Origin of the sequence: Actinoalloteichus hymeniacidonis, assembly GCF_014203365.1 — a bacterium.
In the GTDB taxonomy this organism is placed as follows: domain Bacteria; phylum Actinomycetota; class Actinomycetes; order Mycobacteriales; family Pseudonocardiaceae; genus Actinoalloteichus_A; species Actinoalloteichus_A hymeniacidonis.
Window position 1 is genome coordinate 573,775 of the sequence record NZ_JACHIS010000001.1, and the last position, 228,669, is coordinate 802,443.

Sequence of the window (228,669 nt, forward strand, 5' to 3'; positions counted from 1 at the left end):
GGCCACCAAGCCCGAGGCGCTCGCCAAGGTCGCGGTGGACCCGATCGCCGGTGTCGATGAGACCAAGGCTCGGGAGATCGTCGAGGCCGCGAAGTTCCCGGCCGAGGTCGCCGACCAGGTCGTCGACACGATCGTCAAGCTCTGGGCCACGTTCGTGGGCGAGGACGCCACCCTCGTCGAGGTGAACCCGCTGGTTCGCGATCCCGAGGGCAAGATCATCGCCCTCGACGGCAAGGTCACGCTGGACGAGAACGCCGCGTTCCGGCACGCCGACCACGCCGCGCTGGTCGACAAGGGCGCCGAGGACCCGCTGGAGGCTGCGGCCAAGGCCAAGGACCTCAACTACGTCAAGCTCGATGGCCAGGTCGGCATCATCGGCAACGGCGCGGGTCTGGTCATGTCCACGCTGGACGTGGTCGCCTACGCGGGCGAGAAGCATGGCGGCGTCAAGCCCGCCAACTTCCTCGACATCGGCGGCGGCGCCTCGGCCGAGGTCATGGCCAACGGGTTGGAGATCATTCTCTCCGACCAGGACGTGACCGCCGTCTTCGTCAACGTCTTCGGCGGCATCACCGCCTGTGACGCGGTCGCCAACGGCATCGTTTCGGCCTTCGCGTTGCTCGAGAGCCGGGGTGAGGCCGTGACCAGGCCGATCGTCGTGCGTCTCGACGGAAACAACGCGCAGGAGGGGCGGCGCATCCTCAACGAGGCGGCTCTGCCGGGTCTGGTCCAGGTCGACACCATGGACGACGCGGCCACCAAGGCCGCCGAACTCGCCGCGCAGGGGGCGTGACACCAGATGGCTATCTTCCTCACCGAGAACAGCAAGGTCATCGTTCAGGGCATCACCGGCGCTGAGGGCAGCAAGCACACGCGCCGGATGCTCAAGGCCGGAACGCAGGTCGTGGGCGGGGTCAACCCGCGCAAGGCAGGCCAGAAGGTCGACTTCGACGGCACGGTGCTGCCCGTGTTCGCCACCGTCGCCGAGGCGATGGAGGCGACCGGCGCCGACGTGACGGTGATCTTCGTTCCGCCGAAGTTCGCCAAGGCCGCGGCCTTCGAGGCGATCGACGCGGGCATCGGCCTCGCGGTGGTCATCACCGAGGGCATCCCGGTGCACGACACCGCCGCCTTCTGGGCGCACGCCAACGCCACGGGCAACAAGACCCGGGTCATCGGGCCGAACTGCCCCGGTGTGATCTCTCCCGGTAAGTCCAACGCGGGCATCATCCCGGCGGACATCACCGGAGCCGGTCGCATCGGCCTGGTCTCGAAGTCGGGCACCCTGACCTACCAGCTCATGTACGAGCTGCGTGACATCGGCTTCTCCAGCGCTGTCGGCATCGGTGGCGACCCGGTGATCGGGACCACGCACATCGATGCGCTGCAGGCCTTCCAGGACGACCCGGAGACCGAGGTCATCGTCCTGATCGGCGAGATCGGCGGCGACGCCGAGGAGCGTGCGGCGGCCTACATCGCCGAGAACGTCACCAAGCCGGTGGTGGGTTACGTCGCGGGCTTCACGGCTCCCGAGGGCAAGACGATGGGCCACGCAGGCGCAATCGTGTCCGGTTCCTCCGGTACCGCCTCGGCGAAGAAGGAAGCGTTGGAGGCTGTCGGCGTCAAGGTCGGCAAGACCCCCAGCGAGACCGCGGCACTGGCTCGCGAGGCCGTTGCGGCCCTCGCAGGCTGAGTCGCCACAGGTCACACTGATCAACAGCAGGGCCGGACATTCCTTGGGATGTCCGGCCTGCTGTCGTTTCAGCGCCCCCGATGTCCTTCGATGCGCTCCGCTCGAAGGCGGTTGTGGGGCGGTTCGGCCAGATGGACCCATTGTGGGTTCGACCCATCCGGGTGCTCGATCACCGAGACGCGTGGCGGTACACCGGACAGAGAGTCAAAGAGTGGAACCCCGTGAGACCGGAATTCGTCCTATCCGGGCGATCGGCTAGCGTTCGGGCTACCCGATAACGGCAGTGTCGCGATAACGACACCGTCGCGAGAACCGACAGTGTTCGATAGGGGCAATGTCTGCGGACCGCACAGTGCCCTCGCGAACGTGGTCCTCGAACATGAGCCAGGTATCAAGAACAAGCATCGCCTGAAGAACGGCAATGCTCGATGAACGGCTGGGCCCGCCCCGAGGACCCATGCCGATGTACGGCGGCGTTTGACGAACGGCAGTGTTCGACCCCGGCAGCGCCCGCATCCCGGTGGAGGAGGAGACCCCGCCATGTCCGTGCCCTACGGCGCACCTCAGCAGCAGCAACCGCAGGCAGGTAGTCCAGCGCAGCCTGCGGGAGGACTCAGCATCGAGTCCATCCTCGCCATTGTCGGAGCAGGCCTCGGCCTCGTCGTGTACCTGCTCGCCTTCGGCGAGGAATACATCGCGCCGACCTTCGGCGTGGGCGGCGACGCCCGCTCGGCGACCTCCTTGCTGGTCATCGCGGGCATTCTCGCAGGGCTGGCCCTGCTGCCCAAGGGGCCGCAGCTGCAGCTGCTGTCCTCGTTGATCGCAGTGGTGGGTGTGCTGTCGCTGCTCCAGCACGTGGTCCACTGGCCCGGTGACGTGTCCGCCATGGCGATCGTGGCGTTGATCGTCGGCATCCTGGAAGCGGGCGCCATCGTCGCAACCTGGCTGTTCAAGGAGGGCATCATCAAGGCCGCTCCGAAGCAGGCCTACCCGCAGCAGCAGGGCAACTGGAATCCGCAGAGCGGCGGCATCCCGCAGGCCGGTCAGTACGGTCAGCAGGCGCCGCAGGCGCAGTACGGCCAGCAGCAGGCCCAGTACGGCCAGGCGGAACAGCAGTCGTACGGCCAGCAGGCCGCACCGGCGACCGGCGGGCAGCCCGCCCAGCCCGCGCCGCAGTACGGCCAGCAGGGCACCGAGATCTTCGGTGGTGTCGCGCAGCAGCCCGGTCAGTACGGCCAGGGCACGCCGCCCCCCGGTGGTTACGGCCAGGGCTGATCGGCCGCCACAACAGCCACTCGATGCCGTGATTCGGTTCGCCGGATCACGGCATCGCTGTCTCCGCCGGTTGCGTCGCCACTCGGATGCGTCGCCGATGAGACCCGCAGCTCACCCGTTCGGGCGCGGCGAGGCTGGGCCGAACGGGGCAATGTCGGTGCGACCCTGCCCGCGTGGTCACGCTTCGAACGGCTCGTGAGGAAGGCACGGATCGCGACGCGGTCCCCGAGGCCGGGCAGCTCGATCGCGCCAGAGTCGTGTCGTCCTCCGTACTGGGTGCGCTGCTGCTCGGTGGTCTGATGGTGGTCGCATTGGCTGCGGTGACACTGAGCACCGCAGGCTCGGATGGAATATCCGCCGAGGCACTGCTGGGCCTGTCGATTCCCGGTTGGCTGGCGAGTCATCAGGTTCCGTTGACCATCGGCGGCTACCCGTTCGGCGTGCTGCCCCTGTTGCCGACCCTGATCCTGTTGTGGCTGGTCGGCACGAGCGTCGCCACGGCGGCGCGGCGGTTGGCCGCCACTGCCTGGACCGGTTTGTTGCTGATCGCGGTGACGGCATCCGCGCATTGTGTTCTGGCCGTCGCCCTTGCCGAAGCGGTGACCGGTGGCAGTGCTGGTGCGGTGCTGGCCGTTCCCTCGACCTCGGGGTTGACCGCTGGGCTGCTGGCAGCGGTGGCGGCCGCGCTCGGCCTGCTGCGGGCCGGGGTCTTCGGGGAGTGGCTCGATGCCCTGCCCACGAGTCTCCGGCAGGGCGCCCGGGTTGGTCTGTTCGTGGTGGCGGGCCTGCTGGCGGCGGGTACTTCGGTGCTGCTCATCGGGCTGCTCTCGGCCACCCCGGACGTCGTGGGACTGTTCACCCAGGATCGCAGCGGTGATGCGATCGGTCTGCTGCTCTGCTCGCTGGCCTACCTGCCCAACGCCGTGATCGCGGGCGCCTCCTTCGTCCTCGGCCCGGGTTTCGTCTTCGGCGAGACGATGGTCAGTCCGCTGGCGGTCCGGCCGGGACCCATCCTGGAACTACCGCTGCTCGCCGCGTTGCCCACCACCTCGGCGCGGTCCTGGTGGGCGGTGAGCCTGCTGTTGCCGATCGTCGTCGGGTTGCTGGTCGGCCGGTACTGCCGTCGGATCGACGCCGCGCGCGGGGATCGACTGCGGATCCTGGCCTGGGGACTGGCGATGGCCGCCGTGCTCGCCGCGCTCGCCGCAGTTCTGGCAGGCGGCAGGCTCGGCGTCGGTGCTTTCGATCCGGTGCGGCTTCCGGCGTTGGGGATCGCCCTCGGTGTGGTGGGGTGGACCGGGATTCCGGCCGCCGTACTGGTGTTGGTCGGGCATCGTGTCGCTGAATCGGCGGCGGCGGTCGAGGCCGTCGCGTTCGCCCGGGTGCGCAGCGAGGACGGGGACGAGTCGGCTGAGGACGAGCTGGCCGAGGGCACGTCGGAGCGCGAGCCGGAGACCGACCAGCCGGATGCCGACCAGCGGGACACCGATTCCGGGACGGCGGATGAGACGGATCCCTCGGTATCGGCCGCCAAGCCGGAGACGGATGAGGACGACGGCCCGAGTGCCCCGGACCTCGGGCAACAGCCGAGGGGTGGGCACGACACCGTCGAGCCGAGTGCGGGATCGGCTGCGGTCCCCGACACCGCGAGTGAACGGCCCGCCGTCGAACACGAGCCCGGGCCGGACGAGCCCTCGGAGCATGCGGAGGTCTGGCCGGAGGACGACCAGGACGCGGTGCCGAGCACCTCGGCGGCTGGTTCAGCGGGCAACACGAGCGCCGACCGGGCCTGACCACACCGGCTCGGGGGCGGGCAGGCCGCCCTGACTGCGGTGATCGAGACGCCTCGACCTACGCTTGGGCATCCCTTCCCGGTTGTCGTGTAGGAGATCATGCTGAGCGCTTCGCCCCCGGATGCAGGGCCCGTCTCCTCCCGGCTTCGACTTCCCGTTCCGGCCCGTGTGGTCACCCTGCTCTCCGGCGCCGGGACACTCGCCCAGGCACTGCTGGATGCCGCAGTGGCCACCGATTTCCCGGCCCAGGTGGTGGCCGTTGGATCGGACCGCCCCGGCGCCGAGGGTCTGGCGCGCGCCGAAGGTGCAGGCCTGCCGACCTTCGCCGTCCGGCTCGCCGATCACCCGGACCGGGCGAGCTGGAACCGCGCGTTGGCCGAGGAGGTCGCCGCCTTCGAGCCGGACCTGGTGGTCTCGGCCGGTTTCATGAAGATCCTGGGACCGGACTTCCTCGCCCGTTTCGAGGGCCGGGTGTTGAACACGCACCCGGCGCTGCTGCCTGCCTTCCCCGGCGCGCACGCGGTCCGGGAGGCGCTCGACTACGGCGTTCGAGTCACCGGCTCCACCGTGCACCTGGTGGACGGCGGAGTGGATACCGGCCCCATCTTGGAGCAGGAGGCGGTTGTGGTGCTGCCCTCCGACACCGAGCAGACCTTGCACGAACGAATCAAGACGGTGGAACGCAGGCTGCTGGTCGACGTGGTGGCCCGGCTGGCCCGTGAGGGCTGCACCGTGATCGGACGAAAGGTGACAATCCCGTGACCGACGGTTCGGAGCGCACCGGCCACGACGCCCGTCGCCCGGTGCGACGCGCGCTGATCGCCGTGTCGGACAAGCAGAACCTGATCGAGTTCGCCAGAGGGCTGCACACGGCGGGGGTGGAGATCGTCTCCACCGGTGGTACCGCCGCGCGCATCGCCGAGGCGGACATCCCGGTCACCCCGGTCGAGAAGGTGACCGGTTTCCCGGAGTGCCTCGACGGCAGGGTCAAGACCCTGCATCCCGGTGTCCACGCGGGCCTGCTGGCCGACCTGCGCCGGGAGGAGCACGCCGAGCAGCTGCGGACCCTGGATATCGCGCCCTTCGACCTGCTGGTCGTGAACCTCTACCCGTTCACCCAGACCGTGGCCTCCGGCGCGGCGCCCGAGGACTGCGTCGAGCAGATCGACATCGGCGGACCCGCCATGGTGCGGGCCGGGGCGAAGAACCACGCCAACGTCGCCGTCGTGGTGGACCCGACGCGCTACAGCGCGGTGCTCGACAGCGTCACCTCGGGCGGATTCACCCTGGCCGAGCGGCAGAGCCTCGCCGCCGACGCCTTCCGACACACCGCCTCCTACGACATGGCGGTGGCCACCTGGATGGGCGAGACCCTGACGGCGGACGCCGAGCAGGGCGGCTTCGCGAGCTGGCTCGGTCGGAGCTGGGAGCGGGACCGGGTGCTGCGCTACGGCGAGAACCCACACCAGCAGGCCGCGTTGTATCTGACCGGCGGTGCGGCGCCCACCGGACTGGCCGGGGCGACCCAGCTGCACGGCAAGGGGATGTCCTACAACAACTACGTCGATGCGGACGCGGCCTGGCGGTCGGCACACGACCACGAGCTGCCCTGCGTCGCGGTGATCAAGCACGCCAATCCCTGCGGGATCGCCGTCTCCGAGCTGGCCGATGCGGGTGCCATCGCCGACGCACACCGCAAGGCCCACGCCTGCGACCCGGTCAGCGCCTTCGGCGGGGTCATCGCGGCGAACCGGCCGGTGACCGTGGAGATGGCCGAGCAGGTGTCGGACATCTTCACCGAGGTGATCATCGCCCCGGAGTTCCTCGACGGGGCGGTCGACGTGCTGACCAGGAAGAAGAACATCCGAATCCTGGTCGCCGAGCCGCCCGTCCGAGGCGCGGCCGAACTGCGGGCCATCTCCGGTGGGCTGCTGGTGCAGACCTCGGATGCGATCGATGCCGATGGCGACGACCCGGCGAACTGGACTCGGGTCGGTGCCGAGGTCGATGAGCAGACCGTGGCCGATCTGGCCTTCGCCTGGCGGGCCTGCCGCGCGGTGAAGTCGAACGCGATTCTGCTCGCCGACGGCGGCGCGACCGTCGGGGCGGGGATGGGCCAGGTCAATCGGGTGGATGCCGCCCGGCTGGCGGTGGCCAGGGCAGGCGATCGGGCCAAGGGTTCGGTGGCGGCCTCTGACGCGTTCTTCCCCTTCCCGGACGGGCTCCAGGTGTTGTTGGACGCCGGAGTGCGGGCCGTGGTGCAGCCCGGCGGCTCGGTGCGTGACGCCGAGGTGTTGGCCGCTGCGGAGGCTGCGGGCGTCACCGTGTTCCTCACCGGGACTCGGCACTTCGCGCACTGATTCCTCGTGCACCAGCGCGTGAACCGTCGCTGCGGGCGGCGGTTCACGCGCTGGGCACGGCGCGTGCCGCCGCCCGACTTTGCGAACTGCCGCCCGACACGTCGAGTGGAGGCAGAGTCACCGGGTCGGCTGCTGCCCGGGCCGGCCGTTGCTCGGCGGAGGTAGCACCGTTCGCAATGTCACGGAGATTCTTCGGCTCCGTGGGATACGCCCCGACTCCGTCGGGTCGGACTTCCTGGCCGCAATGGCGTGTCGCCACTCGTAGCGAGCGGGGCCGGTCAGCACGCATAGGCTGCCCGGCTCAAGTCGGACGGGTACTCGCACCGCGCCGTCCAGACTGGTGAAGTCCATGGTGCAGGCGGATCCGAGGCTGATCGTGGCAACATCCGGTCCAAAGCATGGAACACAGTCCACATGTGCGCTGATGCCTTGCCCCGGCAGGTACTCGTTGACGATGACCTGGTCGGCGCGCGAGGCCAGCGCCCCTTCCCGGTAGAGCCGTTCCGCCAGTCTCACCGCCCAGCCGGGCAGGGGCGGAGCCGGTGTACGACCAGTGACGGATCATCTGCCGTAGTCATAACGATGCCCGTATTGCTGCACTCGTCGCCTCAGCTCGTTCGACCAGGCTGCCACGTCGATTCGTGCCAACAGCTTTGCCTCGTCGTCGAGCCAGTACGGCAGATACCTCAGTCCGGGCACGGAAATCACCGTCGGGCCACCCTCATGCTCGTGTGAACCATTCTTCGGTCCAGGGCGATGCCGACCGTTGACGGACGCCGGGTCGGAGCAGGTCGCGCGGCGGAATCACCCGGTCGTGGCCTGTCCCACCCTTGACGGGCTCGGTCTGGGTCGGCTTTACTTGTCTCATCGATCGAACACATGTTCGATCATCTGTGTTTGGTCGTCAAGGCGGCAGGCGTCGGGGGCCTGCCACCTTGCAGGCGAAAGGGGAGCCGGTGTCCCGGGCTGCGGTCACCACGTTGGCAGCGTTGGACGGAGTGGTCGCGGCGTCGGGGATGGCCGTGGGCACTGCGGACTTCGCGGCACGACGGGTGCTGCCGGTTCGGGAACAGCTGGGTGCGCTACTCCCCTGGGGCGGTCTGCGTCGGGGCAGCACGGTGGCGGTGCGCGGGTCCACCCTGTTGCTCTTCGCGTTGATCGCAGAGGCCACCGCCGCCGGATCCTGGGCAGCAGTGGTGGGGATGACCGGGTTGGGGGTGCTCGCCGCCGCCGAAGCAGGCGTGGCGGTGGAGCGACTCGTCCTGGTTCCCCATCCAGGTAGGGATCCGGCGGCGGTGGTCGCCGCCTTGATCGACGGGGTCGATCTGGTCGTCGTGGCCGACACCCCGGGCTTGAGATCGTCCGAGGCCAGAAACCTGTCGGCCAGAGCGAGGCAACGCGGCTCGGTGTTGCTTCCGATGGATCGCGCCGAGGGCTGGCCCGCTCCCGATCTCGAGGTGAACTGCGTCGAGCAGACCTGGCGTGGGCCTGGAACCGGCGAGGGCCGGTTGCGTGATTGCGAGGCCACGGTGCAGGTGACCGGGCGAGGAGCCGCCGCCCGGCCCAAGACGGCCCGGATGCTCCTGGTCGAGGAGGGTGACCCCTTAGCCGGGCCTGTGCGACAGAGCGGTCGATCCGCCTCGGACAGGCTTTCGATTCCCGAGGTGGGCTGACCGGCCATCTCGGTGACGAGGATGTCGTATCCGCCCGCTGCGGCGGACCCAGACAGGTAAATGCCATGGCAGTGGCGCGTGCGGAGCAGAACCGATGTGGGCGTCGGTTCGTCCGCCGCGACGCGGCCGGGTCTGCCGAGAGACGACTCGGCGCCCCGAGGGCGGCCGTGCTGGGCCGCAGCGGGCTGCCGAGGAGTCCAGAGTCGATGAACAGCCGATGACGGCTGCCATCGCCAGGTCGCCGCCTAAGCCGTCGGTGGGTCGAGCGGCCGGCTGGATCGGCTCTCGGGCAGGGGCGTCGCGCCCAGCACAGGCGGTTCCCGCCGGGCATGGCCCGGTCAACGGCTGCGGCTCGACCGGGCCTGTTTCGACGTGCCCACGAGAGCGGGCGGAACACCAGGAAGGAGGACGTTCATGGCGGAGCGAACCGAGCCCGCGGAGACCGGGTCGACCGCCTGCGAGGCAACCACAGCCGGCTCGGCAGCGGATTCGGCGGCTTCCCCAGCGAAGTCGACCGGCACCCCGACCCGGCTGCTCGTCCTCTGGTGTCCGGACTGGCCGGTGGTGGCCGCCTGCGCCGATGCCGGACTGGAACCGGGGATTCCCGCTGCGGTCCTGGCCGCCAATCGGGTGGTCGCCTGCTCCACGGCGGCCAGGGCCGAGGGCGTCCGTCGGGGCGCCCGCAAACGCGACGCCCAATCACGGTGCCCCGGGCTCGCCGTGCTGCCTGCCGACCCGGCGCGGGACGCACGGCTCTTCGAGCCGGTCGCGGCTGCGGTAGAAGAACTGGTTGCCTCGGTGGAGATCGTGCGTCCAGGGGTGATCGCCGTTCCCGTGGCCGGGCCCGCGAGTTACTTCGGGGGCGAGGAGCAGATCGCCGAGCGGCTCATCGACATCGTCGCGGCTCGGGCCGGGGTGGAATGCCAGGTCGGGGTGGCGGACGGCTTGTTCGCCGCCATCCGAGCGGCCCGCCGGGGACAGCTGATTCCGTCGGGGGCCACCGCCGCCTTCCTGGCACCGTTGCCGGTCGAGGAATTGATCGACCCGGCCGAACGGAACGAGGAGCGGGAACGACTGGTCGACCTGCTACGCAGGCTCGGCCTGCGGACCCTGGGATCCTTCGCCGAGCTGACCGCAGCCGAGGTCGCCTCCCGCTTCGGGTTCGACGTGATCACCGCGCATCGCTTGGCCAGGGGAGTCGAGGAACGCCCCCTCGCCCGGCGACGGGTGCCGATCGACTCGGCGGTCACCCAGGAGTTCGACCCGCCGGTGGAACGGGTGGACGCGGCGGCGTTCGCGGCCAGGGCCTTGGCCGAACGGCTGCACGCCGGTCTGGTCGATCGGGGGTTGGCGTGTGTCCGGCTGGGCATCGTCGCCCGGACCGAACACGGTCAGGAACTCACTCGAGTCTGGCGCTGCGCCGAACCGCTCACCTCGACGGGCATCGCCGACCGGGTGCGTTGGCAGCTCGACGGCTGGCTTCGTCGCCCGGCAGACCGGGACCCGTCCCGAGGAAGCAGCCCTCGCCGAGCTCGGCGGGCAGCGAGCGGTGTGGGAGACGACACCGAGGCGCGACCGACCTCGGGGCTGATCCTGCTGCGGCTGGAGCCTGCGGAACTGGTCGGCTCCGGGAGTCTGCAACTCGACATGTTCAGCTCCCGGGATCGGGCGGGCACCGCCGCAGCCCAAGCGGGCCGGGCCCTGACCAGGGTGCAGGGCCTGCTCGGTCCCGATGCGGTGCTGCTGCCAGTCCTCGGTGGCGGGCGGGGACCAAGGGAACGGGTCCGATTGGTGCCCTGGGGAGACGAACCCGCCCCCGGGCTCGATCCGGCTCAGGCCTGGCCGGGCAGGCTGCCGTCGCCGTCGCCGTCGTTGCTGCCGGACCCGCCGACCTCGGTGCGGTTGCTCGACGCGGCGAGCGAACCGGTCGGTGTCACCGGGCGCTACGTACTGACCGCCGCGCCCACCCAGCTGCTCATCGGCGACGGACCGCCGAACCGGGTGTCGTCCTGGGCCGGGCCATGGCCGGTGGAAGAACGGTGGTGGACGACCGCGTTCGACGATCCGTCCATGCCCTCGGTGGCGTCGACCACCGCAGGCGCCCGGCCCGAGGGAGCCCGCCGAGTCGCCCGACTCCAGGTGGTCACCGCGACGACGGAGGGTGGCGGCGCCTACCTGCTGGCGAGGGAACACGGCGGTTGGTTCATCGAGGGAAGGTACTGATCATGGCCTGGGGCAATCCGCCGATTCCCTGGTCCGAGCTGGAACGCAGGCTCACGGGCCGACCCGCCGCACAGCCCGAGCAACAACAGCAGGCGCAGCAACCCGATCAGCAGCAACCCGACCGGCAGCAACCCGATCAGCAACAGCCGGAGCGATCCCTCGGCCACCGTCGCCGCCGAAGGATGCTCGATGGCCTGCTGACCAGCGTCATCGACGAACACCGGGATCGGGCCGCCGCCTCGGCTGCCGCTGCGGACCAGGTGCGGACAGGCGCGGAGCCGCCGTCCGAAGTGGCCTACGCCGAACTGCACTGCCACTCCAACTTCAGCTTTCTCGACGGCGCAGCCCACCCCGAGGAGCTGGTGGCGGAGGCCGCCCGCCTCGGCGTGCGGACCTTGGCGCTGACCGACCACGACGGGATGTACGGGGTGGTGCGGTTCGCCGAGGCCGCGGCCGAACACGGCGTCCGGACGGTCTTCGGCGCCGAATTGAGTCTGGAGCTACCCGGTTCGCAGAACGGGGTGGCCGATCCGGCGGGCACCCATCTGCTGGTGCTCGCCCGCGACCCGCAGGGCTACCACCTGTTGTGCCGGGCGATCAGCGAGGCGCAGCTGGCGGGCGGGGAGAAGGGGCGACCCAGCTATCGGCTCGACCGCCTGGCCGAGCATGCCGACGGACACTGGGTGATCCTCACCGGTTGCCGAAAGGGGGCGGTGCGCACGGCTTTGACCACGGGTGGCCCGCGCGCGGCTGCCGCCGAGCTACGCAGGCTGATCGAGTTGTTCGGCGCGGCGAACGTCGTGGTGGAACTCGTCGACCAAGGTTTGCCCACCGACAGCGAGTTCAACGATGCGTTGGCCGCGTTGGCCGAGGAGTTCGGCCTCGCGGTGGTGGCGACCAACGCGGTGCACTACACGGCGCCCGCCCGCCATCGGCTCGCCACGACGGTCGCCTCGGTCCGCGCGCGGCGCAGTCTGGACGAGATGGACGGCATGCTGCCCCCGGCAGGCGCCGCGCACCTGCGCTCCGGTGCGGAGATGGCGGCCCGATTCGCCCGGTATCCCGATGCCGTCGCCGGTGCCGCCCGGCTGGGCGAGCAGTGCGCCTTCGATCTGCGGCTCGTCGCGCCCACCCTGCCGCCCTTCGACGTCCCCGCCGGGCATACCGAGTCGAGCTACCTGCGTGAACTGGCGCTGCGCGGCGCGGCGAGTCGACACAGCTCCGAGCATCTGCCCACCGCGCTGCGGCAGATCGAGCACGAGCTCTCGGTGATCGATTCGCTCGGCTTCCCCGGTTATTTCCTGGTGGTGCACGACATCGTCCAGTTCTGCCGCCGGTCGGACATCCTCTGTCAGGGACGGGGCTCGGCCGCGAACTCCGCGGTCTGCTTCGCCCTGGGCGTCACCAACGTCGACGCCGTCCGATTCGGACTGCTCTTCGAACGGTTCCTGGCCCCGGAACGGGATGGCCCGCCCGACATCGACCTCGACATCGAATCGGACCGTCGCGAGGAGGTGATCCAGTACGTCTATCGACGACACGGCCGTGATCACGCCGCTCAGGTGGCCAACGTCATCACCTATCGGGCGCGGTCGGCGGTGCGGGACGTCGCGCGGGCCCTGGGTTTCTCCCCGGGGCAACAGGACGCCTGGAGCAGCCAGATCGAACGCTGGGGGCCGCTGAGCGGGACCATCGACGACACCGACATCCCCGGACCGGTGGTGGAGTTGGCAGGCCAGTTGGAGGGCTTCCCGAGGCATCTGGGCATCCATTCCGGCGGCATGGTGATCTGCGACCAGCCGGTCAGCGAGATCTGTCCGGTGGAATGGGCGCGGATGCCGGGACGCTCGGTCCTGCAATGGGACAAGGACGATTGCGCCTCGATCAACCTGGTCAAATTCGATCTGTTGGGCCTCGGGATGCTCTCCGCCCTGCATTACATGATCGACCTGGTCGCCGAGCATCACGGCCGAACCATCGACCTCGGCGGACTCGACCTGACCGACGGTCGGGTCTACGAGATGGTGCGTCGCGCCGACACCGTCGGGGTCTTCCAAGTCGAGAGCCGAGCCCAGATGTCGACCTCGCCTCGGTTGCGGCCCAGGGAGTTCTACGACCTGGTCGTCCAGGTCGCCCTGATCCGGCCGGGTCCGATCCAGGGCGGCTCGGTGCATCCCTACATCCGGCGGCGCAACGGGCTGGAGGAGTGGGACTACGAACATCCTCGGCTGAAGCCCGCCCTGCAACGGACCCTGGGCGTCCCACTGTTTCAGGAACAGATGATGCAGATCGCCGTGGACGTGGCCGATTTCTCCGCCTCGGAGGCCGACGAGCTGCGCAGGGCGATGAGCTCCAAGCGGTCCACCCAGCGGATGGAACGGCTGCGCGGCAGGCTTTTCGCGGGCATGCAGGCCAATGGGATCACCGGCGAGCTCGCGGAGCAGATCTATCGGCGGCTGCTGGCTTTCGCGGATTTCGGTTTCCCGGAGAGTCACGCGTTGAGCTTCGCGTTGCTGGTCTTCGCCAGTGCCTGGTTCAAGCTGTACTACCCGGCGGCGTTCTGCGCCGCGCTGCTGCGGGCCCAACCGATGGGTTTCTACTCGCCGCAGTCGTTGATCGCCGACGCCAGGCGGCACGGCGTCCGAGTCCTGCGCCCCGACCTCAACGCGAGCCTGCCGTACGCCACTCTGGAACGGCCTGCCGGTGCCGATTCGACCGTACCGCCCGCGATCCGACTGGGGCTGGGCGGTGTTCGCACCATCGGCGCCGACCGGGCCGAGGCGATGCACGCCGATCGTCTAGCCAACGGCCCCTACCTCGATCTGGCCGACCTGGCGCGACGGCAGCGACTCACCGTGGCCCAGCTGGAGGCCTTGGCCACGGCGGGCGCCTTCGATTGTCTCGGCCTGAGCCGGAGAGCCGCCCTGTGGCAGGCAGGCGCGGTCGCAGGGGAGCAGGCGGGCAAACTGCCCGGGCTCTCCACGGTGGATCAGACACCGATGCTGCCGGGGATGGACGCGGTCGAGACGGCGGCTGCCGATGTCTGGGCCACCGGGGTCTCGCCGGAGAGCTATCCGACCGAATTCATCAGGGACCGACTGGAACGGTTGGGGGCCCTGACCACGGAGCGGCTGAAGAGTGTGGAGTCGGGCCGACGGGTGTTGATCGGCGGAGCGGTGACTCACCGGCAACGGCCCGCCACCGCAGGCGGGGTCACCTTCCTCAACATCGAGGACGAGACCGGCATGGTCAACGTGGTCTGCACCCCGACCCTGTGGGCCCGGTATCGCCGAGTGGCGCGCAACAGCTCCGCGTTGTTGGTGCGGGGGATCGTGGAACGACACGGCACGGTGGTGACGCTGAAGGCCGACCGATTGACGGACCTGCCGATGCGAATCTCCGGGCGATCCAGGGATTTTCGCTGATATCCGCCGTCGGAGGCCTGCTCGGTCGCGGAGTCCTCGCCGGCTAGGGTGCGGCGGTGGAAATAGCTGAGCAGCTCATCGGGGAGGACTTCAATGACGCGGTGCTGGCCCGCGTCGAATGGCGGGGGAACAGCCTGAGCGGCTGCGATTTCACCGACGCCGACCTGACCGGAATGCGGACCCACAACGTCACGTTCACCGATTGCGATTTCACCGGTGCCGATCTCGGCGGTTCCCAGCACACCGCGACCGCTTTCCGCTCCTGCACCTTCGAGCGGGCCACCCTGACGAACTCGGTCTTCGACGGCTGCACCCTGATCGGCTCGAAGTTCTTCCAGACCAGGTTGCGGTCCTGGAAGGTCACCGAAACCGATCTGACGCTCGTCTCGCTGCCCGGCGCCAACCTGCAGGGGCTTGACCTCTCGGGCCTACGGATGCGAGAGGCCGACCTGTTCGAGGCGGACCTGCGCCGTGCCGATCTACGCAACACCGACCTGACCGGCGCACGGCTGGCGGACGCCAACCTGGAGGAGGCGGATCTGCGGGGCGCCCGCATCGACGCCACCGCCCTGCGACAGGCCAGATTGTGGGGCGCCAGGGCCGATCTGTCGATCGCCATGATCTTCGCGGCGGCCCATGGCCTGGTGGTCGACGAGTAGTACCCGACCCAGCACCGCGAATCATCCGGGTTGGTCCCTCGGAACCGAGCAGGCTCCGAGGGACCAACCCGGGTGGGTCATTCCATACCGGGCGGCTCGACGTCGGTCACCTCGGCCAGCGCGCTGTCCTCGATCAGATCGTTGATCGAACGGGGCAGCACATAGGAGACGCCGCCGCCGGGCTGCTCGAACCACGGCACCGCGATGCCGGTGAGCACCTGAAGCGGCCGCAGCAACCGGTAGGTGTGGTAGCTGCGCTTGATCCACTGCGGTGGCAGCGACCGGCGGCTGTAGGGCGTGCCCGCCGCGTAGGTGACGTTGCCGGTGGGCTCGCCGAAGCGGTCCACCTCGGTGCCCGCCTGCAGCATGACCAGTCGGCGTTCCCGGAACAGCGTGAGCGGTGGCTCGCCCGCCAACGGACGCACCATGCTCTGCTGCTCGGTGGCCTGCTGTGGTCGGGCCGGGGCAGCCTGCTGCCGACCGGCCTGCTGCTGGCCGCTGCTCTGCCGTCGAGCCGAGGTGCCCAGATCAGGGGCGAGCTCGTAGTTCTCCGGCGCGGCCTGGGGTTCTGGGGCCGCTCGCCTGCCGCCTGCCGCCCTCGGCTCGTAGTCCTCCCCACGATGGTTCTCGTAGTCCCCGGACTGACTCTCGTAGCCGGTGCCCGCCCGGCTCTCGAAATCGGTGGCGCCGCGCCTGCCCGCCGGTCGGGCCGGTACCTCGGGCTCGGCCTGCGGCTCCGGGTCGTCGTCGTACCGGCCATCGGCGAGCTGGTCCTGGTACCGGTCGTCCTGATACCGGCCTTCCTGGTACTGCCCATCGTCGTAGGTGTCGCCCTGGTACCGGTCCCGATCGTATTGCTGATCGAGGCCGGTCGAGTTCACACCTGCGGGCTCGGTGCCCACCACGTCATCGCGGTAGGTGTCGCCACCGAACGAGCCGCCGTAGCCGCCGCTGGACTGGTACTCGTCGTCGCGGTACCGCTCCTGCTGATCGGGACCGGAATGGTAGGACTCCGGCTGGTAGGACTCGGTCTCGGTGAAACCGCGCTCCTCGACCCGGTCGTCGAGCTCGTCGCCGACCTCGACCGCGCTCATGCGGTGGGTGTCGTAATCGCGACCCGAGGAGTCCGATCCGCCCGAGTAGTCGGTAGCCGTACCGGCGTGGTCGGATGCGCCCTGCCTGGCGTACTCGACCTCCGGCCTGCGGTGATCGATCACGCTCGGCCGCGAGAAGTCGGTGGCCGATCTGCGACCGAACTCCGACTCGTCCTGGCCTGCGTACTCCGCGTCCGACCTGCGTGCGTGGTCGATCTGGTCCGGCCGTGACCGGTCCGAGGTCGGCTGCCTGCTGCCTGCGACGTCGTCGCCGTAGCGCCCCGAGGACGGCAGCGAGTAGCCGGTCGCATCGGCGGAATCGACCCGATCGGCCTCGGCGCCCGCATCGACGGCGAGTTCCTGTTCGTAGGACTCGTAGTCGCTCGGCTGTTCCGCCGCCCGCCTGCGAGCGGCTCGACCCGGCGACCGAGTCGGGGCGGCGGCAGCGGGTTCCGACTCGTAGGACTGCCTGCCGTCGTAGCTGCCGGTCGCCACCTCGGTGTCGTAGCGCACCTCGGCGGCGGACTCGTGCTGTGCCGGTTCGTACTGTGCCTGCTCGTACTGCGCCGCAGGCTCGTACGACGTCGCCGCCGGTTCCGGTTCGGCCGGAGTGTCGAGCGCCGTCGGGGCCTCGAAGCCGACGGATTCCCCGGTGTAGCCCCGGGTCTCCTCCTCGGAGTACGGCCGGGACGGCGGGAGGACCAGTCCGCCGTTGCGGAAGAGGTCGGCCACCTCGTCCTCGTTCATCGCCCTGGGCGGACGGATGACCGAGGCGCTCGCGACCGGCTCCGGCTCCTGGTAGGCGGGCTCGTCCTCGATTGCGAGTTCGTCCTCCGCCACGGGGTGCTCCGTGAAGGCGGGCTCGGCCACCTCCGAGCGGACGCCCATCGGCGCCGGTGCCACCGCATTCTCGCCCGAGGTGTAGGAGCCCTCCGAGGGATGCATCATCAGCAGCGCACCCAGCAGGTAGGCGCACGCCTGATTGGACTGGTCGAAGCGGATCTCGTCGTAGCGTTCGCCGTGCTCGGACCAGAACACCGACCAGGTCCGGCCTTCGCGCAGCAGACACCACACGTCGTCCTCGGTGCCGCCGATCCGGTAGGCGGACTCGGCGACCTCGAGATCGGCGAGCCGGTCGCGAAGCTGATCGAGGCTGGCCTGATCGACCTCCTCGGTGGCCTCCGCGACGTCGTCGAGATCGGCAGCCGACTGCTCGGCGGCGTAGTCGTCGAAGTCGTCGGCCGGCCCGATGTTCGACGCGACGTCCGCCGGGTTCGCATCGGCGCGCTGATAGTCGGCGTACTGGCCTGCGGCGCCGCGATCCCGACGGTCGAGGTCCTCGTGGGCCTGCGGCTGCTCCTGACGCGCGAAATCGTCGCGGGGGTAAGCGTCCTCGGCGGCCAGGAAACCGTGCGGATCGGCGCCGAGGCCGTGCTGCTCGGTGCCCGCGTCCTCCTGGTAACCGGGCTGTTCGCCGTAGCCCTCGTCGTAGTACTGACCGGCTGCCTGGTCGGAGTGCTCCGGCCGATCGGCGCCCGTGTTCTGCTCGCCGTGGCCACGCGGATCCCCGTGCCGAGGATCGTCCCCACGCCGGTCGCGCTCGTGGGACTGGATCGGTTCCTGCGCCGCAGGCTCATCGGCGGGAATCGCGGCGGGCAGGATGCCCGTCACATCGTTGGCGAGCGAGTCGTAGGGGTCGTCGTGTTGCTCGGCGGGGTAGTTGGCGGCCTGTTCGGCCGCAGCGGCCTGGCGGGCCTGTTCGCTATGCCGTTCGTCCCGAGGGTCCGGGAGCACCTCGTACAGCAGCTCGGTGGCTGCGTCGCGGGTCTCCTGATGGACGCTGGGCAGCCGGAATTCCTGGTCTCTGATGTGCTCGACCAGTTCGGGCAGCGGCGGAACGCCGTGCCGGGCCAGGTGATAGCCGACCGCGGCAGGCCAGATCCAGAAGCCGTCGGTGTGCCAGCTGATCGGCACCGAGGGCCGGTTGTCGCCCGCGAACGGATCGGGTGCCAGTCCCGACGAGGACAGTACGACGGGCGCGGAGCGCAGGTAGCCGACGAGCTGCTCCCGTTCGGCCGGGTCGACCGGCGCGCGGTTGATCAGCGGCCTGCCGTCCTCCCTTGTACCGTCGAAGACCCTGGCGAGTTGGAAATCCGGTGCGGCGGGCTGGTCCTCGTCCTCGGCGTACTCGTAGTCGCCCTCTTCGAGGTAGCTCTCGTTCTTGTCGGGGAAGTCGTCGTCGAACGACTGCGCCGGGTACTGCTGGGTCGGGAAGGACTCCGCATCGTCGCCCTGGAAGGAGTCCTCGTGCGACTGGGCGGTCGATCGGAAGTCCGCGTTGTCGTCCCCGGCAGCCTCGTAACCGGGCGTCTCGTGCCCGGCGGGAGCGGCGCCGTTGCGCTCGTAGGCGCCTGCGCCCGGGAATCCAGGGTTGTTCAGTCCGGGAGGGGGCCCGTCCGCGGGCATCTCCGGCAGGTAGTCGGTGTGTGCGTCGTCATGGTCCGGTCCGGGCCGCCTGATCGAGGGATCGGGGCGCGGCGTCTCGGCGAACTGGTCCTCCGGGAACGAACCGGCGTGCTCGTCGAACTCGCTGGGGGGCTGGGTGCGATCCGGCCTACCGAGGCCGCGCCAGAACCACGGCGGGATGGCCGAGTCCTCCCGGGGATACCGATTCAGCTCTTCGTGGAAGGCGTTCGGCGGCAGCGGCGGGTCCCACGGCACCTTCTTGTCGACGTTGACGTCGATGCGGTAATTGGACGGTCGCTCGACCACGTACAGCGCGGAGAGCCAGGTGCCCTTCTCGGGCTCGTACATGTTCTGGCGCAGTCGCTCGAACAGCGGTCCACAGTCGGCGGGGGGCTCCCATGAGGCAGTCGAACCGTCCTCATTGATCACCTTGCCCACCGCGTCGGTGACACTGCCCATGGCGCGGTACTCCACGCGGATCTGCTGCCACCCCGGCGGGGCGGCTTGCAACAACGCCATGCCGATGTCGCGAGCGAGCACTGCCTGATCTTCCTGACTGTTCGCCGTCGGACGGGACATGACCACATCCTCTCTGACGGACGTTGGATCGTGGGGACGGGGCGGAAATCCGCAACGAGACACTACGCGGTGGAGAAGTCGTGAAGATGTGGAACTCGCTGACTACTGGCGGTGTCACGCTGCTCACGGAGCCAGGGTGGCGTGTGTTCTTCGGAACGGGGAAACCGCTGTAGATCACTGAGATAAGCCGAAGGAGGGATGGGGGTGTGCCAGGAAGGTTCGGAATTGTAATCAAAGTCCATTGTGCAATTACCTGATCGGTTGATCACACAACTTGCAGTGAACCAAGTGCCTTCCTTTGCCCGCCTCATCTCCTCCCGTAGGTGATCGAGCAGCATCGTGCACTCGATCGGATGGTCCCAATGGGTGATCTCGCCGCTCGTGGTCGAAGCGTGCAGATCGACCTCGCCGATCTCCACGGTGGCACGGTAGTGGAGTGAGATCTCGAGCCAGTCGGGTGGTGCCGATGCGCGAAGCGACCGCTCGATCTCTCGGATGATCTCTCGTTGTTCGTTGGTTACCAACGGTTCTCCGCCGTTGTGTTCCGTCATGCTGACCCTCCTCGACGCCGGAGTAGTGGTCGGCCGTGATCGAGCCTACGTGTTGGTTGTCATAGCCGCCCCGGACGCGAACGTGATTCGTCGAATTAATCGATCGATAGTTGTCGCGGGTCCTGCGAGACTCGGCAGGTGTTGGCTCCGTACCGTCTGCTGGCCGCTGTCGGCCGCCTTCCCACTCTCTTGTTGTGGTCGTTGCTTGGTCGACTTCACACAACCGCAACAGCGTTGGCGCTCACCTTTCTGGTGACCGATTGGACGGGTTCCTATACCCGGGCCGGTTTGGTGGCCGCCGCGCTCACGATCGGTACCGGCATCGCGGGCCCGCTGCGGGGTCGCGCGGCCGACCGCAGCTCCGTGCCGAAGCTGCTGATCCTCACCGGGGCCTGCTACGGCGGTGGTCTGTGCGTGTTGGCGGCCCTGCCCGCCCATCTGTGGCCGGTCGCGCCGGTGGTCGCGCTGCTGACCGGGCTGTCGATGCCGCCGGTCAGCCAGGTCGCCCGTTCGGTGTGGGCCAGGGTGGAACCCATCGAGGCCAGGAACGCCACCTACGCGGTCGAGTCGACGCTGAGCGAACTGCTCTTCATGGTGGGCCCGATGCTCGCCGCGTTCACCGTCGCCGTCGTGGACCCGTGGGCGGCGGTGGTGTTGTGCGGCGTGTTCGCCTTCCTCGGCGCACTCGGGTTCGCGCTGGCACTGATGCGCTCCGATCTGCGACCGGTGCCCACCCCGAAGTCCGAATCGGACACCCCGTCATCGGAGGGTTCGACCACCGGGCCGGCCCCGACCACCGAGCGCCGTCGGTTCGTCCTACGGGAGCCGGGTCTGGCGCCCACCATCACGGTGTCGATGCTGCTCGTCGCGGCGTTGGTCGCGGTGGATCTCGTGATCATCGCGTGGGCCAGGGAACGCGACACCCCGGAGTTAGCGGGAGTCCTGGTGGCGGTGTGGGCGGTCGGTTCGCTGGCGGGCGGCCTGATCATGGGTGGTCTACCCGGCAGACCGAACCCGGTACGTCGACTGATCGCGGTGACCGCGGGCCTGCTCCTCCTGGTCCCGGTGCTTCCGCCGATCTGGGCGGAGCCGAACCCCTGGTTGGTCGGTCTCGTGCTGGCCGCAGGCGGCGCCGCGATCGCGCCCGCCTTCGGCGCCATGAACAACAGACTGGGCGAGTTGGCGCCGACCGGTCGGCGGGCCGAGGTCTTCGGCTGGATGGCCACCGGATCCATGGCGGGCTCGTCACTGGCGGCCACGTCGGTGGGCTGGATGCTCGACGTCGGTTCGCTCGGCGCTGCGGCGGGGCTGTCGGCGGCCTTCGGCTGCCTGGCCGTGTTAGTCGCGTTACAGATTCCGGTCGCAGCTGGTGCATCGCCGCAGGAGCGGGCGGAGGATGTCGTGTCGTGACCCAAGCGCGGAATCAGCCATCGGCGCCGGTGCCGCCCGATGCCCTGAGCGGCCTCGCCGCGAACCCGGCGGCCGCCGTACCCGCCCTGATCGCCGCCGTGGTCTCCGGTTCCGCGGTGGCCGTGCAATCCCGGATCAACGGCGAGCTGGCCCAACGGGTGGGCAGCGGCTTCACCGCCGCGTTGATCTCCTTCGGAGTCGGGCTGGTGATCATCGCCGTGCTGGTCCTCGTGCTGCCGAGATCGCGTCGGGGAGTGCGGCGGATCGTGGTCGCATTGCGTGCACCGGAATCGACGGACGGCCCGAGGCTGCGTCCCTGGCAGTGTCTCGGCGGGGCCTGCGGCGCCTTCCTGGTGCTGAGTCAGGGCATCACCGTCGCCGCGATCGGCGTATCGGTGTTCACCGTCGCCGTGGTGGGCGGGCAGGTGGCCAGCGGGCTGCTGGTGGATCGGCTCGGTATCGGCCCAGGCGGCGCCCGACCGGTGACGGCCCTGCGGCTGGCCGGTTCCGTGGTCGCGGTGCTGGCCGTGTTGGTTGCGGTGTCCGACAAGCTCGGCGATCCGCGCACCCTCGGATTGGCGGTGCTACCCGCCATGGCCGGAATCGGGATCGCCTGGCAACAGGCGGTCAACGGCCGAGTGAGTGTCGCCGCAGGCTCGGCGATGCCTGCCACGCTGGTCAACTTCGCCGTCGGCACGGTGTTGCTGTCGGTGGCCTTCGCGATCTCGGTGTTGGTGGTCGGTCCGCCCGAGGCGTTGCCGACGGAGCCCTGGCTGTACGTCGGTGGCGCGGTCGGCGTGCTCTTCATCGCGCTCGGCGCCGTGGTGGTACGCCGGATCGGGGTGCTGTTGCTGGGGCTGGGTTCCATCGCAGGCCAGCTCATCGGCGCGGTGCTGCTCGATGTGTTCGTCCCCTCCGCGGGCTCCGAACTGGCCGTGAGCACCCTCGTCGGGAGCGGGCTCACACTGGTGGCGGTGGTCCTCGCATTGCTGCCCGGCCGCCGGCGAGCCTGACAGCCGATCTGCAACGATGGCACCGTGAGTGCCACCATCCTTGACGGCAAGGCCACCCGAGACGCGATCTACGACGACCTACGCAGCAGGGTCGCAGTCCTTGCCGAGGCGGGTGTACGGCCGGGACTCGGCACCGTGCTCGTCGGCGAGGACCCCGGATCCGCCGCATACGTGCGCGGCAAGCACCGTGACTGCGCGAAGGTGGGCATCACCTCGTTGCGTCGTGATCTGCCTGCGGATGCCACCCAGGAGCAGGTGGCCACGGCCATCGACGAACTCAACGCCGACCCGAGCTGCCACGGCTACATCGTGCAGCTCCCGCTCCCGCAGGGCCTGGACACCGGCGCGCTGTTGGAACGGATGGACCCCGCCAAGGACGCCGACGGCCTGCACCCGGTGAACCTGGGCAGGCTGGTGCTCGGCGAGACCGGCCCGCTGCCCTGCACACCGCGTGGCATCGTGGAGCTGCTGCGCCGCTACGACGTGCCGCTGGCAGGCGCCAAGGTCGTGGTGATCGGTCGGGGAGTCACGGTGGGCAGGCCGCTGGGCCTGCTGCTCACCCGCCGCAGCGAGAACGCGACCGTGACCCTGTGCCACACCGGGACCAAGGACCTGGCCGCCGAGGTGCGCCGCGCCGACATCGTGGTCGCCGCTGCGGGCAAGCCCGGCCTGATCACCGCCGACATGCTGACGCCGGGCGCGGCCGTGCTGGATGTCGGCATCACCCGCACCGAAGACGGCCTGGTGGGAGACGTCGCGCTCCAGGCCCGCGAGATCGCGGGCTTCGTGGCGCCGATGCCCGGCGGGGTCGGTCCGATGACCCGGGCGATGCTGCTGACCAATGTGGTCGAAGCCGCCGAGCGGGCGGTGCGTTCGGCGTGAACAGCAGCCGAAATCGCGATCACGTCGGCACCTCCCAGCTCTCCTTCCTCTTGGTGCTGGCGATCGTGGTGTTCGGCTTCGTTCGCGTGACCATGGGCTACTGGCGGGAGGGCGCGGCACTGGTCGGCTTCGCCCTCGTGCTCGCCGCAGGTTTGCGTGTCCTGTTGTCCGACGACCAAGCCGGGTTGCTGAAGATCAGGGGATCCGGCGTGGACATGCTCTGCTACGGCGGGCTCGGCACGCTGGTCCTATTCGTAGCGCTGACCATCGAGGGTGGTCCCCTCGGCTGACCTGCGACGCTTCGGGGGAGTTCCGGGTGCGGGCTGCTCCCGAGACGCGGCGGCCATCATCATCCGAAGGATGGGGCTGTCGGAACCGAGCCACGCGGAGCGGCGTTCGAGGTAGACCTGTCGCAGTCCCGGCACGTGCTCCACGGTGCGGGTCGGGCTGAACCCCTTGCCGTCCAGCAAGGCGTGCACCGGCGCGTTGGCCTCCGCGACGGTGATCATGGTGCGGCGGGGCCGTTCCACGGCCTCCAGCGTGTCCAGCAACGCGGTCGCATAGCCACGGCGGAAGGCCGTCGGAGCCACGACGAGGCGGCAGATGTCGATGGTGCCGTCGAACGGACGGGTCCAGGACACCGCTGCGGCGAGTCCGTCCTCATTGAACAGGGCGAGGAAGCTCTCGCCGCTGTTCTGCAGCTCTTCCAGTGTCTCGGTGCGCTGCGGAATCTTCTCGAAGCCGATCAGCTCGGCCTCTACCTCGTAGGCGGCGCGCTGCAGTTCCAGGATTTCCTGTGCGACCTCGGCGTCGGCGAGGTTGATCGCCCGGATGGACATCTTCGGGGGGTGCTGCGGTTGAGTCGTCTCCACGCGCGACACGGTAAACGTTCGCCCGTTTGGATGTCAGGTTCGGTCTGTTGTGACTGCGAGCCGCATCCCTCATCCGGACGAGTCACAAGTGGAACGAACTGGGCCGTTCAGGTGATCTCCGTGTCACGGAGAGGTGGCATTCCTTAGTCCGATCGCCTCGTTCCGTAATACGAGGGGCCGTTCGAATTCCGGCCCGCCATCGCCATCCGTGCCAGCGCCTGCCGAATCAGTGCAGCTCAACAGCGGATTCCCTTGTTCTGCGGCCGGTCTCCCGATCCGGTCTATTTCACGTTCCGCCACCGGCGATTCCCGCTGCGCACGACGGGAACGCGTCGACCCGGCCGGAATCGTCGCCGGTGTCCGCCGAGTTGCGGCACGGGGACCTCCGCTGATCATCGAGCCCACGAGAGCCTGCTCACCAGATGCGGCTGCCGGGCGGGCCGGCTTGATAGCCTCGCCGCGTCGGGCATCCGCCCGACGAAGCGGTCCCGGTGCCGTGGCCGTCGCCGAGAGGCGATCCCCAGGTTCCTGCTTCCTTTGAGCCCTTCGCCGCGCCCAGGACCTCTCCGCCTGATCAGGGAGGATCCGTCCAGTGGCACGTTCCGGCAAGGTCGCCGTAGTCGGCGCCGGTTTCTACGGTTCGACCACCGCTCAGCGGCTGGCCGAGTACGACATCTTCGAGACCGTCGTCTTGACCGACATCATCGACGGTAAGGCCGAGGGGCTGGCGCTCGACCTCAACCAGTCGCGCGCGGTCGAGGGCTTCGAGACCCTCGTGGTCGGCAAGACCACCGGTCTCGACGGATCGGGCTACGAGGTGCTGGCCGGTGCCGAGATCGTCGTCATCACCGCCGGTCTGCCCCGTAAGCCGGGCATGAGCCGCATGGACCTCATCGAGAAGAACGCCAAGATCGTCCGGCAGGTCGCCGAGAACGTCGCGAAGCACGCCCCCGAGGCCGTGGTCATCGTGGTGTCCAACCCGCTCGACGAGATGACCGCGCTCACCCAGCTGGCCACCGGTTTCCCGAAGAACCGCGTTCTCGGTCAGGCGGGCATCCTCGACACCGCCCGCTTCACCAACTCGGTCGCCGAGGCGCTGTCCGTGCCGGTCGCCTCCGTCACGACCCTCACGCTCGGCTCGCACGGCGACACGATGGTCCCGGTGCCGTCGGCGTCGTCGGTGGACGGCAAGCCCCTCGCCGAGGTGCTGCCCGCCGAGAAGATCGATGAGCTGGTGACCCGCACCCGCAACGGTGGTGCCGAGGTCGTCGCGCTGCTCAAGACCGGTTCTGCCTACTACGCGCCGTCCGCGGCCGCGGCTCGGATGGCCAAGGCCGTGCACGAGGACGCGGGCACCGTCCTGCCCGTGTGCGCCTGGGTCGACGGCGAGTACGGCATCTCCGGTGTCTACCTCGGCGTCACGGCCGAGCTGGGCAAGGAGGGCATCCGCAAGGTCGTCGAGCGCGACCTCACCGACTCGGAGCTGACCGAGCTCAAGGCGGCGGCCGAGGCGGTCCGGACCAAGCAGGCCGACGTCCAGAGCCTCTGACGACGGCAGGCAGACCCCGAAGGCCCGGATCGCACCCGCGGTCCGGGCCTTGTCGTGCTCGTGGCCGAATGGACCGCGTCGATCAGCCTGCGGTCGTGCCGATCTCCTCGATCAGTTCCTCGGCCAGTTCCCGGCTGGCGGCGACCACACCCGACCAACGCCGGTTGAGGTCGTGATCCAGTTCCAGCGGATCTCCGTGGGCGTCGAGCACCACGCCGCCTGCTGCCGGGACGGTGACCATCGCGGCGGCCAGGTCCATGATGCGATGCGCACGGGATCCGACATCGGCGAAGGCGTCGATCGACCCTTCGGCGACCAGGACCGCCTCCAGACACGTCGTGGACAGCACCCGCACCCGACCGGCGCGTAGCGCCACCCGTTGCCAGACCTCCACCGTGTTCGGCTTCGGTCGGAGCAGGCTCACCGCGGCCCCGTCGAGCTCGGTGCGCCCGCTGGTGCGAAACGGTGTCGGCTGCCCCGCCAGCGCGTGCCAGGCGCGTCCGGTGTCCAGCCAGGTCGTCAGCGCCTCGGTCGGCACCCCGTCGACCGCCAGCACGCCCGCGAAACAGGACAACGGGACGCCCGAGGCGGCGTTGGCCGACCCGTCGACGGGGTCGACGACCAGGGTCATCGCCGAGCCGTTGTCGACGAACCCGGTCTCCTCGCTCAACAGGTTGACGCCGTTGCGGTGTGCGGACTCGGCGATGGCGTCCTCCACCAGCCGATCGACCAGCATCGTCGGAGTACCGTCGGCGCCCATGGCCACCTCGGCCGCAAGCTCGACCCGGGTATGCCGATGCCGGGCCAACCCGTAGGCGGTCGAGGCGGCCCTGGCTGCGTCGGCCAGCGCCGGATGTACGGCCTCGGGTAGGGCCGGTTCCGGCACCGGCCAATCGATCAATGTCGAAACGTGCTCGTCAGCGGCCACCTGCGCACCGTAGCCGGCAGCGCCCACGGAGTCGATTCCATTAGCCGGTGACAGGCACTCAGGTGCAGATCTCCCGCAGCTGGTTGAGCTGCTCGGCCTGCTGCTGGGTCCAGGACTCGACGTCCTCCGGGGTGATCTCGGCGGTGGCGCTGGCTGCCGACTCCAGGGACGCGGCCATGTCACGCAGTCCCTGGGCGACGTCCTCGTCGGTGGTCTCGGTCGCCAGCCGCTCGAGTTCGGTCATCCGCTCCTGAGCGGCGGCTGCGGCTTCCTCCGGGGACGGCACGTCGAAGCTGAGATCCCCGAGGCCGAGTGCCTCGGCACAGGTCTGGGCCCGGTCGAACTCCTGGCTCGCGCTGTCGAGTTCGGCGCCGATCTGCTCGGCCTCGGCACCGATCTCCTGGATGTCGGAGCACCCTACGAGCAGAACGGACAGCGCTGCGCCTGCGAGCAACGTGCCCAGCGTGGATGGTCGAACGGCCATCTCTCGATCAGCTCCTAGTGGCTTCCGAAGGTCTTCGGGTTACCGCTCCATCCTACGGAGTCGATCTCATCGATGGGGATCACCCAGAAGATTTAGATAAGTGCCCAGCGTGACGGGTGGTTGTCACGCCGGGCTCGACGATCAACTGGCTGCGCCCAGGGAGAGTAGGCCGATTTCGGTCAGCCATGGAGCCGCGCCGACTCGGTAGGCGACCACCACCGAGAAGATCACCGCGGCTCCGGTGAGGATCGGCAGGACGACCTTCATCTCGGTCTTGCCGCCGGTGCTCATCCGCATGGCCTTCGGGGGGCGGATCGGGTACCAGGTCTTTCCGGTGATCGGGATGGGCCAGAGCATCGAGCAGCCCTGTTCGGTGATGGCGTCGCCGAGGAAGTGCGCGATGTTGCCGACGATCACTGCGAGGCCGAAGATCGCCGCATTGTGCTGTTCGCCGGAGGCCCACCAGGTGCAGAGGACGGTCAGGACCAGCGAGGCGCCCGCGATCAGCATCGCGTCCCGTTTGGGGCACCACTTGTGCATGACGCCTCTGATGGCCAGGCCCGCGTAGAAGAACATCACGATGGCGATGGCGGTGCCGTTGGAGGCCTGCACCGCTGCGGTGACGATGAGCCCCATCAGCAGTGCGAACACGATGGTGTGAGTGAAGCCCCGGTGGCCGCCGTCGCGGTCGGAGTCCTTCTTCGTCCTGGTCAGGCGGTAGATGAACTTGCTGAACGTGACTGCGGCCTTGGAGAGACCTTGGCTGATCGCACCGAAGGTCCGCGACACAGTCGAGCTGGGATGGTCGATGTCGGGCAGCAGGGCCGCCCCGGATGCCAGCGTGGCGCCGATCACCCAACTCTGGGGTGATAACTGGCCGATCGTTCCGTCACTGGCTAAAGCGGTCACTGCGGCCCATACCGCTAACCCGCTCACTGCATGCGTTGGCCCGGTAGCCATTCCGCCCCCTCAAGATCACTCGAAGGGAGGGTAGACCGTGCGATTTCGTGGGATGTGAGTGATCCCAAGTAGTTACCAGTACGCTTGTACCGCTTGCGTCCTCGCACGGATCTGAGAGGAGTGCCCGCGATCATGGGCAAGATCAAGGTACAGGGCAAGGTCGTCGAACTCGACGGCGACGAGATGACCAGGATCATCTGGCAGTTCATCAAGGACCGGCTGGTCCACCCCTATCTCGATGTCGACCTCGAGTACTACGACCTCGGCATCGAGAGCCGCGACGCCACGGACGACCAGATCACCGTCGACGCGGCGAACGCGATCGCCAAGCACGGAGTGGGCGTCAAGTGCGCCACCATCACCCCGGACGAGGCCAGGGTCGAGGAGTTCGGCCTCAAGAAGATGTGGCGGAGCCCGAACGGGACCATCCGCAACATCCTCGGCGGTGTCGTCTTCCGTGAGCCGATCATCATCGAGAACATCCCCCGGCTGGTGCCCGGCTGGACCAAGCCGATCATCATCGGCAGGCACGCGCACGGCGACCAGTACAAGGCCAGCGACTTCAAGGTCCCCGGCCCCGGCACCGTGACCATCAGCTACACGCCTGCCGACGGCAGCGAGCCGATGGAGCTGGAGGTCGCGCAGTTCCCCGAGGGCGGCGGCGTCGCCATCGGTATGTACAACTACCGCAAGTCGATCGAGGACTTCGCGCGCGCCTCGCTGGCCTACGGTCTGCAGCGTGGCTACCCGGTCTACATGTCGACCAAGAACACCATCCTCAAGGCCTACGACGGCATGTTCAAGGACGTGTTCGAGGAGATCTTCGAGAAGGAGTTCAAGGCCGAGTTCGACAAGCAGGGGCTCACCTACGAGCACCGGCTCATCGACGACATGGTGGCCTCTGCACTCAAGTGGGAGGGCGGCTACGTCTGGGCCTGCAAGAACTACGACGGTGACGTGCAGTCCGACACCGTGGCGCAGGGCTTCGGCTCGCTGGGCCTGATGACCTCCGTGCTGATGACCCCGGACGGCCGCACGGTCGAGGCCGAGGCCGCGCACGGCACGGTCACCCGGCACTACCGCCAGCACCAGGCGGGCAAGCCGACCTCCACCAACCCGATCGCCTCGATCTTCGCCTGGAGCCGAGGATTGGCGCACCGGGGCAAGCTCGACCAGACCCGCGAGGTCATCGAGTTCGCGCACACCCTGGAGCGGGTCGTCATCGAGACCGTCGAGAGCGGCAAGATGACCAAGGACCTCGCCGTGCTGGTCGGCAAGGACCAGGGCTTCCAGACCACCGAGGAGTTCCTCGCGAGCCTGGACGAGAACCTGGCGAAGAAGCTGGGCTGACGTACAGCCCGCATCGCCAGCCTGCCGAGGAGCGCCCCGACCGGCGTCGGGGCCTCCTCGTACCCCTCGATCACCGATTCTGCGATGAGGACGGCACCGGGAGAACCCGCGCTACGTCTATTGCCTTGTGCCCGATCCGGGCGCAGCCCGTCGGCGGCGTGATGCTCGTCGGAGGCAGCGGATTAGAGGAGATCAGGAACGGTATGGCGCGGATCAACGACACTCGGGGCCGGGAATGGCTCGTTCGCCCGGCGAGGGCGGGCTGGAAGCCGTGGGTGCGTCCTACCTTCGCCTTCACGGTCTTCGACGATGACGAGAGTCCGCGTAGCGGCCGGCGTCAGGCGCGTCGCCAACGACAACAGCAACAGCGGCAGGAGCGCAAACCGGCCAACGTGGTCAGCAAGGTCCTGTTCTTCATCTTCCTGTTCCCGTTCCTGGTGCTCTTCGCCTGGATCTGCGAGCTCATCGAGGGCTTACTGGTCCTGCTCCGAGTCCTGTTCTGGTTGTTGATCATGCCGTTCTATCTCGTCGAGCGGCTGTTGCTGGTCCTCACCGCCCCGCTCTTCCTCGCGGCCCGGCACCTCGGCATCGTGAGGTGGGCGGTCGATGCGGTGCACGTGGCGACCCGCAACCCCGGTCGCCCGGTGGTTCGCGGCCGCTTCGAGAAGGAACGCTTCCGGCTGCGCGGCCTGCAACAGCGGGACGAGTTCGTCCTGGTGCTCTCGGGATGGCTCGCCGAGGGGCACGGCCTGCCGCAGGGCCGGTTCAGGGACGACCTCCGCCAGCGCTTCGCACTCGTCTGAACCCTCGGTGACCGGAGTGCGGCCGTGAGGGGCTGCAAGTGGTCGCGCTCCGTGGTCGCCGTTCCATCGAGTTTCCCGAACGTGTCCGTTCATCACTTGCCCGGGTGTCATCTGGCGCTGCGGCAGCTCATCGATGCGGTTCCCGCTCTATATCTGGACCCGTAGCAAAGCGGGCGAGGGCACCAGCGGGGAGCGGGGCGAGATGCCGAAACGGACATTGATCATCATTGTGGCCGCAGCGATCGGGATCGCGTACCTGGTGGATCGGCAGGACGCCACCGAGGCCGATGTCACCATCAAGACGCCGCTGTTCGGCACGCCGTGTGACTTCGAGGTCATCGACGAGCGCGTCCCGGTGCATTCGGGCCCCGGTCCCGACCAGCCGGTGATCGGCGAGCTCACCTCGGGGATGCTGCTCGGAGCTCACCAGGTCGAGCAGGACGGCTACCGTCAACTGGGTAGAGACCGCTGGGCGAGAATCGACGCCCTGCGCCACATCGACGGCGAGTTGTGTCGCTGAGGGCGTGGCAACGCCAAGCGCCCGGTGCTAGCCGTACCACCGTTTGTAGCGGATCGTCACGGATCCGTATTTGCTGTTCCCACTCACCGACACATGCAGCGTTCCTGCGGACCGGCTGGTGGGCACTCGCAACGAGACCTGGCCGTATTTGGCTTCGAGCCCATCGACGTCGGCGGTGGCTCCCTCGGGCAGCACGAGTTCGGCCATCCCGTACTTCGTGTTCAGCTCCACCGAGATCTCGCGATGCTGGATCAGCGCGGAACTGAAGTCGAGCTTGACCCAGCCGACCTTCGACTCGGCCACCAACCGCCGGGGCACCACCCATTCACCCTTGCGTTCGATGCCCGAGGCGTTCGCCTTCAAGACCAACTCCTCGGGTGCCTCCACCGCTGCGCCGGTGGCGAGGTGCTGGGACGTGGTCGGCGAGTTCGGCTGAGGTAGATCTCGGACGAGGCTCGCCAACTCCGTCAGGGTGGTGGCGGCGTAGACACCGGTCAGTCGAGCGTCCAGCTCGGCCATGTCCAACCGGCCCTCGGCGAAGGCCTGCTGGATCCTGGCGGCGTAGGTCTCCCGTTCGGCATCCGAGGCCCGGATCGGGACCGGATCGGTGGGAACGATCTCGTCACCAGCGCTCGCAGCCATGCGGATCAGCCTAGCGCGCCGGGTCCTGCATCATCGCGGCTTCGGTCGGACCGGACGTGCCGTGCCTCGTCGATCGGAGCCCGCCGTCTGCTCGCCGGATCCGCGCCGCAGACCAGGTGGGGTGGGTGCTCGTTGTCGGTCGTCAGGGTTAGTCTCGCTCTGTGCTGACCGTCTCCACCGTCAATGTCAACGGCCTGCGTGCCGCGGCGAAGAAGGGCTACGTCGAGTGGCTGGCCGCCACCGAGGCAGATGTCGTCTGTCTGCAGGAGGTCCGCGCCGAGCCGGAGCAGTTGTCTGGCGAGCTGCGTGCCCCGGCGGGCTGGCATGTGGTCGCATCTCCCAGCGAACTCAAGGGTCGAGCAGGCGTCGCGCTGCTCAGCCGAGTCGAGCCGACGGCTGTCCGAGTGGGTTTCGGCGTCGCCGAGTTCGACCGCGCGGGCCGCTACGTGGAGGTCGAGCTGCCCGGCCTGGTGGTCGGCAGCCTCTACCTGCCCAGCGGTGACGTCGGGACCGAACGCCAGGAGGAGAAGGAACGCTTCATGGCGGCGTTCCTTCCCTACCTCGTCGAGCTGCGCGCCAAGGCGGCAGCGGACGACCGCGAGGTACTGATCTGCGGTGACTGGAACATCGCCCACCGCGAAGTCGACCTGAAGAATTGGCGGGCCAACCAGAAGCAGGCTGGGTTCCTCCCGGAGGAGCGGGCTTGGCTCAGCCGGGTCTACGACGAGGCGGGCTACGTCGATGTGATGCGCGCACTGCATCCGGAGGGCCCCGGCCCCTACTCGTGGTGGTCTTATCGCGGCCGAGCCTTCGACAACGACACGGGCTGGCGGATCGACCTGGCCTGCGCGACTCCCGGACTGGCCGAACGGGCGGTCTCCGCAGTGGTGGAGCGGGCGGCCAGCCACGACCAACGCTGGTCGGACCACGCGCCCGTCACCGTCGTCTTCGAATCCTGATCTCTGGCGGCCCGGAGCCGTCCGACTGGATCTACCGACCCCGCTGCCGTCTCGGCAGCGGGGTCGGTCTCGTTGCGCCGAGCCCCGACCCGGGCAGCTGTCGCCCTTGCGCGGGTGAGCGCGTGAATTGTTCAGTTGGTGAATGGCCCACCCCGTGGATAGGCCGATTCTCTCGAACAATTATCGGGATTCGTCGGCAATTCTCGATATGGAATTACTGGCCCGGGCAGGCAAATGCTCCAATTGGCGGAGTTGCGTTGTGTCGACGCCCGGTAAAAGGCTGGTCGTCTGTGGTGGTCTTCTAAACCGAGTTGACCCAGCTTTAGTTCTTCGGCAGGATTCCCCTCGTCGGATCGACCGGCGCCGGCCGGCACGGAATTGTCACCCCGGTCCGGTAGAACTACCTCGCAGGCCGATAGCGCTGGTCTGAGTCCATCTTTCATTGTATTTCCCAGCCTCGCATCGCCACGGCTGGCTGCTGCGGGTTCGCATGAGCATTCTCGCGGCAGTCGGCTCGACGACGCGACGCCACACTAGGAGTGAATTCGTGAAGAACATCGCGCAGCGCGCGGTCAGAGCCCTCGTCGCGGCGGCGGCGACCGTCCTGCTGATCAGCTCGGTTCCCGCTGCTGCCCAGGACGGTGCGGTAGCGGACGATCGGACGCCGGTCTCGCGCGGCGAGACGGCCGACACCGGTGACATGGCTGTTCTCGCGGCGCCTGGCCCGGAGTGGGTCACCATGTACCCCAAGCACACCGATTCGTTGTGGACCGGCAACCAGAATGTCGATCGCTGTGCCGATGTCGCGGATAACTCGCAGGCCAACGGTGCGCGAGTGATTCTGTGGGACTGTGCGTTCTCGAACAATCAGCAGTGGGCCGGAATCCTCACCGTGGACCCCACTCGCGGCGACCTGTCCTATATGTTCGCGAATCGGCGCACGGGTAAGTGCATGGACGTGGCCGACAACTCCATGGCCGATGGTGCGAGGGTCATTCAGTACAACTGCCACAACGGCTGGAACCAGCAGTGGGAGGCCATCGAGGTCGGCGATTTCCTCTACCAGTACAAGAACCGCCGGACTGGTAAGTGCCTAGATGTCGCCGACAGCTCCACCGCGAATGGTTCGGCCCTGGTGCAGTGGACCTGCCACAGCGGTGCCAACCAGCAGTGGACGAGCTACATCGCGTAGCTAGTGCCGCACCTCGCCGCCTGGCGAGGCTGAATCGAGGCGGGTCCCCATCGGGGGCCCGCCTCGAGTCGGTTCGGTACGGGGCGCCGGTGACCTCGGGTCGCCGTCTCCAGAGCGCCGCCGGGCTGGACGGCCGGACGGTGATCCGGCGCGGGCCCCGATTGCGCCGCCCGGTTCCCGATCTCCGATGTGAGCAGCATCTCTTTAGGCGCAGAAAGTTGCGCTGCGTAGCGAGACGACGAGATTTGCTTCACTCTTCGTGGGAAGTAGCTGAAATCCGGTCGCCCTGCGAGTAAAACCGATGGTGCGGTTGTCGGGGTGCCTGCGTAGCCGGCCGAGCGCCCCACTAGCCTGTGCGCGTGCCGTTGCGGGGTTCCCGGTTCGGTTCCCGGGTGAAGCACGGAGGGTAGGGATTTCCTACTCGGTTTCGACGTGATCATCCATTCGAGTGGGTTTGAGCGTGTCGGAGTAGGCCCGTGCGGGGCAGACCCGAGGCAACGTATTCAGGAGGCATCTTCGTGAGCACGGCGCGTGTGGTGTTGCGGTCGGCGATGACACTGATTGCGACCCTCGCCCTCACGGTGGGCACGGCGAGCCTCGCCGGGGCGGCCACTGGATCCGAGGAGATCAACAACGCTCCCGTGCACGAGGCCTCGCTGAACCTGGGGATGGCCTACGGCGGACCCGTGGGCCTGGTCACCGTCATTCTCGGCCTCGGCGGACTCATCCTGGGCGTGCTGCGACGCAGGAAGGTCAGCCGCAAGGCCTGACACCCGAGTCTCCTCACCAGGGGAACTTGAGTCACCTCACATGAGGCGATCGCCGACTCTGTCGGGCATTTCGATTCCGGTGCGGTCAGACTGATCGAATGAGATCCGGGGGCACTGCACGACGTCCGAGACTCGGGGCGATCTCGACCATCCGTGGTCGCGGAGTCCTACGCGGCAAGCCCGCAAGCCTCCGAGAACAGATCGCCGACGTAGCCATCGACCCGGATGACCGGCAGACCAGCACCCGGACCGGCGTCGCCGAGAAGCCCTCGGACTCCGACTCGTTACTGACGCGCCTTCGCCGTCGACAACCCAGACTGGACCACTTGGTCCGGGCGGGCAGCCGGTACCAGCAACGCCACGGCGATCACTACGCCGCCGCGATCACCTTCTTCAGCGTTCTCGCACTGGTGCCCATCCTGATGGTCGCCTTCGCACTCGCCGGTTTCGTGCTGTCCAGCGACACCGAACTGTTCGACCGACTGCAGGCCGGGGTGGCGTCCATGCTGCCCGCCGAACTCGGCGAGATCGTGTCGACCACGATCGACCGCGCCGTCGACCAACGCCGCGTCGTCGGCGTGCTCGGTCTGCTGACCGCCCTGTACTCCGGGCTCGGGTGGATGGCGAACCTGCGAGACGCCATCACCGCGCAGTGGAGTCAGATCGACGAGCCACCCTCGTTGCCTCGGAAACTGCTCAGCGATCTCGTCTCGCTGGTCGGCCTCGGGCTGGCCCTGCTCGTCTCCTTCGGTCTCACGGCGGCGGGCAGCGGTTTCACCCATCAGATCCTGGATCTCGTCGGTATCGAACGCACGCCACTGGCGTCAGTGTTGTTGTTCCTCGGCACCCTGGGACTGGCCCTGCTGTCGAACTGGTTGGTCTTCCTCTGGGTGTTGGCACGCCTTCCGCGCAGGAAGGTCCCGTTGCGCAGCGCGCTGCGCGGTGCCCTGGTCGCCGCGATCGGCTTCGAGATCCTCAAACGCGCGGCCGCGCTCTATCTCAACGTGATCAGCAACTCGCCCGCAGGCGTGGCCTTCGGATCGGTGATCGGTCTGCTGGTGTTCGTGAACCTGGTGTCGCGCTTCCTGCTGTTGGTGACCGCATGGACGGCCACCTCATCGCGCAACGGCGACTACCGGCCCACTCCCGCGCCTGACCCGGTGGTGATCCGGCCGAACATCACGGTGCATACGGGGCCGCGCACCAGGACGGTCGTCGGGTTGTTCGGGGCCGGGCTGACCATCGGCTTGGGCTGGGCCACCCTGCGACGCAGAAGGCCTCGGCGGGGGCGGTGAACCCCACGCCGAGGCCCTCGGCATCGTGTCAAGTACGGATCAGGTTCGGGGGTTCGGCGGCCACAGCCAATCCTCGGTGGCGCGCTGGGCCTCTTCCTGCTCCTTGGCTGCTCGCCTCGCGGCAGCTAGCTTGCGGGCCCGTCGATCCCGCAGCGTCAGGAATGCGAAGAACAGGATCGCCGCGCCTGCCAGCGCGGTGAGCGGCAATCCGATGGTGCCGAAGGGATCGAAGCCCGAAGCGGTCTGGGTGGCTGCGGCGTCCTCGCTGTCCGCTCCGCCCTCATCGCCACCGGCCTCATCGCCGCCCTCGCCGCCCTCGCCGCCCTCGGCGGTCTCACCGGCCTCGCCTGCGGCCTCCTCCTCGGAATCCTCCTGATCGCCTGCGACCACGAGGCTGCCGACCGGATCGGTCTCGCCCGCGAAGGAGAAGCCGTAATCGAGCAGCGCGCCCGCCTGCTGGGCGATCCCGGGCTCGGCACTCGCCCGCAGCAGCGCGACCACGAGCCTGCGCCCGTCCCGCTCCGCACCGCCGACGAAGGTGAAGCCGGATTCGTCCGTGGCACCGCCGAGACCGCCGAGCGCACCCTCGTAACCGGTCATCAGTTCGCTGCTGTTGGTCACGACACCGCCGGGCACCCCGGGCATGTCGAGCTGGGTGTTGCCAGCCGCCTCGGCGAACTCGGGCTCCTGCAGGGCCGTCCGGAACAGCAGCGCGGCGTCGAAGGCGGAGATGCTCGCGTCGGCGTGATGCAGGCCGGACTCGGTGCCCGCCCTGGTGTCGAGCGCACCGATCTCCTGGGCGACGCCGTTCATCGTGCCGAGTGCTTCGCCGACGCCGCCGAGATGCCGGGCCAACGCGTGTGCCGCGTCGTTTCCGGAGCCCATCACCAGGGCTTGGACGAGCTGGCGAACGGTGTACTCGGTACCGGGGGCGAGCTCGACCTTGACGCCGACCTGCGCCACGTCCTCCGGGGTCGCGGCAACGAGATCGTCGAGGTTCAGCTGACGCAGCGCGGTCAACGCCGTCAGGACCTTGATGGTGGTGGCGGGCCGGTGCCTGCCGTGGGGATCCCGGGCGGCGAGCACGGCGCCGGTGTCCAGATCGGCGACGATCCACGCATCGGCGTTGACCCCGGCGGGGGGCGCGGCGGCGTTCTCTGGCACCACATCGCCACACTCACCGAGCCGATCGCCGCCGGGAACGCTCTCCGGCACCGGCAGCGGGGTGAACGTCTCCCCGTCCAGTGGCGGCGGTGCCTCCCGGTAGAGGCAGTCCTGCCCCTCGACTTGGGCCGGCAATGGGAGCCACGGGTCGGGGGTCGAGGCGTGACCAACGCCCATCCCCGAAAGGGTGACACCCAGAGCGGTGGTGAGAGCGACGGTGAATCGACGGACCGACACAGACACGGGCCTCAGGCTAGCCACCCCATTACGAGCGACATCATCCGACACCACCGTGAACCTCCGAGATCTCTGTAGACGCATGGGAACGGGACCTGGAATCAAGGGGTCGACAGGCTGATTCGCCTACTGACCGAACCGGTGTCACGCCGAGATATACGCCCTGGATACGAGGCGAAGCGAGCGCGACACCCCTAGTGTCCCGGTGGGCGAACCAGGCTGCGCGCTGATCGTTCGATGTGGTCGGTGATCAGAGCCGTCGTATTCGACGGACGCCAACCGGACATCGACGCAAAGAATAGGAGATGGGATTCCGCGGTGGCCAAGAGGCACGAATTCGATGCCGGGGACGGTCGTGCTACCGCGCTCGTAGAACGAATCGGGCCGGGGACGGTTACCCGTTCCCGGCCCGATGAGATCAGACTCGCCGGAAGAGCAGAGCCCGCTTGACCTCTTGAATCGCCTTGGTCACCTGGATGCCACGCGGACAGGCATCGGTGCAGTTGAACGTCGTGCGGCAGCGCCACACGCCCTCTGCGTCGTTCAGGATGTCGAGCCGCTCCTCGGCGGCCTCGTCCCGGCTGTCGAAGATGAACCGGTGCGCGTTGACGATCGCCGCCGGACCGAAGTACTTCTCGTCGGTCCAGTACACCGGGCACGACGAGGTGCAGGCCGCGCACAGGATGCACTTGGTGGTGTCGTCGAAGCGCTCCCGATCGGCGACCGACTGCACCCGCTCGCGGGTGGGCTCGTTGCCGCTGGTGATCAGGTAGGGCTTGACCGCGCGGAACGCCTCGAAGAAGGGCTCCATGTCGACGATCAGGTCCTTCTCGACCTTCAGGCCCTTGATCGCCTCGATGGTGATCGTGGTGTGCTTGCCCTCGGCTGCGGAGAGGTCCTTGACCAGTACCTTGCAGGCCAGCCGGTTCACGCCGTTGATCCGCATGGCGTCCGAACCACAGATGCCGTGCGCACAGGACCGTCGGAAGGCCAGCGTGCCGTCCTGGTACCACTTGACGTGGTGCAGCAGGTTCAGCACCCGGTCGGTGGGCAGCGCGGGAACGTCGAACGACTCCCAGTGCGGTTCGCTGTCCCGTTCCGGGTTGAAGCGCATGATCTTGACCGTGACGATGGTCGAGCCCTCCGGAGCAGGCGGCGGGGCGCCGGGGTCCCGCTGTTCCGGCTCGGTGGCTTCCGGTTTGCTCGTGGTGGGGGCAGACATCAGTACTTGCGCTCCATCGGCTGGTAGCGGGTGAGGACGACCGGCTTGTAGTCGAGCCGGATCTCGGCGGTCAGCCCGTCCAGTACGGGGGTCTCCGCACCCTGGTCCGTCGGCTGCCGGTAGGCCATGGTGTGCCGGAGGAAGTTGACGTCGTCGCGGCTGGTGTAGTCCTCGCGAGCGTGACCGCCCCTGGACTCCTTGCGGTTGATCGCCCCAACGACCAGCACCTCGGCCAGCTCCAGCAGGAAGCCGAGTTCGATGGCCTCCAACAGATCGGTGTTGAACCGAAGACCGGCGTCCTGGATGGACACCCTGGAGTAACGCTCCTTGAGCAACTGGACGTCGTGGAGCGCCTGCTTGAGGGTCTCCTCGGTGCGGTACACCGACGCGTTGGCGTCCATGGTGGCCTGCAGCTCGGTGCGGATGTTGGCCACCCGCTCCCGACCGGTGGCCGTCTTCAACCGCTCCACCATGTCCGCCACCCCGGCGGCGGGGTTCTCCGGCATGTCGATGTACTCGCGGCCCGCGACGTACTCGGCGGCGGCGATGCCCGCCCGACGGCCGAAGACGTTGATATCGAGCAGCGAGTTGGTGCCCAGCCGGTTCGCGCCGTGCACGGAGACACAGGCGACCTCGCCCGCGGCGTACAGACCGGGAACGACGTTCTCCGAGTCGCGCAGCGCCTCACCCGCGATGTTGGTCGGGATGCCGCCCATCGCGTAGTGCGCGGTCGGGTACACCGGCACCGGCTCGTCGACCGGGTCGATGCCCAGGTAGGTGCGGGAGAACTCGGTGATGTCGGGCAGCTTCGCCTCGAGGACGTCGGCACCGAGGTGGGTGAGGTCCAGCAGCACGTAGTCCTTGTGCGGACCCGCGCCCCGGCCCTCGCGGACCTCGGTGGACATCGCGCGAGACACCACGTCTCGGGCTGCGAGGTCCTTCATGGTCGGCGCGTAGCGCTCCATGAACCGCTCACCCGAGTCGTTACGCAGGATGCCGCCCTCGGCCCTGGCGCCCTCGGTGAGCAGGATGCCCAGGCCTGCCAGGCCGGTCGGGTGGAACTGGTAGAACTCCATGTCCTCCAGCGGCAGGCCCTTGCGGAAGACGATCGCCATGCCGTCGCCGGTGAGGGTGTGCGCGTTGGAGGTGGTCTTGAAGACCTTGCCGAAACCGCCGGTCGCGAAGATGACGGCCTTGGCCTGGAAGACGTGCAGTTCGCCGGTCGCGAGCTCGTAGGCGATGGCCCCGGTGCAGACCGGTCCGTCCTCGGTCTCGGTCATGACGATGTCGAGCACGTAGAACTCGTTGTAGAACTCGACGCCGTGCTTGATGCAGTTCTGGTACAGCGTCTGCAGGATCATGTGGCCGGTCCGGTCGGCCGCGTAGCAGGCGCGGCGCACCGCAGCCTCGCCGTGGTTACGCGTGTGCCCGCCGAATCGACGCTGGTCGATCTTGCCCTCGGGCGTCCGGTTGAACGGCAGGCCCATCTTCTCCAGGTCGAGGACGGCGTCCACGGCCTCCTTGGCCATCACCTCGGCGGCATCCTGGTCGACGAGGTAGTCGCCGCCCTTGATGGTGTCGTAGGTGTGCCACTCCCAGTTGTCCTCCTCGACGTTGGCCAGGGCGGCACACATGCCGCCCTGCGCCGCGCCGGTGTGCGACCGAGTCGGGTAGAGCTTGGTGAGCACTGCCGTCCGGGTCCGCTGGCCAGACTCGATGGCGGCCCGCATGCCGGCGCCGCCTGCCCCGATGATCACCACGTCGTACTTGTGGAACTGCATGAGCGCTTCTCCATCATGTCGGGGCCGACCGCGTCGTGCGCCGGACCCTCGCGTTCGTCGACCCCCCGAATCGGGCGGGAGGAATCAGCTGCCGATGTTCGGGTCGAAGGTGAACAGCACGAAGGTGCCCAGACCGATGATCAGCACCATCGATGCCGCCAACAGCATCTTCAGCCAGAACCGCGTGCCGTCCTTGCGGGCGTAGTCGTCGATCACGGTCCGCAGTCCGTTGGCGCCGTGCAAACCGGCCAGCCACAGCATGGTCAGGTCCCAGAACTGCCAGAAGGGCGAGGCCCAACGACCGGCGACGAAGGCGAAGTTGATCCGCTGAACGCCGTCATCGAGGAACAACATGATGGTCAGGTGGCCGAGCACCAGTACGACCAGCAGCAGACCGGAAAGCCGCATGAACAGCCAGCTGTACAGCTCGAAATTGCTGCGGCGTGCGGCGGGCCTGCGGGGGGAGCGCGGTGAGGCGATGCTCGGTGTCGCATCGGTTGCACTGGTCATTGTCAGCTTCCCCCGAACAGTTCCGCGATGCCCTTGCTGATCAGGTAGTAGGACCCCGGGATCATGACGAGCAGCCAGATACCGACGATGGTCCACAGCATGGGGCGCTGATACTTGATGCCCTTGCCCCAGAAGTCGACGAGCATCACGCGGATGCCGTTGAGTGCGTGGTAGAGCACCGCACCGACCAGACCCAGTTCGAACAGGATCATGATCGGACTCTTGTAGGTGGCGATGACCTCGTCGTATGCGTGCGGCGAGACCCGCACCAGAGCCGTGTCGAGGACATGGACGAACAGGAAGAAGAACACGAGCACACCGGTGATGCGGTGTGCTACCCACGACCACATTCCGGGGTCGCCCCGATACAAGGTGCCCCCGAGTCGGGCCTTACCGACCCGGTCCGTGGCTCCCGCCGCGTTGGCGGTGGTGCTGGCCATGACGGACGGCCTCCAACGTCTCTGGTGGACTCGGCCGCGCCGCGACGCCGGACGATCGGTGGGGAACCGGGTCTCGACGTACTGACGAAGCCTTGACATTTCGGATGCTAGACCGCCGGTAATGCCGAGGCACAGCCGGCAGTACCTGCTGTGATCGACCGAACAGGAGATTTCCGGCCTGTCGAACGTCCGGGTGCCCCGGTCGGGGTGCCGTTACCTGGCACATCTGCTCACTACGGGTTCACACCGTGTCGTCGGACACGCGCGGTGTCCGACTGTCAGCATTCGGTCGCGCTGAGTGCGTCGATCTACCACAGTCGGCGGTCGGGGTGCCAGATCTGTCGTTAATTCGCCTCAACAATTCGGTTACGCGCGACCCGACTGCTATCGAGCCGGTCCGACCAGCGGGTACGGTTCGGCATCCCACATCGTGGCGTCTCAACCAGCGGACGCTCGAGTGACATGTCTTCTCGGAAGGAGCTCGACCATGCGCCGACCGCGTGGTGCCGCACTAGCGGCCATCGCTCTCACAGGGGCGCTGGCTCTCGCAGGTTGTGCGAGGGACAGTGGCTCGGGAGGCGGGGACGGCGGTGGTGACTCCGCCGCAGGCAACGGTGGCTGCGAGCTGGCCGAGGCGCCCGTCGCCGACGCCGAGGCGACGCCGTCGACCGTCCCGACCGAGGACGTCGACGGCAGCGAGCTGCGGGTCGGCCTCGCCTACGACATCGGCGGCCGTGGCGACGCATCGTTCAACGACGCCGCCGCCGCCGGGCTGGACCGAGCCATCGAGGAACTCGGCGTCTCCGAGGACAACGTCCGCGAGCTGACCGCGGCCGCCAACGAGTCCGAGGACGCCAAGCAGACGCGACTGCGTCAGCTGGCCGACGAGGGCTTCAACCCGATCATCGGGGTCGGCTTCGCCTACGCCGAGTCCTTCAAGATCGTCGCCGAGGAGTTCCCGGACGTCGAATTCGCCCTGGTGGACGCGGACGTTCCCGAGGCCGACAACGTCACCGGTCTGCTGTTCGCCGAGCACGAGGGCTCGTTCCTCACCGGCGTGGCCGCCGCGTACGAGTCGGAGAACTGCCACATCGGCTTCGTCGGCGGCGTCGAGAACCCGCTGATCCAGAAGTTCGAGGCAGGCTTCCTCGCGGGCGCGCAGGCCGCCGCTCCCGACATCACCATCGAGAACACCTACCTGACCTCCGGTAGCGACATCACCGGTTTCCAGGACCCGGCGCGGGGCAACGAGGCCGCTCGCGGCCAGATCGAGGCGGGCGCCGACGTGCTCTACCACGCTTCGGGTGCCTCCGGGCAGGGTGTGTTCGAGGCCGCCTACGCCGACGACATCAAGGCGATCGGCGTCGACTCCGACCAGTACAACCAGGAGATCGTCGGCGAGGCCCACGAGATCATCATCACCTCGATGCTCAAGCGCGTCGACGTCGCGGTCTTCGACTTCCTGGCCGCCGTCGCGCAGGACGACCTCTCGGTCATGCCGGAGCTGTTCAACCTGGAGGTGGACGGCGTCGGCTACTCCACCTCCGGTGATCTCCTCGCTCCGGAGACCATCGAGGCACTCGAGGGATACCGGGCCGGCATCATCTCCGGCGACATCGAGGTTCCCGACACGCCCTGAGGCGTATCGATCTCCGCTCGACGTGGGCCTGCCCGATGGGTGGGCCCACGTCGTGTGAGAGAACAGCACGGACGGGGTCTCGTCCGCGTGAACGACCTCGGCATCATCTCGGCAGGTCGCCCACGACAACCACTGAGAGAAGAGACCGATGACCAGTTCCGGGCAGCCTGGCGCCGCCGGGCCCGCGCCCGCTGTGGCGCTTTCCGGTATCACCAAGCGGTTCCCCGGCGTGGTGGCCAACTCCGACGTCGAGCTGGTCGTCGCGCAGGGCGAGGTGCACGCGCTGTGCGGTGAGAACGGCGCGGGCAAGTCGACCCTGATGAAGATCCTCTACGGGATGCAGCAACCCGACGAGGGCACCATCGAGATCAACGGCGAGCGAGTCGACTTCCGTTCCCCATCGGATGCCATCGCTGCGGGCATCGGGATGGTCCACCAGCATTTCATGCTGGCCGACAACCTCACGGTGCTGGAGAACGTGGTCCTCGGCGCCGAGAAGCTGCACGGCATCGGGGCCAAGGCGCGGAAGCGGATCGCCGAGCTGGCGGGCCAGACCGGTCTGCACGTCGACCTGTCCCTGCCCGTCGAGCAGCTGGGCGTCGCCGACCGGCAGCGGGTGGAGATCCTCAAGGTCCTGTACCGGGGTGCCCGGATCGTCATCCTCGACGAGCCGACCGCCGTGCTCGTCCCACAGGAGGTCGACGAACTCTTCGAGACGCTGCGCGGCATGCAGCGCCAGGGGTTCACCTTCCTGTTCATCTCCCACAAGCTCGACGAGGTGCGCGCGATCGCCGACACCGTCACGGTGATCCGACGCGGCACCACCGTCGGAAAGGCCGACCCTCGGGCGATCAGCTCCCGGCAGCTCGCCGAGATGATGGTCGGCAGCGAACTGCCCAGCCCGGAGACCCGGGAGTCCACGGTCACCGACCGGGTGGTGCTTCGGGTCAGCGACCTCGCGTTGCGGGACGAGTCTGGTGACCGGATCGTGCTCGACGACGTCGACCTGGTGGTCCGCTCCGGCGAGATCCTGGGTATCGCGGGCGTCGAGGGCAACGGCCAGGTCGAGCTGGTCGAGACGCTGATGGGCATCCGCAAGGCGAACAAGGGTCGGGTGGAACTCGGCGATCGCGATGTCACCGACGCGGGCACGCTGGCCCGTCGCGCGGCGGGCATCGGTTATGTCCCCGAGGACCGCACCCGGCACGGACTGCTGCTCGGTGAACCGCTGTGGTCCAACCGCATCCTGGGGTATCAGACCCGCCCGCCGGTGGCACGGGGTCCGTGGCTGGACCTCGACGGCGCTCGCCGGGACACCGAACGCATCGTCGAGCAGTTCGACGTGCGCACCCCGAACATCGACGTCGTGGTCGGCGCGTTGTCCGGTGGGAACCAACAGAAACTCGTGGTCGGCCGGGAGCTCTCCGGCGACCCGGTGCTGCTGATCGCCTCGCACCCCACCCGGGGTGTCGACGTGGGTGCGCAGGCCGGGATCTGGGATCACATCAAGCGGGCCAGAGCCAACGGACTCGCGGTGCTGCTGATCTCCGCCGATCTCGACGAGCTGATCGGCCTCTCCGACACGATCAAGGTCATGCTGCGCGGCCGGTTGGTCGCCGATGCGGACCCACACACGGTGACGCCCGAGGAACTGGGCGCCGCGATGACGGGCGCGAGCACCGACGCGGGGGCAGGCCCGGCGGCCGAGTCCGATTCCGCCGACGCCGGGTCCACCGACAAGACCAGGCACGACGACGGACCGACGTCGGGCGAGGACGACGAGGACAGGGAACGGTGATGGGCTCGATTCGTGCCAGGCTGCTGCCGCCCGCACTGGCCATCGGCTTCGCCGTGGTGCTGTGCAGCCTGACGCTGCTGATCTCCGGCAGCAACCCGCTGGAAGCACTGGGTGTGATGATCGGCCAGGTCGGCCGGGGCAGCACCGCGGTGGACATCGTCAACACGGCGGCGTCCTACTACTTCGTCGCACTGGCGGCCGCGATCGGCTTCCAGATGAACCTGCTCAACATCGGTATCGAGGGCCAGTACCGGTTGGCCGCCTGCGTCGCGGCCTGTGTCGGCGGTGCCATCGTCCTGCCGCCCGGTCTGCACGCGATCGTCGTCATCCTGGTGGCGGCCGTGGTCGGCGCGGCCTGGGTCGGCATCGCGGCCGTGCTCAAGGTCTACCGGGGCGTCTCCGAGGTCATCTCGACGATCATGCTCAACGCGATCTCGCTCGGCGTGATCGCGTACCTGATCCGCGATGACATGTTCGGCGAGATGCGCGGCAACAACATCGGCACGGCCTACATCCCCGAATCCGGTCAGGTTCCCGGCATCACCATCGGCAACTCCGGCACCGTGTTCGGACTGGTCTTCCTGGCGGCGGCGCTCGGCGTCGGCTACTGGATCCTGCTCAACCGCACCCGATTCGGATTCGAGCTGCGGGCCTCGGGCATGTCGCAGACCGCCGCCACCGCAGGCGGCGTGAATGCCAAGCGGATGGTCCTCACGGCCCTGCTGATCTCCGGCGCGGTCGCCGGTCTGGCCGGGCTACCGGAACTCCTCGGCCGTGATCACACCTTCAGCCTGAACTTCCCGGCCGGTTACGGCTTCACCGGTCTGGCCGTGGCCCTGCTCGGCCGCAACCACCCGGTGGGTATCGCCTTCGGCGCGTTGCTCTGGGCCTTCCTGGACAAGAGTGCGTTGGCCCTCGACAACGTCGGGGTGCCCAGGGAGATCGTCACCATCATGCAGGGCGCGATCGTGCTGTCCGTGGTGGTCGCCTACGAGGTCGTTCGACGCAGTCAGCTTCGGGCTCAGCAGCGCGAGGTCGGCTCGGACACCGGTGCAGGCGCGCCCGCTGTCGTTCCCGCAGGTGCACCGAGTGCCACCGCCGACGGCGAGTCCGACGCGCCGTCGACCACCGACCAGGACCCGTCCGCCTCGGCCGCAGACGATCCGCCGTCTCGGTCCACGCGCAATGACCCGCCGCCGCCGGCGGCCGACGGAGGTGCCTCATGAACATCGGCGTGTCACCACCGTCGGGTGGTGCCAATCCCTCGGCCGCGCCGCTGCGCAGGGCGGGGGGTGCATCCAAGCGGCGGTTCCCCGCGTGGGCCTCCGCAGCGTTGTGGGTCGCCGCGATCATCGTCGTGCTGTCCACGACCTCGTACCTGACCGGCCTCACCCAGCTCACTGCCTCGGGCACCATCGAGTCCACCGTGCGGCTCGCGCTACCGATCCTGCTCGCCGCCCTCGGCGGGCTCTGGGCCGAACGCGCAGGCGTGATCAACATCGGTCTCGAAGGCATGATGGTGTTGGGCACCTGGGGTGCGGCGTGGGCCGCGTTCCACTGGGGCCCGTGGGCGGGTCTGTTGGCCGCTGCGGTGTTCGGCGCGGTCGGCGGTGCGCTGCACGCCCTGGCCACCGTGACCTTCGGCGTCAATCACATCGTCTCCGGTGTGGCGATCAACCTGCTCGGACTCGGCATCACGAAGTACCTCTCGACCCTGATCTTCGCGCCGATCTCCAACAACCCCAGGGCCTCACCGCCGGTCGACAAGTTCGAGACCTACTCGGCGCAGCCCTTGTCACAGTGGTTGGGCGAGTTGGAGGCGATGAACCGGGTCGGCATCTCCGATGTCGCAGGCATCCTGCGTGGGTTGGTGACCGGCGTGTCGCCGCTGGTGATGTTCGGAATCCTGATGGTTCCGCTCAGCTACCTGATCCTGTGGCGCAGCAAGTTCGGTCTGCGTTTGCGGTCCTGCGGGGAGAACCCCGTGGCGGCCGAGTCGCTCGGCGTCAACGTCTACCTCTACAAGTACTCGGCGATGCTGGTCTCCGGTGCCTTGGCGGGTATCGGTGGTGCGGCGCTGGTGCTCAACCCGGGCCAGCCCGGCTACGCGGAAGGCCAGGTCAACGGTCGCGGTTACATCGGCCTCGCGGCGATGATCTTCGGCAACTGGCGACCGACCGGGCTACTCGGCGGTTCGGCACTGTTCGGCTATGCCGACGGACTGCGGCTGCGCCAAGGCGAGATCACCGTGCACGCCCTGCTGTACGGCGCGGCCCTGCTGATCGTCGGCATCGCGGTCGTCCAACTGCTTCGGCGGCGCTGGATCGTCGCGGCGGCCTCGATGGTGGGCGCGGGTGTGCTCTACGCGCTGTACTGGACGACGGAGGAGCTGCCCCGCGAACTGCTGGCCTACGCGCCGCACCTGGTGACCCTCTTGGTACTCGCCTTCGCCGCGCAGAAACTCAGACCGCCCGCGGCCAACGGCGATACCTATCGCCGAGGCGAGGGGGATTGACGTCGGGCTGACCGGCTCGATCAGCAGGCAGTCCGCACCGGGGACGGCGTCGCCGAGACGTCGTCCCCGGTCTGCTTCCGGTCGCAGAGCAGACACCGGTCGGCCTGACCGCCTGCGGGGTTATCCCGCCGATCCGACCCGAACAGACCGGCACGGGACGAACGAGGAGCACGAGTGGACACGGTGATGGACACCGAGCACATCGACTGGGCGGGCCTGCGGACCGCCGCGGTGACGGCGGCGGGCCTGGCCTACTGCCCCTATTCCGGGTTGCAGGTCGGCGCCGCGGCGGTGTGCGACGACGGCAGGGTGATCACCGGCTGCAACGTGGAGAACGCCTCGTACGGCCTTGGCCTGTGCGCTGAGTGCACGCTGGTCGGCCAACTGCGACTCACCGGTGGCGGCCGATTGGTGGCCTTGGCCTGCCGCAGCGGCGCCGGGGATCTGTTGATGCCCTGCGGTCGGTGTCGGCAGGTCATCTACGAGTTCGGTGGCGGCGACTGCCTGATCGACACACCGAGCGGGGTACTGCCGATGACCAGGGTGTTGCCCGATGCTTTCGGACCGGCGGATCTGCCGGGACGCTCCAGCGGCCAGTAGCAGGGCCCGCCTGATCCGGCGGGAATCGAAGGGAGATCGATGACCGGCAGCCACAACGCCGTGGACGTCATCCGCACCAAGCGGGACGGCGGCAGGCTCTCCGACGACCAGATCGACTGGGTGATCGACGGCTACACCAGGGGAGTCGTCGCCGACGAACAGATGTCCGCGCTGGCGATGGCCATCCTGCTCAATGGCATGGACGGCGCCGAGACGGCTCGTTGGACCCGGGCGATGGTGCATTCCGGCGACCGGCTCGACCTCGGCGGGGTCACCCGCCCCACCGTCGACAAGCACTCCACCGGCGGAGTCGGCGACAAGATCACCCTGCCGTTGGCGCCCCTGGTGGCCGCCTGCGGTGCCGCCGTCCCGCAGTTGTCCGGTAGGGGCCTCGGCCACACCGGCGGCACCCTGGACAAGCTGGAGTCGATTCCGGGTTGGCGGGCCGCACTGTCTCCCGACGAGATCCGGGACCAGCTCAACTCGGTGGGCGCGGTGATCTGCGCGCCGACGGACGGCTTGGCACCGGCGGACAAGAAGCTCTACGCACTGCGCGATGTCACCGGCACCGTGGAATCCGTCCCGCTGATCGCGGGTTCCATCATGGGCAAGAAGCTCGCCGAGGGCGTCGACGCGCTCGTGTTGGACGTGAAATCGGGTTCGGGCGCGTTCATGAAGAGCGATGCCGACGCGCGGGCGCTGGCCGAGGCACTGGTGGGGATCGGTGCCCAACAGGGCCTGCGCACCAGCGCGCTGCTCACCGACATGAACACGCCGTTGGGCCGCACCGTCGGCAATGCCATCGAGGTGGCCGAATCCGTCGAGGTGTTGCAGGGCGGCGGGCCTGCCGACGTCGTCGCGTTGACGGTGGAACTGGCCCGGGAGATGCTGCGGCTGGTCGGCATCGACGTCGAGGGTGCGGCGGATCCGGCCGCGGTCCTGGCCTCCGGCCGCGCCTATGAGACCTGGGCGCGAATGATCCGGGCGCAGGGTGGCGATCCCGACGCGCCGCTGCCGACGGCCGCACACCGCCACGAGGTCGCCGCGCCCGAGGGGGGCACCGTGCTGCGGATGGACGCCTACCAGGTGGGCATCGCGGCCTGGCGGCTCGGCGCCGGTCGGGCCCGCAAGGAGGACTCGGTGTCGGCGGGGGCCGGTGTCCGACTGCTGGCGTCGCTGGGCGAGCAGGTGGCGCCGGGACAACCGCTGTTCGAGTTGTACACCGACAACCCGGACCTGGTCCCCGCCGCGTTGGCCGCGCTGGAGGGTTCGGTCGAGATCGGGGTGCCGCAGGCGGATTCGACGTCGGCGCCGCAACTGGTCAAGGACGTCATCCGTACGACGGCGGACTGAGCCGGAACCGAGGCCGACCGACGCGGTGTCGGTCGATCCACATCAGACGAGGAAGCGGGCCGGGGAATTCACCCCGGCCCGCTTCACATCGTGCGTCCGCCTCGACTCGTGCGTTGCTCGGTGTACTCAGGCGCTCTCGATCGCCGAGTCCGTGTCGTCGTCCTTGTCCGTGTCACGGTTCTTGCCGGGCTTGCCTCGGCTGGCCCGACGCTGCTGACGCGGCAACGGGGTGGGCGGCGGGGGAGCGCTGGGTGCACCGCCACCGAGGATGAGCTCCGCGAAGGTGGCCATCGCCTCGTCGAGCTGGCCCGCGTTGCGCCGCTCGGACGCCTCGTTGGCGCTGCGCACCATGTTGTTGAGCGCTTCGGTGTCCGGTCGGTTGGCCAGGGTGCCGTCGATCCGGCTGAGGTGGTCCTCCACGGCCTGGTTGACCTCGCCGAGCCGGTTGACCACGTCCTGGTCGACCTCGCGCAGCTTGTTGTCGACGGCGTCGTTGAGCTCGCCGATCCGGCTCGTCAGACCCGCATCCACCTGGTCGACGCGGCCGGAGACGTCGCGCAGTCGCGCATTGAGCTGCTCCAGCCGGTCGGCCAGCGCGTCGAGCTTCTCCGTCGGGTCGACGGCGGGCCTGCTCATCAGATCGTCGAGCTTGGCGTGCACCGATGCCCTGGTGTCCTCGATGCGCCCCTGCACCGCATCGCGGCTGTTCTCCACGGCGCTGCGCACGCCGTCGGAGGCCTCGGTCACGGAGCGGTGCAGCGAGTCCTTGGTGCCGTCGAGGTGCTCGTGCACTCCCTCGTCGACCTCGTCGATGCGCGAACGCAGCGACAGCTCCAGGACGTCGATCCGCTCCCGAACCGGGTTCTGGACCGAGGCAGGCAGGGCCTCGAGCCTGCCGTCCTGCTTCTCCAGGTGCAGACCGAGTTCGTCGAGTCGCTTGTGGACGTTGACCAGCCGGTCCTCCATCCCTTCCATCCGGCCCGAGACGCCGTCGAGGCGTCCATCGAGCTGCTGGTAGGGAGTCGAGAGCTTGTCGACCAGACCGTCGACCGCCTGCAGCAGACCCGCGATCGCGGTGTCCTGCGATTCCAGTCTCGCCAGAGCGTCGTCGAGCCGTTCGGCCAAGACGCCGACCTCGGTGCGGTCGGGCAGCTCGGAGATCCGCTTGCGGACCGAGCCCAGCGACTCCAGGGGGGAGAGCCGCGCGTGAATCTCGTCCAACGCGTCGAAGATTTGCTGCTGTTCGCTGTCGCGGATTTCCGCTGCACGCGTGAGCATGCTGCGCATCCGATCGAACGACAACGCAGAGTGGTTGTTCTCGTTCACGGCAGGGGCGACCTTCGTCGAGGGGATGGGGCGACCACACCGAGCCTAGCCAGTTCGGACGGGACGCGAAACCACCCCCTGCGTCAGCCCGGTTACCAGGCGTGCGGACAGGTGGGGCGCCCACGAACTGTTGAAGAGGCGTAGGTGATCTTCGATTATCGAACGAGTGTAGGAATACCTCTACCGATCGATCTACTGGCTCACCCCTAATCGTGACCGTCCACCCATCGACTACCGACCGATGGAGCGAGTTCGACGAACCACTGGAGTGAGATCATCCCGACGCACTTGATCATATCGCCTGGATCGGCGTCCCCGGGGCGATCGGACTCCGACGGCGTGGCGATAAGTTAGCCCCATGTCGACCCCGGTGACTTTGGAAGCGATTCGGCGCGCGCCGAAGGTGTTGTTGCACGACCATCTCGACGGCGGGCTGCGGCCGAAGACAGTGATCGAACTCGCCGAGGCGGTCGGTTATCAGGAATTGCCCAGCACCGACGAGGCCACGCTGGCGAAGTGGTTCCGCGACGCGGCGGACTCCGGTTCCCTGGTGCGTTATCTGGAGACCTTCGCGCACACCGTCGCGGTGATGCAGACGAAGGACGCCCTGGTGCGGGTGGCGTCGGAATGCGCACAGGACCTTGCTGCCGACGGCGTGGTGTACGCCGAGGTGCGGTACGCGCCCGAGCTGTTCGAGGCGGGCGGTCTGAAGCTGGACGAGGTCGTCAGCGCGCTCACCGAGGGCTTCGAGCAGGGTTCGGCGGCGGCCGAGTCGGCCGGACACCGGATTCGCGTCGGCGCCCTGTTGTGCGCCATGCGGCAGAACGACCGTGCACTGGAGATCGCCGAACTCGCCGTGCGGCACCGCGACGCCGGGGTCGTCGGCTTCGACATCGCAGGCCCGGAGGACGGCTTCCCTCCCACCCGTTGCCAGGCGGCCTTCGACTACCTGCGGGACAGCAACGCGCACTTCACGATCCACGCGGGCGAGGCGTACGGCCTGCCCTCGATCCAGGAGGCGGTGGCGCGCTGCGGCACCGAGCGGATCGGCCACGGTCTGCGGATCGCCGATGACATCACCGTCGCCGAGGACGGCAGCGTGACCTTGGGCAGGCTCGCCGCCTACGTTCGCGACCGGGGCATCCCGCTGGAGCTCTGCCCCTCCTCCAACCTGCAGACCGGTGCGGCGGAGTCCTTCGAGAAGCACCCCTTCGGACAGTTGGCCGGACTGGGCTTCCGCGTCACGGTGAACACCGACAACCGGCTGATGAGCGGCTGCACGGTGTCCAGTGAGTTCGACAAGCTCGCGTCGACCTTCGACTACGGCTGGGACGACATCGAGCGTTTCACCCTCAATGCGATCGAGTCGGTGTTCCTCGATCTCGATGAGCGCACGGCGTTGATCGAGGACGTCATCAAGCCCGCATACGCGGCCCTGCGCGCCTGAGAAGCCACCTCGGGCTCACTCTTTCGGGGGTGATCGGCTCGCGGATGTACGGATTCGTGTGGTGGCGTCTCTATCCCAGTGCCGCGGCGATTCCCGCTGCGGCACTGGCGAGGGGGAGGTCTCGATGTCCAGGCAGGGCGTGACGAATCGAAAGTACGGTCGGGTGCGGGCGGCAGTGGCGACGCTGGGAGTGCTGACCGTGCTGGGCATGCTGTTGCCCGGCGCGGCGCAGGCAGGCGCCGCCGAGGTCAGGGCCGCAGGCATCGTGGCCGCCGCACCCGCTCAACCAGCGGAGGCCCCCTCGATGGACGAGCAGTGCGCGGTCGGCGATATCGAATCCAGCATCGGCCCTGCGGTCGTCGACAGTGCCACCGGCGAGGGCCGGGCACAGCTGGTGATCTCGGCCAGGTGGGCTGCGGTGCGGTGCGCGGTCGGCGCCTATCCGGATCGGGTCGCCTTCACCGATGCCGAGGGCACTGCGCTGCGCACCAGCGTGACCCGACTCGACTCGGCGGGCAATGTGGTGGGCGACGCCGCCGAGGGCGAAACGGAGCCGATGACGCTCGACGTCGAGCATTCCTTGGCGATCGAACTCCGTTGGCACGGTGCGGATATCGGCTCTGCGCAGGGCAGCCCGGCCGTCCGGCCCGCCTTCCTGCATCTCTGGCTGCCTGGCCTGGAAGGGCCGGTGGGCGGCCGCTGGGAGCACGGTCCGGTCTACAACACGGGGGTGATCGAGGTGGGTCCGGTCGGGATGGCTTAGCGAGCCGCTCCGCTCCGGTTCGGTTCGGTCTGGTTCGGGTCGGTTTCGGCGGCCTCGGCTCGGAAGTAGACGAGTCGGGGCACCGAGCCGAGTGGCTCGATGCCCCGAGTGGTCGCTCGCGTGTTGCCTCGGCTTCAGTCGCGGTTCTTCTTGGCCAACCGCTTCTCGAAGTCGGTCACCAGCTTGGCCCAGCTCTTCTGCTCCTCGTCGTATGGCGCGCTGGGCGCCATCCGGGTCGGGTCGGGCCGCAGCACGAAGGAGACCAGCCAGCCGAGCCGCTCCGAGGACGCGAGGGCTTCGTCGACGCTGTCGTCCTCGGCCCAGTAGGCGGCGTCCTTGAGTAGTTCGACGGCGAGGTCGAGCTGGTTGGCGTCGATGCCCTCCGGCCCCTTGGCCAGATCGTCGCCGACGTCGGTCAGGTGGTAGGTGTTGTCGGCCTCCACCTCGATGTCCAGCTCGCCTGCGGCCGCCCGGTCCAGTACCTCGGACCAGGTGGAGACCTCGGCCAGCTCGTTGTCCTCGGTGGCGTCTTCGGCGTCATCGTCGGCCGCGTCGCGCTGCTCGGCGGCGGTGACCAGGAATGCCTTCAGGTCGTTCACGCTGTCGAAGACGTCGATCTTGCCGTCGGAACCGAGGAACACCGGGTCGTCGTCGAGGTAGCAGCGCAGCGTGTAGTAGTCGCCGCTGGTGAGAACCAGGCGGATGGGGTCGATGCCGACCTCACGCCAGAAGCCGGGCGGCTCCTCGTCTGCGTCCTCGTCGTCCGAGTCGTCGTCGGAGTCATCGTCCGACCCTGCGACTGCGGTGTTCTCGTCGTCGTCCTCGGGGTCGGGCAGTTCCGCCTCGGCGGCGGCCACCTCGGCCTCGGGGACGCCGGGCGAGGTCATCACGTCGTCGAGTTCGTCGAGGACGTCATCCCAGCGTTCGGCGACCACGGTCGACAACTCGGTCCAGCGCCGTTCGCCGTCGCGGCCGTTGAAGGCCAGCGTGCCCTGATCGAGCAATGAGAAGCCGGTCGCGGAGTCGAGCACCTCGCGGACCACCTCGAGGTCGCAGACATCGGCCAGCGAACGAAGGATCGCCACGATGTCGGCGAGTTCCCCGACGGTCCAGGTGTCGGGCTCCTCGGCCAGCAGTTCCGGCACGCCGACCAGGTCGAACTGGTGGTCGCTGTCGGGGATCAGCTCGGCGGCGGCCAGCTCGGGGACCAGCGACCACGCCGGGTGGTCGATCAGATCGTGTTCCCGGGCGGTCCGGATGAACGCCACCAGGTGGGCGACGTCCGGGAACCCGAAGAGGTCGTCCTCGTGCCCGAGGAACGCCTCCCACTCCTCGCCGTCCTCACGCCACCGAGGCGCCCACAGGGTGACGACGTCACCCTCGGTCAGCCCTAGTTCAATCGGGACGATGTCCTGCGCCATCGATTAACCTCCGGTGCCACTCGCCCAGGGCGTGGCACGCCCGGCCGGAATGAATTGCCGGGTTCAGCCTACGGGCTGACTCCGGGTGTCGAACCACCGGTCAGTCACGCCGATTACCCCTACCGGCGGCCCGCTTCGGCTTGATCATCGGTCCGTTGGCGGTACCCCGGGCAGGCACGAGTTGGGCATCGTGAGGCCATGGAAGTCCTCACCCAATGGCATCGAATCCTGGAGTGGTCGGCGCGGTTCGCGCCGGGTACACACGCCCAGCTGGCCGAGGGCGTGTCACACGCCGAGATCGAGGCGTGCGAGCGGGAACTCGGCTTCGAGGTCAATCCAGAACTGCGGACCTGGTGGTCGGTGTGCGGCGGTACCGAGGAGGAGCATTTCGCCGAGGTGTTCCCGCCGTTCTACACCCCGTGCGGGCCCATGGCGGCCGCGAAGTTCTGGCAGGTCAACAAATCGGTCTGGCGGGACTCCTGGGATGTGCCGGACACAGGGCGGCTCGCTGGGTCCTGGGCCCACGGCTACCACCCCAGGTTCGTTCCGATGGCTTTCGACGGGATGGGAAACCACCTGGTCGTCGATCTGCGACCCGGGCCGAAGCGCGGTGCGGTGTTGGAGTGGGATCACGAGCTCTGTCATGTGGAGGAAGCCCGCTGGCCGAGTCTGGCGGCGATGTTCTCCGAGGTCGCCCATGCCTTGGAGACCGGTTCGGTGATCGATCACAGCCGTGCCTGGGTCGACCCGGACGGCCAGATCGACTGGCAGATCGGGAACTGGACCGAGACCGAGACCGAGACCGAAGCCGGGAGCCCGGGCCGTTGATCTGCTCGGACTCCCGTTGACGAAGTGAGTGGTTACCGGAATCGGCGGCCTTCGTCGCGACGGAAGGCGAAGGCCGCGAAGGCGCCGAAGACGAGAGTCCAGCCGAGCAGCACGGCCAGCGAGGTGATCGACGCCTGTCCGTTGCCGAGCACCGCCACCACGAGGTCGCGACCCGCTCGGGTCGGCAGGGCCTGCGAGGCCGTGTCGAGCCAGTCGGGGAACAGCTGCGGCGGCAGGAACAGGCCGCCCGCGAAGCCCAAGGGGAACACCAACAGCTGCACGGCCACGTACACGGCCTTCGACGACAGCAGATAGCCGATCGCCAGCCCCAGCAGCAGGAACGGGATGCCGATCGCGAGCAGCAGCACGACGGCGAGCAGGATGCGCAGCACAGGCGCCTCGGCGCTGGTGAACACCGCGGCCGTGCCGATCACCGGGATCAGCCCGAGCAGCGCGAAGAACAGGCCGTTGAGTACTCGCCCGCCGAGCCTCGGGACCGCGCCCGCCGCCAGGGTGCGCAGGTAGCCATCCCAGGGCTTCGCCCGTTCCTCGGCGATCTGCGCCCCGAAGGTGTAGAGGCAGACGTTGACGATGGAGAACAGTGCGAGCTGGCCCGCCGCGTTGGTCGAGTACACCGGATCGTCTGCCACGCCGGGCATCGGCACCACGAAGAAGACCATCATCAGCGAGGGGAACACCAGGAAACCGACGACGGCCATCGGGACCCGAAGGTTCTCCAAGACCTGATATCTGGCGTGTAACAGCATCTTGTTCATCGAAGGTCTCCCGACGCGGTGAGGTTCGACTCGGTGGGGGCGGCCTTGCTCGTCAGCGCGACGAAGGCCTCTTCCAGCGAGGTGGTGCTGATCTGAAGGTCGCGGAACGCGGCGCCGGAGTGCACCAGGTCGCGCACCAACTGATCGGGGTCCTGGGTGAAGAGTCGAATCCGGTCCTCGGTCTCCTCACGGCGCAGCACACCGGGCAGCTCCGGCAGCTCGGCGCAGCGCAGTTCGATGCGGCTGGTGGCGACCTTGGAGCGAATGGCGTTCAGGCTGTCGTCGGCCAGCACCCGGCCCTGGTCGATGACGACGACCCGTTCGGCGAGCGCCTCGACCTCTTCGAGGTAATGGCTGGTCAGCAGCAGCGTGCCCCCGGTGGCGTGGTAGCGGCGCAGCGCCTCCCACAGGGCGTGCCTGCCATCGACGTCCAGGCCGGTGGTCGGTTCGTCGAGCACGACCAGCCGGGGGCGTCCGATGAAGGCCAGTGCCACGGTGAGTCTGCGTTGCTGGCCGCCGGAGAGCGCGCCGGTCTGCTTGTTCGCGGAGGCGGTGAGCCCGAACTCCTCCAGCAGCTCGCCGGTCGGGCGCGGGTCGGGATAGTGCCCGGCGACGAACTCGACGACCTCTCGTACCCGCAGCGTCTCGGGCAGCCCGGTCTGTTGTGGGGTGCTGCCGAGCGCGATGCGATTAGCCGGTTTCCTCGGGTCGCCGCCGAACAGCTCGACGCGGCCCGCCGTGGGTCTGCGTAGCCCGGTGAGCAGGCTGATCAGGGTGGTCTTCCCCGCGCCGTTGGGGCCGAGTAAGCCGACCAGTTGGCCTGCCGGGATATCCAGGTCCATGGCGTCCAGGGCGACCACGTCGCCGTAGTGCTTGCTTGCGCCCACCGCTTTGGCGAGATATTCAGTCATGATCGCCTTCTCTCCGTTGGTTCGTCGTCGGGATCGACGGCGGGTTGGAGCAGCGTGCGAAGGGTGCGTACGTACTGCTCGAACGCGCTGCGCCCCTGGGTGGTCAGTGCGAGGTAGGTGGCGGAGCCGCGTTTGGCGCTGGTGATGTATTCGCTGGCCTCGAGCTTGCGCAGGTGGGTGATCAGGTTGCCGGGCGTCATGTCCAGCAGGTTCTGCAAGCGGGTGAAGGCGATCTGGTCGCCGGTGTTCAGCGCGGCGAGGGTGCTGACGACACGGAGTCGGGCTTGGGCGTGGATCACCGGATCCAGCTCGCCCGCAGGCGGGTTCACGATCGGTCGCCCGCCTGTCGGGCCGCTCGGTTCGCGCGGGCTTCAGCGCGGAGTTGGCTGACTCCGAACAGGATCAGTCCGCCGCCGCCCGCGAGCGACATCACCAGGTAGTGGTTCGGGATGCCCGCGAAGGTGCTGGCCGTTGTGCTGAGCACGACCCAGAGTCCGATCTTGAACTGTCCGACGTCGGAGAACACCGCGCCGCCGGAGACCAGCAGCATGCCCGCCATCAGTCCGGGCATCGCAGACCAGAGAAGACTGGCCACCGGCTCGTCGACGCCCAGTCGCGTGACGGCGGCCAGGACGGTGGTCGTCGCCGTCATCCCGATCATCCAGGAGAACCCGTACATCGTGGCCTGGCGTTGGGATGTGCCGCGCAGTCCTCGGCTGCTGCGCCCGACCGCCCACCAAGTGCAGAGAGCGGCGAGGGCCAGCAGGCCGAAGTAGATGCCCAAGGCGACCTGACGACTCAGCGGCAGCACTGGTTCCGGGCGGATGGCCAGGAAGAGCACCGCGTAGCCGAGCAGCCAGCTGGCCCCGAAGGCGAGCGGAATCGCGGCGAGGCCACTGAAGAGCTGGCGTTCGGTGCGGCGCTGTTGCTGCTGGATGAGCGCGAGCATCGCGGCGGGATCGGTGGGGTCGGTCGCTTCGGATTTCGACTGCTCATCGCGAGCCTGTTCGTCCTGCATGAGGTCCACCGCCGTCTACCTACTTTGCGATACAAAGTCATGTGTCCCGCACTTTGTATCGCAAAGTAGAGATCGAGACAAGCGCGGGTGCTCCACAGGGAAGTCCGCGAGAGATCTCCGGGTGTCGTTCACCTTCCGTCGGAGCGGGCATGGGCGATCCGACGGCCGTGGTGGAGTCGTGCCAGGTCGATCGCGGCGTGGTCGTGCGGGTAGCAGGCAGCGCCCGCGGGGCCGTTATGTGTCGTGGATCACGCGAAAGTGAAAACCGGCGCTTCGAATCGAGCGTCTATCGGGATGTGAGACCGGTGAGGGCAGCGCTGCACAGGCTGGACGAGGAGCGTCTCGTCCGGCTGGTGGCCAGGGGCGATCGCGCGGCGTTCGAGGAGTTGTACCGGCGTACGGCGCCGTGGATGGCGGTGCGACTGCGCCGCCGCTGCACAGACGAGCAGATCATCGCCGAGGTCATGCAGGAGACGTATCTGGCGGTGTGGCGCGCGGCGGGCGCGTTCGCAGGCGGCGCGGCGGGTGGGACGGCCGTCGGCTGGCTGTGGACGATCGCGGCCCGACGGCTGATCGATGCCTTTCGACGCAGGGCCCATCATGCGGAGCCGCCGCCTGCGGCTTCCCGACCGGCGATGCCCGCCGCCGAGGACGAGGCGCTCGCGGCGACGGTCGGCGGTGACGTCGGCGACGCGCTACGGCGCCTGGCACCCGAACTCAGACAGGTACTGCAGGCCATGGTGCTCGACGGACTGTCCGTCCGGGAGACCGCCGTCCTGCTCGGGGTGCCCGAGGGCACGGTCAAGACCCGTGCCCGCCGGGCCCGAACCGTGATGCGGAAGGCGCTGACATGAGCGTGGAACACGCGTCGATGCGGATCATCGACGGGTATGCCCGCGGCGACACGGACATCGCCGCCGACGAGATCTGGGCCCTGGAGGGCCACCTGGAGACCTGCGGCTTGTGCCGCGATCGGCTCACGACCGCCGTCGGGACCGAGGCTCCGGCGGTGGCGGCCTTGGTCGACACCGTATGGGCAGACCTGGAACCGCAGCTGGCCGCAGTGGGCACCTTGCGACACCGGCGGCGCTGGTCGATTCGGTTGTCCCGATGGACGACTCCCGTGATGGCGCCGTGGCTGGCCATGGTCATGCTCATGACGCTGCTCGCGCTGCTGCTCGACCTGACCGACCCCGGCTTCGGCGATATGTCGCTGCTGCTGCTCCTGGCCCCGGTCCTGTCCGTGGGCGGTGTCGCGGCCTCGTGGTCGCGTGGCCTCGACCCGGCGTACGAGCTGACGGCCGCCGCGCCTCGGGCGGGCCTGTACCTGGTGCTGCGGCGTACCGCCTCCGTGCTCACCGTGGTCGTCCCCGCCTTGCTGGTAGGCGGCTGGCTGACGGGGGTGATGGTGGCCCAGTGGCTGCTGCCCTGCCTGGCCTGCACCTCCATGACCTTGGCGCTCGGCAGCGTCATCGGCGTGAATCGCGCCGCGATCGCCCTGGTGGCCGGGTGGGGCGCCATGGTCGTGATGCCGAGCCTGGCGGTCAGCCGAATGACTCTCGTCCTGCAACCGGAAGCCCTGCCGGGCTGGGCCGTGATCCTCGGGCTCGGCGTAGGAGTCGTGATCGCCCGCAGGAGCGCGTACTCCCGGTTGGGAACGCACCGATGACCATGGGAAAGGACCAGCACATGACGCCCTCGGTAAGTGCGGCCGACCTCGCGCCGACGTCCTACGCCTGGGAGATCCAGGCCACCGGGCTGAAGGTCAAGGTCGGCCGGAAGCGGATGGCGGTCGACGGCCTCGACCTGTCGCTGGGCATCGGCGTACACGGACTACTCGGACCCAACGGGGCGGGCAAGACCACTCTCATCCGGGCGTTGGCCACCGTGCTGCGCCCCGCCGGGGGCACCTTGGAACTGCTCGGTCAGGACACGGGCAGCATGGGCGAACACCGCGCGCTGCGCCGCCGGATCGGCTACCTGCCGCAGGAATTCGGCTACTACAAGCGCTTCACGGTGCGCGAGTTCGTCGAGTACCTGGCGTGGCTGAAGGAGGTGCCCAAGAAGGACATCCCCGGAGCGGTGCAGCGCGCGGTGGAGCGGGTCGGGCTGGCCGACCGGGCCGACAAGCGGATGAAGACGCTGTCCGGCGGCATGGTGCGCCGGGTGGGAATCGCGCAGGCCATCGTCAACGACCCGACGATCCTGCTGCTGGACGAACCCACCGTCGGCCTGGATCCGGCGCAGCGGCTGCGCTTTCGTGAGTTGTTGCAGGAGATGGGCAGGGACACCTGCGTCGTCGTCTCGACCCACCTGGTGGAGGACGTCGCCGCAGCCTGCACCGACGTGGTGCTCTTCGCCGAGGGCCGACTCGTCTTCCAAGGCACTCCAAACGAACTGGCCGAGGCAGGCGGACCCGAGCACGTGGGCGACAGCCCATTGGAGCGCGGCTACACGGCCTTGCTGCAAGGCCCTGACCAGGGAAGGGGCACCTGGTGAGCAGTCGCGTCTCGCGCATCGAATTCAAGCGCTCCATCGCCCTGTGGGCGGGCGTCATCGTCCTCGCGACGGCGTTGGCCTTCCTGTATCTGCTGAACTCCGCGTGGTCGAGGGGAACCACCGCGTGGACGGCCCAATGGACCTCCATGGCCATGTGGACCCGCTCGCTGCTGTTCTACCTATGGCCGGTCGCCCTGGGGCTCGGCGCGCTACAGGGCCTGCGGGATCACCGGTCGAGGATCTCCGAACTCCTGACGAGCACGCCGAGGCCCGCGTGGCATCGCGCGGCCACTGTGGCCGGGCCGACCGCGATCACGCTGCTGGCGGCCTTCGCGCTCCTCGTCCTGGTCGGCGCGGCACAGGTGATCGCCAACACCGAGTACCCGCACCTCGGTTGGCTGCCGATCTCGCTGGTGGGGGCGTTGTTCCTCATCGCTGGGGCCGTGCTGGGCATGGGGATCGGCCGGGCGCTGCCGTCCGTGCTGACTCCGCCCGTGGTTGCGATGGCTGGCATCACCTTCACGTCCCTCATGCAGCTGTCCTTGGGCCAGACCCACACGATCACGGCCTCGGGGATCCCGATCTCGGAGCCCAACCGGCTCTCGTTGCTCTCGCCTGCGCTTCGGGATGTGCGCGACGCGTTCACCACGGTCTCCACGTCGGTGCATCTCGGGCAGGTGATCTGGCTGCTCGGCATGGTCGCGACCGGATTCGCGCTGCTGGTCGTCGTGACCTCGCGGGCCAAGCTGATCGCGCTGACACCCGTCGTGGCGGGTGTGCTGCTCTCCATGGCCGTCCTTCCGACCGAGCCGCAGCGGATGTACGTCCTCGACGAGGCCGCCACCGAACCGGTGTGCGATGGGCCGGTATGCGTGACGAGGACACACCAGGCACGACTCGCGGACTTCGCGGTGCACGGAGAAGAAGCGTTAGGCCTGTTGGCGGGTGCTCTGGGTGACCAGGCACCGGTCTCGATCAGGGAGAACACGGTCCCGACGCCGGATGGCTCCATTCCGAGGTGGACCGCCGATACCGTGCTCTTCGGGTTCGACGACGACCACATCGTCGCCGCTCAGAGCGGCGAGGAGCTGACCAGGGCCCTGATCGCGAAGGCCATGGTTCCGGGCTGTTCTCCCGTCTTCAGCTCCGGCGGCGGGTTCAACCTGGATGAGGCCGCAGCGCAGAGCATCGCGACGGGCTGGGTCCTCGGGGACCTCACGGCGACCAGCGGAACCGCTGACGTCGCGAACGAGCGGATCCTGGAACAGGCACTTCCGGTGTGGGAGGAACTCAACGCACTTCCGCCGTCCGAACAGCTCGCGCGGATCAACGCCATGCGCGCGGTGGCGACCTCCTGCGACGGCGACGCGTTGTCCGTGCTGGCAGGCGGTGCATCGAGGTGAGATGGCTGGTGCTGTACGCACGCTCACGTCAGCTGACCGCATCGTTGGCCGCAGTGGTGATCAGCGCGGTGGTGGTGTGGGCGATCGGTCGGGGACCCACCGATCATCGATTGGCCCTGCTCGTCCTCGCCACGGGGACGATAGCGGCCTCGATCGGTCTCGGCGGCCAGGATCACGCCTTGGACCGGACGGCCGCGATCCGCTGGATGCCTCGAAGAGCGATGCACGTGCTGCTGGCCGGTGTGGTCGTCGGCGCGGTGCTGCTGACGGTGCAGACGATGGGCCATGAGCTGGCCACCGTCGAGTTCGTCGTGCGCAATTGCGCCGGTCTGCTCGGGCTGGCCGCCCTGGGCGCGGCCATCGCGGGCGGCCAGTACGCCTGGACCCTGCCGTTCGCCTGGCTCGCCTTCGCGTTCTTCGCCCCGCCCCCGACGAGTGTGCCGATGGAGGTGGCGACCTGGATGATGCTGCCGCCCGGCACGGCGGCGGGCACCTGGACCGCGGTGACCCTCGGGGTCGTCGGTACCACGGCCTATGCCGTTGCGGGGCCGAGGCGGTGATCGGGCCACGGTCCTCGCGATGTCCCACCCCCTGCGGGGATGCCGAGATATCGGGTGCTCGATCGAAGCCCGCATACCGCGCGGGAACCGGTAGTCCTCACTGCATCTCCGCCCCCTGCGAACCCACCAACACCGCGAGCCCATCGAGGTGGCGGGCCAGGCCGTACTCGAACCTGCCGTCCAGATCGGCCGCCGCGTCCTCGGGAACCGAGGCCAACAGCGGAAATCGGCCATCGCGCAGCAGATCGTCGGCCTGCTCGCGTTGGGTCAGCCGCCAGCGATCGTGCGTCACGCCGGTCTCCTGCTCGGCCTCGATCTCGTTGGCCTGCGCGAGCGCGACGCTGACGACCACGGCGTGCAGCGTCATGGCCGCATGCATCCGGCTCGTCAGGGACAGGCCCAATCCGTCCAGCGCGGCCAACGTCCATTCGGTGTGCGCCATCATGTTGGGCGCGCGCAGCGGGCGGGTGAACGAGATCGCCCTGGGCAGCCAGTGGTGTCGCTTGCACAGTTCCCATTGACTGCGGGAGAGCAGTTCGAGCCGGGCCCGCCAATCGGTCGGTCCGGCGGTGGGTGGGACGGCCTCGCCGAAGACCTCGTCGGCCATCAGTGTCACCAGCTCGTCCTTGCCCGCCACATGCCGGTAGAGCGACATGGGTCCGACACCGAGCTCCGCCGCCAGCCGCCGCATGGTCACGGCCTCCAGACCTTCGGCATCGGCGATGGCGATGGCGGTGGCCAACACCTGTTGCCGGTGCACTACCGGCCCGGCGGCAGCGGCACGTGGTCGTGGGGTGGCGCTCGAATCGGGTCGGCGGCCGCGGATCGAGGGCGTGGCGATCACGGTGCCCGCGCCGACCCGCGTCTCGACCAGACCGGCATCGCGGAGCGCCGCCATCGCTCTGGTGGCGGTCGCGACCGCCACGCCCCACCGCTGGGCGATCTGTCGGATGGACAGCATCCGGGCTCCGGGCCGCAGCTCACCCGACTCGATCCGGGCCCGGACGTCCTCGACGATCCGCAGGTACGGCGGAGTCGATCGATCTGCCGACGACATGGATAACACCTCACATCAAGAGCGGGACACAGTGCCGAGTGTACTAGTTCAATGATGGAGTGAACCAGTGCACTTTATGCGTTTGACCAGCAAGTATTGCCGCTAATCGGCGGGTAGATCGATACTCTGTATCGCATGGCAGTACAAGCGAGGACCCCGTCGATCCGGCGAGCGGCGAACTCAGAGCGGCAGACGGTGATCGACGTCATCATCGACTCGTTCCTGGACGATGCACTGGTCTGTTGGGCCTTCCCCGACCCGGCCGACCGGGCCCGTCTCCAGGGGCACTTCCACCGCCCGCTCATCGAGCACCCGACCTCGGCGAGCTACCTGGTGGGCCACGACGAGGGCGCCTCGGTGTGGTTGACCCTGGCCGCCGGGCAATCGCCCCATGCCGAGCCTGCGGCCGGGGACGGCGCGGTCTTCGGGGACAGCGGCGCCCGATTGCAGGCGCTCGGCGAGGTGTTGGTCGACCGGCATCCCACCGACGAGCCGCACCGCTACCTGCCGTGCATCGGCGTGCGCGGCGATCGTCGCGGCACCGGACTCGGCTCGGCCCTGCTGCGGCACGGCCTGGCGAGCGCCGATGCAGATGGCCTCGCCGTGTACCTGGAGGCGAGTTCGGCCCGAAGCCGCGCGCTCTATGCCCGACACGGCTTCGTCGACCTCGGCGAACCGGTGCAGGTCGCCGACAGCCCGACCGTCTGGCCGATGCGCCGCCCACCGCGTCGATGACCGACCGGCACACCCCGCACCGCTGATCCACCCGAGAACCGAGGAGAAACACCGCTCATGACAACCGATCGGTCGGCCCGAGCCGACAGCCCCGCCGTCGGTCGAGGCCAGCCCACCCTGGTGTTCGTCCACGGCACCAACTCCTCGTCGTACCTGGGGTCGGGACTGGTCACCGAACTCACCCTGCGCGGGTATCGCGCGGTGGCCGTCGACCTGCCCGGACACGGCGACGAAGGCTTCATCCCCGCCGCCTACCAGGCACCGCAGGACCTCGCCGCCTTAGCGGTCGAGCCCTCCCCGCTCGCAGGCATCACCGCCGAGGACTACGCCGCCCGCGTGGTCGAGGTGGTCCGCGCCGCCCGGGAGCACGGCCCGGTGATCCTCGCGGGCGCCAGCCAGGGCGGTGTCACCCTGAGCCGGGTCGGCAACCTGATCCCGGAGCTGATCGACCGGGTCGTCTACGTCGCGGCGTACTGCTGCGTGGACCTGCCGACGTTGACCGACTACCTCGGCACTCCGGAGAACGACGAGAGCCTGCTCGGCAACGTGATGGCGGCGATGGTCGTCGACCCGGCCGAGCTGGGCGTGAGCCGGATCAACTGGCGCACGGCCGACCCGTTGGTGTCGCAGGGCATCAAGGACTGCCTCGCAGCCGACTTCACCGATGCGGGAGCCCGCCGCCTGTTCAACCTGCTCGAACCGGACGAGCCCGCGAGCATTCCGCTGGCCGACGCCAGGGGCCAGGCCGACACCTGGGGGCGAATCCCCCGAACCTATGTGCGGTTCACCCTCGACCGGCTGATCCCGCCCGCGCTGCAGAGCCGGTTCATCGCCGAGGCCGACCGGCTCACCCCGGACAACCCGACCGACGTCCGCGACGTCCCGGCCCCGCACTGCGGCCCGTTCGAACGCCCGGAACTGGTGGACATCCTCGCCGAGCTACTCGACGGCTGAGCTGACTCGAAACCATTGGTCGATCGGGTGGCGGCCAACTGCAGAGCTGGCCGCCACCCGATCACACCCCCACGGGGTGCCACACCGTCTTGTGCTCGATAAAGGCCCGCAACCTGCGCAGATCCGGTCGTCGGGTCCAGTCCGGCTCGCTGGCGGGGGCCCGCAACACCCGCTTCACGGTGTTCGCCGCCGAACGCTCCAACTCCGGCTGGAGAATCTCCGGCGCCCCGGTCAGGTCGAGTCCGTTGACGTCGGCGTGCGAGGCCAGCCACGGGGATAGCTCCACCGGGCTGCCCGTCAGGATGTTGACCACCCCGGCGGGCAGATCGGAGGTGGCCAGCACCTCGGCCAGAGTCATCGCCGAGAGCGGCCGGGCCCGGCTGGTCACCAGTACCGCCGTGTTGCCGGTGGCGATGACCGGCGCCAACACGCTCACGAGCCCGAGCAACGAGGAGTCCTGCGGCGCGAGGATGCCGACCACGCCGCTGGGTTCCGGAACCGTGAAGGAGAAGTACGGCCCCGCGACCGGGTTGGACGCGCCCAACACGGTGGCGATCTTGTCGGTCCAGCCCGCGTACCAGACCCAGCGATCGATGGTCTGCTCCACGAGGGTGGTGGCCCGCTTGAGCTGCACGCCCTCCTGCGCCATCACCTCGGCGATAAACTGCTCGCGCCTGCCCTCCAGCATCTCGGCGACCCGGTAGAGCACCTGACCCCGGTTGTAGGCGGTCGCCGACGACCAGCCTGCGAAGCCCTTGCGTGCCGCGACCACCGCGTCCCGCACGTCCTTGCGGGAGGCGTGCGCGGCGTTGGCCAGGAAGGCACCCTTGGAGTCGGTGATCTCGTACACCCGCCCGGATTCCGACCGGGGGAAGGCGCCACCGATGTAGAGCTTGTAGGTCTTGTTCACCGACAGCCGTGGTGCTGCGGTGCCAGGAACCAGCCGATTAGACATCGAGGTAGGCCTCCAGACCTGCGCGACCGCCTTCGCGACCGAAGCCGGATTCCCGGTAGCCGCCGAAGGGGGCGGTCGGGTCGAAACGATTGAAGGTGTTCGCCCACACCACGCCCGCGCGCAGGCGTTGGGCGGCCCAGAGGATGCGGGATCCCTTCTCGGTCCACACCCCGGCGGAGAGCCCGTAGGGCGTGTTGTTGGCCTTGGCGATCGCCTCGTCCGGTGTGCGGAAGGTCAGCACCGAGAGCACCGGGCCGAAGATCTCCTCCTTGGCGATGCGCATGGACTGCTGCACGTCGGAGAACACCGTGGGAGCGAAGAACAACCCTCGGTCGGGTAGCGGGCACGGGCTGGTCCACCGCTGGGCGCCCTCGGCGTCGCCCGAATTGCTCAACTCGACGATCTTGTTCAGCTGCTCGCGGGAGTTGATCGCGCCCACGTCGGTGTTCTTGTCCAGCGGGTCGCCCACCCGCAGCGCGGCGACCCTGGTGTGCAGCTTGGCCAGCAGTTCCTCGGCCACCGACTCCTGCACCAGCAGTCGAGAGCCCGCGCAGCACACATGTCCCTGGTTGAAGAAGATCCCGTTGACGATTCCCTCGACCGCCTGATCCAACGGGGCGTCGTCGAAGACGATGTTGGCGGCCTTGCCACCGAGTTCGAGCGTCAGCTTCTTGCCGGTCCCGGCCAGCGTCCGGGTGATCTCCTTACCGACCTCGGTGGAACCGGTGAAGGCCACCTTGTCGATGTCCGGGTGCGCGGTCAGCGTGGCGCCGATGTCGCCCGCGCCGGGCAGGATGTTGACCACACCCGGTGGCAGTTCCGCCTGCCGGCAGATATCGGCGAAGACCAACGCGGTCAGCGGAGTGGTCTCGGCGGGCTTCAACACCACGGTGTTCCCGCAGGCCAATGCGGGGGCGATCTTCCAGGCCAGCATGAGTAGCGGGAAGTTCCACGGGATCACCTGCGCGGCCACCCCGACCGGACGCGGATCGGGGCCGTAGCCCGCATAGTCCAGCTTGTCCGCCCAGCCCGCGTGGTGGAAGAAGTGCGCGGCTGCGGTGGGGATGTCGGTGTCGCGGGATTCCTTGATGGGCTTGCCGTTATCCAGGCTCTCCAACACCGCCAGCTCGCGGGAACGTTCCTGGATCAGTCGGGCAATACGGAACAGGTACTTGCCGCGCTCGGCACCGGGCATCCGACCCCACACCCGTTCGTAGGCGCGGCGGGCCGCGCGCACGGCGTGGTCGACATCGTCGGAGGATGCGGTGGCCACCTCGGCCAGTACTTCCTCGGTCGCCGGGTTCATGGTCTTGATCGGAGCGCCACCGCCGTCGACGAACCGACCGTCGACGAACATCTGATAGGACGGTTGGAGCTTCGCCAGCTCCCGAGACTCCGGCGCGGGTGCGTATTCGAAGTTAGGCATGGGCGAGTCAGTCCACCGTCACATAGTCGGGGCCGCTGTAGTGGCCGTTGCGTTGGGCTCGTCGCTGCATCAGCAGGTCGGTCAGCAGACTGGAGGCGCCGAAGCGGAACAGCTCCGGGGTCAACCATTCCGGCCCGGCGATTTCGTTCACCGCCACCAGATGTCGGATCCCATCCTTGGTGGTCCGAATCCCGCCTGCGGGCTTGACGCCCCGATACTCGCCGGTCCGACCGTGCCAATCCCGCACGGCCTGCAACATCAGCTGTGTCACCGGCAGCGTCGCGGCGGGCGACACCTTTCCGGTGGAAGTCTTGATGAAGTCGCCGCCCGCAAGCAGCGCGAGCCAGGAGGCCCGCCGGACGTTGTCGTAGGTCGCCAGCTCACCCGTTTCGAGGATGACCTTGAGGTGCGCGGAGCCGCAGGCCTGCTTGATGGCCTGGATCTCCTCGAACACCTGGCCGTAGCGACCGGACAGGAAGGCACCTCGGTCGATCACCATGTCGATCTCGGTGGCGCCCGCCTCGACCGCCAACCGGGTGTCGGCCAGTTTCACCTCGCGGCTGGAGCGCCCGGATGGGAAGGCGGTGGCCACGCTGGCCACGCCGATTCCGGTGCCCCGCACCAGATCGACGGCGATCTCGACCAGGTCGGGATATACACACAGCGCGGCAACCCTTGGCACGTCCGGATAGTCGGAGTCGGGCTGCTTGGCCTTCGCCGCCAGGGATCGGATCTTGCCTGGGGTGTCCGCGCCTTCGAGGGTCGTGAGGTCGACCATGCTGATCGCGGTGTCGATCGCCCACAGCTTCGAGTCTTTCTTGATGCTGCGGGTCGCCAGCCCGGCCGAGCGTTGCTCAAGGCCGACCTGGTCCACGCCCGGCAGTCCGTGCAGGAAGCGGCGTAGCGCGCCGTCGTCGCGGACGGCCTCGGACAGGTCGGCGGGCAGCGCGGTCCGATCCGACGCCTCGGTCGTCGTCGACGTGAGAGCCATACCGGCAGTCTAAGCGGGGATCGTCGAAGATCGGCTTCCCGTTGGCTGAGATGGCCAGCGCGCGCGGGATTCCTCCGTCGGGGCGAGCGATCGGCGCATTCCTTTGTTTCTGCCCTCGGTACCCGGCACGATGTGATCGACGGCCAGCCGTGAGGGGAGCAGGCTTGGACGAACAACCGAAGGACCTCACCGAACTTGCGGCCCGGCTCCCGGTGTCGGAGGTCGTGTTGGCCCGCGATGAGGCGGCCAGGGTCGCGGCCGAACTCAGGGAGCTATGGGCCGGATCGCTGGACGGCCGCGCTGAATCCGCCGTGCACCATCTTGTTGTCGGCGGCTGGAAACTCGACGGTGTGCTTGCCAGACTGCACCGCTGCGCCGACCTCATCCGCTCGGAGGCCGCCCGGCGGTCGGCCGATTCATGACCTCCGTCGGCGAGGTCGCCGTCCGGCTGCGCGCCGCCGTCGACCGGTTACCGGTGGGCGCCCTGCGCGACGCGCGCGCCGTGCTCATCGAGCAGATCGAACCGCTGCTGCACCGCGCCAGCCAGGGCGAGGACGACTTCGTGATCCTCGATGCCCTAGGCCTGCTCGCCGCAGCAATCGACGACCTCGCCGACGTCACGGCCTACTTCGACCACGCCCGAGCCTTGGCCGATGAATATGCGGCGGAGCACGGGGGAGGCGGTGGGGGTGGGGTTACGGCGGTCGGTGGTGGGGCGATCGACTAGGACCGTTCGTAATGAGTACGTCGCGCGCGGAGCTGGAGTGTTCACCGGAGCTGCCGGTGACGTGCTCCGAGTTTTCGAGAGCTGAAGACGCAAATCCGATTCTTGTCCGAGTTGCTTGTAGCGCGAAGGGCCAGCCGTACACCTCTACTCGGGCTTTGGGCTCGATGCTTCCGTGCTCCCACCGTCGCCGGCAACCTGCCAGTCGGTAGGCGCTCTCGTCTCCCTGTGCGCATTCGCAGTTACGCTGATCGTGGCCACTGGCCAGCGTGACCTGTCCATCAGCGACAGTGTTGAGGTTCACGGTACCAATGGAGAGCGCTCTTGCTCGATGCCTGTCCGCTGCCAATTGCTAACGAGCTGACGAACGCGCCAATGCCTTGCAGGTGCTCGAATGCTACCTTGGCTTGATGCGGTTGGAATAGCTGCGCCTTCCGTTGCGACCACGCTTTCACTTGCCGGGCGATTTGATCCATTGAGAGATGCTGCGAAGGTGACTTGGCGACGATGAAATGAACGGTACTCAGGAGTTCTACGCCATAAGGGGATTCGAACCCGCGAACAAATTCTGTCATGCGATCTAGTGTTTCGCTGAACTCTGAATTTCCGTTCATCAGTTCGCGAGCTTCGGTGACGGCACTCCTGTCAAGTGTCAATACTGCGCGACTGCCACTGGTTCCATCGCCGTATCCGGAGATGAAATGCCCTTCTACTGAACTGAGCCACTGATCGACGGTGTGTGAATAGGGTCCGTAGTGGTTGGCGGTGAATTTGAACCTGGAAGGCCAGCCCGCCTGCTGTAGAAAATAGGCGACCTTCTGCGCTTCGACGATCGATATTTCACCGCCAATGCTATGGCCTGCGGCCATGCTCAGCGCGGCGTATCGATCGAATGCCAACAGCATCGCTGCTCTGCGCTCGGTCATTCCGGGTCGCTTGGATCGGACGGGCATAGTTTCAGCTCGCGGTGCGGCGGCTGGTGGGTAAACCAGAAAGTTGATGTCTGGAACCCGTTTTGACGCCGCAATGATGAGCGGGTACACGTCGCTCCAAGGAAGTCCCCCGTTGCCGCAGCCGAGTGCGGGGATGGCAACTGATTTCACGCCGTGCTGGATGAGTACATTGACGAGGTCGTCCAGGCCGCCCCGAATGTCTTCGAGGCGTGATTGTGACCGCCAATGCCGTTTGGTCGGGAAGTTGATGATAAGCGACGGGTTGCTCATCGCCATAACTGGACAGACGAACATCTTGCCAATTTTTATTTCGTTATTCTTGCAAGCTCGCTCGTAAGCTTTGAAGTTTTCGGGATAGGCTCGCTTGAATTGCAGGGCGATCCCTTTGCCCATTACGCCAACGGTATTGACAGTGTTAACCAAGGCCTCTGCATTGGAGGCCAGTAGATTCCCGTTCGACTCGATAATCACAACGTCACCTCCTCCGGGTTAGGGTCTAATAGTACCAGTCGGGTCTGACATGCACGGGAAGTTTGTCGCCGAGGTGCTTGCTTGCTAATGAGGCAATCGCTTTCGACCTAGTAACTGCCCCAGTGAACGCTTCGAATGGAAACTCCCGGTGCACTAGAAATTCTGCCATCCGACGTCGCATCCGGTCTCCGTCTTCGGCAGTGTTGCTCCACTGTTTCGCGGTCATGATCTGCCAGTCGACTGATTCCTCCAGTTTTCTCCAGTTGTTGGTCATTGATGTCAATGAGCTGGCGCAATTGCCATCGCTGGCGATCCATGGCAGCTGAAGTCGATCTGCGACTGAGAGCCACGACCAAAAATAGACAAGCGGTTGTTGTCCGTCAGCGTAGGTGGCCACGTTCCCTCGCGAGATGCTGTACATCATGGGTGATCGGGGAGCGAAATAAAAGGGAACGTAATCGGCTACCACGCCACCCGGAGGGATGGGAACCTCGACGCTGCGACGGCGCTCCTTGATGGAAATGTCGGCACATTCCGTGATCATGATCGACTCGGTTTGAACGTGCGAGTCGGACTTCAGCACACCACTCTGCAGGATGGCTGGCAGGTTCGCGACGTGCGTGAAGTGCATGAATGCGTGGTCCGTCAAAGGTGGCACGCCGAACCGTAGCGCAAGTAGGCCATGGAACAGCAATATGTCGGGGTGCGTCGGGTGCCGATGCGGCCTGGCGACCGCGCCCGGGGTCCTAGAGCGGCTGGAATGTAAATGCGAATGGCCATGGATAGTGTCTCGGCCGTGACCGAACCCGTCCACGTGACCAAGACACGCAACGCCTACGACACCGTTGCCGACTCGTATGCCGAGATGCTGAAGGACGCGCTGGCCGCCAGTCCCTGGGACCGAGCGATGCTGGGAACGTTCGTCGAGTTGGTCGGTGCAAGCGGTCCTGTTGGTGATCTGGGATGCGGCCCGGGCCGGTTGACGGGATACCTGGCCTCGCTGGGGCTGGACGTCTTCGGAGTGGATCTTTCTCCCGGCATGGTCGACGCGGCCCGCCGAGCCCATCCCCGGCTGCGTTTCGAGGTCGGTTCACTCGAGGCGTTGGCGCTGGACGACAGTTGCCTTGCCGGCGCACTGGCGTGGTATTCGCTGATCCACACGCCACCGGAGCATCTGCCGACGGTGGTGGCTGAACTGGCGCGGGTGCTGGTTCCGGGCGGACGACTGTTGACGGCGTTCCAGGTCGGTGACGAGAGCGGCCAGATCTCACACGGCTACGGCCATGAGATCTCCCTGGATGCGTACCGGTTACAGCCGGATGCCGTGGCCGATATGTGCACCACCGCAGGTCTGGAAGTGGAAGCTCGGTTGATCCGAGAACCGCAACCACCACTGGAGAAGTCGCCACAGGCGTACCTGCTGGCCCGCAAACCGAGCTGACTGTTCGGCTCGAGCCCTGCCGTCGACCAGCTTGTTCTTGCCGTCCTCGCTTGTCCTCGCGCACGTCCACGCCCGGTCGGCCCCACGCCACCGAGCCCCCGCAAGAACGGGGGACTGTTCGGGGCGGCTGGCGATTCGGTCAGGCTGCGGCCGTGTCGGGTTGGAGGGCGGGGCCGAGCAGGAGCCCGCCGTCCGCAACGAACTCCGAGCCCGTGACGAACGAGGCGTCGGCCGAGGTGAGGTAGAGCAGGAGCGCGGTGATGTCGGCCGGGGTTCCCATGCGGGGGATGGCGTAGGGCTCGGGCGAGTAGAAGTCGGCGATGGGCGGCTGACCTGCGATCGATTCGTTGATCAACGGGGTGGAGATGACGCCGGGGTGGATGGAGTTGACCCGGATGCCGTCTCGACCCAGTTCCAGCGCGGCGGTCCTGGTGAGCCCCCGCAACGCCCACTTGCCTGCGACGTATGGCGCGTAGAGCGCGGTGCCGCCGTGGGCCATCGTCGAGGCGATGTTGACGATCACTCCGCCGCCTCGACGCAGTGACGGGGTCACGGTCTTGATACCGAGGAACGTGCCGGTGAGGTTGACGTCGAGGATGCGGTCCCAGACCTGGCGTTCGACGGCCTCGATCGGCGTTGCGGGGTTCTGAACACCTGCGTTGTTGACCAATACCGCGATCGGACCGAACCGGCGTTCGGTCTCGGTGACCGCCGCCGTCCAGGCGTCCTCGTCGGTGACGTCCATTCGGACGAACAGCGCCCGCTCGCCGAGTTCGGCGGCCAACTCTTTGCCGGGCCCTTCGGCGAGCGCGGCGATGACGACGTTCGCCCCCTCCTGGTGGTAGGCCCGAACGTGGTTGGCGCCCTGCCCGCCGGTGCCACCGGTGACCAGAACAGTCTGCTTGTCGAAGCGTCCCATGACGCGGTCCTTCCTGCGCAATAGTGGCGAGTCGAGTGACTCGCCTCGCCAACGTTAGGCGCATGGCGGATGGTGAGTCAAGTGACTCGCCTCGCGTATTGTGGTGGCCATGACGACGGAGCCCTCCGCCTACCATCGGCGCGTCGCCGAGCAGAAACGGGCGGTCATCGTCGAGGCCGCCACCCGACTGTTCCTCGACGCCGGGTACGCGGGCACCTCGTTGGCCAAGGTCGCCGAGGCGGCCGGGGTGTCGAAGGCGACGCTGTTCAAGCAGTTCCCGACCAAGGCGGCGCTGTTCGACGCGATCGTGACGCAGTCCTGGGCGGCCGAGGACGACGGCGACCTCCGCCCACCGACGGGCGACCTGCGGGCGGGCCTGACGGCGATCGGCCGCCGGTACGTCACCCTCCTCACCCGGCCCGGCATGGCGGCCCTCTTCCGTATCGTCATCGCCGAACTGCCGCGTTTCCCCGAGTTGGGTGAGGCCCATTTCGCGCACGGCAAGATGCCCTACTTCGACTCGGTACGCCGCTATCTCGACACCGAGAACACGCTGGGAACGGCCAAGCTGGACGACACGGAACTGGCCGCAACCCAGTTCCTCGGGATGATCTCCAACTACGTCCTCTGGCCCCGGATGCTGCTCATCGACTGGTCCCCGGACGACGCCTCGATGGCCCACGTCGTGGACGAGGCCGTACTGACGATGGTGGCGAGGTACGGCGCGGCGAACACCGCTGATTGAGGTGGCGCAGCGCCGATCTGCCGGGTGTTCTTCGTGCGGTGCCGGACGGTGGTGAAGATGGACTCGATGGAGTTCGTGGTGCGTAGCTGGGTCCAGTGCTCGGCCGGTAAGTCATAGACCGCGAGCAGCGCCTTGATGTCGTCGGTGATCTTGGCTGTGGCCTTGGGGAACTTCGCCCCGTAGGCCGCTTCGAACGCCCGAGCGGCATCGAGGGCGTGGCGGTGGAGTCGGTGAACGGCGCATCCAGTCCGGCGATAAGCGCGTCCGTGGGCTGGTCGGCGTAGGCGTTCGTCGGCCGGACTTACTGCATGCATGCGACGTGCTCTCGGGATCACCGCTCGCCATCGGGCCCGGACGGAGGCTCGTTTGGCGCCGGACAGTCGATCCTGGGCGCCCCGACTGCTGAGGATCTGGCCGGGGTGGCGATGTCCTCGGCCAGCAACCGCAGGACCGTAGGTCTCTCACCATCACAGACCATCCGTCACGTCAGGTTCTGGTCTGGTGGCAGGCGTTATCCGTGAGGCTGGGCGTCACGGCATCGGCGACGGTTCGCGAGCGAACGTGTATCGTTCTGTTCCGGAACGGAACGATTGGAGATGTCGTGCGCGCGGTGATCGTGGAGTCCTTTGAAGATCCGGTACAGGTTGTGGTCCGGGAACGGCCCGACCCTGTCGCCGCTGCGGGCCAGGTCGTCGTGCGGACGCAGTCGATCGGGGTCGGCTATGTCGACGTGCGGGCAGCGCGCGGGCATTATCCGTACTTCCCAGGGCGCGGGGCGAGCTTGGGCCTGGAGGTCGTGGGTGTGGTGGAATCCTGCGGTGCGGGTGTCGACACCGATCTTCTGGGTCGCCGCGTGCTGGGCCTGCCACAGTTCGGCGGATTCGCCGAGCTGGTCGTGGTGAACAGCGATCGTGTATTTGTTTTGGACAGCGCCGATGACACAGACGAAGCAGTTGCACTGGGACTTAATGCACTGGTGGCCGAGATCGGTCTTCGCCGTGCAGGTCTCGCGCCTGCAGACCGGGTCCTTGTCAGAGGAGCGGGCGGGAGCATCGGGGTGCTGGCTACTCAGATTGCCGCAGCGAGTGGGGCACATGTCACCGCGGTGACCTCGTCCGCGTCGCGGGCGCAGCGGCTGCTGACACTCGGTGCGACGCACGCCGTGCAGCGCGACGAGGTGACCAACGGTGAGGCCGACTTCGACTTGATCGTCGACACCGTCGCCGGCGCTGATCTCAGTGCACACCTACGACTGCTCGCTCCGTACGGGCGGTATCTGCTCTGCGGCGCCGCAGGCGGGAATCCGATCGGCTCGGAATTCGAGACCATCATGGAGATCTACCACCGCTCGCCGACGCTGCTGGCGTTCAGCCTCAACACCGCGAGCGCGCCCGAGCTCCGCACCTCATGGAAGCGAGTATCAGACTTGGCCCACCACGGACTCCTACGCGGTCCGATTCAGGCGCGCTACCCCCTCGCCTCGGCGATGGAGGCCCTACGCTCCCTCGAACAGGGCGGAGTGTTCGGCAAGGTGCTACTCACCCCGTGATGGCGCGGCGGCGTGACGTCCGGATCGACGGCGCGGTGGTGGTCGCCGTGCGGGAGCTACTCACCGAAGTTGGCTATGGACAACTGACCATGGAACTTGTAGCGAGACGGGCCAGCACAAGCAAACCCGCCCTACGCCGACGATGGCCGTCACTACGCCATATCGTCATCGACGCGATGGCTGATGCCCGCGCCGGAGTAGTCGAGCCCGATCGCGGGTGTGTGGTCTGCGATCTAACTGAGCACCTCGACGCGCTCAGCGCGGCGATGGACGACGCCGCGATGGGACGGGTACTCCCCGCACTCGTCGCCGACCTAGCCGATGATCCGGAGCTGCGCGATGAGTTCCTTACTCGGTTCTGGGCGCCACGACGCGCGGCATGCCTCACCACCATCCAGAAGGCCACAGATCGAGGACAGCTTCGCGCGAGCCTTGATCCAGAACTCATCATCGACGCCCTCGCCGGGCCCCTACTGATGCGTCATCTATTCGGACACGCTCGCGACGACCGCGACACCCGCCGACATCTTCTCCACATTTTGCTCACTGGTCTCGCGCCAGAGGGCGTCCGGCATGACTGTCGATAAAGCGGGCCGTCCGATCTTCGGCTCCGACACAGATTTCGGTGCGCAATCGTCAAGGCCTGTGGATGGAGATTTTTAGGCGACTTCGGGTTGAGAATGGCTGGCGGGCCGTAGCGGAAGCGGGATTCCCGCACCCACTTTGCGTCCGAGGACGGAGCGGATGATCCGGGTCTCCTCCGCGACCTCGCGGCGGGCAGTGGTCTGGAAATCTTCGCCATCGTCCACGCCGCCGCCGGGCAGTGAAAGCGCGAGGCAAAGCAGCTCTAGGTCGGGAGCGGTGTTCCTTGGTGGAAGTACAAGAGCCAAGTTCCATCGTCAGCCTTGCGCCATAGCGAACTTCGCCGAGCCCGCCGACCAGTTCGGTCGGTCAGGTAGGTGACCAACACGACCGCGTCGGAAAGGCCTCTCATTTCAGCGACGTCCGGAGCTTCGCTGTCCGTGAGCTCGTTGCCAATGGCCGCGACCATCGCGCGTCGGTCCCATCTGCGACCTGACGATCCGAACTCAACGAAGTCTGGATGCAGCAACTTCTCGACCTGCTCGGCGGATCGTCGCACTGCGGGTGTCAGCAGTCGCAACTCGTTGCCGATCACCCGTTCTACGTCCTTGCCGACCATGGGCTCACTCACGACCAAGAATTTAGCTATGGCGACAGGGTTCCGTCTTCCCGAATCGGCCGCTTTGCGAGTGGATGACGGCGTCACAAGTCCAAGCTCGACATGAGAGGGGCCAGCTGCCCACAGGCTTCGCCTGTCGGAGACGGGTTCGTGAGCAGCCGACGCGCACAACCCGCGCCAGCGGCGCGCCCGGAATCATGGGACCTGAACCAGGCGGCAAAGACGGGTGTGGGGTTGCAGGTGTCCCAGGACAAGGTCCAGCGTTGCGAATGCGGCACCAAGGCAACCGTTGCCGAGATCTTGTCGGCTCTGCGGTATGGCGGCGATCGCCGCCATACCGCAATCATCAGGCTGGGGTCAGGAGAATCGGCCGGCCTTGGCGTCGGCTAAGAACGCGGCGAACATCGCCCGGTCGACGAGGAGGGTTCCGCCGTCGCGGTCCTTGGTGTCGCGAATTCCTACTAAGCCGTGTCCTTGACCGATCTCGACGCAGTTCGTGTCGCCGCCGCTACGGACGGGCTTCCGCCAGCGCCAGCCGATACTCCCTCGTGGCTCGGGACTCCCAAGCTTCATCGGTGCTGCCTCTCCGTGTGCTCCAGAAGCCTTATCGGTATTTAGGCCGGAACCCGCCGGACTTGGAGCGTGCTAGGAAGGCCGCGAATGACTTCTGTTCGACCACGAGGGTGCCGCCACCACGGTCCTTGGTGTCGCGGATGCCGACGAATCCTGGACCGTGCCCCACCTCGACACAGTTTCCTTCACCCGTGTATGTGGATGTACGCCAGTTGGTGAACCGGTCAGTGGACATCGCTGTTGCTTCGGTCTGCATGTCGCTGCCTTTCCGTGTGCGGCGCCTGACCGGTGATTAAGGGCGGAACCCATCGGCCTTGGATCGTGTCAAGAAGGCCGTAAAGGCTCTTTCGCCAACGACAACGGTGCCCCGGCTGCGGTCTTTGGTGTCCCGGATGCCGACGAATCCTGGTACCCGGCCGATCTCGATGCAGTTCGTGGTGTTCTGCGAGCGACCGGACTTCCGCCAACCCCAACCCGTGTCGCTTAGCGAACGGAAGTCGGTCTGGATCATTGTCGGCTGCCTTCCGAACTCGGCTTGCGAAGCCTTAGCGATTTTGAGCATGAAATTCGTCGCCTGCGGACTTCGTCAGGAACATTGCGAACGTCTCGGGATCGACCACGAGGGTGCCGCCCGTGCGGTCCTTCGTATCCCGGATGCCGATGCTGCCAGCACCGTGACCCACTTCGATACACGCCGATTGGGTGCCGCTCCGGGACGACTTCCTCCATCGATACCGCTCGCTCATGGCCTTGCCTCACTTCTTGGTGGACCTGGCTACCGCTGGCGGGCCGTGGCCCGACTCAACCGAGTCTGTCGGCTTTGACCGCGCGGAGGAAGCTGTCGAAGCTGGACTGGCGGATAACCACAGCGCCACCATCGGGGTCCTTCGTGTCCCTGATGCCGACTAAGCCACTGGCTCTGCCAACCTCCACGCAGTTCGTGGTGTTCACCGAGCGTGTGGCCTTCTTCCAACGGTCGAAGCGCTGCGATGGCATCATGTCTGCTGCTCCAGTCTGGTGGCAGTTTCTCCGATGAACTCGGAGGATTCGCGTGGGGGCATTGCGACTGCTTGGACAGTAACGGCGGCATTCCGATATTCCGTTACGTGTTCCGGCTCATGCAACACGATCGCAGACATCCGTGTCTCGACGTGGACAGTGGCGGGACGTGCTCCTTCAAACGTATGCAGGTCATACGGGCCTTCCAAGTCCGGAGCCCATGGAGAGGCCAACGGCACGACACGCAAGTCCACGGTGGGCGAACCACCGATGGCTTGGAGCAGACGGAGTTGCCGAGCAAGTATTGCTGGCCCGCCGATCAGCCGGTGCAGGGCAGCTTCGCCGAGAAGAATCTGGACAGAGGGCGGATTGTCCTCTGCGAGGACATCCCTCCGTCCGACGCGGGTGCGGACCCTCGGTTCGATCTCGTGAGCTGGAACCTGACCCGTTTGCATAATCGCTCGCGCGTACGCGGCTGACTGACAGAACCCAGGCACGAGTAGTGGCGAGACGATGGTGATCTCTCGTGCGTCACGCTCCGCTTCCAACAGCGCAGCCAACGCCCTGCGCTGTTCCGGGATCGTCATGGCAACCCAGTGTCGATCACCGGTCGTCGTCGCCATGGCGACCAGCTCTTCTCGTAGGGCCGCACTCACGTTGAGTTCGGTGAGCAACGTGGCGACATCCACAGGCGATGGCACCCGTGCCCCGGACTCCCAACGACCGACTGTCGAGGGCGACCAGCCGAGGCGTACGGAGAGCCCACTTGCGCTCACACGCGGTTCCTGAGCTTCGCGAGCAGCCCGCAGAGCTTGCCCTAGCGCGGCGCTTTTCGGAGTAGCAGCCATGGACAGAGCGTAGTCGGCACGAACGGGCTGCATACGTCCCCCAGTCGGGGAATTGTGCCAGCTGATCCAGATTGGGATATTCATGGAACATCCGGCACAGTTTGGGTGCCTCGTGAAGTTTGGAGGTTCTTGTGGTCCGCCTTTCTGCGATCGTTCTCGGGATTGGCATGGTCTCTTCGGCTGCAGCTTGCCAAGCGCGGCCTGTGTGCGACGACGATCGATCCATGAGCCGCACGGGGTCTGCTGACCCTCAGCGTCCCGGCGGCGTCTCATGAGCCCGCTCATCTCGGTCGGCCTCTCGCTGATCGCCGTCGGATTCCCCCTCACGCTCTGGGGCTATCGCACGCCGTCGATACGGCAACGACACGTCCGCACGGTGGCGTTCTCGACGATCGTGGCTCGGTTGACCGAGGAACGGCTGGCTGTGGTGGTGCGGCCATGACCAGTGTGGATGTCTTGTTCCTCGGTGCGGATCCCTGTCGGCGAAGGTCTCGGATGTTTCTGGTGGGCAGCGGGCGCAGTGTGCTCGTCGAAGGTGTTCGTCCCGATGGTGCCGAGCCGGTTCGGGCGGCGATCAGCGTCACCGACGCGGTCGATGTGTTGGATGCCTTGAAGGCGGGTCGTGCGATCGACCTTCCTGCGGTGGACGACCGCACCGAGTTGCGCCGGCTGCTGGTGCGTCATCGGCCGGATGGTGTGGAGATCTCGCTACGTACTCGTACGAGCGTGTTGGGGCGTTGGTTCGTCTACGCCGACCGGGTTCCCGACCTGACGTTCGCGCTGCGGACCGCCTTGGATGCCACGCGCGCGACCGACCACGCCCCAGCGAGCGGACCCGCGCCGGAGGTCCGACGATGATCGGCCCCTGGTTCGTGCGCAGCGTCGACGACGGCGACACCCATCGCGCGCACAGCGAGTACTGGACGCCGGACGGCCGCGCCCATATCCGCCCGCTGTGTGCCCCCGCCGTGCTGTTCACCGCCCTCAACCGACAACCCGTCGCCGTCCCCTACTACGACGAACACCGCTGCCCCACCTGTCTGACCGCTCGACGCGCCTCCGGCCGCCCGTCGCACCTAGCGGTGGTCCGATGAGGACGCTCACCACCTATAAGACCGTTCCCGTCGTCCACCGACTCCGCGCCGCCCGCATTCGGCCCTACGTCCTCGCACTCACCGGAAACCGACGATGACCGGGCCCCGGCAGATCGCCGTCGAACCGCTGCTCATCGACCAGGACACCCTGCCCGCAGCCGGGCTGATCCTCGACCGCCATCGGGTCCCGGTGTTGTGCGGCGAACCGATACCCATCGACGGCGATCGTGCCCCCACACTCTGCGGGCTTCCGGTCACCATCGGACCGCGACCGGCCGAGGTGCTTCCCGGTATCCCCGCGACCCACGTCGCCGATTGCGTCGACTGCATCGCCATCATCGAAGGCCGTGACATCGACCGCACCGACGATCCCGACACCGTGGTCCGGCTCTTCCTGCGGCGCACCGGGACGATGCCCGTGCACATCGTCGAACTCACGGTCGTCGAACTCGACCGCGAACTCCCCACCGCGCTCACCGCCGGCTGCGGACAGCGGTTCCGGGCCGGCGATTCACACGACCGTCTCGACCCCGGCGACGGCGCGCCCTGCATTCGTTGCCTGCTCAACACCGTCCGCACGACCAGACCGGAGATCAGCGGGACGCCGTCCGACACACCATGACCCGCGCCGCCCACGGGGTTGGTCCGAACGGGTTGCGGGGGCGATTACCGTATCGGGTCATGGACGTGCTCGTTGTGGATCATCCGCTGGTCAAGGCCAGGCTCAGCACCATGCGGGACGCCCGCACCGACAGCCCCACCTTCCGGGCCGCCCTGCACGAACTCACCCTGATGCTCGTGTACGAGGCGACCAGGGACGCGCCGGTGGTCACCGAGCGGATGCACACCCCCGTGGCCCGCACCGACGGATACCGGCTGGAGAACCCGCCGCTGCTGGTGCCCGTGCTGCGGGCCGGGTTGGGCATGGCCGACCAGGCACATCAGCTCATCCCGGACGCGCAGATGGGTTTCGTCGGGTTGGCCAGGGATGAGCGAACCCTCCAGCCGACGCCCTACCTGGAGTCGCTGCCCACCGACCTCGCAGGCCGTCCGGTGTTCGTCCTCGACCCGATGCTGGCCACCGGCGGATCCATGGAATACACGATCCGGCTGCTGACCGATCGCGGTGCCACCGACGTGACGGCGGTGTGCGCGCTGGCGGCCCCCGAAGGCATCGAGCACCTGCGCGCGGCCGAACTTCCGCTGCGGATCGTGACCGCCAGCATCGACGAACGGCTCAACGACTCCGGCTTCATCGTGCCCGGCCTCGGCGACGCGGGCGATCGGCAGTACGGGGCCGTCTGAGTACCCGCAGCACCCCGAAGGGCGGCCCGATCGAATCGACCGGGCCGCCCTGGTGATGCCGACGCGCGAACTAGTGCCGTGCGGCGGGCATCTCCTGCGTCGCCTGCGGAACCTCCACCGGCTGGCGTGGGCCCGACTCGGAGATACCGAACCGGTCGTGCAGCTTGCGCAGCGGGCCCGGAGCCCACCAGTTCGCCCGGCCCGCCAGCTTCATGAAGGCGGGCACCAGGATCGCCCGGATCAGCGTCGCGTCGATGAGGATCGCCACCGCGATACCGATACCGATCATCTGTAGATACATGATCTGCCCGGTTGCGTACACCGAGAACGACACGGCCAGGATGATCGCCGCCGAGGTGATCAGCGGGCCGCTGCGCTGCAACCCGAACAGCACCGCCTTCTCGTTGTCACCCGTGGCGTCGTACTCCTCCTTGATTCGCGACAGCATGAACACCTCGTAGTCCATCGAGAGTCCATAGGCCACGCAGAACATCAGAATCGGGAACGCCGGATCCAGGGTGCCGATCGGCGTGAAACCGAGCACATCGGCGAAGTTGCCGTTCTGGAAGATGAACACCAGCGCGCCGAACATCACCGACAGGCTGAGCAGATTGAGCACCGTCGCCTTGATCGGAATCAGCAGACTGCCCGACATCAGGAACAGGATGACGAAGGTGATGATCAGGATCAGCGCCCCGACCAGCGGCACCCGATCCATCAGCGTCGAGCGGAAGTCGGTCAGCTCCGCCGGATAACCACCGACCAACACCTCGTCGAACGGCGCAGGCACCGCGCGCAGCTCGTGGACGAAGCCGTCGACGTCGGTTCCGGACAGGATCTCCCGGGACGGGATCGCCTCCAACCGGGTGCCGGTGTCGCTGACCAACCGCGCCGAGTACTCGCCAGGACCGCGCAGCAGCTCGCCATCGACGTAGTCGCCGATCGAGGTGTTGACCTGGGAGACGCCGTCGACCTCGGACAGCGCGATCGCGTACTCGTTGATCGACTCGTCCGCCGAGCCAGTCGGGCCGCCGATGTCCGGGACGACGAAGTGGATGCCATCGTTGGCCTCCTGGGAGAAACCGGCGCGCAGATCGTCGTAGGCCTGCCGGGTCGAGGCCGACTCGGGCAGCACCCGGTCGTCGGGCAGGCCGATGCCCAGACCCAGCACCGGCGAACCGAGGACGGCCACCAGGATCAGGGCCAGACCACCGAAGACCCCGGGCCGCCGCATGACCAGCTTGCCGGTGCGGTACCAGAATCCGGTCTCCGAGTTCTCCTGCACCGTGGCCGCAGAGGTACGCCCACCGCCGCGCAGCACCCGACGACCCAGCGCGGCCAGCGCCGCGGGCAGCAGGACCAGCGAACCGAGGACGGCGGTGATCACCACGAGCACGCCCGCATAGGCGAACGACCGCAGGAACGAGAACGGGAAGGCCAGCAGCACCGAAAGCGAGGCCGCCACGGTGAGACCACTGAAGATGACCGTCCGACCCGCCGTTTGCAGGGTGGTGACCACGGCGTTGCCCACCTCGGCGCCCCTGGTCAACTCCTCGCGGAACCGGGCGATGATGAAGAGGCTGTAGTCGATGCCGAGGCCGATGCCCATCACCAGCGTGATGTTGGCGGCGAAGTTGGACACCTCGGTGAAGGCGGCCAACCCACGCAGCGCGGCCAGCGTCGCCAGCACCGAGAACAACCCGACGCCCAGGGTGACCAGGGCGGGGCTGACCCGGCGGTAGACCACGATCAGCAACACCAGCATCAGCGGCAGGATGATCAACTCCGCACGCACGAAGTCCTGGGTCGCCAACTCGCTGATCTGCCCCGAGATCGCCTCGGAACCCGCCACCTGCACGTTGATGACGTCGTTGTCGATGGTGTAGTCGGGCAGCATCTCGGCGATGTCGGCGCGGGCCTGCGTCGCGTCACCCATGACCCAGGCCAGCACCAGCGCCTGGTCGCCCGCGTCGCTGCGCAAGGTCGCATCCTGACCCTGCGACCAATAGCTCCAGACGTCGCCGACCGATTCCTCCGCCGCGAGGGTGTCGGCGAGATCGCCCGCCGCCTCGACGACCGTGGGATCGTCGACCGAACCATTCTGCGCCGTCACCAGCAGGATGAGGTTCGAGCTGTCGGTCTCATAGTCCGAGAGCAGGACGTCCTGCGCCTCGATCGACTCCGTCCCCGGCGCCTCCCATCGGTTGAGCACCATCGCGCTCATCGCACCGGCGGCGATCACGCCGATACCGAGGATGGCGATCAAGCCGCCGATCAGCGTCCAGCGCCGCCGTCGGACGACGAAACCTCCCAGCCGACCCAGCAGGGTGGTGGGCGGCCCTTCGGTGGGGCCAGGATGCTCCCGGCTGCGGGCGTCAGACATCGTGTGCCTTCTCCTTCACAATCATCAGCTGTTCTCGGCTGATCGAGCGGGGTGGAACTGCGGCCGGGAAGCCGGGTACCGAGCTGGCAGCGCGCGGAAAGGAATCGGTACCCGGCAGTGCTTTTTACCGCGGCTGAATCAGCGTTGATCCAGCCATTCCGCGATGCTGTCGTAGACGAGTTCTGCGTTGTTATCGATCAACATGATGTGACCGGCATCCGGGATGGTGATTTCGCTGATCTCCTCGCTTCCGGTGAACAGACCCGGATAGGGTTCGACACCTTCGCGCAGCGTGTCCTCGGCGCCGAAGACGAAATGCACCGGCACCTCGATATCCGCCAGATGCGTCAGGTCTTCGAGAATGGACAGCGGTTCGGAGACCATCACTCCGCAGGGACTGGGAACGTGGCGGTCGGCGATCGCCTCCCGGACCACCGGATCGATGGTGTCGCTGACACTGCCCTGGTAGAAGTCGTCGAGCGTCTGGTCGAAGTAGACGTACCCCGGTGTCTGCCCCGCCTCGACCTCGGCGCCCGGTGCGATGGTGCGCTGGCAGCTGTCGAACATCGGGAAGAACCGGCGGGCCGTCTCCGAGGTGATGCCGATGGCGGCCCAGCCGGTGGAGACGATCCCGTCGATGCTGCCGAAGGAGTACGCCACCAACTCCGCGACGAGCGCGCCACTGGAGTGGCCACCCATGAAGACCTGGGAGAATTCGATCCCTTCGGCCGCCGGGGCGTCGCCGTCGACCTGGTAATCGCCCGCCCGCAGCTGCTCGACGACCTGGTGCGCCACATCGGCATTGGCCCCGGTGCAGGTGTCGAAGCCGTTGGACAACGGGTTCTCCCCGTAGCCCAGCCGGTCGATGGACACCGAGACGTGGCCGCGCTCGGCCAGTTCCTCGACGTAGTTGCGGCCTTCGACGTCCAACCGCCAGATCCACTGGGCGGTGTTGGTGCCGTGCACATACAACGTCACCGGCGGGTCGCCCTCGGTCAACACCTCGGCCGGGCCAGTCAGATATCCGTGCACGGTGTAGGTCTCGCCGTCGGTGTCACATTGATTCAAGGTGCGATTGATGTTCTGCACGGTGAAGGACACCGGAACATCGATGATCTCGGTTTCCTGATCGGCGGCAGCCGCCGGGGACACCGCTATTCCCGTCACCGCGATGACGGCGGCCAGTGCCGAGACGATGCGAGAGCGCAGCATGATTCCTCCGGTTCGCCGTCGCCTTTCTCGCTGCGGCGGGGAATGGGAAGCGGGCGATAGGCTCGAATTCGGGTCGGAGTGCACTGTGTTCATCGGGCGGCCAACCAATCGGCCAATCCGTCGTGGAACAGCTCCGGTTCGCTATCCAGTCCGACGTAGTGACCGGCATCGGGCAGCGTGATCAGTTCGGTGTCGGCCTCGGAGAACAAGGCGAGTTGTTCCTCGCCGTCCTGAAACAGGCTGTCCTCGGTGCCGTAGACGCCCAGGACCGGCGTGGTCACTTCGGGCAGCTCCCGCAGATCGGTGGAGATGCCTTCGAGCTGGGAGACGACCTCCTTGCAGGGGTGCCTGGTCTGCAACGGGGTGGCTGCCGCCAACACCTCTGGGTCGGCGTCGTGGAAATTGGTCTCCACGTACTGGGTGGCGCCGACATCGAAGTAGGCGTAACCGCCGTCGACCTCGGGTTGTTGATCCGGCCCCGCGCTCTGCATGCAGGTGGACAGCCCGGCGAAGAACCTGGTCATGAACCGGTTGGTTCTGCCGAGATCGGCCCAGCCCATCACCACCAGTCCGTCGGCGTTGCCGAAGAGCGCGGCGTGCTGGGCGATCTGGGCGCCGGTGCCCAACCCGGCGAGCACCACCGAGGAGAACTCCACGACCTCCGCAGTGGACTCGACGACCCGATAGTCGCCTGCCCGCAGATCGCCGATGATCTGATCGGTCATGTCCGCCTGCGCGCCCAGGCACAGGTGATAGCCGTTGGGCCGATCGCTGGCGCCATAGCCGACCCGGTCGATCGTCAGCGAGGCATGGCCACGGCGGGCCAACTCCTCGGCATGGTGATAGCCGGGCACATCCAACCGCCAGTACCACTCGTTGGCGGAGAGATCGTGCTGGTAGAGGGTCACCTGCGGGTCCTCTTCGGCGAGCACCGACTCGGGGGCGGTCAGATGACCGCGCACCGTGTACGTCTCGTCCGTAGGGGTGCAGGGTGTGGCGGACCGGTTGACGTCGCGGACGGTGAACTCCACCGCCAGATCCACGATGTCGGCGTCGGCGAGTCGCCGCGCGGTCGCCTCGGCGGCCTGCGCCCGGGTCTCGTCGGATATCTGTTGTGCGCCTGCCGTCGGTCCGGGTGCCGCGCCGAGATTGGCCACCAGGGGAACGGCGGCGGCCACGGCGACGGCGGCCAGGACGATGCCGACGTCTTTCATTCGGGGCATGTCGCGCTCACTTCCGCGTCTGGGTGGTCGCCGAGGCCGGGAGCAGACCCCGTTCCCGGTACCAACTCGCCGTGTCGGCCAAGGTCTCGTGCAGCGGACGGAAGCGGACGCCGAGTTCGTGCTCCGCCCGTGCCGAGGTGATCGGATAGCCGGTGGACCGCAGCACGTCCACGCTCTTGCGATTGGCGACCGGCTCGCGGCCGGTGACCTTGGCGACGAGTTCCATGCCGCCCGCGACGGCCATCGCCAGCCCGATCGGCACCGGTCGCGGCGCCTTGGCCCCGGTCAGTTCCGCGACCCTGGCCGCGATGTCGGCCACGTCGTGCCGGGAACCGCCGACGATGTAGCGCCGCAGACTCACCCCGCTGATCGAGGCGGTGACACACGCCTCGGCGACATCGCGGGCGTCCACGACGTGGTTGCCCGCCTTGGGCACCGCGGGCAACGTGCCGCCTGCGATGGAGAGGAAGAGCCTGCCCGCAGAGGTCGGGGCGGCGTCGCCCGGTCCCCACATCCAGCCGGGCAGCACGATCGGCACCCGCAGCCCGTGGTGTTTTGCGCAGAACTCGCGAACCACCGCTTCCGAGCGCACCTTGCTGGCGCGGTAGGCGCTGCGTTCGACGTCGTGCGCGGGTGGCGTCTGTTCGTCGGCGGGCGCACCGGCGGGCCCGGCGGACAGCGTCCCGGTGGAACTGGTGTGCACCACGACCGGGACTCCGGCCCGATGCGCCGCCGCGAGTAGGTTCCCGACGGCGGTCACATTGGTGCGGTGCAGCAGGTTCACATCGGGATCCGGCTGGTAGTACTCCCGGAAGTAGGCGGCGGTGTGGATCACCGCATCGGTTCCCGGCAGCTCGTCGCGGAAGCTGTCGACGTCGTTGATGTCGCCGATCACCAGCGTCAACCGGGGGTCCGATGGCAGCAGCTTCCGTGCCTTCGCCGCATCGCGGACCAGGGCGACGACCTCCTTGGCGCCCCTGGCCAGCAGCGCCGTGACGATGTTGCTGCCGAGGAGACCGGTCGCGCCGGTCACCAACGTCCGAGCAGGCGCTGCCGAATCGTGGCTATCAGCGGCATTCATGATTCGGTCGTTCCCTTCGACGGGGTCGAGTCGGTTGCCGAGCCGCCCGAGGTGTTCGAGGTCAGCGCGCCGACGGGATCAGGTGGTGCGGCGGCCCGCCGATCGACGGAATCGATTGCCGGGGACACCTCGGAAGTGCCTGCGGATCCGGTAGGAGGCGGCGGCGGAGGATCGACGTCCTCGTCGGGACCGCCCTCGTGCAGCGCGAAGCGGCGTTGCAGTCTGCGCAGCGGGGCAGGCGCCCACCAGGCGCGCGGCCCGGCCAGCGAGAGCGCGGCGGGGAAGAGCAGGCAGCGGACCACGGTGGCGTCCACCAACACCGCAAGGGCGGCACCCCAACCGAGCATCATCGAGTTGGTGATCCGCGAGGAGCCCACCGCGATCAGGACGACGGCCAGGATGATCGCGGCGGCGGTGATGATGCCGCCGGTTCGTTGCACACCCAGCGCGATCGAGCCCCGGTGATCGCCGGTTCGGTCGTACTCCTCCTTGATCCTGGCCAGCAGGAACACGCCGTAGTCCATGGACAGACCGAAGGCCAGACAGAACATCAGCACCGGTAGGAAGGTGTCGATGTAACCGGTGACCTCGAAGCCGAACAGCCCGCTGAGATTGCCCTGGCCGAAGACCCAGACCACCGCACCGAACATCGCGGCCAGGCTCAGCGCGTTGGACACCACGGCAAGCAGCGACACCAGGATTCCGCCGGTGAGCAGGAACAACAGCACCAGCGTGACGGCCAGGATGATGGCCGCGGCGATCACCAGTCGTTCGCCGATCGCGGCCTGGCTGTCGACCAGCGTCGCGACCTGACCCGCCACCCCGGTCTCGAAGGACGCCTGCGTGTCGTGGATCGCTCGGACCAGCGCCATCGTCTCCGGCGAGATGTTCTCCACCTCGGGCACCGGCACCACACCGATGAGCGAGACGTCGCCGTCCTGCTGGAGTGAATCGATGATGGTCGGCTGCTGGGTCTGCTCACCGCCCGCGAAGACACCGACCGGGGTGAGCACCTCGTCGACGTTGTCCAGTGTGGACAGTCGGGTGGCGTAATCGGCCAGATCCTCGGGTTCGGCGTCCTGGGCGGCGATGTGGATGGTGCCGGTCACCGAGCTGTCGAACTGGCTTTCCAGTACCTCGGAGACCACCCTCGGCCCGGCCGAGTCGGGAAGCTGCCGGTGGTCGGCGGTGCCGAACTCGGCGTTGAGGAACGGAACCCCCAGCGCCAGCAGGAACACCACGGATCCGATCACGAACACCGGCGCCCGACCGATCACGGCCGTGGTCATCCGATACCAGCGGCCCTGCTCCGGGGCGGCCACGGCAGGCCCGGTGGGTGCGCCTCGGCGGAACAACCGGCGCAGATCCAGCGCGTCGATGCGCTTGCCCAGCACCAGCAGCAGCGCGGGCAGCACGATCAGCGCGGACAGCGCGGCCAGCAGCACCACCGGGATCCCCGCATAGGCGAAGGACCGTAGGAAGTACTGCGGGAAGATCACCATCGAGGCCAGTGACACCCCGATGACCAGGGCGGAGAACGCCACGGTGCGCCCCGCCGTGTTCAGGGTGCGTACCACCGCCTCGTGCGGGGTGCGGCCCTTGCCCAACTCGTCGCGATGTCGCCGCACCATCAACAGCGCGTAGTCGATGGCGAGTCCGAGCCCGAGCGCGGTGGTCAGGTTCTGCGCGAACACCGAGACATCGGTGAAACCGGCGATGATCGACAGCGCCGCATTGGTGCCCAGGATCGACACGATGCCGACGACCAAGGGGAGCAGGGCGGCGACCGCACTGCCGAACACCAGTACCAACAGGATGAAGACGACCGGCAGCGCGATCAGCTCGGCGCGCAGCAGGTCCTCGCCGATGGTGGTCTCCATCTCGGCCTGGATCGCCAACTCGCCGCCGACTCGCAGCGTCAACTCGCCCTCGACGCCCTGGTATTCGGGCGCGATGGTGTCGTAGACGTCCCTGGCATCCTCGGGGGTGCCCTCGATGTGGGCGACGATCAGCGCGTAGCGGCCGTCCGGTGAACGCATGTCCTCGGCGGCGCCGGTCCAGTACGAGTTGACGTCGGAGACCGAGTCCTCGGCGGCGAGCCGGGTGACGACCTCGGTGCCCTCCCGGGCGATCTGCCGGTCGTTGACCTCGCGGTCGGCCTCGACCAGCACGATGAAGTTGGACTGGGTGCCGGGGAAGTGCTCTTGCAGCAGCTCCTCGGCCTGGGCGGATTCCGAGGCCGGGTCGGACAGACCCTCACCGCGCAGGCGATCCACGACGCCCCCGCCGAGGATCATGGCGTCGACCAGGAACAACAGCGTGCAGAACAGCAGCAGTCGGGGACGTGCCGTCGCCAGCCGCGTCAGCAGTCTGAACATGACGAGAACGCCTTTCCAAGCGGGTGGCCCAGGCCGGGCGGCAGTTGGGTGACCGGGCGGCCGGCTGTCACGAACCCGGTGGCTGCGGTCGACGGAGCGGCAGGCGCGGCACTGCGTGGCCCGCGATGAAGCGGGCTCATGCCGTCGGCCTGCGCGCGTCGAGCGGGCCTGCGGTGCCCGATCATCGGACCGTCGGGGTGGTCGGGCCGGGCAGGACACCGGCGGCGACCGGGCGCAGCCGGTTCAACATGCGGACCGGTTCCCAGGTCGTGCTGCCCTCGGCGACATAGCCGTCCGGCCGGATCAGGATCAACCGGCAATCCGCGAGCCTGCCGGTGGGCTGCCAGGTCGCGGGTCGGATGAGCGGCGCGAACTCGCGGAGCTCTGCGAGGTCCTCCTCGCTGCTCAGCACGCGAATCGCCACCCGATCGGCGAGCGGGCCCACCGCCGCGACGGCGTCGCGTACCTCGTCGGCCGAGCCGGGGCCGGGCACGACGAGCAGGGTGTGGCGAGGTTCGTGCAGCAGCTTCGACAGGCGGATCGGAGCAGGCCCATCGGTCGGGGTCAGGGTGACATCGGCGAGGTCGGGGCCGATGGCCCGCCGCCCGCCGAGCGCGCCGACCGCAGGACTGTCCCGGTAGTCGAGGTCGTTCTGCGCCAGCTGGGGAACGATCTTGTTCTCCAACACCCCGGCCTTGCTGAGCCTGCCGAGGACCAGGTCCCGCAGGCCCCGACCGAGTCGACCGCGCAGCCCCCACATCCGGGTCTGCTGGTGGGCGGCCCGCATCACGGTGGTCGCGACCGGCGCCCGTTCGGCCTCGTAGCCCGCGAGCAGCGGCTCGGCCTCGGCGCCGCGCAGGATGAGCGCGAGCTTCGAGGCCAGGTTGTCGCCGTCCTGGATTCCGGTGTTCATGCCCTGCCCGCCTGCGGGACTGTGCACGTGGGCGGCGTCGCCCGCGAGCAGGCAGCGGCCCGCGCGATAGGTGGCCGCACGGCGCTGGTGCACCTGGAATCGGGTGCTCCACCGCAGGCTCTGCACTCGCAGCGCATACGGCGATCGCTCGTCGATGAGTTGCTGGATCTGTGCCTGCGTCGGCGTCTCGTCGGCCTCGCCGACCCGGCTGCCGTCGGCGAAGACCCGCAGGTCACCGTCGGGCAGCGGCACCACGACGAGGATCCCGTCCGGATGCAGGTGATAGTGCACCTCGTTGACCGGGCCGTCCCCGGTGATCCGACCGTCGCCCAGGATGTAGGTGCCCGAGTAGGTCTGGCCGTCGAACTGGATTCCGGTGAGTTCCCGGACCTTGCTGTGGGTGCCATCGCAGCCGACGACCCAGTCGGCCTGGAGCCGTTCGGGGCCCTCGGGGCCGTTCAGTTCGACGGTGACCGACTCCGGGCCGTCGGTCAGGTCGATCAGTTCGGTGTTCCACTCGATCCGGCCGCCCAGGTCGGTGAGCCGGGTGCGCATGATGCCCTCCACCGCGGGCTGCGGCTCGCAGATCGGCATCGGCATGTCCACACCCGGGAAGCGCACCAGCGCGACCGTGCGGTCGCCGGACCAGTAGCGGGCCCCGGTCATCTGGACGCCCGCCTCGGTGACCTGCCCGGCGATGCCGTGCCGGTCGAGGACCTCCAGAGCACCCGGCCAGACGGTGAGCGCTCTGGCCTGATGGTTCGGCCGGTCGATCGCTCGGTCGACGACACGGCATTCGATGCCCTGCCTGCGAAGCTCGCAGGCCAGCGCGAGTCCAGTCGGCCCGGCGCCGACCACGAGTACAGGGATGTGCGTACTCATACGTTCAGCTCCAATCGGACTAAGCGACGACTCGAGGGCCGACGCGTGGTCGGAAGCCACGCTGTCAGTGGGCGATCAAACCGGGAACAACGTCGAGACAAAGTGGATAGCGGAACTTGTGAGTACCGATAGTAGAGCTATCCAGAATGGTGCGTCGAGTCGACGTCCGCCCCGCGTCGTCGCGCCGCCGCCGCGAATGGGCGGTAGATGCCGCTCTACCTGCGGCGATGGATGGCGTCCGATGTGGAGAAAACTCCCGGGCCCGCCGACCGAGGGCGGGCGGCCGGGGCCTGCCGGCGGCGAGTCCGGTGTCATCACTCGGTCGAGAAAAGGTGCGGTCCGCCCATTTCGGGTGCCGGGGCGCAGGGCTGGGGCTCTCGGCGCGGCCGCGCTTCGACTACTGCTCCGCAGCGGATTCCAGGACGAGCCTGGCGCGCGTCAAGACCTTGTCCCGGCCACATCGGACCGTGAGATCGATGCGCACACGATGGTCCGTGAGCCGCTCGCCCACGAGCGCGTCGACGGTGATCTCGGCGCCACGGCCGTCATCGGGGACCGGCACGGGCTTGGCGAAGCGGACGCCGTACTCGACGATCCGCGAGCCGCCGCCTGCCCACTCCCCGACCGCGCGGGCCGCGAGTGCCATGGTCAACGCGCCGTGGGCGATCACCCCGGGCAACCCCTTGGCCTCGGCGGCGTGATCGCTGAAGTGAATCGGATTGAAGTCACCCGCCGCTCCCGCGTAGCGGACCAGATCGCCCCTGGTCACCGCGAAGCGCCGCGTGGGCAGGGCGGTTCCCGGCGCAACGGCCCGGAGGTCGACGTGCTGAGTCGGCAGGGCTGCTCCGGTCATCGCTGCGCTCCAACGGGTTGGTCGACGGCGACCGCGATCAGCGTCGAGGTGGTCGTGCACATCAGCTGACCCGCCAGGTCCCGGATCTCGCTTGCGAAGGTGATGACGTCGGTGTCTCCGACCGTGTCGAGCTCGGTGATCGTCGAGGTGACGTCGAGCCGGTCGCCCGCGTGGATGGGGCGAGTCGTCCGGATCATCTGATCGCGATGCACCACACCCTCGGCAGCCATGCCGAGACCGGGATCGAGCAGCGCCCGCACCTCGTTGTGCAGCGTCAACAGCAATGGGAAGGTCGCGGGAGCGAGCAGGTCCGGATGACCAGCACGCTGCGCGGCTGCCACGTCGAGGCAGGCGGTGTCGGTCTCGCCGACCGCGTCGGCGAACTCACGGATCTTCTCCCGGCTCACCGGGTACGGCTCGTCGTTGGTGTACACACGGGCCAGGTAGGCGAGGTCGACTGCCATCACAACTCGTCTCGTCGAAAGAAGGCGGTGGAAACCGCGATACTCGCTAGTAGTACGGTCCTTCACGGCGCAATTCACTACCCGTGAGCAAAGTTGGTGAGGATTTGACCACTGGGCTCACTACTATGGGGTAACATTGGCGCCGCTCCTGCCACGATAGAGCGACCGGGGGGTCGGTTTATCGGTCTATGGACACATTCCACTGCTACTTTCGAAACCCCCGATGTGCCGATCGGGACAGCTGGCGTGTCTTCTGGTGCAACTCGGTTGCACGGGCTCGGGCTGGATTGCTAGGAAGTAGCCGAAAGTGTTCGGCCCCGGGCTCGTCGGCGCGCTCTCGGGTCTTCCTTGAAGTGACGAACGAACATCATTCTGGGGGATGAAGTGATTCGTTTCAGTGTGCTCAACAGGCTGGAGACCAGAACCGAACTCGGTTCCTGGATTCCGAACGGGCCCAAGCTTCGGAAAGTTTTCGCGGTTTTACTGCTTCGCGCCAATCAGGTCGTCGAGGTGGAGACATTGGCCGATGAATTGTGGGAGAGCAAGCCGCCTCGCAACGGAAAAGGGACCATTCGGACGCACGTCTATCATCTGCGGCGCATGCTGGAGGCCGAGCGGGCGACGCAGGGAATCGCTCCGCTGCTCATGACCGAACCGGCGGGATATCTGATCCGGGTCCGGCCGGAGGAACTCGATTCCTCGGTCTTCGTCGAGATGGTGAGTCGGGGCCGGTCGCTGCTGGAGGCGGGGGCGGCATCGGACGCGGCGGAGACGTTGCGCGAGGCCCTGGCCATGCTGCCGGACCGGCCGTTGTCGAACGTCTCGCTCGGCCCGGTGCTCTCCCGGCACGTCACCTACCTGGAAGAAGTGCGAAATCGCGCCTTGGAACTGCGCATCGAGGCGGACCTGCGACTCGGTCGGCATCGGGAATTGGTCGCCGAACTCCGGTCGCTCATCGCCGCGCACCCGCTCAACGAGTGGTTCCACGCCCGGCTGATCGAGTCACTGCACCGGTCGGGCCGACGCGGTGAGGCGCTGATGGCCTATCACGACCTGCGCGGTCTGCTCGATGAGGAACTCGGACTCGAACCCTCGGAGGAGGTGCGGCTGCTGCAGGCCGAGATCCTCGCCACGCCCACCCGGTTCGCGCCGCAGCCCCGGCATCGCGTGCCAGCCGTGGTCCGAGCCGTCAGCTGAATCTACGCGCCCATTCGGCGATTTCCTTGAGACATGAGAGAGGCGAGCCGACCATGCTTATCGACTTTCATACGGTATCGCATCCACCGAATCGGCTGCGTACGGTAGCGCGCGAACTCGAATCGGTCGGATACGATTCCGTGTGGACGACGGAGACTCGATTCGACCCGTTCATCGGACTCACTTTAGCGGCCGATGCCACCGAACGAGCCCGGTTATGCACCGGTTTGGCTGTGGCATTCGCGCGCAATCCGATGACCATGGCGATGAGTGCCCACGATCTGCATACGGTGTCCGAAGGGCGTTTCGTCCTGGGTATCGGATCGCAGATCAAACCGCATATCACCCGGCGATTCAGTATGCCGTGGTCCGCGCCTGCGGCCCGGATGCGGGAATTCATTCTCGCGATGCGAGCCATCTGGCATTCCTTCCAGACCGGGGAACGGCTGCGATTTCGCGGCGAGTTCTACCGGCATACCCTGCTCGGCTCCTTCTTCGACCCCGGCCCGAGCCCGCACGGGCCGCCGCCGGTGCTACTGGCCGGGGTCGGCGAGCTGATGACCGAGGTCGCGGGCGAGGTGGCCGACGGTTTCCTCGTGCACTCCTTCTCCTCGCGGCTGCATCTGGAGAAGGTGGCGTTGCCCGCGCTGCGGCGGGGTCGGGAGAAGGCAGGCAGATCGCTGACCGATTTCCAGATCCACGTCGCGCCGTTCGTGGTGAGCGGGCGGACCGAACAGGAGTATCTGGAGTCCGTCGAGCATGCCAGGGCTCAGCTCGCCTACTACGCCTCGGTCCCCGGCTATGCGCATGTGCTCGAGCTGCATGGCCTGGGCGAGGTCGGAACCGAGCTCTACCGACTGGCGGCCGAGGGGCGAGCCGACGAGGCCGCCTCGGTGATCGACGACGACGTCCTCGATGTGTTCGCCATCGTGGGCGAGCCCAAGCAGGCCGCGGCGAAGATGCTGGAGCGGTTCGGTGATATCGCGACGAGCATGGCCTTCTACCAGCTCGACGGCGGGGACCCCGATCGGTGGGCGCCGGTCTACGAGGAGCTGCGGGCACAGCAGGTCGCCGCGCCGGGCGCCGCCTGAGGATGTTCGGGTCCGGCCCGTCGGGGTCACGGTCGTTCGACCGTGCCAGTCTAATAATAGATAGCAGAACTATCTGGTATCTCTGAGTTAGACTAAGGAACCCGACGGGCCGGTCGAGCCGGAGAAGAAGCGATATCCGGGAGGGTCGATGCGGATCGCGGAGTTGAGTCGACGTGCGGGAGTACCGGTCCCGACCATCAAGTTCTACCTGCGTGAGGGGCTGATCCCCGCAGGCGAGCGGACCAGTCCGAACCAGGCACAGTACGACGAGTCCCACCTGAGCAGGCTTCGCCTGATACGCACCCTGGTCGACGTCGGTGGGCTGTCGGTCGCCTCGGCGCGGCAGGTGATCACCAAGATGAACACCCCCGGGCTGAGCGTCCTGGAATCGCTGGGCAAGGCCCAGTTCGCCATGACGACCAACAAGGAGCCCATCGAGGACGAGGCGTGGTTCGACGCGCTGGCCCAGGTCGACGAGCTCATCGAGCAACGCGGCTGGCAGGTACGGGCCACCAACCCCGCCAAGCAGACTCTCGCCGGAGTCCTGGCGACCTTGAACCGACTCGGCAAACCCGAGCCGCTGACGCTGCTCGACGACTACGCCGCCGCGGCCGAGACGATCGCGACCTCGGACGTCAAACTGCTGCTTCAGGGCGATGACGTCGACGGCATGGCCGAGGCCCTGGTGGTCTGGACGGCCCTGGGCGACGTGGTCCTCAGCGCGCTGCGCCGACTAGCCCAGGAAGCGGTGGCGACACCGATGCTCGCGGGTGCGGCACGACAAGAGCCCGAATCCGACGTCGTGACCGATGGGAGCGGAACGGAACCATCGGCTCGGTGATGCGGGTGGTCGCGTGACACGGCGTCGACTGGAGCATCGACGCCGTGCCGACCAACATCGTCCATCCTGTTCGACCGCGTGTTCAACCAAGTTCGCAGAACACGGCATCCGCGCGATCAAGCCATAGCCTGTGGTCACCGTCAGCGGTGACACTCAGACCGAATCGTGTCGGGCTCGGCCGCCCGGCGCGCTCCCATCGCGCGGCCAGCATGCCCAGTTCGGACCACAGGCGCCGTGGGCCGTGTTCGATCACCGCAGCCCGATCGCCGTCGATCGGGCTGGCCCGTACCCAGGATGCGGTCTCCGGATCGACGAAGATGTGAACCCGGGGGTCGAGAATCGTCACCCACTCCACCGAGGGCAGCACCCAGGCCGCGATGACCTGAAACGTCCTGGTGGCCAGGGCAGCTGGGAAGTCCCGCGTCGTCGGTGCACTCGTGTCGGACGACGTTGCAGCCACGAGTTCGCGTGTGGTGATCGCTCGTTCGGACACATTGTGACGCAGCCTCATGAAGGCGGCTTCACCGATGAAAGGTCCGACGACACCGCCGTCATCACCACGGACAAGTCGCGCCAAGCCGATGCCAACGTTCACCACGATGACTCCGTTGGGTTTCAGCTGAGCCGGCCAAGCGGGCGGAATCCGCAGAACACCGCAGGTGGCGATTATCCGATCGAACGGCGCATGCGCCGGTATTCCCATTGCGCCGTCATCACAGACGACCGTCGGCCGGTATCCAGTCGACTCGAGTGCGCGACGAGCCGCGTCGATCAAGGTCGGGTCGATGTCGACCGAAGCCACCGCCGCATTGCCCAGAACATGGCAGAGTAGTGCGGCGTTGTAGCCGGTGCCCGTACCGATCTCCAAGACCGAATGTCCCGGACGGGCATCGAGCTGATCGAGCATCAAAGCCATGAGTGTGACCTCGGTCGATGAGCTGGTGTAACTGCCACCTGCGTCCTGTTGGGTCAGCAGAGTCTCATTGGAGTAGCAAGCCTTGAGCGCTGCGGACCGTTGTGTCGGGTCAGCGAGATCGAACGCAGTCCGGGTACCGCTCGCCGTGAAGCGAGTGACGAAGCGATGACGGGCGACGGTACGAAACGCCTCTTGCCACTGCGGGTTCGGAATCGCCCCGGACTCGATCAGACCAGTGATGAATTGCTGTCGAAGGGCCGAAGGATCCTCGAGAGCGTTGGGAGCCGTCATTCGGCGCGAACTCCTTCTTCGAGTGCGGTGGCCAAGGCATCTGCGATGGCTTCTCGTTGCGGGTGCGGCCAAGCCCATTGGCCGTTGGGATTGATCTCCAGAAAGATCCACTCGTTAGTGGGAGTCACCACGAAATCGAGCGCTCCGAACATCAGATCGAGTCGGTGCATCAACCGGCGTACACCTCGAGCGATCGTGTCCGGGATCTGGATAGTCGAGTAGGTCAGACGTCGGTGATCGGAACGCCAGTCCTGGCGGCCATTGGCGGTTTCGACGTCGATTCGGAGGCCGAACATGGTGTTTCCCACGGCAGTGAGCCGTACCTCGTATGCCTTGGGCAAGCATGCCTGGAACAGATGGGCGGTATGCCGCACGGCATCGGTGATATCTGCGGAGGTCACGGAGGTCGTGAACAGCGCAATGGGACGGCCGGACTCAGAGCGCGGGCCGCCCCGGAACGATTTGTAGATGGCACCACCCGGCTGCGCGGCTACGAACGAGCGAGCCAGCTCGGGATCATTGGTTATCAGCGTTTCCGGAATCGATAGCCCGACCTCGTCGGCGACGACCAACTGCATCGGCTTGTCAGAGCCGATCACGTTGCGCACCGGATGATTGATCCAGCGACAACGCAATGTTCCGAGTAGCCCTCCAATTCCCGCCCGCGCCTCACCGATCGCCCAGGTTTCCTCCGTACCGCTCATCCCGGCCAGAGTCCGGAATCGAGATGGTTTGCGGTACCAGACCGCGCCGATGTCCTCGACTCCGACACTGCGGTGCGAACCTCGGATCCGGCCCGACCACCGCCGAGCACCGGGCCCGATACAGCCGGACACTGCAAGCTGGATCGGGAAGTCGGCCAGGTCGAAACGCATCACGGGAACCCGGAGGTCAGTGAGCCGCGTGACCACATCGTCCGCAGTAGGGTCGAAATCCTTGGTGATCACTAGAACGTGACGGTCCACATTGGGCTCAGTCATCGGGGTCGTAGTCCGGCCATTCCTGCATGTCCTGGATTGTCAACCGCGAACTGGTCGTCACCGCGGACAACGGGTGATCGACGAGTGGGGTGCCGTCTCGAGTCACGCTGATCTGACGCTCGTCGTCGTAGACGACTTCTGCGAGCCGCGTCATGTCTTCCGTCGCGATCGGGGTGGCCTTCGTGAGGCCGAACGGCCGTGCTGCGGAAGGTTCATCCATCGAGATCTGGAAGTGGAATGGTCCCGTAGGAAGCAGGGTGGTGACCAATGCATCGTCCATATTGCTTCACCTTCCTTCAGAGGCGCTTCTCCTTGTTCATCGGGAGAAGTCGGGATCGCTTCATCGAGGGCTGAAATCGCCTGTCAGATATCTAGGATCACCGTTAGGTTGGCTATGCGGAACAAGCGAGCGTTGACAAGCGTTGGCAGCGCTGGTCGGCGATGTGTCGCCGAGGGGATTCGATGCACTACTCTCCGTGTTCGGGGGTGATCGTGTGCAGCACCAGACCACAACCAGTCTGTTTGCACTGGCACTGCGGCGAACAAGGGAGTCCGCTGGTGCCTCGCTCAGCGCGTTGGCACGAAAAGCTGGGTATCACCCGTCAACGTTGTCCAAGATCGAGAACGGGCAACGAGACGCCAGCCGGGACCTGGCCGAGGACCTGGATACCGCGCTGAAGGCTCAAGGCGCTTTGCTCAAGGTCTGGCATGCGGCACGGTCGACGACCGATACTGACGTCAGCCTGATTTGGGTTCTGATCCCAACCAGCGAGGGAGTAAGCCCGATGGCCCTGTCTCGTCGTGATCTCGTTGCCGCAATTCTTGCGGCCGCGGGCGGGGCGGCGATGGCCGCGCCACCATCGGCACTGGCCACGACGACGAATCCCTCGCCGGAGACGATCCTGGGGATGCGGAGACTGTTGGAGGAATTCTGGCGGCTCGGCAGGATCACCGACCCAGCCACCTTGATCCCGAGCCTGACCGGGCAGATTTCGACCATCGGCACGTTTGCTCCGAACGCGACCGGTTCGGTTCGTACGGATCTCTTCGGTCTCGGCGCACGCTTTGCCGAATATCTGGCGTACATGTTCGAGGAAATCGACGATCGCTCGGCGGCTCGGTACTGGATTGACCGTGGTGAGCAGATGGCTCGAGCGGCTGCTGACGTCGAGATGGCTGCGTACATGTGGGTTCGGCGATCCCGAGTGCTCGCCTCGGATCGCAGCACAGCGGAAGCGATCGCTGCTGCGCAACGAGCACGCAGTGCAAGCGTCGGACCGTCGTTGCGGACTGTTTCGCTCCTGCGAGAAGCGGAAGGGTTGGCTCAACGTGGCGAGGACACTCGGGCACATCGAGCCTTGGACGCCGCAGCGGAATTCCACATCGTGGCTGACCCGGCCGAAGGCACTTGGTGCAGCCGGACGGTGCCAGGCGTCGTCGAAGTGGTGCGTGCGCGCGTGCTCGTCGATCTCGGCAGGCCCGGTGACGCCGCAGAGGTCCTCGATGGACAGTTGCCGATGATTCCCGCGACGTCGAGGCGCCAGCGGATGCGCTACGGGTTGTTGCTCGCTCTCGCTCGTTCGCGCGAGGGCGAGCACGAGGAAGCCATCAGGCTCACTCGGGTAGCACTGGACGAAGGTATGGGAGTCCGGTCGGCGGAGGCGCGTGCGCTGGCGGTCGAGTTGCGCGAATCGCTGGCTTGGTCGGACGCATCGGGCGCACGGGCCTTGCGTCGGGACTTGGCGGCGCTGCCCGGCTGAGTCGCAGCGGTCGGCACGGAGACAGCGGACAGCACACTCACCAACATGCCACCGGCAGGCCATGGCGCTCATAAAAGACGGACGGAGGCGGCCTCTGGGGTAAGCCGCCTCCGCCCTGCGGGGTCAGTGCCCCATCCCATTCCCGCCGCTGACCGGCACGAGGGCGCCGGTGATGTACCCGGCGCCGTCATCGGCGAGGAATCGGACTGCGGTCGCCACCTCCTGCGGGGTGCCGACACGTTTCAACGGCGTGTTCGCCAGCACGTGCTCACGGCTCTTGGCGCTCATCGAGCTGATCATCTCGGTCTCGATGAGTCCGGGGTAGACGACGTTCACGGTGATCTTGCGCGGACCTAGTTCCCAGGCCAGCGAGCGGGCCAGTCCCACCAGGGCGGACTTCGACGAGGCGTAGTTCGTCACGCCTGCGCCGCCCCAGAACGCGGTGGTGGATCCGACCAGGATGATCCGGCCCCACCGGGCGCGGACCATGTCGGTGACGACGGCCTTGACCGCGCGCACCGAACCCATCAGGTTGGTGTCGATGACGTCGGCGAACTCCTGTTCCGCCATTCCGAGGAACAGGGCGTCCCTGGCGATGCCCGCATTGGCCACCAACACCTCGACCGGGCCCTGCTGGCTGCGGACCTCGTCGACCGCGGCCTCGACGGAGGCCGTGTCGGTGACATCGCAGCGAACACCGAACACACCCTCCGGTGGTTCCCCGGAGCGGTAGGTGACCGCGACCTTGTCACCGCCCTCGACGAAGGCCGTCGCGATCGCCGCGCCGATGCCTCGATTGCCTCCGGTGACCAGTACCGAACGGCTCACCTCGTGCTCCTCTCTCGGTTCGGGTTCTCCGGCGCCCGGCTTCGCCCGGAAGCGCCTGCTTTCGCCGTGCGGTCCGCCTGCCTGCGTGGCGCGGGCATGGCTCCTGGCGTGCTGTCCGATGTCACGACGTGGTGACCGGCGCCGTCGTCAGCGCCTCCAGTGCACGGATGGCCTCGTCGGTGTCCTGGAAGTGGATCGAATGCCAGCCCGCGTCCTGCGCGCCCGCGCAGTTCACGGCCAGGTCGTCGATGAAGACGCTGCGCTCGGGTTCGATGCCGGAGGTCGAGGTGGCGAGATCGAAGATCTCCCGGACCGGCTTGCGCAGCCCTGCCTCGAAGGACAGCACGACATCGTCGAACAGGTCCTCGGGCGGGACCATCGCTCGCCAATGGACATCCCAGGCGGGCGGCATGTTGGAGAGCATCCCGACGAAGATCCCGCGCTCCCGAACCTTGCGCAGCGCTGCCAACCACGGCTCGTTGACGGCTCGGCCGTCGAACCAGTCCTCGCCCATCGAGGTGATCTCGACGCGGATGCCCGTGTCCTCGAACATCGCGTCGGTCACCTGGCGGAGCCAGTCCCGTTCGCTGACCAGCGGGGTGTCCAGCGGCTCCATGATGTCGGTGGTGCCGTAGCTCTGGGTGACCTTCCAGATGGCCCGACCCAACGGGGCGGGGTCCAGATTCTTCTTGCGGCAGAAGGCAGCCATCGTCTCGGATACCGGCGGGGTCAGCACGCCGCCGAAATCGGTCCAGACTGCGTCGACGGTACGGGTGGGCTCGGTCATCGTCGTTCTCCGATCGACGCGGGCATGGCGAGCGAGATCGAGATCGTGGCGATCGTGATCCCGTCCTGGGTGAAGACGACCGTCCTGGTCAGCGCGCCTGCCTCGGCTGCGGGCTCGGTGGCGGTCGTCGCGTGGACCGGTGCGTCGAGTTCGGCGAATCGGTGGAACGTCGCGGCGATCCCCACCACCGGCGGGAATCCGGCCGCCTCGGTCGCTCCCGATTCGCGGACCGACAGCAGCGCCAGCTGGCGCGCGCCCTCGGTGAGGGTCATGGCGGGCAGGTGGTCGTAGTCGTGGTCGAACAGCGCCCGGTTCTCGTACCAGGGCGCCATCACCGCCCGAACCTCGTCGGCGCCGTATCGGACGTCGGCGAGCACGACGTTCATCGGATGCACCCGGCCGACCAGACCCGGCGCCACCGAATTCGGATAGGGGCCGCCGGTCATGTCCGCCGTGCTCGGCGCGGGATTGCCCCGTTGCAGATGCCGCAGGGCGTCGTGTTCGTGGTGGGAGAGCATCTGGATCTCCATCACCTGGCTGCCGACCGGGCGCCCGCCGATGGTGAACCGCTGCTCGGCGTGTCCCTGGCGCAGCACGCCGCCGCGCACCCGGGTGGCGGCCATGACACTGTCGATCCGTAGTTCGACCGGCCGCCGGGACATGATCAACTCGGTCGGATCGTCCAGCCGCAGGGTGAAGCTGTTCACCAACATCGCGGTCCGCATGGGCACCCCGGACAGATGCGCCCCGTAGATCCCCGCTTGGCGCGCGCACTCCACGATGAGCAGCGGATCCACCATCGCAGGCCGGGCGACGTGGTCGTTGTAGTAGGAGTGCGTCAACGGTAGTTGCGCGGCGGCGGCGAAGGCCAACTCACCGGCCTGGTGTAGGTCGGTCACGAACACCTCGGACACCGAACTCCGGTGCACCAGACCCCGATCGATGGTCTTGGTGAAGCTGAGTTCGGCGGCATCGAGACCGGGCGGCGCCGTGCTGGTGGACAAGACAGGCGTCGTCATCGCGGTTCCGGCTCCTTTCGCGCCCTGCTCCGGGATGGGAGACATCACGGGTGTCGGCGATTCGATGTGGTGGAACACCATTCTTGAATAGTCTGATCAAAGCCCGTTCAGCCAGCGATCAAAGCCTGGTCAGAGCCCGAACAATAATTCGACGTGCCACTTTGAAACCACTTGTCGAGGTGGTTGAAACATTCGTAGCATCGATCCCAGATCGCCGGGAGGATGCGGTTTGACGGGCGCCGATGGCCGTCGACCCCGCCGATCGTCGCTGGCAGGAGTGCCATCGGAATCGCTCGAATCGAGAGACAGGAATCAGGAAATGACGCAGGGAATCGCTGACGGAGTACGCGACAAGATCCGCGAGATTATCGCCAACGAATTAGAGCTGGACCCGTCCGAGCTCACCGAGTCGGGGCATCTGGTGGACGACTTCGATGCCGACTCGCTGTCACTGATCACCGTGGTCGCCAGGATCGAGAAGGAACTCGGGGTGGTCATTCCCCGCGACGAGCTGCCGAATCTGAGCACCCTCGGCCTGGTCTTCTCGGCCGTCGACCGCTACGGGATCGGACAGGCCGACAATGCCTGAGCCGATGCCGCGTCGAGTCGTCGTCACCGGCCTCGGCGCCGTGAGCAGCATCGGGACCGGAGCCGATGTCTTCGCGGCGGGCATCCGCGCCGGGCGCAACGGCTTCAGACCGATCAATTCCTTCGACAGCACGGGATTCCCCGCCACGATCGCCGCCGAGGTGCCCGACTTCGATCCCACGGCGCTCATCCGCAATCTCGACGTCGAGCAATGGGGGCGGTCCAGCCTGTTGGCCGCGGCCGCCGCCCGCCAGGCCGTCGGCGACTCCGGCCTGGATCCCGACGAGCTGGCCGCCTCGGCCGCAGGCTCCATCATCGGCACCACCGGCGGCGAATCGGTGCCGATCGGGCAGTTGGTCGGCCAATGGGTGGCCGACGGGCTCAAGAGCATCGACGGCCGGATCGTTCCGCAGGCCTTGGCCAGCCAGATCGCCAATGCCGTCAACAGCGAGCTCGGACTCACCGGCGATGCGGTCACCCTCGGAACGGCGTGCTCGGCGAGCAACTTCGCCATCGGCTACGCCTACGACCTGGTGCGCACCGGCGAGGCCGACTTCATGATCGCGGGCGGCGCCGATGCGGTGAACCGGTCCACCCACGCCGGGTTCTATCGCCTCGGGGCGTTGAGCACCGACGGCGTGTGCAGGCCGTTCGACGTCGACCGCTCCGGGATCATCACCGGCGAGGGCGGCGTGGCCCTACTCTTGGAACCGTTGGAGCACGCCCAGGCCAGGGGTGCTCGCATCTACGCCGAGGTCCTCGGTTACGGGATGAACTGCGACGCCCGGCACATGGTGAACCCGGATTCGGAGCGGATCGCCGAGTGCATCCGGCTCGCCCACGACTCGGCCGGTGTCACGCCGGAGGACATCGACTACATCTGTGCGCACGGCACCGGAACGGCGACCAACGACAGCACCGAGGTCAGCGCCGCCCGCAAGGTGTTCGGCGAGACGCTGCCGCCGATCAGCTCGATCAAATCCAGCATCGGCCACACGATGGGAGCCGCCAGCGGCTTCGGCGCGCTGATCTGCTGCCTCGCCGTGCACGAGGGTTTCCTGCCGCCGACCGCGAACCTGCAGCGGATCGACCCGGCGCTGGGTAGGGGAATCGACCCGCTGCCCGGGGTGGCCAGGGAGGAACCGGTGCGCATCGCGCAGAACCACGGGTTCGCCTTCGGCGGCAACAACGCCATCACCATCTTCGGGAGGCTGTGATGACCGCCGCGAGCACGGTGGAACCGTTGACGATCACCGCCTGCTCGGCGGTCAGCGCCGCGGGATTCGGCATCGAGGTGCTCGGCGATCGACTGCGTACAGCGGATCGCGCCACCGCGTCCGCTGTGGAGGGCACCTCGGCGGAGCGGAGCACCGAGGAGGACTTCCCACCTCGGCCGGTGCGCACCATCGCCGACTTGCGGGTGGCCGAGTTCCTCGGCCGCCGGGGAACCCGGAACCTGGACCGGTTGACGCTGCTCGGGCTGATCACCGCCAAGCAGCTGCTCGACGAGACCGGCCCGGTGGCCGAGGACGACCAGCCCGACGTCGGCGTCGCCATCGGCACCGCGGCGGGCAGTCTCCGCACCCAGGCCGAGATCGGGCGCGACACCCTGATCGAGGAGAAGCCGTACCTGGTCAACCCCTCGCGGTTCCCGAACACGGTGATGAACAGCTGTGCGGGGCAGATCGCCATCCGCAACTCGCTGCAGGGGGTCAACGCCACGTTGGCCGCAGGCCAGCTGTCCAGCCTGCACGCCCTGCGGTACGCCAGGGTCGCCATCGGTAGGAAACGCGCCGGTCGGCTGCTCGTCGGTGGCGTGGAGGAACTCAGCCCGCAACTCGCCTGGGGCTGGCATCGGACCTCGGTGGTGCCCTCGGACGTGCCGTTGGGCGAGGGCGCTGCCCTGCTGATGGTGTCCGAGGTCGAACAGGACCGGGACTCCGCGATCGCCCAACTACTGGCCTGCGAGGTCGGTTTCGCGGCTCCGGGCAGCAGAACCATCCCCACCCGAGTGCTTCGCACGCTGCTCGACCGGGCCTTGACCCGCAGCGGCCTGACTCCCGACGAGGTGGACGTCGTGTCGTTGGGTGCGGTGGGCAGTCCCACGCTGCGGCGGGTGGAGGAACGGGCGGTCACCGAGGTGCTCGGCGAACGAGCCGAGCGGATCCGGGTGGCCGACGTCGTCGGCGAGTGTTTCAGCGCCAGCGGGGCGCTCCAGGTCGCCGCGCTGCTGGCCCTGTGGCGGCGGGAACCCGCCGAGCGGCCGAGGGTCGGTGTCGTGACCTCGGTGGGACCGGACGGGAACCTGGGCTGCGCGGTGATTCGCGAGGCCGCCTGAACCGGGGAGTCTGCGGCGGGTCGTCGGCGTGCATGCGCCCGACGGCCCGCCGACCGGCTTCCGACGGGCGGCACCGGATCTCGAGTTCGGCGCGAGGGGCCTGCCGTGGACCGACGTTGTCCAGGGTGCCCGAGGAATGGTGTGCGAGATCAGGAATCGGGGGAGCGGACACCCGGCGATCCTGTTCGGGGAAGCACCGGCGGCGCCGGGGGGGCGCGACGCCGGCTGGCGATCGATGCACCAGACCGATGGGGGGCTGGTGGTCAGTACCGTTTGCGGATCAGGGCGAGATCCACGGCCTTGTTCACCGCGTCGATACGGGACATCGCACCGAGCTTGGCGAAGATGTTGCGTAGATGGCGTTTCACGGTGCCCTCCGTGATGGAGAGCTTGCCCGCGATCTGTCGGTTGCTCATCGCCTCCGACACCAGGGCCAGCACCTCGATCTCTCGGCTCGACAGCGGACCGGACACCTCGGCGTTGGCCCCGGACAGCGCCAGCGCCTCCCGGGACACCGACACGGTGACCTGCCCCTCGCCGGTTCCGGCGCTGCGGATCGCGTTGATCAGATCGCGCTGGCCGATGCTCTTGTGCAGGTAGCCTGCGATGCCCAGGCCCAGCATCTCGCGGACCAACTGGGGATCGTCGTACATGCTCAGCACGATCACCCTGGCTTTCGGGGCCACCTGCAGTAGGCGTTCGACGGTCTCGAGCGGTTTGCTGCGCGGCATCTCGACATCCAGCAGCACCACGTGGGGCTTCGTCGTCGCGGCCAACCCCACCGCGGTCGCGCCATCGCCTGCCTCGCCGACGACGGTGAAGTCGTCCTCGGTGAGCAGGACGTCGCGGACCGCCTCCCGGAGCAGGGTGTGGTCGTCGACGAGCAGGATGCGGATGGTGTCAGTTGCGGCAGCCATCGACGACTCCTAGCGGCAACGAGATCTCGACCGTGGTGCCGCTGTCGGGGGCGCTGGTGATGGTCGCCTTGCCCCCGAGGAGCGCGGCCCGCTCGCGCATCGAGTCCAGCCCGTAGGCCAGGCCAGCCCGATGCACCGCGTCGACGTCGAAACCGACACCGTCGTCGATGACGATGGCCCGGACCGACTTGGGTTCGATGTCGACGGAGACCGCCACGTTCTCGGCGTCCGCATGACGAATGGTGTTGCGCAGGCACTCGCGGAGCATCACGAAGAGGGCATCGCGATGATCCAGCGGCAATTGCGCCTCCTCGCCCCGAACGACGATGTGCGATCGGGTGCGCTCGGGCTTGGCCGCTTCGACGAACCGGCTGAGCGCGTGACTGATACAGGTCGCGGGCTCCTGGTGACGCAGGTCGGAGATCACTCGCCGCGTCGCCTCCAGCACGTCGTCGACCGCCGCCCTGGCTCGGACGATCCGATCGGTGCTCGGCTCGTCGCCCCTGGACTGCTCCAACTGATAGAGGTCGAGGTTGCGGGCGACCAGGCTGACGCTGTTGCCGACCCAGTCGTGGATGTCCCTGGCGAGCCTTCGCCAGTCCTCGGCCTTGGAGTGCGCCGCGCGTTCGAGCAGGTTGCGTTCGTAGCCGTCGAGGATCGCCGTCACGTGCTCGGAGATCGTCCGTTCCAGGATCCGCAGCATCTCGACGAGCCTGCGCGGGGCGGCCGTGGGCCCGGCGTCCTGCAGGAAGCTCTCCGAGACGAGCTCGAAGAGCACCGAGCCCGCGTCGAGGACATCGTTGGGCCGAACGCTGCGCTTGGCCACCTCGGAGCCGAAGTCGTTCGCGGCGGCCCTGGTCTCCTGACTCGGCACGAAGTCGGGATCGGAGATCTTGGCCAGGCAGTCGTCGAGAATCATGGAGACCTGCGCCCGAACCTGCGGCCAGAAGCCGGGGTCGGTCGTACGCGAGATCTCGCTTACCCCGAGTCTGAACTCGAACTCGTCGACAATATCGATACGTTGTTGCATGTCTCGGTTGGCAGGCGGCGGTTGGATACTGGCCGCCGGCGGTAACGCGTAGGTAGAGTTACTCATCTGACCCCCATCAGAAACCTCGGTACTGGGTGCTCGCGATCCGGCAGCGGGTCAATTGTGTTTACTGGTCGGTAATATGTGCTGGTTCGCGAGACCGGAACCATGTCGAGAATCCCTGCCTTCAGTCGTGGTCGGCATCGGGCAATTCCAGTTTTCAGTCTAGACCTTGATCGGGAGGACGCGACGGAGAAAGTGGAATCTGTTGCCGGTGACGCGATCGGGCATAGCTTTGGAGTCGATATCGGGTTCTTACTGCGCTTTCTCACGGGTTAGGACGGTGCGTAGTGGACGGTCGCCACGCGGCGGGCGGACGGTAACGTGCGTGCCGGGGCGACCATGGGCGTGACCTCGACTGCGGCGCATTCTCGGTGGCACTCGCGATCGCGCCCAGGTTCGTCAGTCGATGCAGGACGGCGATCACCGCCGCGATCTCGTGTTCGTCGGCTCCGCCCGTGATGCGGATCGAATCCATGGCGGTCGACGAACTGGCGAATTCGGACAATGTGCTCATACCGGCGGGTTTCCATGCTTGCGATCGGCGAACTCCGCCTGCTTTCCGCGCAGCATTCGCAGTGACCTGGCGAGGATGGATCGGGTTTCCTGCGGTGCGATCACATCGTCGACCAGACCGCGTTCTGCCGCGTAGTACGGATGCATCAGCTGTTCCCGGTACTCGTCGACACGGGCGGCCCGCACGGCGGCCGGGTCGGTGGCCGCAGCGATCTCCTTGCGGAAGATGACATTGGCCGCGCCCTCGGCGCCCATCACCGCGATCTCGTTGGTGGGCCAGGCGAACGACAGATCCGATCCGATCGACCGCGAGTCCATCACGATGTAGGCGCCGCCGTAGGCCTTGCGCAGGATCACCTGGATCCGAGGCACCGTGGCATTGCAGTAGGCGTAGAGCAGCTTCGCGCCATGGCGGATGATCCCGCCGTGTTCCTGATCGGTCCCCGGTAGGAACCCCGGCACGTCGACGAGCGTGATCAGCGGGATGTTGAAGGCATCGCAGAGCTGGACGAACCGGGCGCCCTTCTCCGAGGAGGCGATGGTCAGCGCGCCTGCCAGCGATCGCGGTTGATTGGCGATCAGGCCGACGGTCTCCCCATCGATCCTGGCCAACGCGCAGACGATGCTGGTGGCCCACGACTCGTGCAGCTCCAGGTATTCGCCGTCGTCGACAAGCTCGACTATCACATCACGGATGTCGTACGCCCTGGTGGGATCGGCCGAGACCACATCGAGCAGTGCCTCCGAGGGGCGATCGGCGCGGTCGGGACACTGCACCCGGGGCGCGGGCTCCCGATTGTTCGAGGGCAGTAGGGACACCAGGTAGCGCACGTCGGCCAGACAGCTCTCCTCGTCATCGTGCACGAAGGTCGCGACCCCGCTGGCCGCATGGACGTCGGCACCACCGAGCCCGTCGTGACTGACGCGTTCTCCCGTCACCGCCTCCACCACGTCGGGTCCGGTGACGAACATCTGCGCGATATCGCGGACCATGAAGACGAAGTCCGTCAGCGCCGGGGAGTAGGCCGCGCCGCCCGCGCAGGGACCCAGCATGACGCTGATCTGCGGGATCACCCCGGAGGCACGCACGTTGCGTCGGAAGATCCCGCCATAGCCCGCCAGCGCGGTGACGCCTTCCTGGATGCGGGCGCCTGCACCGTCGTTGAGGCTGATCAGCGGGGCTCCCGCCGCTTCGGCCAGGTCCATCACCTTGTGGATCTTCGCCGCGTGCGCCTCGCCCAGCGAGCCGCCGAAGACGCGGAAGTCGTGGGCATAGACGAAGACCGTGCGGCCATGGACGGTGCCCCAGCCGGTCAGCACCCCGTCGCCCGGCGGTTTGCGCTCCTGCATGCCGAAGCCGGTGGCGCGATGCTTGCGCATACCCTCGATCTCGACGAAGGAGTCCGGGTCGAGCAGGAGTTCGATACGCTCGTGCACCAACAGTTTGCGACGGGCGCGCTGCCCCTCGGTCGCCTTGGCGCTCGGCCCCTCCCGGATACGCTCGCGAATCCGCTGAAGTTCGATAACCCGAGTTCGCGTATCCATTGCCGCGGTGGACTCGGGGAGTGTGACCCGTCCCTGGTCGACTATGGCGGGCTGGTCGGCCCTATCGTCGATCGTCGTCATCTTTAGTCGCACTCCCGCCAGATCGATCCGCCGTTGTCCGAGGAGTCCGGGTGCCTCTTTGTCTCGAAGTCGCTTCCCGGAAGCAGTCCGCAACCGTTCTTCGGCGGGCCGCCGGGCTCGTCGGTGTCGAGCCTTCTCGACGATGCCTTGGGTTGATCGAATCTCGTTCAAAGTCCGATGGGGATAACGCGCTCGGCTGCGGTTGCCGTCGATAATTCCTGGCCGGCGGTCCAGGTCGAATCGATCGAATGGATTGCCTGCAGACTGATTGCGGACAGAATTCATGTGATCGCGTCTTGGACGTCATCATAGGCGTCGCGGGTTCACGAGAGTGACCTAGATCTCTCTTGGTTTCGGTATCGCGACCGGGGAATCCGGCCCGGCATACGTCCGATGTGGACGCTAGGCCGATCGGGTGGCAGGCATGGTCTAGACCTTGACATCAAATGGTCTGAACCACATTGTCCTTCCATCGATCCGTGAGCATCGCACGCGTCTTCCGGTCGAGCGGCTGCGCGAACGCGCTCGGCGCAACACCTCTGCATCCCCGTCGACCGAGGAGCGCACCCGACTGGTCGGGCGACCTTCTCCCGCTCCAGGCGTCCTCGGTTCCAGCCGGTATGAATCGCGAGGAGTGTCCATGTCCAGACCTCGACGTCGATGGCAACTGCCCACACTTGCCGCCGCCGCTCTCCTGGTGGCCGGCGCCACGGCCGTCCCGGTGATCGCCCAGGAAAGCCCGGCCGAGCCCACGGCCCAGACTCAGCAGGAAGTCGAACCCCGCCAAGAGGGATACCGCAAGATCGGTTACTTCACCCAGTGGGGCGTCTACGACCGGAACTACCTGGTCAAGGACATCGACACCTCCGGATCCGCAGCCGCGCTCACGCACATCAACTACTCGTTCGGCAACATCACCGAGCAGGGCGAGTGCTTCCAGGCCAACCAGGCGGGCGTCGGTGACGCCTGGGCGGACTACCAGCGTCGCTACACCGCCGAGCAGAGCGTGAGCGGGGTGGCCGACACCTACGACCAGCCGTTGGCCGGCAACCTCAACCAGCTCCGCCAGCTCAAGGAGAAGTACCCGCACCTGCGGGTGCAGATCTCCTTCGGCGGCTGGACCTGGTCGAAGTACTTCTCCAACGCGGCCGCCACGGCGGAATCCCGGCGCGCGCACGTGGAGTCGTGCATCGACATGTGGATCCGGGGCAACATGCCGGTCATGGGCGGCGAGCCCCAGGGCGGCCCCGGCTCGGCATTGGGCGTCTTCGACGGCATCGACCTCGACTGGGAATGGCCGGGCTCCGAGGGTGAGGTCGGCAACGTGATCCGCCCCGAGGACCGGGAGAACTTCACCCTGCTGCTGCAGGAATGGCGTAGTCAGCTCGACGCCGTCGGCGAGGAGCACGGCAAGGAGTACGAGCTCAGCGCGTTCCTGCCTGCCGACCCGGAGAAGGTCGACCTCGGCTACGACGTGCCCGCTGTCTTCGAGGAACTCTCCTTCGGCACCCTGCAGGGCTACGACTACCACGGCGCCTGGGACCCCACGACCAACCACCAGTCCGGGCTGTTCCTCGGCGACAACGAACCGGGACCGCTCCAGGTCTCCGGTGAGATCGTGGTCGACAAGTGGCTCGCCGAAGGCGCGCCCGCCGACAAGCTCGTCCTCGGCGTTCCCTTCTACAGCCGGGGTTGGACCGGGGTGACCGGTGGCGGCGACGGCCTGCACCAGCCCGCCGCCGGACCCGCGCCCGGTCGGTACGAGGCAGGCATCCAGGACTACGAGGTGATCAAGGCGTCGGCGGGGAACTTCACGCTGCACCGTGATGAGCAGACCGGCCAGGCCTGGCTCTTCGACGGCAACACCTTCTGGACCTACGACGATGCGACCGAGATGACCCGCAAGGCCCAGTACGTCAAGGAACGCGGCCTGTCCGGGGCGATGATCTGGTCGTTGGACGGGGACACCCCCGACGGCGAGCTGATCGCGGCGCTGGACGACGAACTGCCGATCGGGCCGAACCCGCCCGGCGAGCCCGGTGACCCCGGTGACCCGGGAGATCCGGGTGAGCCCGGTGACTGCACGGTAGCCGCCTGGGATCCGGCCACCGCCTATGTCGGGGGTGCGACCGTCTCCTACGACGGACACCAGTGGCGCGCCAAGTGGTGGACGCAGGGCGAGACCCCGGGAACCACCGGCGAATGGGGCGTGTGGACCGACCTCGGTCCCTGCTGATCAACGCCTCGCCTGACCAGGCATCCGCCGATGTCTGGTCAGGCGCCCGCGTTCGGATGCCAGCCTCGAATGGTGGCGCGCAGTGCCTCGGGATAGCTCCGATCCGAGGACACTCCGGCCGGGATGGCCTCGTCCAACTCCAGTGAGACCATGCCGTGCACCTGTGCCCAGCAGGCGTAGGTGATCTCCTCGGCCGGGCGGTCCAACAGCAGTCCGGCGGCGATACCTCGGGCCACGGTCTCGGCCAGGGGCCGCATCGCCGCCGCCGCTGCCGCAGCCGTGGCCTCGTCCGGTTCGAGTTCGACGGCGCCGCCGCGATGGAACATGACCGCGTACAGATGCGGATTCGCCAGCGCGCTGCGGCGATAGGCCAAGCCGAGTTCCAGCAGGTCCGCCAACGGATCGCCGGAGAGCGGGACGGCTTCCAGCCTGGCGCGCAGCCGGTGGAAGGCCTCGATGTAGACCGCCCGCAGTACCGCGGCCTTGCTGCCGAACAACGAGTAGACCGCCGTGGTCGAGGTGCCGGACTGTGCGGCGAGTCTGCGCAGACTTAAGCCGCCCTGGCCGTGAGCCGAGATCAGCTCGCCAGCCTGATCGAGTAGTCGCAGCCGCAACTGATCGTCATGAACTCGGGGCCGGGCCATCATTCGAGGATAACCGGCAGTACTCGGTGCGTGACCGGTTCCGCCTGCCGTCAGCCCAACGGGTTCCCGTGGTCTTCTCGGTGATTGCCAGCGGTGAAACCGCAGGCAGGCCCGGTCGGCTCGACGTCGGCCGAGCAGTGCGGCCGTGATCGTGATCCCGCTTGGTCCGAATGGACGGAAGACTTGTGCTGGAGTGCACTCCAGCTCTTACTGTCACCGGCGTGAGTTACTCGATCGCCCAGGCGGCAGCGCATAGCGGGCTGTCGATCGACACCCTGCGCTACTACGAACGCATCGGTCTGGTCGACCCACCGGCACGGGACACCGCCGGGCGGCGAGCCTATTCCGACGACGATTTCCGCTGGCTGACCTTCCTGACCCGGTTGCGTACCACCGGGATGCCGATCCGGTTGATGCGCGAGTACGCCCGACTGCGTCATGGCGGTACGGCCACCGCGGCTCGCCGCAGGCAGATCCTCGCCGACCACCGACGCGACGTCGGCGCCCGGATCGAGGAACTGCGCGCGTGCGCGGCGGCACTCGATTTCAAGATCGAGAACTATGAGCGGATAACCCGCGACGAGGATTCGGCCCAGCAGGTTCAGGAGGCGACCGCATGACGGAGACCACGCTGCCCACGCGAGTGTTGGGCTCCCTGCCGGTCTCGGCACAGGGACTCGGCTGCATGGGAATGAGCGAGTTCTACGGCCAGACCGATGACGCCGAATCGATTGCCACGATCCATCAGGCGATCGAGCAGGGCGTCACCTTGTTGGACACCGCCGACATGTACGGGCCACACACCAACGAACGCCTCGTCGGCACCGCCATCGCCGATCGGCGGGATCGGGTCGTGCTGGCCACGAAATTCGGCATGATTCGAAGCGCGGACCCGCTGGCCAGAGGCGTCGACGGCAGTCCGAGCTATGTCCGCAGCGCCTGCGAGGCATCGTTGCGCAGGCTCGGCGTCGAGCACATCGACCTGTACTACCAGCACCGCGTCGACCCGAAGGTGCCGATCGAGGACACGGTCGGGGCGATGGCCGAGTTGGTCGCCGAGGGCAAGGTGCGCCACCTCGGCCTGTCCGAGGCGAGTGCGGCCACCATCCGCCGCGCCCACGCCGTGCACCCGATCGCGGCGGTGCAATCGGAATGGTCGCTGTGGTCGCGGGACATCGAGGCCGAGGTGGTGCCGACCTGCCGCGAGCTCGGCATCGGACTGGTGCCGTATTCGCCGCTGGGCAGGGGTTTCCTGACCGGTCGGTTCACCGGGACCGCCGACTTCGATCCGGGCGACTTCCGCACCGGCCAGCCCCGGATGTCGGAGGAGAACCTCGCCCACAATCTCGCCCTGGTGCGCGAGCTGCAGACGCTGGCCGCCGAACGCGCGGTCACCGCAGGTCAGCTCGCGCTGGCCTGGGTACAGCATCGGGGACCGGACGTCGTGCCCATCCCGGGAACCAAGCGGCGGCGCTACCTGACCGAGAACATCGCGGCCGTCGGCATCGAGCTGAGCGCCGAGGAACTGGCCCGCATCGAACGGGCGCTGCCCAGCGATCGGGTCGCGGGGGAGCGCTACCCCGAGATCGGCATGGGCCTGCTCGAAGGCTGAACCACCGGGGTGTGCGGCGCCCGATCATCTCGGGCGCCGCACGACGGCGTCAGGCGAGCAGCGCCGCGACCTCGGTGCGCAACCCAGCGAGCCGATCCGAGGCGCGTTGCCGCGCGGCGGCGATGGCCGGTGCCGAGGGGGCCGATCGCTCCGCGTCCGGGGCCTGCCCGGTCGGGTCGGTGTCCTGATCGGCCGAGTCGGCGACCTGCTCGACGATCTCCAGATATGCCTTGAGTTTCGGCTCCGTTCCGGAGGGTCGCACCACCACCCGCAGTCCAGCGCCGCGCAACACCAGCACATCGGAGCGGGGTGACAGGTCCTCCATCTCGACGGCGACCCCCGCGAGCGTGGTCGGCGGTTCGGCGCGCAGCGCACGCATCAACCTGGCGCCCGCCGAGACCTCGGTGAGGCGCAGCGAGAGTCCCTCGGTGAGGTGCACGCCGTGCCTGCCAGCCAGCTCGTCGAGCACGTCCCACACATCGCGGCCGGTGGCACGCAGCCCGGCCACCAGATCGGCCGCCAACACGGCCGCCGAGATGCCGTCCTTGTCCCGCACCGAATCCGGCGCCACGCAATGCCCGAGCGCCTCCTCGTAGGCGTAGACCAGACCCGTTCCCGAGCCGTCGCCCGCCCGCACCAGCCATTTGAAGCCGGTCAGCGTCTCGTCGTACCGCACACCGTGTTCGGCGGCCATCGCCTTGAGCAGCGAGGACGACACGATGGTCGTGGCCACCAGGGGATCGGGATGTCGACCGCGGTCCAGGGTGGACAACAGGTGGTGCGCGAGCAGCACCCCGGTCTCATCGCCACGCAGCATCCGCCAGACGCCGTCCCGGCCGCGTGCGCCGAGGGCACAGCGGTCCGCGTCCGGATCCAGCGCCACGGCCAGATCGGCCGAGCTCTCGGCAGCCAGCGCCAGCAGCTCGTCCACGGTCCCGGGCTCCTCCGGGTTGGGGAAACCCACCGTCGGGAACTCCGGATCGGGCGCCGCCTGGGACTGGACCAACCGGACGTCGGTGAATCCCGCGCCCCGCAACGCGGCCACCAGCGGTTCGCCGCCGACACCGTGCAACGGGGTGGCCGCGATCCGCAGCGCTGATCGATCGACCGGCCCCGATCCCGGCGCGGCGGGCCGAACCACTGCCGCAGCCGCCGCGAGATAATCCTGGACGAGCGATTCGTCGAGCACCGTCCGAGCGGGCGTGGTGCGCGACACCGAGATCGCCGCGCCGACCGCCTCGATCTCGGCCTCGATCTGCCGATCGGCGGGCGGCACGATCTGGGTTCCGTCGCCGAGGTAGACCTTGTACCCGTTGTCCTGCGGCGGGTTGTGCGACGCGGTCACCTGGACGCCCGCCACCGCGCCCAAGGACCGAACCGCATAGGCCAGCACGGGCGTGGGCAACGGCCGAGGCAGCACCCTGGCATCGAAACCCGCCGAGGCGAACACATCGGCCGCATCCTGGGCGAACTCCGCAGAGCCGTGCCGGGCATCCCGGCCGACCACCACGATGCCGCCGCCATGGCCCTGCTTGACCAGCCAGGCGGCCAGACCCGCCGTGGCCCGCACGACCACCGCGCGGTTCATCCCGTTGGGCCCCGCCCGAAGCGGGCCGCGCAACCCGGCGGTGCCGAAGGTCAGGGTGCCCGCCATCCGGTCCGCCAGCTCGGCGCGCGCGGACTCGTCGCCGCCCATCGCGCCTGCCACCACACGCTGTAGTTCCAGCTTCGCCGTCGGATCGACATCGTCGGCCATCCAACGGAAGGCCGCATCCCGATCCTGTGGCCGCAAGGCGCTCACAGGCGGACCACCAGCGAGCGCAACAACGCGCCCAGCTCCTCGGCCGCCTGCTTGCCCGCTTCCACGACCTCCTCGTGGTTCAGGGCCTCGCCGGTGATCCCGGCCGCCAGATTCGTCACCAACGACAGCCCGAAGACCTCGGCACCCGCCGCCCTGGCGGCGATCGCCTCGAGCACCGTCGACATACCCACCAGGTCGGCGCCCAGCGTGCGCAGCATCCCGATCTCGGCCGGTGTCTCGTACTGCGGCCCCGGCATGCCTGCGTAGACGCCCTCGGTCAGCGACGGGTCGATCTCCTTGGCCAGCGCCCGCAGCCGAGGCGAGTACAGGTCGGTGCAGTCGACGAACCGGGGTCCGACCAGCGGGGAGGCGGCGGTCATGTTCAGGTGGTCGCCGATCACCACCGGCTGGCCGACCCGCATGCCGTCGCGCAGTCCGCCTGCCGCGTTGGTCAGCACCACCGTCTGACAGCCGGCTGCGGTGGCGGTCCGGACGCCGTGCACGACGGGAGCGACGCCCAAGCCCTCGTAGAGGTGGATGCGGCCCAGCAACACGAGAACATGCTTGCCATCGACCTCCACGGACCGGATGGTGCCGCCGTGCCCCGCCACACTGGGGGCGGCGAAGCCGGGTAGGTCGCTCATCGGGATCTCGGCGGTGGGGTCACCGAGCACGTCGGCGGCGGGTCGCCAGCCGGAGCCGAGCACGATGGCCAGGTCGTGGTGCAGCAGGCCGGTCAATTCGGCCAGTAGGGCCGCTGCGGTACTGGCCAGCGCCGTCGGGTCGCTGATACCCGACCCGGTCAGCGGTGCGGTCGTCGCCGCCGGATTCGCGGCGTGGGCGATCGTCAGAGGATGTTCGGAGTCGTTGCCGGTCACGTCGTGGAGCTTAGAGCGACTCGGTCGGATCGTGGGCCAACCCCGGCTGTGGTGGCCGGTTGGTTCCCGTACAGGCGCGGCGGCAGGTGAAGGCGCGGCTGGGTCACCGCACCTGGAAGCTCTCCGAGACGTGTTCGTAGATCCGGCTGCCCGCGCCCTCGGTCTCGGTGGGCACCGTCACCGACACCACCCACAGGTCGTCGCCCCTGGGCAGCAGGTTGGCGAAGGTGCTGCGTCGGATCTCGCGTTGATCGGCGTTGCTGGTCAGCCCGACCTCCACCCGCCGGTAGCTGATGGATTGGTCCGGCTCGATCCCGCCCGGCGGGGCGGGGGATGTGGTGGCGCCGAGCATCAGCAGCTCACCGCTGCTGGACCAGGGCTGGCTGAGCGTGTCGATGTAGTCGGCCACACGCCCGTCCGGGTAGAAGTCGATGAGCCGCTGCACGGAGATCATCCTGCTGCCGTCCTCCGCCAGATACCGGTGTCGGATATCGGGCCCCAGCTCCGCCCTGCCCTGTTCGTGGAACGCGACCCATCCGCGTGGGATGTCCAGTGAGTAGCGCCCGGAGATTCCCTGGGACGGGTCGGAGTCGGTCGCGGTACCGGTGCGCTGTTGATACTGCAGTTCGCCGGAGAAGTCCTCGGCCCCGTCGGTCCGGTGCTCCTGGGTCGTCGACGGCAGGATCGCCTCCCCGCCGACGGTCCGGGCGATCGCGAATCCCCCGGCGGCCGCGCCCAGGAACAGCGGGACGGCCAGCAGCAAGGTCGCCAGCCTGCTGCCGCGTCCTCGGGTGCGCCGACGCGCACCGGTGTTCGTCCGGGGCACGCCGCTCGGCGGCGGGGGCACCGATTCCGGCCGGGCGGTGCCGAAGGGCAGCGGGCCTGGATCATGGGCCAACGGAGCGTCCGCGCCTGCGTCGCCCGCCGGATGGGTGTTGTCGAGCCGACGGATGACCACCGTCTCCGATTCGGCCGTGTCGTCCTGCGCGGCCCGCCCGGAGTGGCCGCCGCGTCCGGTCTCCCACGGAGCCCGCTCGCGGAACCCGGGCCGATCCGTCGAGTCCGGTGAGCGGTCCGTCGTCGTCTCGCCTGCGATCTCGTCGATCTCCAGCAGCGCGGAGATGCTCGCAGGCGACTCGGGGAGCAGCGGTTGCAGTCGTTGGCGGACCTCGGACAGCGGCAACCGCAGCGCGACGTCCTTGACCATCAACCCGCTGATCAGTGGGGCGAGCGGGCCACCGCAGGTCGGCTGGGGCACGGCACCGTGCACCACCTGGAAGACGGTGGCCACCGGATCGGCGTCAGCCGAGTAGGGGGCGTGACCCTCCACCGCCGCGTACAGGGTGGCGCCCAGGGCCCACAGATCCGCCGAGGTCGTCACCGCGCCGCCGGAGGCGACCTCGGGCGCGATGTAGCTCGGGGTGCCCAACATCAGGCCGGTCGCCGTGAGGGTGTTCTCCGCGACGTTGCGGGCGATGCCGAAGTCGGTGAGCTTGATCTGTCCGTCCCGCCCGACCAGGACGTTGCGCGGTTTCACATCGCGGTGGGTGATGCCCGCGCGGTGCGCCGCCTCCAACGCGGCCGCTACCGAATCGGCGACCCACGCCGCCTGTGCCTGATCGAGTGGACCGTGTCGGTCCAAGACCTCGCCGAGGCTGTTCGACGGCACCAGTTCCATGACGACGAACGGCTCGCCGTCCTGCCGCGCGACATCGAAGAGGGTGACCACGTTGGGGTGCGAGAGGATCGCGTTGGCCCTGGCCTCCCGCATGGTGCGTTCCCGCATCTCATCGGCCTCGGCCTGCGGGATCCCGGGTGGCAGAAGCACCTCCTTGACCGCCACCTGGCGGTGCAGGAACTCGTCGTAGGCGGCCCAGACGGTGCCCATCGCCCCTTGGCCGATGAGCTGATGCAGGCGGTAGCGTCCCGCGATCAAGCGCCCATGGTCGGAACGCGGGGTCTTACGCGTGGACACCGAGACCTTCTCCCATCGACTCCAGACCTCTACGTTGTACGTCACGCGGCCGCGAATTGCGGACCGATCGGTCGCGGGACACACCCGAGACTCCATGAAGGCTGCCAGGGTGCGCGGCACGGGGCCTCGCGCGATACCTGGATCCTGGGATCTCGACGGCGACATTCGAGAGAAAGGTTTCCATGATGGGCGGGGCGCGGCGGGCAGAATCCGGTTTCGAGGTCCGGTCGGTATATCGGCCCGATGACGTCGATGCCGAGGCGGCGGCACCGCCCGAGCGCGTCGGGGAACCGGGGAAGTACCCGTTCACCAGGGGCGTCTACCCCACGATGTACACCCAGCGCCCGTGGACGATGCGGCAGTACGCGGGCTTCGGCACCGCGACCGAGTCCAACGCCCGGTACCACCAATTGATCAAGGCCGGCACCAACGGGCTCTCGGTCGCCTTCGATCTCCCGACTCAGATGGGCTACGACTCGGACGAGTACATCGCGCACGGCGAGGTCGGCAAGGTCGGCGTGGCGATCGACTCGGTCGAGGACATGCGGACGTTGTTCAACGGAATCCCGTTGGGCGAGGTCTCCACGTCCATGACCATCAATGCGCCCGCGAGCGTGCTGCTGCTGCTCTATCAGATCGTGGCCGAGGAGCAGGGTGTCGATCCGGCGAAACTGACCGGGACGATTCAGAACGACGTGCTCAAGGAATACATCGCCCGCGGCACCTACATCTACCCGCCTGCCCATTCGCTGCGGCTGATCACCGATATCTTCGCCTACTGCAACGACGTGCTGCCGAAGTGGAACACCATTTCGATCTCCGGCTATCACATGGCCGAGGCCGGGGCCACGCCCGCGCAGGAGATCGCGTTCACCCTGGCCAACGGCATCGAGTACGTCCGAGGCGCCATCGCGGCGGGGCTGTCGGTCGACGCCTTCGCACCGAGGTTGGCGTTCTTCTTCGTCTCCAGGACCTCGTTGTTGGAGGAGGTCGCGAAATTCCGGGCGGCCCGCCGAATCTGGGCAAAGGTGATGAAAGAGGAGTTCGGCGCCACGAATCCGAAGTCGCTGATGCTGCGGTTCCACACCCAGACCGCCGGCGTGCAGCTCACCGCGCAACAACCCGAGGTCAACATGGTTCGCGTGACGATCCAGGCCTTGGCCGCCGTTTTCGGCGGTACTCAGTCGTTGCACACCAATTCCTACGACGAGGCCATCGCGCTGCCCACCGAGAAGGCCGCCCGGCTGGCGTTGCGTACCCAACAGGTGATCGCCTTCGAGAGCGATCTCACCGCGACCGTCGACCCCTTCGCGGGCTCCTACACCGTGGAGGCGATGACCGACGAGGTCGAGGCGGCCGCGCTGGCGTTGATGTCGAAGGTGGAGGAGCGCGGCGGTGCGGTGGCCGCGATCGAGCAGGGCTTCCAGAAGTCGGAGATCGAGGAGACCGCGTACCAGAACTCGCGCGAGATCGACGGCGGCGAACGGGTCGTGGTGGGGCTCAACCGTTTCACCGTGGACGTCGAGGAGCCCTACGAGCCGCTTCGGGTGGACCCCACCATCGAGGAGGCCCAGGCGGCTCGGCTGGCTGCCCTGCGTGCCGAGCGGGACGACGCGGAGGTGACCGCCGCGCTGGCCGAGTTGGTCGAGACCGCGAAGGGGACCGGCAACGTGCTCTACCCCATGAAGCGAGCGTTGGTTGCGCGGGCCACCGTCGGTGAAGTGTGTCACGCTCTGCGTTCCGTCTGGGGAACCTACGTTCCCTCCGAGGTCTTCTGATCGCACTCGACGGCCGGATTCATTGTCATCACAGGTCAACCGTGCCGTAAGTGTGCCCAGAGATGTATCGGCCGGCGGGTTCACGGCCTCGGAACGGCGGGTTTCACCAGGACCTCACAACGGCGTCGATCTACCGAGATCGGCGCCTCTGCGCCGTGCCGATGCAAGAAGGGTGCTCGGACGACCGTAGGATTTCCGTTGTCCCGCGTAGTGCCAGACGGACCTGACAGTCCGCCATGCCCCATGCCTGCGTGGGTCGTGACCAGGCGATCCACCCGAGTCACGGAGGAGCGATGAGCGAACTCGGCCAGGCGGCAGCGCCGCGTAGGAGGGAGTTCGTGTGCTCCTGTTGGTGACTGCGCACCTCGTACTCGCGGCCCTACTGCCGCTCTTGGTGCGTCGACTCGGCCGCTGGGCCTTCGCGGTCGCGGCGGTTCTGCCCGCCCTGACCCTGGCGTGGTCGTTGAGTCGACTCTCCTCGGTGCTGGCGGACGAGCCCGTCGTCCAGACCTTCTCGTGGGCGCCCAGTATCGGGCTCGAGATGGTGCTGCGGCTCGACGTCCTCTCGATGTTGATGATCTTCCTGGTCTCCGGGCTGGGTGCGCTGATCCTCGCCTACTGCGTCTATTACTTCGGCTCCCACGGCGAGGGGATCGGGCGGACCTCCGCCCTGCTGCTCGCCTTCGCGGGGGCCATGTTCGGCCTGGTCGTCGCGGACGACCTCATCAGCCTCTACATCTTCTGGGAGCTGACGACGGTCTGCTCCTTCCTGCTGGTCGGGCAGGACGGCGTCGGCAAGAAGATGCGTCGCTCCTCGGTGCAGGCCCTGTTGGTCACCGTGTTCGGCGGCCTGACGATGCTGATGGGCGTCATCATGCTCGGCCACGCGGCGGGCACCTTCCGCATCTCCGAGATCGTCGCCGACCCGCCGAGCGGCACCGGGGTCAGCGTCGCCGTGGTGCTGGTCCTCGTCGGCGCGTTCACCAAGTCGGCGCAGATGCCCTTCCACCCCTGGCTGCCCGGCGCGATGGTCGCGCCGACGCCGGTCAGCGCCTACCTGCACGCGGCGTCCATGGTCAAGGCGGGCGTCTACCTGGTCGCGCGGCTGGCCCCGGCCTTCGGCGGCCTGACCTCGTGGTGGCTGCCGATCGCGGTGATCGGTATAGCGACGATGCTCATCGGCGGTGTCCGAGCGCTCTACCAGCACGACCTCAAGACGATGCTGGCCTATGGAACCGTGAGCCAGCTCGGCTTCCTGATGGTGCTCACCGGCGGTGGCACCTACATCGCCGCGATCGCGGGCGTCACGATGCTCCTGGCGCACGGATTGTTCAAGGCGGCGCTGTTCCTGGTGGTGGGCATCGTCGACCACCAGGCGGGCACTCGGGACATTCGAAAGCTGTCTGGCTTGGGCCGACGATTCCCGGGGCTGGCCGCGTTGGCCGTCATCGCGGCGGGCTCGATGGCCGGTATTCCGCCGTTGCTCGGCTTCATCGGCAAGGAAGCGGCGTTCGAGGCCTTCGCTCACCAGGGCGGGGCCCGGGGTGTGCTGGTGCTGATCGGTCTGGTCCTGGGCTCGGTGCTCACCGTCGCCTACAGCATCCGTCTGGTCTGGGGCGCGTTCGGCGACAAGCCGGGCGTGACACCCAGCGTGGCGCCCGCTCCCTCGATGGGCCTGGTGCTGCCCGCCGCGATCCCCGCGTTGGCCGGCCTGGTCCTCGGACTGTGGCCCGCGCCGGTGGAGACGCTGGTGGCGCCGTACGCGGCGGGCTTCCCCTCGGACGGCGAGGCCTATCACCTGGCGTTGTGGCACGGGTTCAACCTGCCGCTGTTGTTGTCGGCGGTGGTCGTGGTCCTCGGCCTCGGTGTCTGGTGGTTTCGGGAGCGGACGGCCGACAAGCCCGCGCCCAAGCTGCCGCATTTCCTGCACGCCCAGACCTTCTACGACCGATCGGTGCTCTCCTTGGAGGTGCTGTCCTACGGCGTGACCGGGCGATTGCAGGTCGGTTCGCTGCCGACCTACCTGGGCATCATCCTGCTCACGATGCTGTTCATCCCGGGGACGGCGGTGCTGACCGGCACCTCGTTCCTCGGCGAGCAGCAGCTGTGGCACTCGGCGGCGCAGGTACCGCTTGCGGTGTTGGTGTGTGTGGGTGCGATCGCCTTGACGATGGTGCGCCAGCGGCTGACCGCGGTGTTGTTGACCGGCGGGATCGGTTACGCCATCGGTGCCTTGTTCGTCGTCGACGGCGGGCCCGACCTGGCCTTGGCCCAATTCCTGGTCGAGACGCTGACGCTGGTCGCCTTCGTCTTCGTCTTGCGTAAGCTGCCCGCGCGCTTCACCCAGATCGAGTCGGCGAAACGACTCCGGTGGCCCAAGGTGGTGATCTCGGTGGCGGCCGGTGCCTTCGTGGCCGTCGCAACCGTGATCTTCTCCGGTGCTCGACAGGCGCCGCCGACCTCCAGCGAGGAGTTCATCTCCCGGGCCGAGGACGGTGCGAACGCCACCAACGTGGTCAACGCGATCCTGGTCGACTTCCGAGCGTTCGACACCGTCGGGGAGATCACCGTCCTCGCGGTCGCGGCGACCGGCGTGGCCAGCCTGATCCTCGCGGTACGCCGTACCAGGACTCCCTCGCCCGTGGAGGTCGAGGAGCAGACGGTGTTGGCCGCGCCGGGCGGCCGCAGCGGTGGGGCAGGCGGCGACGAACTCGGTGCCAAGAGCGCAACCGAGAGCACCGACGGCAGCCGTGGGCAGCGTGGCGAGACCGGCGCGGACGGTGCGCCCTCGAACGAGGAGTCCAAGCGGACCAACGACGAGGAGGCACCATGACGATCGGCAGGCTCCCGTCCTGGGAGGACTGGGACACGCCACGCGAGCAATGGCTGCTCGCGGGCGATTCCCGCGACGGCCGAGAACGGTCGGTGCTCCTGGAGGTCGCGGTCCGGCTGCTGTTCCCCACGGTTCTCGTGCTCTCGCTCTACCTGCTCTTCGCGGGGCACAACCGGGCGGGCGGCGGATTCTCCGGCGGTCTGGTAGCCGGACAGGCCTTCGTCCTGCGCTACATCGCGGGCGGCCCGTTGGAGATGCGGGCGGCGGTGAAGCTGCGGCCGCCGGTGATCATCGGCCTGGGATTGAGCCTGGCGGTGTTGTCCGCGCTGGTCCCCACCTTCTTCGGTGGCCACGTGCTGGAGAGCTACGCCTTCGAGACCGACCTGCCCGTGCTCGGGCATCTGAAGTTTGTCACCAGCCTCCTGCTCGACGTGGGGGTGTACGTGTTGATCGTCGGAGTCGTCATCGACCTCTTGCGCACTCTCGGCGCGGGCATCGAGGAACAGCTGGTGCGGAACCGAAGGGTGATGCGATGACCGGCGGCCCGATCAATGTCGTGATGGCGATCACTCTCGGCGTGCTGTACTCGGCTGGCTTCTACCTACTGCTGCAGCGCTCGCTGATGAGGATCATCATCGGCATCGTCATCATCGGCCACGGCGCCAACCTGTTCCTCCAGTCGGCGGGCGGCCCGCCCGGCAGGCCGCCCATCCTGGGCGGAGTCGAGGTCGAGGAGATGACCGACCCCCTGCCGCAGGCGATGGCATTGACGGCCATCGTGATCACCTTCGCGCTGTCCACCTTCCTGCTCGCCCTGGCCTATCGATCCTCGGTGTTGCTGGGCCACGACGAAGTGCGTGACGACGTCGAGGACCGGCGAATCAGACGGCTGCAACAACGCCTCGCCGAGGATGAGGACGACGACGACGAGAACGAGACCGACGACCACGAGGAGGCCGTTCGGTGAACGTGCTCGTAGCGCTGCCGGTATTGCTTCCCCTGCTGGCGGCGGCTTTGTCCCTGGTTCTGGGCAGCTTCGCGAACCTGCAGCGGCTCTTGGGCGTGCTGGTGCTGACGTTCATTGCCGTGGACGCCGGTTTCCTGCTGGTCACCGCCGACCGGGAGGGCCCGGTCGTACTGCAGATGGGCGGCTGGGCCGCGCCCTTCGGCATCACGCTGATCGCCGACCGACTCGCCGCGTTGCTGCTGTTGGTCTCGGCGGTGGTCATGCTGGCGGTGTTGATCTTCTCGATCGGCCAGCGGATCACCGACTACGGTCGGGACACCTCCAGTACGGCGTTCCACCCGATGTACCTGGTGCTGTGTGCGGGTGTGGCGCTGGCCTACCTCACCGGCGACCTGTTCAACCTGTTCGTGGCCTTCGAGATCATGCTCGCGGCCTCGTACGTGCTGATCGTGCGGCGAACCACGGCAACCCGGATACGCGCCGGGATGACCTACATCATCGTCAGCCTCACCTCGTCGCTGCTGTTCATCACGATGATCGGTCTGGTCTACGCCGCTACCGGAACGGTGAACATGGCGGACCTGGCCGGGCGCGTCGGTGATCTGCCGCCCGGTATCCAGACGGCCCTGGGGCTGCTGATGGTCGTGGTCTTCGGTATCAAGGCCGCGATGGTGCCGCTGCACTTCTGGCTGCCGGACAGCTACCCGACGGCGCCCGCGCCGATCACGGCGATCTTCGCCGGGCTGCTGACCAAGGTCGGGGTCTACGCCCTGATCCGCACCCAGACGTTGATCTTCGATCATGATCAGGGCTGGACGCTGATGCTGGTCATCGCGCTGGTCACGATGATCATCGGCGCCCTGGGCGCGATAGCGCAGAACGACATCAACCGATTGCTGTCCTTCCTACTGGTCAGCCACATCGGTTACATGTTGTTCGGCCTGGGGCTCTACGACGTGATCGGCTTGGCGGGCGTCATCCTCTACGTGGTGCACCACATCACGGTGCAGGCGACGTTGTTCCTGGTCAGCGGTCTGCTCACCCGACATACCGGCACGGTGGCGCTTCGCAGGATGGGCGGTATCGCGAAGGCGTATCCGCTGGTGGCCGTGCTGTTCGCCCTGCCTGCGCTGAGCCTGGCGGGCATCCCGCCGTTCTCCGGCTTCGTGGCCAAGCTGGTGTTGCTGCAGGGTGGCGTCGGGGTCGGCACCACGACCGCCTACATCGCCACGGCGGCGGCGGTGCTGACCAGCTTCCTCACCCTGTACGCGATGGCCAAGATCTGGGTGCTGGGGTTCTGGGGCAAGGCACGCGCCCCGCACGCCGACCCGGATCCCACCGATGAGCTGATCATCGGCACCGGATCGACCTCGAAGTCGATGGTGGTCGCCACCGGCTCGATGGTCGTCTTCGGCGTGTTGATCGCGGTGCTGGCCGGACCGCTGTCGGAGATCAGTGCTCGTGCCGCCGAGGACCTGCTCGACGGCGGGCCGTACGTGACCGCCGTGCTGGGAGAGGACGCGGGATGACCGTGACGCGCAAGGCCCGCCGACACGCCTGGCTTCGGCTGCCGCTGATCATCTGGCTGGCCGTGGTGTGGGTGCTGTTGTGGGGAACGCTGGACGTGCCCACCGCGGTGGCCGGTCTGACGGTCGCGATCGTGGTGGTCGTCGCCTTCCCGATGCCCGCCATCGCGACCAGGCTGCGCCTGCGTCCGCTTCGACTGCTGTACCTGCTGGTGTGGGTGTTGGCCGACCTGCTGACCTCGGCGTTGCAGGTTGCCTGGGAATCGGTTCGCTTCGGTCCGCGCACCAAGGCGGCCATCATCTCCGTCCCGGTTCCCTCCGACATCGACCACGTGGTGGTGGCTGCGGCGAACCTGGTGTCCCTGGGCCCCGGAAAGTTCGTCCTGCAGATCGACCGTGCCCAGCGGGTCTTCTACGTCTACGCGCTGGGCCTGCGGGACAGCTCGCACCTGGCGAAGGTGCGTGGCGAGGTGTTGGCCCTGCAGCGCCTGGTGATCCTGGCGCTGGGCTCGGATGAGGACGTCGCGGCGATGCAGGCATCGACCTCGGCGCAGCCCGCTGAGTCGAAGCCTGCTGGGTCGAAGCCTGCTGCGCCGAAGCCCGCCGAGTCGGGGGCGACGGGGACGTCCGCCTCGGAATCAACGGCCGAGCCACGGCCCGACGGGGGTTCGGAGCCGGGCCCCGCCGACAGGGAGGACGGCTGAGATGGAGATCGTTTTCGCGATCACCCTGGCGCTGATCTGCGTCGCGGGGTTGATCATCATGGTCCGGCTGGTGCGTGGACCGACAACCCTGGACCGGATCGTGGCCGTCGACGTCCTGGTCATCCTCATCGTCGGCGGCACCGCCGTGAACATGGCGGGCCAGGGTGACGGGTCCAATGTCGCGCTGTTGGTGGCGGTGGCCCTGCTCGGGTTCATCGGCTCGATGACGGTCGTCCGGCTGGTGGAGCGGAAGGGGACGCACCGATGAGCATCGCGGACATCGTATCGTCGGTCTGCCTCATCGGAGGCGCCGTGTTCTGCGTGCTGGGCGCTCTGGGCGTGCTCTGGTTCCCCGACGTGACCTCGCGGCTGCAGGCGGCCACCAAGCCACAGACGCTCGGCCTGTTGTTGCTGTTGATCGGCACGGCGATCCAGCTGGACTTCGTCTACGCGTCGGGTCTGATCCTGGTCGGGCTCTTCCAGATGATCACCGCCCCGGTGCTGGCGCAGATGGCGGGTCGGGCCGCGTATCGGTCCGGCGCGATCCACGCCGAGTCCCTCGTCGTCGACGAGTTGGGCGAACGGTTGCAGCAGGAGAAGAACGAGCAAGCCAAGTAGATGGCGCGCGGGTTCGCCCGCGCGGCACCTCGGCTGCCTGCAGGCGCCCGGGGCAGGCGATCCGCAGTGCCGAGGCGCTGCCGCCTGCCCGCGGCGCCCGGCTAGTCCCGTTTCGTGTCGACGAGGAACGGCGCCACCAGATCTGGCAAGGCGTGATCGGCGAGTTCGACGCCCTCATCCTGATCGGCGTCGGGAATCCGATAGGCGCCGGTACCGCCCGCGATGGTGGCCGACAGGGTGATCAGACCATGTCGACGCTGGAACGGCGATCGGCGGATCGTCCAGCCGATGATGTCCGTCCGGCGCAGCACGGTGGTGTGGCGGCTCGCCGAACCCTTCCGTGAGACCAGGAACTCCGGGTCCAGGCCGTGTCCCAGGTTGCGGTAGGCGTCCAGCGCCAAGAGCACCGCGATGGGCAGCGCGACGACGGCGAACAACCAGCCGATATGGATCAGCACGTCGGTAAGCAGCAGACCGAGGCCCACCAGGAGCGCGGTGGGCGCCGCGACCCAACCCACCGCCCAGCCGAGTCGGCGGCGCCGGGCGATCCGAGGGTGGGGCGACAGCTCCGCTGCGTCGATCGGGAACGCGCTGCGCCGCAGTACTCGGGCGGCTACCGGCCAGGCCAGCCCGTTTCCGGTCGGCGGCAGCAGGGTTCCCCTGGCGGAGTTCTGTTCGTCCTCCGGGCTGCCCAACCCGGTGGCGACGGCCTCCACCGAGGCGCCTTTGGCCCACCGCAGCGACAGCGGTTCGCGGACCTCGACGCCCAGCACCCTCTTGCGTTCCAAAGTGATGTTGCGGGTGGTCAGCAGGCCGCGCCGGACGTGCAGGGCCTCGCTGTCCTCGGTGAGTCGGTGTCGCCACCAGGTCTCGGCGTAGACCAGGACACTGCCCAGTGTCCCGATGACGAGCAGGGCCAGCAGCAACGCGCCGATGACCAGCGGCAGTGGGAAGTCGGCCAGCCGACCGACCAGGTCGGGTATCACCTGCCGGTCCATGTCGACGCCCAGGATGTCGAGTCCCTCATAGACGGCGCCGAAGGCGGCGAGGCCGAGTAGCGGGGTGGTGAAGGAGAACGGGGCGAACCGGATCCAACTCGGCGTCCACGAGGCGATCTCCGGTGAATCGGTCGCCTCGGCCCGCCGGGGCAGCAGGCTGGCGCGGAGTCGTTCGGCCTCCGCTCGACCCAGCGGCGACAACGCCAATGCCTCGCTGTCGCTTGCGTTCTCCCCGGTGCCGATGCGCAGTCCGGTGAGTCCGTACATCCTGCCGACCGGCTCGGCGGTGGCGTCGACGTTGCGGATCCGGTCGAGCGCGACACTGCGTCTGCTGCGGAACAGCACGCCCGTGTGCAGTTCGAAACGGCCCCCTGCCACCCGGAATCGGGTGGTGCGCAGCCGGAGCCATTCATAGAGCGTGACCAGGATAGGCAGCGGCAGGACACTTAACCAGATGATCCAACCGGGCACCGATCGGTAGATCAGGATGGCGGCGGTCAGCACGGCGAGGCCGAGCAGGTAGGTGCCCGCGACGGCGGGGGTGAGCGGGTGCAGCCGCCGCCAGTCGGCGAACTCCTCGGTGGTGGCGTCGGTCGCGGGATGCGGGTCGGCGGGTCCGGTCGGGTTGGTGGTCGCGGGTTGCTCGGTCATGTCGCGTCACCTGCGGTCGCTGCGGTCGATTGGGTCTGTTCGGTGAGCCGCTGGGCGATCTCCTCGGCCAGTTCGTGATCCAGGCCCTCGATGCGTAACGCGCCCTTCGCAGAGGCGGTCGTGACGGTCACGGTGGCCAGACCGAACATCCGCTCCAGCGGCCCGCGCACGGTGTCGACGGTCTGGATCCTGGCCAGCGGGGCGATCCGGGACTGCTGCCAGAACCAACCGCTGCGGGTGTACACGGCGATGTCGGTGGTCTCCCAGCGGTGCACCCGGTAGCGCCAGCCCGGCATCACGGCGGCGTAGCAGGCGGCGAGCACGCCGAGCACGACGGCGGGCATGGCCAACCAGAACCGGGCGGGGCTGATCAACCAGGCGAGCAGGGCGAGGACCGCGATCGGGGGCAGCGCGATCACGATCGCTTGGAGCAACCACCAGCCGATGGCTCGGCGATCGGGTCGATTGCGGGGTGGCCGAAGCCGGAATGGTCGGGAGCCGGACATATCGACGATCGCCCTTCTTCTCTTGGGACACGTACGATCGATACGAGCGTATCGCGTGGCCGATACGCTCGTATCGCATACATGGCGGAAAGGGCGTCGACCGAGGTGACGAGCACCACTGGCCAAGGAGATCAGCGTCGTGAGATCGGTGCCGCGCTGTTGCGGCTGGTCGCCGACGGCGGTATCGACGCGGTATCGATGCGGGCGGTCGCCGCCGAGGCCGAGGTCTCCCTGGGCATGGTGCAGCGTCGCTTCACCAACAAGGACGCACTGCTGCTCTTCACCTACCGCGAGTGCATCGCCGCGATGGCCCAAAGGATCACCGACGCCGTGACACAGTCGTTGCAGGAACCGTTGTTGCAGATCTTGCGGGCCACGGTGATCGCCGTGCTGCCGACGGACCGCACCCGCCGAACGGAATGGCGGTTCATCATCGCCTTCGGCGAGCGGTTCGGCCGTCGACCCGAGATCGCCGAGATGATCGCGCACGACGATGCGATTTCGCAGCACGACATCCTGGGGCTGCTTACCGAGGCACAACGGCTCGGCCAGATCCCGACCGGGCACGACCTGGTAGGCGCCGCCCAGATGGTCCGCACCGTGGTCGAGGGACTGACCATGTCGTTGCTGCACCGCGACGACGTCGAGGGCTTCGACATCGACCTGCGGAGCCTGGACACCGCGCTGAAGCTGCTAACCGCTACCCCGGCGCCTGATTGATGCCGATACGGGCCGAAGCGGAAGCCACCGGTCCCTGTTCGTCACGGCTCTCGTGCGGTTGAATCTCGACCCATGACCGTGGTGCTCGGAATCGATAGCTCGACCCAGTCGACGAAGGTCTTGGCCGTGGACGCGGACAGCGGTCGGATTCTCGCCGACGCCCGTGCCGCGCATCCCGATGGGAGCGAGGTGGACCCCCAACACTGGTGGACCGCCTGCAACCAGGCGATGGCCGAGGTGACCGACCAACTCGACGAACCGGTCGCGGCCATCTCGGTGGCGGGCCAGCAGCACGGCATGGTGACCGTGGACGCGGCGGGCGAACCGGTGCGGCCCGCCCTGCTGTGGAACGACACCCGGTCGGCCGGACAGGCCGCCGAACTGGTCGATGCCATCGGGGCGGACGCCTGGGCGCAGCGGACCGGCCTGGTGCCGGTGGCGAGCTTCACCGTCACCAAGCTGGCATGGTTGGCCGCCAACGAACCCGAGAACGCCGACCGAGTCGACTCCGTTCTGCTGCCCCATGACTGGTTGACCTGGAAGTTGGCGGGTGGCGGCAAGGCCGAGGCGTTCACCGATCGGGGCGACGCCTCCGGCACCGGTTACTTCTCCGGCCGTGAGGGCCGCTGGCTCCCCGACCTGCTTGGCGAGGCCTTCGGGGGCCGGAATCCCCGGTTGCCCACGGTGTTGGGCCCGACCGGCACCGCAGGTCGTGGGCCGGGCGGCGCCGTCCTCGGGGCGGGCACCGGCGACAACATGGCGGCCGGGCTGGGACTCGCTGCGGGCCCGGGCGACGTGGTGATCTCCCTGGGCACCTCGGGAACCGTCTTCGCGGTCACCGAGGAGGCGACCCAGGATCCGAGCGGCATCGTGGCGGGCTTCTGCGATGCCACCGGCCGCTTCCTGCCACTGGTCTGCACCCTCAACGCGGCGCGGGTGTTAACGGCGGCGGCCTCGATGCTGGACACCGACCTCGCAGGCTTGGACGCTCTCGCGCTGCGGGCCCAGCCCGGCGCGGGCGGACTGACCCTGCTGCCGTACCTCGACGGCGAGCGCACCCCGAACCTGCCCGACGCGACGGGCACCCTGACCGGTCTCACCCGACACAACATGACCCCGGAGAACCTGGCCAGGGCGGCCGTCGAGGGAATGCTGTGCGGACTCGCCGAGGGCCTGGTGGCGTTGCGGGAACTGGGAGTCGCCGTCCGTCGGGTGCTGTTGGTGGGTGGCGCGTCCCGATCCGCCGCCGTGCAGGCGGTGGCTCCCGCGCTGTTCGGAGTGCCGGTGGAGGTCCCGGAGCCCGGCGAGTACGTGGCCCTGGGCGCCGCCAGGCAGGCGGCGTGGGCGTTGACAGGTGGGGAGCACCCGCCTGTGTGGCCGGTGGAATCCGTACGCTTCGAAGTGGAGGAGGAGTCGGGTTCGGCCGTGTGGGAAGCACACGCGCAGGCGCGACGGACAGTACATGGATCGATTCAGTCCACCGGCGAGGTCGCCGCTGGGTGACAAGCCACCTCGGGTGGAGACGCTCGACCAGTCGCGATTGCTGACCCTGATGCGAGACGAGGGTCCGATGTCGCGGGTCGAACTGGGCGAGCGTCTCGGCCTGCCGAGGGCGCGGTTGGCCGCCGAGGTCAACCGTCTGGTCGAGCTCGGCCTCGTCGAGTCGGGTGGTCCGGCCGCCAGCCGTGGCGGTCGACGATCCACCTTGGTGGGCCTGTCGAGTTCGCTTCGGCTGTTGGCCGTCGACATCGGCGCGACCTCGGTCGGTGTGGCCGTCACCGACGCCTACTGCGAGGTGATCGAGCACCTCGTCGAGGAATGCGAGGTCCGGGCGGGCCCGGCTGCGGTCCTGGACCGGGTGGTCGCCTTGGCGACGCTGGTGCTGGCCAAGGCGCCGGGACGACTGCTGGCCGCCGGGGTCGGCCTGCCGGGACCGGTGAGCTTCCGGGAGGGCATGCCGGTGGCACCGCCGATCATGCCCGGCTGGGACCGCTTCCCGGTGCGGGATCGCTTGGCGGGCCAGTGGGGTTGCCCGGTCACCGTCGACAACGACGTGAACGCGATGGCCCTCGGCGAGCGGCATGCCGGGGTGGCGCGTTCGCTGGACGACCTGATCTTCGTCAAGGTCGGCACCGGCATCGGTTGCGGAATCCTGTTGGGCGGCCGGGTGTATCGCGGTGTCGCGGGCACGGCGGGCGACATCGGACACATCCGGCTCGACGACTACGGCCCGGCCTGCGCCTGCGGCGAGGTCGGTTGCCTGGAGGCCTATTTCGGTGGCGCCGCGCTGGCCAGAGACGCGGTCACGCTTGCTCGGAGCGCCCGATCGGAGTTCCTCGCCGAGGCCCTGACCCAGCGCGGCGAGTTGTCGGCGCGGGATGTGGCACTGGCGGCGGGCGCGGGCGATGTCGCGGCGGTCAACCTGGTGCGCGAGGGCGGCCGCCGACTCGGCCAGGTCGTGGCCTCGCTGGTCAGCTTCATCAATCCCGGCATGGTGGTGATCGGTGGCGGCGTCGCGCGGCTCGGACATCAACTCCTCGCCGAGGTACGCAGCTCCGTGTATCGCCGCTCGATGCCCCTGGCGACCGGCAATCTGCCGATCGTGTTGTCCGAATTGGGCGACCTGGCCGGAGTCATCGGTGCCGCCTGGACCTCCAGCGAACGCGCCTTCGCCGTCACGACCTGAGTACCGGGCGGCGGCCCGCAGCCGAATGCTGCGGGCCGCTGAACACATGCCGCTATTCCCAGCGGAAGAGCGCGGCGGCGACGCCGACGCCGAGCACGGTCGTCACACCGAGCGAGATCAGGGATTGCACCGCGACCGGCTCGCCTCCCCACGCTGCGGCCAGGGCATCGACCGAGGCGCCGAAGGGAAGCCAGTCGCCAATGGTCGCCAGCGCATCGGGGAGTGCGTCCGGTCCGCCGAACATCCCGCCGAGCGCGCCGAGGGCGAAGAACATGACCAGACCGATCGCGACCGCCGAATTCGGCGTCGGGGCGACCGCCGCGACCAGCATGCCCAGGGCATACATCGCCGCCATGACCAGGACATAGACGCCCAACGCCGTGCCGAGGTGCACCGGCGGATTGGCCCCGAAACCGAGGAATGCGACGGCGATGGCTGCGCCGAGTCCGATCGTGGTCTGGATGACGCTCACGACGACCTGGGCGACGAGCACCATGGTCGGCGATGCGGGCGTGACCGAGAGTCTGCGCAGAATCCCCGTTCGGCGGTAATACGACAGGAAACTGGGCATGTTGATGATCCCGACCGTGGCCACCACCATGGTCAGCGCGAGCGGGAGGACGAACAGATCCAGGGCGGTGCGTCCGTTGGCCACGATCTCATCGCTGGCCGAGGACGCGCTCATCACCAGGATCAACAGCGGAAGCCCGATCGGGACGATCAGGCCTGCGGTGTCACGGATGACCATCTTGGCCTCGCAGCGGATCAGCGTGACCCACGCCGCCACACCGGGCCGATGGTTCTCGATCGCAGTGCTCATTCCGCGTCCTCCAGTTCCTTCCCGGTGAGCGCGACGAAGGCCTCATCCAGGTTCTTGGCCCCGGATCGGGCGACGAGCCCGGCCGGGGTGTCGAGTGCGATGACGCGGCCCGCGTCGATGAGCGCGATGCGATCGCAGAGGCGTTCGACCTCCTCCATGGCGTGGCTGACCAGCAGGATGGTGACGTTCTCCTCCACCAGCCGCTCGATGGTCTTCCACATCTGCCGCCTGGCGCGAGGGTCGAGACCGGTGGTGAGTTCGTCGAGGATCACCACGCGGGGTCGGCCCGCCAGCGCCAGCGCGATGGACAGCCGCTGTTGTTGGCCGCCCGAGAGCTTCTCGAAGCGAACGCGGCGCTGTTCACGCAGGCCGACGAGTTCCAGCAGTTCCTCGGCGGGCCGGGGGCTCGGGTAGAAGGTGCGGTACAGGCCGATGAGTTCGTCGACTGTCAACGCACTGTGCAGTACGGCCTGCTGTAGCTGGACGCCGAGCAGCTGACGCACCTTCGTGCGGTCCTGCTGCGGGTCCAAACCCAGGATCTTGACGCTGCCGCGATCCGGCCTGCGTAATCCGGCGATCATCTCGACCGTGGTGGTCTTGCCCGCGCCGTTGGTGCCCAGGACGCCGAGTACCTCGCCGGGGTGGACCGCCAGGCTCACGTCTTCCACGGCAGTCTTGGCGCCGTAGCGTTTGTGCAGGGACTTGGCGTCGATCGCCAGCGTCGGAGCTGTCATGCCGTAGGACGCTAGGCGCGTGGGACCCCGCCGCACCTGTGCCGATGGTCAGCAGATGCACCCATGACTTTCGGCACGGGTGAGGATCCGGCCCGCCTTCTACAGTGACGTGATGCGGCGGGTGAGCACGGACCAGTGGGCTGGGCTGGCGATGATCGTCGTGGCGGTGGCCGTGGGCGGACCGGTGTTGCTGGGCATGACGCAGCCCGACATCGGCCGAGGTTGGTGGTCGGTGCTGTTCGTGGTGTTCGTCGGGAGTCTGCTGTTCTCCGTCGGCGAGGGCGCGCCGAGATTCCGCAAGGCGATGCTGGCCGTGTCGGTCCTGTCCTCGTGGGCGGTCGTGTTGAGCACGCCCGACATGGGCCTGATGCCGATCCTGTTGGTGGTCAACTCGGCGGTGAGCGTCTATGTCGTTGCATTGCGCACCGGCTTGATCCTCGTCGGGCTCAACACCGGGGTGCTCACGCTGTTGCTGACCAGGGTGGAGCACAACGACCTGACCGAGACGGTGATCGTTCTCGGGTTCTACCTGCTCATCCAGCTGGCGACCTTGTTGAGCTCGGTGACGCTCGTTCGCGAGCAGCGGATGCGTCAGGAGCTGACGCAGGTGCACATCGATCTGCGGGCCGCCTCCGCCCTCCTGTCGGAATCGGCCCGCACCGCCGAGCGACTTCGGATCTCCCGCGAACTGCACGACCTCATCGGCCACCAGCTGACCGTCCTCACCTTGGAGTTGGAGGCGGCCCGACACCGCGAGGGCGAGCGAGTCCGTGAACACGTCACCAGGGCGGACCGGGTGGCCCGCGACCTGTTGGCCGATGTCCGAGCCACGGTGGGCGGGATGCGGACCGAACCGGCGGATCTCACCGAGATCCTGCGCGCGATCGGACGCGACCTGCCGGGCCTGGAGGTGTCGATCGACGTCGATCCCGGGATTCGGCTCGATGAGGCGCAGACGACCGCGTTGGTGCGGGCGGTGCAGGAGATCATCACCAACACCATCCGGCACGCCGACGCCCGGGAGCTGTGGATCGAGGTCTCCGTCGATGCGGGCAGGGCGGTGCTGACCGCGGTGGACGACGGCCGGGGCAACCGCGATCCGGTCGCGGGCAACGGGCTGCGCGGGCTCACCGAACGCTTCCGTGCCTTCGGCGGGGACGTGGTCTACGACGGCGACGACGGCTTCAAGGTGACGGGATGGTTGCCGACATGACCCGCGTCGTGGTGGTCGACGACCAGACGCTCGTGCGGCACGGCATCCGCACCCTGCTGGACATCGCCGACATCGACGTGGTCGGGGAGGCCGACGACGGTCGGGCCGCGCTGGAGATCGTCGCCGCGACGGACCCGGAGGTGATCCTGCTCGACCTGCGGATGCCCCGCTACGACGGCATCTGGACGTTGCGGGCGCTGGCGGAGCGCGGGGTCGAGATCCCGGTGCTCGTGCTCACCACCTTCGATGACGACACCCTCGTGCTGGACGCTCTGCGGGCAGGCGCACGCGGCTACCTGCTCAAAGATGTGACGGTCGAACAGCTCACCAGGGCCGTGCGCACCCTGGCCGACGGCGGCACGCTCATCGCGCCGTCCATCACCGATCGGATGCTCCGAGCGATCCGATCCGGCCCGCCGCCACCGGGTTTCGATGCCCGGCCGATGCAGGAACTCACCGAACGCGAGCGCGAGGTGCTGCGGTTGGTCGCCGAGGGTTACAGCAATCGGGAGATCGCCGAGGCCCTGTATCTCGCTGGCGGCACCGTGAAGAACCATGTGTCGACCATCCTGGTCAAACTCGGTGCCCGCGATCGGACCAACGCCGTCCTTCGCGCGCTGCATCAGGGTTTCCTGCGTTAGCGCCTTCGCCGGTCGCCCCCGGTCGGTGCGGCCGGACGTCGTCACGCACACGTCGGTTCGCTCGGAGCTGGTCGGGCCGAGTCCGATAAGGACCGGAGCAGGCAGGCGGTGCAGAGTGCGCCATGGCCGATCGAGACACGGTCGACCGGCGTATGGCTGGGATGTCGGGTAGTACCTCGGTGGGGCGCGGGCCGTAAACCACCGCTAGGACGCACAGCCGACCCGCCGGTCCAATTTCGCACCGTGATCGATGAGTGGGAAGGCTTACTGCGGCGCACCCAGCGGCGACGGCGTTTAGATTAGGCGGCTGGTGTAGCCGACATCGACCAGCCGGTCGTATGCGGCCTGCACATCGGCGGGCATCTCCTGTTCGATGGCGAAGCCGCGTTTGGCGTACTCGGTGATCCGTTGGGTGTCGCCCACCAGCATGTTGATCACGCGGTTGACGTCGCCGATGCTGTCGACATACTCGTCCAGCGGCAACGGCTGGGAACTGCACAGCACGTTGACCTCCGGCCAGACTTTCCGACACGTCGCATACGCCCGTCGCTGCTGGTAGGGCCGCGAGATCAGCAGGATCGATGTCGGCGCGATCCCAGCGGCGGTCAAGACCGCGCGGCTGTAGGCAAGGTTCTGGTGGGTGTTGGTTGCCTCGGTCTCCACTGTGATCGACTCGGTCGGCACACCGAGGCTGTTCGCGTGCTCGCGGTAATGCACGGCCTCCCCGCGCGGGAACCTCTCGATCGTGGTGGGCGCGTTCGCACCGGTGAACACGATCCGACCGAACAGGCCCTGGTGGTACAGCTCAGCGGCGTAGGTGGCCACACCGAGATCGTGGCTGCCCAAGCCGATGCAGACATCGACCCGGCGCAGTTCGTGGTGCATGTCGTGGTAGGCCCACAGAGTCTCGACATCGGCGCGAACGGCGTGCGGAACAGCGGTCGTCGACATGCCGGGAGGTTACGGTTGCTGTGGGTCGGTGCCGTGCACGCCCATCCGGTAGGCGAGTTGGACGGCGTGGGGCGTCGGGCGGGGAAGCCGAATCACCTCATGAACCAGGATGCGCGACAACCGGTGGTAGCGGACCTGTTCGGGAGCGTACTGTTCGGCGCTGAGCAGCAGTGCTAGCGCATCGTCGATCTTGTTCCACCGGACATAGGCGCGCGCTGTTTCGATGGCGTGGCGGACACGGCGTTCGGTGGGCAGGGCATCGGTGTCCAGGCGGGAGCCAAGGTCGACGGCGACTTGGATGTCGCCAAGTTCCATCGCGGCCGCGACCCGGTGGATGGCGACGTTGGTGGGGCCGAACGCGGTCCAGAGGTAGTTCGCGTCCTGGCCGAGCCGGGTGGCTGTGTGGTCGGCTTCGGCGAGGAATGTGTTCGTGTCGGTGCGGTCCTCCATTCGGGATGAGGCGACCGCGCCAACCAAATGCAGCATCCCATACACGGAGAGGTATTCCGGTGATGCGGTGCCCAGGTCGGATTGCAGGTAGTCGGCTGCAGCGCGGGTGAGCGCAGCGGACTGTTTGAAGTCGCCGATGGACAGCAGGGCGTGGGCAACCGACCGGTACAGCGAACCGATCATCAGCGGGCTGCCGCTGGTGTTGGCTGCGGTCAGCCCCTTGGCGGCAGCGATCGCCGCGAGCTCTGCCTCGCCGAGTTTGGTGAGCAACGCGGTGGCCAAGTGGTGCGCGCTGGCCGCCAACTCGTGCGCCCGCAGACCGTCGTCGCTGCCGGCTCCGTACTGCTGACAGGCGGCTTGGGCATCGGTGATGAGCAGGGGGAGACGCTGGGTGAGCCGGGTATAGCGGGAATTCTGGTAGTCGCTCCACTGCTCGGCGATGTCGCGGGCCAGGGAAGCCAGCCGGACCGGCTCGTCGGTGCAGGGCTGTGAGAGAAACTGCCGGTGGTCCATGAGCGCCACCCGAAGAGCGGGGAGGGTGCGGCGGCCCGGCTCTTCCGACCAGTCCATCAGGACGGGCTCGCTGATCAGATCGCCAAGATTAATGTCCAGTGCGAACGCCAAGCGGCGCAACACCGACAGCCGGTCGAGCGGCAGCACGTCGCGCTCGACTTTGCGCAGCCAGTCCTCGGTGCGCCCCACTAGACCGCTGAGAATCGATTGGGTCAGGCCCCGCCGTCGCCGGTAGAACGCGATCCGTTCCCCGATCGTCATGCCGTCGATCATTCCTCGCATGGGCCGCACCTTCCCATCGCTGGCCGCGACAGCCCCAGAGAAACTCTCCCGGTTCATCGCTTTGGGTGCACCTAACGTCGAACGCAGTGTGATGCCTGCACGGATAGCTTGGCCCACTCGCCAGCGAGCACACCAGGGGAGCGACCGTAATCGTGATCGCGGAAACGCACGCAATACGGAACAAAGCACCATCGTTCGCGCCGTCTTCGCTGGTTTTTCCCGCACGAATGGCGATGCTGATCACGCCTAGGCGGCTTCACCGACCAGGCATTCCCTCTTCCTCCAGCGTGCTGAGGAGTCTGTCTATCGCGCCACGCTTTCCCTGTGAGCCGTAGAACTGCGGAAACGCTGTAGATGGCGCCGTGCACGGTGCTTCCGGTGCGCACACCTAATGACGTTGGGGAACTCGCGGCAAGCCGACACAGGCCCCAGCCCTGATCGGCTCGGGACGCGATCGAACCAATCCTCCCGTTCCGCCGTGCACGATAACTCGGCGCAAGCGAACGGGACCCAACTTGCCGGCCACAACCAGTGTTCGGTATGAGGAAAGGAACCCGAATGACAGCGACCATTGCGCCAGTCGAGTTCGCCGAGGACCCGATAGCCTCGCACTCCGCGCAGTTCCCTTTGGCGCGTTCGTTTAGCCAGCCCTCGGTCGACGGTGTGCCGTCGTCCGCAGAGCTGCGACCATGGAATCTGCGCGCGATGCAGGTGCCCAGGGCAGCGGTGCACCCGCTGCCCGAGTACAGGTACGACCATGAGCAGCAGGCCGCGGTCACCCCGGACGGCCACACGCTGATCGACATCGTCGATGCGACCGCAAACTCGGTGACGGACAACGACGGCGACGAGGGAAGGTCAGAGGACTGGACCTATGATTTCGCCCCCGACCAGCCGTTCCCTGCCCGATGACGGTTCTGATCCTGACGCGTGAGTTCGACATGAGCGCTGACCACTTGGTGCGTGCACTGCGAGAACGTGAAATTGATGTGTGTCGGATAAACACGGCCTGGTTCCCTTCGCAGCTCAGCCTCTCGGCTGAGCTGCGAAGCGGGCGCTGGTCCGGAACGCTGAACACGGAACACCGCACGCTCGACCTCGACGAGGTGCGGGCCGTCTGGTACCGCAGCCCGGAGGCGTACCAGCTTCCCGCCGAACTCAGCGCGGCCGAGCGACACCACGCATTCATGGAAGCGAAATACGGACTCGGCGGAGTGCTCACCTCGCTTCCGGCGTTGTGGGTGAACCATCCTGCCCGTGCCGCAGGCGCGGCGTACAAGCCGGTTCAGCTCGTGACCGCGTCCCGGTCGGGGCTCCGCGTGCCCGACACCGTGATTACGAACGAGCCGTCGACCGTACGGTCGTTCACCGACCGCGGCAAGACGATTACCAAGCTGCTTGGGGCATCGTCGATCTACGAAGAAGGGAAACGCAAGGTCGGGTTCACTCGGCTTGTCGACGAAAAGGACCTCGCCGACCTACGAGGTATCGAGGTCACTACCCACTGTTTCCAAAGCTGGGTGTCGAAGTCCTTTGAGACTCGCGTGACAGTGGTCGGTGACAGGATGACTGCGGTAGCCATCCGTGCGGGAAGCGCGAGCAGCTATGTCGACTGGCGCACGGATTACGACGCGTTGTCGTACGAGCTGACCGAGATGCCCGACGAGGTCGCCAGCGGTGTTCGCCGGCTGATGGACAACCTTGGGCTGAAGTACGGAGCGCTCGACTTCGTGGTCACTCCTGACGGCGAATGGATATTTCTTGAGGTCAACCCCACTGGTCAGTACGGGTGGATTGAAGCCAAGACAGGGGCGGCACTGACTGACCAACTCGCCGAACTACTCGGGGAAGGGACACCGTGATAGCGACAGATGTCGATTGGGCCACCCGAGCCCACCGGCTCGCCAACGCGCTCAAGGAGCGTGGTGACCTCCGGACCGAAGCTTGGCACGGTGCCGTCGCTTCGGTTCCCCGGCATGTGCTCGTGCCGAAGGCGTACCAGCAGGACAGCCAGACCGGACAGTGGCGCGGAATCGACATGGCCTCGCCGGAAGGTCTCGACCTGGTGTACTCGCTGGAAACCCTGGTCACCGCGCTTGATGAACGGAACGGGAGTCAGTACGCGGTGTCGTCGAGTACGAAACCGGATCTCATGGTGCGGATGCTCGAACTACTCGACGTCGACGACACGCACCGCGTATTGGAGATTGGGACTGGTACGGGCTATAACGCCGCGTTGCTGACGCAACGCCTCGGTGACGACCAGGTGTTCAGCGTCGATGTTGACGCCGGTCTCGTGAACGGGGCCCGCGAGCGGCTCGCCGAGTTCGGTTGCCATCCGACGATCGCCGCAGCGGACGGTGAACAGGGCCTACCCGACCACGCGCCATATGACCGGATCATCGCGACGTGCTCGGTTCCGGCCGTTCCTTGGCTGTGGGCCGAACAGCTCGTCGAGGACGGCCGAGTGTTGGTCGACCTCAAGCTCGCTATCGGCGCAGGCAATCTGGTGTACCTGAACCGGAAACCGGGGCGGCTCGAAGGTCGGTTCACCGAAAGGTGGGCGGCGTTCATGGCGATGCGGCACGAGCGAGACGTCGTTACGGAGAACCGGCCGCGGTGCACCGATCGCGCCGAGCGCACCACCAACACGCCGGCGCAACCGTGGTGGTCGCACCGTGTTGTCTGGTTTCTGGCGCAGTTCGCTCTACCACGTGGCGTCACCTACGGGATGCGTCTCGATCCGGACACCAGACAACCCACTGCGGCGACGCTGTCCAGTCCGGATGGTTCCTGGGCCGAAGTGACCCTCGACGAGGTCGACGGTGCCCACCGGGTCGCCGAGGCGGGGATCACGGCACTGTGGGCCGCTGTGGAACAGGCATACGAGCAGTGGCGCGAACTAGGTGAACCAGACTGGCCTCGCCTGGGGCTGACCGTCACTCCGGGTGGACAGCAAGTGTGGCTCGACGAACCCGACGGCGAACACCTGTGGACGCTGCCAACGGTGTGACTGGCGACGCCTTCATACCGGTGTACCCCTGGATAACGAACAGCGCCCCTCGTGCCAACGCAGGCATGAGGGGCGCTGTCGGTTGACCACGCGAGCGGGACGACGGTGCGTAGCCACGAGATGAAGCGATCAGAAGTTGTAGCCAGTGGTTCGGGGCCCGCCTCAGTACTGGCCTCCAGGTCTCGAAGCTGTCTCTGCTTCGGATTCGATCGATCGTCGAGCGCTGGGGCGAATCGATTCGATCGGTTTCTTCGGCCGTGCTGCGCGGGACGTCGTCGGTCACGGACCGTCGCCGCAGTCTCGTGGCGGGGTGGGTAAATCGGCGATCGCCAGGCGGGTGGCTGTGTCGAGACGGTCACCGGGCGTGGCGTGAACACGGTTTCGTGCTCACAGAACGTTAGCCGAGTTAAGGTTTCAAATGAGCATACTTTTGCTGAGATGGTTCACAAGTGTGCCTGGATGTGTTGCTCTGATCGGGTGTTCGGGCCGAAAGGTCCTGGTATTTCACCTTGACGAGTGAGCTGCACCACCTTAGTTTGATGAACCACCCAACGAAGCGAGGTTCTCGGTGCGAGGCAAGCAGGATCGCCCGGTCGATCAGGCCGGGCTGCGCAAGGCGAACCTTGCGTTGATCCTCGACCTCTTGCGCACCCGAGGCAGACAGTCCCGCGCGCAGCTCGCCGGACTCAGCAATCTGAGCAAGGCCACCGTGTCGAATCTCGTCGCCGAACTCGAGATTCGCGACCTCGTCCGGCCCGCGGGCATCGTCGCGGGACGCCAGGGCCGACCCGGGATGCTCGTCGAGGTACAGCCCCGGACGGTGTGCGGCATCGGCCTGGAGGTCAACGTCGACTACCTGGCTGCCACCGCCATCGACCTGACCGGCGAGGTGATCCACGAGTCCCGCGTCCCGCTGGACGTGATCGCCCTCGGCCCGGAACGCTGCCTCGACGAACTCGCCAAGCTGGCCACCGACGTGCTGTCCACAGTCGAGAAACAGGGCGCCTGGACCGCCGGGATCACCATCGCGGTACCCGGCTTGATCGACCCGGTCACCGGTGTCGTGCAGCTCGCTCCGAACCTGCGCTGGCGCCAGGTCCCGATGGCCGACGGGCTGGCCGGTCGGATCGGCTACTCGCTGGCCGGGATCGTCGTCGACAACGACGCGAACCTCGCCGCACTGGCCGAGCAGACCACCGGCAGCGTGGTCGGCGTGACGGACCTGCTCTACATCACCGGTGCTGCGGGCATCGGCGGCGGGATCATCGCCGACGGGGTGCCGCTGCGCGGCGCCTTCGGCTCGGCGGGCGAGGTCGGCCACATCGCGATGGATCCGGGCGGCCTGTACTGCCCCTGCGGTTCGCGGGGCTGCTGGGAGACCCAGGTCGGATTGATCGCGCTGCTGCGCGCGGTCTCCACCCACGAGGACCCGGTCCGCGATCCCTCGCTCGATCTCGAACAACGACTCACGATCATCCGGACGCGTGCCGAGCGCGGCGACCGCCGCACCCTCGACGCGCTCCAGCAGATCGGCTCGGCACTGGGCATCGGCCTGTCGATCCTGGTCAACGTCCTCAATCCGGCGGTCGTCGTCCTCGGCGGCTACTTCGCGACCCTCCAGGAATGGCTCATCGAGCCCGCCCGACGCGAGGTCGCCGCCCGGGTGCTCGGCCCGGAGGCCGCGGGCGCCCGATTGGTGCCCTCGCAACTCGGCTTCAGCGCCGGTAGCCGAGGCGGAGCCCACGCGGCGATGCGGCGGGTGCTCGACGACCCCACTCTTGCCCCGGTTCAGAAAGCGGAAGCGACGGAGGCTCCGGCATGACAGACCAGGACTCCTTGCGGGAGTCGACCCCGACGGCAGGCCAGGCCGGGGAGGCCGAGGTCCTGCTGGAGATGACCGACATCGTCAAGATCTTCCCCGGTGTCCGGGCGTTGGACGGTGTGCAGCTGAGCGTCAAGGCGGGCGAGGTGCACTGCCTGCTCGGCCAGAACGGCGCAGGCAAGTCGACGCTGATCAAGGTGCTCGCGGGCGCCCACCAACCGGATGAGGGCGAGATCCGGTGGCGTGGCGAACCCGCGAAGCTCAGCTCGCCGGTCGCGGCCCTGCGGCTCGGCGTGGCCACCATGTACCAGGAGTTAGACCTGGTGCCCGGCCTCTCGGTCGCGGAGAACATCTTCCTCGGGCACGAGCTCGCCAAGGTCGGGTTCACCCGCCGCCGCGCCGCCGCCACGGCGGCCGCCGACCTGATGCGCAGGCTCGGACACCCCGAGATCCGGCCGAGTGCCGAGGTCGGCGGACTCTCCGCAGCGGGCCAGCAGCTCGTCTCGATGGCCAGGGCACTCGCACACAACGCCCGGCTGATCGTGATGGATGAACCCACCGCCGCCCTGGCTGCCGACGAGGTGGACAACCTGTTCCGCATCGTCGAGGAGCTCACCGCAGACGGGGTCGCCGTCGTCTACATCTCGCACCGGATGGAGGAGATCCGCCGGATCGGCCATCGGGTCACGGTGCTCAAGGACGGCCGGACGGTGGCCACCGATCTCGAGGCGAGCACTCCGACCTCCGACCTGGTCGCGTTGATGACCGGCAAGGCATGGGACGCGGCCTTCCCGCAGCGGACCATGCAGATCGCCGCCGACGCCGCCGAGGTGCTGCGGGTGGAGAACCTCAGCCGCAGCGGCGAGTTCGAGAGCATCGACTTCACCGTCCGTGAGGGCGAGGTGCTGGGCCTGGCCGGACTCGTCGGCGCTGGCCGCAGCGAGATCCTCGAGACCATCGCGGGCGCCAGGAAGCCGACGACCGGACAGGTCAGCGTGGACGGCAAGAAGCTGCGACCGGGCAGCGTCGGTTCGGCCGTAGCGGCAGGCGTCGGGCTGGCGCCGGAGGAACGTAAGAGTCAGGCCCTGCTGCTGGACATGTCGGTGGCGCACAACGTGACGCTGGCCAGCCTGCCCCGGTACAGCAAGCTCGGCTTCTCCGAGCGCCGCCGGGAATTGGCGGACTCCGAGGAGAAGCTCAAGGAACTCGACCTCCGCCCCGCCGATCCTCGGCGGATGATCCGCACGCTGTCCGGTGGCAACCAGCAGAAGGCCGTGGTCGCACGGTGGCTGGTGCACGGCACCCGCGTGCTGTTGCTGGACGAACCGACTCGCGGCGTCGATGTGGGCGCGCGGACCGAGCTGTATCGACTCATTCACGAATTGGCCGCCAGCGGTGTCGCTGTGGTCCTGGTCTCCAGTGAGGTACCGGAGGTTCTCGGGCTCGCCGATCGAGTGCTGGTGCTCAGAGAAGGGCACGTGGTGCGCGAGGCAAGCGCAGGAGAACTGACCGAGGCAGATGTTCTGGACATGGTGATGGAAGGGAGTGCAGCGTGACCGACAAGCCAACATCCTCGGTCGTCGGCTCCGGTGAAGAGAAGACTACGGGCGACTCCACGGAGAATCATTCGGGGCAGAGTGCTTCGCCGGAATCGTCCGTACCGCAGTCCACCGCCCGTTTCGCCGCCACGGGCGGTGGACTGCGACTGGACATCCGCATCCTGGGCTTACTCGGGGTGCTGGTCCTGCTGTGCATCGTCGGTGTCGCCACCTCGGAACAGTTCCTGAGCGAGGGCAACATCTCGACGGTGCTGCGACTGTCCGCCGCGATCGGCGTGGTCAGCATCGGTATGACCTTCGTGATCGCCACCGGCGGCATCGACCTGTCCGTCGGCTCGATGGTGGCGTTGTCCAGTGTCTGGATGACCACGGTGGCCACCCAGTCCTTCGGTATCGGCGCCATGATCTTCTGCGGTCTGGTCGTCGGACTCGGCGCCGGACTGGTCAACGGAATCCTGGTCTCCTACGGCAAGGTCGTGCCGTTCATCGCGACGCTGGCCATGATGGCCTCCGCACGAGGACTCGCCGAGCGCATCAGCGGCAGGCAGACCCAGGTCGTGTCGCAACAGGACTTCCTGAGCTTCTTCCGAGGCGACTTCCTCGGTATCCCGGTCCTGATCTGGATCTTCGCCGCGGTCTTCGCCATCGGCTGGGTGCTGCTCAACCGCACCACCTTCGGTAGGCGGACCCTGGCGGTCGGCGGTAACCCGGAGGCCTCCCGCCTGGCAGGCATCAACGTCAAGCGGCACCTCGCCATGGTCTACGGAATCGCGGGACTGTGCTGTGGTATCGCCGCGATCATGGTCGTCGCCCGAACGACGTCCGGCGCGGCGAGTAACGGTCTGCTCTACGAGCTGGACGCGATCGCCGCCGTGGTGATCGGCGGAACGCTGCTCAGCGGTGGCCGTGCCTCGATGTTCGGCACCCTGATCGGCGTTCTGATCTTCACGGTGCTCGGCAACATCTTCACGTTGAACAACCTCGAGACCGACATCCAGAACATCGCCAAGGGCGTGATCATCGTGGTCGCCGTCCTACTTCAGTACCGCACGCTGAACAACCGCACCACCTAACCGCGCGTCCTGCGCCGGGCGCGGCGCCACACCCGCAGCCCCGTCGACACCGTTCAATGGAGAACACATGTCTGAGAACCCGCTGTTCGCCCGCCGTCGGTTCCTGCTGGGCGGCTCTGCCATCGGCGCAGGTGTCCTGCTCAGCGCCTGCACCTCCAACGCCACCCCCGGCGAGGAGAACAACCAGGCCATCGCCCAGGGCGGTGGTGACAACGCCGCGCCCGGCGAAGAGGTCAACATCGGCTTCTCCGCCCCGTCCGCCGACCACGGCTGGATGGCCGCGATGACGCGGAACGCCCAGGCACAGGCCGACGCGTACTCCGACGTCGTCTTCAACGCCACCGAGGGCACCAACGACGTCAACCAGCAGATCGCCCAGGTCGAGACGCTGATCAACTCCGGCGTCGACGTCCTGATCATCCTGCCGCACGACGGCGCAGCCCTGACCTCCGTCGGTCAGCAGGCGATGGACGCGGGCATCCCGGTCATCAACGTCGACCGGGTCTTCGACAGCCCGTTGGCCTACCGGATGTGGATCGGCGGCGACAACTACCGGATGGGCGTCAACGCCGGTAACTACATCGGCGAGCGACTGAAGGAAGAAGGCGTCGACGACCCGGTGATCGCCGAGGTCGCGGGCATCGACTCGCTGCCGCTGACCCAGGAACGCAGCCAGGGCTTCGCCGACGCGCTGGAGCGGCACGGCTTCAGCGTCACCAACCGCGTCGCCGCCGAGTTCACCGTCGAATCCGGCGAATCCGAGACGTCCAACCTGCTCCAGGCTGCGCCGAGGATCCACGCGCTGTGGAACCACGACGACGACCAGGGCATCGGCGTGCTTGCCGCGATCGACAACGCGGGCCGCAACAACCCCGACGAGCTATTCGTCGTCGGCGGTGCGGGATCGTCGAACATGATGACCTACATCGAGGACCCGGAGAGCGTGGTCGCCGCGACCGTTCTCTACAGCCCCTCGATGTGCTCCTCGGCGGTGTCGATGGCCAGGCTGCTGGGCCAGGCCAAGGGCCTGGCAGACCTCGCCGAGCACGAGATCCCCGCTTCGCTGACCACCTACTCGGCGGTCGTCACCGCGGACAACGTGGCCGACTACCGCGACGTGGGCTTCGAGTCCTGATCAACCGTGCGGCGGGGGAGCCGAGGGTGCGGGCCTGCCTGCTCGCCGTCCCCCGCCGCGCTTGACGCACAAGAAGGTGAGGAACGCGCATGGCAGGCAGCGACGGCATCGGCGTGGGAATGGTGGGCTACTCCTTCATGGGGGCAGTCCATTCCCAGGCCTGGCGTAGCGTGCACCGTTTCTTCGACGTCCCGCTGATCCCGAGAACCACGGTTCTCGCCGGTCGGGACGTGACCAAGACGACGGCCGCGGCCGAGCGGATGGGCTGGGATTCGGTCGAGACCGATTGGCGCGCGTTGATCGCCAGGGACGACGTCGGCATCGTCGACATCTGCACCCCCGGCGACACCCACGCCGAGATCGCCCTTGCCGCCCTGGCAGCGGGCAAGCACGTGATCTGCGAGAAGCCGCTGGCCAACACGGTGCCCGAGGCCGAGGAGATGGCCAGGGCAGCGGCCGAGGCCGCCACCAAGGGCGTGCGTTCCATGGTGGCGTTCAACTACCGGCGGGTGCCCGCGTTGGCGCTGGCCAAGAAGATGATCGCCGAGGGCAGGCTGGGCAAGATCCGGCACGTGCGCGCGGTGTACCTGCAGGACTGGCTGTCGGACGAGAACGCGCCGCTGGCCTGGCGACTCCGCAAGGAGAAGGCCGGTTCCGGTGCGCTGGGCGACATCGGCGCGCACATCATCGACGCCACCCAGTTCATCACCGGCCAGACGATCTCCGGGGTCTCGGCTCTGACCGAGACCTTCGTGCCGCGTCGGCCGCTGCCGGTCGAGGCCGCAGGCGGGCTCACGGCGGGCACCGTCGACGGATCCAAGCCGGTGGAGTACGGCGATGTCACCGTCGACGACGCGGCGTTGTTCCTCGCACGCTTCTCCGGCGGGGCCGTCGCGACCTTCGAGGCGACCCGCTTCGCCACCGGCCGCAAGAACGCCATGCGCCTGGAGGTCAACGGTTCGGCAGGCAGCCTGTCCTTCGACTTCGAGTCGATGAACGAACTGTGGTTCCACGACGAGACGCTGGACCCGGCCGAGGGCGGATTCCGCCGCATCGTGGTCACCGAACCGACCCATCCGTACCTCGGGGCCTGGTGGCCGCCGGGACACGGACTCGGTTACGAACACACCTTCACGCACGAGGTCGCCGACTTTTTGACCGACATCGGCACCGGAGTGGACCCGAGCCCGAGTTTTGCCGATGGTGCTCAGGTACAGCGTGTGCTGCATGCGGTCGAGCGCAGCGCCGCCGATTCCGCACGCTGGACCCCGATCACCGAACCGGAGGGTGACGCATGACCACGCCTGCATCGACCAACGCGACAGACCCGTTCCAGCCTCGGCCGGAACACAAGTTCAGCTTCGGACTGTGGACCATCGGCTGGCAGGGTGTCGATCCCTTCGGCGTCGCGGTGCGTCCGCCGTTGGACCCGGTACGAGCGGTGGAGAAGCTGGCCGAGATCGGCGCGTGGGGCATCACCTTCCACGACGACGATCTGATCCCGTTCGGCTCCAGCGAAAGCGAGCGCGACCGGATCATCGCCTCCTTCAAGGACGCGTTGGCCGCCACCGGCATCGTGGTGCCGATGGCGACGACGAACCTGTTCGGCCAGCCGGTGTTCAAGGACGGCGCGCTCACCGCCAACGACCGGGACATCCGCCGGTACGCCCTGCGCAAGATGCTGCGCAACATCGACCTCGCCGCCGAGCTGGGTGCCGAGACCTACGTGGTCTGGGGTGGCCGTGAGGGCGCCGAGTCGGCTGCGGCCAAGGACATCCGGGTGGCGTTGGACCGCTACAAGGAGTCGCTCGACCTGGTGTGCGCCTACATCCGGGAGCGCGGCTACTCGATGCGGCTGGCCTTGGAGCCCAAGCCCAACGAGCCGCGCGGCGATCTGCTGCTGCCCACCATCGGGCATGCGATCGCCTTCATCAGCACCCTGGAGCACCCCGAGATGGTCGGGGTGAATCCGGAGGTGGGCCACGAGCAGATGGCCGGAATGTCCATGGTGCACGGTGTCGCACAGGCACTGTGGCAGGACAAGCTCTTCCACATCGACCTGAATGGCCAGAATGGTCCGCGCTACGACCAGGACCTGCGATTCGGTAACGGTGATGTCAAGAGCGCGTTCTTCCTGGTCGATCTGTTGGAACACGGTGGATACACCGGACCCCGGCATTTCGACTTCAAACCGCCGCGTACCGAGGACGACGAAGGCGTCTGGGTGTCTGCGGCTGGTTGTATGCGCAATTACCTGATCCTTGCCGAGCGGGCCAGGGCTTTCCGCGCCGACCCCGAGGTCGCCGAGGCATTGAGTGCCTCGCGTATCGGATCGCTCGCGGTGCCGACGCTCGCCCCCGGCGAGACGTTGTCCGACCTGCGTGACGAGGAGTTCGACCCGGTCGAGGCAGGCCAGCGCGGCCTGCACTACGAGCGGCTCGACCAACTGGCATTGGAACATCTGTTCGGCGCTCGCGGATAACCGAATGGTGTTCTGATACTAAAAAAGCCTGCCTCGGTGGCGGCCGAGGCAGGCTTTGTCGCACCGAATTCAATTGAAGGAGGCACTAGCCGCTTCGCGACAGCCCCAACTCGTCGAACGACTGATTTAGGCCGGCCGTCGACGAGTCCCGGTGACAACAAGGAGAAAAATACCAGTGCAACGGAGCAGACTGGAAAGCAACTCCGATAAGGATGTGTTAAGCCAGAGACCGCGCGCGCTCGCCGGGCGACGCGGCAGGCTGGCGAAGCAGGCGGGCGTGGTGACGCTTTCCCTGCTGACTGCATTAAGCATCAGCGGGACCGCGGCGGCATTGCCCACCTCCGGATTGGGCTCACGCCCGAACACCACGGGCACTCAGGACCGGCTCGACCCGATCGGACAGGCCCCCGAGGTCGCCCACCCGGGACATCCCGGACACGAGGACGACCCGCCGGACCACGGATCGCCGCAGGAATTCGACGCGCTGGTCTTCTCCAAGACCGCCGGATTCCGGCACGACTCGATCCCCGCAGGCATCGAGGCCATCGAAGCCCTGGGTGCCGAGCACGGATTCAACGTCACCGCCACCGAGGACGCCGAGGACTTCAACGACGACACCCTCGCGCAGTACGAGGTGGTCATCTGGCTCTCGACCACCGGTGACGTGCTGAACGACGAACAGCAGGGCGCCTTCGAGCGCTACATCCAGGGCGGTGGCGGCTACGCGGGCGTGCACGCGGCCTCCGACACCGAATACGACTGGCCCTGGTACGGCGACCTGGTGGGTGGCTACTTCGACTCCCACCCGCACATCCAGGAAGCAACCGTCCACGTCGAGGACCACGACCACCCGTCGAGTGCCCACCTTCCGGAGGAATGGGTCCGCACCGACGAGTGGTACAACTACCAGGAGAACCCCCGCGAGGACGTCCACGTCCTGGCCTCACTCGACGAGTCGACCTATGACCCGGGCGCGGGTGCGATGGGCGACCACCCCATCGCCTGGTGTCAGGACTTCGACGGCGGCCGATCCTGGTACACCGGCGGTGGCCACACCGTCGAGTCCTTCGAGGAGCCGGAGTTCGTCCAGCACCTCCTGGGCGGCATCCAGACCGCTGCGGGCGTGGTCGGCGCGAACTGCGGCGGCGGCGAAGAGGAGCCGGGTAACCCCGACGCTCCCGCCGACGAGGACTTCGACCAGATCACCCTGGCCAAGGGCGACGGCGTGACCGGCGAGCCGATCGGCATCGCCGTGCTGCCGGACCGTCGGGTGCTGCACACCTCCCGCTACGGCGAGGTCTTCGTCACCACGCCGGACGCCACCACCACGTTGGCGGGTCGGATTCCGGTCTACAACCACGATGAAGACGGTCTTCAGGGCGTCGCGATCGACCCGAATTTCGAAGAGAACCAGTGGGTCTACCTTTACTACGCCCCGGTGCTGGACACCCCGGCGGGCGATGCGCCGCTGACCGGCACGCCGGAGGAGTTCGCCGAGTTCGAGGGCCACAACCAGCTCTCCCGCTTCAAGCTCCTCGACGACGGCATGCTGGACATCGATAGCGAACAGCAGATCCTGCAGGTCCCGGCGGACCGGGGAATCTGCTGCCACGCGGGTGGTGAGATCGACTTCGACAGCCAGGGCAACCTGCTGCTGTCCACCGGTGACGACTCGAACCCCTTCGAGTCCTCCGGCTACACGCCGATCGACGAGCGCGAGGACCGCAACCCGGCGTTCGACGCGCAGCGCACCTCGTCCAACACCAACGACCTGCGCGGCAAGGTCCTGCGGATCAACGTCTCCGAGGACGGCTCGTACACCATCCCGGAGGGCAACCTCTTCGAGGAGGGCACCGAGCTCACCAAGCCGGAGATCTACGCGATGGGTCTGCGTAACCCGTTCCGGTTCGCCGTCGACCCGGTGACCGACTGGATCTACCTGGGCGAGTACGGACCGGATGCCGGTTCGGCCGACCCCAACCGTGGCCCCGGCGGCACGGTCGAGTTCAACCTGATCAAGGAGCCGTCGAACCTCGGCTGGCCCTACTGCATCGGTGACAACGAACCGTTCATCGACTACGACTTCGCCACCAGCACCTCCGGCGAGGCCTTCGACTGCGCGGCGCCGAAGAACGAGAGCCCGAACAACACCGGTCTGACCGACCTGCCGCCCGCGGAAGCCGCCTGGATTCCCTACGACGGCGGTTCGGTGCCCGAGTTCGGCACCGGCGGCGAGTCCCCGATGGGCGGACCGGTCTACCGGTACGACTCGGAGCTCGACGTCGACACCAAGTTCCCGGAGTTCTTCGACGGCAAGAACTTCGCCTACGAGTGGGACCGGGGCTGGATCAAGACCATCGAGGTCGGTGAAGAGGGCGAGCCCGGTGCCATCGAGCCGTTCTTCGACTCCATGGAACTGACCAGGCCGATGAACATCGAGTTCGGCCCGGACGGTTCGCTCTACGTCCTGGACTACGGCAGCGGCTACTTCGGCGGTGCCGAGGACTCGGCCGTCTACCGGATCGACTACACCCAGGGTGGCCAGACGCCGAGGGCGACCGTGTCGGCCGACGTCACCAACGGCCCCGCGCCGTTGACGGTGCAGTTCGACCCGACCGGCACCGAGGACCCGGACGACCAAGAGCTCACCTACGAGTGGGACTTCGACGGTGACGGCACGGTGGACTCCACCGAGGCCGGTCCGGTCAGCCACACCTACGAGGAGGCAGGCGAGTACCAGGCCCGTCTCGCGGTGACCGACACCGACGGACTGACCGGTGCGGCGACGGTGACCATCACGGCGGGCAACACCGCGCCCACCGTGGACCTGGAGTTCCCGGTCGACGGCGGCGTCTTCGAGTTCGGCGACCAGGTTCCCTTCAAGGTGAACGTGACCGACCCGGAAGACGGCGAGATCGACTGCTCCAAGGTCGTCGTCGAGTACGTCCTCGGCCACGACAACCACGGCCACCCGTTGAGCCGGGAGACCGGCTGTGAAGGCACCATCACCACGGTCGCCGACGACGGCCACGGCGCCGACGCCAACATCTTCGGTGTCATCGACGCCAACTACGTCGACAACGGTGCCGAGGGTGCCCCGCCGCTGGAGGGTGCCGACCAGCACGTGCTGCAGACCAAGGCCAAGCAGGCCGAGTTCTTCAGCAACAGCGAGGGCGTCACGGTCATCGAGGAGCACGACGGTGCGCATGGCGGTCGCCAGGTCGGCAACATCCACAACGGCGACTGGATCTCGGTCGACCCGCTGAACCTGCACGGGGTCGACGGCATCGGCTACCGGGTCGCCTCCGGCGGCACGGGCGGCACCATCGAGGTCCGCAACGGAGCCCCGGACGGCGAACTGCTGCAGACCGTCGAGGTCGCCAACACCGGTGACTGGAACACCCACGTCGACATCGAGCCCACCCCGGTCACCGATCCCGGTGGTACCAACGAGGTGTTCTTCGTCTTCGTCGGCGACGGCGAGGAAGCGCTGTTCGACCTGGACGTCATCAACTTCGACGGTCCCGGCGTCACCGAGCCCGGTGGCAACGAGCCCGGGCCCGACCCGGGTTGTGAGTCCGGTGCCCCCGAGGAGGGCTACCGCAGCCTCTTCGACGGCACCCAGGACAGCCTCGACGCCTGGAACCAGGCCGGTCCCGGCGAGTTCGTTCTCCAGGACGACTGCACCATCCTGTCCACCGGCGGTATGGGCCTGCTCTGGCACGGCGAGGAGCTGGGTTCCTACAGCCTGAAGGCCGACTGGAAGATGGAGGGCGACGACAACTCCGGCATCTTCGTCGGCTTCCCCGACCCGGGCGACGACCCGTGGGTGGCCGTGGACCAGGGCTACGAGATCCAGATCGACGCAACCGACGAGGACGACCGCACCACCGGTGCGATCTACACCTTCCAGGGCGCCGATCTCGAGGCCCGCGACGCCGCGCTGAACCCGCCCGGCGAGTGGAACTCCTACGAGCTCGTGGTCGAAGGTCAGACCATCAAGGTCTACCTGAACGACGTGCTGATCAACGACTTCGTCAGCACCGATGAGAACCGCGACCTCACCAGCGGATACGTCGGAATTCAGAACCACGGTGATGAGGACGACGTCTACTTCCGCAACATCTCGGTCAAGGACATCGTCGACGAGACCGCGCCGGTCACCACCGCGACCACCGATCCGGCCGAGGCCGACGGTGCCGACGGTTGGTACACCTCCTCCGCGGTGTCGGTGAGCCTGGAGGCCACCGACGAGGGCAGCGGCGTGGCAGGCACCGAGTACCGCATCGGCGACGGCGAGTGGACCGAGTACACGGAGGCCTTCCAGGTCTCCGGGGACGGCACCCACACGGTGGAGTACCGCTCCACCGACGCCGCTGGCAACGTCGAGGAGACGCAGTCCACCGAACTGCGGATCGACGCGACCGAGCCGCTCACCGAGGCGGTCCTGGCCGCGCCGAACGACAACGGCTGGCACAACGGCGACGTCGCCGTCGAGTTGACCTCGACCGACGAGACCTCCGGTGTCGGCAGCGTGGAGTGGAGCCTGGACGGCGGCGAGTGGACCGCCTACGAGGCTCCGGTGGAGATCAGCGGCGACGGTGAGCACACGCTGCTCTACCGCTCGACCGACGCAGCGGGCAACGTCGAGGCGGAGAAGGCGGCCACCGTGCTGCTGGACGCGACCGCACCGACGCTGTTCCTGGCCGGTGTCGCCGATGGTCGGGTCTACGGCAGCGCCACGGACCTGTTCCTCTCCTGGGAGGCAGGCGACTCGACCTCGGGCCTGGAGTCCGTGGTCGGAACGCTCAACGGCGAAACGGTGAAGTCGGGTTCGCTCATCCCGCTCTACCAGCTCCCCTTCGGGACCCACGAGGTCGCGGTGAGCGCGGTGGACCGGGCGGGCAACTCCACCGACCAGACGGTGACCTTCGCGACGACCACCTCGTTGCGTGACGTCGGTCAGCTCGTCGACCGGTTCCGGGCCACCAACCGGTTGTCGCTCTACGCACACCGCGACCTGGTCGAGCAGCTCACCGTTGCTCGACTGGCCGAGGCCGTCGGCGACGACCTCGGAGCCATCGACGGACTGCGTGCCTTCGCCGAACTGGCAGGCGACGCGGAGCTGGTGTCCGATGCGGACGTCCGCAACGTGCTGGTTCGCGACGCCGAGGCCGTGATCGCGTCGATCGAAGGCGTCGAGGTGCTGGCCACGGCCGTCAACGCCGAATGATCCACACCGGTTCGCCGTGGGTCACCGCCGACTGTGAACCGGAGCACAGATAGCTGTCGGGTTGGGCACGTTCCGAGGTCCCCTCTTCGGGACGTGCCCGCTCGGCGGCCTGATGCCAGGCCCGAACCGGGGCGCGCGAGGGGAGGAAAGGTGGCACACGACATGAATACTTCCGAGGGTGTCGGACGAACCGGTATCTGGCTGATCGGAGCCCGAGGATCGGTATCCGCCACGGTGATCAGCGGACTGCTGGCGCTGCGCGCAGGCCTGGTCGAATCGACCGGACTCGTCACCGAACGCGCACCCTTCGACGCCGCCCCGCTGCCCACCTGGGATGAACTGGTGATCGGCGGTCACGACATCGTCGACACCGCGCTGGAGAAGCGAGTCGAGCAGCTCAGCGAGGCGGGTCTGGTGCCTGCCAGCGTGCTGCGCAGCATCACCGAGGGCCTGCGCGAGGTCGAGACCGACATCCGCTGCGGCTACCACCCCACCCTGCACACCGGCTCGCAGGCCGAGGCCGCCGAGACGCTCATCGGTGACCTCGTCGACTTCCGAGGGCGACACGACCTGCGCCGCGTCGTCGTGATCAACCTGGCCTCGACCGAGCCGCCCGTACCGCTGGTCGACGCGCACCAAGACCTCTCCGCACTGGAACAGGCGCTGGCCGACCCGACGCGCGCGGTGTTGCCCGCCAGCTCGCTGGCCGCCTACGCCGCCCTGCGCGCGGGCTGCCCGTTCGTCGACTTCACCCCGTCCACCGGCATCACGCTGCCCGCACTGCGCGAACTGGCCGCTCTCAAGGGGCTGCCCTACGCCGGAAGCGACGGCAAGACCGGCGAGACCCTGCTACGCACCGTCCTCGCCCCCATGTTCACCGCCAGGGCCCTGAAGGTCCGGTCCTGGGCGGGCACCAACCTGCTCGGCGGCGGCGACGGCGCCACCCTCGCCGACCCCGAGTTCGCCGCCAGCAAACTGGAATCCAAGGCACGCGGACTCGCCGCGCTGCTCGGCGACGACGTCACCGCGCCGCTGCACATCGACAACGTCCCACACATGGGCGACGTCAAGACCGCCTGGGACCACGTCGCCTTCGACGGCTTCCTCGGCGCCAAGATGACCCTGCAACTCACCTGGACCGGCTACGACTCCTCGCTGGCCGCCCCGCTGGTGCTGGACCTGGCGCGACTCACCGCCGCCGCGCACGCCACCGGCCGGTCGGGCCCGCTGGGCGAACTGGCGTTCTTCTTCAAGAGCCCGCTGGGCAACGAGGAACACCGCTTCGCCGAGCAGGCCAGGGAACTGGCCGACTGGATCCAGACGCTGCGCACCGACCTGGGCGGCACGGCGGACACCGACGCAGTGGTGTCGGAATGACCGCGTCGGAACGCGCCAAGACCCTCATCGAGCTGGTGCGGGCGCCCGCCGGACTGTCCGTGCTCGGCGACAGCATCGCGGGCGCCGCCGCCTCCGGAACCCCTCTGCAGGGACGGCGGCTGCTGCTGCCGTTGGCCTCGGTCGCGTTGTACTGGTCGGGAATGGCCCTCAACGACTGGGCCGACCGCGAGCTGGACGCCGTCGAACGCCCGGAGCGCCCCATCCCCTCCGGCCGGATCTCCCCGAACGGCGCACTCGCCGTCGCAGGGGGACTGGCAGGCGTCGGGATCGGTCTGTCCGCATTGGCCGGTGGCCGCGACAGCGCGCGCATCGCCGTCGCCCTGTCCGCCGCGATCGCCTCCTACGACACCCTGCTCAAGCCCACGGCCGCAGGCCCGGTGGGCATGGCGGTGTGCCGAGGGCTGGACGTGCTGCTCGGCGCCGCGCCCGGCAAACTCCGGCAGGCGCTGCCTGCAGCAAGTGCGGTGGCCTGCCACACGGTCGGCATCACCGCGCTGTCCCGAGGCGAGGTGCACGGCGGTTCGACCGCCACCGCACAGGCCGCGCTGGCCGCGAGCAGCGTCGCCGCGTCGGCGACGGTGCTCGGACCGGCGCGCTCGCCCTTGCATCGACTGCTGGGTGCCGCTGCGGGAGTCGGCTACGGCAGGCTCGTCGGTCGGGCCCAGCTGGCCGCGGCCAAGGCGCCCTCCGCCGAGAAGGTCCGGGCCGCGACCGTGGCGGGAATCCACGGCACAGTCCCGCTGCAAGCCGGGATCGCCGCCCGACGCGGCGCGGTCAAGGCCGCAGCACTGTTGGTCGGCGTGCTGCCGGCCGCGCGCGCCTTGGCGCGTCGGGTGAGCCCGACATGAGCGCGCCAACCGACGCCACCACCGCCGAGTTCGCGCTCGGCTACGGCACCAACGGCTTCGCCAATCACCGGCTGGACGAGGCGCTGGCCGTGATCGCCGATCTCGGCTACACCGGCGTCGCACTCACCCTCGACCACGCCCACCTCGACCCCTTCGCCACCGACGTCCGGGCGCAGACCGACCGGGTGGCCGCGCGGCTGGCCGAACTCGGCCTGCGGGTGGTCGTCGAGACCGGCGCCCGATACCTGCTCGACCCGTGGCGCAAACACCACCCGACGCTGGTCTGCGACACGCAGCAACCCAGGATCGATTTCCTGGTCAGGGCCTTGCAAATCGCCGCCGACCTCGACGCGGACTGCGTCTCCTGGTGGTCGGGCGTCGACCACGACGACAGCGGACCCGAGGTGACCTGGGCTCGACTGCGTTCGGGACTGGAACCGGTGCTTGCCGAGGCCGACCGCCTCGGGGTGCCACTGGGGCTGGAACCCGAGCCCGGACACGTCATCGAACGGCTCGACCAGGCATTGGAACTACGTGCCCAGCTCGGCGAACCGGAGTTGCTACGGCTGACCCTGGACGTCGGCCACTGTGTCGCCGTCGAACCGGTCGACGCGGCCGAGTGCATCCGTCGGGCGGGCGGGTTGCTGGTCAACGTGCAGCTCGACGACATGCTCCCCGGCGTGCACGAACACCTGGAGTTCGGCGAGGGCGACCTCGACCTGCCCGCAACACTGGCCGCGCTGCACGGGATCGGGTATCGCGGGCTGGCTGCCGTCGAGCTGCCCCGGCACAGCCACGCGGCGCCCACCGTGGCGCGTCGCTCGCTGGCGGCCCTGCGGGCGGCGCTGCCCGCCGACCGACAGCAGGCGACCACGGCGTCGGCGGACAACGCGGTCCGCCAGACTGTGCACCCTCGAAACTCGGGAGGCAGCAGGTGAACGAGCCGAAGACACCCAGCCCGAGGCAGTGGGAGGACGAGGCCGCCCAGCGGATCTCGGACGACCCCACCGCCATTCGAACCCTGTTCCCGGCCGTCGGCCGCAAGGTCGGTCGGGCACCGTTGGACCCGGACAACGACCCGCAGGGCCTAATACTGGGCACCGAGGACGACCGGGTACGGGTCATGCTGCTCGGGGTGTTCGCCTCGGTCTGCCTGCCTGCGCGGATCGCCGCCGAGATCGCCGATCTCTACCGCTACGGCGACGACGCGGAGCGACGCGGCGTGCTGCGCGGCCTGGACGTCGTCACCGCGACGCAGGAACCGGGCGCGGAGGCGGAGCGACTCGTCGACGCAGCCCTGACCCTGGTGCGGGACGCGTTGCGCGCCAACGACGTCCGCCTGGTCGCCGCCGCGATGGGCCCGTTCGCCGCGCACAACCTCGAAGCACACGGCTGGCGTCACGGCGTGCTGAAGTGCCTGTTCACCGGGGTTCCCCTGGCTGCGGTGGTCGATCTGGACGAACGGGTCGACGACGAGTTGCTGCGCATGATCGAGGACTACGCGACCGAGCGTCGGGCCGCGGGCCGCGAGGTTCCCCCCGACGCGCTGGCGCTGTTGGACCGACATGCGGGCGAGGGCTCGCAGCAGTCGGCGCAGGCCACATCAGAACAAGCGGCGCAGGACCAGGGGAGGCAGCACTGATGCGCATCTTCGACCCGCACATCCACATGACCTCGCGCACCACCGACGACTACGAGGCGATGTACGCCGTCGGAGTCCGCGCACTGGTCGAACCCGCATTCTGGTTGGGCCAGCCCAGGACCAGCGTCGCCTCGTTCACCGACTACTTCGACGCACTGATCGGCTGGGAGCGGTTCCGCGCCGCGCAGTTCGGCATCCGGCACCACTGCACCATCGCGCTCAACCCGAAGGAGGCCAACGATCCCCGGTGCGTCGAGGTGCTCGACGTGTTGCCGAGGTACCTGGCCAAGGACGGCGTGGTCGCGGTCGGCGAGGTCGGCTACGACTCGATGACCCCCGAGGAGGACCGGGTATTCGCCCGCCAGCTGGAGCTGGCCAAGGAACACGAACTCCCGGTGATGGTGCACACCCCGCACCGGGACAAGCTGATGGGCACCAAGCGGACCCTGGACGTCGTCGCCGAGTCCGGCGTGCCGAGCGAACACGTGCTGGTGGACCACCTGAACGAGGTCACCATCCGCCAGGTCGCCGATGCAGGCTGCTGGATGGGCTTCTCGATCTACCCGGACACCAAGATGGACGAACGGCGCATGGTGGCGCTGCTTCAGGAGTACGGCACCGAGCGCGTGCTGGTGAACTCGGCGGCCGACTGGGGCCGCTCAGACCCGCTCAAGACGTACAAGACCGGCTTGGCGATGTTGGAAGCGGGCTTCACACAGGGGCAGGTCGACACCGTCCTGTGGGACAACCCGGTGGAGTTCTACGGCCAGAGCGGTCGCCTGGAACTGGCCGAACTCCCCGGCTTCGGCACCGAGGCCAATCCCGCCGCGGGCACCTTCGAGGGCAACTCGGTGCTGCGCGGCGCTCGACCCGACCCGGCGGCCGAGCCGGGAGCCGCCGGATGACGATCTCCTACTGCACCAACGTGCACCCGGCGGAGGACCTGCCCGGCATCCTGGCCCAACTCGATCGATTCGCCGAGCCGGTGCGCCGCACCATGCAGGCCGATCGGCTCGGCGTCGGCCTATGGTTGGCCGCCGACGTCGCGGCCGGACTCGCCGAGGACGCGAGCGCCCGTGCCAAACTCGCCGCCGAGCTGCGCGCCAGGCAGCTGGAGGTGCACACCCTCAACGCCTTCCCGTATGGCGGTTTCCATCAGGAGGTCGTCAAACACGCCGTCTACCGGCCACGGTGGACGGAGCGATCCCGGCTCGACTACACGCTGGACTGCGCAACGGTGCTGGCCGACCTGCTGCCGGAACAGGCCGACCACGGCAGCATCTCCACGCTGCCGCTGGGCTGGCGCGAACCGTGGAGCGTCGCGGACGAGATGTTGGCACAGGCCGCCTTCGAGCAGCTCACGGCGCGGCTGCGCGAACTCCATCACTCGCTCGGCAAGCCGATCAGGCTCGCCGTCGAACCGGAACCGGGCTGTGTGCTGGACACGGTGGCCGACGCCGTCTCCTGGTTGTCCGGCCGCGTCGACCCGGCCTACATCGGACTCTGCCTGGACACCTGCCACCTCGCGGTGTCCTTCGCCGATCCCGCCGAGACCGTCGCGTCGATCAACGCCGCCGGACTGGAGGTGGTGAAGGTGCAGGCCTCCGCCGCCGTGCAGGTCGACCGCCCACAGAGCCGATCCGCCGAGACCGCGCTGGCCCACTTCGACGAGTCGCGCTACCTGCACCAGGTACGGGAACTGACCGCCGACGGCGAGGTCCTCGCGGCCGACGACCTGCCGCAGGCGGCGACCGAACTGCCCGGCGAGGGTCCGTGGCGGGTGCATTTCCACGTTCCGCTGCACGCCCAACCCGCCGCTCCGCTGCGCTCGACGACCTGGGTGCTGCGGGATGCGGTCACGGCGTTGCGGACCAAGCAGCAATTCCGCCCGCACATCGAGGTCGAGACCTACACCTGGAATGTGCTGCCCAGAGCCGCCGACTGGCAGGACGCGACCGAACGGGCGGAGCCCACGGCGGCCACCCCGCGTTCGGACGCCGAACTCGTGGCGGGCATCGCGGCCGAGCTGAACTGGGCGACGCACAACCTGATGGCCGATGTGGAGGAGGTTCGAGGATGAAACCGCTGGTACTGCTCGACGTGGTCGGGATGACTCCGAGACTGCTCGAACACATGCCCAACCTGAGCGCCCTCGGTGCCCAGGGTTGGCAGGCCGAGCTCGGCACCGTGCTGCCCGCCGTCACCTGTAGCGCCCAGTCGACCTTCCTCACCGGCCTGATGCCCAACCAGCACGGCATCGTCGGCAACGGCTGGTACTTCCGGGACCTCGGCGAGGTCCACCTGTGGCGGCAGCACAACCGCCTGGTGCAGGGCGAGAAGGTGTGGGAGACCGCGCGCGCGGCGCACCCGGGCTACCGGGCCGCGAACATCTGCTGGTGGTACGCGATGGGCGCCTCCACCGACATGCTGGTCACGCCCCGGCCGATCTACCACGCCGATGGCCGGAAATCGCCGGACTGCTACACGCGGCCGGTGGCACTGCACGACGAGCTGACCACCGAACTCGGGTCCTTCCCCCTGTTCCAGTATTGGGGCCCGACGGCCTCGATCGCCTCCAGCCGCTGGATCGCGCAGGCCGCAACGCGCGTGTTGGAACGGCATCGCCCCGAGATGCTGCTGGTCTACCTGCCGCACCTGGACTACGACCTCCAGCGCTACGGACCGGACGCCCCGCAGGCCGTGGCCGCCGCGCGGGCGGTGGACGCCGAGCTGGCGCCGCTGCTCGCGGAGGCCCGCAGGCAGCAGGCCTCCGTGGTGGCGTTGAGCGAATACGGCATCACCGAGGCGAATCAGCCGGTGGACATCAACCGGGCGCTGCGCCGCGAGGGTCTGCTGGAGGTCTACCGGCAGGCTGGCATGGAGTACCTCGACCCGTGGGCGTCCCGGGCGTTCGCCGTCGCCGACCACCAGGTGGCGCACGTCTACGTCGACGACCCCGCCGATCTGCCGAGGGTCCGCGACATCGTCGCAGGCCTGCCCGGTGTCGACGAGGTGCTCGACCGCGAACAGCAGGCCAGGTACGGCATCGACCACGAGCGGGCCGGGGAACTGGTCGCGGTGGCCGAACCCCGCGCCTGGTTCACCTACTACTACTGGCTCGACGACGCGGACGCCCCGGACTTCGCCAAGGGCGTGGAGATCCACCGCAAGCCGGGATACGACCCGGCCGAGCTCTTCCTCGACCCCAAGGATCCGCTGGTCAAGGCCAAGGCGGCGAGCAACCTGGTGCGTAAGAAGGTCGGGTTGCGTTATGCGATGAACGTCGTCCCCCTCGATCCGGCACCGGTTCGCGGCTCGCACGGCAGGCTGCCGGACTCCCCGGCCGACGGCCCGGTCCTGCTGTGTTCGGACTCGTTCGTCCCGGCGGGCGTCGAGAAGAACGGCAAGCTGGCCGCGACCGAGGTTCGCGACCTGTTGCTGCAGTTGCAAGGACTCGAACCGAAGGCGGGCTGACCATTCGTCGACCGTCGGAAGATCGACCATGAAGGCGGGTGACCACAGGCCACGCGGCAGGCAGACTCGACACCGTTGGATCTCTTTCGGTGTGTCGAGATGTCCTTGCAGCAGAAGAAGAACGGGAGGATGCGATGCGCACAGCGCTTCGATCCGTGCTTGCCGCCGCCCTGTGGCTGTTGTTCATGTCGATTCCGGCGACGGCCGCCTCGGTTGTCGATGCGGTGCCCGACCCATCGCGGCAGGTCATGGCCGAGGCCGTGACCACCGCACACCTGGCGGCGACGGGGGAGACCGCGCCGGAGAGCGAGACCTCGTCCGGCGAGGGCACCGGCGGCGAGGGCTCGTCGATCTTCAGCGGCGAGTCCGGACGGCAGGTCCTCGCGCTGCTCGTCGCGGGTGCCCTGTTCGCCCTGGTCTTCTACGGCCGTCGATTCCGGAAGAAGAGGCAAGGCTGACCCACGACCCACGGGTCGACCCAGCGCGCATCGCGCCGCACACCACAGCCGACACATCCGACACCTGGTGACGACACACCGAAGGGATTCCGCGATGACCCGACCCATCACGCTGTTCACCGGCCAGTGGGCCGATCTCCCGTTCGAGGAGGTCTGCAGGCTCGCCTCCGAATGGGGCTACGACGGTTTGGAGATCGCCTGCTCCGGCGATCACTTCGAGGTGGACCGTGCACTCGCCGAGGACGGCTATGTCCAGGGCAGGCTCGACATCCTGGCGAAGTACGGCCTCAAGGTGTGGACCATCTCCAACCACCTCGTCGGCCAGGCCGTGTGCGACGACCCGATCGACCACCGACACCAGAACATCCTGCCCGCCAGGATCTGGGGCGACGGCGAACCGGAGGGCGTCCGACAGCGGGCCGCCGCCGAGATGGCCGACACCGCTCGGGCCGCCGCCAAGCTCGGCGTCGACACGGTCGTCGGCTTCACCGGCTCCAAGATCTGGAAGTACGTCGCGATGTTCCCGCCGGTGTCGCAGGAGGTCATCGACGACGGCTATAAGGACTTCGCCGACCGGTGGAACCCCATCCTGGACGTCTTCGACGAGGTGGGCGTCCGCTTCGCCCACGAGGTGCACCCCTCGGAGATCGCCTACGACTACTGGACCACCCAGCGTGCGCTCGACGCGGTCGGCCGCAGGCCCGCCTTCGGTCTCAACTGGGACCCGTCGCACTTCGTGTGGCAGGACCTCGACCCGGTGGGCTTCATCCTCGACTTCGCCGACCGGATCTACCACGTCGACTGCAAGGACACCAAGAAGCGGTTCGACGGGCGCAACGGGCGGCTCGGCTCCCACCTGGCGTGGGCCAACGCCCGACGCGGCTGGGACTTCGTCTCCACCGGTCACGGCGACGTGGACTGGGAGGAGTCCTTCCGCGCGCTCAACAGCATCGGCTACAGCGGGCCGATCTCGGTGGAGTGGGAGGACGCCGGGATGGATCGGCTGCGCGGTGCGGCGGAGGCCGTCGGCTTCATCAGGGGATTGATCTTCGAGAAGCCCACCGCCGCATTCGACGCCGCGTTCAGCTCCAAGAGCTGAACCAGCACAGACGTGGGGGGATCTGGTCAGGAACAGGAAGGTCGGTCAACGATGACACACGAAGGTTCGTTCTCCAGACGGTCGATGATGCGAGGTGCGGCCGGTGCCGCCCTCGGACTCGGCGCGGCGGTCGCGCTCGGCGGTACGGCACAGGCGAGCACCGCGGTCCAGGCGGGCGAAGCGGCATCCGCCGCGACTTCATGGGGCAAGCTGCGCGTTCCCAAGAACGCGATCAGCATCCAGCTCTACACCCTGCGCTCCCTGTTGGAGCAGGACACCGAGGGCACGCTGCGCGAGCTGGCCGCCATCGGCTATCGCAAGGTGGAGCTGGCGGGCACCTACGACTACACGGCGGCGGAGTTCCGAGGTCTGCTGGACAAGTACGGGCTGTCGGCGACCTCCAGCCACTCCGGGATCGACGGTGACTTCACCAAGACCCTCGAGGACGCCAAGACGCTCGGCCAGCAGTACCTGTCGGTGCCCTACGCCGAGTTCGAGACCGCGCGGGAATGGCGGGACTTCGCCCGGCAGCTCGACGACGCAGGCGAGCAGGCCCGGCGGGTGGGCATCCAGTTCGGCTATCACAACCACGCACACGAGTTCCAGCCCGTGCAGGGCAGGCAGCGGCCGATCGACATCATCACCAGGATGGCCCGCTCCTGGAACGTGCACCTGGAGCTCGACCTGTTCTGGGTGATCGACGCCGAGGTCGACCCGGTTCCGTTCGTGTGGAAGCACTTCGGTCGGGTCAAGCAGTTCCACGTCAAGGACCGGGCCGAGGACGGGACCTGGGCCAACCTGGGCACCGGCACCGTGGACTTCGGTGCGCTGTTCCGCAAGACCTGGCACACCGGGGTGCGGGAGTACGTGGTCGAGCACGACGACCCGAGCGACCCCCTGGAGACGGCACTGGTCGGCTACCGCTACCTGACCGACCTCCGGTTCTGATCTCGTAAGCATCAGCCGTAGGGTCTGCCCGCGCCGACCGCTCGCCTCGTCGAGCGGTCGGCGCGGTCGTCTGTGGGTTCGGCGGTGTTAGCCCACGATCGGTGCGCTGCGTTCGGCGGCGAAATTTTCACCGCACTGTCGGGTTGCGCAATTCACCCCAGCGGTCAAACCGGTCCCGATAGCCGATGAAAACCACCGCCCGTCGGGTTGGATACCCCCGTTCGGGCGATATCGGCGCCGAGTGGGGCAAGATGATCTGACATGACATCTGATCGCGAGCGGTTCCTGCAGGACCGCTGCGCCCAGGCGGTCGCCCAGCACACCGAGAAACTCCTCGAACTCTCGCATCGGATCCACGCCGAACCGGAACTGGCCTTCGCGGAGCATCGGAGCATGGCCGCCGTTGCTGCTGCGGTCGGCGCACACGGCTTCGAGGTGACGACCGGTGTGGGCGGGCTGGACACCGCGATGACGGCGAGCTCGGGCGGCGGGGAGCTGGTCGTCGCCCTCTGCGCGGAGTACGACGCGCTCCCGGAGATCGGCCACGCCTGCGGGCACAACATCATCGCCGCCGCCTCGGTGGGCGCCGCCCTGGCCCTGCAACCGGTCGCCGACGAACTGGGCATCACCATCCGGTTGATCGGTACACCGGCCGAGGAGATCGGCGGCGGGAAGGTCCTCCTGCTGGAGCGCGGCGTCTTCGACGGCGTGGCGATGGCCATGATGGTGCACCCCTCGCCGTACGAGATCTGCGAGCCCCGGTCGCGAGCGATCGCCGATCTCGAGGTCCATTATCGAGGCCGGGAATCACACGCGGCAGCCGCTCCGGAGCTGGGTGTGAACGCCGCCGATGCGCTGACGGTCGCGCAGGTGGCGATCGGTCTGGCCCGTCAGCACCTCGAACCCGGCCAGCAGGTGCACGGTATCGTGACCCACGGTGGGGCTGCGCCCAACATCGTGCCCGCGCACACCTCGGCGATGTTCAACCTGAGGGCCGCCGAGATGGAATCGCTTCGCCGATTGGAACATCGGATCCGATGTTGCCTGGAGGCTGGAGCAGTGGCCACCGGAGCCACGATGGAGACATCGACGGTCTCTCCGGACTATGCAGAGCTGCGCGCCGATTCCCGACTGGTGGCGGCGTATCGCGAGGCTATTGTGAGGCTTGGTCGCGTTCCCGCAGGTCGGGACGAGGAGACAAGCCGGATCATCGGCAGCACCGACATGGGTAACGTCACCCAGTCGATCCCGGGAATCCATCCCGCGATCGCGATCGAGTGTGGCGACGCGGTGCCGCATCAGCCGGATTTCGCGGCGGCGTGCAACACAGATTCGGCCGACCGCGCCGTCCTCGACGGTGCGACGGCTATGGCGTGGACGGTGGTTTCCGCCGTCACGAACGAGGGATTGCGGGCCGAACTACTTGCGGGCGCGACCCGCAGGCTCGCCACTAGTGGAAAGCCCGCCGCGACAGGAGGTGCGGCATGACCGTGTTGGACTCGCACTACGACACAAAGTTCACGACCGACCTGGACTCGGATACCGAGCTCCCCGACCCCACCCGGCCCACAAGAGTGGGCGACTCCGGGAAGCTACTCGCGAAACCTTCCACCACTATGGCCAGCGTGGAGGACATCGGAGCGGGTCGAGGGCCGTCCTGGCTGGACGCCTGGCTCGCCGAGCACGGCTCCGATGTGGTGCGGTGGCGAAGACATCTACACGCCAACCCGGAGCTTTCCCTTCAGGAATACGGCACGACGGCGTACATCTCCGAGCAGCTCACCGCCGTCGGCCTCAAGCCCAGGGTCCTACCCGGCGGGACGGGCCTGATCTGCGACGTCGGTTCCGGACCGGCCTGCGTCGCACTGCGGGGGGACATCGACGCCCTGCCGATGACCGAGACCACCGGCGCGAGCTACGCCTCGAACACCCCCGGCGTCACCCACGCCTGCGGCCACGACGCGCACGGCACGGTGCTGCTGGGCACCGCGCTGGCGTTGGCCTCGGCCCCCGCGCTGCCCGGTCGGGTCCGGTTCCTCTTCCAACCGGCCGAGGAGGTGATGCGGGGCGCGCTCGACATCATCGCGGCCGGTGGGCTCGACGGCGTCGACCGTGTTTTCGGGTTGCACTGCGACCCGCGACTGGAGGTGGGTCGAGTCGGGACCAGGGTCGGCGCGATCACCTCGGCCAGCGACCTGATGGAGATCAGGTTCACCTCGCCGGGCGGGCACACCTCCCGGCCACATCTGACCGGCGACCTGGTGCACGCGATGGGCACCGTGATCACCGGCCTGCCCACCCTGTTGTCCCGCCGGGTCGACCCCCGATCGTCCACGGTGCTGGTCTGGGGTGCGGTCCACGCCGGAGAGGCGCCGAACGCGATCCCGCAGGACGGGGTGCTGCGCGGCACGCTGCGGACCGGCGACCGGGAGACCTGGGCCAAGCTCGAACCGCTGATCAAGGAACTGGTCGCCGCGCTGCTGGCGCCGACCGGGGTGTCCTACGAGCTGTGGCACCAGCGGGGCGTCCCGCCACTGGTCAACGAGCGCGAGAGCACCGGGCTGATCCGGAAGGGCATCAAGGCCGCGTTGGGCGACGACGCGCTGGCGGGAACCGAGCAGTCCTCCGGCGGCGAGGACTTCGGTTGGTACCTCGAACAGGTGCCCGGCGCCTTCGCGCGCCTCGGAGTGTGGTCCGGCACCGGCCGACAACGTGATCTGCACCAGGCCTCGTTCGATCTCGACGAGCGGGCGTTGTTGACTGGGGTCCGGGTGTTCACCCACACCGCACTCGCGGCCTTGTCCGCCGTGCCCAGTGGGGTCGAGGTGGGTACCGCCCCTGCCTGACGGGTCGGGGTCACGACAGACAGGGGCGGCGCTTGGGTGGGATGCCTCGGCATCCCCGGGTGTGCCTGCAGCGAGCCCGGGGCTCACGGGGACCGGAGCAGGCACCAGGTGCAGGGCATCCCACTCATGCCCTCGAGCAGCTCGACGTCGCCTCGCTCGAACCGCTCCGAGCAGTAGGCGGTGAGCACCTCGGGGATGCCCTCGGCCTCGTGCGGCGCCGGGCAGACGTGCACCAGTCGTGCGGTCTCACCGACGAGGCCCGGCAGATATCGGACGAGCAGAAGTCGAGGTCCGGTGTGCCGATGGTCGAGGGCGCCGATGCCGTTCATTCCTGCTCCTGCTCGCGGTGGGCGATCGTCGTGGAGTGGAGAACGCCGAATACCCGAGGCTGACGGGTCGCGATGGTGCACAGGCAGGTCGACTGGCCACGTCGGCCTGCCTATCCGCCCGGTAGGCCTCGGTGCGGCGAGCGTGACTGCTCAGGATCACTAGCGGGCCGCCAACCATCAGCAGCGCCGCGCCCAGTGAAACCAGGGTCGATGACAGGCTCAGCATGGCCGGTTCCCTCGATCGCGCCACCTTCTTCGGTGAGGTCAGTTTCCCCAATCAGGTGAGAATATGGCAAGAAAATTCGAGAACATGCTTGGCTCTGTCACCTGATCGGACGAACATGTGCTGGAGAATGATGATCACGGGCGGGAAAGCTGCGAGAATGTGGGGTAGTTCAACCCAAACTTGGAGGATGTCATCGTGGAGTTGACGTTCCTGGGCTCTACGTCCACGACCGGAAACTGTCCCAACCTGTACCTGACCGACCGCGGGACCTACATCGTCCAGGGCACCCGGGTCGTCGACCCGGATGCGCTGCGTGTCCTGCGCGAACGCGGTCTCCCGATCAACGAGGGTGCGGTCGAGATCCCTGCGGCGTTGCTCGGCTTCGCCCCGGAGGAAGTACCGTGCACCGCTTCCTAGACGGTGCTGAACTCGCCAGGCTGTTCGCGCGTTTCCGGCGATCCGCCTGGCGGTTCGAAACGCAATCCGAGTACCGGGAGGTCTCGGAGGCGGAGCCGTACCGTCGTTTCCTCGCAGGCGAGCTCGGCGAGGACCGCGCCTGGATGACGGAGTGGCTGCGCTCGGTGAGCTCGGCCACCAGGCAGGGCCGAAGTTTCGCCAGAGTCCGAGTGGTCGCCTTCCCCCCTACCGACTACCAACGCTTCGAGATGGCGGTCGCGCCGGACAACGAAGCAGCAGGTGAGGACATCCGCGTCCTCTCCTCGGAGCGGGCCAGGCGGTTGTTGTTGCCCGCGCAGGATTTCTGGCTTTTCGACGACACGATCTTGGCGCTCATGCACTTCGGCTCCGGGCGACTGACCGGCATCGAGGTGACGACCGACGTCACCAGGATCGAGCAGTACCGTGCGCACCGACGGCGCGCATGGAGCCAGGCCGTCCCGCTCAACGAGCACATGACGATCAGTTGACCAGAGGCGATGAGAAGTGTGGGCAGCAGCTTCGAGGAACGTCGTGAGGAACTCGGAGAACGCCTGCGACTGCTGAGGGAGCAGGCGGGCCTGACCGGAAAGGAACTGGCGTTGGCCTGCGGCTGGTCCGCGGTGTCCAAGGTCAGCAAGATCGAGCGCGGGCGTCAGACGGCCACCCAGGAGGATCTGGCCGCCTGGCTGGAGGCCGTCTCGCTCGATGAGGCGAGCCGGGCGGGTTTCGTCGAGGACCTGGCCGCGCTTCAGGAGGAGTACCTGAGCTGGCGGAACCAGGTGCGCAGCGGTCACCTGATCCGGCAGGAGGAGCCGATCGACCGCGATCGGCGGGCCCATCGCATCCTCGCGATGGAACTGAACGTAATCCCCGGTCTCGTGCAGACCGCCGACTACGCCAGGCAGGTTTTACAGACCAGCCTCGAACTGCACGGCGGTCCCGACGACATCGAGGAGGCCGTCCGAGCCAGGATGCGCAGGCAGCAGGTCCTCTACGAGCCCGGTAAGCGGATCGAGATCCTCATCGCCGAATCGGCGCTCGTGCACCCGGTCGCCTCGCGAGACGTCATGGCGGGGCAGCTGCATCGGTTGGTCGCCGCGATCGGCACGCCTGACCTGCGGTTGGGTCTGCTGCCGCTGAACCGACGCCTTCCGTTGGTCCCTTTACACGGTTTCTGGATCGTCGATGAGACGGCGATGGTCGAGACCGTCACCGGCGAACTCAAGATCACCGATCCCGACGAACTCGCGCTGTACGTGCGGGTGTGGGAACGGCTGTGGCTGATCGCGGTGGAGGGCGAGCACGCCCGACAGATCCTGAACCGCCACGTCGAGGACCTATTCGTCCTCGCGGCCGCGGAGAGCGCGGAACTCTAGCGGCTCCGAACCGGGGCGCGGGCCGCACAACGCCCGCGCCCTCGGTTCGGCCTACTCCTTCGAGTCGTTCTCCTGCAGGTCCGGCCGTGCCTCGGGCGCTGTGGACCGGCGGGCATCGGCCGCCTGGTCGTCCGACTGGTCCTGGGAGTCCCGTTCGGCGTTGACCCTGGCGATGTAGATCCGGACCTCCTCGGCCCGGCGCTCCTCGTCCCAGCCGAGGATCTCGCCCATCAACCGGGCCACCGGCTCGGCGCAGTCGACACCTCGGTGCGGGTACTCGATCGAGATTCGTGTCCGTCGAGTGAGAACGTCCTCAAGGTGCAGCGCACCCTCGTGTCCCGCCGCGTAGACCACCTCCACCTGGAGGTAATCCGGGGCGGCCGGAATCGGGCGCAACAACTCGGGGCGGCCGGTGGCCTGCGCCAACACCTGGTGGATCAGCGAGCCGTAGCGGTCGAGCAGGTGCCGCACCCGGTAGGGATGCAGGCCGTGCTTCGCGGCCAGCTGATCGGCCTGGTTCACCAGGGCGTGGTAACCGTCGGCACCCAACAGCGGGACCTTGTCGGTGATCGACGGCGCTATCCGACCGGGCAGGTCGACCGCTGCGGCGTCGATCGCGTCGGCCGCCATCACGCGATAGGTGGTGTACTTGCCGCCCGCGATCGCGACCAGTCCTGGCGCGACCCTGGCCACGGCGTGTTCCCTGGAGAGCTTCGAGGTGTCCTCGCTCTCGCCGGTCAGCAGCGGACGCAGACCCGCGTAGACACCCTCGATGTCCTCGTGGACCAGCGGGGTGGCGAGCACCTTGTTGACGTGCGTCAGGATGTAGTCGATGTCGCTCTTGGTCGCCGCGGGGTGGGCCAGATCGAGTTCCCACTCGGTGTCGGTGGTGCCGATGATCCAGTGATTGCGCCACGGAATGACGAACAGCACCGACTTCTCGGTCCGCAGGATCAGGCCCGCCTCGGCGACGATGCGGTCCCGGGGCACGACGATGTGGACGCCCTTGCTGGCCTTGACCCGGAAGCGGCCTCGACTGCCCGAGAGCTGTTGCAGCTCATCGGTCCACACCCCGGTGGCGTTGATGACCACCTGGGCGGTCACGTCGGTCTCCTCGCCGGTCTCCACATCGCGAACCCGGACGCCGGAGACCCGGTCCGACTCGCGGAGGAAGTCCACCACTCGCGTGGAGGTTCGCACCACCGCGCCGTAGTGCGCGGCAGTCCTGGCCACCGTCATCGTGTGCCGGGCATCGTCGGCCTGGCTGTCGAAGTATCGGATCCCGCCGACCAGCGCGGTGCGCTTGAGCGCGGGGAACAGCCGCAGGGCTCCTGCCCTGGTCAGGTGCTTCTGACCGGGCACCGACCGCGCGCCGCCCATCGTGTCGTACAGCAGCAGGCCTGCGGCGGTATAGGGCCGTTCCCACAGCCGGTGGCTCAGCGGGTACAGGAAGGGCACCGGCTTGACCAGGTGCGGAGCGATCTTGGTCAACATCAGTTCGCGTTCCCGCAGCGCTTCCCGCACCAGACCGAACTCGAGCTGTTCCAGGTAGCGCAGGCCGCCGTGGAAGAGCTTGCTCGATCGGCTGGAGGTGCCTGCGGCGAGGTCGCGCGCCTCGACGAGGGCCACCCGCATCCCTCGGGTGGCCGCGTCCAGGGCGGCGCCCGCGCCCGTGACGCCGCCGCCGATGACCACGACGTCGAAGGACTCCGATCCCAGTCTGGTCCAGTTGCGCCGCCGCTCGGCCGGGGTCAGCGCCCCGGCTTCCACTGCGGCCTGTGCCGCTGCGGCTGCGAGTCTGCTGCTCTCGGCCGCAGGTTTGGCGTCGAACTGCTCTGTCACCGGGCTAGCCTCCCTGATTACGGGCCGTGCCTCTTCTCGTACCAACGCCGACCTGTTCCGAGTTGATCGTCGCCGGGCGGCGGGCACCACGCTACCCGCCGGTAGGCCCAGATGGTGGATGGCAGACGAAGCGCTGTTCCAGCACACCACGTACGGGAAATCTATGCACAACGTGATCGCTCGACCGTAGACAACATCGTTACGGGCCAGTAGCGTCCGCGATCATTCCAGGTTGTCGCACCGTTGCTCGCCTGGCTCTGCCGCCCGGCGTCCACCGGTGTTCCGACCCATACTTACGGTCAGAGTCGGGGAGGCCAGCGATGGGTTTTGCGGACATCTTCGTGTGGGAGATGCTCGGCACTGCGACCCTCATCTTGTTGGGCGTGGGCGTTGTCGCGAACGTGAATCTGAACAAGGCACTGGGGTTCGGCGGTGGGTGGCTGTTGGTCGCCTTCGGCTGGGGCTTCGCGGTCTTCGTGGGTGCCAGCGTCGCGGATGCCAGTGGAGGACACATCAACCCGGCGGTCACGTTGGGGCAGGCGATCGCGGGAAACACACCGTGGGACGCGGTACCCGCCTATTGGATCGCCCAGTTCGTCGGGGCCTTCATCGGCGCGGTGCTCGCCTGGGTGGTCTACAAACTCCAGTTCGATGCGCATGACAAGCCGCAGGACACGCTGGGGATCTTCTCCACCGGTCCCACCGTCGACAACAAACTGTGGAACACGGCGACCGAGGTCATCGCGACCTACATCCTGCTGATCTGGATTCTGCTCAGCCCCGGAGCATCCGAAGGGCCGGATGGTTCCGTGTTCGGCAACGCAGCGCTGGGTTATGCGGGCGTGGCCTTCCTGGTCGTCGCGATCGGTGCCTCGCTCGGTGGCCCCACCGGATACGCCATCAACCCGGCTCGTGACCTCGGCCCCCGGATCGCTTATGCGGTACTGCCGATCAAGGGCAAGGGCACGCCCAACTGGCAGTACGCCTGGGTGCCGATCGTCGGCCCGCTGATCGGCGCGGCGCTGGCGGCACTGACCTACCTGGCACTGCCCGTCTGAGGCGACGCGTGACATCCGCAACCGACCAACCTCGGACCGTAGGCGCAGCTGCGACGGCCCGATAGATGTAGGTAGAGAGGCGAATAGCGTCATGGCGAAGTATGTTGCCGCGATCGACCAGGGCACCACGTCCTCCCGGTGCATGATCTTCGATCACTCCGGACGAGTGGTCGCGGTGGACCAACGCGAACACAAGCAGATCTTCCCGCAGGCAGGCTGGGTCGAGCATGACCCGGAAGAGGTATGGCGCAACGTCAGACAGGTGTGCGCGGGCGCCCTGGCCAACGGTGATCTCGTCGAGGCCGACCTCGCGGCCGTCGGGATCACCAACCAGCGCGAGACCGCCGTGGTGTGGGACCGCAAGACCGGCAAGCCCGTCTACAACGCCATCGTCTGGCAGGACACCCGCACCGACCGGATCGTCGAACGGCTCGGCGCGCAGGGCGGCGGCCAGGAGCGCTATCGCTCGGTCACCGGTCTGCCGCTGGCCACCTACTTCGCCGGGCCCAAGGTCAAGTGGATCCTGGACAACGTCGAGGGCGTCCGGGCCCGCGCCGAGGCGGGCGACCTGCTGATGGGCACCATGGACACCTGGGTGCTCTGGAACCTCACCGGCGGGGTCGACGGCGGCCTGCACCTCACCGACGTCACCAACGCCTCGCGCACCCTGTTGATGAACCTGGACACCCTCTCCTGGGATCCCGAGATCGCCGCCGAGATGGGCATCCCGATGTCGATGCTGCCGGAGATCCGATCCTCCTCCGAGGTCTACGGCAAGATCCGGCAGCGCGGCGCCCTCGCGGGCCTGCCCATCGCGGGCATCCTCGGCGACCAGCAGGCCGCCACCTTCGGACAGGCCTGCCTGAGCCCCGGCGAGGCCAAGAACACCTACGGCACCGGCAACTTCCTGCTGCTCAACACCGGTACCGAGAAGGTGATGAGCCAGAACGGCCTACTTACCACCGTCTGTTACAAGATCGGCACCGCCGACGCCGTCTACGCCCTCGAAGGCTCCATCGCGGTGACCGGCTCGCTGGTCCAGTGGCTCCGCGACAACCTGGGGATCATCGGTTCAGCAGCCGAGATCGAGCGACTGGCGGCCGGGGTGCCGGACAACGGCGGCACCTACTTCGTGCCGGCCTTCTCCGGACTGTTCGCTCCCTATTGGCGCAGCGACGCCAGGGGCGCGATCGTCGGGCTCACCCGGTTCGTCAACAAGGGACACCTGGCCAGGGCGGTGCTGGAGGCGACCGCATTCCAGTCCCGCGAGGTCATCGACGCGATGAACGCCGACTCCGGGGTGGCTCTGACCTCGCTGAAGGTCGACGGTGGCATGGTCGTCAACGAGCTGCTCATGCAGTTCCAGGCCGACATCCTCGGTGTGCCGGTGATCCGCCCGGTCGTCAACGAGACCACCGCGCTCGGTGCCGCCTACGCCGCCGGGTTGGCGGTCGGCTTCTGGGGCACCGAGGACGACATCCGGAAGAACTGGGCCCAGGACAAGCAGTGGGACCCGGAGCTCGATGTCGACAGCCGGGAGAAGCACTACCGCAGTTGGAAGAAGGCCGTGACCAAGACCTTCGACTGGGTCGAGACCGAGTCCGACGACTCCTGAGTGTGCTGCGACGCCGGGGTCGGCGACAGGTGAGGGGACGACGAGTAGGGATCAGTCCAGATCGTCGTGCCGCATCAGCTGTCGACCGGCCTCGGTGATCGATCCGGTCAGCGAGGGGTACACCGAGAAGGTCTCGGCGAGATGGTCCACCGTGAGCTGGCTCTGCACGGCCAACGCGATCGGCATGATCAACTCGCTGGCGTTGCGGGCGACCACCACGCCGCCGATCACCACACCCGTGGCCGGTCTGCAGTACAGCTTGACGAACCCCCAGCGCAGCCCCTCCATCTTGGCGCGGGGATTGGTCACCAGGGGCAGCATGATCTTGCGGGCGGGTACCTCGCCGGAGTCGATCTTCTGGGCGCTGATGCCGACCGTGGCGATCTCCGGATTGGTGAACACGTTCGAGGCGACCGTCTTGAGCTTGATCGGGTTCACCGCCTCGCCCAGCGCGTGGTACATCGCGACCCGGCCCTGCATCGCGGCCACCGAGGCCAACAGCATGACGCCGGTGCAGTCGCCCGCCGCGTAGACGCCCGGTGCCGAGGTCCGCGAGACCCGGTCGACGGGAATGAACCCGCCTGCGTTCGGCGTGATGCCGATCCGATCCAAACCGAGATCGTCGGTGTTGGGCACCGACCCGACGGTGAGCAGCGCATGGCTGCCCTCCACGGTGCGACCGTCCTGCAGCCGCACGATGATCCCGGTCTCGGTGCGCTCCACCGACTCGGCCCTGGCGTGCTTGACCACGGCGGTGCCTCGGTCGGCGAAGACCTCCTCCAACACCGCGGCGGCGTCGGCGTCCTCGTGGGGCAGCACCCGGTCCCGACTGGAGACCATGGTGACCTTGACACCCATCTCGGTGTAGGCCGAGGCGAACTCCACGCCGGTGACGCCGGAACCGATCACCACCAGGTGCTCGGGCAGCTCGGGCAGGTCGTAGATCTGCCGCCAGTCCAGGATCCGGTCCCCGTCGGGCTCCGCCCCCGGAAGCACGCGCGGGTTCGCCCCGGTGGCGATCAGCACCACGTCGGCTTCCAGGACGATCGTGTTGCCGTCCTGCTGCTCGACGACCACCCGGTGCGCGGCCATCCCGGTGGCCACGTCGTCGAACCGCGCGCGGCCCGAGACGATCCGGATGTTCTCCCGTCGCATCCTGGCCCGGATGTCGGCCGACTGCGCCAACGCGAGGCCCTTCACCCGCCCGTGCACCACCGGCAGGTCGACGCCGACCTCGCCCTGCACCGTGTCGATCCCGAGCTGGTCGGCGCTGCGCGCTGTGCTGCGGGCCGAGGCCGAGGCGATGAAGGTCTTCGACGGGACACAGTCGTACAGCACGCATCCGCCACCGATGTTGTCGATCTCGACAACCGTGACCTCTGCCCCGTGCGGTGCGGCGACCAGCGCGGCCTCATAGCCTGCCGGGCCTCCACCCATGATCACGATGCGCGTCAACGGTCCTCCAGCCGGTGGGATGGTCCAGGTTTCGACCAGAACACCGTAGCCGGACGAACGTCTCGCATGGTGGACCGGCCGGCTTTCGCGTCCGGATGCGACAGGCCCGAGTGGTCGACTCGGCGGTATTGCGGGGTCCGGTCGGGCTAGGCTGTCACCTGTGCCGCTCTACGCCGCGTACGGATCGAATATGGATCCGTGCCAGATGATGGAGCGAGCCCCGCACTCGCCGATGGCGGGCACCGGATGGCTCGCGGGATGGCGACTGACCTTCGGTGGCGAGGACCTCGGTTGGGAGGGAGCGCTCGCCACCATCGTCGAGGACCCGGAATCACAGGTCTTCGTGGTTCTCTACGACGTCAGCGCCGAGGACGAGAAGCAGCTCGACCGCTGGGAGGGCTCCGAGCTGTGGATGCACCGCAAGGTCAGACTGCGGGTCGACACGCTGGAGCGGTCCACGCTGGCCTGGTTCTACGTCCTCGACGCCTATGAGGGCGGCCTGCCGTCTGCGAGGTATCTCGGCGTGATCGCCGACGCCGCCGAGGCCGCCGGTGCGCCCAGCGACTATCCGACCGAGATCCGTACTCGACCGTGTACCGGGATCGGTCCCTGATCGGCCATCGTGCTCCGCTTCGTGCCCCGACACCAATGGCGGGGCGGACCGGCGCTGCGGGCTAGGAGATGAACAGTGCGGAGTCCTCGCTCTGTTCGACCGGATCGGTGAGCAGCTCCTGCACCTGGTGATACAACCGGCGGAAGTCGGCGGGTGCCACCGTGCTCCACTCGGTTCCGTCGGGAGCCTCGCGCCGTGATTGCAGATATCGCCCGGCCGGCGTGTCGAAGTACGCCACCACCCGGGGAGCCCGGAGCCTGCGCCCCCAGTCGTTGCGAGTCGCCGAGCCGAATTGCCCTCGGTCGCCCGCCGCGCTCACCATGTTGCCGAGTAGTTCCGCGTCGGCGGGCCGAATATCCGCACCGGCCAGGCGTTTGGCCAGTGCGTCGGTATCTCGACCCGCTTCGGCGGCCGCCCGATCCAGGTCGACACTGCGCAAGGTGACGGAGTTCCCGGCCCCTGCGGGCCGGGCGGGCAGCACGTCCAACACCGCCCTGGTCAACCCGGTTCGGACGACGGGACTCAGCCGCAGCTCCTCGCCGTCGAGCACCGCCCGGACACCGGTCTCGCCGGAGATGGCGGCCAGTACCCGGACATTGCGACCGGACAACCACAGTCGGCCGTCCAACTCCAGGTCCGGTCTGCCCAACGCGGTGAGCAACGTGACCAGTCCGTCGTCGAGCGCGCCCGGTCTGCCCAGGCCCCGTTCGGCCAGCGTCGACCACACCCGCATCGCCAGCCGAGTGCGTTCCTCGTGCGTCTTGCCGGGGGAGGGCACCTTGACCACCAGCGGCATCCGCCCCGGTCTCAGGTGCTCCCACAGCACGTCGAACTCCAGCGCCGACAGGATGATCGGCGCTGGATCGCTCTCGACGTCGAGATCGGTCACGCGGGTCCTTCGCCGAGGACCGGCGGACTGACCAGGAAGCTCTCGCCGAACATGTCGCCGGTCGACTCCAGGTAGTTCGGCGCTGGGGCGACGGCCCACCGGCCCGGCGTGCCCGCCATGTCGCCCGCCACCCTGGCATGCGGGATCCCGGTGATGGCGGGCCCGAGGCCGCCGATCGGCGCGACCGGTGCGCTCACCGGCGAATGCGCGACGGCGGGCGCGCCCACGGTGTTGGCCGCCGTGGGGGTCACGGCTACCCCGCGCGGGGCGCCATTGCCCGCCTGCGGCGCGGCTTGCCCGTTCTGCGCCGGTGCGGGCGGCTGGGATGCGGACGGCTTCTGTGCCGTGCCAGCGGAAGCGGCGGCGCTGCGCTGCGGCGCCGGGGCCGATCTGGTGGCAGGCGGTTGCGGCGCCGGGATTCTGGCCGGTTGCCGGTTCCCGGGCTGCGGACGGTTCGTCGTCGGCGCGGTGCGGCTCACCGACGGCGGTGCGGACCGAGCCGAGGGGATGTGGGCCCCTGCCTCGCCCCGCAGCGGTTCCGGGGTGGCGACGACGACGTCGGGCGGCCGGGTGAAGGGCGTGATCGACCCGGTGTTGCCCGCAGTGCTGATCTCGTAGTTGGCCATCACCTCGAAGGCCCGCTCCTCGGCGGCCTCGCTGAGGGCCTCGCGGATCTCGAAGTCGACCTGACCGCTGAACAGCGAGAGCAGTCCACCGGCCGGACCCGGCTCACCGGAGGGCACGCTGACCGGGGCGGGCATGTCGGCCCTGGCCTTGCCGATGTTCTCCGCCTGCTGTTCCGCAGCCGCCCGCATCGTCTCCGCGCTGCTGCGCGCCGCCAGGGCCCACTCGCCCAACGGGCCCAGCCCGGCCCTGGTGTTCTCGGCGGCCTGACCGCGCCAGCGCGTGTGCGACTTACTCAGCGCGCGTTGCACATCGCCGCTGATCACGGTCAAGGTGCGTGCCACCTCGAGCCATCGATCCGCCGACGCCTCCGATGCCGCCGGACCCGGCCCCGAATTGATCTTCTCGTACAGCTCTCTGTGCGTGTAGCCGTTCCAGCGGTGTCCGCCGCTCATGCTTTCAGCTCACCCCCGACGTGAGTTGTTCAGCAGCCGTTTGCTTCCAGGAGATTCGTGTTGTCGTCCTCGATGAGGCGGTATTGCTGTTCGGCCTCTTCCAACGATCCGGCTGCCGACTGAAGTTGATCGCGGTAGTCACAGAGAGCGTTGAATGCGGCTTCGCTGCCACCGAAGGACATTTCGTTGAACTGCTCGGCGGCCGCCGCACTGACGGGGTCGCCTGCCCACGGCACGATGCGCAGGTCGTTGAAAGCACCTTCGATCTGCGGGCCGAGTTGATCGAGCGCGACCTGCAGTGAGCGGGTGATCTCCGGAATCGCCTCCGGTTCCACATAGAGCTGGTCGTCGCCGACGGCGCCGCCTGGTTCGGGCAGCGTCGACTCGGAGCCGGAAATGGGAGTGGATGGCATCTGTCCTCCAGCGGCGTCGATCGACTCACCTTAGCCCGAAATCATGACACTGTGGAGTGGTCCGCATTCATAGCGTGGTAGCACACGGTAAACCTTGACGCTGCCAGCGGATATGTCTCATTTCGCGGCAATCAAAGACTCCATCGAGACCTCTGCGATTCGTTGTGCACCCGCGCAGAGTTGATCCTGCGGCAACGGAGGCTCCGAACCATCGTCGCGATAAAGCACATCGAGGAACTGTCCCTCGGCTACATCGACTTCAACGTTGCACACCGTGTCCACCATTGGCGTTCGAACCACCAATGCGGGGAAATCCACCACCTGTACGTGTTCGACGTCGACCTGTGCGGTGTCGTCGGTCCAGACCCCGACGCCCTCGATGGTGACCAGGGCGATGCGGGTGCCGATCCGACTCGCGCTGTTGCGAAGACTGCAGGTGGCGGCATCGCCGAAACCATCCTCCACTCCGGACTGCGGCGGCCGGTCGAACCCCAACTGGATTCGTTGCGCCTCGGTCAGGATCGTGCACGGGTCGACATCGGTCAGATCGACCTCGTGCGGACGCGGCGCCACCGATGGCGTCGTGGTGCTGGGCAACGGCGCGGACAGATGCGGCGGTTCGGTATGGGCCGCATGGCCGTCGACCTCGCTGGTACAGGCGGCCAGCGTGGCCAACACGGCCACACCGACGCCGCACCGGGTCAGGACGGTGAGACGACGTTCCGACATATCCATACGGTAGTCGACCCGACACCGCACGAGATCGGCCTGGTCAGCGCCAACGCAGGATCGCGGTCAGCGCCAAGGGCAACGCCAGGATGAACAGATTCCTGGTCGCGATGGCGATCATGGCCGCGACCACCCACACCACCGTCAGCAGCGCCCGGTCCACCGGATTCCGTTGCGCCCGGCCCCTTCGGGGCACGCCGGGCCTGGCGGGAGCGACGGGCGGTGGCGTCACCGGCCGCACCGGCGTGGTCAGGAACTTCGGGCGTGGGGCGGGCAGATCGGCGAAGACGGCGGCGATATCGCCACGGACCCGCGCCGTCGATGCCCGAGCGCAGCGATCGCCGTACTCGGTGATGTCGATCCGGCCTGCGGACAGATGCGTCCCGAGGACCTCGATCGCCTCTTCGCGCTCGACATCCCCGATCCGCAGCTCCGGCGACGAGAAGTCCTCCACGCTTAAGGATGCTACGTCGCCTGCGGCCGGATCGGGACCACGCGCTCGGCAATGTTTCCGTCGCGGCTGCGGTGATCAGTCCTTGATCTCGCAGAGCACGCTGCCCTGTTTGACCGTGGCACCGATCTCCGAGCTCAGTCCGCTGACGGTGCCCGCCTTGTGCGCCACCACCGGGTTCTCCATCTTCATGGCCTCCAGTACGACGATCAGATCGCCCGCGGCGACCTGGGCGCCGTCGCTCACGGCCAGTTTCACGACGGTGCCCTGCATCGGCGCGGCGACCGCATTGCCGGAGGCCACCACGGCGCTCTTGTTCCGGCCACGCCTGCGGGGTGCGGCCACGCCGTTCGTAGCCGGGGCCGCCGCGGCGAATCCGGCAGGCAGCGAGACCTCCAATCGCCGACCGCCGACCTCCACCACCAGGTTCTGCCTGGCCTCGGCGGAATCGGGGGCCTCGGACGGGTTCTCGAACGCGGCGATGGTGTTCTCGAACTCCGTCTCGATCCACCTGGTGTGCACGGAGAATTTGTCGACTGCGGTGAAGGCGGGATCGTCGACCACCGTGCGGTGGAACGGCAGCACGGTGGCCATGCCCTCGACGACGAACTCGTCCAGGGCGCGGCGGGCCCGGCGCAACGCCTCCTCGCGGGTGCTACCGGTGACGATCAGCTTGGCCAGCAACGAATCGAACTGACCACCGATCACGCTGCCGCTCTCCACACCCGCGTCCACCCGGATACCTGGGCCTGCCGGCGCGATGAAGCGGGTGACGGTTCCGGGGGCGGGCAAGAAGTTGCGGCCCGCGTCCTCGCCGTTGATGCGGAACTCGATCGAATGGCCGCGCGGGGTCGGATCGCCCTCGTGGGTCAGGCGTTCGCCCGCCGCGATGCGGAACTGCTCGGTCACCAGGTCGAGTCCGGAGGTCTCCTCGCTCACCGGGTGTTCCACCTGGAGACGGGTGTTGACCTCCAGGAACGAGATCGTGCCGTCGGTCCCGACCAGGAATTCCACCGTGCCCGCACCGTGATATCCGGCCTCCAGGCAGATGGCCCGTGCCGCCTCGTGGATGGTCTTGCGCTGCTCGTCGGACAGGAACGGCGCCGGGGCCTCCTCGACGAGCTTCTGGTGGCGGCGCTGCAGCGAGCAGTCCCGGGTGCCGACCACGATCACGCTGCCGTGCTGGTCGGCCAGCACCTGGGCCTCCACGTGGCGGGGCCGGTCCAGATAGCGTTCGACGAAGCACTCGCCGCGTCCGAAGGCGCTCACCGCCTCGCGCACGGCGCTGTCGAACAGCTCGGGGATCTCCTCGGTGGTGCGGGCGACCTTCAATCCCCGGCCGCCGCCGCCGAAGGCCGCCTTGATGGCCACCGGCAAGCCGTGGTCGGCGACGAAGTCCAGGATCTCCTCGGGGCCGGACACCGGTTCCTTGGTGCCGGGCACCAGTGGCGCGCCCGCGCGCAGGGCGATGTGTCGGGCGGTCACCTTGTCGCCGAGGTCGCGAATGGCCTGTGGGGTCGGGCCGATCCAGGTGAGGTCCGCGTCGAGAACGGCCTGGGCGAACTCGGCGTTCTCCGACAGGAAGCCGTATCCGGGGTGCACCGCGTCCGCGCCGCTGCGCCGGGCGGCGTCGATGACCTTCGCGATGTCGAGGTAGCTCTCGGCGGCGGTGGTGCCGCCCAACGCGAAGGCCTCGTCGGCGAGCCGGACGAAGGGCGCGTCCCGGTCCGGATCGGCATAGACCGCGACGCTGCCCAATCCGGCGTCGCGACAGGCGCGGACGACCCGGACGGCGATCTCGCCTCTGTTGGCGATCAGCACCTTCTGCAAGGGGCGTACGCGGACCTGCTCGGGCTGGTTTGCCGAATCGGGCACAGTTGCTTCCTCCTCGTCCCGGCGGCCTGCCGCCTGCGGGCTTCACGAGACGTGACTCGACCCCGAGTCTAGGAGGCGCCCCGAGCAGGGCCTACGCCTGAAGGATTGTTTACCTCATTGTTTGTACGATCAGCGACCGTTGGAGGTACCGACCTTGCCCGAATCCGCTGGTGAAGCACCTTCGGGTTCGTTCGATTCCCCATCCGTGTCGGCCTTGTCGGCCACGTCCTGCGCTGCCGAGTCGGTCGACCTCGGGTCGAGCAGGTGCTGCTCGGTGGAGTTCAGGACCTTGTCGTCGAGCAGGCCCTCGCTGCGCGCCACCAGCACCGGGATGGTGATCTGACCGGCGACGTTGGTCGCGGTGCGGATCATGTCCAGGATCGGGTCGATGGCCAGCACCAGGGCGATGCCCTCCAGGGGCAGGCCGACGGTGCTCAGGGTCAGCGTCAACGCGGTGAACCAACCCGCCACTCCCGCGCTCGCGCCGGTGGCCACCACCGGAACCAGGGCGATCAACAGGTAGTCGCCGAAGCTCAGCGTCTCGCCGTAGACCTGGGCGATGAAGATGGTGGCGATGGCCGGGTAGATCGCGGCGCAGCCATCCATCTTGGTGGTGACGCCCAGCGGCACGGCGAAGTCCGCGTAGGTCCGGTCGACACCGAGGTTGATGGCGGTCTGCCTGCTCAGCGGCAGGCTGGCGCCGGAGGAGCGGGACGCGAAGGCGAACTGCAGCACGGGCCAGACCTTGCGGAAGAAGATGCTCGGCCGCACCCCGGCGAACAACCGCAGCAGCAGCGGGTAGACACCCAGCAGCACGATGAAGCAGGCCACGTAGACGCCGATGCCCAACCGCGCCAGCGGGGCGAGCGTCTCGCCGAGCCCGTAGGTCGCCACGGCCCGACCGATCAGGCCGAGCACGCCCAGCGGCGCCAGCAGCACCAGCCACCAGAGGACCTTCTGCACGATCTCCAGCACCGAGCGGTTGACTGCGACGAAGGCCTCCGCCTTGCTACCCAGGCTGTAGGCCGCCGCGCCGACCAGTACGGAGACCACAACGACCTGGAGCACCGCGCCCTCGGCGAAGGCGGCGAAGAGGTTGCTCGGGACCAGCCCGGTGACGAAGTCGAGCCAGGTTCCCGGCTCACGCTCGGCCAGGGACTCGACGGCCGCCGGGTCCGGCTGGATGTCCAGTCCCCGGCCCGGGTTGCTGATCAGACCGGTGGCGATGCCGATGAGCACCGAGATGAACGCGGTGGTGGCGAACCACAGCAGCGTCTTGCCGCCGAGCCTGGCGACCGCGCCGGGCCCCCGTCCCAGGTTCCGCAGGCTGGCGATGCTCACCACGATCGCCGTGAAGACCAGCGGCACCACGGTGGCCTGCAACAGGCTGACGAAGGTGGAACCGAGGGTCTGCAGGGTGACGGTGAGCCACTCCAAGCTGAATGCCCTGGCGGTTAAGCCGAGTACGACACCGAGGGCGAGCGCGATGAGGATCTGAACGGCGAGGGGGATCGAGAAGGGTCTCTTCCGGGTGGCCGAGGTGGCCTGGGCAGGCGTGCTTGACACGGGACGCTCCGAGCGAGATCGCGGGTGACGGGTTGGCCGATCTGTGAAACCGGTCTGGGGTGGGCCGTCAGTCCGGACAGACGGCGCTGGCCTGCCGACAGAGATCCACGTGTCGGCGGCTGGTCAGCAGCGGTCGTCGCATCAAGAAGCGCATAACGCTGGTATCCACGTCTGTTCGGGTGCGGAAATTCCCTCTTATCGCTGACTGTAGGGGTGATCACACTGCTGGGCGAGACCTGTTTGGGCTATCTCACCTTACGAGAATCTAACGGTTACGGTGTGTGAGCGTCTGTGCGACCGGGAGCCACCCGAGTGGTGAACGAGTGCAACACCATCTCCAAGGGTCCGCGACCGAGGAATCGGCGCCAGACGAACGCGCAGACCACGGTCACCGCCATGAGCCCTAGCAAGATCGGCCACTCCAGCTCGTCCGGGATCGGGCCGATCATCGCCAACACCAGCAGGTGGCCGCTGTAGATCGTCAACGGCATCGACCCGGCGGCGGTGAGCGGACTCAGCAGCCGGGCGAGGAGCCCACTGCGGGTCAACAGCAGACACACCGCGACGACGAGCAGCGCGACACCGGTCGAACCCACCACGTCGAAGGGCGTGCCGGAGTGCGGGGCGGCGATGGACAGCCAGGCCGGATCGTCGGTGGGCACCGTGCCCAACATCCCCCAGCGGATCATCTCGTCGAGCGCCTCGGCGGCCTGGGGAGCCAACTGCGGATCGGGACCCAGCAGCCCCGGCGAGCCGCCCGCCAGCAACTCGTACAGCCGGTCGCGGGCGCCGAAGGTCGTCGAGGCCAGCCAGGAGCCCCCGTAGCCGACCGCGACGACGACCGCACCGGTCAGACCCACCCACAGCGTGATCGACAGCCTGCGCAGGTCGAGCCTGCCCAGCACCACGCCCGCGAACACGAATGGCAGCCAGGTGAGGGCCGGATAGGTGCCGGTGAGGAACAGCGCCAGCAGTCCGTCGCCGTCCGCCCCGCCGAAGGTCCCGTACTCGTAGGGCCGGGAGGTGGGGGAGACGGCGCCCCGGATGAAGAAGGACAGCACCGGCCCGCCGACGGCCGTCACGACGGTGACCAGGCCCAACCAGAGCGGCCGCAGCCACAACAACGGCAGCGCCAGCACGAAGTAGATCGCGTAGTAACAGAGGATGATCAGGACGTTGGTGCCCAGCGCGGCCAGGATCAACCCGAGCGGGAACAGCAGCAGGGCGCGCAGCAGGATGCGTTGCCGCGCGGTGCGTGCATCGGCGCCGCCGACCGGGGTCGAACCACCCGTGAGCAGTGCCAACGACACCCCGGCCAGCAGCGCGAACAACGCCGATGGGAAGCCGTGGAAGATCCACAGCGCGGCGCCGGAACCACCCTCTCGGGGATGCGGGCCGACGTGTGCGACGAACATGCCCAGCACGGCCAGACACCGGGCCAGGTCCACGCCCAGTAGGCGGGTGCGGTGCGGATCGACTCCAGGGGCGGCGGCGACCTCCTCGCCGTTCCCGGCTAACGCCACAGCGACACCACGTTGACGTCCACGGCGTCGAGCAGCTTGCGAGTCAGCGGCAGGCTGATGCCGATCACGTTGGACGGGTCGCCCTCGATGCCCTCGACGAACCAACCGCCCATGCCGTCCAGGGTGAAGGCGCCCGCGACCGCCAGCGGCTCGCCGGTCGCCAGATACGCCTCCAGGTCGGCCTCGCTCGGGCTGCCGAACCGCACCGTGGTCCCGGCGATGCCCTCGGCGGTCTTGACGGTCTTGCCCGCTTCGAGCCGGATGATCGAATGGCCGGTGAACAGCTCGCCGCTACGGCCTGCCATCTGCTGCCAGCGCTTGCGGGCCATCTCGACCGTGCCCGGCTTGCCCACGGCCTCGATCCCGTCGGGGCCGTCTAGCGCCAACATCGAGTCGCAGCCGACGATCACCGCGTCCGGGAACTCCTGCGCCACGGCCAGCGCCACCGCCTCGGCCTTCGCCGCGGCCAGCGCCACCACCAGCCGGGCCGGGTCGACCTTGCGGAGGTTCTGGATGATCGCCTCCTCGTCGACGCCGGAGACGCGGACGACGGGTTCGATCCCCGCCGTCTTCAGAACGTTGAGCCGGGCCGGTGAGGCCGAGGCGAGAATGAAACGCACAGTTCCGGGACTCTAGTCCGGGCGTTGTCGGGTCCGGGTGGGCTTGGGTGACAACCGATTCGAGGCGATGACCAGATCGGTCCGGTCGGATCCGAGGAACTCAAGCAGGCGGCAGCTGTGTCGTGGCGGCGCCCGGGTGATCGATCCGGGTGGCCGCGCGGGCGGCCAGGCTCTGCCCGACCTCGACGAACACCCGCTCGGCTGCGGTCTCGGTCGGGGTCGGCCGCCGGGCGGCGAGTCGGGCCAGCAGGATTCGGCGGGTCGGTGCCGAGGTCAGCGGGATGACCGCGATCCCGGAACGCAGGTTGGTCAGCGCCAACCTCGGGGCCAGGGCCATGCCCAGGCCGATCGCCACCATGGCCTGGGCCTCCTGGTAGTCGTGCGCGTGGAAGGCGATCTGTGGCTCGAAGCCCGCCGCGTGCGCGCTGCGGGCGAGCACCTCGGCGACCGGGTGGGCGTCGGCGCGGGTGATCCAGCTCTCGCCTGCCAGTTCGCGCAGGTTGACCGAGGTCCGATCGGCCAGCGGATGATCCTGGGAGACGATCAGCGCGGTGGGATCGGACAGCAGCGGGGTCAGCGCCAGCGAGGGGTCGTCGACCCGCGACCAGTCGTAATCCCAGAGCAGTCCGAGCTCGATCTCCCGGCTCTCCAGCATGTTGCGCAAGCCCGCCAACTGGGCGCTGCGCACCACGATGCTGACGGCCGGATGCGCCCGCCCGAGCCTGCGGACGACCAGCGGCAGCAGCGAGGAGCCCGCCGTCGGGAACGAGCCGATGCGGAGTTCGCCCGACCGCAGCCCGGCGATGTCGTCCAGCTCCGCCCGAGCCGCCCGCAACTGCCGGTCGATGCGCTGGGCATGTTCCACCACGGCCCGCCCGGCCAGCGTCAGCTCCACGCCGCGCGCATGCCGTTCCAACAGTGGCTGACCAGCCTCGACCTCCAGTTTCGCGATCTGCTGGGAGACCGCGGACGCGGTGTAGGCCATCGCCTGCGCGGCGGCGGTGATCGAGCCGTGGCCTGCGACTTCGGCGAGTAACAACATCCGGCGTACGTCGAGCGTCATGACCTCGAGCCTTAAGCAAAACTGAACGGGACCGTACTTCTTCGTGATTGTAGTGAAGCCTCTGTTCGGCGCAGTCTCTACACCCGTAAGTCGGGCGAACTTCAAGAGGAGGCTGCCGGGTGCTGCGCCTACCAGGGACGTTGATGCGAGGGGGGACGAGTAAGTGCTGGATGTTCGACGAACAGACCATCCCCGCCGAGCCGTCGTTGGATCGGATCCTCGCCTCGGCATTCGGCTCCGCTGACCCGCGCCAGATCGACGGCGTCGGCGGCGCGACCTCCACGACGTCCAAGGCAGCCATCGTCCGCCGCTCCGAGGACCCGGGCATCGACGTCGACTACCTCTTCGCGCAGGTCGGCATCGGCGTGGACGGCGTCGAATGGGGCAGCAACTGCGGCAACTGCGCCACCGCCGTCGGCCTGTACGCGCTACAGACCGGCCTGGTCGCGCCGACCGCGCCTGCCAGCGTGGTCACGATGCGCAACCGCAACACCGGCGCCGTGCTGACCACGACCGTCCCCACCCCGGACGGGATCGTTCCCGAACTGGGCGAACAGTCCGTTCCGGGCTCGGCCGCCCTGGGGGTGCCGGTCGCGCTCGGCTTCTTACGACCTGCGGGCACCAGCACCGGCAGGCTGCTGCCCACCGGAAACCCGGTGGACCGGGTCGACTCCGTGGACGCCACCCTGATCGACGCCGGGGCGCCCGCGATGCTCATCGACGCGGCCTCGATGGGCCTGTCCGGCCTCGAATCGATCGCCGATTTCGCCAAGCGGGTGCCGGAGCTGAGCACGCTGCGGCGCGCCGCAGCGCTGCGGATGGGACTGGATGCACCCGGTGACCCCGTCCGACACGCCGTGCCCAAGGTGGGGGTCGTCGGCCCGCCCGGCGACTACCGAACCTCGACCGGGGTCGAGATCTCCGGGGCCGACTACGACCTGGCCGTGCGGATGGTCTCCATGCACGCCCCACACCCCTCCATCGGTCTGACCTCGGCAGTAGCGGTTGCAACGGGTGTGCTGACATCCGGCGCTCTCCCAGCGACACTGGCCGAGAGTCGTCCCTCCCAGACCTCGATCCGACTCGGCACCCCGGTGGGCGTGGTGCAGGTCGACATCGAACTCGACGACGCGAAAGCGGTACACGCGGTGACCCTGCACCGTGCCGCAAGGCGGATCGCGACCGCGGAACTCCTCGTTCCGGTCCTACTACGGGAACGCGTGCGCTGACACAGCGGCCCGACAGCAAGGGAGCTGTCTTGAAGGTTCAGTTGCAGAACATCACCCTCGCCTACGGCAGCGCCGTGGCCGTCGACAACCTCGACATCACCGTGGAGGACGGCGAGTCGGTGGTCCTCCTCGGCAAGTCCGGCTGTGGGAAGACCTCGACCATGCGCTGCGTCGCCGGTCTGGAGACCCCGGTCAAGGGGCGGATCACCATCGGTGACCAGGTCGTATTCGACGCCGAGCGTGGCGTGCAGGTGCCGCCGAACAAGCGCAACGTCGGGATGGTCTTCCAGTCCTACGCGGTCTGGCCGCATCGGACGATCTTCCAGAACGTCGCGTTCCCGTTGAAGCAGCAGAAGCTGCCCAAGTCGGAGATCAAGCAGCGGGTCTACGAGACCCTGGACATCGTCGGCCTCAGCGAGTTCGCCGACCGGGGCGCCAGCCTGCTCAGCGGTGGACAGATGCAGCGGGTCGCGTTGGCCAGGAGCCTGGTCATGCGGCCGAGCGTGCTGCTACTCGACGAACCGCTGTCCAACCTCGATGCGCGACTGCGGGACCGGCTGCGGCTGGAGCTGCGCGAGATCCAGCAGCGACTCAACCTGACCTGCGTCTATGTCACCCACGACCAGTCGGAGGCACTGGCGCTGGCCGACCGGATCGCCCTGATGCAGGGTGGCCGCATCGTGCAGATCGACCGGCCGGAGCGGATCTACGAGAACCCGGTGTCGGCCTCGATCGCCGACTTCCTCGGCGTCTCCAACGTCTTCGACTGCGCCCCGCGTGGGACCAGGGACGGCGGCACCCTCTACGGCCTGACCGGCCACGAGGTCGAGGTGCTGGCCACGAACGCCCAGTCGGACGGCGTCACCAAGCCGAAGGCCTGCATCCGGCCCGAGGACATCCAGCTCAGCGGCGAGGCGTCGCAGCGCGGCAACGACTGGCCCGGCCGGGTCGAGGTCGTCGCCTACCAGGGCGCCTCGGTGCGCTACCGGATCGCGCTCAAGGGCGGCCCGGAGCTGGACGCGGTCGTCGGCAAGGGCTCCGCCCCGCTGCTGTCGGTCGGCGAACAGGTGTGGGCCTCGGCCGACCCGGCGGCGGTGCAGGTGCTGCCCTCGGAGGTGCCGGCGTGAGATCCGTGCTGCGCAGAGTCCGCCACGGCCTGCCGACCGGAGTGCTGCTGATAGTGCTCGGGGTGCTGGTCGTGGTCCCCATGCTGTTCATCGCACTGGCCGCGTTCAGCGACAACGTCCCCCGGCCGGGTTCGGTGGTGGACTCGCTGTCCTTCGACAACTTCGCGATCCTGGGATCCGGCGAGGCGCTGGGCGCCCTCGGCAACTCGGTGCTGATCGCCGCGTTGGCCTCGGTCTTCGCGATGGCGATCGGCTGCGGACTGGCCTTCCTGGCGGCGCGGGCCGACGTGCCGGGCAAGCGGTTCCTCTACTTCGTCGGCATCGCGCCGATGTTCCTGCCCTCGCTGGTCGGAGCGCTGGCCTGGTCGCTGCTCGGCAGCCCGGCCACCGGCTTCCTGAACCTGGTGTTCCAGGGCATCGGGCTGGACATCACGCTGAACGTCTACAGCATGCCGGGCCTGATCATGGTGCTGGCGCTGTACTACGCGCCCTACGCCTTCTTACTCGTCCACGGCGCGCTGTCGCTGATGAACCCCGACCTCGAAGAGGCGGCGTTCGTGCACGGCGGAACGCGGCGGCGCACCCTGAGCTGGGTGACGTTCCCGCTGGCCATGCCCGCGATACTCGGCTCCGGTGTGCTGATCTTCGCGCTGACCATGGAGAACTTCCCGGTCGCGCAGGTGATCGGCAACCCGGGCCAGATCGAGACGTTGCCGAGTTTCATCTACCGACTGATGAACGCCTCGCCCTCGCGCGGTACCGAGGCGGCGGCGGTGGCGATCGCCCTGACCGCGGTGCTGCTGGTGGTCACCGCTCTGCAACAGCGCGCGGTGATGCGGCGGAAGTTCACCACCGTCACCGGTAAGGGCGTCAAGGCGAAGCTGGTGTCGTTGGGGCGCTGGAAGTGGCCGATGTTCGGCCTGGCGATGCTGTACTTCCTGCTCGCGGTGGTGCTGCCGGTGGGCGCGCTGCTGATCGCGGCCTTGCAGAACTCGCCGTACGTCTCCTCGATCGGCCAGTTGGCCGAGCCGGGCGCACTGTCGTTCTGGAACCTCGGGCAACTCGTCATCTCGTCCGACTTCCTGCAATCGGCGGGCAACAGCGCCGTGACCGCGATCCTGGCAGCCGTGATCGGCACCGGAATCAGCTTCGTCGTCGCCTACACCGTCTACCGGACGAACGCCCCGGGCCGCCGAATCCTGGAGTTCGTGGCGATGGCCCCACTGGCCGTCCCGGCGATCGTGCTGGGCCTCGGTCTGCTGTGGACCTGGCTGGTCGTCCCACTGCCGATCTACGGCACGGTGTTCGTGCTGGTCATCGCGTTCATGGCGGTGTTCCTGCCGCAGGGCTATCGCGGGGTGACCTCGTCGATCCTGCAGGTGGATCGGGATCTGGAGGACAGCGCCGTGCTACTCGGTGCCCGCCGCGCCAAGGCGGTGTCCTGGGTGACGCTGCCCTTGATGCGGGTCGGCATGGTCTCGACGGTGTTGCTGCTGCTCATGCTGTGTATGCGTGAGTTGTCGGCGGCCCTGTTCCTGTTCACCTCGGACACCCGACTGCTGTCGATCCTGATCTTCGACAACTACGACAACGGTGCGATGCAGGGCGCCGCCTCCATCAGCCTGCTCTACTGCGTGGTCATCCTGATCATCGCGGTGCTGGCGAAGTCCCTGGGTGCCAAGACCGTGGATGGTGCGCGATGAGAAAGATCCGAATCCTCGCCAGTCTCGCCGTCGCGGGTTCGCTGGTCGCCGCGGGTTGCGCGCCGCCGCAGTTCACCCCGGTGGTCGACTCCAGCGCGGAGGTCGACACCTCCGACGGCCTGGTCATCAACGGCGAACGCATCGCCGACGCCGAGGAGCTGGCCGCCGCGAAGGAGGAGGGCCGCATCTCGCTGTACAGCGGCTACGTGGAGAACAGCGAGAAAGAGGTCATCAAGGTCTTCGAGGAGGACACCGGCATCAAGGTGGACCTCGTGCGCTTGGTGCCCAACCGGCTGTCCGAGCGGGTGCTCAGTGAGCAGGGCGCGGGCAGACTCGGCGCCGACGTGGTGCGAACCTCGGACTTCGACATCGCCAGCCGGATGCGCGAGGCAGGCGTGTTCCAGTCCTACGAGGTCGCCGACTACGACAACATGGACGAGACCGTCCGCTACTTCGACGGCGACTTCTACCGGGTGTTCAACCCGCTCTACACCTTCGCCTACAACACGGCGTTGGTGGACGAGGAAGACGCGCCGAAGTCCTGGCACGACCTCAACGATGAGCAGTGGAAGGACGACCTGGGCATCACCCAGGTCGGCGCGGGCGGCAGCTCGCTGACGCTGAACCGGTTCCAAGAGCAGAACCTCGGCGAGGACTTCCTGCCCACGCTGGCCGACCAGAACCCCAGGATCTTCGACTCCTCCAGTGCCGCGCTGGAAAGCCTGGCGCGCGGCGAGATCCCGGTGGCCACGGCGGTGGTCAGCAGCGTCAACATCGCGGCCAGCAAGAACGCGCCGGTCAACTTCGTCATCCCCGAGGAGGGCATGGCGGCCTACGACTACTTCGTCGGCATGACCGACGCGGCCGTCAACACCGACGCCGCCGAGCTGTTCCTAGAGTGGAACCTGTCCAAGCGCGGGCAGGACGTCTTCCGCCAGATCGGCGAATTCCCCGCCAGGGGCGACGTCGAACCCCCGGAGATCCTGTCCCAACAACTGCCCACGGCAGACAGCGGCAAGATCGTCCGCATCGACCCCGAGGTACTGATCGCCGCCGCCGAGGGCGACCAACAGCGGTGGAACGGGTTGTTCGGGTATCTGGGTTAGGAACTAGTCGCCGGGAGCACGTCGGTTGCGCTGGGTTTCTCGATCAGCGCGCCGACGTGCTTTCGTGGCTTTCAAGGTGGTGGCTTAGCGGGTCGGGATGAAGTGGTTGGTGTCATCGGCTGAGCCGTTTCCGGCTGCGACGCGGGTGAGTTCGTCCAGTGCCGCACGGCGGGCTTGACGGACCTCTTCGCTCTCGACGCTCTCGCTGGGGCGGTTGTCCGGATTCGTGTTCATGGGATGGTCCCTGGTCTTCGTTGGGGTTGCTTGGCGCGGCTGGATCGCAGCGACTCGCCTCCGCTTGCGCGGAGCGAACCTTTGCGACGTGTAGATGGTGAGGCGGGAGCCGCATGGAGAATGCCGCGCCGTCATGCGGGCCGCTCAAGGTGTCAGCTGCGGCCCGCATGACGGCTCATGCGCGGCTTGGGTAATTCTCCCGGCGCAATGCAGTACTCAGCTGCCGGCCAGCGTGCGGTCGAGCAGGGGAAGCAGCCGGTCCCAATGGTGTTGTAGGGCGGCGGGGTTGTAGGCGTCGGTGTCGGACATGGTGAAGCCGTGGATGGTGCCGGGGTAGATCTCGGAGGTGTAGTCGACACCTGCGGCATCCAGGGCTCGGTTGAGTTCGCCGAGATCCTCGGTCGTCAGGTCCGTCTCGGCGTGACCGAAGTGGACCGCGCAGGTGAGGCGGTGCAGGCTGTCGGGTCCGTCGGCGCCCACGGGGCCGTGGAAGCTGGCCAATGCGGCCACCTGACCGGGATGGGCAACGGCGGTGCGCATCGCTAGGAGACCGCCGATGCAGTAGCCGGTCACCGCGACCGGACCGGCGCTGACCTCGGGTTGGCTGGTGAGGAACTTCAGGTAGGCGTCGGCGTCGCTCAGGACGTGTTCGGCGGTGTGCGCCTCGATCAGGGGCATGAACCGATCGACGAGTGCAGGCCGGACGTCTTCGCCGATGTGTTCGGGAAGGTCGATCACCGGTGTGGGGCCTTGCCGGTAGAAGAAGTTGGGAACGAGCACGTAGTACCCGTGCTCGGCCAGTTCGCGGGCCATCTCCCGCAGTGCGGGACGAATTCCGAAGGCATCCGCGTACATCAACACCCCGGGGTGCTGCCCGCCCTTGTCGGGGAAAGCAGCGAAGGCGTCGGCCTGACCGTCTTCGGTGGGAATGTGCAGCATCTTGCTGGGCATGAGTTCTCCTGTCGTGGTTGACGTGTCGTGTGCTTCGGCAACACGACAGGAGGCGGAGCCCGCGCAACGGCGTCGGATCCGCAAATCGATAGCGGGCCGGCCCCGGCCCGTACGGCGCTCAGTGGAGCACCGGGTCACCAATCCGCGTGTGGCGCAAGGCCGTCCCGGTAGTCATCGCCGCATAACGTAGCTCATTGGGCAGGACGCTGCGGGATCGGCAATGGCTATGCCGAACACGGCACGAATTGTCGAACCGCGTCCACCTCGGTGCCGACTCTCGCTTTCTCATTCGGGATAACGACAGCAGCAGGCATAGCGTGCAGGGCATTCCGTCGCCTGCCGTGACCTGGTCTGCGGTGCCGTCGAAGACCTCGCCGCAGCGGGCGATGAGCATGGGGCTCGGGGTGGTCGTCGCCTCGATCTCCACGATATGGACCGGTGTCGCCGAGGTACGGCGCAGAAACAACCGAATGACCTCGTCGACGGTGTCGATTTCCGGTGGTCGGCCTTCGAGAACCACACGGCAATCGGGACAGTCGGCGGCGTGGGTGGCGGGGATGCCCGGTAGTACCTCGGCAGGGCGTGGGCCGATGGTGACGGGCGTTCCACAGAGCGCGGTGACCCGATCGCCGCTGGTGGGAACGGGTTGGCCGGTGTCGACGAAGACGAGGTGTCGGTCGAGGATCAGGCCGACCATCGGACACACGTCCTGCTCGATGAGCATCGGTTCTTCTGCGGGGCCGCTCATCGCCGGGATCGCAGTTCGGCCAGTAGGAACGGACGAACTCGCAGCGCGGGCAGTCGCCGGAGCGTGCCCACCATGGCAAACGTGGTGATGGTCATCGGACCACCGCCGACAGTCGCTGCCGTGCTGGTCGGGCGATGGTCAGACAGGCCGGACACCGTTGCTCGTCGTAATAGGGCAGCGCGATCGGTGTGCGGTTCAGAGCGGTGAAGGTGGTCGACGGGTCGCAGTCTGGGCGGACGTTGATCCGGTCATCACGGGTCCAGTGTTCGCTGGCGGCGCGATGGGTGTCGCACGCCCGAACGCTGCGGACGAACCACGGCCGGTCGGGCATCACGGCGCACCACCGGCGATGGTCGCGGCCAGGTCGGTCGGGACGATTGCGGCGGCGGATTCTGTCCCGCTGACCAGTCCATGGGCGTGTTTCAGCGCCCAACACAACTCCGGCAACCGGTGGGTGTGGACGGACCAGCGGCCCAGGATCGACTGCGTGTTGCGAATGGTGACCAGGGCGCTCTCATCGCCCGGATCGGCGACGAGCAGTTCTCGATCCTCCAGGCCGTTGCCTATGGCGGGCACCGTGATGTCCCGGCGCCGTCGATACCGCAGCGCGTTGATCACCTCCGTCGTAGCGCCTGTGGTGAGGGCGGCCAGGCTCGGCCGCCGCGCCGGATGATGGCCCTCTACGAGGATGTGTCCCTGGGCTCGGTTGCAGCTCACCGCCACCCACATCGATCGAGACGGTGTGCCCAGCAGCACGGCGGGCACCCATTCCGACCACTGGGCCGGATCGCGAAAAGACCTCACGATGAAACCTCCAATTCGACAGCCAGGGAAGACCCGGCCTCGGCGGCACAACGCGCCAGAATCGACAGCACCGACACCGAATGCGGGCGCGAACGCCTTCGGTGGGCTCGGACCGGCCGCGCCTTCGGCGGCCGATAACCCCAGAACGCCAACGCGGAACCGATAACCAGGAGCCCGAGCCCGATCGCCAGTAGCCCGGTCACAAAGCCCCCGGTGAGCGGTGCCGGGGCGGGCAGCCGATTCTCGGTAGAGAGCGGAGATTCGGCCCCGAGATGGTCGAGCGATGCAATGTGCGACCGAAGATCTCAAAGCTGCATGTCATGGAGACCCTTTCGGAGTCCGAGCTGGGTTGCCAGATGTTTCCGATTGTGTCCATGTCACCATCTGGAAACATGTGGAACAAGTCCACGATTGGGCGAATCGGAAGAGATCTAGACGTCGATACGCTGCGTCGCATGACTGTCACGCCCACGCCCAAGGCTGTTGCGCTCGGTGCTGCGCTGCGCCGAGCTCGGGAGGATGTCGGGCTCAGCGCGCGTGCGCTGTCACTCAAGATGCATCTGACCGCCTCCACCGTGAGTCGATGGGAATCGGGCGCCCGCTCGCCGCGACCGGTTGACGTTGCTGCGGTTCTGGCGGTCCTTGGAGTGCCGGAGGAAGAACGCGAAGAGCTGGTCGAGATGGCGCGGAGCACAGCGAACCGACAGTGGATCGCCGCGGGCTTGCCCGAGCAGAGACGGGCACTGACCGCGTTGCTCGAAGCGGAGCGCGACGCCGCTGAGATCGTTTGCCTTTCGCCGCTGCTGATTCCCGGTCTCATGCAAACCAGTGCTTACGCGCGGGCGATCATGAGCGGCGGTGGCGTACCTCAGGACGAGGTGGAGACACGAGTTCGAGTCAGGATCGGGCGACGCGAGGTCTACGCCCGACGGGATCGACCGGTGAAGGTTCTTGCGATCCTCGGTGAAGGCGCGCTACGCAGGATGGTCGGCGGTCGCACGGTGCTGGTCAGTCAACTGCGTGTGCTCATCGACGAGGCTTCTCTCCCTACCGTCGATCTGAGGATCATTCCCCACTCCGCTGGTTGGAGCCCCGATCTCGAAGGTTCGTTCGACCTGCTTACCTTCCCCGACACGCGTGACCCGATCGTCCACATCGAAAACCGGAGAAGCGCGCTCTTCTTTCACGAGTTGGACGACGTAGAGGCGTACCGCGAGTCGCTGGATACGGTCATGAGTGTGGCGATGAGCCCGGAGGCATCGATCGAGTTCATCGCCGATGTCATCAAGGACTTGGAGACGACACCATGACGCGCCTCGTTGAGCACGCTGGCTGGCGGAAGTCGCGCCGCTCGCAGAACACCAGCAACTGTGTGGAAATCAGACATGCCGCTGAGCAGGTGGGCATCAGGGACACGAAGAACCGAGCTGGCGGGGTTCTTATCGTCGACTGCGCTGCGTTCGGTTTCTTCCTCAATGCGATCAAATCCAACAGCCTTGGTGATCGATCATCGGCGGAGCTTGCTGATTGAGCCCTGGCTATGCTGCGAAGAGCGGCCTGGAGACGGAGCAGGAGCATGATGACCGCACACCCCATGACATGGCGTAAAGCCGCCCGCAGCGGCTCGACCTCGAACTGTGTCGAGATCGGGCGCGGGTCCGAACTGGTCGGCATCCGCGACACCAAGAACCGGGCCGGTGGGACTCTCATGGTCAACCCGGCCTCCTTCGGCGCCTTCCTCAACGCGGTGAAGACCGACCGCATGAGTTGACACTCCGGCCACCAGCGGCGTCGGACTGAGTAGCGAAGCCGACGCCGCTCGGCCGACCGAGCGAACGCATTCCTGTCGTTCGCCACACCTCCGCCTGCGCGGAGCGGACCACGGCGTGTCAGACGTCGGACTCAGCGGACGCGGCTCACCTCCGCCTGCGCGGAGCGGACGACGAATCCGCCGACGAGTGCATCAACTGCGGTGGCTCACCTCCGCCTGCGCGGAGCGGACGCCACGAAATCCCGCGCACAACGCGCCAGGGACGGCTCACCTCCGCCTGCGCGGGGCGGACGATCCGGGGTACATCCGGAAAGGAATCGCGAGCGGCTCACCTCCGCCTGCGCGGAGCGGACCGGACCGACCCCACGAAACCGCACTAGCCCCATGGCTCACCTCCGCCTGCGCGGAGCGGACCCTTCGCGACCTGCGGCTTCAGAAGGCCGTTATCTGTTCTTGACCTTCTGATTTCACTGTCTGGGTCGGCGCCATCTCAGCAGCCCCTTGCCACGGATGCCGTTGATTTTGAGTTGTGGTGCGGTGTTCACCGTAGCCTGCCCACCCGCGCACGGAGATCGGCCGTGTCGGCTCGGCACGGGAACAAGCCGCCCCGAACCGACACCGTCGTCTTACACCCGCGCGCCGCCATCGACGCGGAGCACTGCACCGGTCACATAGGAAGCGCGGTTGCTGAGTAGCCAGGCTGCCGCCTCGGCGACCTCGTCCGGCTGGGCGGCGCGGCCCAAGGGGGTCTGGGCGTTGAGCTGGTCGACGATGCCCGGGGTGTTCTCCTCCCAGCCCTTGATCATCTCGGTGAGCGTCGTGCCCGGAGCGACGGCGTTGACCCGGATGCCTTCGGGTCCATAGGTGACGGCGGCCGATTCGGTCAGGCTGTTGACGGCCCGCTTCATCGCGCCGTAGGCGGGAAACACCGAGTTGCTGCCGTGGCTGCCGATGCTGGAGACGTTGACGATCGCCCCTGAGCCGGCCGTCGCGCGGATCGCGGCGACCTGGGCCGACATCGCCAGCCACACGCCCCGCAGGTTGACGGTGTACACGTGGTCGAAATCGGCTTCCGCCATCTGATCCAACGGGCCGGGTGGCAGTCCGATGGCGCCGTTGTTGAAGGCGAGGTCGAGTCTTCCGAAGTGCTCCACGGTCTGACCGACGGCGTGGCGCACACTGTCCGCTTCGGACAGATCGCAGACCACGTAATCGGCTCGGCCGCCCGCCGCCCGGATCTCCTCGGTCACGGCGGCGAGCTGGCTCTCGGTCCGCGCCGCGAGCAGCACCGCCGCGCCTTCTTTGGCGAACAGGCGTGCCGCCGCCGCGCCGATGCCCCGGCCCGCGCCGGAGACGAAGGCGACCTTGTCCGCGAGCAGACCGGCTGAGGGCGTGATGTCGATGTTCGATGTGGTGGTCATGGTTTCGAGCTTGTGCCGGGTGCCGGCGCGTAACCAGACATCGGTGATACCTGGCTGAGCCGCCGAACCCGCACGCACACTGGCCTGGTGGACCGACAAGAGCTGGCCGCCTTCCTCCGCAGCCGACGCGAACGCATCACCGCCGCCGACGTGGGACTTCCCGCCGGAACCCGCCGCCGCACACCGGGACTCCGGCGCGAGGAAGTCGCCCAGCTCGCGTTCATCTCGACCGAGTACTACACGCGGATGGAACAGGCCAACGCGCCGCGCCCCTCCGGCGAGGTGCTGGCCGGTGTCGCCCGCGCGCTGCGCCTGTCGGATTCGGAACGCGACCACCTGCACCGGCTCGCGGGCGCCCCGCTCGGACCACGTACCGGGCCGACGCGGGAGGTTCGGCAGAGCATCCGTGACCTGCTGGATCGGCTGCCCAATGCTGCCGGGATCGTGCTGTCCGCCACCTACGAGGTCCTTGCCTGGAACGCGCTCGCCGCCGCCCTGATGGAGGACTTCTCCGCCCTGGCGCCCCGCGACCGCAACCTGATCCGCTGGGTCTTCCTCCGTCCGGACGCCGGTGCGTATGGCCTGTCGGACGTCCAGGAATTCGCGCTGGCCGCTACCCGACGACTGCGCGCCACCTCGGCCCGCTACCCCGACGACCCGCAGATCCACGAACTCGTCGCCGAACTCCTCGCGGGCAGCGCGGAGTTCGCCCGACTCTGGGAATCCCACGACGTCTGCACCGCACCCGCGCTCAAGAAGACCTTCCACCACCCGCTGGTGGGCGCGATCACCGTGGACTGCGACGGCTTCGACATCACCGACACCGACCAACAGGTCGTGCTCTACACCGCAGCCCCCGGCTCATCCTCGGACGAAGCGCTGCGCCTGCTGTCGGTCATCGGCACCCAGCGGATGGACGTGCCGGGCTGACATCGAGGTGGTGTGCTTCCGGTCTCGCGGACCGGAACTGCGGTGGAAACAACGACAAGGACGGCGGCTCACCTCCGCCTGCGCGGAGCGGACTCGTCCAAGGTCGACCAGATCGAAGCGGGGAACGGCTCACCTCCGCCTGCGCGGAGCGGACGCGCACCGAGTCACCTATATGACCTGGAAGGACGGCTCACCTCCGCCTGCGCGGAGCGGACAGTGGATCTCGCAGGGTGATGGTCGACGGCGAGGGCTCACCTCCGCCTGCGCGGAGCGGACCCCGTGCCGGGGCACCGGCGGCCCCCTGCCCGGGGCTCACCTCCGCCTGCGCGGAGCGGACGGATTAGGTCCCATGGACTTGGGCGCAAGCAACGGCTCACCTCCGCCTGCGCGGAGCGGACCAGGTCGACCCCACGAAGAAGGGCGCGTGGGCGGGCTCACCTCCGCCTGCGCGGAGCGGACCCTTTCGCGACCTGCGGTTTCAGAAGGCCGTTATCTGTTCTTGACCTGGTGATTCCGTTGCTCGGGTCGACGCCATCTCAGCTTTTCCCTGCCATCGATGTCGGTGCGTATTCAGTTCAGCTTGTACGTGATCACCGTAGCCTGCGCCTCGCCAGGCTGGGCACCGAGCAACGAGAAAAGCACGCGAACCGCCGCTGAGAAATCGGCGACGGCCCGCGTGCCCACAACCTCAATCCCTGACTAACGCCGAACCTGGTCGCCGTTCATCAGGATCGTCGGCTCATCGGGGACGCGGTGTTCGCGCACCGTCGGCGGTTCCTCGCGGGCCCGTTCGAAGTGGATCTGGCCGTCCACCAGCGGCACGTCGACGCTGGTCCCGCGCAGGCCGACCGTGAGGGCGGGTGTGCCGCCGGGGTTTCGGAGGTAGCGGGAGTCGCTGCCGCCGATGATCAGCGCGAGCTGATGGCCTTCGGGCACCACGTGGTCGGTGGTGGAGAGCCGGAAGGTGACGTCATAGCTCTGACCGGGCTCCAGCGGCTCGCCCTCGGTGGGGGAGGAGTGATTGGCGATGTCCGCCCAGCCTCGGGCGAAGATCTCCAGATCCACCTCGGCGGTGGTGGTCTCGGTGTCGCGGTAGCAGGCGCTGTCGAAGGATGTGCTCTCGCCCCAGCATGACCTGCTGGTCAGGGTGCGGATGCCTTCGCCGCTGCCCAGATAGTCGCGGGTGGTGTTGGGGCCGTAGTCGACCAGGGTCGCCGTCAGGTGTCCGACCGGCAGCGAGGAGGACACCGACACGGTCACCTCGCCCGTGCCCGCAATCCGGGCATCGTGGCGTAGCGGCGGGGTGTAGAAGAGCAGCCGGTCGTCGGCGGGTTGATCGGGGGACTCGGCCCAGGCGAACTGGTTGCCGCCCGCGCCGCGCTCGATCGACTGTGTCTCATCCGGTGGTTGCGAGTGCCTGCCGAGATGTCCGAGGCCATCGGTGCTGCTGGGGCGCGGGTTCAACTCGACATTCCTGGTGGAGGCGGGCGGCCACACCGGCTCGTCGGCCCAGACATCCGGCGCGCGCTCGATGGTGGCGGCGGGTTCGGTGTCGATGCCGTTGGGCACCTCCAGCAACCAGCGGTCGAACCAGCGGTGCAGGGTGTCGACCCACTCCTCGCGCCTGAAGTCGAAGGGATCGACGTGACCGGCTTGGGTCAGCCAGACCTTGCGCGGCACGTCGTGCTCCGCCAACGCCTCCCACCAGCGCCCGAAGTGGATCATCTTGACGTTCAGATCGCCGAGGCCGTGCACGGCCAGGACGCTGGCCTGCACGTTGGCGGCGTCCTTGGTGTGGTCGCGTTCCTCCCACAACTCGGTCCAGTCACCGTTCGTCGGCGCACCCGCGTCGAGTGCGGCCTTGGCGTGGCCGCAGTCCGCTCGGCCGCCCTGCTCCACCGTCCTGGCCAGCCCGGACGGCGAATTGCGGAACGCCGCGCCGTCCGAGCCGTAGTAGTCGTACCAGGAACTGATCGCGCCGATCGGCACGATCGTCTTCAGGCCGGGGGTGCCGGTGGCGGCGACGCCGTTGGCGATGGTGCCGTCGTAGGACTTGCCGATCATGCCGACCGCGCCGGTCGACCACTCGGCCGAGGCCTGGTCATCGCCGGTCGGCGACGTGTAGCCGGTGGCGGCGCCGTTCAGCCACTCCACGACGGCGGTCGCCGAGGTGACATCGGACGGGCCGCCCACGTCGACACAGCCTTCGCTGCGGTTGGTGCCCGCCAGGTCGACCAGCACGGTCGCATAGCCGCGCGGCACGAAATAGTTGTCGTAGAAGAGGGGGAAGCCTTCCGGACGGCCAGCCTCGTCGTAGGTCTTGAGCTGGCTCTCGTTGCCCCGGCCACAGCAGGAGTAATAGGGGCTGGCATCCATGATCACCGGCACCTGCTCGCCTGCGGCGGCGGGCTCACTGGGCCGGATGATGTCGGCGGCGACCCGGTCTGAGACCCCATCCCGGTCCCCGTCCAAGCCGATATCCACCCACACCGTCTCGCGGATCGCGTCGGCGTAGGAGTGAATCGGGGCGCTCACCCCGTTCTCCAGGCTGAACGCGGCGTCGGCGGACGTCGGTTCCTCGCTCGCCACGGCGGGCAGGGCCGTCCCGGCGAGCAGGACACCGGCCAGCGGTAATGCGAGTAATCGTCTTGTCGGTTCTTTCGTCGGCATGGACGCCCTCCTGGGGACACGGCAAGGTCGTTTGTCACGCTAACTGTCCGAATTGCGGAGCGACAGGTCCATTCGTTGCCGGTACATGACATCTCCATCACCGCTGGTGACGGCGCCCGAGTGATGTCACGGGTGGTGATCGTGGGGCAGGTGGACAGCCTCCGCTGAGGGCGTTCCTGCCTGCTCGCTTTCGCCGCCCACCAGCCTCGACGAATGTCACCCTGGGTGTGCAAGCGACGCGGCTCCGTGCCTGGGGGCGGCTCCTTAATTTTGTCGATCAGGTGCGAGGCGCTCCGAGGTCTGGCCGTTGTGGGCGGCGGTCTGGCGGGGAGTGGTGACGCTGCGTCGAGGTTTTACGCGCCGGTTTGTGCCTGGTGGCGGTGCGGGTCACATCTGGTGGTGGCGTTGGGTGAGCGGCGCTTAGGTTGGCCTTGTACGTCACGCCGGGTCACCCCGAAAGACACGCGAGATGCCCGCCCTCGATTCAAGAGTGGTGGTGGCTGGTTGGTCGTTCCTTCGACCGGCCGATGTGACCGGGCCGTTGATTCTCTCTTCCCCCGAGTCTCATTGGAGTTCTTTTGACGCTGCGTACCCGTAACCCGTTTCTTCGTCGTCGTGCCGGTAAGGCCGTGATCGCCACCGCGTTGGCCGGTGCCTCCCTGCTGGGCGGCCAGCCGCTGCTCGCGGGAGCCTCCGAGGCCCCCGCACCGACGGAGCAGGGTGTCGAGGTCAGCGCCGAGCAGGACGCCGGTGCGGCGATGGCCCCGCTGTACAACGACGTCGCCCCCACGCTGCAGTTCCACACCCTCGCGGGTGAGGCCCAGGCCCATTCCGCCCGGGTCGCCGAGCAGGCGGCTGCGGAGGCGGAGGCCAACCGTCCGGAGTTCGTCAAGCCCGCCGAGGGCACCTTCACCTCCGGCTACGGCGCCCGGTGGGGTACCAACCACTTCGGTATCGACATCGCCGGCCCGATCGGCACCCCCGTGGTCTCGGCCACCGATGGCACGGTGATCAACGCCGGTCCGGCCACCGGCTTCGGCCAGTGGGTCCGCGTCCAGGCCCCCGACGGCACGATCACCACCTACGGCCACGTCGAGACCTTCACCGCGAGTGTGGGTGAGCAGGTCAAGGCCGGGGATCAGATCGCCACGATCGGTAACCGTGGCCAGTCCACCGGCCCGCACCTGCACTTCGAGGTCAACGTCGGCGGCCAGAAGCTCGACCCCCAGCCGTGGCTGGCCGAGCGCGGCATCACCGTCCAGTAAGACACCGAGCAACAGCAACACCCGAGGCGCCCGCCAGGTACTCCCTGGCGGGCGCCTTCCGTGTGTCCGGACCGATCGGTCGCCCAGGGTGCGGCAACGGTCCGTCGCCAATTCGCGTGCCGCCGGATGTCAGGTTGCGACATCATGGAATCAACACGCACGGTGAGGAGCGGCGTATTGTCCGTGACGATTGTGGTCGAACAGCTGCGCCAAGCGCACGCGCTTTTGACCGAGGCGCGAGCGGCCACAGCCAGGGCGGGGCACGAGATCGCGGAAGGCTCGGAGATCTTCGACGAAGGCACCAGGGGATCGATCTGGCCGCAGGTCGAGCAGATCCGCAGGTTCGGCCGGGCTGCGAGCGACGAGGTCCGATTGGCGTATACCGAGTTAGGTCAGGCGCAGGACATCATCGACGACTACTGCATGTCGATCGCGGGACACCGAATCGGCGGCCACGCGGGGATCGAAGGGGGCGCGGATTCCACGGCGATCGGACCCGGCACCGCCCCGGACGACTCCCAGAGCCGGTACCCGGAATGGATCGCCGAACGCGAACGGGCCGGGGCCGTCATCAACCCGGCGAACGTCGACCGGATGAGCCAGCTGCCGGACGGGCGCACGGTGTGGGTAGAGAGGGAGAACGTCAAAGGAGGAGCAGAACACATTCTAGACGACGACCGGGCCGGTCAATTCGCTCGCGCAGGAGTTCCTGCAGAGCAGATCATGAACCTTCTTTTCGCTGCCCTCGAACGTGGGAAGGTGGTTGGGTACAGTGGTAGAGACCGTCCGGTGTACGAAGTGATTTTTGAGGGTGAAAGGCGCCGTTTGGCTATCACGGTTACGCTGGACGGCTTGATCGTCGGAGCGCATCCAATTTCACTCAAGCGAAAATTGCGCACTCGTGTTTGGAGAGATTGAATGACCCGATCCGTTGTGGTTTCGTTGTTGGTGGGTTGGCAGGAAGACCCCTTCTATTACGACTTCGACGATCCTGAGGAGTACGGCCACTCGATCGAGGAGGCCGGTGAGCAGCTGCAGTTGCCCCCCGAGCTCGTGCGTGAGCTCGTCATCTGGGATTCCGAGTATCAAGCGACATATCGACCGAGTGACTACCGGAATTCAGGGTTCGCGTCAGTCGCCGAAGAAGAGTCCTGGCGGGAGCGGGGCAAGGCGCTTGCCCAACGGATCAAGCAGGAGTCTCCCGTGGTGGCGAGCGTGGATTACCGTGCGGAAGGCTTGCATCCCAAAGGATGGTGTGTATTTTAGACCCGTTTCAGTCGAACGTGTTTCGAGGGGGAGCGCGTGGTTGGTGGGCGATGCGAGTCAGTCGCGATTGCGTTATTGGCAGGCTGGCAGGAGCGCCCATTCTATCATGAATTGATGATCCCGAGGAATATGGTCATTCGATAGAAGAAGCTGGCGATCAATTGCAATTTCCAGCCGAGCTGATTTGATTCCTGGCGGCGGATGCGTGCTTTGAATGTGGGTTAACCGGAGACAGGACACCGAACGGCTTAGTCGGGACGATCCCCGCCTGGTGTCGGCCCCTGGGGCTAGCGTGCCCGACATCCCGAGCCGATCACCCTGTCGGAGGAACGCCAGCATGAAACCGACCTACGCGGACTTCGCGTTTCGACCGCCGATTCTGGGCAACGCGGTCGTCCACACCAGCGAAGCCAGCGCCGCCGGCTCGCATCTCGCGGTGGGCGCGGGTGGTTCGGTGACCTTGGATTTCACGCTCTCCAAGGGGGAGGAGATCGCCGAGGCAACCCTGAAGGTGCGGGCCCTGGTGGCGAAATCCAACCGCCGGACGCCGGGTTCCGCACCGGTCGACGTGCTGGTCAACGGCGAACTCGTGACCGAACGGCTCGCCATTCCCGGCGGCGGTGACCTGCCGCAGGACAACGTGCTCGCGGTGCCCGGCGCGCTGTTGGTTCCGGGCGAGAACACCCTGGAGATCCGCACCGCCGCCGACGCCCGCAACCAGCTGTGGCTGTACCGGATCACCCTCGATTCCGTCTACGAACGCGACCATTCCGAGCGCGCATTGGGCGCCGCCCATGCCGCCAACTCGGTCTTCGCCTTCGACACCAAGCGGTGCGCATCGGGCCACAGCTCGTGGGTGGCCGCGCCGCCGCTGCTCTTCCACGTCGAACGCGGCGAGAACTCCGTGCTCGAACACCTCTCGTGGCGTGGAACGGACGGCGCGGAGGCCGCCATCGTCTTCACCGCTGAGATGACCGGCTTCTACGGTCACCACCGCGCCGCCGACGGCACCCAATCGGAGTTCCGAGGCGAGGTCACCGGCAGGTGGGCCTTCCCGGACGGCATCGCGGACGCACGGGTGCACCGCTTCGCCACCGAGGAAGGTTGGGGCGGGGGCTGGCATCGCTCCCCCGACGAGCTGCGTTTCGTGCTCGACGACGGCGGCGCCCCCGTGGAACGAATCGCGTGGCGCGACCAGCGATGCAACTCCGGCTCGATCACTGTGCGCACCGGCTTGAACCCGGATACCGGCGGGCGACCTTACGACTTCCTCGGCATCTATCAGCGGGCCAACGAGGGTGCGATCGGCTACCGAGGCGTCGCCGTGCCCGAGTTGGACAAGACGCTGCACCGCGACTGACCAGCTGCTTCTCTCGCGACCAGCCGTTTCGGTCAACCGCACCCGACCGGCAGGCCTCGCCGCAGCCGAACAGCCCCGAAGCCCTCAACCCCGGAACGCCGACCAGCGCCAGGCGCCCGCGCCCGGCGAGAGCGGGCGGCGCAGCAACGCGGCCCGATCCGCCCAACCGGAGCGTTCCGGGGCAGCCGCCTCGGCTGGCTCCCCGGCTGAGGACGCTGCGAACACCGCCGCCAGCGCCGCCAACTCCGCGTCGTCCGGCTCGCCCCGGACCACGCGCAGCACCGGCCGCCCGGCGCTCGGCTGCTGGTCGGATGGCTGCTGATCGGTCATGCCCGTCCTTTCTCCCCGGCCGAACGGCCAGCTCACACCCGGAATCTCGACCGGCGGATCACAGCGGGATGTTGCCGTGCTTCTTCGGCGGCAGCGTCTCGCGCTTATCGCGCAGCAGCCGCAGCGACCGGGCCAGATAACCCCTGGTGTGCGAGGGGGCGATCACCGAGTCGACGTAGCCGCGTTCGGCCGCCACATACGGATTGCACAGCGTGTCCTCGTACTCCTGTTGGAGCTTCGCGCGCAGCGCGTCGGTGTCCTCGCCGTTGGCGGCGGCCTGCGCGAGGGTCTTGCGGTGCACGATGTTCGCCGCGCCCTGCGCGCCCATCACCGCGATCTGCGCCGTCGGCCAGGCCAGGTTGACGTCCGCTCCCAGATGCTTGGAGCCCATCACGTCGTAGGCACCGCCGTAGGCCTTGCGGGTGATCGTGGTGATCAGCGGCACCGTGGCCTCGGCGTAGGCGTACAGCAGCTTCGCGCCGCGCCGGATGATGCCGTTCCACTCCTGCTCGGTCCCGGGCAGGAAGCCCGGCACGTCCACGAAGGTCAGCACCGGCACGTTGAACGCATCGCAGGTGCGGACGAACCGGGCGGCCTTCTCGCTGGCGTCGATGTCCAGGCAACCGGCGTACTGGGTCGGCTGGTTGGCGACCACGCCGACGCTCTGACCCTCGATCCGGCCGAAGCCCACCAGGATGTTGGGTGCGAACCGCTCGTGCACCTCTAGGAACTCGCCGTCGTCCAGGACCCGGGTGAGCACCTCGTGCATGTCGTAGGGCTGGTTCGCCGAGTCCGGAATCAGCGTGTCGAGTTCGAGATCGGTCTCGGTGAGGGAGTCGACGACCGCGCCCTGATCGGCCACCGCTACCGGATAGAGCGGCGGTTCGCTGAGATTGTTCGACGGCAGATGACTCAGCAGCGACTTGACGTAGGAGATCGCGTCCTCCTCGTCGTTGCCCAGGTAGTGCGCCACCCCGGACCGGGTGTTGTGGGTTTCCGCCCCGCCCAGCTCCTCGAAGGTGACCTCCTCGCCCGTGACGGTCTTGATCACGTCCGGGCCGGTGATGAACATGTGCGAGGTCTTGTCGACCATCACCACGAAGTCGGTCAACGCGGGCGAGTAGACATGGCCGCCCGCCGTAGCGCCCATGATCAACGAGATCTGCGGGATGACCCCGGACGCATGGGTGTTGCGCCGGAAGATCTCGCCGTAGAGCCCGAGGGAGACCACACCCTCCTGAATCCTGGCCCCGCCGCCCTCGTTGATGCCGACGATCGGTCGGCCGGTCTTCAACGCCAGGTCGAGCACCTTGACGATCTTCTCGCCGTAGACCTCGCCGAGGGAACCGCCGAAGACCGTGACGTCCTGGCTGAACACACAGATAGGTCTGCCATCGACCGTGCCGAAACCGATGACCACGCCGTCGCCGTACGGACGGTTGCGCTCCTGGCCGAAGTTGATCGACCGGTGGCGAGCGTGCTCGTCGAGCTCGAGGAAGGAACCCGGATCGAGCAGCATGTCGATCCGCTCCCGGGCCGTGTGCTTGCCCTTGGCGTGCTGCTTCTCCACGGCGCGCGCCGATCCGGCGTGCACGGCCTCGTGATTGCGGCGGGCGAGATCGGCGAGTTTGCCCGCCGTGGTGTGAATGTCGGGTTGGGTGTCCGACAGTTCCCCGACCGGCTCGGTTGCGCTGCTCATGCCCGCGAGCCTAACCAGCGGCCCGCCCGGGGGACATGGTCCGGCGGCGTCACATCGAGGACGGATCCTGGTCCAGCGTCGCGCGGATGGACACAATCTGTGGGAGCAAGACGGGGATCTCTTCAGAGATCACTTTCCACAACACGCTGAAATCGATCTCGAAGTAGCTGTGCACGGTGCGATGACGCATACCGATCACAGCTCGCCATGGTACCTCCGGGTGAGCCAGTTGCAGCTCGTCTCCGACGTGATTGGCGGCTTCCCCGATGATCTCTGTCAGCTTGACCAGACCCAGCTGAAGTATCCGGTCCTCAGAGAGTTGATCTCGCGTTTTCGGACAGTTTTCGATGATCTCGGTAGCTGCTCCGATGATGTCATCGAGGCGCTGTTTGGCGGATCGCTTCACACCGGGACCGCTTCGGCGAGGATCCTGTCTCGCATTTGCCTCTTCAACCCGTTCGGTGTCGCGACCTGGGTGAAGACGTTGAGGAGATCTTCCACGCCGAGCGCAAAGCTGGTCATGGCGATATAACCGCCGTCGATGTCGATCAGAAGATCGAGGTCACTGTCCTCGTCGGCTTCGCCCCTGGCCACCGAGCCGAACACCCGAACGTTGCTGACTCCGTGCCGACGAGCGATGGCATGGATCTCGTCTCGATGAGCGAGGACCTCTTCCATCGTGACCCGGCGATGTGGCGCATCGACGACGGTGCCCGAGCCTGGCTTGTTGTTCATGAAGTCACCTCCCGCTTCCAACGCCATTCTCCTCGGGTGCACCTGACCCCGGCAACACTCGAAGTGATGATCATCGCCCCACCCGGCCCCACCCAGGCGCCGGCGCCCACCGACGTATCCTCCGGACGTGGCCGAAACCTCACAGCGCGCCCCGCTTGACCAGCGGTTCCTTCGGTCTGCCCTGGTGCGGCCCGCAGGTCCCTACGCGGCAGTCGACGTCCGGGCGAGCACCGGATCGACCAACGCCGACCTCGTCGCCCGGGCCGTCGAGGGCGCCCCGGACCGGACCGTGTTACTGGCCGAGGAGCAGACCGCCGCGCGGGGCAGGCAGCGTCGGTCCTGGACCTCGCCTGCGGGGGCGGGGCTGTATCTCAGCGTGTTGTTGCGGCCGGAGGTGCCGCCCGCCCAGCTCGGCTGGCTGCCGCTGTTGGCAGGGCTGGCCCTGGTCCGGGCGGTCCGGGCGGTGAGCGGCGTCGAAGCCGCGATGAAATGGCCGAACGATCTGTTGGTCGGGCCACACCAGCGCAAATGCGCTGGCATTCTTGCCGAGGCGGTACATCTCGGGCAGGCGGCGGATGCCGGCCAACCCGGCCAGGCCATCGTGCTGGGCATCGGACTCAACGTCGACCACCGGCTCGACGAGCTACCGCCGCGCCCGCATGGCCCCGAGGCGACCTCGCTGCATCTCGAAGGGGCCATCAGCCTGGATCGGACCGAGTTGGCGATCCGATTGCTCGAAGAGCTGGACGGGACGGAACGCACCTGGCGTAGCCACGACGGCGACGTGGCCCGCTCCGGGCAGCTCGCCGCCTACCAGGACGCCAGCGCCACCCTGGGGCGCCGGATCCGCGTCGAACTGGCGGGTGACCGGGCGGTGCTGGGCACCGCGGTCGATGTCGATGCGGGCGGCCGGATCGTCGTGGACACCGACGCGGGTCCGACCGAGAGCTTCTCGGCCGGTGACGTCGTCCACCTTCGAGCAGGCTGATCGACCCGGCCCGGACGGATTGCCCGAAAGACTCCGCAGCCGCCGCGAGGGCAACGGAGTAATGGGAAGCGTTATGACCGCGATGGTCCCGACGGGCCCTCCTCGCCGGTACGGTGATCGCGTCGTAAACGACGACACGCCCTGATCTGGAGGAAACACCGTGGGTTACCCGGAGAACATGCTCACCAACGACGAGCATGTCGTGGTCCACAAACACTCGCACTGGAAGATGATCTTCTGGCCCACGGTGGCACTGGTGCTCATCGTCGCAGCGGGGATCTTCGGCGCGATGATGGTGGCAGAAGAGGACTGGGCAACGATCGGCTGGATCGCCATCGGGGCGCTCGGGCTCATCCTGATCGTCTGGCTGTTCCTGATCCCCTTCATCAAGTGGCAGAGCACCCACTTCGTGGTGACCAACGAGCGAGTGATGTACCGGGCAGGCGTGTTGCATCGCACCGGCGTCGACATCCCGTTGAGCCGGATCAACAGCGTTCGCTTCGAGCACAGCCTCATGGACCGGGTGCTGGGCTGCGGCACGCTGATCATCGAATCCGCCTCCGACGAGGCGCTCACCTTCGACGACGTGCCCAACGTCGAGCGGGTGCACGGAATGCTCTACCAGCAGATCGACGAGGGCGGCCAAGCCGACTTCTACTACCCGCAGCGCAGCCAACAGCCCCGGCCCACCGAATGACCGACTTTCGTGCGCTCGGCCTGCCCCAGCGTGTCCCGGCCCCCGAACCAGGCGCGTTGCCCTCTCGGGTGACGATCTGGGAGGTGGGGCCGAGGGACGGGCTGCAGAACGAATCGACCACGCTGACTCTGGACGTCAAACTGGAGTTTCTGCGCAGGTTGGCGGCGGCGGGCCTGAGCGTGCTCGAGGCGACGAGCTTTGTGAGCCCGCGCTGGGTTCCCCAACTCGCCGACGCCGCAGAGCTGATCGCGGCGTTGCCCCAGGTGCCCGGGGTGCGTTATCCGGTCTTGGTGCCCAACGAGCGCGGACTGGACCGGGCGCTGGAAGCGGGCATCGCCGAGATCGCGATCTTCGGCAGCGCGACCGAGTCCTTCGCCCGCCGCAACCTGAACTGCGGAATGGCCGAGCAGTTCGCGATGTTCGAACCCGTGGTGTCCCGCGCGACCTCGGCGGGACTGCGAGTCCGCGGCTACCTGTCGATGTGTTTCGGCGACCCGTGGGAAGGCACCCCGGATCCCGCTTCGGTGGCCGAGACGGGACGCAGGCTGCTGGACCTCGGCTGTGACCAGCTCTCGCTCGGCGACACCATCGGCGTCGCGACGCCGGGCCAGGTCGAGACGCTGCTCAAGGCGTTCGACGAGGTCGGGGTCGGCGTGGACCGGTTGGCCGTGCACTTCCACGACACCTTCGGTCAAGCCCTGTCCAACACCCTCGCCGCCCTGCGCGCAGGCGTGTCCACCGTGGACTCCTCGGCAGGCGGCCTCGGCGGATGCCCGTATGCCGAATCGGCGACGGGGAACCTGGCCACCGAGGATCTGGTGTGGATGCTGGACGGACTCGGCATCGAGCATGGCGTCGACCTCGACGAATTGGTGCGGACCAGCGTCTGGATGGCCAGACAACTGGGCAGGCCCAGTGCATCCCGCGTGGTCACCGCGCTCGGCGGTAGTTGACCCACGATGCCGGATAACCCGCTGTACCAGGCCGTATCGGGGCAGCAGCCTGCCGCCGAACTCGGCCTGGTGGCGGGCTTACCGGTACTGACCTGGCGGTTGTCCAAGCCGTGGCTGGCGATCTCTTCGGCCGTGCTCGGCGGCGGTATCGGCGAACGTCACTGGGTGTGCAACGCGACCGTGCACCGCGACTACGACCGTCCCGACCCGGCCGCGCACCTCCGGGAGATCGCCGGGGAACTCGACCTGCTGGGGCCGGGGGTCGGCCTGCTCACCGCGATGGACGTCGGCGACGCCATCACCCGTGTTGATCACGAGGTGACGGCCTGCGTGACGACCGGGGTCGGCGAGCATCCGACCTGGGCCGCCGCCGAGGAATCGCCGCTCCTCTCCGCGCAACCGGGCACCGTCAACGCGGTCTGTGTGCTGCCCGTCCGACTCACCGAGGGCGCCCTGGTCAATGCCGTGGCCACGGTGGCCGAGGCCAAGGCGCAGGCTTTCGGCGATCTGGGTGTGCCGGGAACCGGAACCTGCACCGATGCCACCGTGTTGCTATGTCCGGTCGATGGTCCGGTGGAGAGTTATGGCGGACCGCGATCCCGCATCGGCGGTGCCCTCGCGCGGGCTGTGCACGCCGCCGTCCACGCCGGACTGACCGCCGCGCCTCCGGGCACATCCTGGAGCTATCGACGTACGCGACCGCCGTCGTTGCCCCCGACATCCAACTGAGACGGCCGGGATCGCGAACGCTCTCCGGGTCCCGATTCGCCCATGGCCAGCGGTGTCGAGCGGCCAGGAACCCTAGCGATCGGGCCCGACCGTTTCCTGCCGCCCGAGGCTGTCGCCGGTGCACGATCGACACCGGATCGGTATCGGAGCCAAGGATTTCCGCGTGGGAATGCTGCCGAACCCAAGCGAGTCCTATCGGTGTTCGACACGTGCTGACCAGCGAATATGCCCATAATTACCGGATGGATCCGGCCTTTCGGGCAGTTCGTGGGGGCGAGTGAACCGTTTGATCGAATTTGTTGCAAGATCGTGGGAACCGGATCTGGATCGGCTCCGTCCAACACCGGTACATCCATCGGGGGGCGGACCACCGGAGGCGTTATGGTGACCGACCACCAAGCCAACGTCGAACGATTGCTCGGCGAGTATCGGCGCAGCCGAGAGCAGCTTGGTGAGGTACACAGGCGTCTTGCTGAGATCAGCGAGACCGTGACCAGTCCTGACTCGTCGGTCGCGGTCACCGTGGGCCATCGTGGGATCGTCCAGCGGGTATGGATCGCCGACCACGCGTACCGCCGGTACCGGCCCGCCGACCTCGCCGTGCTGGTGACACACACCATTCAGGTCGCCTCGGCCTCGGTGGCGGCCGTCTCCGCCAGGGTGGCCTCCGAGGTGCTCGCACCGGGCGAGGCCGCAGGCAGGCAGGCGCCGAACAACGGGCGGTCCGAGGACTTCGGGCAGCAGAGCGTGCGGCAGGCGCCGAGCTGGTAGGGCTCGGGCACCACCGGTCGTTAACAAGGGAGGCGCAGGCATGTATCTCGTTGATCCGGATCAGTTGGAGACCCGCGCGGGCCGGTTCACCGGCCTGTCCGGTCAGGTCGAGGATGCCGCGGCGGCGCTGCGGGACGCGCTGGCCGAGACCGAGGGCTGTTGGGGCTCCGACGAGATCGGCCGCAACTTCGCCGCCCGACACGTCGGTCCTTCGGCGGAGGTGGTCGAGCTGCTCGACGCTCTCCCGGGCGAACTGCTCGACATGCGCGATCGCCTACAGGCGACCGCACGGGACTACTCGTCGGTGGACGAGCACAACGCGGGCCTGGTCGGGTCCAACGATGCCGGGTCGCACTGACCGCAGGCGCTGTAGATGAGGGGCGAGTAGATGGGTATCGAGCTTCCCCCGGAGCTAGCAGACGTCGCGCAACGTGCGGGCGTCTACTGGCCCTCCGCGGATGAGGAGAAAATGCGGACCGCCGCCGCTGCGTGGCGCGCCGCGGGTACGGCGGTCGACACCGCGGGCACGGACGCCGACAGCGCGGCGACCTCGGTATTCGACGGCTTCGAGGGCGAGGCCTCGGACGCGGCCCGCGAACGCTGGGAGACCTTCAGCTCCGACGAGGGACGCTTCCGCAGCATCGTGCGCGGCTGCGAGGAGGCCGCCGCCCGCCTGGAGTTCGCGGCCGACCAGATCGCCGCGACCAAGGTCGAGATCATCCGCCGGTTGGTGCTGCTCGCCGTCAAGGTCGACGCCGCAGAGCAGTCGGGCATCGATGGCGATGCCAGCGCGGAAGCGGAACTCGAAACGCTGTTCGCCGGTGCCCAGGCGGAGTTCGAGGAGGTCAACGGGACGCTGGCCTCCGCTGTGGAGGTCGAGAGCGGCGACGCGCTGCCCGAGTTCTCCAGCGCGAGCGGCGATCTGTCGGCCTTCCGGCCGGAGGGCGGGACGGCGGGACAGCTGCTCGATCCGCAGCTCGCCGAGCTACTCGGTCTCGATCCCGATTCGCTCGTGCCCGGTCTGGGTCCCGACGGCCTCGGCGGCGAGGGTCTCTTCCCCGGCGGCCCCGGATCCGATCGGGATGGATCGCCGATCCTCGGTGGGGACGGCTTCGGCAACAACGGTTTCGGTTCGGACGACGAGGACTCGCTGGGGCTGTCCGGACTGGTCGACTCGATGGTCGATTCCGGTGAGCTGTCGGAGAACGAAGCCGACCAGCTCGCGGAGAACCGGGGCTTCACCTGGGGCGAGGACCTGGTCGAGGAACAGGAGAACCTGGGCGCGTCGAATCCGTCGCCGAGCGATCTGCGGGACCTGGATCCGGAGAGCACCGGGCCGATTCCGATGGGAGTCATCGACGACGTCGCGAACACGGCCCTCCACGCAGGCGACCCCGGACCCGGCACCCCGCCGGGCGGACAGGCGGGCTTCACCCACCCGAGCGCGGGCGCGGGTGTCGGACCGGCAGCGCCCGGCCCCTCCAACGGCTCCGGTTACAGCGGACCCTCGATTCCCGACCCGCCGTCGAGCGGTTCCGGCGAACGTCCCGCCCCGCCGTCGTTGACGCCGTCCTTCGCCGGGCCACCACCCGAGGCCGCCCCGGCGCCCGCGCCGACTCCGCGTCCCGATTTCGCTCCGCCGGGGCAGCAAGCGAACCCGGCGCCGCCCGCTCCGTCGGCCCCCGCTCCCTCGGCCCCCGGCGGTTCCGCACCGCCGTCCGGCGGCGCCCAGCCCTCCGCGCCCGCACCGGCCCCGGGCAGGCCGATGCCCACCATCCCGGCGCCGGGTGGCGGTTTCGGTATCCCCGGCGGCACGCCCGCGCCGAGCATGCCCGGCGCACCGGTACCGCCCAGCGCGCCGATCGCGGGCGGCGGGCCCGGCCCGGTGGCGCCAGCTCCCGGCGGCGCACCGGTCGCCCCCGGTGCGCCAGGCGCCCCCGGTGGTCCGGTCGGCGGCCCGCCCGCCGGATCGAAACTCGGTGGGATGCCCGGCTTCGGTGGTCCCGTCGGCGGACCGATCGGCGCGGGCGGACCGGCACTCGGGGGCACTCCAGGCGTGGGACCCGCGCCCGGCATGGGCGGCGCCCCGGCCGGCGGGATGGTCGTCGGTGGTGGACCGGTCGTCGGGCACATGGCGGGCAACGCCATGCCCGGCAAGGCCGCACCGATGGCACCGGCAGGCGACATGTTCGGTGGCCCGGCGATGGGCGCCGACCACGGTGCCGCAGGCAGGCCCGTCCGACCACAGCAGGTCGATGCGGAGCTGCTGGCCTTCACCATGAGCCTCTTCCCACTCGGGCACATGCCGGTGCCCAGCGCGCGGCCCGCGCGTCAGCTGCCGGTTCCGCCCCGGGAGACCGATTTCGCGCCCGGCATCCGGTTCCCACCGCAGGATCACCCGCAGTCGGATCTGGTCGACCTCCGGCAGTCCTCGGGCCGCGACAACGAACCCACGGGTGTCGAGGAGAACGGCTGCCCGGCCCGACTGCGCGAGGGCCACGATTCGCTCGGGGATCTCAACGAGCGGGTCTGGGATCGCCGATTCCTGGTGCGAGCGGCCCCATCGGATCACTCCGGCCCCGCCGAGTACGCCTGGCCGCCCGGTGAACTGTTCCGGGAGGGCGCCGCCGACCCGGCGGGCAGCGAGGCCGCCATACTCCCCGTCGGCACGCGACTCGACCGGCTCGGCACCCCGCACGGTCGGGTCTTCGCCGAGGCCGACACGAAGTTCGCCGCCCGCTCCCTGCCACCGGAGTACGCGGACCGGCCGTACACGCAGTACGTGGTGCAGAAGCCGTTGCCCGCGTGGCGTGCGGTCTCGGCACCGTGGTTCGCCCAACCCGGTGGCGGATTGCGCTTCCGACTGACTCAGTCGGCGGTGGAGCTGGTTCAGGCGGGCTACCTGGCCGTCGATGAGACGGCGTCCACCGCGCGGGTATCGGCTACGGTGTCCGACCTCGTGCAAACCGTGCCGCAGGCGTGAGGAGACCGACCCGGTGAACATGGACTCGCTGCTGGAATGGCTGCTGCGCATCGGCGTGCCCGCCCAAGTGGTCTCGATCGGCGCCGAAGCCGATGACACCTGGTGCGTGGTACGCGAGGACGGGCAGGGTGGCGAACCCGCCTGGGAGGTGTTCTGGCGAGAGCAGGGCAACCGCTACGACTGGGCGCGGTTCACCAACGAGAACGTCGCCTGTCTCTACCTGTTCGGCAGGTTGTCCTGGACCCAGGCGGTGCGCGGTGTGATCGGGTTGCCCGCCGATGCGGTGTCGGTACCGGCCAAGCCGCAGACGGCCGTCCCGCAGGCGCCGTTGGCCGCCGGGACACCGGGCGTCGCTCCCGTCGCAGGTCAGCCTGTGCCCGCGGGACAACCGGATTCTACAGGCCAACCGGCGCCCGCAGGACAGCCGGGCGCGGCCCAGCCGGACAACGACGCCACGCCGCCCACCGGGATTCCGACCTTCACCGTCGCCAAGGACGCGAAGACCGCGTCTCGTCTGGACGGCTGAGTAGCCGCACTCCCCGCCCGCGCCGTGGATCGGTCCCGGCGGGGAGTGCGGACTCGTCGATTCAGCCGCTGCGCAACTGATCCAGCGCGGACTCGTGCAGCAGTCCGTTCGACGACAACGCGCTGCCGAGAGTGTGATCGCCGGCGCCGGTCAGGTCGCTGAAACGCCCACCGGCCTCCTCCACGATCACCTGTACGGCGGCGACGTCCCAGGCATTCACCACTGCTTCGGCGGCCAGGTCGATGGCGCCCTCGGCGACCAACACGTGCTGCCAGAAGTCGCCGAACGCCCGGTTCTCCCAGCAGGCATCCACCAGCCGCAGATACGCGGACCTGGAGTGGTGCTCGGTCCAGCTGCCCAGGTGCGTGGTCGAGAGATACGCATTGCCCAGCTCGTCGACGCCGGAGACCGAGATCGGTCGCTGCGTGCCGTCGGCCTCGCTGGTCCAAGCGCCATGCCCGGTGGCGGCCCACCAACGACGGCCGAGCGCGGCCGCGCTGATCACGCCCACCTGTGGCGTGCCATCGACGACCAGTGCGATCAACGTCGCCCAGATCGGCAGTCCGCGCAGGAAGTTCTTGGTCCCGTCGATCGGGTCGATCACCCAGGTGCGGGCATTCGTCGCCTCGGTACCGCCGCGTTCCTCGCCGAGGATCGCGTCGTCCGGTCGTTCCTGAGCCAGCAGGGTGCGAATCGCGTCCTCGACGGCCGTGTCGGCGTCGGTGACGGGGGTGCGATCGGGCTTGCTCGTGACATGCAGGTCATGCGCGCGGAATCTCGCACGGGTGACGGCGTCGGCGAGATCGGCCAATCGGCGGGCGAGATCGAGATCAGCGGCAGACGACACCCGGCGAGCCTAGCGGTCCGCTCTCGATCGATGATGACCAGCGGTGGGCCCGCCACCGCCGCGATCGACGACGGACCAACCCCGTGGGCAACCCCGCTGCCTCGGGGGAGACCCCCGGTCGGCTAGTTGCGATAACCGGAGAGTTCGAGCTCCGCGACGCTCTAGGGTGACAGGGTGAGTGTGGTGCTGTTGGCCGAGGACGACGTGGCGATCGCGGAGCCGCTGTGCCGAGCGCTGCAACGCGAGGGCTACTCGGTACACGTGGTATCCGATGGCCCCAGCGCGCTGGAGGCGGCCGTCACCGGTCAGAACGACCTGTTGGTGCTGGATCTCGGGCTACCGGGCATGGACGGGCTGGAGGTCTGTCGACGCCTGCGCGCGGTGGGCCGCGACATCCCGGTCCTGATGTTGACGGCCAGAACGGACGAGGTCGATTTCGTCGTGGGCCTCGACGCGGGCGCCGACGATTACGTGGCGAAGCCCTTCCGGCTGGCCGAGTTGATGGCCAGGATCAGGGCCCTGCTGCGCCGCCGGTCCGTCGAGTCGGTGGAGGCCAACGGGGTGCGGATCGATCTCTCGGCCCGTCGGGTGCAGGTCGACGGCCAGGAGATCCAACTCGCGAACAAGGAGTTCGAACTGCTTCGCGTGTTGATGCAGCACGCCGGGCAGGTCGTCACCAGGGACGAGATCCTCGACGAGGTGTGGAACGCCCCGGAGAACCGGACCAGTAAGACCCTGGACATGCACGTCTCCTGGCTGCGGCGCAAGGTGGGCGATGTGCAGGGGCGGGGCGGCGAACAGCGGATCGCGACGGTGCGCGGCGTCGGCTTCCGCTTCAACGTGGACTAGCCGCCGATGCGCACCCGCATCCTGCAATCGATCCTGCTCGCGGTCTCGGTCACCGTGATCGTGCTCGGTCTACCACTGGGCATCGTCTCGATGCGACTGGTGGAGGACCTGACCCGCCGGGAACTGACCGGCCGGGTCCAGCAGATCGCCACCAGCCTCGACGACCAACTCGCCGCAGGCGAGGAACTGGACCTGGGCCGCATCCGAGTCGCGGTCCCGGTCGACGGTCGGATCATGGTGCGGCTGCCCAACCAGGGCATGGTGCAGGACGGGCCCGATCCCGGCCCGGATCCGGTCACCGAGACCGCCTCGATCGTGCGACAGGGCAGTGTGACGCTGGCCGTTCCCTCCGGCCCGCTGCATACCTCGCAGGCGCAGATGGCGGCAGGCGTGGTGCTGTTGGTGCTGCTCACCGTCATGGTCGGCGTGGTGATGGCCAAGGTGACCGCCCGGCGGCTGTCGGAACCGCTGCGTCATGTGGCGGCCAGGGCGGCGCGACTCGGCGCCGGTGACTTCCGACCGGATCCCCGGCGACACGGCGCGGTGGAACTGGACCGGGTGGCCGACGCTCTGGATTCCTCCGCGACGGCGCTGGCCCGTTTGATGGAGCGCGAGCGGGAACTGGTCGGCGATGTCTCCCACCAGCTGCGCAGCCATCTCACCGCGCTGCAACTGCGCCTGGAGGAGCTGGTCGACCCGCGCCAACCGGTGAACCGCGACGAGGCCAGGGCCGCGCTGGTACAGGCCGAGAAGCTGTCCCGAGTGTTGGAGGACCTGCTGGCCACGGCCACCGCCGCCCGCTCCCGGACCGCAGAGCCCTTGGACCTGGCCGAGGAACTGCCCGAGGTCGTCGGGGAGTGGCGGGAGCGGCTTCGCGCGGAGGGGCGTTCGCTGCGGCTGCGCATCACCGACAGCCTCCCGGCCAGGGTCACGCCCGCCCGGTTGCGGGAAGCGCTCGGCGTTTTGTTGGAGAACGCGCTGATCCACGGCGCCGGAACCGTCACCGTGGTCGCCAGGCTGTCCGGCGCGATGGTGATGATCGAGGTCGGCGACAACGGGGCCGGGGTCCCCGACGAGCTCTCCCGGCATGTCTTCGACCGTGGCGTCTCCGGCGGTGGTTCGACCGGCGTCGGCCTATCTCTGGCCAGAGCCCTGGTCGAGGCGGACGGCGGTCGACTGGAGCTGTACACCGCCCGCCCCGCCACGTTCGTGATCTTCCTACTGGTCCCGAGGGCCGAGGACGTCCTCGGTGTCCCGTGGCCGGTCGAGACGACCCCTCGCTGAAGCGGGGAAGGTGTCCGCAGTCAGCTCGGCACGCCGTCAGTCCAGGGCGGCGGCGGGTTCGGTCACCGGCTTCGTGGTCGCCTCGGGCTCGGCCTGTTCGGCGTTCTCGGCGAGTTCCTTGGCGGCCTCACGGATGTCCTTGGCCGTGTCGATCGCCCGCCAGTAGCCGGTGATCTCGTGGCCGACGAGCTTGCCCCGCGCCGCCAGCTGCGGGAACGTGGTGCGCTCGTGGTCGCCGATCTCGGGCAGCTCCGCCAGGATCTCGCCGGAGAAGGCATAGACGCCCGCGTTGATCGGGTACGGCGACAGCGGCGCCTCCACGAAGTCGCTGATCCGACCGGCCTCGTCCAGGTCGACGACGCCCCACGGCAGGCGAGGGCGGGCGAGCGCGACGGTGGCGATCGCATCCTGGTCGAAGTGACGCTGGGTCAACGCGGCCAGTGAGAAGCGGGTCCAGATGTCGCCGTTGAGCGCGAACCACGGGTCGTTGGGGGCGGGCAGGTGCCTGCCCGCGTAACGCAGACCGCCACCCCGGCCCAGCGGCTCGTCCTCGACGACGGTGCGAACCCGGATGTTGCGCGTGTCCTGGGTCGATTCCAGGTGCGCGATGAGCACATCGGCGAGGTAACCGGCCGAGACGACAACGTCGGTCACGCCCGCCTCGGCCAGCCAGTCGAGCTGATGGTCGATGATGCACCGGCCGGAGATCTCGATCATCGGCTTCGGCCGGGTGTCGGTGTACGGCCGCAGCCGGGTGCCCTGCCCACCGGCCAGGATCACCGCCTGCCGCACCGTTGTCGCCTGCGTCATGGTTTGGGACGGTAGCAACCTGCCGCCCGCTCAGGAGGAGGGTGTGCGGGATTCGTGTGGGCAATCACGGCGCCGCCGGGTCGCAATACTGGACATTTCGAGAATTGCCCTTGCCGTGCACCTCGGTGTGATGTGGCTGTGATGTGGTGGCGGCGCCATCGGACGGCGAAAAAGAGCGCGGCGAAAGCGACTTGATTCGCGGCGCTGATTTTGTTAGTCGTGCACGCCGGGCTTGAGTTGGGTGTCCGACTGCTTCGAATCGCGGTCGGGGAAGACGAATTTCCGGAACGCCCACCAACGGAAGGCCATTCCCAACAGGGTGCCGATCACGCTGCTGCTCACGAAGTCGGCGATCTCCTCGGTGAGGCGACTCACCGCAGGCTCGTCGAAGCCCAGTACATAGCGCGATACCCACAGCGGAGCGGCATAGAGGATCACGCCGATACCGCTGACCAGGAAGAACAATGCTGCTTCGTGTGGTCGCTCCCGGCCTCCTCTGGTGCGGAAGGACCACTCCCGATTCAAGACGTAGGAGACGATGGTCGCGATGAGGACCGAGACGATCTTGGCCGTCACCGGGTGCGGTTCCAAGATCGTCAGCTTCAGGACATAGAAGATGATGGTGTCCACGAGGAACGTCATGCCACCGACGGCCGCGAACTTGAGGAATTCCTGGTGCTTCAATGCCAGTCCCCGAAGGGACTTCGGTACCAGATTCACAACGGTCTCGACCAACGCCACCCGGGCAGTCTACGGAACCGTTATACGTGAGCCGCCCTGACAGTCCGATCGGACTTGTCGTCGCACGTCACAAGAGTGTTGTCGGCTCGGAGTGCACTCCCAATTCAGGGCAGTTCCCGCTCCGGTCTCGGTGCCTCGGTGAGCGCGTCCTCGCCGAGAGTGGTCTCCGGGAGGGTGCCGCTGGGCAGCGCCGGGTCGGGCAGCGCGGCGCCGACCGGATCCTGATCGTAGGAGGGGACCTCGCTCCTGGCCCGCACGTTCTCCTGCGGGAAGACGAATCGACGGAACGCCCACCAGCGGAAGAGCATCCCGATCAACGTTCCGACGATCTGGCCGCTGACGAAGTCCGCGGTCTCCTGGCCGAATCGACTGATCTCGGGCATCTGGAGATCGAATACATAGCGCGAGACATAGAGCGGCGCCGTGTTGATGATGACGCCGATGCCGCTGACCAGGAAGAACAGTGCGGCTTCATGCGGGGTGTCCCGCCCGCCTCTGGTGCGGAACGACCATTCCCGGTTAAGCACGTAGGAGAAGATCGTCGCCACCAGCACCGCGATGACCTTCGCAGTGACCGGCTTGGCCGACAGCACACTGAGTTTCAGCGTGTAGAAGACCAGATTGTCGATCACGAACGCCGAGCCGCCGACGAAGCCGAACTTCACGAGTTCTCTATGCCGCAACGCCAAGGATCGCAGCGGCTCCGGAACCCGATTCAGCACACTTTCGACGACGGACACGGCCGCAGTCTACGAAAGTGCGGCGTGGTGAGGGGTTTTCCCCCGGCCCGGGTGTCGATGAACTCACATTGTGTCGCCTTGGCAAGACGGTCGTCGGCGGCGGCTGATCACTCGTGATTCCCGGCTTTCGACAGAGTGTGTTGGATAGTCGATTGGATCAGAAAATCACCGAATCGGGTGGTCATGGGCAGGTTGATCTAGCGGTTGGTCGTCGCGATCGGACGGGGTGTCGGCCGATTTCGGAGTCGAGGTGGAAGCGGTCGCGGCAGGCAAATGAGGCAATTCCGGCAGGTCAGACATGTTGGGCGGCGGGGCCGGTGTCGGCTCGGTCGAGGTGGGAGCCTGCGGCTCGCTCGACTCGCCAGGTGTCGGCTCTGCGGGCGGGGGCGGCTCCGCAGGGGTGGTGTCCTCGGCTGGCGGCTCCGGGGCGGGTCGGGTCTCGTCGACGGGCGGCTCCGGGGCGGACTCGGCTTCGGGCGTCGACTCGGGCCGTGGCTCGGCGTCCGTCGGCTGTGCCGGATCCTGATGTCCCGCGAACCAATGTCGATCCCAGCGCACCTCGACGCCGGCGTGCTGGGTCGCCCCGCCCAGTGTGGCGGTCAGCGCGAGATCGGCCGGAGCGGGCGGCCTGGCTCCTCCCGTGGTGCACAGCGGAATGTAGAACTCGTGCGACTGACCTGGCTGCAGCGTCGGCGTGGTCCGCACCAGGGGCTGCCCCGTCGCACCGCAGCGCAACAGGTTCCCGATCCTGCTGCCCGTGGCCGGAAGGGTCGTCAGCGGTGCCCCGAGGAAGGAGTGGGTGCCGACCCCATCGGGCGGCAACACGGTGATCTCGCCGGGTCTCGTCGTCTGTCCGGTGTTGACCACGGTGAGTCGCAGCAGCGAGTAGTAGGACCAACCCGCGCCATGGTGGGCGATGGGCAGCGCCCACGACTTCTTCACCTCTGCCGTCAGCTGCACGGCGTCGATCTCGGGCGGCTCGACCACGGTGATCCGTCCAGTCGGCAGCGGGCGTTCGGTGCCCGGCCCGGCCCGGAGATCGCCCGCCACCGAGCCGGTCGCCGCGTGTTTCATGGCGCGCAGCGTGAAATCGAACGACACCTCGCCGCCCGGCGCCAAGCCGGCCGCGCTGCGACAGGTGATCGTGTCCGCCTCGGACCGACAGCCATGGCCCGCCGCGTCCTCGGCCGCCACCCCCGGCGGTAGGCGCAGGGTCAACTCGACGGCCTCGGATTCGGCGGCGCCCTGGTTGCGCACCCGATAGCTCAGCGGCTCCGGTGCGGCGCCGATGACCAGTTCGGTGGGGACGGTGTCGAGGACGGCCACCAGATCCGGCGCGTTGATCGGCGCGGTCACTCGGCCGCTCGCGGTGCCGAGCTCGCCCGTCACCTCGACCGAACCATCGACGAGCAGGGCCCTGGTCACGGGAATCTCCACGGTCAGGCTGTCGCCGGGCGCCAGCGGTCGCTCGGCGGCACAGTCGAGCTCGTGGCCGCCGATGCCTGCCGGGCCGCGCGAGTGCGACCAGTGGCGATCGTGGTCGCACTCGGCGGGCAGCCTGCCGGGCAGCAGCCACCACGGGGTGCGGACTCGGACCTCGGCACGGTCGGTGCTGCTACCGGTGTTGGTGAGGGTGACGACGATCCGGCCGAGCCAGGGCGCCCCGTACTCGCCTCGGCCGTTCACCTCGGCGGTCAGCGCGAGATCGTCGACCGGTTTGCGGACCTCGATCTCGATGGCGCCGAGCTCGACGAGCGCTGTGCCCCCTGCGCCCACCGTCCCGGTCACCCGGCCGCCCTCCGCGTCGACGGCGGCCTGGAACTCGAGATCGAAGACGAGGCTCGCGCCCGGGGCCAGACCGGCCGCGCTGGCGCAGCGCAGCGAACCGGTGTCGGTGCTGCAGTCGATCGACGCTGCGTCGGCCAAGACGGTGTCCGCCGCCGAGGGGCGCGCGGTCGGAGCAGCGGGATCGCGATCCACCGACGACGGCGAAGCGGGTGCCGGAGCGACTTGGGCATCGAGCAGGCCGGCGGGTTCGGCTCTGGCGAGGATCGAATCCGAGGACGACCGGTCCACCGAGGACCGAGCGGGTTCCACCGAAGCGGAGTTCGCGGCCGCCAGCCGGGCGGAGATTCCCGGCGGCAGCCGCAGATCCGCCACCACGATCTCGGAGTCCGCCGAGCCGACGTTGGCCACCGAGATCGGCAACGCGCCCGGTGGCCCGCCCGCCGACAAGACCAGCGACTCGGGCGGGGTGGTCACCTCGAGCACCGCCTCCGTCGGCGCGGGCTGCTCCGGTGGCGCCGGTGGAGCGGGCAGGGGTGGGCTGGGTGCGGGAGCGCCGGGTTCCGCTGGCGCGGCAGGGGATTCGGGCACCGGTTGCTCCGGCGCCGGGGGGACGACGGGTCGGGCGGGCTGTTCGACGGCCGGAGCCGGTAGCGCGGCAGGCACCGGTGGAGCATCGGCCAACAGCGTCACGGCGATCGTGGCGACCAGCGCGACGGTCGAGGCGGCCGCCGTCAGCCACTGGCGGGGCAGCGAGCTCGTCGCGCCGACCACCGAACCGCCGGTGGTGGCGGCGATCCCCGCCGTGATGGCCGGTTCGTGCAACGCTTTTGCGAGCAGCACGGTGAGATAGCCGCTCGCGCCCGCTCCCAGGACCACACCGCCGATCTCGCGGAACATGCCGTTGAGATCGGTGAGCTCGGCGGCCAGCGCGCGGCAGTCGAGACAGCCGTCGAGATGGGCGTCCACCTGGGCGGTCTCGCGTTTGGACAACCCGGATCGGGTCCAGGCGCCCAATCGTTCGGTCGCCGCCCGGCAGTTCTCCGCCTGCGTCTCGGCCAGATGAACCTGGAGGTAGGCCTGACGTAAGCCCTCTCGGGCCCGATAGGCCAGCGCCGAGACCCCGTTGGGCGTCAGTCCGAGTAGCGGCGCGACCTCGGCGACGGACTCACCCTCGACCTCGGTGTGCCACAGCACGGTCCGCCAGCGCTCGGGAAGACGAGCGAATGCCCTGGCCGCCAACGATCGCTCCAACTCCGCGATCGGAGCGTCGTGAAAGGGAATGCCGACGTCGGCCCCGGGTATCGCGCCCACGTCGTCGGACACCGAGACGCGCCGTTCCTTCCTGGTCCGGTCGTACGCCCCATTGCGTAAGGCGGTGAGCAGGTAGGCGCGGAAGGCGACATCGGGCCCGTTGCCCATGCGCAGCTGATCCAAGACCTTGGTGAAGGCGTTCGCGACGAGATCGTCCTGCTCGGCCCGAGACTGGGCGAGCTGCCGTGCCAGGTTGTACGCCGCAGTGACATGCCGTTCGTAGAGCGTCCCGTATGCCTCTACCGAGCCGTCCCGAACCGCGTCGATCAGCTCCGTGTCGGGTGGTTCGGGTAATTCATCGGGAACGATCGCCACGCCGGGGACCTCCATGCCTTGCGTCCGTCGGAGAACCCAGTGTGACCAATCGGCTGCGCATTGTGTGAATCGGCCCTAGGTCTCGTGATGGCAACACCCCGTCATGGCATGCCCGCCGCGACGTCACCCGAGGGAGAAGGAACCGATGTGGCGAAAGGGGCAGCCGGGATATGACCACACCGCCACCTGCATGGTCGGGGCCATCGAGCCCGCAACCGCTTCCCTGGGACGGCTCCACCCGGATGCCTGCGGGCGTGTTCGAATACTCGGCCTGGATGTTGTACGCCCGGTGGCGGGCCGCCAGCATCGCCTCGGGTTGGGCGTTCCCGGCGGACTGGGCGAGGACGCCCGCGCGGGCCGTGTGTCGGGCGCTGGTGGTCGGGACGGACCCGACGCGCCAGTTGACCGCACTGGGCGCGGTACGAGCCCGCGACGGGGTCGACCTGGCCGCCACGCTGCGAGACATCGTCGCGCTGTACTCGGTGCTCCCCGGAGCCGAGCCTGCCCCGGCCTCGCCGCAGTGCCCACCGGCATCGAACCCGGCCGAATCGACGTCCTGGTTCGGCGGCGCCGACCTCGACGGCCTTGGGCCCGCCCCGGCGGAACTCGCCAGTCTGGGTGCGCCTGCCGCAGCGATGGGCGCGGTGGCACTCGGTTGGGCCGACGCCTCGGTCGGGAGTCTGCTCGAACAGCAGGTGTGCGACGCGCTCACCGGATTGGCCACCGAGGGCTACCTGCGCAGGCGGATCGACGAGCTGTATCGGGAGGCGGCCGTGACCGGCCGGGCGGTGGCCGAGGACTTCGCCCTGGTGGTGGTCGCGGTGAATCTGCGCCGGGTCAGACGGTGGCCGAGGAGCCTGGCGATGGTGGTGGTCGGCGACGCACTCGGCCGGGCCTTCGAAGGCGGCCAGACCCGTGCGCTCGCAGCCCCCACGGTGGCCCTCGTGCTGGCGAAGGCGGATCGAAGGCTGCCATTGCGGCTGGTCACAGCCCGGTGGCTTGTCGAACGCGGCCTGCATGTGTCGGTGCCCGACCGGGAGACCGGCCCGGTTCGGGTCTGGCGCGAGCCGCTGCCCGCGCGATGCGAGGAGGTGCCGGAGCTGCTGCGTCGACTGGCCGGACAACCCGGGCAGGCGGGCTGATATCGGAGGAATAGGCCGCCGAGGACGACGAGGCTCGGCGCGGCTGCGCGAGTGACCTGGACTCGACAGCACACCGGGCGCCGACCAAGCGAGGCGGAGCGCCGCGACCAGCCCGGACGTCACCCGGTAGGCTTCCGCGCCCGTGGGCACCAACAGCATGGACAAGGGGTCGATGCCCGTCGTCGGCATGATCGGCGGCGGCCAGCTCGCCCGGATGACACACCAGGCAGCGATCCCGCTCGGCCAGTCGCTCCGGGTTCTGGCGGTCAGCCCCGACGACCCGGCGGCCCTGGTCGCGCCGGGGGTGTCCTACGGCTCGCACACCGATCCCGAGGCGCTACGCGGTTTCGCTTCCGAGTGCGACGTCGTGACCTTCGACCACGAGCAGGTGCCCGGCGAGTACCTGCGCGCCCTGGAGGCCGAGGGCTTCACCGTCCGACCGGGTTCGGCCGCGCTGATCCACGCACAGGACAAGCTCGTGATGCGCACCAGGCTGCGGGAACTGGGGCTGCCCGCGCCCGCGTTCTCCGAGGTGCAGACCCCCGATGACCTGATTCGATTCGGCGAGGAACACGGATTTCCCTGCGTGGTCAAGGCCACCAGGGGCGGCTATGACGGCCGAGGGGTCTGGATGCCCGCCGACGCCGACGAGGCTCGCAAGCTGGCCGAGGAGCTGCTTGCCGCGGGCACGCCGTTGATGGTGGAGCAGAAGGTCCGGATGCGCCGCGAGCTGGCGGCCGTCGTCGCCCGGTCGCCGTTCGGCCAGGGCGCCGCCTGGCCGGTGGTGGAGACGGTGCAGCAGGACGGGATCTGCGTCGAGGTGCACGCGCCCGCGCCGGGACTGGACTCCGCGACGGCCGCGCACGCCCAACAGATCGCGTTCCGGATCGCCGAGGAGCTCGGCGTGGTTGGGGTGCTGGCGGTGGAGCTGTTCGAGCTCGCGTCCGACGGGGAGACCGACACCGCGCCGCGATTGGCCATCAACGAGCTCGCGATGCGGCCGCACAACTCCGGTCACTGGACCATCGAGGGCGCCAGGACCTCGCAGTTCGAGCAGCATCTGCGTGCCGTGCTGGACTATCCGCTCGGCAACACCGATCTGGTGGCGCCCGCTGCGGTGATGGCGAACGTGTTGGGCGCGCCCGAGCAGCCCACGATGTCGGTCGACGAACGACTGCATCACCTCTACGCGCGGTTCCCGGACGTCCGAGTGCATCTGTACGGCAAGTCGGAGCGGCCGGGCCGCAAGGTCGGGCATGTCACGATGCTGGGCGAGGACGTGGAACTCATCGCGCCCCGCGCGCGACTGGCCGCTCACTGGCTGTCGCACGCGGTATGGACCGACGGCTACGACATCCATGGAGGACAACAGCGGTGACCGCCAATCCCACCCCACTGGTCGGCGTGATCATGGGCAGCGACTCGGACTGGCCGGTGATGTCGGCTGCGGCTACCGCGTTGGCCGAGTTCGACGTCGCCCACGAGGTCGCGGTGATCTCCGCCCATCGGACTCCGCAGCGGATGCTGGATTACGCCCAGACCGCCGTGGATCGGGGAATCCGGGTGATCATCGCGGGTGCGGGCGGCGCGGCACACCTGCCCGGCATGGTCGCCTCGGCGACCGTGCTGCCGGTCATCGGTGTCCCGGTCCCGCTGAAATACCTCGACGGAATGGACTCGCTGCTGTCGATCGTGCAGATGCCCGCCGGGGTTCCGGTGGCGACGGTGTCGGTCGGCGGCGCACGCAACGCGGGACTGCTGGCGGTGCGCACCCTCGCCGCCGGTAGCGACGAGTCGGCACTGCGGTTGCGCAAGGCCATGGCGGATTTCCAGGCCGATCTGGAACGCCTGGTGTTGGACAAGGACGCCGCGCTGCAGGAGCGCCACGCCGCAGGTTGAGCGGGTGGCGGCGGGTCCGTCGCGCTGGGCCGGACCCGCTGCCCCACCCTGCGAACCGGGGTAATTCGGTTGCCTGGGCGACAGGCGATGGGGCATTGTGGATCACGTAGGAGCGAGTGCGACAACGCAGCAGGAGGTGGGGACGTCATGCCGGGGAAGACCTCGCGACGGCAACTCCTGAGGCGTCGCCGATATCTGCTCGAGACGGAACGCAGCCGAGGCTGCTGACCCGTCCGTAGGAGCACCACCCGGCTTCGAGGCCATGGCCTGGCCGTTTCGGCGTCTGCTCCTCGTATCGCGTATCCGGTGCGCCCGCTTGGTCGGCCGCCGGGCTGCGCTATGCCTGCGCGTTCTCCCGCGCAGTTCTGACGATCCCGTCTGTTCTTTCCTTCTGGACCGCTTGATGCCGCGGTTCAGCGACCCCGTGAGGCGATCATGCACACCGAGATTCTCGGCGAGCGCGTACCCATCCGGGTCTGGGCGGATCCTGCCCAGATCGAAGATCAAGCCCTTCAGCAGCTGCGCAATGTCGCCAATCTGCCCTGGTTGCACGGCCTGGCCGTGATGCCGGATGTGCACTTCGGCAAGGGCGCCACCGTGGGAAGCGTCATCGCGATGCGCGACGCCGTCTCACCTGCGGCGGTCGGCGTCGACATCGGTTGCGGCATGTCCGCCGTCCGGACCTCGCTGTTCGACCGCGACCTTCCCGATGACCTGGCCGTACTGCGGTCCCGGATCGAGGCAGCCGTCCCGGTGGGGTTCGGGCTGCACAAGAACCCGGTGGACCCGGCCAGGGTGCCCGGTACCGGCGGCTGGGATCGCTTCTGGTCCGGTTTCGACCAGCTACACGAGGGCGTGCAGGATCGGCGGAGCCGGGCGGCGAAGCAGATCGGCACCCTCGGCGGCGGAAACCACTTCATCGAGGTCTGCCTGGAGCAGGGCGGCCTCGACGCCGGACGGGTGTGGCTGATGCTGCATTCCGGCTCCCGCAACATCGGCAAGGAACTGGCCGAGCGGCACGTGCGGATCGCACAGTCCCTCTCGCACAACAAGAACCTTGTCGACCGCGACCTGGCGGTGTTCTTGACGGGCACCTCGGAGATGGACGCCTACCGGCGGGATCTCTACTGGGCGCAGGAGTACGCGCTGCGTAACCGGGCCACGATGATGGCGCTGGTCAAGAAGGCGTTGTCGGACACGGTGCCGGGTACCCGCTTCGATCCGGAGATCTCCTGTCACCACAACTACGTGGCCGAGGAGCGGTACGACGGCGTCGACGTCCTGGTGACCAGGAAGGGCGCGATCCGCGCCGGCTCCGGCGACCTGGGGATCATCCCGGGCAGCATGGGAACCGGTTCCTACATCGTGCGTGGTCTGGGCAACGACGCGTCGTTCCAGTCGGCTTCGCACGGCGCGGGGCGGCGGATGTCGCGGAACAAGGCCAAGCAGCTCTACACGGCGGCCGACCTCGCGGCGCAGACCCAGGGTGTGGAGTGCCGGAAGGACCGGGGCGTGGTCGACGAGATCCCTGCGGCGTACAAGGACATCAACGAGGTCATCAAGGCGCAGCAGGATCTGGTGAAGGTGGTCGCTCACCTGAAGCAGGTGGTCTGCGTCAAGGGCTGAGCTCGGCACGACCGGCGGGCTGGTGGGTTAACGAACCTTCACTTCGGGGCTACTATCGCGGACGACAGTGTTGTTACTCGGCGGTAACAGGAGGCGCGCGGTGAACTCAGGCTTCGGTACCTACCAGCTCGCGGACGAGCACGAAGCACTACGTGAGGCGGTCCGGGCGCTCGCCGAGAAGGAGATCGCCCCGCACGCCGCCGAGGTCGACGAGCAGTCCCGTTTCCCGAAGGAGGCGCTGGACGCGCTGACCAAGGCAGACCTGCACGCGGTCCACCTGCCGGAGGAGTACGACGGCCAGGGCGCCGATTCGGTCGCGACCTGCATCGTCATCGAGGAGGTCGCCCGAGTCTGTGCCTCCTCCTCGCTGATCCCCGCCGTGAACAAGCTGGGCTCGATGCCCATCCTGCTGTCGGGCTCGGCGGAGCTGAAACAGCAGGTGCTGCCCTCGATCGCCTCGGGCGAGGCGATGATCTCCTACGCCCTGTCCGAACGCGAGGCCGGTTCCGACACGGCGTCCATGCGGACCAGGGCCCGGCTCGACGGCGATCACTGGGTCCTCAACGGCACCAAGTGCTGGATCACCAACGCGGGCGAGTCCTCCTGGTACACGGTGATGGCGGTCACCGACCCCGACGCCGCCAAGAAG

The 228,669-nt window shown here is 67.9% G+C and carries 214 protein-coding genes, 5 pseudogenes and 2 CRISPR repeat arrays (2 of these 221 cut by a window edge); of the genes and pseudogenes, 126 read left to right on the forward strand and 93 right to left on the reverse strand.

Annotated elements, in window-relative coordinates; all coding sequences use genetic code 11:
- The 6 genes from sucC to purH form a co-directional block, all read left to right on the forward strand.
- Positions 1-793, forward strand: the 3' portion of a protein-coding gene (gene sucC, locus BKA25_RS02640) for an ADP-forming succinate--CoA ligase subunit beta (RefSeq protein ID WP_069852408.1). It extends 386 nt beyond the left edge of the window; 793 of the gene's 1,179 nt are visible here — the last part of the coding sequence; its start codon lies off the left edge, out of view; its stop codon occupies positions 791-793.
- A 6-nt stretch (positions 794-799) separates the two neighbouring features.
- Positions 800-1,693 carry a succinate--CoA ligase subunit alpha gene (gene sucD, locus BKA25_RS02645; protein WP_069852406.1) on the forward strand — a complete coding sequence of 298 codons (894 nt, stop codon included), beginning with the start codon at positions 800-802 and terminating at the stop codon, positions 1,691-1,693.
- A gap of 540 nt (positions 1,694-2,233) precedes the next feature.
- Positions 2,234-2,968 (forward strand): DUF5336 domain-containing protein, encoded by a 735-nt coding sequence (locus BKA25_RS02650; RefSeq protein WP_069852404.1) that lies wholly within the window; start codon positions 2,234-2,236, stop codon positions 2,966-2,968.
- A gap of 173 nt (positions 2,969-3,141) precedes the next feature.
- Positions 3,142-4,761, forward strand: a complete 1,620-nt coding sequence (locus BKA25_RS02655; protein ID WP_069852402.1) for a cell division protein PerM — start codon at positions 3,142-3,144, stop codon at positions 4,759-4,761.
- A gap of 99 nt (positions 4,762-4,860) precedes the next feature.
- Positions 4,861-5,523 carry a phosphoribosylglycinamide formyltransferase gene (gene purN, locus BKA25_RS02660; protein WP_069852400.1) on the forward strand — a complete coding sequence of 221 codons (663 nt, stop codon included), beginning with the start codon at positions 4,861-4,863 and terminating at the stop codon, positions 5,521-5,523.
- The gene (gene purH / locus BKA25_RS02665) at positions 5,520-7,121 is read left to right on the forward strand and encodes a bifunctional phosphoribosylaminoimidazolecarboxamide formyltransferase/IMP cyclohydrolase (protein ID WP_069852398.1); all 1,602 of its coding nucleotides are present in this window, start codon (positions 5,520-5,522) and stop codon (positions 7,119-7,121) included. Before purN ends, purH begins: the two co-directional genes overlap by 4 nt.
- 117 nt (positions 7,122-7,238) lie before the next feature.
- Here the strand turns inward: purH and BKA25_RS28575 are convergent.
- A pseudogene (locus BKA25_RS28575) lies at positions 7,239-7,655 on the reverse strand (alpha-ketoglutarate-dependent dioxygenase AlkB); the annotation flags it as partial.
- Between the two features lie 27 nt (positions 7,656-7,682).
- Entirely contained in the window at positions 7,683-7,820 is a 138-nt protein-coding gene (locus BKA25_RS27140; protein ID WP_216637765.1) for a hypothetical protein, read from the reverse strand.
- A gap of 257 nt (positions 7,821-8,077) precedes the next feature.
- Here BKA25_RS27140 and imuA' point away from each other — a divergent pair, with 257 nt between their 5' ends.
- The 4 genes from imuA' (at position 8,078) to BKA25_RS02690 (ending at position 15,101) form a co-directional block, all read left to right on the forward strand.
- On the forward strand, positions 8,078-8,794 hold the full coding sequence (imuA', locus tag BKA25_RS02675) for a DnaE2-dependent mutagenesis accessory factor ImuA' (RefSeq protein ID WP_069852396.1): 717 nt from the start codon (positions 8,078-8,080) through the stop codon (positions 8,792-8,794).
- Between the two features lie 414 nt (positions 8,795-9,208).
- Positions 9,209-11,017, forward strand: a complete 1,809-nt coding sequence (locus BKA25_RS02680) for a DNA polymerase Y family protein (RefSeq protein WP_172803870.1) — start codon at positions 9,209-9,211, stop codon at positions 11,015-11,017.
- A gap of 2 nt (positions 11,018-11,019) precedes the next feature.
- Positions 11,020-14,442, forward strand: a complete 3,423-nt coding sequence (locus tag BKA25_RS02685) for an error-prone DNA polymerase (RefSeq protein ID WP_084643413.1) — start codon at positions 11,020-11,022, stop codon at positions 14,440-14,442.
- A 56-nt stretch (positions 14,443-14,498) separates the two neighbouring features.
- Positions 14,499-15,101, forward strand: coding sequence for a pentapeptide repeat-containing protein (locus tag BKA25_RS02690; RefSeq protein WP_069852394.1), 603 nt, complete (start codon positions 14,499-14,501; stop codon positions 15,099-15,101).
- A gap of 77 nt (positions 15,102-15,178) precedes the next feature.
- Here BKA25_RS02690 and BKA25_RS02695 read toward each other — a convergent pair whose 3' ends face one another.
- Positions 15,179-19,240, reverse strand: coding sequence for a glycohydrolase toxin TNT-related protein (locus tag BKA25_RS02695; RefSeq protein WP_069852392.1), 4,062 nt, complete (start codon positions 19,238-19,240; stop codon positions 15,179-15,181).
- A 62-nt stretch (positions 19,241-19,302) separates the two neighbouring features.
- Positions 19,303-19,791: a hypothetical protein gene (locus tag BKA25_RS02700; RefSeq protein ID WP_069852391.1), complete on the reverse strand. Its 489-nt coding sequence runs from the start codon at positions 19,789-19,791 to the stop codon at positions 19,303-19,305.
- A gap of 138 nt (positions 19,792-19,929) precedes the next feature.
- Here BKA25_RS02700 and BKA25_RS02705 point away from each other — a divergent pair, with 138 nt between their 5' ends.
- The 4 genes from BKA25_RS02705 to BKA25_RS02720 are packed head-to-tail and all read left to right on the forward strand — an operon-like array spanning position 19,930 to position 23,386.
- Positions 19,930-21,201 (forward strand): MFS transporter, encoded by a 1,272-nt coding sequence (locus BKA25_RS02705; RefSeq protein ID WP_069852389.1) that lies wholly within the window; start codon positions 19,930-19,932, stop codon positions 21,199-21,201.
- Positions 21,198-22,214, forward strand: coding sequence for a DMT family transporter (locus tag BKA25_RS02710; RefSeq protein ID WP_236750394.1), 1,017 nt, complete (start codon positions 21,198-21,200; stop codon positions 22,212-22,214). Before BKA25_RS02705 ends, BKA25_RS02710 begins: the two co-directional genes overlap by 4 nt.
- A 24-nt stretch (positions 22,215-22,238) precedes the next feature.
- The gene (locus tag BKA25_RS02715; protein WP_069852387.1) at positions 22,239-23,096 is read left to right on the forward strand and encodes a bifunctional methylenetetrahydrofolate dehydrogenase/methenyltetrahydrofolate cyclohydrolase; all 858 of its coding nucleotides are present in this window, start codon (positions 22,239-22,241) and stop codon (positions 23,094-23,096) included.
- A complete protein-coding gene (locus BKA25_RS02720; protein ID WP_069852385.1) occupies positions 23,093-23,386 on the forward strand; it encodes a DUF3017 domain-containing protein in 294 nt (97 codons plus the stop codon). The genes BKA25_RS02715 and BKA25_RS02720 overlap by 4 nt, the downstream gene beginning before the upstream one ends.
- Here BKA25_RS02720 and BKA25_RS02725 read toward each other — a convergent pair.
- A complete protein-coding gene (locus tag BKA25_RS02725) occupies positions 23,345-23,968 on the reverse strand; it encodes a GNAT family N-acetyltransferase (RefSeq protein WP_157421289.1) in 624 nt (207 codons plus the stop codon). The two genes, BKA25_RS02720 and BKA25_RS02725, sit on opposite strands and share 42 nt — an antisense overlap.
- Positions 23,969-24,560: 592 nt before the next feature.
- On the opposite strand from BKA25_RS02725, the gene BKA25_RS02730 reads away from it, so the two are divergent.
- Complete coding sequence (locus BKA25_RS02730; RefSeq protein ID WP_069852381.1) at positions 24,561-25,517, forward strand: malate dehydrogenase; 957 nt, start codon at positions 24,561-24,563, stop codon at positions 25,515-25,517.
- Between the two features lie 82 nt (positions 25,518-25,599).
- Here the strand turns inward: BKA25_RS02730 and BKA25_RS02735 are convergent, their stop codons facing one another.
- From BKA25_RS02735 to BKA25_RS02745, 3 genes are all read right to left on the reverse strand, one after another.
- Positions 25,600-26,445 carry an inositol monophosphatase family protein gene (locus BKA25_RS02735; protein WP_236750393.1) on the reverse strand — a complete coding sequence of 282 codons (846 nt, stop codon included), beginning with the start codon at positions 26,443-26,445 and terminating at the stop codon, positions 25,600-25,602.
- A 58-nt stretch (positions 26,446-26,503) separates the two neighbouring features.
- Positions 26,504-26,929 (reverse strand): DUF8711 family protein, encoded by a 426-nt coding sequence (locus tag BKA25_RS02740; protein WP_069852379.1) that lies wholly within the window; start codon positions 26,927-26,929, stop codon positions 26,504-26,506.
- A 141-nt stretch (positions 26,930-27,070) separates the two neighbouring features.
- Entirely contained in the window at positions 27,071-27,889 is an 819-nt protein-coding gene (locus BKA25_RS02745) for a metal-dependent hydrolase (protein WP_069852377.1), read from the reverse strand.
- A gap of 132 nt (positions 27,890-28,021) precedes the next feature.
- Here BKA25_RS02745 and BKA25_RS02750 point away from each other — a divergent pair, with 132 nt between their 5' ends.
- From BKA25_RS02750 to BKA25_RS02760, 3 genes are all read left to right on the forward strand, one after another.
- On the forward strand, positions 28,022-29,239 hold the full coding sequence (locus BKA25_RS02750; protein ID WP_069854099.1) for an NADP-dependent isocitrate dehydrogenase: 1,218 nt from the start codon (positions 28,022-28,024) through the stop codon (positions 29,237-29,239).
- Positions 29,240-29,442: 203 nt separating this feature from the next.
- The gene (locus BKA25_RS02755; RefSeq protein ID WP_157421288.1) at positions 29,443-30,042 is read left to right on the forward strand and encodes a hypothetical protein; all 600 of its coding nucleotides are present in this window, start codon (positions 29,443-29,445) and stop codon (positions 30,040-30,042) included.
- A gap of 202 nt (positions 30,043-30,244) precedes the next feature.
- The gene (locus BKA25_RS02760; RefSeq protein WP_157421287.1) at positions 30,245-30,562 is read left to right on the forward strand and encodes a hypothetical protein; all 318 of its coding nucleotides are present in this window, start codon (positions 30,245-30,247) and stop codon (positions 30,560-30,562) included.
- A 27-nt stretch (positions 30,563-30,589) separates the two neighbouring features.
- Here BKA25_RS02760 and BKA25_RS02765 read toward each other — a convergent pair whose 3' ends face one another.
- Positions 30,590-31,204: a DUF1707 SHOCT-like domain-containing protein gene (locus BKA25_RS02765; protein ID WP_069852372.1), complete on the reverse strand. Its 615-nt coding sequence runs from the start codon at positions 31,202-31,204 to the stop codon at positions 30,590-30,592.
- 161 nt (positions 31,205-31,365) lie between these two features.
- Here BKA25_RS02765 and BKA25_RS02770 point away from each other — a divergent pair, with 161 nt between their 5' ends.
- The 4 genes from BKA25_RS02770 (at position 31,366) to yhjD (ending at position 35,420) form a co-directional block, all read left to right on the forward strand.
- Positions 31,366-32,163 carry an exodeoxyribonuclease III gene (locus tag BKA25_RS02770; protein ID WP_069852370.1) on the forward strand — a complete coding sequence of 266 codons (798 nt, stop codon included), beginning with the start codon at positions 31,366-31,368 and terminating at the stop codon, positions 32,161-32,163.
- 547 nt (positions 32,164-32,710) lie between these two features.
- Positions 32,711-33,355: an RICIN domain-containing protein gene (locus BKA25_RS02775; protein ID WP_069852369.1), complete on the forward strand. Its 645-nt coding sequence runs from the start codon at positions 32,711-32,713 to the stop codon at positions 33,353-33,355.
- Between the two features lie 518 nt (positions 33,356-33,873).
- Positions 33,874-34,125: a hypothetical protein gene (locus BKA25_RS02780; protein WP_157421285.1), complete on the forward strand. Its 252-nt coding sequence runs from the start codon at positions 33,874-33,876 to the stop codon at positions 34,123-34,125.
- A 98-nt stretch (positions 34,126-34,223) separates the two neighbouring features.
- Positions 34,224-35,420 carry an inner membrane protein YhjD gene (yhjD, locus tag BKA25_RS02785; protein ID WP_084643410.1) on the forward strand — a complete coding sequence of 399 codons (1,197 nt, stop codon included), beginning with the start codon at positions 34,224-34,226 and terminating at the stop codon, positions 35,418-35,420.
- 39 nt (positions 35,421-35,459) lie between these two features.
- Here yhjD and BKA25_RS02790 read toward each other — a convergent pair whose 3' ends face one another.
- The 5 genes from BKA25_RS02790 to sdhC all read right to left on the reverse strand — a co-directional run bounded on the left by BKA25_RS02790 (position 35,460) and on the right by sdhC (position 40,774).
- Positions 35,460-36,827: a D-alanyl-D-alanine carboxypeptidase family protein gene (locus BKA25_RS02790; protein WP_184285073.1), complete on the reverse strand. Its 1,368-nt coding sequence runs from the start codon at positions 36,825-36,827 to the stop codon at positions 35,460-35,462.
- Between the two features lie 412 nt (positions 36,828-37,239).
- Positions 37,240-38,043 carry a succinate dehydrogenase iron-sulfur subunit gene (locus BKA25_RS02795; RefSeq protein WP_069852363.1) on the reverse strand — a complete coding sequence of 268 codons (804 nt, stop codon included), beginning with the start codon at positions 38,041-38,043 and terminating at the stop codon, positions 37,240-37,242.
- Positions 38,043-39,824, reverse strand: coding sequence for a succinate dehydrogenase flavoprotein subunit (sdhA, locus tag BKA25_RS02800; protein ID WP_069852361.1), 1,782 nt, complete (start codon positions 39,822-39,824; stop codon positions 38,043-38,045). The genes BKA25_RS02795 and sdhA overlap by 1 nt, the downstream gene beginning before the upstream one ends.
- Before the next feature lie 84 nt (positions 39,825-39,908).
- On the reverse strand, positions 39,909-40,334 hold the full coding sequence (locus tag BKA25_RS02805; protein WP_069852359.1) for a succinate dehydrogenase hydrophobic membrane anchor subunit: 426 nt from the start codon (positions 40,332-40,334) through the stop codon (positions 39,909-39,911).
- 2 nt (positions 40,335-40,336) lie between these two features.
- Positions 40,337-40,774: a succinate dehydrogenase, cytochrome b556 subunit gene (gene sdhC, locus BKA25_RS02810; RefSeq protein WP_069852357.1), complete on the reverse strand. Its 438-nt coding sequence runs from the start codon at positions 40,772-40,774 to the stop codon at positions 40,337-40,339.
- Positions 40,775-41,261: 487 nt separating this feature from the next.
- Between sdhC and BKA25_RS02815 the strand changes: the two genes are divergently transcribed.
- The 6 genes from BKA25_RS02815 (at position 41,262) to BKA25_RS02840 (ending at position 48,679) form a co-directional block, all read left to right on the forward strand.
- Entirely contained in the window at positions 41,262-42,413 is a 1,152-nt protein-coding gene (locus BKA25_RS02815) for a BMP family lipoprotein (protein WP_069852354.1), read from the forward strand.
- Positions 42,414-42,561: 148 nt separating this feature from the next.
- Complete coding sequence (locus tag BKA25_RS02820; RefSeq protein WP_069852353.1) at positions 42,562-44,211, forward strand: ABC transporter ATP-binding protein; 1,650 nt, start codon at positions 42,562-42,564, stop codon at positions 44,209-44,211.
- Positions 44,211-45,437, forward strand: coding sequence for an ABC transporter permease (locus BKA25_RS02825; RefSeq protein WP_084643409.1), 1,227 nt, complete (start codon positions 44,211-44,213; stop codon positions 45,435-45,437). Before BKA25_RS02820 ends, BKA25_RS02825 begins: the two co-directional genes overlap by 1 nt.
- Positions 45,434-46,726: an ABC transporter permease gene (locus tag BKA25_RS02830; protein ID WP_084643408.1), complete on the forward strand. Its 1,293-nt coding sequence runs from the start codon at positions 45,434-45,436 to the stop codon at positions 46,724-46,726. The genes BKA25_RS02825 and BKA25_RS02830 overlap by 4 nt, the downstream gene beginning before the upstream one ends.
- A gap of 186 nt (positions 46,727-46,912) precedes the next feature.
- On the forward strand, positions 46,913-47,326 hold the full coding sequence (locus tag BKA25_RS02835) for a cytidine deaminase (protein WP_069854096.1): 414 nt from the start codon (positions 46,913-46,915) through the stop codon (positions 47,324-47,326).
- A gap of 39 nt (positions 47,327-47,365) precedes the next feature.
- On the forward strand, positions 47,366-48,679 hold the full coding sequence (locus BKA25_RS02840) for a thymidine phosphorylase (RefSeq protein WP_069852351.1): 1,314 nt from the start codon (positions 47,366-47,368) through the stop codon (positions 48,677-48,679).
- Positions 48,680-48,805: 126 nt separating this feature from the next.
- Here the strand turns inward: BKA25_RS02840 and BKA25_RS02845 are convergent, their stop codons facing one another.
- On the reverse strand, positions 48,806-50,005 hold the full coding sequence (locus BKA25_RS02845) for a coiled-coil domain-containing protein (RefSeq protein WP_172803868.1): 1,200 nt from the start codon (positions 50,003-50,005) through the stop codon (positions 48,806-48,808).
- A gap of 358 nt (positions 50,006-50,363) precedes the next feature.
- Between BKA25_RS02845 and BKA25_RS02850 the strand changes: the two genes are divergently transcribed.
- Positions 50,364-51,452 carry an adenosine deaminase gene (locus BKA25_RS02850; protein WP_069852349.1) on the forward strand — a complete coding sequence of 363 codons (1,089 nt, stop codon included), beginning with the start codon at positions 50,364-50,366 and terminating at the stop codon, positions 51,450-51,452.
- A 124-nt stretch (positions 51,453-51,576) separates the two neighbouring features.
- Entirely contained in the window at positions 51,577-52,215 is a 639-nt protein-coding gene (locus tag BKA25_RS02855; RefSeq protein WP_157421284.1) for a hypothetical protein, read from the forward strand.
- Between the two features lie 134 nt (positions 52,216-52,349).
- On the opposite strand, the gene BKA25_RS02860 is transcribed toward BKA25_RS02855, so the two are convergent.
- Positions 52,350-53,636 carry a SatS C-terminal domain-containing protein gene (locus BKA25_RS02860; RefSeq protein ID WP_069852345.1) on the reverse strand — a complete coding sequence of 429 codons (1,287 nt, stop codon included), beginning with the start codon at positions 53,634-53,636 and terminating at the stop codon, positions 52,350-52,352.
- A 198-nt stretch (positions 53,637-53,834) separates the two neighbouring features.
- Between BKA25_RS02860 and BKA25_RS02865 the strand changes: the two genes are divergently transcribed.
- Complete coding sequence (locus BKA25_RS02865; RefSeq protein WP_069852343.1) at positions 53,835-54,464, forward strand: SMI1/KNR4 family protein; 630 nt, start codon at positions 53,835-53,837, stop codon at positions 54,462-54,464.
- Between the two features lie 32 nt (positions 54,465-54,496).
- Here BKA25_RS02865 and BKA25_RS02870 read toward each other — a convergent pair whose 3' ends face one another.
- Genes BKA25_RS02870 through BKA25_RS02885 form a run of 4 tightly spaced genes read right to left on the reverse strand, consistent with a single transcriptional unit; the run spans position 54,497 to position 57,178 of the window.
- On the reverse strand, positions 54,497-55,240 hold the full coding sequence (locus BKA25_RS02870) for an ABC transporter permease (RefSeq protein ID WP_069852341.1): 744 nt from the start codon (positions 55,238-55,240) through the stop codon (positions 54,497-54,499).
- Complete coding sequence (locus BKA25_RS02875; protein ID WP_069852340.1) at positions 55,237-56,151, reverse strand: ABC transporter ATP-binding protein; 915 nt, start codon at positions 56,149-56,151, stop codon at positions 55,237-55,239. Before BKA25_RS02875 ends, BKA25_RS02870 begins: the two co-directional genes overlap by 4 nt.
- Positions 56,148-56,480: a transcriptional regulator gene (locus BKA25_RS02880; RefSeq protein WP_069852338.1), complete on the reverse strand. Its 333-nt coding sequence runs from the start codon at positions 56,478-56,480 to the stop codon at positions 56,148-56,150. The genes BKA25_RS02875 and BKA25_RS02880 overlap by 4 nt, the downstream gene beginning before the upstream one ends.
- Positions 56,477-57,178, reverse strand: a complete 702-nt coding sequence (locus BKA25_RS02885; RefSeq protein ID WP_069852336.1) for a hypothetical protein — start codon at positions 57,176-57,178, stop codon at positions 56,477-56,479. Before BKA25_RS02885 ends, BKA25_RS02880 begins: the two co-directional genes overlap by 4 nt.
- Before the next feature lie 296 nt (positions 57,179-57,474).
- Here BKA25_RS02885 and BKA25_RS02890 point away from each other — a divergent pair, with 296 nt between their 5' ends.
- Genes BKA25_RS02890 through BKA25_RS02910 form a run of 5 tightly spaced genes read left to right on the forward strand, consistent with a single transcriptional unit; the run spans position 57,475 to position 61,631 of the window.
- Positions 57,475-58,023 carry an RNA polymerase sigma factor gene (locus BKA25_RS02890; RefSeq protein WP_236750392.1) on the forward strand — a complete coding sequence of 183 codons (549 nt, stop codon included), beginning with the start codon at positions 57,475-57,477 and terminating at the stop codon, positions 58,021-58,023.
- Positions 58,020-58,838: a hypothetical protein gene (locus BKA25_RS02895; protein WP_069852334.1), complete on the forward strand. Its 819-nt coding sequence runs from the start codon at positions 58,020-58,022 to the stop codon at positions 58,836-58,838. The genes BKA25_RS02890 and BKA25_RS02895 overlap by 4 nt, the downstream gene beginning before the upstream one ends.
- Positions 58,839-58,858: 20 nt before the next feature.
- Entirely contained in the window at positions 58,859-59,668 is an 810-nt protein-coding gene (locus tag BKA25_RS02900) for an ABC transporter ATP-binding protein (protein ID WP_216637911.1), read from the forward strand.
- On the forward strand, positions 59,665-61,071 hold the full coding sequence (locus BKA25_RS02905) for a hypothetical protein (protein WP_069852331.1): 1,407 nt from the start codon (positions 59,665-59,667) through the stop codon (positions 61,069-61,071). The genes BKA25_RS02900 and BKA25_RS02905 overlap by 4 nt, the downstream gene beginning before the upstream one ends.
- 8 nt (positions 61,072-61,079) lie before the next feature.
- The gene (locus tag BKA25_RS02910) at positions 61,080-61,631 is read left to right on the forward strand and encodes a hypothetical protein (protein WP_216637764.1); all 552 of its coding nucleotides are present in this window, start codon (positions 61,080-61,082) and stop codon (positions 61,629-61,631) included.
- A gap of 97 nt (positions 61,632-61,728) precedes the next feature.
- Here BKA25_RS02910 and BKA25_RS02915 read toward each other — a convergent pair whose 3' ends face one another.
- On the reverse strand, positions 61,729-62,688 hold the full coding sequence (locus tag BKA25_RS02915; protein ID WP_069852327.1) for a TetR/AcrR family transcriptional regulator C-terminal domain-containing protein: 960 nt from the start codon (positions 62,686-62,688) through the stop codon (positions 61,729-61,731).
- Positions 62,689-62,823: 135 nt separating this feature from the next.
- On the opposite strand from BKA25_RS02915, the gene BKA25_RS02920 reads away from it, so the two are divergent.
- Both BKA25_RS02920 and BKA25_RS02925 read left to right on the forward strand, forming a co-directional pair.
- Complete coding sequence (locus BKA25_RS02920) at positions 62,824-63,423, forward strand: GNAT family N-acetyltransferase (protein WP_084643407.1); 600 nt, start codon at positions 62,824-62,826, stop codon at positions 63,421-63,423.
- 57 nt (positions 63,424-63,480) lie between these two features.
- Positions 63,481-64,377 (forward strand): alpha/beta fold hydrolase, encoded by an 897-nt coding sequence (locus BKA25_RS02925; RefSeq protein ID WP_069852325.1) that lies wholly within the window; start codon positions 63,481-63,483, stop codon positions 64,375-64,377.
- A 61-nt stretch (positions 64,378-64,438) separates the two neighbouring features.
- On the opposite strand, the gene BKA25_RS02930 is transcribed toward BKA25_RS02925, so the two are convergent.
- Genes BKA25_RS02930 through deoC form a run of 3 tightly spaced genes read right to left on the reverse strand, consistent with a single transcriptional unit; the run spans position 64,439 to position 67,749 of the window.
- Positions 64,439-65,332: an aldehyde dehydrogenase family protein gene (locus BKA25_RS02930; RefSeq protein ID WP_069852324.1), complete on the reverse strand. Its 894-nt coding sequence runs from the start codon at positions 65,330-65,332 to the stop codon at positions 64,439-64,441.
- Positions 65,325-66,758 (reverse strand): aldehyde dehydrogenase family protein, encoded by a 1,434-nt coding sequence (locus tag BKA25_RS02935; RefSeq protein WP_069852322.1) that lies wholly within the window; start codon positions 66,756-66,758, stop codon positions 65,325-65,327. Before BKA25_RS02935 ends, BKA25_RS02930 begins: the two co-directional genes overlap by 8 nt.
- Positions 66,759-66,765: 7 nt before the next feature.
- Complete coding sequence (gene deoC / locus BKA25_RS02940; protein ID WP_069852321.1) at positions 66,766-67,749, reverse strand: deoxyribose-phosphate aldolase; 984 nt, start codon at positions 67,747-67,749, stop codon at positions 66,766-66,768.
- 164 nt (positions 67,750-67,913) lie between these two features.
- Here deoC and BKA25_RS02945 point away from each other — a divergent pair, with 164 nt between their 5' ends.
- Both BKA25_RS02945 and BKA25_RS02950 read left to right on the forward strand, forming a co-directional pair.
- The gene (locus BKA25_RS02945) at positions 67,914-68,171 is read left to right on the forward strand and encodes a hypothetical protein (RefSeq protein ID WP_069852319.1); all 258 of its coding nucleotides are present in this window, start codon (positions 67,914-67,916) and stop codon (positions 68,169-68,171) included.
- On the forward strand, positions 68,168-68,476 hold the full coding sequence (locus BKA25_RS02950; protein WP_069852317.1) for a hypothetical protein: 309 nt from the start codon (positions 68,168-68,170) through the stop codon (positions 68,474-68,476). Before BKA25_RS02945 ends, BKA25_RS02950 begins: the two co-directional genes overlap by 4 nt.
- Before the next feature lie 278 nt (positions 68,477-68,754).
- Here the strand turns inward: BKA25_RS02950 and darG are convergent, their stop codons facing one another.
- On the reverse strand, positions 68,755-69,897 hold the full coding sequence (gene darG / locus BKA25_RS02955) for a type II toxin-antitoxin system antitoxin DNA ADP-ribosyl glycohydrolase DarG (protein ID WP_157421283.1): 1,143 nt from the start codon (positions 69,895-69,897) through the stop codon (positions 68,755-68,757).
- Between the two features lie 25 nt (positions 69,898-69,922).
- Complete coding sequence (gene darT, locus BKA25_RS02960; protein WP_157421282.1) at positions 69,923-70,528, reverse strand: type II toxin-antitoxin system toxin DNA ADP-ribosyl transferase DarT; 606 nt, start codon at positions 70,526-70,528, stop codon at positions 69,923-69,925.
- Positions 70,529-70,693: 165 nt separating this feature from the next.
- Between darT and BKA25_RS02965 the strand changes: the two genes are divergently transcribed.
- Complete coding sequence (locus BKA25_RS02965; protein ID WP_069852315.1) at positions 70,694-71,338, forward strand: class I SAM-dependent DNA methyltransferase; 645 nt, start codon at positions 70,694-70,696, stop codon at positions 71,336-71,338.
- A 139-nt stretch (positions 71,339-71,477) separates the two neighbouring features.
- On the opposite strand, the gene BKA25_RS02970 is transcribed toward BKA25_RS02965, so the two are convergent.
- Positions 71,478-72,257 (reverse strand): SDR family NAD(P)-dependent oxidoreductase, encoded by a 780-nt coding sequence (locus tag BKA25_RS02970; RefSeq protein WP_069852313.1) that lies wholly within the window; start codon positions 72,255-72,257, stop codon positions 71,478-71,480.
- A gap of 109 nt (positions 72,258-72,366) precedes the next feature.
- On the opposite strand from BKA25_RS02970, the gene BKA25_RS02975 reads away from it, so the two are divergent.
- The gene (locus tag BKA25_RS02975) at positions 72,367-73,002 is read left to right on the forward strand and encodes a TetR/AcrR family transcriptional regulator (protein ID WP_069852312.1); all 636 of its coding nucleotides are present in this window, start codon (positions 72,367-72,369) and stop codon (positions 73,000-73,002) included.
- A gap of 8 nt (positions 73,003-73,010) precedes the next feature.
- On the opposite strand, the pseudogene BKA25_RS27495 reads toward BKA25_RS02975, so the two are convergent.
- Positions 73,011-73,208, reverse strand: a pseudogene (locus BKA25_RS27495) (transposase); the annotation flags it as partial.
- A gap of 395 nt (positions 73,209-73,603) precedes the next feature.
- Between BKA25_RS27495 and BKA25_RS02985 the strand changes: the two are divergent.
- Both BKA25_RS02985 and BKA25_RS02990 read left to right on the forward strand, forming a co-directional pair.
- Positions 73,604-74,551: a quinone oxidoreductase family protein gene (locus BKA25_RS02985; RefSeq protein ID WP_069852310.1), complete on the forward strand. Its 948-nt coding sequence runs from the start codon at positions 73,604-73,606 to the stop codon at positions 74,549-74,551.
- Positions 74,551-75,138, forward strand: a complete 588-nt coding sequence (locus BKA25_RS02990) for a TetR/AcrR family transcriptional regulator (protein WP_069854092.1) — start codon at positions 74,551-74,553, stop codon at positions 75,136-75,138. The genes BKA25_RS02985 and BKA25_RS02990 overlap by 1 nt, the downstream gene beginning before the upstream one ends.
- A gap of 72 nt (positions 75,139-75,210) precedes the next feature.
- Here BKA25_RS02990 and BKA25_RS28255 read toward each other — a convergent pair whose 3' ends face one another.
- From BKA25_RS28255 to BKA25_RS03030, 8 genes are all read right to left on the reverse strand, one after another.
- On the reverse strand, positions 75,211-75,360 hold the full coding sequence (locus tag BKA25_RS28255) for an NUDIX domain-containing protein (RefSeq protein WP_236750391.1): 150 nt from the start codon (positions 75,358-75,360) through the stop codon (positions 75,211-75,213).
- Positions 75,361-75,398: 38 nt separating this feature from the next.
- Positions 75,399-75,764: a nuclear transport factor 2 family protein gene (locus tag BKA25_RS03000; RefSeq protein WP_236750390.1), complete on the reverse strand. Its 366-nt coding sequence runs from the start codon at positions 75,762-75,764 to the stop codon at positions 75,399-75,401.
- A 345-nt stretch (positions 75,765-76,109) separates the two neighbouring features.
- Complete coding sequence (locus tag BKA25_RS03005; protein ID WP_069852307.1) at positions 76,110-76,325, reverse strand: DUF397 domain-containing protein; 216 nt, start codon at positions 76,323-76,325, stop codon at positions 76,110-76,112.
- A 31-nt stretch (positions 76,326-76,356) separates the two neighbouring features.
- On the reverse strand, positions 76,357-76,581 hold the full coding sequence (locus tag BKA25_RS03010; protein WP_311734448.1) for a DUF397 domain-containing protein: 225 nt from the start codon (positions 76,579-76,581) through the stop codon (positions 76,357-76,359).
- Positions 76,582-76,617: 36 nt separating this feature from the next.
- Positions 76,618-76,887, reverse strand: coding sequence for a DUF397 domain-containing protein (locus BKA25_RS03015; protein WP_311734449.1), 270 nt, complete (start codon positions 76,885-76,887; stop codon positions 76,618-76,620).
- Positions 76,871-77,071, reverse strand: a complete 201-nt coding sequence (locus tag BKA25_RS03020) for a DUF397 domain-containing protein (protein ID WP_069852306.1) — start codon at positions 77,069-77,071, stop codon at positions 76,871-76,873. The genes BKA25_RS03015 and BKA25_RS03020 overlap by 17 nt, the downstream gene beginning before the upstream one ends.
- 55 nt (positions 77,072-77,126) lie before the next feature.
- Positions 77,127-77,324, reverse strand: a complete 198-nt coding sequence (locus BKA25_RS03025; protein ID WP_084643399.1) for a DUF397 domain-containing protein — start codon at positions 77,322-77,324, stop codon at positions 77,127-77,129.
- Entirely contained in the window at positions 77,321-78,457 is a 1,137-nt protein-coding gene (locus BKA25_RS03030) for a helix-turn-helix domain-containing protein (RefSeq protein ID WP_157421281.1), read from the reverse strand. The genes BKA25_RS03025 and BKA25_RS03030 overlap by 4 nt, the downstream gene beginning before the upstream one ends.
- On the opposite strand from BKA25_RS03030, the gene BKA25_RS03035 reads away from it, so the two are divergent.
- The 5 genes from BKA25_RS03035 (at position 78,444) to upp (ending at position 80,571) form a co-directional block, all read left to right on the forward strand.
- The gene (locus BKA25_RS03035) at positions 78,444-78,614 is read left to right on the forward strand and encodes a hypothetical protein (protein WP_157421280.1); all 171 of its coding nucleotides are present in this window, start codon (positions 78,444-78,446) and stop codon (positions 78,612-78,614) included. The genes BKA25_RS03030 and BKA25_RS03035 overlap by 14 nt on opposite strands.
- Positions 78,611-79,030 (forward strand): hypothetical protein, encoded by a 420-nt coding sequence (locus BKA25_RS03040; protein ID WP_069852304.1) that lies wholly within the window; start codon positions 78,611-78,613, stop codon positions 79,028-79,030. The genes BKA25_RS03035 and BKA25_RS03040 overlap by 4 nt, the downstream gene beginning before the upstream one ends.
- A complete protein-coding gene (locus BKA25_RS03045; protein WP_069852302.1) occupies positions 79,027-79,266 on the forward strand; it encodes a hypothetical protein in 240 nt (79 codons plus the stop codon). Before BKA25_RS03040 ends, BKA25_RS03045 begins: the two co-directional genes overlap by 4 nt.
- Positions 79,267-79,360: 94 nt before the next feature.
- Positions 79,361-79,888: a hypothetical protein gene (locus BKA25_RS03050; protein WP_069852301.1), complete on the forward strand. Its 528-nt coding sequence runs from the start codon at positions 79,361-79,363 to the stop codon at positions 79,886-79,888.
- A gap of 59 nt (positions 79,889-79,947) precedes the next feature.
- Positions 79,948-80,571: a uracil phosphoribosyltransferase gene (upp, locus tag BKA25_RS03055; RefSeq protein ID WP_069852299.1), complete on the forward strand. Its 624-nt coding sequence runs from the start codon at positions 79,948-79,950 to the stop codon at positions 80,569-80,571.
- Between the two features lie 70 nt (positions 80,572-80,641).
- Here upp and BKA25_RS03060 read toward each other — a convergent pair whose 3' ends face one another.
- The 8 genes from BKA25_RS03060 to BKA25_RS03095 all read right to left on the reverse strand — a co-directional run bounded on the left by BKA25_RS03060 (position 80,642) and on the right by BKA25_RS03095 (position 91,960).
- A complete protein-coding gene (locus tag BKA25_RS03060) occupies positions 80,642-82,954 on the reverse strand; it encodes an MMPL family transporter (protein WP_069852297.1) in 2,313 nt (770 codons plus the stop codon).
- 138 nt (positions 82,955-83,092) lie between these two features.
- Positions 83,093-84,166 (reverse strand): alpha/beta hydrolase, encoded by a 1,074-nt coding sequence (locus BKA25_RS03065; protein WP_069852296.1) that lies wholly within the window; start codon positions 84,164-84,166, stop codon positions 83,093-83,095.
- An 89-nt stretch (positions 84,167-84,255) separates the two neighbouring features.
- Complete coding sequence (locus BKA25_RS03070) at positions 84,256-85,389, reverse strand: alpha/beta hydrolase (protein ID WP_069852294.1); 1,134 nt, start codon at positions 85,387-85,389, stop codon at positions 84,256-84,258.
- Positions 85,390-85,396: 7 nt separating this feature from the next.
- Positions 85,397-86,470: an NAD-dependent epimerase/dehydratase family protein gene (locus BKA25_RS03075; RefSeq protein WP_069852292.1), complete on the reverse strand. Its 1,074-nt coding sequence runs from the start codon at positions 86,468-86,470 to the stop codon at positions 85,397-85,399.
- Entirely contained in the window at positions 86,467-88,848 is a 2,382-nt protein-coding gene (locus BKA25_RS03080) for an MMPL family transporter (protein WP_069852291.1), read from the reverse strand. Before BKA25_RS03080 ends, BKA25_RS03075 begins: the two co-directional genes overlap by 4 nt.
- Positions 88,849-89,029: 181 nt before the next feature.
- On the reverse strand, positions 89,030-90,643 hold the full coding sequence (locus BKA25_RS03085; protein WP_069852289.1) for an FAD-dependent monooxygenase: 1,614 nt from the start codon (positions 90,641-90,643) through the stop codon (positions 89,030-89,032).
- 397 nt (positions 90,644-91,040) lie between these two features.
- Positions 91,041-91,496, reverse strand: a complete 456-nt coding sequence (locus BKA25_RS03090; RefSeq protein ID WP_084643396.1) for a MaoC/PaaZ C-terminal domain-containing protein — start codon at positions 91,494-91,496, stop codon at positions 91,041-91,043.
- The gene (locus BKA25_RS03095; RefSeq protein ID WP_069852287.1) at positions 91,493-91,960 is read right to left on the reverse strand and encodes an FAS1-like dehydratase domain-containing protein; all 468 of its coding nucleotides are present in this window, start codon (positions 91,958-91,960) and stop codon (positions 91,493-91,495) included. Before BKA25_RS03095 ends, BKA25_RS03090 begins: the two co-directional genes overlap by 4 nt.
- 384 nt (positions 91,961-92,344) lie before the next feature.
- Here BKA25_RS03095 and BKA25_RS03100 point away from each other — a divergent pair, with 384 nt between their 5' ends.
- From BKA25_RS03100 to BKA25_RS03110, 3 genes are all read left to right on the forward strand, one after another.
- The gene (locus BKA25_RS03100) at positions 92,345-93,157 is read left to right on the forward strand and encodes an AfsR/SARP family transcriptional regulator (RefSeq protein WP_069852285.1); all 813 of its coding nucleotides are present in this window, start codon (positions 92,345-92,347) and stop codon (positions 93,155-93,157) included.
- A gap of 53 nt (positions 93,158-93,210) precedes the next feature.
- Entirely contained in the window at positions 93,211-94,248 is a 1,038-nt protein-coding gene (locus tag BKA25_RS03105; RefSeq protein WP_069852283.1) for a TIGR03617 family F420-dependent LLM class oxidoreductase, read from the forward strand.
- A gap of 148 nt (positions 94,249-94,396) precedes the next feature.
- Entirely contained in the window at positions 94,397-95,089 is a 693-nt protein-coding gene (locus BKA25_RS03110; protein WP_069852282.1) for a MerR family transcriptional regulator, read from the forward strand.
- A gap of 82 nt (positions 95,090-95,171) precedes the next feature.
- Here BKA25_RS03110 and BKA25_RS03115 read toward each other — a convergent pair whose 3' ends face one another.
- Genes BKA25_RS03115 through tgmA (BKA25_RS03125) form a run of 3 tightly spaced genes read right to left on the reverse strand, consistent with a single transcriptional unit; the run spans position 95,172 to position 97,556 of the window.
- The gene (locus BKA25_RS03115) at positions 95,172-96,296 is read right to left on the reverse strand and encodes a methyltransferase domain-containing protein (RefSeq protein ID WP_069852280.1); all 1,125 of its coding nucleotides are present in this window, start codon (positions 96,294-96,296) and stop codon (positions 95,172-95,174) included.
- Positions 96,293-97,276: an ATP-grasp ribosomal peptide maturase gene (tgmB, locus tag BKA25_RS03120; RefSeq protein WP_069852278.1), complete on the reverse strand. Its 984-nt coding sequence runs from the start codon at positions 97,274-97,276 to the stop codon at positions 96,293-96,295. The genes BKA25_RS03115 and tgmB (BKA25_RS03120) overlap by 4 nt, the downstream gene beginning before the upstream one ends.
- On the reverse strand, positions 97,269-97,556 hold the full coding sequence (gene tgmA / locus BKA25_RS03125) for a putative ATP-grasp-modified RiPP (RefSeq protein ID WP_084643395.1): 288 nt from the start codon (positions 97,554-97,556) through the stop codon (positions 97,269-97,271). Before tgmA (BKA25_RS03125) ends, tgmB (BKA25_RS03120) begins: the two co-directional genes overlap by 8 nt.
- Positions 97,557-97,770: 214 nt before the next feature.
- Here tgmA (BKA25_RS03125) and BKA25_RS03130 point away from each other — a divergent pair, with 214 nt between their 5' ends.
- Positions 97,771-99,036 carry a helix-turn-helix domain-containing protein gene (locus tag BKA25_RS03130; RefSeq protein ID WP_184285074.1) on the forward strand — a complete coding sequence of 422 codons (1,266 nt, stop codon included), beginning with the start codon at positions 97,771-97,773 and terminating at the stop codon, positions 99,034-99,036.
- Positions 99,037-99,159: 123 nt separating this feature from the next.
- Here BKA25_RS03130 and BKA25_RS03135 read toward each other — a convergent pair whose 3' ends face one another.
- From BKA25_RS03135 to BKA25_RS03145, 3 genes are all read right to left on the reverse strand, one after another.
- The gene (locus BKA25_RS03135) at positions 99,160-99,864 is read right to left on the reverse strand and encodes an SDR family oxidoreductase (protein WP_069852274.1); all 705 of its coding nucleotides are present in this window, start codon (positions 99,862-99,864) and stop codon (positions 99,160-99,162) included.
- Positions 99,865-99,985: 121 nt separating this feature from the next.
- Positions 99,986-100,651, reverse strand: coding sequence for an HAD family hydrolase (locus tag BKA25_RS03140; RefSeq protein ID WP_069852272.1), 666 nt, complete (start codon positions 100,649-100,651; stop codon positions 99,986-99,988).
- Entirely contained in the window at positions 100,648-101,670 is a 1,023-nt protein-coding gene (locus BKA25_RS03145) for an AfsA-related hotdog domain-containing protein (protein ID WP_172803865.1), read from the reverse strand. Before BKA25_RS03145 ends, BKA25_RS03140 begins: the two co-directional genes overlap by 4 nt.
- 319 nt (positions 101,671-101,989) lie before the next feature.
- Between BKA25_RS03145 and BKA25_RS03150 the strand changes: the two genes are divergently transcribed.
- Genes BKA25_RS03150 through BKA25_RS03160 form a run of 3 tightly spaced genes read left to right on the forward strand, consistent with a single transcriptional unit; the run spans position 101,990 to position 104,596 of the window.
- Complete coding sequence (locus tag BKA25_RS03150; protein ID WP_069852268.1) at positions 101,990-102,259, forward strand: acyl carrier protein; 270 nt, start codon at positions 101,990-101,992, stop codon at positions 102,257-102,259.
- On the forward strand, positions 102,252-103,475 hold the full coding sequence (locus BKA25_RS03155; RefSeq protein WP_069852267.1) for a beta-ketoacyl-[acyl-carrier-protein] synthase family protein: 1,224 nt from the start codon (positions 102,252-102,254) through the stop codon (positions 103,473-103,475). Before BKA25_RS03150 ends, BKA25_RS03155 begins: the two co-directional genes overlap by 8 nt.
- On the forward strand, positions 103,475-104,596 hold the full coding sequence (locus BKA25_RS03160) for a beta-ketoacyl synthase N-terminal-like domain-containing protein (RefSeq protein ID WP_069854088.1): 1,122 nt from the start codon (positions 103,475-103,477) through the stop codon (positions 104,594-104,596). The genes BKA25_RS03155 and BKA25_RS03160 overlap by 1 nt, the downstream gene beginning before the upstream one ends.
- 263 nt (positions 104,597-104,859) lie before the next feature.
- On the opposite strand, the gene BKA25_RS03165 is transcribed toward BKA25_RS03160, so the two are convergent.
- The 3 genes from BKA25_RS03165 to BKA25_RS03175 all read right to left on the reverse strand — a co-directional run bounded on the left by BKA25_RS03165 (position 104,860) and on the right by BKA25_RS03175 (position 108,664).
- Positions 104,860-105,513: a response regulator gene (locus BKA25_RS03165; protein ID WP_069852265.1), complete on the reverse strand. Its 654-nt coding sequence runs from the start codon at positions 105,511-105,513 to the stop codon at positions 104,860-104,862.
- Positions 105,497-106,609 carry a sensor histidine kinase gene (locus BKA25_RS03170; RefSeq protein ID WP_084643393.1) on the reverse strand — a complete coding sequence of 371 codons (1,113 nt, stop codon included), beginning with the start codon at positions 106,607-106,609 and terminating at the stop codon, positions 105,497-105,499. Before BKA25_RS03170 ends, BKA25_RS03165 begins: the two co-directional genes overlap by 17 nt.
- A gap of 507 nt (positions 106,610-107,116) precedes the next feature.
- Positions 107,117-108,664, reverse strand: coding sequence for an acyl-CoA carboxylase subunit beta (locus BKA25_RS03175; RefSeq protein WP_069854087.1), 1,548 nt, complete (start codon positions 108,662-108,664; stop codon positions 107,117-107,119).
- 721 nt (positions 108,665-109,385) lie between these two features.
- On the opposite strand from BKA25_RS03175, the gene BKA25_RS03180 reads away from it, so the two are divergent.
- Positions 109,386-110,981 carry a glycosyl hydrolase family 18 protein gene (locus BKA25_RS03180; protein WP_069852259.1) on the forward strand — a complete coding sequence of 532 codons (1,596 nt, stop codon included), beginning with the start codon at positions 109,386-109,388 and terminating at the stop codon, positions 110,979-110,981.
- Between the two features lie 38 nt (positions 110,982-111,019).
- Here BKA25_RS03180 and BKA25_RS03185 read toward each other — a convergent pair whose 3' ends face one another.
- Entirely contained in the window at positions 111,020-111,625 is a 606-nt protein-coding gene (locus BKA25_RS03185) for a TetR/AcrR family transcriptional regulator (protein ID WP_069854086.1), read from the reverse strand.
- 221 nt (positions 111,626-111,846) lie between these two features.
- Here BKA25_RS03185 and BKA25_RS03190 point away from each other — a divergent pair, with 221 nt between their 5' ends.
- Together BKA25_RS03190 and BKA25_RS03195 are read left to right on the forward strand one after the other, a co-directional pair.
- Entirely contained in the window at positions 111,847-112,245 is a 399-nt protein-coding gene (locus tag BKA25_RS03190) for a MerR family transcriptional regulator (protein WP_069852258.1), read from the forward strand.
- Positions 112,242-113,237 carry an aldo/keto reductase gene (locus BKA25_RS03195; RefSeq protein WP_069852256.1) on the forward strand — a complete coding sequence of 332 codons (996 nt, stop codon included), beginning with the start codon at positions 112,242-112,244 and terminating at the stop codon, positions 113,235-113,237. The genes BKA25_RS03190 and BKA25_RS03195 overlap by 4 nt, the downstream gene beginning before the upstream one ends.
- Before the next feature lie 49 nt (positions 113,238-113,286).
- Here BKA25_RS03195 and BKA25_RS03200 read toward each other — a convergent pair whose 3' ends face one another.
- The 3 genes from BKA25_RS03200 to BKA25_RS03210 all read right to left on the reverse strand — a co-directional run bounded on the left by BKA25_RS03200 (position 113,287) and on the right by BKA25_RS03210 (position 117,852).
- Positions 113,287-114,993, reverse strand: a complete 1,707-nt coding sequence (locus tag BKA25_RS03200; protein WP_069854085.1) for a phospho-sugar mutase — start codon at positions 114,991-114,993, stop codon at positions 113,287-113,289.
- 41 nt (positions 114,994-115,034) lie between these two features.
- Complete coding sequence (locus BKA25_RS03205) at positions 115,035-115,811, reverse strand: purine-nucleoside phosphorylase (protein WP_157421455.1); 777 nt, start codon at positions 115,809-115,811, stop codon at positions 115,035-115,037.
- A gap of 208 nt (positions 115,812-116,019) precedes the next feature.
- Positions 116,020-117,852, reverse strand: coding sequence for a serine/threonine-protein kinase (locus BKA25_RS03210; protein ID WP_069854083.1), 1,833 nt, complete (start codon positions 117,850-117,852; stop codon positions 116,020-116,022).
- A gap of 224 nt (positions 117,853-118,076) precedes the next feature.
- Between BKA25_RS03210 and BKA25_RS03215 the strand changes: the two genes are divergently transcribed.
- The 8 genes from BKA25_RS03215 to mnhG all read left to right on the forward strand — a co-directional run bounded on the left by BKA25_RS03215 (position 118,077) and on the right by mnhG (position 126,317).
- Positions 118,077-119,669, forward strand: a complete 1,593-nt coding sequence (locus tag BKA25_RS03215; protein WP_069854082.1) for an acyl-CoA mutase large subunit family protein — start codon at positions 118,077-118,079, stop codon at positions 119,667-119,669.
- A gap of 340 nt (positions 119,670-120,009) precedes the next feature.
- Positions 120,010-122,502, forward strand: a complete 2,493-nt coding sequence (gene mbhE / locus BKA25_RS03220; protein WP_069852254.1) for a hydrogen gas-evolving membrane-bound hydrogenase subunit E — start codon at positions 120,010-120,012, stop codon at positions 122,500-122,502.
- Positions 122,499-123,038: an MnhB domain-containing protein gene (locus BKA25_RS03225; RefSeq protein WP_069852252.1), complete on the forward strand. Its 540-nt coding sequence runs from the start codon at positions 122,499-122,501 to the stop codon at positions 123,036-123,038. Before mbhE ends, BKA25_RS03225 begins: the two co-directional genes overlap by 4 nt.
- On the forward strand, positions 123,035-123,469 hold the full coding sequence (locus BKA25_RS03230) for a Na(+)/H(+) antiporter subunit C (protein ID WP_069852250.1): 435 nt from the start codon (positions 123,035-123,037) through the stop codon (positions 123,467-123,469). Before BKA25_RS03225 ends, BKA25_RS03230 begins: the two co-directional genes overlap by 4 nt.
- Positions 123,466-124,998: a Na+/H+ antiporter subunit D gene (locus BKA25_RS03235; RefSeq protein ID WP_069852248.1), complete on the forward strand. Its 1,533-nt coding sequence runs from the start codon at positions 123,466-123,468 to the stop codon at positions 124,996-124,998. Before BKA25_RS03230 ends, BKA25_RS03235 begins: the two co-directional genes overlap by 4 nt.
- Complete coding sequence (locus BKA25_RS03240) at positions 124,995-125,699, forward strand: Na+/H+ antiporter subunit E (protein ID WP_069852246.1); 705 nt, start codon at positions 124,995-124,997, stop codon at positions 125,697-125,699. The genes BKA25_RS03235 and BKA25_RS03240 overlap by 4 nt, the downstream gene beginning before the upstream one ends.
- 1 nt (position 125,700) lies before the next feature.
- A complete protein-coding gene (locus BKA25_RS03245; RefSeq protein WP_069852245.1) occupies positions 125,701-125,967 on the forward strand; it encodes an MrpF/PhaF family protein in 267 nt (88 codons plus the stop codon).
- Positions 125,964-126,317: a monovalent cation/H(+) antiporter subunit G gene (gene mnhG, locus BKA25_RS03250; protein WP_069852243.1), complete on the forward strand. Its 354-nt coding sequence runs from the start codon at positions 125,964-125,966 to the stop codon at positions 126,315-126,317. Before BKA25_RS03245 ends, mnhG begins: the two co-directional genes overlap by 4 nt.
- 101 nt (positions 126,318-126,418) lie before the next feature.
- On the opposite strand, the gene BKA25_RS03255 is transcribed toward mnhG, so the two are convergent.
- A complete protein-coding gene (locus BKA25_RS03255; protein ID WP_084643390.1) occupies positions 126,419-127,966 on the reverse strand; it encodes a PH domain-containing protein in 1,548 nt (515 codons plus the stop codon).
- Positions 127,963-128,472: a PH domain-containing protein gene (locus tag BKA25_RS03260; protein ID WP_069852241.1), complete on the reverse strand. Its 510-nt coding sequence runs from the start codon at positions 128,470-128,472 to the stop codon at positions 127,963-127,965. Before BKA25_RS03260 ends, BKA25_RS03255 begins: the two co-directional genes overlap by 4 nt.
- A gap of 105 nt (positions 128,473-128,577) precedes the next feature.
- Between BKA25_RS03260 and BKA25_RS03265 the strand changes: the two genes are divergently transcribed.
- The 3 genes from BKA25_RS03265 to BKA25_RS03275 all read left to right on the forward strand — a co-directional run bounded on the left by BKA25_RS03265 (position 128,578) and on the right by BKA25_RS03275 (position 131,878).
- The gene (locus tag BKA25_RS03265) at positions 128,578-129,192 is read left to right on the forward strand and encodes a TetR/AcrR family transcriptional regulator (RefSeq protein WP_172803864.1); all 615 of its coding nucleotides are present in this window, start codon (positions 128,578-128,580) and stop codon (positions 129,190-129,192) included.
- Between the two features lie 72 nt (positions 129,193-129,264).
- A complete protein-coding gene (gene xylB / locus BKA25_RS03270; RefSeq protein WP_069852238.1) occupies positions 129,265-130,695 on the forward strand; it encodes a xylulokinase in 1,431 nt (476 codons plus the stop codon).
- Positions 130,655-131,878, forward strand: coding sequence for an ROK family transcriptional regulator (locus BKA25_RS03275; RefSeq protein ID WP_069852236.1), 1,224 nt, complete (start codon positions 130,655-130,657; stop codon positions 131,876-131,878). The genes xylB and BKA25_RS03275 overlap by 41 nt, the downstream gene beginning before the upstream one ends.
- A gap of 52 nt (positions 131,879-131,930) precedes the next feature.
- Here BKA25_RS03275 and BKA25_RS03280 read toward each other — a convergent pair whose 3' ends face one another.
- The gene (locus tag BKA25_RS03280; RefSeq protein ID WP_069852234.1) at positions 131,931-132,698 is read right to left on the reverse strand and encodes an ABC transporter permease; all 768 of its coding nucleotides are present in this window, start codon (positions 132,696-132,698) and stop codon (positions 131,931-131,933) included.
- Positions 132,695-133,432 (reverse strand): ABC transporter ATP-binding protein, encoded by a 738-nt coding sequence (locus BKA25_RS03285; RefSeq protein WP_069852232.1) that lies wholly within the window; start codon positions 133,430-133,432, stop codon positions 132,695-132,697. The genes BKA25_RS03280 and BKA25_RS03285 overlap by 4 nt, the downstream gene beginning before the upstream one ends.
- A 112-nt stretch (positions 133,433-133,544) precedes the next feature.
- Between BKA25_RS03285 and BKA25_RS03290 the strand changes: the two genes are divergently transcribed.
- Both BKA25_RS03290 and BKA25_RS03295 read left to right on the forward strand, forming a co-directional pair.
- On the forward strand, positions 133,545-134,645 hold the full coding sequence (locus BKA25_RS03290; protein WP_216637762.1) for a sensor histidine kinase: 1,101 nt from the start codon (positions 133,545-133,547) through the stop codon (positions 134,643-134,645).
- Positions 134,630-135,286 carry a response regulator gene (locus BKA25_RS03295; RefSeq protein WP_311734450.1) on the forward strand — a complete coding sequence of 219 codons (657 nt, stop codon included), beginning with the start codon at positions 134,630-134,632 and terminating at the stop codon, positions 135,284-135,286. The genes BKA25_RS03290 and BKA25_RS03295 overlap by 16 nt, the downstream gene beginning before the upstream one ends.
- Before the next feature lie 294 nt (positions 135,287-135,580).
- Here BKA25_RS03295 and BKA25_RS03300 read toward each other — a convergent pair whose 3' ends face one another.
- Positions 135,581-136,237 (reverse strand): YdcF family protein, encoded by a 657-nt coding sequence (locus BKA25_RS03300; protein ID WP_069852229.1) that lies wholly within the window; start codon positions 136,235-136,237, stop codon positions 135,581-135,583.
- A gap of 9 nt (positions 136,238-136,246) precedes the next feature.
- Positions 136,247-137,707, reverse strand: a complete 1,461-nt coding sequence (locus tag BKA25_RS03305) for a helix-turn-helix domain-containing protein (RefSeq protein ID WP_236750387.1) — start codon at positions 137,705-137,707, stop codon at positions 136,247-136,249.
- Between the two features lie 333 nt (positions 137,708-138,040).
- On the opposite strand from BKA25_RS03305, the gene tgmA (BKA25_RS03310) reads away from it, so the two are divergent.
- The 21 genes and pseudogenes from tgmA (BKA25_RS03310) to BKA25_RS03415 all read left to right on the forward strand — a co-directional run bounded on the left by tgmA (BKA25_RS03310) (position 138,041) and on the right by BKA25_RS03415 (position 166,512).
- Positions 138,041-138,394, forward strand: a complete 354-nt coding sequence (gene tgmA / locus BKA25_RS03310; protein ID WP_069852227.1) for a putative ATP-grasp-modified RiPP — start codon at positions 138,041-138,043, stop codon at positions 138,392-138,394.
- A complete protein-coding gene (gene tgmB, locus BKA25_RS03315; protein ID WP_069852225.1) occupies positions 138,391-139,344 on the forward strand; it encodes an ATP-grasp ribosomal peptide maturase in 954 nt (317 codons plus the stop codon). The genes tgmA (BKA25_RS03310) and tgmB (BKA25_RS03315) overlap by 4 nt, the downstream gene beginning before the upstream one ends.
- Positions 139,341-140,495: a methyltransferase domain-containing protein gene (locus BKA25_RS03320; RefSeq protein ID WP_069852224.1), complete on the forward strand. Its 1,155-nt coding sequence runs from the start codon at positions 139,341-139,343 to the stop codon at positions 140,493-140,495. The genes tgmB (BKA25_RS03315) and BKA25_RS03320 overlap by 4 nt, the downstream gene beginning before the upstream one ends.
- A 568-nt stretch (positions 140,496-141,063) precedes the next feature.
- The gene (locus BKA25_RS03325; protein WP_069852222.1) at positions 141,064-142,317 is read left to right on the forward strand and encodes an ROK family transcriptional regulator; all 1,254 of its coding nucleotides are present in this window, start codon (positions 141,064-141,066) and stop codon (positions 142,315-142,317) included.
- Between the two features lie 71 nt (positions 142,318-142,388).
- Positions 142,389-143,873, forward strand: coding sequence for a sugar ABC transporter ATP-binding protein (locus BKA25_RS03330; RefSeq protein WP_069854078.1), 1,485 nt, complete (start codon positions 142,389-142,391; stop codon positions 143,871-143,873).
- Positions 143,874-144,016: 143 nt separating this feature from the next.
- Entirely contained in the window at positions 144,017-144,949 is a 933-nt protein-coding gene (locus BKA25_RS03335) for an ABC transporter permease (protein ID WP_069854077.1), read from the forward strand.
- Positions 144,950-145,016: 67 nt separating this feature from the next.
- Complete coding sequence (locus BKA25_RS03340; protein ID WP_069852221.1) at positions 145,017-146,084, forward strand: substrate-binding domain-containing protein; 1,068 nt, start codon at positions 145,017-145,019, stop codon at positions 146,082-146,084.
- An 89-nt stretch (positions 146,085-146,173) separates the two neighbouring features.
- Positions 146,174-147,382, forward strand: coding sequence for a Gfo/Idh/MocA family protein (locus tag BKA25_RS03345; protein ID WP_069852219.1), 1,209 nt, complete (start codon positions 146,174-146,176; stop codon positions 147,380-147,382).
- Entirely contained in the window at positions 147,379-148,566 is a 1,188-nt protein-coding gene (gene xylA / locus BKA25_RS03350; protein WP_069852217.1) for a xylose isomerase, read from the forward strand. The genes BKA25_RS03345 and xylA overlap by 4 nt, the downstream gene beginning before the upstream one ends.
- Before the next feature lie 214 nt (positions 148,567-148,780).
- Positions 148,781-153,799, forward strand: coding sequence for a ThuA domain-containing protein (locus tag BKA25_RS03355; RefSeq protein ID WP_236750386.1), 5,019 nt, complete (start codon positions 148,781-148,783; stop codon positions 153,797-153,799).
- A gap of 162 nt (positions 153,800-153,961) precedes the next feature.
- A complete protein-coding gene (locus tag BKA25_RS03360) occupies positions 153,962-155,176 on the forward strand; it encodes an inositol-3-phosphate synthase (RefSeq protein WP_069854076.1) in 1,215 nt (404 codons plus the stop codon).
- The gene (locus tag BKA25_RS03365; protein ID WP_069852216.1) at positions 155,173-156,045 is read left to right on the forward strand and encodes an SCO3242 family prenyltransferase; all 873 of its coding nucleotides are present in this window, start codon (positions 155,173-155,175) and stop codon (positions 156,043-156,045) included. The genes BKA25_RS03360 and BKA25_RS03365 overlap by 4 nt, the downstream gene beginning before the upstream one ends.
- Positions 156,042-157,687, forward strand: a pseudogene (locus BKA25_RS27505) (EboA domain-containing protein). The gene BKA25_RS03365 and the pseudogene BKA25_RS27505 overlap by 4 nt, the downstream one beginning before the upstream one ends.
- Positions 157,687-158,592 carry a TatD family hydrolase gene (locus BKA25_RS03380; RefSeq protein ID WP_069852212.1) on the forward strand — a complete coding sequence of 302 codons (906 nt, stop codon included), beginning with the start codon at positions 157,687-157,689 and terminating at the stop codon, positions 158,590-158,592. Before BKA25_RS27505 ends, BKA25_RS03380 begins: the two are co-directional and overlap by 1 nt.
- On the forward strand, positions 158,589-159,767 hold the full coding sequence (gene eboE, locus BKA25_RS03385; protein ID WP_069852211.1) for a metabolite traffic protein EboE: 1,179 nt from the start codon (positions 158,589-158,591) through the stop codon (positions 159,765-159,767). The genes BKA25_RS03380 and eboE overlap by 4 nt, the downstream gene beginning before the upstream one ends.
- A complete protein-coding gene (locus BKA25_RS03390) occupies positions 159,764-161,161 on the forward strand; it encodes an alkaline phosphatase family protein (protein WP_069852209.1) in 1,398 nt (465 codons plus the stop codon). Before eboE ends, BKA25_RS03390 begins: the two co-directional genes overlap by 4 nt.
- A 134-nt stretch (positions 161,162-161,295) precedes the next feature.
- A complete protein-coding gene (locus BKA25_RS03395) occupies positions 161,296-161,619 on the forward strand; it encodes a hypothetical protein (RefSeq protein ID WP_157421278.1) in 324 nt (107 codons plus the stop codon).
- A 94-nt stretch (positions 161,620-161,713) separates the two neighbouring features.
- Positions 161,714-162,718, forward strand: a complete 1,005-nt coding sequence (locus BKA25_RS03400; protein WP_069852205.1) for a sugar phosphate isomerase/epimerase family protein — start codon at positions 161,714-161,716, stop codon at positions 162,716-162,718.
- 51 nt (positions 162,719-162,769) lie between these two features.
- Complete coding sequence (locus BKA25_RS03405) at positions 162,770-163,666, forward strand: sugar phosphate isomerase/epimerase family protein (protein ID WP_069852203.1); 897 nt, start codon at positions 162,770-162,772, stop codon at positions 163,664-163,666.
- A 261-nt stretch (positions 163,667-163,927) separates the two neighbouring features.
- Complete coding sequence (locus BKA25_RS03410) at positions 163,928-165,154, forward strand: amidohydrolase (RefSeq protein ID WP_157421277.1); 1,227 nt, start codon at positions 163,928-163,930, stop codon at positions 165,152-165,154.
- Positions 165,151-166,512, forward strand: coding sequence for an amidohydrolase (locus BKA25_RS03415; RefSeq protein WP_069852201.1), 1,362 nt, complete (start codon positions 165,151-165,153; stop codon positions 166,510-166,512). The genes BKA25_RS03410 and BKA25_RS03415 overlap by 4 nt, the downstream gene beginning before the upstream one ends.
- A gap of 83 nt (positions 166,513-166,595) precedes the next feature.
- Here BKA25_RS03415 and BKA25_RS03420 read toward each other — a convergent pair whose 3' ends face one another.
- Positions 166,596-166,841, reverse strand: a complete 246-nt coding sequence (locus BKA25_RS03420) for a hypothetical protein (protein ID WP_069852199.1) — start codon at positions 166,839-166,841, stop codon at positions 166,596-166,598.
- Between the two features lie 421 nt (positions 166,842-167,262).
- On the opposite strand from BKA25_RS03420, the gene BKA25_RS03425 reads away from it, so the two are divergent.
- Genes BKA25_RS03425 through BKA25_RS03435 form a run of 3 tightly spaced genes read left to right on the forward strand, consistent with a single transcriptional unit; the run spans position 167,263 to position 168,881 of the window.
- The gene (locus BKA25_RS03425) at positions 167,263-167,484 is read left to right on the forward strand and encodes a hypothetical protein (RefSeq protein ID WP_069854074.1); all 222 of its coding nucleotides are present in this window, start codon (positions 167,263-167,265) and stop codon (positions 167,482-167,484) included.
- Positions 167,469-167,993, forward strand: a complete 525-nt coding sequence (locus BKA25_RS03430) for a DUF6879 family protein (protein WP_069852197.1) — start codon at positions 167,469-167,471, stop codon at positions 167,991-167,993. Before BKA25_RS03425 ends, BKA25_RS03430 begins: the two co-directional genes overlap by 16 nt.
- Before the next feature lie 18 nt (positions 167,994-168,011).
- On the forward strand, positions 168,012-168,881 hold the full coding sequence (locus BKA25_RS03435; RefSeq protein ID WP_236750385.1) for a helix-turn-helix domain-containing protein: 870 nt from the start codon (positions 168,012-168,014) through the stop codon (positions 168,879-168,881).
- 51 nt (positions 168,882-168,932) lie between these two features.
- On the opposite strand, the gene glpD is transcribed toward BKA25_RS03435, so the two are convergent.
- Entirely contained in the window at positions 168,933-170,651 is a 1,719-nt protein-coding gene (glpD, locus tag BKA25_RS03440) for a glycerol-3-phosphate dehydrogenase (RefSeq protein WP_069854073.1), read from the reverse strand.
- Positions 170,652-171,043: 392 nt separating this feature from the next.
- Here glpD and BKA25_RS03445 point away from each other — a divergent pair, with 392 nt between their 5' ends.
- Together BKA25_RS03445 and glpK are read left to right on the forward strand one after the other, a co-directional pair.
- Complete coding sequence (locus tag BKA25_RS03445) at positions 171,044-171,781, forward strand: MIP/aquaporin family protein (protein WP_069852193.1); 738 nt, start codon at positions 171,044-171,046, stop codon at positions 171,779-171,781.
- Positions 171,782-171,872: 91 nt separating this feature from the next.
- On the forward strand, positions 171,873-173,396 hold the full coding sequence (gene glpK / locus BKA25_RS03450; RefSeq protein WP_069852191.1) for a glycerol kinase GlpK: 1,524 nt from the start codon (positions 171,873-171,875) through the stop codon (positions 173,394-173,396).
- Positions 173,397-173,447: 51 nt separating this feature from the next.
- On the opposite strand, the gene BKA25_RS03455 is transcribed toward glpK, so the two are convergent.
- The gene (locus BKA25_RS03455; protein ID WP_069852189.1) at positions 173,448-174,851 is read right to left on the reverse strand and encodes an NAD(P)H-quinone dehydrogenase; all 1,404 of its coding nucleotides are present in this window, start codon (positions 174,849-174,851) and stop codon (positions 173,448-173,450) included.
- Between the two features lie 160 nt (positions 174,852-175,011).
- Here BKA25_RS03455 and BKA25_RS03460 point away from each other — a divergent pair, with 160 nt between their 5' ends.
- Entirely contained in the window at positions 175,012-175,464 is a 453-nt protein-coding gene (locus BKA25_RS03460; protein ID WP_084643387.1) for a gamma-glutamylcyclotransferase, read from the forward strand.
- 61 nt (positions 175,465-175,525) lie between these two features.
- Here BKA25_RS03460 and BKA25_RS03465 read toward each other — a convergent pair whose 3' ends face one another.
- The 11 genes from BKA25_RS03465 to BKA25_RS03510 form a co-directional block, all read right to left on the reverse strand.
- Positions 175,526-176,353, reverse strand: a complete 828-nt coding sequence (locus tag BKA25_RS03465; protein WP_069852185.1) for an ESX secretion-associated protein EspG — start codon at positions 176,351-176,353, stop codon at positions 175,526-175,528.
- Entirely contained in the window at positions 176,350-177,432 is a 1,083-nt protein-coding gene (locus BKA25_RS03470; protein WP_069852183.1) for a PPE domain-containing protein, read from the reverse strand. Before BKA25_RS03470 ends, BKA25_RS03465 begins: the two co-directional genes overlap by 4 nt.
- A 29-nt stretch (positions 177,433-177,461) precedes the next feature.
- The gene (locus BKA25_RS03475) at positions 177,462-177,845 is read right to left on the reverse strand and encodes a hypothetical protein (RefSeq protein ID WP_069852181.1); all 384 of its coding nucleotides are present in this window, start codon (positions 177,843-177,845) and stop codon (positions 177,462-177,464) included.
- A 117-nt stretch (positions 177,846-177,962) separates the two neighbouring features.
- A complete protein-coding gene (locus tag BKA25_RS03480; RefSeq protein WP_069852179.1) occupies positions 177,963-178,574 on the reverse strand; it encodes a DUF3558 domain-containing protein in 612 nt (203 codons plus the stop codon).
- A 43-nt stretch (positions 178,575-178,617) separates the two neighbouring features.
- A complete protein-coding gene (locus BKA25_RS03485) occupies positions 178,618-179,028 on the reverse strand; it encodes a DUF1707 SHOCT-like domain-containing protein (protein WP_069852177.1) in 411 nt (136 codons plus the stop codon).
- A 75-nt stretch (positions 179,029-179,103) separates the two neighbouring features.
- A complete protein-coding gene (locus BKA25_RS03490) occupies positions 179,104-180,900 on the reverse strand; it encodes an acetyl/propionyl/methylcrotonyl-CoA carboxylase subunit alpha (RefSeq protein ID WP_069852175.1) in 1,797 nt (598 codons plus the stop codon).
- A gap of 129 nt (positions 180,901-181,029) precedes the next feature.
- A complete protein-coding gene (locus BKA25_RS03495; protein ID WP_084643386.1) occupies positions 181,030-182,466 on the reverse strand; it encodes a dicarboxylate/amino acid:cation symporter in 1,437 nt (478 codons plus the stop codon).
- Between the two features lie 67 nt (positions 182,467-182,533).
- On the reverse strand, positions 182,534-182,620 hold the full coding sequence (locus BKA25_RS28580) for a putative leader peptide (protein WP_375791877.1): 87 nt from the start codon (positions 182,618-182,620) through the stop codon (positions 182,534-182,536).
- Positions 182,621-182,738: 118 nt separating this feature from the next.
- Positions 182,739-183,989: a DUF418 domain-containing protein gene (locus tag BKA25_RS28260; protein ID WP_069852173.1), complete on the reverse strand. Its 1,251-nt coding sequence runs from the start codon at positions 183,987-183,989 to the stop codon at positions 182,739-182,741.
- On the reverse strand, positions 183,980-184,609 hold the full coding sequence (locus tag BKA25_RS03505; RefSeq protein ID WP_069852171.1) for a Maf family protein: 630 nt from the start codon (positions 184,607-184,609) through the stop codon (positions 183,980-183,982). The genes BKA25_RS28260 and BKA25_RS03505 overlap by 10 nt, the downstream gene beginning before the upstream one ends.
- Positions 184,610-184,709: 100 nt before the next feature.
- Positions 184,710-185,672, reverse strand: coding sequence for a LysR family transcriptional regulator (locus tag BKA25_RS03510; protein WP_069852170.1), 963 nt, complete (start codon positions 185,670-185,672; stop codon positions 184,710-184,712).
- A 119-nt stretch (positions 185,673-185,791) separates the two neighbouring features.
- Here BKA25_RS03510 and BKA25_RS03515 point away from each other — a divergent pair, with 119 nt between their 5' ends.
- From BKA25_RS03515 to BKA25_RS03530, 4 genes are read left to right on the forward strand one after another with little or no spacing between them, the layout of a single operon-like run.
- On the forward strand, positions 185,792-186,901 hold the full coding sequence (locus BKA25_RS03515; RefSeq protein WP_084643385.1) for a PrpF domain-containing protein: 1,110 nt from the start codon (positions 185,792-185,794) through the stop codon (positions 186,899-186,901).
- Positions 186,902-186,930: 29 nt separating this feature from the next.
- Positions 186,931-188,028, forward strand: coding sequence for an ABC transporter ATP-binding protein (locus tag BKA25_RS03520; RefSeq protein ID WP_069852166.1), 1,098 nt, complete (start codon positions 186,931-186,933; stop codon positions 188,026-188,028).
- On the forward strand, positions 188,025-189,731 hold the full coding sequence (locus tag BKA25_RS03525) for an ABC transporter permease (protein ID WP_236750383.1): 1,707 nt from the start codon (positions 188,025-188,027) through the stop codon (positions 189,729-189,731). The genes BKA25_RS03520 and BKA25_RS03525 overlap by 4 nt, the downstream gene beginning before the upstream one ends.
- Positions 189,728-190,837, forward strand: coding sequence for an ABC transporter substrate-binding protein (locus tag BKA25_RS03530; protein ID WP_069852164.1), 1,110 nt, complete (start codon positions 189,728-189,730; stop codon positions 190,835-190,837). Before BKA25_RS03525 ends, BKA25_RS03530 begins: the two co-directional genes overlap by 4 nt.
- A gap of 84 nt (positions 190,838-190,921) precedes the next feature.
- Here BKA25_RS03530 and BKA25_RS03535 read toward each other — a convergent pair whose 3' ends face one another.
- The 5 genes from BKA25_RS03535 to BKA25_RS03555 form a co-directional block, all read right to left on the reverse strand.
- Positions 190,922-191,071: a hypothetical protein gene (locus BKA25_RS03535; RefSeq protein WP_157421276.1), complete on the reverse strand. Its 150-nt coding sequence runs from the start codon at positions 191,069-191,071 to the stop codon at positions 190,922-190,924.
- 216 nt (positions 191,072-191,287) lie between these two features.
- Positions 191,288-192,022, reverse strand: a complete 735-nt coding sequence (locus tag BKA25_RS03540; RefSeq protein ID WP_069852163.1) for a dienelactone hydrolase family protein — start codon at positions 192,020-192,022, stop codon at positions 191,288-191,290.
- Between the two features lie 118 nt (positions 192,023-192,140).
- On the reverse strand, positions 192,141-192,770 hold the full coding sequence (locus BKA25_RS03545) for a hypothetical protein (RefSeq protein WP_069852161.1): 630 nt from the start codon (positions 192,768-192,770) through the stop codon (positions 192,141-192,143).
- A gap of 91 nt (positions 192,771-192,861) precedes the next feature.
- Entirely contained in the window at positions 192,862-193,101 is a 240-nt protein-coding gene (locus BKA25_RS03550) for a hypothetical protein (RefSeq protein WP_069852159.1), read from the reverse strand.
- Positions 193,101-193,574 carry a hypothetical protein gene (locus BKA25_RS03555; protein WP_157421275.1) on the reverse strand — a complete coding sequence of 158 codons (474 nt, stop codon included), beginning with the start codon at positions 193,572-193,574 and terminating at the stop codon, positions 193,101-193,103. The genes BKA25_RS03550 and BKA25_RS03555 overlap by 1 nt, the downstream gene beginning before the upstream one ends.
- Positions 193,575-194,029: 455 nt before the next feature.
- On the opposite strand from BKA25_RS03555, the gene BKA25_RS03560 reads away from it, so the two are divergent.
- From BKA25_RS03560 to BKA25_RS03570, 3 genes are read left to right on the forward strand one after another with little or no spacing between them, the layout of a single operon-like run.
- Complete coding sequence (locus BKA25_RS03560) at positions 194,030-194,884, forward strand: helix-turn-helix domain-containing protein (RefSeq protein WP_069852153.1); 855 nt, start codon at positions 194,030-194,032, stop codon at positions 194,882-194,884.
- Positions 194,881-195,105 carry a DUF397 domain-containing protein gene (locus BKA25_RS03565; protein ID WP_084643384.1) on the forward strand — a complete coding sequence of 75 codons (225 nt, stop codon included), beginning with the start codon at positions 194,881-194,883 and terminating at the stop codon, positions 195,103-195,105. Before BKA25_RS03560 ends, BKA25_RS03565 begins: the two co-directional genes overlap by 4 nt.
- Positions 195,106-195,153: 48 nt before the next feature.
- A complete protein-coding gene (locus BKA25_RS03570) occupies positions 195,154-195,345 on the forward strand; it encodes a DUF397 domain-containing protein (protein ID WP_069854071.1) in 192 nt (63 codons plus the stop codon).
- Between the two features lie 81 nt (positions 195,346-195,426).
- A CRISPR array of direct repeats spans positions 195,427-195,760; the repeat unit is 29 nt; unit sequence GGCTCACCTCCGCCTGCGCGGAGCGGACC.
- A gap of 211 nt (positions 195,761-195,971) precedes the next feature.
- Here BKA25_RS03570 and BKA25_RS03575 read toward each other — a convergent pair.
- Positions 195,972-196,766 (reverse strand): SDR family NAD(P)-dependent oxidoreductase, encoded by a 795-nt coding sequence (locus BKA25_RS03575; protein ID WP_069854070.1) that lies wholly within the window; start codon positions 196,764-196,766, stop codon positions 195,972-195,974.
- An 87-nt stretch (positions 196,767-196,853) separates the two neighbouring features.
- Here BKA25_RS03575 and BKA25_RS03580 point away from each other — a divergent pair, with 87 nt between their 5' ends.
- The gene (locus tag BKA25_RS03580; protein WP_069852151.1) at positions 196,854-197,696 is read left to right on the forward strand and encodes a helix-turn-helix transcriptional regulator; all 843 of its coding nucleotides are present in this window, start codon (positions 196,854-196,856) and stop codon (positions 197,694-197,696) included.
- Positions 197,697-197,761: 65 nt separating this feature from the next.
- Positions 197,762-198,155: a CRISPR direct-repeat array (repeat unit 28 nt; unit sequence GGCTCACCTCCGCCTGCGCGGAGCGGAC).
- A gap of 240 nt (positions 198,156-198,395) precedes the next feature.
- Here BKA25_RS03580 and BKA25_RS03585 read toward each other — a convergent pair.
- Entirely contained in the window at positions 198,396-200,366 is a 1,971-nt protein-coding gene (locus tag BKA25_RS03585; RefSeq protein WP_069852149.1) for a Xaa-Pro dipeptidyl-peptidase, read from the reverse strand.
- Positions 200,367-200,944: 578 nt separating this feature from the next.
- Here BKA25_RS03585 and BKA25_RS03590 point away from each other — a divergent pair.
- The 4 genes from BKA25_RS03590 to BKA25_RS03605 all read left to right on the forward strand — a co-directional run bounded on the left by BKA25_RS03590 (position 200,945) and on the right by BKA25_RS03605 (position 204,257).
- Positions 200,945-201,631 carry a M23 family metallopeptidase gene (locus BKA25_RS03590; protein WP_236750382.1) on the forward strand — a complete coding sequence of 229 codons (687 nt, stop codon included), beginning with the start codon at positions 200,945-200,947 and terminating at the stop codon, positions 201,629-201,631.
- Between the two features lie 177 nt (positions 201,632-201,808).
- Entirely contained in the window at positions 201,809-202,549 is a 741-nt protein-coding gene (locus BKA25_RS03595) for a hypothetical protein (protein WP_157421274.1), read from the forward strand.
- A complete protein-coding gene (locus BKA25_RS03600) occupies positions 202,550-202,897 on the forward strand; it encodes an immunity protein CdiI family protein (protein ID WP_157421273.1) in 348 nt (115 codons plus the stop codon).
- A gap of 337 nt (positions 202,898-203,234) precedes the next feature.
- Positions 203,235-204,257: a hypothetical protein gene (locus BKA25_RS03605; protein WP_069852145.1), complete on the forward strand. Its 1,023-nt coding sequence runs from the start codon at positions 203,235-203,237 to the stop codon at positions 204,255-204,257.
- 84 nt (positions 204,258-204,341) lie between these two features.
- On the opposite strand, the gene BKA25_RS03610 is transcribed toward BKA25_RS03605, so the two are convergent.
- Genes BKA25_RS03610 through BKA25_RS03625 form a run of 4 tightly spaced genes read right to left on the reverse strand, consistent with a single transcriptional unit; the run spans position 204,342 to position 207,021 of the window.
- Positions 204,342-204,587: an acyl-CoA carboxylase epsilon subunit gene (locus BKA25_RS03610; protein WP_069852143.1), complete on the reverse strand. Its 246-nt coding sequence runs from the start codon at positions 204,585-204,587 to the stop codon at positions 204,342-204,344.
- 58 nt (positions 204,588-204,645) lie between these two features.
- Positions 204,646-206,286, reverse strand: a complete 1,641-nt coding sequence (locus BKA25_RS03615) for an acyl-CoA carboxylase subunit beta (protein WP_069852141.1) — start codon at positions 206,284-206,286, stop codon at positions 204,646-204,648.
- A gap of 49 nt (positions 206,287-206,335) precedes the next feature.
- Entirely contained in the window at positions 206,336-206,692 is a 357-nt protein-coding gene (locus tag BKA25_RS03620) for a HepT-like ribonuclease domain-containing protein (RefSeq protein ID WP_069852139.1), read from the reverse strand.
- Positions 206,689-207,021 carry a nucleotidyltransferase family protein gene (locus BKA25_RS03625; RefSeq protein ID WP_216637761.1) on the reverse strand — a complete coding sequence of 111 codons (333 nt, stop codon included), beginning with the start codon at positions 207,019-207,021 and terminating at the stop codon, positions 206,689-206,691. Before BKA25_RS03625 ends, BKA25_RS03620 begins: the two co-directional genes overlap by 4 nt.
- Positions 207,022-207,148: 127 nt before the next feature.
- Between BKA25_RS03625 and BKA25_RS03630 the strand changes: the two genes are divergently transcribed.
- From BKA25_RS03630 to BKA25_RS03665, 8 genes and pseudogenes are all read left to right on the forward strand, one after another.
- Positions 207,149-208,009 carry a biotin--[acetyl-CoA-carboxylase] ligase gene (locus BKA25_RS03630; RefSeq protein WP_069852137.1) on the forward strand — a complete coding sequence of 287 codons (861 nt, stop codon included), beginning with the start codon at positions 207,149-207,151 and terminating at the stop codon, positions 208,007-208,009.
- A 160-nt stretch (positions 208,010-208,169) separates the two neighbouring features.
- A complete protein-coding gene (locus tag BKA25_RS03635; RefSeq protein WP_069852135.1) occupies positions 208,170-208,706 on the forward strand; it encodes a PH domain-containing protein in 537 nt (178 codons plus the stop codon).
- The gene (locus BKA25_RS03640) at positions 208,703-209,659 is read left to right on the forward strand and encodes a hydroxymethylglutaryl-CoA lyase (protein ID WP_069852133.1); all 957 of its coding nucleotides are present in this window, start codon (positions 208,703-208,705) and stop codon (positions 209,657-209,659) included. The genes BKA25_RS03635 and BKA25_RS03640 overlap by 4 nt, the downstream gene beginning before the upstream one ends.
- Before the next feature lie 6 nt (positions 209,660-209,665).
- A complete protein-coding gene (locus BKA25_RS03645) occupies positions 209,666-210,388 on the forward strand; it encodes an adenosylcobinamide amidohydrolase (protein ID WP_084643382.1) in 723 nt (240 codons plus the stop codon).
- A gap of 384 nt (positions 210,389-210,772) precedes the next feature.
- Positions 210,773-211,159, forward strand: a complete 387-nt coding sequence (locus BKA25_RS03650; RefSeq protein ID WP_157421272.1) for a YbaB/EbfC family nucleoid-associated protein — start codon at positions 210,773-210,775, stop codon at positions 211,157-211,159.
- 40 nt (positions 211,160-211,199) lie between these two features.
- Positions 211,200-211,517: a WXG100 family type VII secretion target gene (locus BKA25_RS03655; RefSeq protein ID WP_069852129.1), complete on the forward strand. Its 318-nt coding sequence runs from the start codon at positions 211,200-211,202 to the stop codon at positions 211,515-211,517.
- Positions 211,518-211,547: 30 nt separating this feature from the next.
- Positions 211,548-214,142: a TNT domain-containing protein gene (locus BKA25_RS28265; protein ID WP_069852127.1), complete on the forward strand. Its 2,595-nt coding sequence runs from the start codon at positions 211,548-211,550 to the stop codon at positions 214,140-214,142.
- A gap of 13 nt (positions 214,143-214,155) precedes the next feature.
- Positions 214,156-214,428: pseudogene (locus BKA25_RS03665) on the forward strand (hypothetical protein); the annotation flags it as partial.
- 301 nt (positions 214,429-214,729) lie between these two features.
- On the opposite strand, the gene hisN reads toward BKA25_RS03665, so the two are convergent.
- Positions 214,730-215,515 (reverse strand): histidinol-phosphatase, encoded by a 786-nt coding sequence (hisN, locus tag BKA25_RS03670; protein WP_069852123.1) that lies wholly within the window; start codon positions 215,513-215,515, stop codon positions 214,730-214,732.
- A 174-nt stretch (positions 215,516-215,689) separates the two neighbouring features.
- Between hisN and BKA25_RS03675 the strand changes: the two genes are divergently transcribed.
- Both BKA25_RS03675 and BKA25_RS03680 read left to right on the forward strand, forming a co-directional pair.
- Positions 215,690-216,364 (forward strand): response regulator transcription factor, encoded by a 675-nt coding sequence (locus BKA25_RS03675; protein ID WP_172803863.1) that lies wholly within the window; start codon positions 215,690-215,692, stop codon positions 216,362-216,364.
- A 6-nt stretch (positions 216,365-216,370) separates the two neighbouring features.
- Positions 216,371-217,648, forward strand: coding sequence for a sensor histidine kinase (locus tag BKA25_RS03680; RefSeq protein WP_069852119.1), 1,278 nt, complete (start codon positions 216,371-216,373; stop codon positions 217,646-217,648).
- A gap of 36 nt (positions 217,649-217,684) precedes the next feature.
- Here BKA25_RS03680 and BKA25_RS03685 read toward each other — a convergent pair whose 3' ends face one another.
- The 4 genes and pseudogenes from BKA25_RS03685 to BKA25_RS28270 all read right to left on the reverse strand — a co-directional run bounded on the left by BKA25_RS03685 (position 217,685) and on the right by BKA25_RS28270 (position 223,368).
- Positions 217,685-218,458: a nucleotidyltransferase family protein gene (locus tag BKA25_RS03685; protein WP_069852117.1), complete on the reverse strand. Its 774-nt coding sequence runs from the start codon at positions 218,456-218,458 to the stop codon at positions 217,685-217,687.
- A 213-nt stretch (positions 218,459-218,671) separates the two neighbouring features.
- Positions 218,672-219,199 carry a GtrA family protein gene (locus BKA25_RS03690; RefSeq protein ID WP_069852115.1) on the reverse strand — a complete coding sequence of 176 codons (528 nt, stop codon included), beginning with the start codon at positions 219,197-219,199 and terminating at the stop codon, positions 218,672-218,674.
- 212 nt (positions 219,200-219,411) lie between these two features.
- Positions 219,412-219,939, reverse strand: a pseudogene (locus BKA25_RS03695) (GtrA family protein); the annotation flags it as partial.
- A 165-nt stretch (positions 219,940-220,104) separates the two neighbouring features.
- On the reverse strand, positions 220,105-223,368 hold the full coding sequence (locus tag BKA25_RS28270; protein WP_069852111.1) for a sigma-70 family RNA polymerase sigma factor: 3,264 nt from the start codon (positions 223,366-223,368) through the stop codon (positions 220,105-220,107).
- A 155-nt stretch (positions 223,369-223,523) separates the two neighbouring features.
- Here BKA25_RS28270 and BKA25_RS03705 point away from each other — a divergent pair, with 155 nt between their 5' ends.
- From BKA25_RS03705 to BKA25_RS03725, 5 genes are all read left to right on the forward strand, one after another.
- On the forward strand, positions 223,524-224,495 hold the full coding sequence (locus tag BKA25_RS03705) for a hypothetical protein (protein WP_157421271.1): 972 nt from the start codon (positions 223,524-223,526) through the stop codon (positions 224,493-224,495).
- A gap of 157 nt (positions 224,496-224,652) precedes the next feature.
- Positions 224,653-225,873 (forward strand): 5-(carboxyamino)imidazole ribonucleotide synthase, encoded by a 1,221-nt coding sequence (locus BKA25_RS03710; RefSeq protein ID WP_069854065.1) that lies wholly within the window; start codon positions 224,653-224,655, stop codon positions 225,871-225,873.
- 32 nt (positions 225,874-225,905) lie between these two features.
- A complete protein-coding gene (purE, locus tag BKA25_RS03715) occupies positions 225,906-226,394 on the forward strand; it encodes a 5-(carboxyamino)imidazole ribonucleotide mutase (protein WP_236751022.1) in 489 nt (162 codons plus the stop codon).
- 435 nt (positions 226,395-226,829) lie between these two features.
- Positions 226,830-228,020 (forward strand): RtcB family protein, encoded by a 1,191-nt coding sequence (locus BKA25_RS03720; protein ID WP_069852105.1) that lies wholly within the window; start codon positions 226,830-226,832, stop codon positions 228,018-228,020.
- Between the two features lie 100 nt (positions 228,021-228,120).
- Positions 228,121-228,669 carry the 5' end (the start) of an acyl-CoA dehydrogenase gene (locus BKA25_RS03725; RefSeq protein ID WP_069852103.1) on the forward strand. Its footprint extends 615 nt past the window's final position, so the window shows 549 of its 1,164 coding nt (coding positions 1-549); its start codon is at positions 228,121-228,123; its stop codon lies beyond the right edge, outside the window.

Excerpts from the sequence above, each read along its gene's own strand:
- sucD (WP_069852406.1), top strand. The coding sequence starts at position 800 with ATGGCTATCTTCCTCACCGAGAACAGCAAGGTCATCGTTCAGGGCATC.
- BKA25_RS02650 (WP_069852404.1), top strand. The coding sequence starts at position 2,234 with ATGTCCGTGCCCTACGGCGCACCTCAGCAGCAGCAACCGCAGGCAGGT.
- purN (WP_069852400.1), top strand. The coding sequence starts at position 4,861 with ATGCTGAGCGCTTCGCCCCCGGATGCAGGGCCCGTCTCCTCCCGGCTT.
- BKA25_RS02680 (WP_172803870.1), top strand. The coding sequence starts at position 9,209 with ATGGCGGAGCGAACCGAGCCCGCGGAGACCGGGTCGACCGCCTGCGAG.
- BKA25_RS02685 (WP_084643413.1), top strand. The coding sequence starts at position 11,020 with ATGGCCTGGGGCAATCCGCCGATTCCCTGGTCCGAGCTGGAACGCAGG.
- BKA25_RS02695 (WP_069852392.1), bottom strand. The coding sequence starts at position 19,240 with ATGTCCCGTCCGACGGCGAACAGTCAGGAAGATCAGGCAGTGCTCGCT.
- BKA25_RS02700 (WP_069852391.1), bottom strand. The coding sequence starts at position 19,791 with ATGACGGAACACAACGGCGGAGAACCGTTGGTAACCAACGAACAACGA.
- BKA25_RS02740 (WP_069852379.1), bottom strand. The coding sequence starts at position 26,929 with ATGGCCGTTCGACCATCCACGCTGGGCACGTTGCTCGCAGGCGCAGCG.
- BKA25_RS02745 (WP_069852377.1), bottom strand. The coding sequence starts at position 27,889 with ATGGCTACCGGGCCAACGCATGCAGTGAGCGGGTTAGCGGTATGGGCC.
- BKA25_RS02750 (WP_069854099.1), top strand. The coding sequence starts at position 28,022 with ATGGGCAAGATCAAGGTACAGGGCAAGGTCGTCGAACTCGACGGCGAC.
- BKA25_RS02755 (WP_157421288.1), top strand. The coding sequence starts at position 29,443 with ATGGCGCGGATCAACGACACTCGGGGCCGGGAATGGCTCGTTCGCCCG.
- BKA25_RS02760 (WP_157421287.1), top strand. The coding sequence starts at position 30,245 with ATGCCGAAACGGACATTGATCATCATTGTGGCCGCAGCGATCGGGATC.
- BKA25_RS02765 (WP_069852372.1), bottom strand. The coding sequence starts at position 31,204 with ATGGCTGCGAGCGCTGGTGACGAGATCGTTCCCACCGATCCGGTCCCG.
- yhjD (WP_084643410.1), top strand. The coding sequence starts at position 34,224 with ATGAGATCCGGGGGCACTGCACGACGTCCGAGACTCGGGGCGATCTCG.
- BKA25_RS02795 (WP_069852363.1), bottom strand. The coding sequence starts at position 38,043 with ATGTCTGCCCCCACCACGAGCAAACCGGAAGCCACCGAGCCGGAACAG.
- sdhA (WP_069852361.1), bottom strand. The coding sequence starts at position 39,824 with ATGCAGTTCCACAAGTACGACGTGGTGATCATCGGGGCAGGCGGCGCC.
- BKA25_RS02805 (WP_069852359.1), bottom strand. The coding sequence starts at position 40,334 with ATGACCAGTGCAACCGATGCGACACCGAGCATCGCCTCACCGCGCTCC.
- sdhC (WP_069852357.1), bottom strand. The coding sequence starts at position 40,774 with ATGGCCAGCACCACCGCCAACGCGGCGGGAGCCACGGACCGGGTCGGT.
- BKA25_RS02815 (WP_069852354.1), top strand. The coding sequence starts at position 41,262 with ATGCGCCGACCGCGTGGTGCCGCACTAGCGGCCATCGCTCTCACAGGG.
- BKA25_RS02820 (WP_069852353.1), top strand. The coding sequence starts at position 42,562 with ATGACCAGTTCCGGGCAGCCTGGCGCCGCCGGGCCCGCGCCCGCTGTG.
- BKA25_RS02825 (WP_084643409.1), top strand. The coding sequence starts at position 44,211 with ATGGGCTCGATTCGTGCCAGGCTGCTGCCGCCCGCACTGGCCATCGGC.
- BKA25_RS02830 (WP_084643408.1), top strand. The coding sequence starts at position 45,434 with ATGAACATCGGCGTGTCACCACCGTCGGGTGGTGCCAATCCCTCGGCC.
- BKA25_RS02835 (WP_069854096.1), top strand. The coding sequence starts at position 46,913 with ATGGACACCGAGCACATCGACTGGGCGGGCCTGCGGACCGCCGCGGTG.
- BKA25_RS02840 (WP_069852351.1), top strand. The coding sequence starts at position 47,366 with ATGACCGGCAGCCACAACGCCGTGGACGTCATCCGCACCAAGCGGGAC.
- BKA25_RS02850 (WP_069852349.1), top strand. The coding sequence starts at position 50,364 with ATGTCGACCCCGGTGACTTTGGAAGCGATTCGGCGCGCGCCGAAGGTG.
- BKA25_RS02855 (WP_157421284.1), top strand. The coding sequence starts at position 51,577 with ATGTCCAGGCAGGGCGTGACGAATCGAAAGTACGGTCGGGTGCGGGCG.
- BKA25_RS02860 (WP_069852345.1), bottom strand. The coding sequence starts at position 53,636 with ATGGCGCAGGACATCGTCCCGATTGAACTAGGGCTGACCGAGGGTGAC.
- BKA25_RS02865 (WP_069852343.1), top strand. The coding sequence starts at position 53,835 with ATGGAAGTCCTCACCCAATGGCATCGAATCCTGGAGTGGTCGGCGCGG.
- BKA25_RS02870 (WP_069852341.1), bottom strand. The coding sequence starts at position 55,240 with ATGAACAAGATGCTGTTACACGCCAGATATCAGGTCTTGGAGAACCTT.
- BKA25_RS02875 (WP_069852340.1), bottom strand. The coding sequence starts at position 56,151 with ATGACTGAATATCTCGCCAAAGCGGTGGGCGCAAGCAAGCACTACGGC.
- BKA25_RS02895 (WP_069852334.1), top strand. The coding sequence starts at position 58,020 with ATGAGCGTGGAACACGCGTCGATGCGGATCATCGACGGGTATGCCCGC.
- BKA25_RS02900 (WP_216637911.1), top strand. The coding sequence starts at position 58,859 with ATGACGCCCTCGGTAAGTGCGGCCGACCTCGCGCCGACGTCCTACGCC.
- BKA25_RS02915 (WP_069852327.1), bottom strand. The coding sequence starts at position 62,688 with ATGTCGTCGGCAGATCGATCGACTCCGCCGTACCTGCGGATCGTCGAG.
- BKA25_RS02920 (WP_084643407.1), top strand. The coding sequence starts at position 62,824 with ATGGCAGTACAAGCGAGGACCCCGTCGATCCGGCGAGCGGCGAACTCA.
- BKA25_RS02925 (WP_069852325.1), top strand. The coding sequence starts at position 63,481 with ATGACAACCGATCGGTCGGCCCGAGCCGACAGCCCCGCCGTCGGTCGA.
- BKA25_RS02930 (WP_069852324.1), bottom strand. The coding sequence starts at position 65,332 with ATGTCTAATCGGCTGGTTCCTGGCACCGCAGCACCACGGCTGTCGGTG.
- BKA25_RS02935 (WP_069852322.1), bottom strand. The coding sequence starts at position 66,758 with ATGCCTAACTTCGAATACGCACCCGCGCCGGAGTCTCGGGAGCTGGCG.
- deoC (WP_069852321.1), bottom strand. The coding sequence starts at position 67,749 with ATGGCTCTCACGTCGACGACGACCGAGGCGTCGGATCGGACCGCGCTG.
- BKA25_RS02950 (WP_069852317.1), top strand. The coding sequence starts at position 68,168 with ATGACCTCCGTCGGCGAGGTCGCCGTCCGGCTGCGCGCCGCCGTCGAC.
- darT (WP_157421282.1), bottom strand. The coding sequence starts at position 70,528 with ATGCACTTCACGCACGTCGCGAACCTGCCAGCCATCCTGCAGAGTGGT.
- BKA25_RS02970 (WP_069852313.1), bottom strand. The coding sequence starts at position 72,257 with ATGGGACGCTTCGACAAGCAGACTGTTCTGGTCACCGGTGGCACCGGC.
- BKA25_RS02975 (WP_069852312.1), top strand. The coding sequence starts at position 72,367 with ATGACGACGGAGCCCTCCGCCTACCATCGGCGCGTCGCCGAGCAGAAA.
- BKA25_RS02990 (WP_069854092.1), top strand. The coding sequence starts at position 74,551 with ATGGCGCGGCGGCGTGACGTCCGGATCGACGGCGCGGTGGTGGTCGCC.
- BKA25_RS03005 (WP_069852307.1), bottom strand. The coding sequence starts at position 76,325 with ATGAAGCTTGGGAGTCCCGAGCCACGAGGGAGTATCGGCTGGCGCTGG.
- BKA25_RS03010 (WP_311734448.1), bottom strand. The coding sequence starts at position 76,581 with ATGCAGACCGAAGCAACAGCGATGTCCACTGACCGGTTCACCAACTGG.
- BKA25_RS03015 (WP_311734449.1), bottom strand. The coding sequence starts at position 76,887 with ATGCTCAAAATCGCTAAGGCTTCGCAAGCCGAGTTCGGAAGGCAGCCG.
- BKA25_RS03020 (WP_069852306.1), bottom strand. The coding sequence starts at position 77,071 with ATGAGCGAGCGGTATCGATGGAGGAAGTCGTCCCGGAGCGGCACCCAA.
- BKA25_RS03025 (WP_084643399.1), bottom strand. The coding sequence starts at position 77,324 with ATGATGCCATCGCAGCGCTTCGACCGTTGGAAGAAGGCCACACGCTCG.
- BKA25_RS03035 (WP_157421280.1), top strand. The coding sequence starts at position 78,444 with ATGAGCCCGCTCATCTCGGTCGGCCTCTCGCTGATCGCCGTCGGATTC.
- BKA25_RS03030 (WP_157421281.1), bottom strand. The coding sequence starts at position 78,457 with ATGAGCGGGCTCATGAGACGCCGCCGGGACGCTGAGGGTCAGCAGACC.
- BKA25_RS03040 (WP_069852304.1), top strand. The coding sequence starts at position 78,611 with ATGACCAGTGTGGATGTCTTGTTCCTCGGTGCGGATCCCTGTCGGCGA.
- BKA25_RS03045 (WP_069852302.1), top strand. The coding sequence starts at position 79,027 with ATGATCGGCCCCTGGTTCGTGCGCAGCGTCGACGACGGCGACACCCAT.
- BKA25_RS03050 (WP_069852301.1), top strand. The coding sequence starts at position 79,361 with ATGACCGGGCCCCGGCAGATCGCCGTCGAACCGCTGCTCATCGACCAG.
- upp (WP_069852299.1), top strand. The coding sequence starts at position 79,948 with ATGGACGTGCTCGTTGTGGATCATCCGCTGGTCAAGGCCAGGCTCAGC.
- BKA25_RS03060 (WP_069852297.1), bottom strand. The coding sequence starts at position 82,954 with ATGTCTGACGCCCGCAGCCGGGAGCATCCTGGCCCCACCGAAGGGCCG.
- BKA25_RS03065 (WP_069852296.1), bottom strand. The coding sequence starts at position 84,166 with ATGCTGCGCTCTCGCATCGTCTCGGCACTGGCCGCCGTCATCGCGGTG.
- BKA25_RS03070 (WP_069852294.1), bottom strand. The coding sequence starts at position 85,389 with ATGCCCCGAATGAAAGACGTCGGCATCGTCCTGGCCGCCGTCGCCGTG.
- BKA25_RS03075 (WP_069852292.1), bottom strand. The coding sequence starts at position 86,470 with ATGAATGCCGCTGATAGCCACGATTCGGCAGCGCCTGCTCGGACGTTG.
- BKA25_RS03080 (WP_069852291.1), bottom strand. The coding sequence starts at position 88,848 with ATGTTCAGACTGCTGACGCGGCTGGCGACGGCACGTCCCCGACTGCTG.
- BKA25_RS03085 (WP_069852289.1), bottom strand. The coding sequence starts at position 90,643 with ATGAGTACGCACATCCCTGTACTCGTGGTCGGCGCCGGGCCGACTGGA.
- BKA25_RS03090 (WP_084643396.1), bottom strand. The coding sequence starts at position 91,496 with ATGACCGGAGCAGCCCTGCCGACTCAGCACGTCGACCTCCGGGCCGTT.
- BKA25_RS03095 (WP_069852287.1), bottom strand. The coding sequence starts at position 91,960 with ATGGCAGTCGACCTCGCCTACCTGGCCCGTGTGTACACCAACGACGAG.
- BKA25_RS03105 (WP_069852283.1), top strand. The coding sequence starts at position 93,211 with ATGCTTATCGACTTTCATACGGTATCGCATCCACCGAATCGGCTGCGT.
- BKA25_RS03110 (WP_069852282.1), top strand. The coding sequence starts at position 94,397 with ATGCGGATCGCGGAGTTGAGTCGACGTGCGGGAGTACCGGTCCCGACC.
- BKA25_RS03115 (WP_069852280.1), bottom strand. The coding sequence starts at position 96,296 with ATGACGGCTCCCAACGCTCTCGAGGATCCTTCGGCCCTTCGACAGCAA.
- tgmB (WP_069852278.1), bottom strand. The coding sequence starts at position 97,276 with ATGACTGAGCCCAATGTGGACCGTCACGTTCTAGTGATCACCAAGGAT.
- tgmA (WP_084643395.1), bottom strand. The coding sequence starts at position 97,556 with ATGGACGATGCATTGGTCACCACCCTGCTTCCTACGGGACCATTCCAC.
- BKA25_RS03140 (WP_069852272.1), bottom strand. The coding sequence starts at position 100,651 with ATGACCGAGCCCACCCGTACCGTCGACGCAGTCTGGACCGATTTCGGC.
- BKA25_RS03145 (WP_172803865.1), bottom strand. The coding sequence starts at position 101,670 with ATGACGACGCCTGTCTTGTCCACCAGCACGGCGCCGCCCGGTCTCGAT.
- BKA25_RS03150 (WP_069852268.1), top strand. The coding sequence starts at position 101,990 with ATGACGCAGGGAATCGCTGACGGAGTACGCGACAAGATCCGCGAGATT.
- BKA25_RS03155 (WP_069852267.1), top strand. The coding sequence starts at position 102,252 with ATGCCTGAGCCGATGCCGCGTCGAGTCGTCGTCACCGGCCTCGGCGCC.
- BKA25_RS03160 (WP_069854088.1), top strand. The coding sequence starts at position 103,475 with ATGACCGCCGCGAGCACGGTGGAACCGTTGACGATCACCGCCTGCTCG.
- BKA25_RS03165 (WP_069852265.1), bottom strand. The coding sequence starts at position 105,513 with ATGGCTGCCGCAACTGACACCATCCGCATCCTGCTCGTCGACGACCAC.
- BKA25_RS03170 (WP_084643393.1), bottom strand. The coding sequence starts at position 106,609 with ATGAGTAACTCTACCTACGCGTTACCGCCGGCGGCCAGTATCCAACCG.
- BKA25_RS03175 (WP_069854087.1), bottom strand. The coding sequence starts at position 108,664 with ATGGATACGCGAACTCGGGTTATCGAACTTCAGCGGATTCGCGAGCGT.
- BKA25_RS03180 (WP_069852259.1), top strand. The coding sequence starts at position 109,386 with ATGTCCAGACCTCGACGTCGATGGCAACTGCCCACACTTGCCGCCGCC.
- BKA25_RS03185 (WP_069854086.1), bottom strand. The coding sequence starts at position 111,625 with ATGGCCCGGCCCCGAGTTCATGACGATCAGTTGCGGCTGCGACTACTC.
- BKA25_RS03195 (WP_069852256.1), top strand. The coding sequence starts at position 112,242 with ATGACGGAGACCACGCTGCCCACGCGAGTGTTGGGCTCCCTGCCGGTC.
- BKA25_RS03200 (WP_069854085.1), bottom strand. The coding sequence starts at position 114,993 with ATGGCCGACGATGTCGATCCGACGGCGAAGCTGGAACTACAGCGTGTG.
- BKA25_RS03215 (WP_069854082.1), top strand. The coding sequence starts at position 118,077 with ATGGGCGGGGCGCGGCGGGCAGAATCCGGTTTCGAGGTCCGGTCGGTA.
- BKA25_RS03225 (WP_069852252.1), top strand. The coding sequence starts at position 122,499 with ATGACGATCGGCAGGCTCCCGTCCTGGGAGGACTGGGACACGCCACGC.
- BKA25_RS03230 (WP_069852250.1), top strand. The coding sequence starts at position 123,035 with ATGACCGGCGGCCCGATCAATGTCGTGATGGCGATCACTCTCGGCGTG.
- BKA25_RS03240 (WP_069852246.1), top strand. The coding sequence starts at position 124,995 with ATGACCGTGACGCGCAAGGCCCGCCGACACGCCTGGCTTCGGCTGCCG.
- BKA25_RS03245 (WP_069852245.1), top strand. The coding sequence starts at position 125,701 with ATGGAGATCGTTTTCGCGATCACCCTGGCGCTGATCTGCGTCGCGGGG.
- mnhG (WP_069852243.1), top strand. The coding sequence starts at position 125,964 with ATGAGCATCGCGGACATCGTATCGTCGGTCTGCCTCATCGGAGGCGCC.
- BKA25_RS03255 (WP_084643390.1), bottom strand. The coding sequence starts at position 127,966 with ATGACCGAGCAACCCGCGACCACCAACCCGACCGGACCCGCCGACCCG.
- BKA25_RS03260 (WP_069852241.1), bottom strand. The coding sequence starts at position 128,472 with ATGTCCGGCTCCCGACCATTCCGGCTTCGGCCACCCCGCAATCGACCC.
- xylB (WP_069852238.1), top strand. The coding sequence starts at position 129,265 with ATGACCGTGGTGCTCGGAATCGATAGCTCGACCCAGTCGACGAAGGTC.
- BKA25_RS03275 (WP_069852236.1), top strand. The coding sequence starts at position 130,655 with ATGGATCGATTCAGTCCACCGGCGAGGTCGCCGCTGGGTGACAAGCCA.
- BKA25_RS03280 (WP_069852234.1), bottom strand. The coding sequence starts at position 132,698 with ATGAGCACTGCGATCGAGAACCATCGGCCCGGTGTGGCGGCGTGGGTC.
- BKA25_RS03285 (WP_069852232.1), bottom strand. The coding sequence starts at position 133,432 with ATGACAGCTCCGACGCTGGCGATCGACGCCAAGTCCCTGCACAAACGC.
- BKA25_RS03290 (WP_216637762.1), top strand. The coding sequence starts at position 133,545 with ATGCGGCGGGTGAGCACGGACCAGTGGGCTGGGCTGGCGATGATCGTC.
- BKA25_RS03295 (WP_311734450.1), top strand. The coding sequence starts at position 134,630 with ATGGTTGCCGACATGACCCGCGTCGTGGTGGTCGACGACCAGACGCTC.
- BKA25_RS03300 (WP_069852229.1), bottom strand. The coding sequence starts at position 136,237 with ATGTCGACGACCGCTGTTCCGCACGCCGTTCGCGCCGATGTCGAGACT.
- tgmA (WP_069852227.1), top strand. The coding sequence starts at position 138,041 with ATGACAGCGACCATTGCGCCAGTCGAGTTCGCCGAGGACCCGATAGCC.
- tgmB (WP_069852225.1), top strand. The coding sequence starts at position 138,391 with ATGACGGTTCTGATCCTGACGCGTGAGTTCGACATGAGCGCTGACCAC.
- BKA25_RS03330 (WP_069854078.1), top strand. The coding sequence starts at position 142,389 with ATGACCGACATCGTCAAGATCTTCCCCGGTGTCCGGGCGTTGGACGGT.
- BKA25_RS03340 (WP_069852221.1), top strand. The coding sequence starts at position 145,017 with ATGTCTGAGAACCCGCTGTTCGCCCGCCGTCGGTTCCTGCTGGGCGGC.
- BKA25_RS03345 (WP_069852219.1), top strand. The coding sequence starts at position 146,174 with ATGGCAGGCAGCGACGGCATCGGCGTGGGAATGGTGGGCTACTCCTTC.
- xylA (WP_069852217.1), top strand. The coding sequence starts at position 147,379 with ATGACCACGCCTGCATCGACCAACGCGACAGACCCGTTCCAGCCTCGG.
- BKA25_RS03360 (WP_069854076.1), top strand. The coding sequence starts at position 153,962 with ATGAATACTTCCGAGGGTGTCGGACGAACCGGTATCTGGCTGATCGGA.
- BKA25_RS03365 (WP_069852216.1), top strand. The coding sequence starts at position 155,173 with ATGACCGCGTCGGAACGCGCCAAGACCCTCATCGAGCTGGTGCGGGCG.
- BKA25_RS03380 (WP_069852212.1), top strand. The coding sequence starts at position 157,687 with ATGCGCATCTTCGACCCGCACATCCACATGACCTCGCGCACCACCGAC.
- eboE (WP_069852211.1), top strand. The coding sequence starts at position 158,589 with ATGACGATCTCCTACTGCACCAACGTGCACCCGGCGGAGGACCTGCCC.
- BKA25_RS03390 (WP_069852209.1), top strand. The coding sequence starts at position 159,764 with ATGAAACCGCTGGTACTGCTCGACGTGGTCGGGATGACTCCGAGACTG.
- BKA25_RS03395 (WP_157421278.1), top strand. The coding sequence starts at position 161,296 with ATGCGCACAGCGCTTCGATCCGTGCTTGCCGCCGCCCTGTGGCTGTTG.
- BKA25_RS03400 (WP_069852205.1), top strand. The coding sequence starts at position 161,714 with ATGACCCGACCCATCACGCTGTTCACCGGCCAGTGGGCCGATCTCCCG.
- BKA25_RS03405 (WP_069852203.1), top strand. The coding sequence starts at position 162,770 with ATGACACACGAAGGTTCGTTCTCCAGACGGTCGATGATGCGAGGTGCG.
- BKA25_RS03410 (WP_157421277.1), top strand. The coding sequence starts at position 163,928 with ATGACATCTGATCGCGAGCGGTTCCTGCAGGACCGCTGCGCCCAGGCG.
- BKA25_RS03415 (WP_069852201.1), top strand. The coding sequence starts at position 165,151 with ATGACCGTGTTGGACTCGCACTACGACACAAAGTTCACGACCGACCTG.
- BKA25_RS03420 (WP_069852199.1), bottom strand. The coding sequence starts at position 166,841 with ATGAACGGCATCGGCGCCCTCGACCATCGGCACACCGGACCTCGACTT.
- BKA25_RS03445 (WP_069852193.1), top strand. The coding sequence starts at position 171,044 with ATGGGTTTTGCGGACATCTTCGTGTGGGAGATGCTCGGCACTGCGACC.
- glpK (WP_069852191.1), top strand. The coding sequence starts at position 171,873 with ATGGCGAAGTATGTTGCCGCGATCGACCAGGGCACCACGTCCTCCCGG.
- BKA25_RS03470 (WP_069852183.1), bottom strand. The coding sequence starts at position 177,432 with ATGAGCGGCGGACACCGCTGGAACGGCTACACGCACAGAGAGCTGTAC.
- BKA25_RS03475 (WP_069852181.1), bottom strand. The coding sequence starts at position 177,845 with ATGCCATCCACTCCCATTTCCGGCTCCGAGTCGACGCTGCCCGAACCA.
- BKA25_RS03480 (WP_069852179.1), bottom strand. The coding sequence starts at position 178,574 with ATGTCGGAACGTCGTCTCACCGTCCTGACCCGGTGCGGCGTCGGTGTG.
- BKA25_RS28580 (WP_375791877.1), bottom strand. The coding sequence starts at position 182,620 with ATGCGCTTCTTGATGCGACGACCGCTGCTGACCAGCCGCCGACACGTG.
- BKA25_RS03510 (WP_069852170.1), bottom strand. The coding sequence starts at position 185,672 with ATGACGCTCGACGTACGCCGGATGTTGTTACTCGCCGAAGTCGCAGGC.
- BKA25_RS03530 (WP_069852164.1), top strand. The coding sequence starts at position 189,728 with ATGAGAAAGATCCGAATCCTCGCCAGTCTCGCCGTCGCGGGTTCGCTG.
- BKA25_RS03535 (WP_157421276.1), bottom strand. The coding sequence starts at position 191,071 with ATGAACACGAATCCGGACAACCGCCCCAGCGAGAGCGTCGAGAGCGAA.
- BKA25_RS03540 (WP_069852163.1), bottom strand. The coding sequence starts at position 192,022 with ATGCCCAGCAAGATGCTGCACATTCCCACCGAAGACGGTCAGGCCGAC.
- BKA25_RS03545 (WP_069852161.1), bottom strand. The coding sequence starts at position 192,770 with ATGAGCGGCCCCGCAGAAGAACCGATGCTCATCGAGCAGGACGTGTGT.
- BKA25_RS03550 (WP_069852159.1), bottom strand. The coding sequence starts at position 193,101 with ATGCCCGACCGGCCGTGGTTCGTCCGCAGCGTTCGGGCGTGCGACACC.
- BKA25_RS03560 (WP_069852153.1), top strand. The coding sequence starts at position 194,030 with ATGACTGTCACGCCCACGCCCAAGGCTGTTGCGCTCGGTGCTGCGCTG.
- BKA25_RS03565 (WP_084643384.1), top strand. The coding sequence starts at position 194,881 with ATGACGCGCCTCGTTGAGCACGCTGGCTGGCGGAAGTCGCGCCGCTCG.
- BKA25_RS03570 (WP_069854071.1), top strand. The coding sequence starts at position 195,154 with ATGACCGCACACCCCATGACATGGCGTAAAGCCGCCCGCAGCGGCTCG.
- BKA25_RS03575 (WP_069854070.1), bottom strand. The coding sequence starts at position 196,766 with ATGACCACCACATCGAACATCGACATCACGCCCTCAGCCGGTCTGCTC.
- BKA25_RS03585 (WP_069852149.1), bottom strand. The coding sequence starts at position 200,366 with ATGCCGACGAAAGAACCGACAAGACGATTACTCGCATTACCGCTGGCC.
- BKA25_RS03600 (WP_157421273.1), top strand. The coding sequence starts at position 202,550 with ATGACCCGATCCGTTGTGGTTTCGTTGTTGGTGGGTTGGCAGGAAGAC.
- BKA25_RS03605 (WP_069852145.1), top strand. The coding sequence starts at position 203,235 with ATGAAACCGACCTACGCGGACTTCGCGTTTCGACCGCCGATTCTGGGC.
- BKA25_RS03610 (WP_069852143.1), bottom strand. The coding sequence starts at position 204,587 with ATGACCGATCAGCAGCCATCCGACCAGCAGCCGAGCGCCGGGCGGCCG.
- BKA25_RS03615 (WP_069852141.1), bottom strand. The coding sequence starts at position 206,286 with ATGAGCAGCGCAACCGAGCCGGTCGGGGAACTGTCGGACACCCAACCC.
- BKA25_RS03625 (WP_216637761.1), bottom strand. The coding sequence starts at position 207,021 with ATGAACAACAAGCCAGGCTCGGGCACCGTCGTCGATGCGCCACATCGC.
- BKA25_RS03640 (WP_069852133.1), top strand. The coding sequence starts at position 208,703 with ATGACCGACTTTCGTGCGCTCGGCCTGCCCCAGCGTGTCCCGGCCCCC.
- BKA25_RS03645 (WP_084643382.1), top strand. The coding sequence starts at position 209,666 with ATGCCGGATAACCCGCTGTACCAGGCCGTATCGGGGCAGCAGCCTGCC.
- BKA25_RS03655 (WP_069852129.1), top strand. The coding sequence starts at position 211,200 with ATGTATCTCGTTGATCCGGATCAGTTGGAGACCCGCGCGGGCCGGTTC.
- BKA25_RS28265 (WP_069852127.1), top strand. The coding sequence starts at position 211,548 with ATGGGTATCGAGCTTCCCCCGGAGCTAGCAGACGTCGCGCAACGTGCG.
- BKA25_RS03680 (WP_069852119.1), top strand. The coding sequence starts at position 216,371 with ATGCGCACCCGCATCCTGCAATCGATCCTGCTCGCGGTCTCGGTCACC.
- BKA25_RS03685 (WP_069852117.1), bottom strand. The coding sequence starts at position 218,458 with ATGACGCAGGCGACAACGGTGCGGCAGGCGGTGATCCTGGCCGGTGGG.
- BKA25_RS28270 (WP_069852111.1), bottom strand. The coding sequence starts at position 223,368 with ATGGAGGTCCCCGGCGTGGCGATCGTTCCCGATGAATTACCCGAACCA.
- BKA25_RS03705 (WP_157421271.1), top strand. The coding sequence starts at position 223,524 with ATGACCACACCGCCACCTGCATGGTCGGGGCCATCGAGCCCGCAACCG.
- BKA25_RS03710 (WP_069854065.1), top strand. The coding sequence starts at position 224,653 with ATGGACAAGGGGTCGATGCCCGTCGTCGGCATGATCGGCGGCGGCCAG.
- purE (WP_236751022.1), top strand. The coding sequence starts at position 225,906 with ATGGGCAGCGACTCGGACTGGCCGGTGATGTCGGCTGCGGCTACCGCG.
- BKA25_RS03720 (WP_069852105.1), top strand. The coding sequence starts at position 226,830 with ATGCACACCGAGATTCTCGGCGAGCGCGTACCCATCCGGGTCTGGGCG.